The 230,686-nt window shown below is 68.9% G+C and carries 195 protein-coding genes, 9 pseudogenes and 1 riboswitch (2 of these 205 cut by a window edge); of the genes and pseudogenes, 130 read left to right on the top strand and 74 right to left on the bottom strand.

The genetic code is table 11. The annotated features are described in order from the left end of the window. Nucleotides 1-293, top strand: the 3' end of a protein-coding gene (locus OG905_RS11640) for a TIR domain-containing protein (protein WP_328667661.1). 1,633 nt of this gene lie to the left of the window's left edge; the window shows 293 of its 1,926 coding nt (coding positions 1,634-1,926); the start codon falls outside the window, past its left edge; its stop codon occupies nt 291-293. 4 nt (nt 294-297) lie between these two features. On the opposite strand, the gene OG905_RS11635 is transcribed toward OG905_RS11640, so the two are convergent. Next, nucleotides 298-1,233: a hypothetical protein gene (locus OG905_RS11635; protein WP_328667660.1), complete on the bottom strand. Its 936-nt coding sequence runs from the start codon at nt 1,231-1,233 to the stop codon at nt 298-300. A 78-nt stretch (nt 1,234-1,311) separates the two neighbouring features. On the opposite strand from OG905_RS11635, the gene OG905_RS11630 reads away from it, so the two are divergent. The 4 genes from OG905_RS11630 (at nt 1,312) to recX (ending at nt 4,951) form a co-directional block, all read left to right on the top strand. After that, on the top strand, nt 1,312-1,506 hold the full coding sequence (locus OG905_RS11630) for a DUF3046 domain-containing protein (protein ID WP_142213313.1): 195 nt from the start codon (nt 1,312-1,314) through the stop codon (nt 1,504-1,506). 359 nt (nt 1,507-1,865) lie between these two features. After that, a complete protein-coding gene (locus OG905_RS11625; RefSeq protein ID WP_328682177.1) occupies nt 1,866-3,050 on the top strand; it encodes an AI-2E family transporter in 1,185 nt (394 codons plus the stop codon). Between the two features lie 197 nt (nt 3,051-3,247). Next, nucleotides 3,248-4,375: a recombinase RecA gene (gene recA / locus OG905_RS11620; RefSeq protein ID WP_328667659.1), complete on the top strand. Its 1,128-nt coding sequence runs from the start codon at nt 3,248-3,250 to the stop codon at nt 4,373-4,375. A gap of 3 nt (nt 4,376-4,378) precedes the next feature. Further along, nucleotides 4,379-4,951, top strand: a complete 573-nt coding sequence (gene recX / locus OG905_RS11615; protein WP_328667658.1) for a recombination regulator RecX — start codon at nt 4,379-4,381, stop codon at nt 4,949-4,951. Nucleotides 4,952-5,062: 111 nt separating this feature from the next. On the opposite strand, the gene OG905_RS11610 is transcribed toward recX, so the two are convergent. The 8 genes from OG905_RS11610 to OG905_RS11575 form a co-directional block, all read right to left on the bottom strand. Next, nucleotides 5,063-5,449, bottom strand: coding sequence for a rhodanese-like domain-containing protein (locus OG905_RS11610; RefSeq protein WP_328667657.1), 387 nt, complete (start codon nt 5,447-5,449; stop codon nt 5,063-5,065). Then, on the bottom strand, nt 5,446-5,997 hold the full coding sequence (locus OG905_RS11605) for a cysteine dioxygenase (protein ID WP_328667656.1): 552 nt from the start codon (nt 5,995-5,997) through the stop codon (nt 5,446-5,448). Before OG905_RS11605 ends, OG905_RS11610 begins: the two co-directional genes overlap by 4 nt. A 70-nt stretch (nt 5,998-6,067) precedes the next feature. After that, on the bottom strand, nt 6,068-6,139 hold the full coding sequence (locus OG905_RS11600; RefSeq protein ID WP_317852217.1) for a putative leader peptide: 72 nt from the start codon (nt 6,137-6,139) through the stop codon (nt 6,068-6,070). Nucleotides 6,140-6,186: 47 nt separating this feature from the next. Beyond that, nucleotides 6,187-7,782 carry an FAD-dependent monooxygenase gene (locus tag OG905_RS11595; protein ID WP_328667655.1) on the bottom strand — a complete coding sequence of 532 codons (1,596 nt, stop codon included), beginning with the start codon at nt 7,780-7,782 and terminating at the stop codon, nt 6,187-6,189. 252 nt (nt 7,783-8,034) lie between these two features. Next, entirely contained in the window at nt 8,035-8,961 is a 927-nt protein-coding gene (locus tag OG905_RS11590; protein WP_328667654.1) for an amino acid ABC transporter permease, read from the bottom strand. After that, nucleotides 8,958-9,632: an amino acid ABC transporter permease gene (locus OG905_RS11585; RefSeq protein WP_328667653.1), complete on the bottom strand. Its 675-nt coding sequence runs from the start codon at nt 9,630-9,632 to the stop codon at nt 8,958-8,960. The genes OG905_RS11590 and OG905_RS11585 overlap by 4 nt, the downstream gene beginning before the upstream one ends. 74 nt (nt 9,633-9,706) lie before the next feature. Continuing rightward, complete coding sequence (locus OG905_RS11580; RefSeq protein ID WP_328667652.1) at nt 9,707-10,537, bottom strand: glutamate ABC transporter substrate-binding protein; 831 nt, start codon at nt 10,535-10,537, stop codon at nt 9,707-9,709. Nucleotides 10,538-10,595: 58 nt separating this feature from the next. Continuing rightward, complete coding sequence (locus OG905_RS11575) at nt 10,596-11,378, bottom strand: amino acid ABC transporter ATP-binding protein (RefSeq protein ID WP_324974895.1); 783 nt, start codon at nt 11,376-11,378, stop codon at nt 10,596-10,598. A 274-nt stretch (nt 11,379-11,652) separates the two neighbouring features. Between OG905_RS11575 and OG905_RS11570 the strand changes: the two genes are divergently transcribed. Next, nucleotides 11,653-12,360, top strand: a complete 708-nt coding sequence (locus OG905_RS11570) for a response regulator transcription factor (RefSeq protein WP_328667651.1) — start codon at nt 11,653-11,655, stop codon at nt 12,358-12,360. A gap of 15 nt (nt 12,361-12,375) precedes the next feature. Further along, nucleotides 12,376-13,767, top strand: a complete 1,392-nt coding sequence (locus OG905_RS11565) for a sensor histidine kinase (protein ID WP_328667650.1) — start codon at nt 12,376-12,378, stop codon at nt 13,765-13,767. On the opposite strand, the gene OG905_RS11560 is transcribed toward OG905_RS11565, so the two are convergent. Further along, nucleotides 13,757-14,752, bottom strand: a complete 996-nt coding sequence (locus OG905_RS11560) for a TAXI family TRAP transporter solute-binding subunit (protein WP_328667649.1) — start codon at nt 14,750-14,752, stop codon at nt 13,757-13,759. The two genes, OG905_RS11565 and OG905_RS11560, sit on opposite strands and share 11 nt — an antisense overlap. 99 nt (nt 14,753-14,851) lie before the next feature. On the opposite strand from OG905_RS11560, the gene miaB reads away from it, so the two are divergent. Continuing rightward, a complete protein-coding gene (miaB, locus tag OG905_RS11555; RefSeq protein WP_328667648.1) occupies nt 14,852-16,342 on the top strand; it encodes a tRNA (N6-isopentenyl adenosine(37)-C2)-methylthiotransferase MiaB in 1,491 nt (496 codons plus the stop codon). Nucleotides 16,343-16,387: 45 nt separating this feature from the next. Continuing rightward, complete coding sequence (locus tag OG905_RS11550) at nt 16,388-17,092, top strand: class III extradiol dioxygenase subunit B-like domain-containing protein (protein WP_328667647.1); 705 nt, start codon at nt 16,388-16,390, stop codon at nt 17,090-17,092. A 95-nt stretch (nt 17,093-17,187) separates the two neighbouring features. Here the strand turns inward: OG905_RS11550 and OG905_RS11545 are convergent, their stop codons facing one another. Continuing rightward, nucleotides 17,188-17,442 (bottom strand): antitoxin, encoded by a 255-nt coding sequence (locus OG905_RS11545; protein WP_328667646.1) that lies wholly within the window; start codon nt 17,440-17,442, stop codon nt 17,188-17,190. Nucleotides 17,443-17,472: 30 nt separating this feature from the next. Next, nucleotides 17,473-17,940: a hypothetical protein gene (locus OG905_RS11540; protein WP_328667645.1), complete on the bottom strand. Its 468-nt coding sequence runs from the start codon at nt 17,938-17,940 to the stop codon at nt 17,473-17,475. Between the two features lie 45 nt (nt 17,941-17,985). Between OG905_RS11540 and miaA the strand changes: the two genes are divergently transcribed. The 6 genes from miaA to hflX all read left to right on the top strand — a co-directional run bounded on the left by miaA (nt 17,986) and on the right by hflX (nt 25,861). Next, nucleotides 17,986-18,924, top strand: a complete 939-nt coding sequence (gene miaA / locus OG905_RS11535; RefSeq protein ID WP_328667644.1) for a tRNA (adenosine(37)-N6)-dimethylallyltransferase MiaA — start codon at nt 17,986-17,988, stop codon at nt 18,922-18,924. Between the two features lie 105 nt (nt 18,925-19,029). Further along, nucleotides 19,030-19,470, top strand: a complete 441-nt coding sequence (locus tag OG905_RS11530) for a hypothetical protein (RefSeq protein WP_328667643.1) — start codon at nt 19,030-19,032, stop codon at nt 19,468-19,470. Between the two features lie 34 nt (nt 19,471-19,504). Beyond that, nucleotides 19,505-20,392, top strand: a complete 888-nt coding sequence (gene dapF, locus OG905_RS11525; RefSeq protein WP_328667642.1) for a diaminopimelate epimerase — start codon at nt 19,505-19,507, stop codon at nt 20,390-20,392. Nucleotides 20,393-20,596: 204 nt separating this feature from the next. After that, nucleotides 20,597-22,675, top strand: a complete 2,079-nt coding sequence (locus tag OG905_RS11520; protein WP_328667641.1) for a RelA/SpoT family protein — start codon at nt 20,597-20,599, stop codon at nt 22,673-22,675. A 66-nt stretch (nt 22,676-22,741) separates the two neighbouring features. After that, on the top strand, nt 22,742-24,202 hold the full coding sequence (locus tag OG905_RS11515) for a M1 family metallopeptidase (RefSeq protein WP_328667640.1): 1,461 nt from the start codon (nt 22,742-22,744) through the stop codon (nt 24,200-24,202). 168 nt (nt 24,203-24,370) lie between these two features. Next, nucleotides 24,371-25,861: a GTPase HflX gene (hflX, locus tag OG905_RS11510; protein ID WP_328667639.1), complete on the top strand. Its 1,491-nt coding sequence runs from the start codon at nt 24,371-24,373 to the stop codon at nt 25,859-25,861. Between the two features lie 76 nt (nt 25,862-25,937). Here the strand turns inward: hflX and OG905_RS11505 are convergent, their stop codons facing one another. Beyond that, nucleotides 25,938-27,095 carry a trypsin-like serine peptidase gene (locus tag OG905_RS11505; protein WP_328667638.1) on the bottom strand — a complete coding sequence of 386 codons (1,158 nt, stop codon included), beginning with the start codon at nt 27,093-27,095 and terminating at the stop codon, nt 25,938-25,940. 277 nt (nt 27,096-27,372) lie between these two features. Continuing rightward, nucleotides 27,373-28,548 (bottom strand): trypsin-like serine peptidase, encoded by a 1,176-nt coding sequence (locus tag OG905_RS11500; protein ID WP_328667637.1) that lies wholly within the window; start codon nt 28,546-28,548, stop codon nt 27,373-27,375. 296 nt (nt 28,549-28,844) lie between these two features. Between OG905_RS11500 and OG905_RS11495 the strand changes: the two genes are divergently transcribed. From OG905_RS11495 to OG905_RS11475, 5 genes are all read left to right on the top strand, one after another. Next, the gene (locus OG905_RS11495; RefSeq protein WP_328667636.1) at nt 28,845-30,221 is read left to right on the top strand and encodes a diaminobutyrate--2-oxoglutarate transaminase family protein; all 1,377 of its coding nucleotides are present in this window, start codon (nt 28,845-28,847) and stop codon (nt 30,219-30,221) included. 27 nt (nt 30,222-30,248) lie between these two features. Beyond that, nucleotides 30,249-32,156: an IucA/IucC family protein gene (locus tag OG905_RS11490; protein ID WP_328667635.1), complete on the top strand. Its 1,908-nt coding sequence runs from the start codon at nt 30,249-30,251 to the stop codon at nt 32,154-32,156. Nucleotides 32,157-32,191: 35 nt separating this feature from the next. Then, complete coding sequence (locus tag OG905_RS11485; RefSeq protein ID WP_328667634.1) at nt 32,192-32,929, top strand: GNAT family N-acetyltransferase; 738 nt, start codon at nt 32,192-32,194, stop codon at nt 32,927-32,929. Between the two features lie 75 nt (nt 32,930-33,004). Continuing rightward, nucleotides 33,005-34,837: an IucA/IucC family protein gene (locus OG905_RS11480; RefSeq protein WP_328667633.1), complete on the top strand. Its 1,833-nt coding sequence runs from the start codon at nt 33,005-33,007 to the stop codon at nt 34,835-34,837. Between the two features lie 49 nt (nt 34,838-34,886). Next, entirely contained in the window at nt 34,887-36,881 is a 1,995-nt protein-coding gene (locus OG905_RS11475) for an ATP-dependent DNA helicase (protein WP_328667632.1), read from the top strand. Nucleotides 36,882-36,981: 100 nt separating this feature from the next. Here OG905_RS11475 and lexA read toward each other — a convergent pair whose 3' ends face one another. Continuing rightward, nucleotides 36,982-37,767: a transcriptional repressor LexA gene (lexA, locus tag OG905_RS11470; RefSeq protein ID WP_142213283.1), complete on the bottom strand. Its 786-nt coding sequence runs from the start codon at nt 37,765-37,767 to the stop codon at nt 36,982-36,984. A 600-nt stretch (nt 37,768-38,367) separates the two neighbouring features. On the opposite strand from lexA, the gene nrdR reads away from it, so the two are divergent. Together nrdR and OG905_RS11460 are read left to right on the top strand one after the other, a co-directional pair. After that, nucleotides 38,368-38,880 carry a transcriptional regulator NrdR gene (gene nrdR, locus OG905_RS11465; protein ID WP_266489153.1) on the top strand — a complete coding sequence of 171 codons (513 nt, stop codon included), beginning with the start codon at nt 38,368-38,370 and terminating at the stop codon, nt 38,878-38,880. Between the two features lie 173 nt (nt 38,881-39,053). Continuing rightward, nucleotides 39,054-41,951 carry a vitamin B12-dependent ribonucleotide reductase gene (locus OG905_RS11460; protein ID WP_328667631.1) on the top strand — a complete coding sequence of 966 codons (2,898 nt, stop codon included), beginning with the start codon at nt 39,054-39,056 and terminating at the stop codon, nt 41,949-41,951. A gap of 77 nt (nt 41,952-42,028) precedes the next feature. Here the strand turns inward: OG905_RS11460 and OG905_RS11455 are convergent, their stop codons facing one another. Beyond that, entirely contained in the window at nt 42,029-42,550 is a 522-nt protein-coding gene (locus OG905_RS11455) for a TerD family protein (RefSeq protein ID WP_328667630.1), read from the bottom strand. A gap of 166 nt (nt 42,551-42,716) precedes the next feature. On the opposite strand from OG905_RS11455, the gene OG905_RS11450 reads away from it, so the two are divergent. The 3 genes from OG905_RS11450 to OG905_RS11440 all read left to right on the top strand — a co-directional run bounded on the left by OG905_RS11450 (nt 42,717) and on the right by OG905_RS11440 (nt 44,995). Further along, nucleotides 42,717-43,322, top strand: coding sequence for a YdbC family protein (locus tag OG905_RS11450; protein WP_328667629.1), 606 nt, complete (start codon nt 42,717-42,719; stop codon nt 43,320-43,322). 92 nt (nt 43,323-43,414) lie between these two features. Next, nucleotides 43,415-44,074, top strand: coding sequence for a histidine phosphatase family protein (locus OG905_RS11445; RefSeq protein WP_328667628.1), 660 nt, complete (start codon nt 43,415-43,417; stop codon nt 44,072-44,074). A 12-nt stretch (nt 44,075-44,086) separates the two neighbouring features. Further along, on the top strand, nt 44,087-44,995 hold the full coding sequence (locus OG905_RS11440; RefSeq protein ID WP_328667627.1) for an ADP-ribosylglycohydrolase family protein: 909 nt from the start codon (nt 44,087-44,089) through the stop codon (nt 44,993-44,995). 102 nt (nt 44,996-45,097) lie between these two features. Here OG905_RS11440 and OG905_RS11435 read toward each other — a convergent pair whose 3' ends face one another. Continuing rightward, nucleotides 45,098-46,654, bottom strand: coding sequence for an MFS transporter (locus OG905_RS11435; RefSeq protein ID WP_328667626.1), 1,557 nt, complete (start codon nt 46,652-46,654; stop codon nt 45,098-45,100). A gap of 119 nt (nt 46,655-46,773) precedes the next feature. Here OG905_RS11435 and OG905_RS11430 point away from each other — a divergent pair, with 119 nt between their 5' ends. The 3 genes from OG905_RS11430 (at nt 46,774) to OG905_RS11420 (ending at nt 48,927) form a co-directional block, all read left to right on the top strand. Then, entirely contained in the window at nt 46,774-47,400 is a 627-nt protein-coding gene (locus tag OG905_RS11430) for a TetR/AcrR family transcriptional regulator (protein ID WP_443044067.1), read from the top strand. A gap of 119 nt (nt 47,401-47,519) precedes the next feature. Then, a complete protein-coding gene (locus tag OG905_RS11425) occupies nt 47,520-48,221 on the top strand; it encodes a ribonuclease HII (protein WP_266489170.1) in 702 nt (233 codons plus the stop codon). Nucleotides 48,222-48,303: 82 nt separating this feature from the next. Next, entirely contained in the window at nt 48,304-48,927 is a 624-nt protein-coding gene (locus tag OG905_RS11420) for a hypothetical protein (RefSeq protein ID WP_328667624.1), read from the top strand. Between the two features lie 193 nt (nt 48,928-49,120). On the opposite strand, the gene OG905_RS11415 is transcribed toward OG905_RS11420, so the two are convergent. Both OG905_RS11415 and OG905_RS11410 read right to left on the bottom strand, forming a co-directional pair. Next, the gene (locus tag OG905_RS11415; protein WP_328667623.1) at nt 49,121-49,750 is read right to left on the bottom strand and encodes a hypothetical protein; all 630 of its coding nucleotides are present in this window, start codon (nt 49,748-49,750) and stop codon (nt 49,121-49,123) included. Between the two features lie 227 nt (nt 49,751-49,977). Continuing rightward, on the bottom strand, nt 49,978-52,164 hold the full coding sequence (locus OG905_RS11410; RefSeq protein WP_328667622.1) for a RecQ family ATP-dependent DNA helicase: 2,187 nt from the start codon (nt 52,162-52,164) through the stop codon (nt 49,978-49,980). A gap of 111 nt (nt 52,165-52,275) precedes the next feature. Between OG905_RS11410 and OG905_RS11405 the strand changes: the two are divergent. After that, nucleotides 52,276-52,713: pseudogene (locus OG905_RS11405) on the top strand (DUF4192 domain-containing protein); the annotation flags it as partial. A gap of 67 nt (nt 52,714-52,780) precedes the next feature. Here the strand turns inward: OG905_RS11405 and OG905_RS11400 are convergent. After that, entirely contained in the window at nt 52,781-53,926 is a 1,146-nt protein-coding gene (locus OG905_RS11400) for a site-specific integrase (protein ID WP_328667621.1), read from the bottom strand. Nucleotides 53,927-54,029: 103 nt separating this feature from the next. Between OG905_RS11400 and OG905_RS11395 the strand changes: the two genes are divergently transcribed. The 4 genes from OG905_RS11395 (at nt 54,030) to OG905_RS11380 (ending at nt 58,087) form a co-directional block, all read left to right on the top strand. Further along, the gene (locus OG905_RS11395; protein ID WP_328682171.1) at nt 54,030-54,554 is read left to right on the top strand and encodes a helix-turn-helix transcriptional regulator; all 525 of its coding nucleotides are present in this window, start codon (nt 54,030-54,032) and stop codon (nt 54,552-54,554) included. Nucleotides 54,555-54,694: 140 nt separating this feature from the next. Then, nucleotides 54,695-55,282: a hypothetical protein gene (locus OG905_RS11390; protein WP_328667620.1), complete on the top strand. Its 588-nt coding sequence runs from the start codon at nt 54,695-54,697 to the stop codon at nt 55,280-55,282. Nucleotides 55,283-55,305: 23 nt separating this feature from the next. After that, entirely contained in the window at nt 55,306-57,021 is a 1,716-nt protein-coding gene (locus OG905_RS11385) for a DNA polymerase (RefSeq protein WP_328667619.1), read from the top strand. A gap of 577 nt (nt 57,022-57,598) precedes the next feature. Next, nucleotides 57,599-58,087 carry a hypothetical protein gene (locus OG905_RS11380; RefSeq protein ID WP_328667618.1) on the top strand — a complete coding sequence of 163 codons (489 nt, stop codon included), beginning with the start codon at nt 57,599-57,601 and terminating at the stop codon, nt 58,085-58,087. Here OG905_RS11380 and OG905_RS11375 read toward each other — a convergent pair. After that, nucleotides 58,080-59,280 (bottom strand): annotated as a pseudogene (locus OG905_RS11375) (IS110 family transposase). The gene OG905_RS11380 and the pseudogene OG905_RS11375 sit on opposite strands and share 8 nt — an antisense overlap. Nucleotides 59,281-60,192: 912 nt before the next feature. Here OG905_RS11375 and OG905_RS11370 point away from each other — a divergent pair. Together OG905_RS11370 and OG905_RS11365 are read left to right on the top strand one after the other, a co-directional pair. Further along, the gene (locus tag OG905_RS11370; protein WP_328667617.1) at nt 60,193-60,864 is read left to right on the top strand and encodes an HAD family hydrolase; all 672 of its coding nucleotides are present in this window, start codon (nt 60,193-60,195) and stop codon (nt 60,862-60,864) included. Beyond that, the gene (locus OG905_RS11365; RefSeq protein ID WP_328667616.1) at nt 60,861-61,736 is read left to right on the top strand and encodes an NAD(P)-dependent oxidoreductase; all 876 of its coding nucleotides are present in this window, start codon (nt 60,861-60,863) and stop codon (nt 61,734-61,736) included. Before OG905_RS11370 ends, OG905_RS11365 begins: the two co-directional genes overlap by 4 nt. A 27-nt stretch (nt 61,737-61,763) precedes the next feature. Here the strand turns inward: OG905_RS11365 and OG905_RS11360 are convergent, their stop codons facing one another. Further along, the gene (locus OG905_RS11360) at nt 61,764-62,312 is read right to left on the bottom strand and encodes a guanylate kinase (RefSeq protein WP_328667615.1); all 549 of its coding nucleotides are present in this window, start codon (nt 62,310-62,312) and stop codon (nt 61,764-61,766) included. Beyond that, nucleotides 62,312-63,349 carry an AAA family ATPase gene (locus OG905_RS11355; protein ID WP_328667614.1) on the bottom strand — a complete coding sequence of 346 codons (1,038 nt, stop codon included), beginning with the start codon at nt 63,347-63,349 and terminating at the stop codon, nt 62,312-62,314. Before OG905_RS11355 ends, OG905_RS11360 begins: the two co-directional genes overlap by 1 nt. A gap of 190 nt (nt 63,350-63,539) precedes the next feature. On the opposite strand from OG905_RS11355, the gene OG905_RS11350 reads away from it, so the two are divergent. Genes OG905_RS11350 through OG905_RS11325 form a run of 6 tightly spaced genes read left to right on the top strand, consistent with a single transcriptional unit; the run spans nt 63,540 to nt 69,459 of the window. Beyond that, nucleotides 63,540-64,217 carry a class I SAM-dependent methyltransferase gene (locus tag OG905_RS11350; RefSeq protein ID WP_328667613.1) on the top strand — a complete coding sequence of 226 codons (678 nt, stop codon included), beginning with the start codon at nt 63,540-63,542 and terminating at the stop codon, nt 64,215-64,217. Then, on the top strand, nt 64,214-65,530 hold the full coding sequence (locus OG905_RS11345) for a N,N-dimethylformamidase beta subunit family domain-containing protein (RefSeq protein WP_328667612.1): 1,317 nt from the start codon (nt 64,214-64,216) through the stop codon (nt 65,528-65,530). Before OG905_RS11350 ends, OG905_RS11345 begins: the two co-directional genes overlap by 4 nt. A 13-nt stretch (nt 65,531-65,543) precedes the next feature. After that, complete coding sequence (locus OG905_RS11340) at nt 65,544-66,686, top strand: glycosyltransferase family protein (RefSeq protein ID WP_328667611.1); 1,143 nt, start codon at nt 65,544-65,546, stop codon at nt 66,684-66,686. 6 nt (nt 66,687-66,692) lie between these two features. After that, complete coding sequence (locus OG905_RS11335; protein WP_328667610.1) at nt 66,693-68,288, top strand: hypothetical protein; 1,596 nt, start codon at nt 66,693-66,695, stop codon at nt 68,286-68,288. Next, nucleotides 68,240-68,794, top strand: a complete 555-nt coding sequence (locus OG905_RS11330) for an FkbM family methyltransferase (protein ID WP_328667609.1) — start codon at nt 68,240-68,242, stop codon at nt 68,792-68,794. The genes OG905_RS11335 and OG905_RS11330 overlap by 49 nt, the downstream gene beginning before the upstream one ends. 26 nt (nt 68,795-68,820) lie before the next feature. Then, nucleotides 68,821-69,459: a histidine phosphatase family protein gene (locus tag OG905_RS11325; RefSeq protein ID WP_328667608.1), complete on the top strand. Its 639-nt coding sequence runs from the start codon at nt 68,821-68,823 to the stop codon at nt 69,457-69,459. A gap of 32 nt (nt 69,460-69,491) precedes the next feature. Here the strand turns inward: OG905_RS11325 and metG are convergent, their stop codons facing one another. Further along, complete coding sequence (metG, locus tag OG905_RS11320) at nt 69,492-71,210, bottom strand: methionine--tRNA ligase (RefSeq protein WP_328667607.1); 1,719 nt, start codon at nt 71,208-71,210, stop codon at nt 69,492-69,494. Nucleotides 71,211-71,545: 335 nt separating this feature from the next. Between metG and OG905_RS11315 the strand changes: the two genes are divergently transcribed. From OG905_RS11315 to OG905_RS11300, 4 genes are all read left to right on the top strand, one after another. Further along, nucleotides 71,546-72,841: a nucleotide sugar dehydrogenase gene (locus OG905_RS11315; protein ID WP_443043924.1), complete on the top strand. Its 1,296-nt coding sequence runs from the start codon at nt 71,546-71,548 to the stop codon at nt 72,839-72,841. 11 nt (nt 72,842-72,852) lie between these two features. Beyond that, a complete protein-coding gene (locus OG905_RS11310; protein WP_328667605.1) occupies nt 72,853-73,812 on the top strand; it encodes an NAD-dependent epimerase/dehydratase family protein in 960 nt (319 codons plus the stop codon). A 345-nt stretch (nt 73,813-74,157) separates the two neighbouring features. Next, nucleotides 74,158-75,690 (top strand): PD-(D/E)XK nuclease family protein, encoded by a 1,533-nt coding sequence (locus tag OG905_RS11305; RefSeq protein ID WP_328667604.1) that lies wholly within the window; start codon nt 74,158-74,160, stop codon nt 75,688-75,690. Nucleotides 75,691-75,988: 298 nt separating this feature from the next. Next, nucleotides 75,989-76,597 carry a hypothetical protein gene (locus OG905_RS11300; protein ID WP_328667603.1) on the top strand — a complete coding sequence of 203 codons (609 nt, stop codon included), beginning with the start codon at nt 75,989-75,991 and terminating at the stop codon, nt 76,595-76,597. Here the strand turns inward: OG905_RS11300 and OG905_RS11295 are convergent, their stop codons facing one another. Continuing rightward, entirely contained in the window at nt 76,598-77,755 is a 1,158-nt protein-coding gene (locus OG905_RS11295) for an ImmA/IrrE family metallo-endopeptidase (protein WP_328667602.1), read from the bottom strand. 836 nt (nt 77,756-78,591) lie between these two features. Here OG905_RS11295 and OG905_RS11290 point away from each other — a divergent pair. After that, a complete protein-coding gene (locus tag OG905_RS11290) occupies nt 78,592-79,794 on the top strand; it encodes a pentapeptide repeat-containing protein (RefSeq protein WP_328667601.1) in 1,203 nt (400 codons plus the stop codon). 581 nt (nt 79,795-80,375) lie between these two features. Here OG905_RS11290 and OG905_RS11285 read toward each other — a convergent pair. The 5 genes and pseudogenes from OG905_RS11285 to OG905_RS11265 all read right to left on the bottom strand — a co-directional run. Continuing rightward, nucleotides 80,376-80,504 (bottom strand): annotated as a pseudogene (locus OG905_RS11285) (integrase core domain-containing protein); the annotation flags it as partial. Then, nucleotides 80,483-80,629 (bottom strand): annotated as a pseudogene (locus tag OG905_RS11280) (IS630 family transposase); the annotation flags it as partial. The pseudogenes OG905_RS11285 and OG905_RS11280, both read right to left, overlap by 22 nt. A gap of 586 nt (nt 80,630-81,215) precedes the next feature. Further along, nucleotides 81,216-82,490: an IS701 family transposase gene (locus tag OG905_RS11275; RefSeq protein WP_328665437.1), complete on the bottom strand. Its 1,275-nt coding sequence runs from the start codon at nt 82,488-82,490 to the stop codon at nt 81,216-81,218. A gap of 244 nt (nt 82,491-82,734) precedes the next feature. Beyond that, nucleotides 82,735-83,454 (bottom strand): hypothetical protein, encoded by a 720-nt coding sequence (locus OG905_RS11270; RefSeq protein WP_328667600.1) that lies wholly within the window; start codon nt 83,452-83,454, stop codon nt 82,735-82,737. A gap of 7 nt (nt 83,455-83,461) precedes the next feature. After that, nucleotides 83,462-84,403 (bottom strand): sigma factor-like helix-turn-helix DNA-binding protein, encoded by a 942-nt coding sequence (locus tag OG905_RS11265; RefSeq protein ID WP_328667599.1) that lies wholly within the window; start codon nt 84,401-84,403, stop codon nt 83,462-83,464. A 242-nt stretch (nt 84,404-84,645) separates the two neighbouring features. On the opposite strand from OG905_RS11265, the gene OG905_RS11260 reads away from it, so the two are divergent. Further along, the gene (locus tag OG905_RS11260) at nt 84,646-84,813 is read left to right on the top strand and encodes a hypothetical protein (protein WP_328667598.1); all 168 of its coding nucleotides are present in this window, start codon (nt 84,646-84,648) and stop codon (nt 84,811-84,813) included. Nucleotides 84,814-85,395: 582 nt separating this feature from the next. Here the strand turns inward: OG905_RS11260 and OG905_RS11255 are convergent. Continuing rightward, nucleotides 85,396-86,238, bottom strand: coding sequence for a phosphotransferase (locus tag OG905_RS11255; protein ID WP_328667597.1), 843 nt, complete (start codon nt 86,236-86,238; stop codon nt 85,396-85,398). Between the two features lie 192 nt (nt 86,239-86,430). Between OG905_RS11255 and OG905_RS11250 the strand changes: the two genes are divergently transcribed. The 6 genes from OG905_RS11250 to OG905_RS11230 all read left to right on the top strand — a co-directional run bounded on the left by OG905_RS11250 (nt 86,431) and on the right by OG905_RS11230 (nt 91,810). Beyond that, entirely contained in the window at nt 86,431-86,811 is a 381-nt protein-coding gene (locus OG905_RS11250) for an IS5 family transposase (protein ID WP_328682168.1), read from the top strand. Further along, nucleotides 86,696-87,322, top strand: coding sequence for a transposase (locus OG905_RS39140; RefSeq protein WP_443043923.1), 627 nt, complete (start codon nt 86,696-86,698; stop codon nt 87,320-87,322). Before OG905_RS11250 ends, OG905_RS39140 begins: the two co-directional genes overlap by 116 nt. 106 nt (nt 87,323-87,428) lie before the next feature. Continuing rightward, a complete protein-coding gene (locus OG905_RS11245) occupies nt 87,429-88,346 on the top strand; it encodes a hypothetical protein (RefSeq protein ID WP_328667596.1) in 918 nt (305 codons plus the stop codon). A 595-nt stretch (nt 88,347-88,941) separates the two neighbouring features. Next, nucleotides 88,942-90,960, top strand: a complete 2,019-nt coding sequence (locus OG905_RS11240) for a hypothetical protein (RefSeq protein ID WP_328667595.1) — start codon at nt 88,942-88,944, stop codon at nt 90,958-90,960. A 173-nt stretch (nt 90,961-91,133) separates the two neighbouring features. Then, nucleotides 91,134-91,577 (top strand): hypothetical protein, encoded by a 444-nt coding sequence (locus tag OG905_RS11235; RefSeq protein ID WP_328667594.1) that lies wholly within the window; start codon nt 91,134-91,136, stop codon nt 91,575-91,577. Then, nucleotides 91,577-91,810 carry a hypothetical protein gene (locus OG905_RS11230; protein WP_328667593.1) on the top strand — a complete coding sequence of 78 codons (234 nt, stop codon included), beginning with the start codon at nt 91,577-91,579 and terminating at the stop codon, nt 91,808-91,810. The genes OG905_RS11235 and OG905_RS11230 overlap by 1 nt, the downstream gene beginning before the upstream one ends. A gap of 133 nt (nt 91,811-91,943) precedes the next feature. On the opposite strand, the gene OG905_RS11225 is transcribed toward OG905_RS11230, so the two are convergent. Both OG905_RS11225 and OG905_RS11220 read right to left on the bottom strand, forming a co-directional pair. Continuing rightward, the gene (locus tag OG905_RS11225; RefSeq protein WP_328667592.1) at nt 91,944-92,789 is read right to left on the bottom strand and encodes a helix-turn-helix domain-containing protein; all 846 of its coding nucleotides are present in this window, start codon (nt 92,787-92,789) and stop codon (nt 91,944-91,946) included. Nucleotides 92,790-92,801: 12 nt separating this feature from the next. Further along, nucleotides 92,802-93,554, bottom strand: a complete 753-nt coding sequence (locus tag OG905_RS11220; protein WP_328667591.1) for a DUF6879 family protein — start codon at nt 93,552-93,554, stop codon at nt 92,802-92,804. A gap of 366 nt (nt 93,555-93,920) precedes the next feature. Between OG905_RS11220 and OG905_RS11215 the strand changes: the two genes are divergently transcribed. After that, complete coding sequence (locus tag OG905_RS11215) at nt 93,921-94,154, top strand: DUF7848 domain-containing protein (RefSeq protein WP_328667590.1); 234 nt, start codon at nt 93,921-93,923, stop codon at nt 94,152-94,154. Between the two features lie 52 nt (nt 94,155-94,206). Here OG905_RS11215 and OG905_RS11210 read toward each other — a convergent pair whose 3' ends face one another. From OG905_RS11210 to OG905_RS11200, 3 genes are all read right to left on the bottom strand, one after another. Next, a complete protein-coding gene (locus OG905_RS11210; RefSeq protein WP_328667589.1) occupies nt 94,207-94,629 on the bottom strand; it encodes a hypothetical protein in 423 nt (140 codons plus the stop codon). Further along, nucleotides 94,626-95,048 (bottom strand): hypothetical protein, encoded by a 423-nt coding sequence (locus OG905_RS11205; protein WP_328667588.1) that lies wholly within the window; start codon nt 95,046-95,048, stop codon nt 94,626-94,628. Before OG905_RS11205 ends, OG905_RS11210 begins: the two co-directional genes overlap by 4 nt. Before the next feature lie 104 nt (nt 95,049-95,152). Next, nucleotides 95,153-95,539, bottom strand: a complete 387-nt coding sequence (locus tag OG905_RS11200; RefSeq protein ID WP_328667587.1) for a hypothetical protein — start codon at nt 95,537-95,539, stop codon at nt 95,153-95,155. A 189-nt stretch (nt 95,540-95,728) separates the two neighbouring features. Here OG905_RS11200 and OG905_RS11195 point away from each other — a divergent pair. The 6 genes and pseudogenes from OG905_RS11195 to OG905_RS11170 form a co-directional block, all read left to right on the top strand. Then, a pseudogene (locus OG905_RS11195) lies at nt 95,729-96,664 on the top strand (DUF4192 domain-containing protein); the annotation flags it as partial. Between the two features lie 256 nt (nt 96,665-96,920). Further along, nucleotides 96,921-97,685: an NUDIX hydrolase gene (locus tag OG905_RS11190; RefSeq protein WP_328667586.1), complete on the top strand. Its 765-nt coding sequence runs from the start codon at nt 96,921-96,923 to the stop codon at nt 97,683-97,685. Nucleotides 97,686-97,786: 101 nt separating this feature from the next. After that, complete coding sequence (locus OG905_RS11185) at nt 97,787-99,628, top strand: ATP-binding cassette domain-containing protein (RefSeq protein WP_328667585.1); 1,842 nt, start codon at nt 97,787-97,789, stop codon at nt 99,626-99,628. Between the two features lie 159 nt (nt 99,629-99,787). Then, nucleotides 99,788-100,675, top strand: a complete 888-nt coding sequence (locus OG905_RS11180) for a FadR/GntR family transcriptional regulator (protein WP_328667584.1) — start codon at nt 99,788-99,790, stop codon at nt 100,673-100,675. Nucleotides 100,676-101,020: 345 nt separating this feature from the next. After that, nucleotides 101,021-102,580: an RNA polymerase sigma factor gene (locus OG905_RS11175; RefSeq protein WP_328667583.1), complete on the top strand. Its 1,560-nt coding sequence runs from the start codon at nt 101,021-101,023 to the stop codon at nt 102,578-102,580. A 149-nt stretch (nt 102,581-102,729) separates the two neighbouring features. Continuing rightward, nucleotides 102,730-103,551, top strand: a complete 822-nt coding sequence (locus OG905_RS11170) for a S1 family serine peptidase (protein WP_328667582.1) — start codon at nt 102,730-102,732, stop codon at nt 103,549-103,551. 128 nt (nt 103,552-103,679) lie between these two features. Here OG905_RS11170 and OG905_RS11165 read toward each other — a convergent pair whose 3' ends face one another. Further along, nucleotides 103,680-103,910: a DUF7455 domain-containing protein gene (locus OG905_RS11165; protein ID WP_142213264.1), complete on the bottom strand. Its 231-nt coding sequence runs from the start codon at nt 103,908-103,910 to the stop codon at nt 103,680-103,682. A gap of 433 nt (nt 103,911-104,343) precedes the next feature. Here OG905_RS11165 and OG905_RS11160 point away from each other — a divergent pair, with 433 nt between their 5' ends. From OG905_RS11160 to OG905_RS11140, 5 genes are all read left to right on the top strand, one after another. Next, nucleotides 104,344-106,461 (top strand): DNA gyrase/topoisomerase IV subunit B, encoded by a 2,118-nt coding sequence (locus tag OG905_RS11160; RefSeq protein WP_328667581.1) that lies wholly within the window; start codon nt 104,344-104,346, stop codon nt 106,459-106,461. A 105-nt stretch (nt 106,462-106,566) separates the two neighbouring features. Continuing rightward, entirely contained in the window at nt 106,567-107,727 is a 1,161-nt protein-coding gene (locus OG905_RS11155; protein WP_328667580.1) for a sensor histidine kinase, read from the top strand. Then, nucleotides 107,724-108,398: a response regulator transcription factor gene (locus OG905_RS11150; protein ID WP_328667579.1), complete on the top strand. Its 675-nt coding sequence runs from the start codon at nt 107,724-107,726 to the stop codon at nt 108,396-108,398. The genes OG905_RS11155 and OG905_RS11150 overlap by 4 nt, the downstream gene beginning before the upstream one ends. Before the next feature lie 98 nt (nt 108,399-108,496). Next, nucleotides 108,497-108,973 (top strand): DUF485 domain-containing protein, encoded by a 477-nt coding sequence (locus OG905_RS11145; protein WP_328667578.1) that lies wholly within the window; start codon nt 108,497-108,499, stop codon nt 108,971-108,973. Continuing rightward, entirely contained in the window at nt 108,970-110,562 is a 1,593-nt protein-coding gene (locus OG905_RS11140; protein WP_328667577.1) for a solute symporter family protein, read from the top strand. The genes OG905_RS11145 and OG905_RS11140 overlap by 4 nt, the downstream gene beginning before the upstream one ends. A gap of 30 nt (nt 110,563-110,592) precedes the next feature. Here OG905_RS11140 and OG905_RS11135 read toward each other — a convergent pair whose 3' ends face one another. Together OG905_RS11135 and OG905_RS11130 are read right to left on the bottom strand one after the other, a co-directional pair. Beyond that, entirely contained in the window at nt 110,593-111,318 is a 726-nt protein-coding gene (locus OG905_RS11135) for a DUF7342 family protein (RefSeq protein ID WP_328667576.1), read from the bottom strand. Further along, nucleotides 111,315-112,958, bottom strand: coding sequence for a sensor histidine kinase (locus tag OG905_RS11130; RefSeq protein WP_328667575.1), 1,644 nt, complete (start codon nt 112,956-112,958; stop codon nt 111,315-111,317). Before OG905_RS11130 ends, OG905_RS11135 begins: the two co-directional genes overlap by 4 nt. A gap of 253 nt (nt 112,959-113,211) precedes the next feature. Between OG905_RS11130 and OG905_RS11125 the strand changes: the two genes are divergently transcribed. From OG905_RS11125 to OG905_RS11100, 6 genes are all read left to right on the top strand, one after another. Further along, nucleotides 113,212-117,501, top strand: coding sequence for a discoidin domain-containing protein (locus OG905_RS11125; protein WP_328667574.1), 4,290 nt, complete (start codon nt 113,212-113,214; stop codon nt 117,499-117,501). A 58-nt stretch (nt 117,502-117,559) separates the two neighbouring features. After that, nucleotides 117,560-118,567, top strand: coding sequence for a LacI family DNA-binding transcriptional regulator (locus OG905_RS11120; protein ID WP_266489204.1), 1,008 nt, complete (start codon nt 117,560-117,562; stop codon nt 118,565-118,567). A 138-nt stretch (nt 118,568-118,705) separates the two neighbouring features. Further along, on the top strand, nt 118,706-120,091 hold the full coding sequence (locus OG905_RS11115; protein ID WP_328667573.1) for an ABC transporter substrate-binding protein: 1,386 nt from the start codon (nt 118,706-118,708) through the stop codon (nt 120,089-120,091). Between the two features lie 3 nt (nt 120,092-120,094). After that, on the top strand, nt 120,095-121,054 hold the full coding sequence (locus tag OG905_RS11110) for a carbohydrate ABC transporter permease (RefSeq protein WP_328667572.1): 960 nt from the start codon (nt 120,095-120,097) through the stop codon (nt 121,052-121,054). A gap of 16 nt (nt 121,055-121,070) precedes the next feature. Continuing rightward, nucleotides 121,071-121,946 carry a carbohydrate ABC transporter permease gene (locus tag OG905_RS11105; RefSeq protein WP_328667571.1) on the top strand — a complete coding sequence of 292 codons (876 nt, stop codon included), beginning with the start codon at nt 121,071-121,073 and terminating at the stop codon, nt 121,944-121,946. 124 nt (nt 121,947-122,070) lie between these two features. Then, nucleotides 122,071-123,687, top strand: coding sequence for a glycoside hydrolase family 13 protein (locus tag OG905_RS11100; protein WP_328667570.1), 1,617 nt, complete (start codon nt 122,071-122,073; stop codon nt 123,685-123,687). Nucleotides 123,688-123,708: 21 nt separating this feature from the next. Here OG905_RS11100 and OG905_RS11095 read toward each other — a convergent pair whose 3' ends face one another. Then, nucleotides 123,709-124,944: a citrate synthase gene (locus OG905_RS11095; protein ID WP_328667569.1), complete on the bottom strand. Its 1,236-nt coding sequence runs from the start codon at nt 124,942-124,944 to the stop codon at nt 123,709-123,711. 87 nt (nt 124,945-125,031) lie between these two features. Here OG905_RS11095 and OG905_RS11090 point away from each other — a divergent pair, with 87 nt between their 5' ends. Then, the gene (locus tag OG905_RS11090) at nt 125,032-126,195 is read left to right on the top strand and encodes a citrate synthase/methylcitrate synthase (RefSeq protein WP_328667568.1); all 1,164 of its coding nucleotides are present in this window, start codon (nt 125,032-125,034) and stop codon (nt 126,193-126,195) included. Between the two features lie 122 nt (nt 126,196-126,317). Next, nucleotides 126,318-127,364, top strand: coding sequence for a CobW family GTP-binding protein (locus OG905_RS11085; protein WP_328667567.1), 1,047 nt, complete (start codon nt 126,318-126,320; stop codon nt 127,362-127,364). On the opposite strand, the gene OG905_RS11080 is transcribed toward OG905_RS11085, so the two are convergent. After that, nucleotides 127,361-129,811, bottom strand: coding sequence for a DNA gyrase/topoisomerase IV subunit A (locus tag OG905_RS11080; protein ID WP_328667566.1), 2,451 nt, complete (start codon nt 129,809-129,811; stop codon nt 127,361-127,363). The genes OG905_RS11085 and OG905_RS11080 overlap by 4 nt on opposite strands. 351 nt (nt 129,812-130,162) lie before the next feature. Here OG905_RS11080 and OG905_RS11075 point away from each other — a divergent pair, with 351 nt between their 5' ends. From OG905_RS11075 to OG905_RS11060, 4 genes are all read left to right on the top strand, one after another. Next, nucleotides 130,163-131,506, top strand: coding sequence for a M16 family metallopeptidase (locus tag OG905_RS11075; protein WP_328667565.1), 1,344 nt, complete (start codon nt 130,163-130,165; stop codon nt 131,504-131,506). Then, nucleotides 131,503-132,891, top strand: a complete 1,389-nt coding sequence (locus OG905_RS11070) for a M16 family metallopeptidase (RefSeq protein ID WP_328667564.1) — start codon at nt 131,503-131,505, stop codon at nt 132,889-132,891. The genes OG905_RS11075 and OG905_RS11070 overlap by 4 nt, the downstream gene beginning before the upstream one ends. Before the next feature lie 230 nt (nt 132,892-133,121). Then, nucleotides 133,122-133,285, top strand: a riboswitch (cyclic di-AMP (ydaO/yuaA leader). 13 nt (nt 133,286-133,298) lie between these two features. Then, the gene (locus OG905_RS11065) at nt 133,299-134,069 is read left to right on the top strand and encodes a M23 family metallopeptidase (protein ID WP_328667563.1); all 771 of its coding nucleotides are present in this window, start codon (nt 133,299-133,301) and stop codon (nt 134,067-134,069) included. 189 nt (nt 134,070-134,258) lie between these two features. Continuing rightward, nucleotides 134,259-134,936 carry a GntR family transcriptional regulator gene (locus OG905_RS11060; protein WP_328667562.1) on the top strand — a complete coding sequence of 226 codons (678 nt, stop codon included), beginning with the start codon at nt 134,259-134,261 and terminating at the stop codon, nt 134,934-134,936. Nucleotides 134,937-135,145: 209 nt separating this feature from the next. On the opposite strand, the gene OG905_RS11055 is transcribed toward OG905_RS11060, so the two are convergent. Beyond that, nucleotides 135,146-135,427, bottom strand: coding sequence for an HPr family phosphocarrier protein (locus tag OG905_RS11055; protein WP_324988183.1), 282 nt, complete (start codon nt 135,425-135,427; stop codon nt 135,146-135,148). 106 nt (nt 135,428-135,533) lie between these two features. Here OG905_RS11055 and OG905_RS11050 point away from each other — a divergent pair, with 106 nt between their 5' ends. From OG905_RS11050 to OG905_RS11030, 5 genes and pseudogenes are all read left to right on the top strand, one after another. Beyond that, nucleotides 135,534-138,425: a bifunctional acetate--CoA ligase family protein/GNAT family N-acetyltransferase gene (locus OG905_RS11050; protein ID WP_328667561.1), complete on the top strand. Its 2,892-nt coding sequence runs from the start codon at nt 135,534-135,536 to the stop codon at nt 138,423-138,425. 37 nt (nt 138,426-138,462) lie between these two features. Next, complete coding sequence (locus OG905_RS11045) at nt 138,463-139,047, top strand: DUF5998 family protein (RefSeq protein ID WP_328667560.1); 585 nt, start codon at nt 138,463-138,465, stop codon at nt 139,045-139,047. Further along, nucleotides 139,047-140,252 carry an alkaline phosphatase family protein gene (locus tag OG905_RS11040; protein ID WP_328667559.1) on the top strand — a complete coding sequence of 402 codons (1,206 nt, stop codon included), beginning with the start codon at nt 139,047-139,049 and terminating at the stop codon, nt 140,250-140,252. The genes OG905_RS11045 and OG905_RS11040 overlap by 1 nt, the downstream gene beginning before the upstream one ends. Before the next feature lie 44 nt (nt 140,253-140,296). Continuing rightward, entirely contained in the window at nt 140,297-140,947 is a 651-nt protein-coding gene (locus OG905_RS11035; protein ID WP_328667558.1) for a thymidine kinase, read from the top strand. Between the two features lie 102 nt (nt 140,948-141,049). Then, nucleotides 141,050-141,192 (top strand): annotated as a pseudogene (locus OG905_RS11030) (IS5 family transposase); the annotation flags it as partial. Between the two features lie 28 nt (nt 141,193-141,220). Here OG905_RS11030 and OG905_RS11025 read toward each other — a convergent pair. The 17 genes from OG905_RS11025 to OG905_RS10945 all read right to left on the bottom strand — a co-directional run bounded on the left by OG905_RS11025 (nt 141,221) and on the right by OG905_RS10945 (nt 160,228). Beyond that, complete coding sequence (locus tag OG905_RS11025; protein ID WP_328667557.1) at nt 141,221-142,519, bottom strand: amidohydrolase; 1,299 nt, start codon at nt 142,517-142,519, stop codon at nt 141,221-141,223. Between the two features lie 20 nt (nt 142,520-142,539). Further along, nucleotides 142,540-143,148 (bottom strand): response regulator transcription factor, encoded by a 609-nt coding sequence (locus OG905_RS11020; RefSeq protein WP_328667556.1) that lies wholly within the window; start codon nt 143,146-143,148, stop codon nt 142,540-142,542. After that, nucleotides 143,145-144,299, bottom strand: a complete 1,155-nt coding sequence (locus OG905_RS11015; protein ID WP_328667555.1) for a sensor histidine kinase — start codon at nt 144,297-144,299, stop codon at nt 143,145-143,147. Before OG905_RS11015 ends, OG905_RS11020 begins: the two co-directional genes overlap by 4 nt. 104 nt (nt 144,300-144,403) lie before the next feature. Beyond that, nucleotides 144,404-145,219 (bottom strand): ABC transporter permease, encoded by an 816-nt coding sequence (locus OG905_RS11010; protein WP_328667554.1) that lies wholly within the window; start codon nt 145,217-145,219, stop codon nt 144,404-144,406. Beyond that, nucleotides 145,216-146,136, bottom strand: a complete 921-nt coding sequence (locus OG905_RS11005; RefSeq protein ID WP_328667553.1) for an ABC transporter ATP-binding protein — start codon at nt 146,134-146,136, stop codon at nt 145,216-145,218. Before OG905_RS11005 ends, OG905_RS11010 begins: the two co-directional genes overlap by 4 nt. Nucleotides 146,137-146,228: 92 nt before the next feature. Further along, nucleotides 146,229-147,095: a thiopeptide-type bacteriocin biosynthesis protein gene (locus OG905_RS11000; protein ID WP_328667552.1), complete on the bottom strand. Its 867-nt coding sequence runs from the start codon at nt 147,093-147,095 to the stop codon at nt 146,229-146,231. After that, entirely contained in the window at nt 147,092-149,536 is a 2,445-nt protein-coding gene (locus tag OG905_RS10995) for a lantibiotic dehydratase (protein WP_328667551.1), read from the bottom strand. Before OG905_RS10995 ends, OG905_RS11000 begins: the two co-directional genes overlap by 4 nt. A 35-nt stretch (nt 149,537-149,571) precedes the next feature. Then, nucleotides 149,572-151,104 (bottom strand): SagB/ThcOx family dehydrogenase, encoded by a 1,533-nt coding sequence (locus OG905_RS10990; protein WP_328667550.1) that lies wholly within the window; start codon nt 151,102-151,104, stop codon nt 149,572-149,574. Next, nucleotides 151,104-153,389, bottom strand: coding sequence for a TOMM precursor leader peptide-binding protein (locus OG905_RS10985; protein WP_328667549.1), 2,286 nt, complete (start codon nt 153,387-153,389; stop codon nt 151,104-151,106). The genes OG905_RS10990 and OG905_RS10985 overlap by 1 nt, the downstream gene beginning before the upstream one ends. 20 nt (nt 153,390-153,409) lie before the next feature. Continuing rightward, nucleotides 153,410-154,555 carry an ATP-binding cassette domain-containing protein gene (locus OG905_RS39135; RefSeq protein WP_443044066.1) on the bottom strand — a complete coding sequence of 382 codons (1,146 nt, stop codon included), beginning with the start codon at nt 154,553-154,555 and terminating at the stop codon, nt 153,410-153,412. Between the two features lie 908 nt (nt 154,556-155,463). Further along, on the bottom strand, nt 155,464-157,755 hold the full coding sequence (locus tag OG905_RS10975) for a peptidase domain-containing ABC transporter (RefSeq protein ID WP_328667547.1): 2,292 nt from the start codon (nt 157,753-157,755) through the stop codon (nt 155,464-155,466). 2 nt (nt 157,756-157,757) lie between these two features. Next, entirely contained in the window at nt 157,758-158,990 is a 1,233-nt protein-coding gene (locus OG905_RS10970) for a cytochrome P450 (RefSeq protein WP_328667546.1), read from the bottom strand. 139 nt (nt 158,991-159,129) lie between these two features. After that, nucleotides 159,130-159,297, bottom strand: a complete 168-nt coding sequence (locus tag OG905_RS10965) for a hypothetical protein (protein ID WP_328667545.1) — start codon at nt 159,295-159,297, stop codon at nt 159,130-159,132. Between the two features lie 172 nt (nt 159,298-159,469). Next, a complete protein-coding gene (locus tag OG905_RS10960) occupies nt 159,470-159,637 on the bottom strand; it encodes a thiocillin family RiPP (RefSeq protein WP_328667544.1) in 168 nt (55 codons plus the stop codon). 25 nt (nt 159,638-159,662) lie between these two features. Then, nucleotides 159,663-159,821 (bottom strand): thiocillin family RiPP, encoded by a 159-nt coding sequence (locus tag OG905_RS10955; protein WP_328667543.1) that lies wholly within the window; start codon nt 159,819-159,821, stop codon nt 159,663-159,665. A 53-nt stretch (nt 159,822-159,874) separates the two neighbouring features. Continuing rightward, complete coding sequence (locus tag OG905_RS10950) at nt 159,875-160,036, bottom strand: RiPP peptide (RefSeq protein ID WP_214931755.1); 162 nt, start codon at nt 160,034-160,036, stop codon at nt 159,875-159,877. 45 nt (nt 160,037-160,081) lie between these two features. Next, a complete protein-coding gene (locus OG905_RS10945; RefSeq protein ID WP_328667542.1) occupies nt 160,082-160,228 on the bottom strand; it encodes a thiocillin family RiPP in 147 nt (48 codons plus the stop codon). Nucleotides 160,229-161,403: 1,175 nt separating this feature from the next. Between OG905_RS10945 and OG905_RS10940 the strand changes: the two are divergent. Then, a pseudogene (locus tag OG905_RS10940) lies at nt 161,404-161,553 on the top strand (thymidine kinase); the annotation flags it as partial. Here OG905_RS10940 and OG905_RS10935 read toward each other — a convergent pair. After that, entirely contained in the window at nt 161,546-162,328 is a 783-nt protein-coding gene (locus OG905_RS10935) for a VOC family protein (protein WP_328667541.1), read from the bottom strand. The pseudogene OG905_RS10940 and the gene OG905_RS10935 overlap by 8 nt on opposite strands. 225 nt (nt 162,329-162,553) lie before the next feature. Between OG905_RS10935 and OG905_RS10930 the strand changes: the two genes are divergently transcribed. Beyond that, on the top strand, nt 162,554-163,384 hold the full coding sequence (locus tag OG905_RS10930; protein ID WP_328667540.1) for a sulfurtransferase: 831 nt from the start codon (nt 162,554-162,556) through the stop codon (nt 163,382-163,384). Between the two features lie 50 nt (nt 163,385-163,434). On the opposite strand, the gene sepH is transcribed toward OG905_RS10930, so the two are convergent. The 3 genes from sepH to OG905_RS10915 all read right to left on the bottom strand — a co-directional run bounded on the left by sepH (nt 163,435) and on the right by OG905_RS10915 (nt 167,470). Continuing rightward, entirely contained in the window at nt 163,435-164,490 is a 1,056-nt protein-coding gene (sepH, locus tag OG905_RS10925; protein ID WP_328667539.1) for a septation protein SepH, read from the bottom strand. A 465-nt stretch (nt 164,491-164,955) separates the two neighbouring features. Further along, on the bottom strand, nt 164,956-166,269 hold the full coding sequence (locus OG905_RS10920) for a D-arabinono-1,4-lactone oxidase (RefSeq protein ID WP_328667538.1): 1,314 nt from the start codon (nt 166,267-166,269) through the stop codon (nt 164,956-164,958). Then, entirely contained in the window at nt 166,235-167,470 is a 1,236-nt protein-coding gene (locus OG905_RS10915; RefSeq protein ID WP_328667537.1) for an MFS transporter, read from the bottom strand. Before OG905_RS10915 ends, OG905_RS10920 begins: the two co-directional genes overlap by 35 nt. A 151-nt stretch (nt 167,471-167,621) precedes the next feature. Here OG905_RS10915 and OG905_RS10910 point away from each other — a divergent pair, with 151 nt between their 5' ends. Together OG905_RS10910 and OG905_RS10905 are read left to right on the top strand one after the other, a co-directional pair. Further along, entirely contained in the window at nt 167,622-168,761 is a 1,140-nt protein-coding gene (locus tag OG905_RS10910) for a ferrochelatase (protein ID WP_328667536.1), read from the top strand. 9 nt (nt 168,762-168,770) lie between these two features. Then, on the top strand, nt 168,771-169,571 hold the full coding sequence (locus OG905_RS10905; protein ID WP_328667535.1) for an inositol monophosphatase family protein: 801 nt from the start codon (nt 168,771-168,773) through the stop codon (nt 169,569-169,571). Nucleotides 169,572-169,849: 278 nt separating this feature from the next. Here the strand turns inward: OG905_RS10905 and OG905_RS10900 are convergent, their stop codons facing one another. After that, nucleotides 169,850-170,017 (bottom strand): hypothetical protein, encoded by a 168-nt coding sequence (locus OG905_RS10900; RefSeq protein WP_328667534.1) that lies wholly within the window; start codon nt 170,015-170,017, stop codon nt 169,850-169,852. Nucleotides 170,018-170,352: 335 nt separating this feature from the next. Between OG905_RS10900 and OG905_RS10895 the strand changes: the two genes are divergently transcribed. The 4 genes from OG905_RS10895 to OG905_RS10880 all read left to right on the top strand — a co-directional run bounded on the left by OG905_RS10895 (nt 170,353) and on the right by OG905_RS10880 (nt 173,868). Further along, on the top strand, nt 170,353-171,006 hold the full coding sequence (locus tag OG905_RS10895; protein ID WP_142213241.1) for a response regulator transcription factor: 654 nt from the start codon (nt 170,353-170,355) through the stop codon (nt 171,004-171,006). A 4-nt stretch (nt 171,007-171,010) separates the two neighbouring features. Continuing rightward, complete coding sequence (locus OG905_RS10890; protein ID WP_328667533.1) at nt 171,011-172,246, top strand: sensor histidine kinase; 1,236 nt, start codon at nt 171,011-171,013, stop codon at nt 172,244-172,246. A 394-nt stretch (nt 172,247-172,640) separates the two neighbouring features. Next, complete coding sequence (locus tag OG905_RS10885) at nt 172,641-172,937, top strand: DUF4193 domain-containing protein (RefSeq protein ID WP_142213239.1); 297 nt, start codon at nt 172,641-172,643, stop codon at nt 172,935-172,937. 13 nt (nt 172,938-172,950) lie between these two features. Continuing rightward, nucleotides 172,951-173,868, top strand: a complete 918-nt coding sequence (locus OG905_RS10880) for a hypothetical protein (protein WP_328667532.1) — start codon at nt 172,951-172,953, stop codon at nt 173,866-173,868. 12 nt (nt 173,869-173,880) lie between these two features. On the opposite strand, the gene OG905_RS10875 is transcribed toward OG905_RS10880, so the two are convergent. Continuing rightward, on the bottom strand, nt 173,881-174,339 hold the full coding sequence (locus OG905_RS10875; protein ID WP_328667531.1) for a DUF3093 domain-containing protein: 459 nt from the start codon (nt 174,337-174,339) through the stop codon (nt 173,881-173,883). Between the two features lie 58 nt (nt 174,340-174,397). Here OG905_RS10875 and OG905_RS10870 point away from each other — a divergent pair, with 58 nt between their 5' ends. The 7 genes from OG905_RS10870 to OG905_RS10840 all read left to right on the top strand — a co-directional run bounded on the left by OG905_RS10870 (nt 174,398) and on the right by OG905_RS10840 (nt 180,959). Further along, complete coding sequence (locus OG905_RS10870) at nt 174,398-175,018, top strand: PaaI family thioesterase (protein ID WP_328667530.1); 621 nt, start codon at nt 174,398-174,400, stop codon at nt 175,016-175,018. Beyond that, the gene (gene dut / locus OG905_RS10865) at nt 175,018-175,530 is read left to right on the top strand and encodes a dUTP diphosphatase (protein WP_328667529.1); all 513 of its coding nucleotides are present in this window, start codon (nt 175,018-175,020) and stop codon (nt 175,528-175,530) included. The genes OG905_RS10870 and dut overlap by 1 nt, the downstream gene beginning before the upstream one ends. Nucleotide 175,531: 1 nt before the next feature. Next, complete coding sequence (locus tag OG905_RS10860; RefSeq protein ID WP_328667528.1) at nt 175,532-176,308, top strand: DUF3710 domain-containing protein; 777 nt, start codon at nt 175,532-175,534, stop codon at nt 176,306-176,308. Between the two features lie 201 nt (nt 176,309-176,509). After that, nucleotides 176,510-179,053, top strand: a complete 2,544-nt coding sequence (locus OG905_RS10855; RefSeq protein WP_328667527.1) for a sensor histidine kinase KdpD — start codon at nt 176,510-176,512, stop codon at nt 179,051-179,053. A 37-nt stretch (nt 179,054-179,090) separates the two neighbouring features. Further along, a complete protein-coding gene (locus OG905_RS10850; protein WP_328667526.1) occupies nt 179,091-179,777 on the top strand; it encodes a response regulator in 687 nt (228 codons plus the stop codon). 33 nt (nt 179,778-179,810) lie between these two features. Then, nucleotides 179,811-180,218 carry an OB-fold nucleic acid binding domain-containing protein gene (locus OG905_RS10845; protein ID WP_328667525.1) on the top strand — a complete coding sequence of 136 codons (408 nt, stop codon included), beginning with the start codon at nt 179,811-179,813 and terminating at the stop codon, nt 180,216-180,218. A 3-nt stretch (nt 180,219-180,221) separates the two neighbouring features. Continuing rightward, a complete protein-coding gene (locus tag OG905_RS10840; protein ID WP_328667524.1) occupies nt 180,222-180,959 on the top strand; it encodes a DUF3159 domain-containing protein in 738 nt (245 codons plus the stop codon). An 87-nt stretch (nt 180,960-181,046) separates the two neighbouring features. On the opposite strand, the gene OG905_RS10835 is transcribed toward OG905_RS10840, so the two are convergent. Both OG905_RS10835 and OG905_RS10830 read right to left on the bottom strand, forming a co-directional pair. Next, nucleotides 181,047-181,715: a potassium channel family protein gene (locus OG905_RS10835; protein WP_266481867.1), complete on the bottom strand. Its 669-nt coding sequence runs from the start codon at nt 181,713-181,715 to the stop codon at nt 181,047-181,049. Next, a complete protein-coding gene (locus OG905_RS10830) occupies nt 181,715-182,383 on the bottom strand; it encodes a potassium channel family protein (protein ID WP_328667523.1) in 669 nt (222 codons plus the stop codon). The genes OG905_RS10835 and OG905_RS10830 overlap by 1 nt, the downstream gene beginning before the upstream one ends. Nucleotides 182,384-182,564: 181 nt before the next feature. On the opposite strand from OG905_RS10830, the gene OG905_RS10825 reads away from it, so the two are divergent. Beyond that, nucleotides 182,565-184,613, top strand: a complete 2,049-nt coding sequence (locus tag OG905_RS10825; protein WP_328667522.1) for an APC family permease — start codon at nt 182,565-182,567, stop codon at nt 184,611-184,613. Nucleotides 184,614-184,696: 83 nt separating this feature from the next. Next, nucleotides 184,697-186,025, top strand: a complete 1,329-nt coding sequence (locus OG905_RS10820; protein ID WP_328667521.1) for a class I SAM-dependent RNA methyltransferase — start codon at nt 184,697-184,699, stop codon at nt 186,023-186,025. A gap of 117 nt (nt 186,026-186,142) precedes the next feature. On the opposite strand, the gene OG905_RS10815 is transcribed toward OG905_RS10820, so the two are convergent. Then, a complete protein-coding gene (locus OG905_RS10815) occupies nt 186,143-187,453 on the bottom strand; it encodes a COG1470 family protein (protein ID WP_328667520.1) in 1,311 nt (436 codons plus the stop codon). A gap of 204 nt (nt 187,454-187,657) precedes the next feature. Between OG905_RS10815 and OG905_RS10810 the strand changes: the two genes are divergently transcribed. The 19 genes from OG905_RS10810 (at nt 187,658) to OG905_RS10720 (ending at nt 213,446) form a co-directional block, all read left to right on the top strand. Further along, nucleotides 187,658-188,305, top strand: coding sequence for a response regulator transcription factor (locus OG905_RS10810; RefSeq protein WP_328667519.1), 648 nt, complete (start codon nt 187,658-187,660; stop codon nt 188,303-188,305). Between the two features lie 414 nt (nt 188,306-188,719). After that, nucleotides 188,720-192,742 (top strand): CARDB domain-containing protein, encoded by a 4,023-nt coding sequence (locus OG905_RS10805; RefSeq protein WP_328667518.1) that lies wholly within the window; start codon nt 188,720-188,722, stop codon nt 192,740-192,742. Between the two features lie 6 nt (nt 192,743-192,748). Beyond that, complete coding sequence (locus OG905_RS10800; RefSeq protein WP_328667517.1) at nt 192,749-193,414, top strand: DUF4255 domain-containing protein; 666 nt, start codon at nt 192,749-192,751, stop codon at nt 193,412-193,414. Next, complete coding sequence (locus OG905_RS10795) at nt 193,414-195,435, top strand: ATP-binding protein (protein ID WP_328667516.1); 2,022 nt, start codon at nt 193,414-193,416, stop codon at nt 195,433-195,435. The genes OG905_RS10800 and OG905_RS10795 overlap by 1 nt, the downstream gene beginning before the upstream one ends. Before the next feature lie 151 nt (nt 195,436-195,586). Further along, entirely contained in the window at nt 195,587-196,300 is a 714-nt protein-coding gene (locus tag OG905_RS10790) for an eCIS core domain-containing protein (RefSeq protein WP_328667515.1), read from the top strand. 164 nt (nt 196,301-196,464) lie between these two features. Continuing rightward, entirely contained in the window at nt 196,465-199,869 is a 3,405-nt protein-coding gene (locus OG905_RS10785; protein WP_328667514.1) for a phage tail protein, read from the top strand. Nucleotides 199,870-200,058: 189 nt separating this feature from the next. Beyond that, entirely contained in the window at nt 200,059-201,642 is a 1,584-nt protein-coding gene (locus tag OG905_RS10780) for a phage tail sheath family protein (protein WP_328667513.1), read from the top strand. Nucleotides 201,643-201,682: 40 nt separating this feature from the next. Next, nucleotides 201,683-202,126, top strand: coding sequence for a phage tail protein (locus tag OG905_RS10775; RefSeq protein ID WP_328667512.1), 444 nt, complete (start codon nt 201,683-201,685; stop codon nt 202,124-202,126). A 7-nt stretch (nt 202,127-202,133) separates the two neighbouring features. Then, a complete protein-coding gene (locus tag OG905_RS10770; RefSeq protein WP_328667511.1) occupies nt 202,134-202,610 on the top strand; it encodes a hypothetical protein in 477 nt (158 codons plus the stop codon). Next, nucleotides 202,607-202,762, top strand: a complete 156-nt coding sequence (locus OG905_RS10765) for a DUF6760 family protein (RefSeq protein ID WP_328667510.1) — start codon at nt 202,607-202,609, stop codon at nt 202,760-202,762. The genes OG905_RS10770 and OG905_RS10765 overlap by 4 nt, the downstream gene beginning before the upstream one ends. A gap of 165 nt (nt 202,763-202,927) precedes the next feature. Then, nucleotides 202,928-205,330, top strand: coding sequence for a hypothetical protein (locus OG905_RS10760; RefSeq protein ID WP_328667509.1), 2,403 nt, complete (start codon nt 202,928-202,930; stop codon nt 205,328-205,330). 46 nt (nt 205,331-205,376) lie between these two features. After that, nucleotides 205,377-205,817 (top strand): phage tail protein, encoded by a 441-nt coding sequence (locus OG905_RS10755; RefSeq protein WP_328667508.1) that lies wholly within the window; start codon nt 205,377-205,379, stop codon nt 205,815-205,817. 5 nt (nt 205,818-205,822) lie between these two features. Continuing rightward, nucleotides 205,823-206,605, top strand: coding sequence for a CIS tube protein (locus tag OG905_RS10750; protein WP_328667507.1), 783 nt, complete (start codon nt 205,823-205,825; stop codon nt 206,603-206,605). Further along, a complete protein-coding gene (locus OG905_RS10745) occupies nt 206,595-208,448 on the top strand; it encodes a VgrG-related protein (RefSeq protein ID WP_328667506.1) in 1,854 nt (617 codons plus the stop codon). The genes OG905_RS10750 and OG905_RS10745 overlap by 11 nt, the downstream gene beginning before the upstream one ends. A gap of 83 nt (nt 208,449-208,531) precedes the next feature. Further along, the gene (locus OG905_RS10740) at nt 208,532-208,813 is read left to right on the top strand and encodes a PAAR domain-containing protein (protein WP_328667505.1); all 282 of its coding nucleotides are present in this window, start codon (nt 208,532-208,534) and stop codon (nt 208,811-208,813) included. Nucleotides 208,814-208,818: 5 nt separating this feature from the next. Continuing rightward, complete coding sequence (locus OG905_RS10735) at nt 208,819-209,244, top strand: GPW/gp25 family protein (protein WP_328667504.1); 426 nt, start codon at nt 208,819-208,821, stop codon at nt 209,242-209,244. Then, nucleotides 209,241-211,181 (top strand): putative baseplate assembly protein, encoded by a 1,941-nt coding sequence (locus tag OG905_RS10730; protein WP_328667503.1) that lies wholly within the window; start codon nt 209,241-209,243, stop codon nt 211,179-211,181. The genes OG905_RS10735 and OG905_RS10730 overlap by 4 nt, the downstream gene beginning before the upstream one ends. A 21-nt stretch (nt 211,182-211,202) precedes the next feature. Continuing rightward, complete coding sequence (locus OG905_RS10725; RefSeq protein ID WP_328667502.1) at nt 211,203-211,718, top strand: phage tail protein; 516 nt, start codon at nt 211,203-211,205, stop codon at nt 211,716-211,718. Between the two features lie 177 nt (nt 211,719-211,895). After that, on the top strand, nt 211,896-213,446 hold the full coding sequence (locus tag OG905_RS10720) for a BTAD domain-containing putative transcriptional regulator (protein ID WP_328667501.1): 1,551 nt from the start codon (nt 211,896-211,898) through the stop codon (nt 213,444-213,446). Nucleotides 213,447-213,456: 10 nt separating this feature from the next. Here the strand turns inward: OG905_RS10720 and OG905_RS10715 are convergent, their stop codons facing one another. Continuing rightward, the gene (locus OG905_RS10715) at nt 213,457-214,353 is read right to left on the bottom strand and encodes a discoidin domain-containing protein (protein WP_328667500.1); all 897 of its coding nucleotides are present in this window, start codon (nt 214,351-214,353) and stop codon (nt 213,457-213,459) included. A gap of 509 nt (nt 214,354-214,862) precedes the next feature. Here OG905_RS10715 and OG905_RS10710 point away from each other — a divergent pair. After that, the gene (locus OG905_RS10710) at nt 214,863-215,603 is read left to right on the top strand and encodes a DJ-1/PfpI family protein (RefSeq protein WP_443043922.1); all 741 of its coding nucleotides are present in this window, start codon (nt 214,863-214,865) and stop codon (nt 215,601-215,603) included. A 360-nt stretch (nt 215,604-215,963) separates the two neighbouring features. Here the strand turns inward: OG905_RS10710 and OG905_RS10705 are convergent, their stop codons facing one another. Then, complete coding sequence (locus OG905_RS10705; RefSeq protein WP_328667499.1) at nt 215,964-216,512, bottom strand: TetR family transcriptional regulator; 549 nt, start codon at nt 216,510-216,512, stop codon at nt 215,964-215,966. Between OG905_RS10705 and OG905_RS10700 the strand changes: the two are divergent. Beyond that, a pseudogene (locus OG905_RS10700) lies at nt 216,512-216,835 on the top strand (SDR family NAD(P)-dependent oxidoreductase); the annotation flags it as partial. The gene OG905_RS10705 and the pseudogene OG905_RS10700 sit on opposite strands and share 1 nt — an antisense overlap. Before the next feature lie 297 nt (nt 216,836-217,132). Here OG905_RS10700 and OG905_RS10695 read toward each other — a convergent pair. Continuing rightward, nucleotides 217,133-217,498, bottom strand: a complete 366-nt coding sequence (locus OG905_RS10695) for a DoxX family protein (protein ID WP_328667498.1) — start codon at nt 217,496-217,498, stop codon at nt 217,133-217,135. 105 nt (nt 217,499-217,603) lie between these two features. Here OG905_RS10695 and OG905_RS10690 point away from each other — a divergent pair, with 105 nt between their 5' ends. Beyond that, the gene (locus OG905_RS10690; RefSeq protein WP_328667497.1) at nt 217,604-217,981 is read left to right on the top strand and encodes a winged helix-turn-helix transcriptional regulator; all 378 of its coding nucleotides are present in this window, start codon (nt 217,604-217,606) and stop codon (nt 217,979-217,981) included. 120 nt (nt 217,982-218,101) lie between these two features. Here OG905_RS10690 and OG905_RS10685 read toward each other — a convergent pair whose 3' ends face one another. Then, nucleotides 218,102-218,836: an alpha/beta hydrolase gene (locus OG905_RS10685; protein WP_328682163.1), complete on the bottom strand. Its 735-nt coding sequence runs from the start codon at nt 218,834-218,836 to the stop codon at nt 218,102-218,104. A gap of 481 nt (nt 218,837-219,317) precedes the next feature. On the opposite strand from OG905_RS10685, the gene OG905_RS10680 reads away from it, so the two are divergent. From OG905_RS10680 to OG905_RS10670, 3 genes are all read left to right on the top strand, one after another. Next, the gene (locus OG905_RS10680; RefSeq protein WP_328667496.1) at nt 219,318-220,754 is read left to right on the top strand and encodes a DUF4331 domain-containing protein; all 1,437 of its coding nucleotides are present in this window, start codon (nt 219,318-219,320) and stop codon (nt 220,752-220,754) included. A gap of 214 nt (nt 220,755-220,968) precedes the next feature. Beyond that, nucleotides 220,969-222,342 (top strand): tetratricopeptide repeat protein, encoded by a 1,374-nt coding sequence (locus OG905_RS10675; protein WP_328667495.1) that lies wholly within the window; start codon nt 220,969-220,971, stop codon nt 222,340-222,342. 5 nt (nt 222,343-222,347) lie between these two features. Next, complete coding sequence (locus OG905_RS10670) at nt 222,348-224,042, top strand: nickel/cobalt transporter (protein ID WP_328682161.1); 1,695 nt, start codon at nt 222,348-222,350, stop codon at nt 224,040-224,042. A 202-nt stretch (nt 224,043-224,244) separates the two neighbouring features. Here OG905_RS10670 and OG905_RS10665 read toward each other — a convergent pair whose 3' ends face one another. After that, the gene (locus OG905_RS10665) at nt 224,245-225,720 is read right to left on the bottom strand and encodes an APC family permease (RefSeq protein WP_328667494.1); all 1,476 of its coding nucleotides are present in this window, start codon (nt 225,718-225,720) and stop codon (nt 224,245-224,247) included. A 159-nt stretch (nt 225,721-225,879) separates the two neighbouring features. Here OG905_RS10665 and OG905_RS10660 point away from each other — a divergent pair, with 159 nt between their 5' ends. Then, nucleotides 225,880-227,058 carry an ROK family transcriptional regulator gene (locus OG905_RS10660; protein WP_328667493.1) on the top strand — a complete coding sequence of 393 codons (1,179 nt, stop codon included), beginning with the start codon at nt 225,880-225,882 and terminating at the stop codon, nt 227,056-227,058. Between the two features lie 15 nt (nt 227,059-227,073). On the opposite strand, the gene OG905_RS10655 is transcribed toward OG905_RS10660, so the two are convergent. Beyond that, nucleotides 227,074-227,643 carry a PadR family transcriptional regulator gene (locus tag OG905_RS10655; protein WP_328667492.1) on the bottom strand — a complete coding sequence of 190 codons (570 nt, stop codon included), beginning with the start codon at nt 227,641-227,643 and terminating at the stop codon, nt 227,074-227,076. A 107-nt stretch (nt 227,644-227,750) separates the two neighbouring features. Here OG905_RS10655 and OG905_RS10650 point away from each other — a divergent pair, with 107 nt between their 5' ends. The 5 genes and pseudogenes from OG905_RS10650 to OG905_RS10630 all read left to right on the top strand — a co-directional run. Continuing rightward, on the top strand, nt 227,751-228,182 hold the full coding sequence (locus tag OG905_RS10650; protein ID WP_328667491.1) for a nuclear transport factor 2 family protein: 432 nt from the start codon (nt 227,751-227,753) through the stop codon (nt 228,180-228,182). A 106-nt stretch (nt 228,183-228,288) separates the two neighbouring features. Beyond that, nucleotides 228,289-228,687, top strand: a complete 399-nt coding sequence (locus tag OG905_RS10645; protein WP_142213204.1) for a cell division protein SepF — start codon at nt 228,289-228,291, stop codon at nt 228,685-228,687. 56 nt (nt 228,688-228,743) lie between these two features. After that, entirely contained in the window at nt 228,744-229,940 is a 1,197-nt protein-coding gene (locus OG905_RS10640; RefSeq protein ID WP_328667490.1) for an AAA family ATPase, read from the top strand. Beyond that, the gene (locus OG905_RS10635) at nt 229,937-230,272 is read left to right on the top strand and encodes a nucleotide pyrophosphohydrolase (RefSeq protein ID WP_266481919.1); all 336 of its coding nucleotides are present in this window, start codon (nt 229,937-229,939) and stop codon (nt 230,270-230,272) included. The genes OG905_RS10640 and OG905_RS10635 overlap by 4 nt, the downstream gene beginning before the upstream one ends. Before the next feature lie 182 nt (nt 230,273-230,454). Beyond that, nucleotides 230,455-230,686, top strand: a pseudogene (locus OG905_RS10630) (DUF6099 family protein) (its annotated part continues 263 nt past the right edge of the window); the annotation flags it as partial.

Here is a 230,686-nt window from a genome sequence, read left to right as displayed (position 1 = left end):
AGGCCGCCCTGCGCGGATACCACGGGCACATCATCGAATTCGCCGCTGCCCGTGCTGCCGAGCATGAAAGCCGGGGCGAGGAGGAGCAGGGCCGCGCGCACCGGGAGCTGATCAAGCTGGAATCCGCCGCACTCGAATCCGGCCTGGCCAAGCAGGGTGACTTCAAGCTGTCACGTTCCCTGTACGAGCAGATCCTCAAAGAGCAGGGATTGAAGTTCCGGGCGAAGAAGATCGGCCCTCTGGACGACGACTCCGTGGGTGGTATCTACGTCTACGAGCTGTGGCTCGACTGAGACGTCAGTCAATGGCGTGGCCGTGTGCGCGAAGCGTCCGCAGCGCCTCGATCGTCACGATCGGCCGCGCCTCCAGAGCCGTGCCCGGCGCCCACTGGCGCCAGTTGAGCGGCCAGCCGCCGTCCTCGCGCTGCTCGCTCGCCAGATGCTCCAGCGAGCGCGTCATCTCCTCGTCCGTGAACCAGCGGCGGGCGAGCGATTGCGGCGTACGGGCGTAGTGGTACGGGAAGTGGTGCTCACCCGGCGCATAGCCGGGCGAGACCGGATAGTCCTCGAGCCGTCCCGGGTCGAGGACCGCTAGGTGCTGCTCGCGCACCAGTCGGCCCAACCGGTCCGCTGCGGCTTCGGCGCGTGAGCGGTCCGGGACCCCGTCGAGGAAGGCGACCGCGGCCTCGATCTCGTACGGATGCGACTTCTCGAGACCGTCGACCGCGGCCCAGCAGAAGTCCGTGGCCCGGAACAGCCATGCGTGCCACACCTGATTACGGTGCAGCAGCCCGACCACCGGACCCGTCGCGAGCAGTTCGCTCGGGGGATCGTCGACGATCGGGATGAAGGGCGCGGCCGGATATCCCCGCTGCGAGGGGTGGATCGCGGGCAGCGCACCGTCGGACGTCGACACCTCGGTGAGGTAGCGGCACATCCGCTCCACGCGCAGTCCGCTGCAGCGTCCGATGGAGTCGAGGATGCGCAGGGCATGCGCGGTGTGCAGCGGCTGGCTGACCGGGCCGCGCAGATCGGGTTCGAGGGCGTGGCCGTAGCCGCCGTCCTCGTTGAGATACGCGGCGAGGGCGGTTTCCACGGTGTCCGAGTCACCGCCCAGGAAATGGTAGGCGAACCTCCGCTGTTCCAGCACGCGGGCGGTCAGCCAGATGAAGTGCTCTGCACGGGCGAGCGGTGACGCGAGCGAGGGCGCGGGGGTTGCTCCGGTTCCAGCCATGTTCTGACCGTAGGGCGGAAAGGGCTTTCGGCACGCGGGACGGACAAAGCTGCACCCCAGGGGCGGGATACTGGCTTCATGCGGTTGACGATTTTCTGGGAGCGCATGGCGGATCACTTCGGTCAGGCCTACGCGGACTCCTTCGCGCGCGACCATGTGATGGCCGAACTCGGGGGTCGTACGGTGCACGAGGCCCTGGCCGCCGGCTGGGAGGCCAAGGACGTGTGGCGCGGGGTCTGCGCGGCGGTCGGGGTCCCGGCCGAGAAGCAGTGACACCGGCAGCGGGCTGAGGGTGGGACGGGCGTTCAGCTCCGGGGCCGGGGATCGGTCGGGGACCGGGGGGACCGGTAGCGGCACCCGTAGGCGACACTGGCCGGGTGGCCCAGACCGACAAGACCGAGCAGGACATGGCCGAGCCGGATGTGACCGCCGAGGACACCGCCGCTCAGGACACCAGCGCGCAGGACGCGAGCGCTACGGATGCGAGCGCTGGAGACGCGCGCGCTTCGGACCCGAGCGCCCAGGACAGGAGCGCTCAGGGTAGGAGCGCCTCGGACACCGGCGCTCACGACGCGCCCCCGCCGAACCCGCCGCCCCCCGCGCCCGGAGCCGGAGGTCTCGGGCCGGTCCGCATGCCCCGGTGGCTGCCGCGCGCCATGGTGCTCGGGCTGGCGCTCTACGCCTGCTTCCAGCTGGGCAGTTGGGCCTTCCACCAGCTCATCGGGCTGCTGATCAACATCCTGATCGCCTTCTTCCTGGCGCTCGCGATCGAGCCGGCGGTGGGCAGAATGTCGGCGCGCGGCATGCGCCGCGGCCTCGCCACCTTCATCGTCTTCTTCGCGGTCTTCATCGCGGTCGCAGGCTTCGTTTTCCTCCTCGGCTCGATGCTGGCCGGCCAGATCGTCGACATGGTCGAGGGCTTCCCCAAGTACCTCGACTCGGTGATCCGCTGGATCAACGACACCTTCCACACCGAGCTCTCGCGCGTCGAGATCCAGGAAAGCCTGCTGCGCTCGGACTGGCTGCGGAAGTACGTCCAGAACAGCGCGAGCGGTGTACTGGACATCTCCGCCACCGTCCTCGGCGGACTCTTCAAACTGCTGTCGATCTTCCTGTTTTCGTTCTACTTCGCGGCCGACGGGCCCCGGCTGCGTCGCACGCTGTGCTCTCTGCTGCCGCCCGCCAAGCAGACCGAGGTGCTGCGCGCCTGGGAGATCGCCGTCGACAAGACGGGTGGATACCTCTACTCGCGCGGCCTGATGGCGCTGATCTCGGGTGTCGCGCACTACATCCTGCTGGAGATCCTGGGCGTGCCGTACGCCCCGGCGCTCGCCGTCTGGGTCGGGCTGGTCTCCCAGTTCATTCCGACCATCGGCACGTATCTGGCGGGCGCGCTGCCCATGCTGATCGCGTTCACCATCAACCCCTGGTACGCGCTGTGGGTGCTCGGATTCGTCGTGATCTACCAGCAGTTCGAGAACTATGTGCTGCAGCCCAAGCTCACCTCCAAGACGGTCGACATCCATCCCGCGGTGGCCTTCGGCTCGGTCGTCGCGGGCACGGCGCTACTGGGCGCGGTCGGCGCGCTGGTCGCGATTCCGGCGGTCGCCACGCTTCAGGCGTTCCTGGGCGCCTATGTGAAGCGGTACGCCGTGACCGACGACCCGCGCGTCCACGGCCACCGGAGGCGTGGCGGGGGTCAGGCGCTCGCCCGGCTGCGCGGCCTCCTGCGTGGCAGGGACACCCAGGAGGCGGAGGATGAGGAGGACGCCGCGTCCGGGACCTCCAGGACCTCCGGGACCGACGACCGGCCCTGAGGCGCACCCGCGGTGCCTCGCGTGCTGCGCTTGACACCAAAATCGAACATCCATTCTCATGGGATTCCGGCCCCGGGTTTTCCCAGCGGTTTGCCGGAGTTATCCACAGGCTGGACGGACGTCGGGGCCCATTGTCAGTGGCAGGGGTTAGCGTCTTTGACGTGAAGCGATCGACTCAAGCAAATCGGGTGGAACCCATGGCAGGAACCGACCGCGAGAAGGCGCTCGACGCCGCGCTCGCACAGATTGAACGGCAATTCGGCAAGGGCGCGGTGATGCGCCTCGGCGAGCGGCCGAACGAGCCCATCGAGGTCATCCCCACCGGGTCGACCGCGCTCGACGTCGCGCTCGGCGTCGGCGGCCTTCCGCGCGGCCGTGTGGTGGAGGTGTACGGCCCGGAGTCCTCCGGTAAGACGACCCTCACGCTGCACGCCGTGGCCAACGCCCAGAAGCTCGGTGGCTCGGTGGCCTTCATCGACGCCGAGCACGCACTTGACCCCGAGTACGCGAAGAAGCTCGGCGTCGACATCGACAACCTGATCCTGTCCCAGCCGGACAACGGCGAGCAGGCACTTGAGATCGTCGACATGCTCGTCCGCTCCGGTGCGCTCGATCTGATCGTCATCGACTCCGTCGCGGCCCTCGTGCCGCGCGCGGAGATCGAGGGCGAGATGGGCGACTCGCACGTGGGCCTGCAGGCGCGGCTGATGAGCCAGGCGCTCCGGAAGATCACGAGCGCGCTGAACCAGTCGAAGACCACCGCGATCTTCATCAACCAGCTCCGGGAGAAGATCGGCGTGATGTTCGGCTCGCCGGAGACCACGACCGGTGGCCGCGCGCTGAAGTTCTACGCCTCGGTGCGGCTCGACATCCGCCGCATCGAGACCCTCAAGGACGGCACCGACGCGGTCGGCAACCGCACCCGCGTCAAGGTCGTGAAGAACAAGGTCGCGCCGCCCTTCAAGCAGGCCGAGTTCGACATCCTCTACGGCCAGGGCATCAGCCGCGAGGGCGGCCTGATCGACATGGGCGTGGAGCACGGCTTCGTCCGCAAGGCGGGCGCCTGGTACACCTACGAGGGCGACCAGCTGGGCCAGGGCAAGGAGAACGCCCGCAACTTCCTGAAGGACAACCCCGATCTCGCCAATGAGATCGAGAAGAAGATCCTGGAGAAGCTGGGCGTCGGCGTGCGGCCGGAGGCCCTGGCGGCCGAGCCGGGCGCGGATGCCGCCGGTGCGGCGGCTCCGGCCGAGGACCCGGCGAAGTCGGTGCCCGCGCCCGCCTCCAAGGCCAAGTCGGCCAAGTCGGCGGCGGCCAAGGGCTAGACCATGGCCCGGCGAACCGAATGGCCGGGCGACAGCACCTCCTCGTCGAGGGCCGAGAAGGAGCTGTCGCCCCAGGACCCCGCCGAGCGGGCGCGGGCGATCTGCCTGCGCCTGCTCACCGGAACCCCGCGCACTCGTAAGCAGCTCGCGGATGCGCTGCACAAACGTGAGATCCCCTCGGAGGTGGCCGAGGAGGTCCTCTCGCGCTTCGAGGACGTGGGACTGATCAATGACGCGGCCTTCGCGGACGCGTGGGTGGAGTCCCGGCACCACGGCAGGGGCCTGGCCAGGCGCGCGCTTGCGCGGGAGCTGCGCACCAAGGGTGTGGACTCCGCCGTGATCGACGAGGCGGTCGGGCAGCTCGACTCCGATCAGGAGGAGGAGACGGCACGCGAGCTGGTCGCCCGCAGACTCGCCTCGACGCGGGGCCTGGACCGCGACCGGCGACTGCGCCGCCTGGCGGGCATGCTGGCCCGCAAGGGCTACCCGGAGGGCTTGGCCCTCAGGGTCGTCAAGCGCGCGCTGGAGGAAGAGGGCGAGGACGTGGGGGACTTGCCGGAGGAGGGCGGGATCTAGCGTCGCGGGAGCGCAGTACGGGGGCGGGGTAACCGCTTCCCACGGCCCGCCCACTTCGCCGTTGCCGCCCCCGCCCGGCTTCCGTCGGGCGAAACCGTCAGGCCGGGACCGTCATCGCTGCACCGGGAGGCCCGCCGACCTCCATGCCTGGAAGCCGCCGACCAGGTCCGTCGCGCGGTGCAGGCCCAACTGGCGCAGGGACGCTGCCGCGAGGCTCGACGCGTAGCCCTCGTTGCAGATCACGACGACCCGCAGATCGTGGCTCACCGCCTCCGGTGCGCGGTGGCTGCCCCGGGGGTCCAGACGCCACTCCAGCTCATTGCGCTCGACGACCAGCGCGCCCGGGATCAGGCCGTCCCGCTCGCGCAGTGCCGCGTACCGGATGTCCACGAGGAGCGCGCCGTCCGCGGCCGCCGCGAAGGCATCCTTCGGCTCGACGCGGTCGAGGTCCTCGCGGACCCGTTCCAGAAGTTCGTCGATTCCCACCTGCTCGCTCACTGCCAGTCCTCCGGACGCTCGACCTGCTCAAGACGGAGCATCGAACCGGACCGGCTGAAGCGGCGGATCAGCGGCAGCGGCGGGTAGTACGCATGCACCGAGACGGCGTGCTCGCTGACCGACTCGTTCAGCACCTCGTGCACATGATGCTTCCCGAAGGCCCGGCCCCTGCCCGGCCCCAACTGCCGTTCGCGGTCGACCCCTTCGTTCAGCTCCAGGGTCCTCCAGCCGCTCGCGGGCAGGCGTACGGCGAGGGAGTTCTCCTTCAGTTCGCCCGTGGCTGTGGCGAACGCGCCGTGCGACTCGGCGTGGTCGTGCCAGCCGGTACCCGTGCCCGGGGGCCAGCCGATCAGCCAGGCCTCGCTGCCGCCGGGGCCCTTGAGCCGTACCCAGGTACGCCCTTCGGGGTCGAGGGGGAGCGAGGCGATGAGGTCTTGGTCGGCGGCGGAGCGCCGTACGAAGTCGAGAAGCTCGGCGGCCGTGGGCGCGCTCGAGTCATGGGTGGCGACAGATGGGGAGTCAGGCTGCGCGGAGACAGGCTGGGACACGGAAACCGTCCTGGAAGTTCGCGGGAAGGCGCGCCGGCTCAGCGGGTCACAGCGCGCGGGGAAGGCGAATTCAGCAGGACGGACGACACATGCAGCCCGCGTAGCGGACGAGGTCCATATGGACCCTCCGCCACAGGCGCACATCGGTGTCAGTCACGCTCCGGAGTACACCATGTGCGCCTTCGAGGGTCAATTGATGTCCGCAGTACGGTCACTGCGCACCGCTGAAGGGGCGCCTCCGCGCGCCGCGTCCGCCGCCGAATACAGCTCAGCGGGCCGTACCCCCGCGAACGACGCGACCAGGTGCCCGTCGGGCCGCACCAGCAGCACTGTGTGTGCCGAAGCCCCTGGGTAGCCCTCCGTGACCAGCAGCTCCGCCCGCACCGGCAGTGCGCTGACCGCCGCCGCCAGTCGAGGCATCACGCCCGCACTCACCCAGTGCCGCCGGTCCCACACCCCCGTTCCGGGTGCGACGAGAATCACCAGCAGCTGCCCCTGCCCCAGCCGGTCCCGCAGCCGCGCGCTCGTCCCGTCCGGGGCGGTCACCCGCACATCCGCGACGGGCGCGCCCGCCTCCGTACCGACGAGGGTCTGCGAAGGGGCGTGTTCGGGCGCGAGGGGGGAGTGCGTGTAGACGGGGGGCGCGCCCAGCGGGCCGTACCCCAGATGGCCGTCAGCGAGCAGGATGTCGTGCCCCCGCGCGGCACCCGGGAGGTACGTACGCAGTGCGCTGCCGCCGCGCAGTATCGGCAGCGACTGGTCGGCGGCGCGCAGCCGCGAGGCCACGGCCGCCCTCCGCTCCGCCTGATAACTGTCGAGCAGCGGCTCGGACGGGCCGTGGTGCCAGCTGTGCGCCAGCTTCCAGGCCAGGTTGTCCGCGTCCCGCAGCCCTTCGTCGAGCCCCTGCGTGCCGAGCGCCCCCAGCAGATGCGCCGCGTCGCCCGCGAGGAAGGCCCGGTCGACCCGCCAGCGCCGCGCGAGCCGGTGGTGGAGGGTGTAGACGCCGGTGTCGAGGAGCTCGTACGCAGGTGTCTCGCCGCACCAGCCCGCCAGGGTGTCGCGCAGGCGGGCCACCAGGGAGTCGGGGGTGACCAGTTCACCGCGGGGCGCCAGCAGCCAGTCAAGCCGCCATACGCCGTCCGGCAGCGGCCGGGCGGTGACCTCCTCACCACCCGTGCGCCACGGCGGCTGACGGTGCAGCAACGCCTCGTCGGGCCAGGGAAGTTCAGTGCGCAGGGCGGCGACCGCGTGCCGTTCCACCGCCGTACGCCCCGGAAAGCGGATGCCGAGCAGCTTGCGGACCGTCGACCTCGCGCCGTCGCACCCGACCACATGGCTGCCGCGCCACCATGTCGCCGAGGGCCCACGTGTGTGCACGCTGATACCGCTCGCGTCCTGCTCCAGCGAGTCGACGCGGCTGTCGGTGGCGAGCTGGATCTGCCCTTGTCCGGCGACGGCGTCCCGCAGGCCGCGGGTGAGGGCGTGCTGGGGGATGTGCAGCGGCACGGGGGCGGCTTCGTCGCCGAGCGGGAGCTGCCGTACGTCCTGGCGCCTGCGCATCGAGCGCCAGCCGGTCCAGCGGGCGCCTTCGTCACGGACAGTGCTGCAGCCGAGTCGTTCCACCATGGCCGCCGTGTCGGACCGCAGCACGACGGTGCGAGCGGGCCGCGGCTGGTCCTTGCCGGCGCCTTCGTCGAGTACGACGGAGGGCACGTCCTGCTGTGCCAGGGCCAGCGCGAGCGCGAGCCCGACGGGCCCGGCGCCGACGATGATCACCGGGTCCACGGCGTGACTCCTGGGGCCCGAAGGGTCATGCGGAAAGGTGAGGTGGGAGCCCGGTGCGCGATCACAGAACGTATGCAACCTATTGCGGGTGCCCTCGTCAAGTGACGGGGGCGGCGCCGTGCTCTGTCCGCACGCTTCCCCCGCTCAGTGCCGCGTCGGCCCGCCGACGTGCCCCTCGATATGCGGCCATACGGTGAGGGGGCAGCGGCCAAGGCCGCTGCCCCCTCGTGTCTGCTGCCGGGCCCGATGCCGTCAGCTCGAGTCGCCGCCAGCGATGCCGCCTCCGGTCTGGCCGCCCGCCGCGTGGCCGGGCGCGTTGAGCTCCTGGACCTCCTCGGCGCCGAGGACCGCGCCGGTGCCCTTCTTGGTGCGGCGTGCCCTGCCCTCCAGCCAGCTCGCAACACTGGTGAGCAGGAAGTTGAGCGCGATGAAGATCAGTGCGATCACGGTGAGCGTGGCGATGGTGTTCGCGCCGTAGTTCGCAGGGATCGTGCGGGACTGCGACAGCAGCTCATTGAGACCGAGCAGCGCGCCGCCCAGCGCGGTGTCCTTGACGATGACGACGAGCTGGCTGACGAGGGCCGGCAGCATCGCCGTGACGGCCTGCGGCAGCAGAACGTACGACAGGATCTGGCCCTTGCGCATGCCGATCGCCTTCGCGGCGTCGGTCTGGCCCTGGGGCAGCGAGAGGACGCCCGCCCGGACGATCTCGGCGATGACCGAGGCGTTGTAGAGCACGAGGCCCGTTACCACCGCGTACATCGGCCGGACTTCCGACTCGATGTCCGCGAACTGCACGAACAGCTGGTTGGCGAAAAACATCAGGATGAGCACCGGGATGGCGCGGAAGAACTCGACCACCGCACCCACCGGAACGCGGACCCACCTGTGGTCGGAGAGCCGGCCGATACCGAGCAGCGCGCCGAGTGGCAGAGCGATCACGATGGCGAATGCCGCTGCCTTGACGGTCAGCCAGAGACCGGGCAGCAGATAGGTCGTCCAGACCTGGGAGTCCGTGACGAACGGATCCCACTTCGCCGCGGTCAGCTGGTTCTTGTCGGCCATGACCGACAGCGCCCACCAGATGGCAAGACCGAGCGCGACGAGGAACACGATCGTGTAGATGATGTTCCGCCGCTTGGCGCGGGGGCCGGGGGTGTCGTAGAGAACGGAGGTCATCGCTTCACCGCCACGCGCTTGGCCACCCAGCCGAGCAGCAGACCGGTCGGGAGGGTGAGAACGATGAACCCCAGGGCGAAGAGGGCAAAGACGGCGAAGAGCGCGTCGGTCTCGTTCTCGAGCATTGTCTTCATCAGAGCCGCAGCTTCCGCCACACCGATCGCCGCGGCCACTGTGGTGTTCTTCGTCAGCGCGATCAGCACATTGGCGAGCGGCGCGACGACCGCGCGGAACGCCTGGGGGAGCACGATCAGCGTCAGTACCTGGAAGAAGCTCAGCCCCATCGCACGGGCGGCCTCAGCCTGGCCGACGGGCACGGTGTTGATACCGGACCGGATGGCCTCACAGACGAAGCAGCCGGTGTAGGCGATGAACCCGAGGACGGCCAGCCGGAAGCCGATGTCCTTGAAGTTGTCGCCGCCCAGTGCGAAGCCCAGCGTCTGGTTCAGGACCAGTGAACAGGAGACGATGATCACCGTCAGCGGGGTGTTGCGGACGAGATTGATGTAGAGGGTGCCGAAGCCCCGCATCAGCGGAACCGGGCTGACCCGCATGCCCGCCAGGATCGTGCCCCAGATCAGGGACCCGGCGGCGGAGTAGAGGGTGAGCTGAACCGTCACCCAGAACGCCCCGAGCACGTCGTACTGCCCGGAATCAAGAAAATCGAACACGTTGCCCCGCGCTCTCCCAGGTTGGCTGGTGGGGACGCGCCGCCGGCGTGGGCCGACGGCGCGTCACTGCTGACTCAGCTGCCTTCAGTGACCTGCGGGGCAGGCTCATTCTTGTAGTTGGCCGGGCCGAAGTTCGCCTTCACGAATTTGTCCCAGGAACCGTCGGAAACCATCTTCTTGAGAGCGGCGTTGATCTTCGTCTGAAGGTCCTTGTCGCCCTTCTTCAGGCCGATGCCGTAGTGCTCGTCGCTCAGGCTGAGGCCCACCAGCTTGAACTTGCCCTGGTTCTCCTTCTGTGCGGCGTAACCCGCCAGGATGGAGTTGTCGGTGGTGAGCGCGTCGACGGACTTGTTCTCGAGGCCGGTGATGCACTCCGAGTACCCGCCGACCTGCAGCAGGTCGGCCTTGGGCGCGAGCTTGTCGTGAACGTTCTGCGCCGAGGTCGAGCCGGTCACCGAGCACAGCTTCTTGGAGTTGAGGTCGGCGGCCTTGGTGATGGAATTGTCGTCCGCGCGCACCAGCAGGTCCTGGTGGGCGAGGAAGTACGGACCGGCGAAGTCGACTTCCGCCTTGCGCTTGTCGTTGATCGAGTAGCTGGCGACGACGAACTTGACGTCACCGTTCTTGATCAGGTTCTCGCGCTCGGCGCTGGGGGCCTGCTTGAAGGTGATGTCCTTGGCGTCGTAGCCGAGCTCCTTCGCGACGTACGTGGCGACGTCGACGTCGAAACCGGTGTACTTGCCGTCCGGGGTCTTCAGGCCGAGGCCCGGCTGGTCGTACTTGATGCCGACGGTGATCTTCTTGCCGCCACCGTCCCCCGAGTCGCTGTCACCACCACAGGCGGTCGCGGTCAGGGCGAGGACGAGGACCGCGGCGGCCGCGGCGCTTGCCTTGTGCAGCTTCATGATGAACATCCCTTGTGTCGTAACTCGCCGGTCGTCGGTTGTGCGGGGGCGCCGGTCGTCAGTGGTGCAGGATCTTCGACAGGAAGTCCTTAGCACGGTCGCTGCGCGGATTGCTGAAGAACTCGTCCGGAGTGGCCTCTTCGACGATCCGACCGTCCGCCATGAAGACGACACGGTTGGCGGCCGAGCGGGCAAAGCCCATCTCGTGGGTGACGACGACCATCGTCATGCCGTCACGGGCGAGCTGCTGCATGACCTCCAGCACCTCGTTGATCATCTCCGGGTCGAGGGCCGACGTCGGCTCGTCGAAGAGCATGACCTTCGGCCCCATCGCCAGTGCACGCGCGATTGCAACTCGCTGCTGCTGGCCGCCGGAGAGCTGCGCCGGGTACTTGTCGGCCTGCGAGCCGACGCCCACCCGGTCGAGCAGCGAGCGCGCCTTGTCCTCGGCGGCCTTCCTGTCGGCCTTGCGGACCTTGAGCTGGCCCAGCATCACGTTCTCCAGCACCGTCTTGTGTGCGAAGAGATTGAACGACTGGAAGACCATGCCGACATCGGCGCGCAGCCGGGCGAGCTGCTTGCCCTCGGCGGGCAGCGGCTTGCCGTCGATCGAGATCGCGCCCGAGTCGATCGTCTCCAGGCGGTTGATGGTGCGGCACAACGTGGACTTCCCGGACCCGGAGGGTCCGATGACGACCACGACCTCGCCACGGGCGATCGTCAGGTCGATGTCCTGGAGCACATGCAGCGCGCCGAAGTGCTTGTTGACGTTGCTCAGCACGACCAGGTCGCCCGCGGGTACAGCGTCCTCGACGCCCTTGGTCACTGAAACTCCGCTCATCGGCTTCTTGCTCCGTCCTCCTCGGTTGGGAGGACGTTATTCATGCACTGCGACCAGTGTCATTACATCTGAGCGGAAATTGAGCATAACGATCCGGCTTCAACCGGACACTATGCGTGAACAGGGTGGTGGGCGGCGTACCGGGTGGGTAACGGAAACGGGCATGTATCGGGTACCCCCTTGACTGGCCGGGTGGGCATCGGCCTTGATTCCCTGGTACATCCATGACTGCATCCATGACCGCGATGCTCGACCGTGCGACCGTAGGGGGGCCATGAGGCTGCTGCTCGTCGAGGACGACGACCATGTCGCCGCCGCGTTGTCCGCGGTGCTCGCCAGGCACGGTTTTCAGGTCGTCCACGCCCGCAACGGCGAGGAGGCGCTGCAGGCCGTGCTGCCCGCCACGCATCCCGAAAAACCGCCGTTCGGAGTCGTGCTCCTCGATCTGGGGCTGCCTGACCAGGACGGCTATCAGGTGTGTGGCAAGATCCGGAAGCTCACCTCCACGCCCGTGATCATGGTGACCGCGCGGGCCGACGTCCGCTCCCGGATCCATGGGCTCAATCTCGGGGCCGACGACTATGTCACCAAGCCGTACGACACCGGGGAGCTGCTGGCTCGCATCCACGCCGTCAGCCGCCGCACCGCGAGCGGTGACGACGCCGCCGCGGCCGGGTCCGAGGATGCGTTGCGCCTGGGGCAGGTCACCATCGAGCTGCCCACGCGGCGCGTCAGCGTCGACGGTGAGACGGTTCAGCTGACCCGTAAGGAGTTCGACCTGCTGGCGCTGCTCGCGCAGCGGCCGGGCGTCGTCTTCCGCCGGGAGCAGATCATCAGCGAGGTGTGGCGCACCAGTTGGGAAGGGACCGGCCGCACCCTCGAGGTGCATGTGGCGTCCCTGCGCTCCAAGCTGCGGATGCCCGCCCTGATCGAGACCGTGCGCGGAGTCGGCTACCGGCTCGTCGCGCCCGCGTCCACGTAAGGCCCGTACACCCCGGTGCGTACCCGACTTCTCCCGCTGCTCATCGTCCTCATGGCGGGCGTGCTGCTCGCGCTCGGCTTCCCGCTCGCCGTGAGCGTGGCGGCCGCGCAGCAGCAGCGGGTCGTCGTGGACCGGATCGACGACACGGTGCGCTTCGCGGCGCTCGCGCAGTTCGTCACCGAAGGCCCGGGAATGGACGAGCGGCGCTCCATGCTCCAGGAGCAGCTCGACCGCTACCACGACACGTACGGCATCAAGGCGGGCGTCTTCTACCGCGACGGCGACGACATCGCGCGTGCCCCCGAGGGCTGGTCCGTGCCGCGCAGCGGCGAGGGCCGCGAGGCATTCCAGGAAGCGCTCACGGGCCGGCGCAGCGAGGACCCGGGTCAGGTCTGGCCGTGGCAGCAGGGCGCCCGGCTCGTCGTCGCCTCACCCGTCGTACGGGACGGCGACGTCGTCGCCGTCGTGTTCACCGACTCGCCCACCGCCCAGCTGCGTTCACGCGTCCTGAAGGGCTGGCTGCTGATCGCGGCGGGCGAGTGCGCGGCGATGCTGGTCGCCGTCGGCGCCGCGTTCCGCCTCACCGGCTGGGTACTACGGCCCGTACGCATCCTGGACGCGGTCACCCACGACATCGCGACCGGGCAGATGAATTCGCGCGTCGCGGCGGCGGGTGGACCCCCGGAACTCAGACGCCTGGCCCGCTCGTTCAACGAGATGGCCGACAACGTAGAAGAAGTACTGGAACAGCAGCGGGCGTTCGTAGCCGACGCCTCCCACCAGCTGCGCAATCCCCTCGCCGCCCTGCTGCTGCGCATCGAGCTCCTCGCGCTGGAACTCCCCAAGGGCAACGAGGAGATCGCCTCGGTCCGCACCGAGGGCAGGCGCCTGGCCCAGGTCCTCGACGACCTGCTGGACCTGGCGCTGGCCGAGCACGCCTGCGCCGACCTCCGGCTCACGGACATCGGTGAACTGGCTGCGGAACGGATTGCCGCCTGGCGTCCGCTCGCCGAGGAGAAGGGCGTCCGTCTGACCGAACACCGCGCAGCGGTCACGGCCTGGGCCGACCCGGTCGCGCTCTCCAGCGCCCTGGACGCGGTGATCGACAACGCCCTGAAGTTCACCCCGAGTGGCGAGGAGGTCACCGTCTCGGTCGCCTCCAACGGGGCCACCTCGACGGTCGTGATCACCGACGGCGGTCCCGGCCTGACCGACGAGGAGCTCGCCCGTATCGGCGACCGCTTCTGGCGCAGCGGCCGCCATCAGAACATCAAGGGCTCGGGTCTGGGCCTGTCGATCTCGCGCGCACTGTTGACCGCCGGCGGCGGCTCGATCGCGTACGAGCACCACGAGCCGTGCGGTCTGCGGGTGACCGTGACCGTCCCGCGTACGTCTCCTACGGCTTGACCGAGCGGTAGTAGCGCCGGGCTCCTTCGTGCAGTGGCAGCGGATCCGTGTAGACGGCGGTCCTCAGATCCACCAGCTGCGCGGGGTGCACGGTGTTGCCGATCCGGTCCCGGCTCTTGATCACCGTACGGGTGAAGCCCTCGGTCATCTCCGGATCCATCCGGTCGGTGGTGACCAGCAGATTCGCCACCGCCACCGTCGGCACGGGCACCCCGCTCTGCGCCTGGAGATAGGCGTCGGCGGGCATCACGGCGGCGCGGTAGTAGCTGGTGTCGCCCGTGGTGTGCAGCTTGTCGACGAGATCGGCCTCCAGGGGGATGAGCTTGATCTCGAAGCGCTCGGACAACTCCTGAATGGTGCTGGTGGGCAGTCCGCCCGACCAGAAGAAGGCATCGAGCTCGCCGGCCTCCAGCCGTGCGGGCACGGTGTCGATCCCGGCCGCGACCGGAGTGATGTCTCGCGCCGGATCGATCCCCGAGGCCGTGAGCAGCCGCTCGGCGATCAGCCGTACACCCGACCTCGCGGGCCCGATACCCACCCGCTTGCCGCGCAGATCGCGGGCGGACTTCACCTTTGAGAAGCGGGGTACGACGAGCTGCACATAGTCGTCGTACAGCCGGGCGCAGCCGCGCAGCCGGTCGGCGCCCGGCTTGCTGTCCCGCTTGTACTTGGCGACCGCGTCGGCCGTGGCGATGGTGAAGTCGGCCTCGCCGGTGGCCACGCGCGCGAGATTCTGTTGCGAGCCCTCGCTGGTGCGCAGATCTATCTGCACATCCGGCATGTCCTGGGCGAGAGCCTCCTTGAGCAGCGCGCCGTACCGCTGGTAGACCCCGCTCTGCACGCCCGTGCTGAAAGTCAGCTTCCCCTTCGGGGACGACTCTCCGATGGGCAGCAGCCACCACGCCAGCAGCCCGAACACCACGAGGGCGGCCGCGGACGCCTGCAGGGCGCGGCTTCGGCTGAGGCGGGACGGGGCGGGGAACATGGCCGCGATCCTGCCAGCTCACTCCCTGTGATGGCCAGGCCCCGGCTCGCGGACGGGCGAGGCGGAGCGTCAGTGCGACCCCGTACCCTGGTTGGCGCGATGAGTGCGAAAACTTACGAGGTGCGCACCTACGGGTGCCAGATGAACGTCCACGACTCCGAGCGCCTGTCGGGCCTCCTGGAGGACGCGGGCTATGTCCGCGCGCCCGAGGGTGCCGACGGTGACGCCGACGTCGTCGTCTTCAACACCTGCGCGGTGCGGGAGAACGCCGACAACAAGCTGTACGGCAATCTCGGCAGGCTCGCGCCGATGAAGACCAAGCGGCCCGGGATGCAGATCGCCGTCGGCGGCTGCCTGGCCCAGAAGGACCGCGACACCATCGTCACGAAGGCGCCGTGGGTCGACGTCGTCTTCGGCACGCACAACATCGGCAAGCTGCCCGTCCTGCTGGAGCGCGCCCGCATCCAGGAAGAGGCGCAGGTCGAGATCGCGGAGTCGCTCGAGGCCTTCCCCTCGACGCTCCCGACCCGCCGTGAGTCGGCGTATGCCGCGTGGGTGTCCATCTCGGTCGGCTGCAACAACACCTGCACCTTCTGCATCGTGCCCGCGCTGCGCGGCAAGGAGAAGGACCGCAGGCCCGGCGACATCCTGGCCGAGGTCGAGGCGCTCGTCGCCGAGGGCGTCTGTGAGATCACCCTGCTCGGACAGAACGTCAATGCGTACGGCTCCGACATCGGTGACCGCGAGGCCTTCAGCAAGCTGCTGCGCGCCTGCGGAAAGATCGAGGGCCTGGAGCGGGTCCGCTTCACCTCGCCGCACCCCCGCGACTTCACGGACGATGTGATCGCGGCGATGGCCGAGACGCCGAACGTCATGCCGCAGCTCCATATGCCGCTGCAGTCCGGCTCGGACACCGTGCTCAAGGCGATGCGCCGCTCGTACCGGCAGGAGCGATTCCTCGGGATCATCGAGAAGGTGCGCGCCGCGATTCCGCACGCCGCCATCTCCACGGACATCATCGTGGGCTTCCCGGGCGAGACCGAGGAGGACTTCGAGCAGACCATGCACACCGTGCGGCAGGCGCGCTTCGCGAACGCCTTCACCTTCCAGTACTCCAAGCGCCCCGGCACCCCCGCGGCGACCATGGAGGGGCAGATCCCGAAGGAGGTCGTCCAGGACCGGTACATGCGTCTGGTCGCCCTCCAGGAGGAGATCTCCTGGGAGGAGAACAAGAAGCAGGTCGGCCGGACGCTGGAGGTCATGGTCGCGGAGGGCGAGGGCCGCAAGGACGGGGCCACGCACCGGCTTTCGGGCCGTGCGCCCGACAACCGTCTCGTCCACTTCGCGAAGCCGGACGAGGACGTGCGCCCCGGCGATGTGGTGACGGTCGAGATCACTTACGCCGCACCGCACCACCTGCTCGCGGAGGGCGCTGCGACATCCGTGCGGCGCACCCGCGCGGGCGACGCCTGGGAGAAGCGCAACGCCGAGGCGGCCGCGAAGCCTGCCGGAGTGATGCTGGGGCTGCCGAGGATCGGCGTTCCTGAGCCGCTGCCGGCCGCCGCGGCGCCCGGGTGCGGCTGCGACTGACCGGCGTCGGTGAGGCGCCCATGACCACGCATTAGGCTGCCGATCATGCTTGTCGCCGCCGCCGTGTGCCCCTGCCCTCCGCTGCTCGTGCCCGACGTCGCCGCCGGCGCCGCGCCGGAACTCGACGCGGCGCGTACCGCGTGCTCCGACGCCCTCGGAGTGCTCGCCGCCGCCCGTCCCGATCTGCTGGTCGTGATCGGGCCCGCTGGACAGCACAGCCGCGGCCCGTATTCGGCGGGCGCGACCGGTTCCTTCCACGGCTTCGGTGTCGACATCGACGTGACGCTGGGGACGGGCGAGGGCCAGGAGCGGCCACTGCCGCCGTCCCTGGCCGTCGGAGCCTGGCTGCTGACCCGCGCCCAGTGGGATTTGCCGGTGGAGGGCCTCGGCGTCGGCGAGCCACTCGCCCCGGAACGCTGCCTTGCCGTCGGCCGGGAGCTCGCCGCCCGGGCGGAGCGCGTCGCGCTGCTGGTGATGGGCGACGGAAGCGCCTCCCGCACGCTGAAGGCGCCCGGTTATCTGGACGAGCGGGCGGCCGACTTCGACGCGCAGGCCGCTCGCGCGCTGGGAGCGGCCGACGTGGAGGCGCTCAAGGCGCTGGACGAGTCACTGGCGTACGAACTCAAGGCGGCGGGCCGCGCGCCCTGGCAGGTTCTTGCGGGGGCGGCCGAGGGGGCGGGCCTGGCAGGGCAGTTGCTCTACGAGGACGCTCCCTACGGCGTCGGCTACTTCGTGGCCGCCTGGTCGTAGCGGAGGGGCAACGGCCGGACGGCAACAGCCGGATGGCAACGGCGGACGGCCGCGGAACACGCGTTCCGCGGCCGTCCGTCGATGTGCCGAATGTGTCAGGCGGGCGGCGGTGTGGTGCCGTCGTCCTTGTGTGCGGTTTCGGCCTTGTGAGCAATGCGGTCCAGGGCGTCCTTGGCCTTGCCGGTGCCAGACTCGATCTTGCTGCTGTACCGGCCCTTGGTCTTGGCGTCGACCGCCCTGGCGGCCTTGTCCAACCGGTGCTCGATCTTGTCCCCGTGCTGCTGCGCGAGGCCGGAGACCTTGTTCCTGGCCGGGGCGAGCTTGACCTTCAACGAGTCCATGAAGCCCATGGGTCACCTTCCCTTGCGGGGACTGCGGGACTATTTGCGGGCGCCCTCGTCGGCTTCGTTGTCCGCCGCCTCATCCGCCGACTGCTGCTTGGGGATCTCCACGCTCTCGGCGACGGCGGTCTCGGCAACCGCCGCCTCCTCGGCTTCGGTGACCTTCGCCGCCGCGTCCTTCGGCGCTTCCGTTTCCGGACCCGCATCGGACCCGGACACGGAACCGCTGTCGGTACCCGCCTTCTCGGTACCGGCGTCGGAACCGCAATCGACCGAGGATTCGGCCGTCAGTGTCCCGGCGGTCGCTTCCTCGGTTGACGCCTCGACAGTCGTGCTCGACTTACGACGAAAACGTGAAAAAACACCCATATCTGCTCCATAGGCTACTCGTGTGGGCGAAGTTCCGCGTCGCCCGGAGCGTTCCATTGCGCCGCCCGCGGGCACCCGGTCGAGAAACCGGCGTTCGGAACCTCGCAACAGGCAACGAACCTTGTCCCGTGCCGTCACCTCGCTCGTTCGGGGACATGCCCGCGGGTTTGCGAGACTGGGGCAGTGAGAAGTGCAGCTCCCGCAGCGCGGGTCATCGCCGTCGTCGGTCCCACCGCGGCCGGAAAGTCCGATCTGGGCGTCTTCCTCGCCCAGCGACTGGGTGGCGAAGTCGTCAACGCCGACTCCATGCAGCTCTACCGGGGGATGGACATCGGCACCGCCAAACTGACGACCCAGGAGCGCGGCGGTGTCCCGCACCGACTGCTGGACATCTGGGACGTCACCGAGACCGCGAGCGTCGCCGAGTACCAGCGGCTGGCCAGGGCGGAGATCGACCGGCTGCTCGCCGAAGGCCGTACGCCCGTCCTCGTAGGCGGCTCCGGGCTGTACGTACGCGGCGCCATCGACGCCCTCGAATTCCCCGGCACCGACCCGGTGATCCGCGCCCGGCTCGAGGAGGAGCTGACGGTGCGCGGCTCGGGCGCCCTGCACGCCCGGCTGTCCGCCGCCGACCCGGAGGCCGGAAAGGCGATCCTGCCCAGCAACGGCCGCCGCATCGTGCGGGCACTCGAAGTCATCGAGATCACCGGCAAGCCCTTCACGGCCAACCTCCCCGGACATGACGCCGTCTACGACACCGTTCAGATCGGCGTCGATGTGGCCCGCCCCGAGCTCGACGAGCGCATCGCGCTTCGCGTCGACCGGATGTGGGAGGCGGGCCTCGTCGACGAGGTGCGCGCGCTGGAGGCGCAGGGTCTGCGGGAGGGGCGCACGGCATCGCGCGCGCTCGGCTACCAACAGGTGCTCACGGCGCTCGCGGGGGAGTGCACCGAACTTCAGGCGCGCGAGGAGACCGTGCGCGCCACGAAGCGCTTCGCGCGCCGCCAGGATTCATGGTTCCGCCGGGACCCGCGTGTGCACTGGCTGAGCGGCGCCGCCGAGGACCGGGCGGAACTTCCGCACCTGGCGCTGACGTTGGTCGAACGAGCGGTCACAGCCTGATCACGTGATTGCATCGGGACGCTCTGCCCGTCATTTCGGCGCCCTGGAGCGTGCCATCATCGCAGCATCGATCGACGTGGAGTCCGAGTTGGGAGGCGCGTGGCGATGGAGGCCGGCCCTCGCGACAGAGAACGGGAAGCACGGGACGCAGTGCAGAGCGCGTCCCGTCTCAGTCCCGACGGTCCTGATGAGCAGGACCTGATTCCGGACGAGGTCGAGGTCGAGCTGCGGCCGCAGCGAAGGCTGCGGATCTGGCAGCTCGCTCCCATCGTGGGGCTCGCTGCTGTCGGCTCGCTGATGTTCGCGTTCCCCCTCGCCTTCGGCACCGGCGACGGCGGCGCCGTGGTCGCCATGCTGGGCCTGCTCATCAGCTGCTGCGCCGCGGGCTGGGGTCTGATGGCCGCCCGCCGGGTGGGTCACACCTGGCCCGGTCTGCCGCCCCTCGGCTCCGGCGAACGCCCCGACTGGCGAGTGATCGCCCTGTACGTCGGGGTGGGCGCCGCGCTCGTCGCGCTCGCCGTCTGGCGTGTGGCCCGCCTCCGCTGACCGCGTTGTCGGCGGGCTCTCGTACAGTTGATCCGTGAGCAACTCGCGGATCGCCTTCCTCAAGGGCCACGGGACCGAGAACGACTTTGTGATCGTCCCCGACCCGGACAACGCCATCGACCTGCCTGCCTCCGCCGTCGCCAGGCTCTGCGACCGCCGAGCCGGCATCGGCGGCGACGGCCTGCTACATGTCGTTCGGTCCGCGGCTCACCCCGAGGCACGCGCCATGGCCGGCGAGGCCGAGTGGTTCATGGACTACCGCAATGCGGACGGATCGATCGCCGAGATGTGCGGCAATGGCGTACGCGTCTTCGCGAGGTATCTCGAACGCGCGGGCCTCGTCGGGGCGGGCGACCTGGCGGTGGCGACCCGCGGCGGCGTCAAGAAGGTGCACCTCGCCAAGGCCGAGTCCGTCAGTGGCTCCGCCGCGGGTGACATCACGGTCTCCATGGGCCGCGCGCGATTCTCGCAGGAGGGCGTCACGGTCACTGTCGACGGCCGCAGCTGGCCCGCCCGCAATGTGAACATGGGCAATCCCCATGCGGTCGCCTTCGTCGAGGACCTGGACCACGCGGGCGACCTGTTCCGCGAACCGCCGTACAGCCCGGCGTCGGTCTATCCGGACGGCGTGAACGTCGAGTTCGTGGTCGACCGCGGCGAGCGCCATGTCGCCATGCGTGTGCACGAGCGAGGCTCCGGCGAGACCCGCTCGTGCGGCACGGGCGCGTGCGCCGTCGCCGTCGCGGCGGCCCGCAGGGACGGCGTGGACCCCTCGGTCACCGGTGCCCCCGTCGCGTACATCGTGGATCTGCCCGGCGGGCGGCTCGTGATCACGGAGCATCCGGACGGCGAGATCGAGATGACCGGCCCCGCGGTGATCGTCGCCGAGGGCCACATCGAACCGGCGCTCCTCGCTCAGTGACCCGCTGTCGGGTAGCCCTTCGGGCGTAGCTTCTCCTCGATCGGACCGAAACCGTGATCGCATAGAGCTTCGCTCGAATGGGTGATCCGTTTCACGCTGAGCGAGAGCCGGACTGCGCCACGTGGTGGGCTCGGTAGCATCAAGCACCGGCCCGGAGGGCACGCCTGCTCCTCCACCGCCGGTCGAAGCTGCCGGAGGTGCCCCATGAGTGCAGAGGCCACGAACCCTGGTGCCCACAGCCGCAGGCGCGGCCGTCCCAGGATCGACCTCCGCCGGCTGGGTCGCGCCGCGCTCCTCGGGCCCGCCGGCCGCGACCGGCTGCCCGACGCGATCGGCCATGTCGCCGATGCGCACCGCGCGCACCACCCGGAGGCGGACCTCGCCATCCTGCACAAGGCGTATGTCCTGGCTGAGTCTTCCCACCGCGGGCAGTTCCGCAAGAGCGGCGAGCCGTACATCACGCATCCCCTCGCCGTTACTCTGATCCTCGCCGAACTGGGCGCGGAGACAACGACCTTGACGGCCTCTCTCCTCCACGACACCGTCGAGGACACCGAGGTGACGCTCGATCAGGTACGGGCGGAGTTCGGCGCCGAGGTCTGCTATCTCGTCGACGGCGTGACCAAGCTGGAGAAGGTCGACTACGGCGCGGCGGCCGAGCCCGAGACATTCCGCAAGATGCTCGTCGCCACAGGCAACGACGTCCGCGTGATGTCGATCAAACTCGCCGACCGGCTGCACAACATGCGCACGCTCGGCGTCATGCGGCCCGAGAAGCAGGCACGCATCGCCAAGGTCACCCGCGACGTTCTCATCCCACTCGCCGAACGCCTCGGCGTCCAGGCACTCAAGACCGAGCTGGAAGACCTGGTCTTCGCGATCCTCCACCCGGAGGAGTACGAACGCACCCGCGCCCTCATCGCGGAGAACGCGACCGCCTGGGACGCGCTCGACGCCATCGCGGAGAACTTCCGGACAGTGCTCCGGGAAGCCGGCATCGCGGCCGAAGTGCTGATCAGGCCACGGCACTTCGTCTCCGTGCACCGCATCCGCATCAAGCGCGGCGAGCTGCGCGGCACCGACTTCGGGCGGCTCCTCGTGCTGGTCGGCGAGGACGCCGACTGCTACGGCGTCCTGGGCGAGCTGCACACCTGCTTCACCCCGGTGATCTCCGAGTTCAAGGACTTCATCGCCGCGCCCAAGTTCAACCTGTACCAGTCGCTGCACACGGCCGTCGCGGGCCCGGACGGCGCGGTCGCCGAAGTCCTCATCCGTACGCACCAGATGCACAAGGTCGCCGAGGCGGGAGTGATCGCCCTCGGCAATCCCTACGTGCCCGTCGAGGGCGCAGAGCCGGCCGACGGCGAGCGCGCCGACCCGACCCGGCCCGGCTGGCTCTCCCGCCTGCTGGACTGGCAGGAGTCCACCCCGGACCCCGACACCTTCTGGACCTCACTGCGCGCCGAACTGGCGCAGGACCGCGAGATCACGGTCTTCCGCGCCGACGGCGGCACGCTCGGACTTCCGGCCGGCGCGAGCTGTGTGGACGCCGCTTACGCCCAGTACGGCGAGGAGGCGCACGCCTGTATTGGCGCACGCGTCAACGGCCGCCTGGCGACGCTGAGTACGGTGCTGAGCGACGGCGACACCGTGCATCTGCTGGTGGCCCAGGACGCCGCGTCCGGCCCCTCGCCCGACTGGCTCGACCACGCCCGCACACCCGCCGCACGCATCGCCATCACCTCCTGGCTCGCGGCCCATCCGGAGGGCACGAAGATTCCGGCCGCCGCCCCTCGCAGAGCGGCCCCCGTCACCGCCGACCGGCCCACCGCAGCAAACGCCGTCGTCGACCTCCCGGACGCCACCGTCCGGCTCGCCGGCTGCTGTACACCCGTGCCGCCGGACGCCGTCACCGGCTTCGCGGTCCGCGGCGGCACGGTGACGGTCCACCGCGAGGAATGCCCCGCCGTGGCCCGTATGAAGTCACTCGACCGTGAGCCCATCCCGGTGACCTGGGGCGACTCGGCCGAGTGCAGAGTCACGCTGATCGCCGAATCCTTCGGCCGCCCCCGGCTGCTCGCCGACCTCACCGAAGCCATCGCCGCCCAGGGCGCAGCCATCGTCTCGGCGACCGTCGAACCGCCGACCCAGCAGCGCGTGCGGCACACGTACACCCTTCAACTCCCTGACTCCGCAGGACTTCCCGCCCTGATGCGGGCCATGCGCGATGTGCCGGGGGTGTACGACGTGAGCCGTGCCCAGCATCCGGCTGCCACCTCCTGACCTCGTTCGGGTGGGCGCGACGCGCGCCGTCACGGTCCTCGCCGGGAGCGCTGATAGCCGTAGGGCATGCTGCTCACTTATCGGCGCCTGCGTGCCGCCCTGCTGGCCACCGCCTCGGCCACCCTCGTCGCCGCGGCTCTGCCTCCGCCCGCACCGCTCGGCATTGGTGATGCGCTGTTCCCGCAGCTGGGCAATCCCGGTTACGACGTCCTCACGTACGACATCGCCCTCACCTACGGCGGCAGCAACACCAAGCCGCTGGACGCCGTCACCAGGATCGGCGCCCGGGCGACGGAGCGACTGGACCGGATCAACCTCGACTTCGCGCACGGCACGGTCCGTGCGGTCGAGGTGAACGGCCACCCGGCCACGTTCACGACCGCCGGAGAGGACCTGGTGGTCGAGCCGGACGCGGCCGTCGCATCGGGCTCCAGGATGAACATCACGGTCACCCACACCAGCGACCCGAGCGGCCCGCCCACCGCCGGGGGCTGGGTACGCACCGGCGACGGGCTTGCGATGGCGAACCAGGCCGACGCCGCCCACCGGGTCTTCCCCTCCAACGACCACCCCGCCGACAAGGCGTACTTCACCTTCCGTGTCACCGCGCCGAACGAGTACACGGTGGTCGCCAACGGTGTACGGACGACGAGGGCGCGGACGCGCTCCACCACCACGTGGGCGTACCGGACCCGGCATCCCATGGCCACCGAGCTGGCCCAGGTCTCGATCGGCCGCTCGGCCGTCGTGAAGCGCCTGGGGCCGGGCGGGCTGCCCGTACGCGATGTGGTTCCCGCCGGGGACCGGGAGAAGCTGGAGCCCTGGCTGAAGAAGACACCGGCGCATCTGGAGTGGATGGAGCAGAAGGTCGGCCGCTACCCCTTCGAGACGTACGGAGTCCTGATCGCCGACGCCGCCACCGGGTTCGAGCTGGAGACGCAGACCCTCTCGCTCTTCGAGCGCTCGCTCTTCACCACCGCAGCCTTCCCCGAGTGGTACGTCGACTCGGTCATGGTGCACGAGCTGGCACACCAGTGGTTCGGCAACAGTGTCTCGCCCCGCAGCTGGTCCGATCTGTGGCTCAACGAAGGGCATGCCAGCTGGTACGAGGCCCTGTACGCCGAGGAGAAGGCGCAGCGGCCGATCGAGACGCGGATGAGAGCGGCCTACGAGCGGTCCGACCAGTGGCGGACGGACGGCGGCCCGCCCGCGGCACCGAAGCTTCCGGTGCCGGGACAGAAGATCAGCCTCTTCCGGCCGGTGGTGTACGACGGCAGCGCACTGGTCCTCTACGCGCTGCGGCAGACGATCGGGACGGACGCCTTCAGGCAGCTGGAGCGGGACTGGGTGCGGGAGTACCGGGACAGTACGGCCACGACCGCGGACTTCGCGGCCCTCGCCTCGCGGATCGCGGGGCGTGATCTGTCGGCGTTCTTCGACGCGTGGCTGTACGCGAAGCGGACGCCGCCGATGCCCGGGCACCCGGACTGGCGCAGCACGGCTCCCACGCCCCCCGTGGCAGGCTGAAACCCGGGTGACGGCCCGGGCGGGGGCGTGCGACCATCAACAGGTCGGCGACGCCGCCGGGGCCGGAGCCCCCTCGGGAATCATCCGGATCCGTTACGCGTTGTGACTGGTGTACCGGACTTTCCTCCGGCACTGATCTTCGTTTTCCCCATCGACGTAAAGGATCCAATGACCTCCTCTTCATCCCCTTCCCAGGACGAGCAGAGCTTCGCGGAGACGCGCACCGAGAGCCTTCGGGCCGATGCCCTGATGGAAGAGGACGTCGCCTGGAGCCACGAGATCGACGGAGATCGGGACGGCGATCAGTTCGACCGCACCGAGCGCGCCGCGCTGCGGCGTGTGGCGGGCCTCTCCACCGAGCTCGAGGACGTCACCGAGGTCGAGTACCGGCAGCTGCGCCTTGAGCGTGTGGTGCTGGTCGGCGTATGGACCTCGGGGACGGTGCAGGACTCGGAGAATTCCCTCGCGGAGCTGGCAGCCCTCGCCGAGACGGCGGGCGCGCTGGTGCTCGACGGCGTCGTCCAGCGCCGTGACAAGCCGGACCCGGCCACCTTCATCGGCTCGGGCAAGGCGCGGGAACTGCGCGACATCGTGCTCGAAACCGGCGCCGACACCGTCGTCTGTGACGGTGAGCTCAGCCCCGGTCAGCTCATCGCACTCGAAGACGTCGTCAAGGTGAAGGTCGTCGACCGGACCGCCCTGATCCTGGACATCTTCGCCCAGCACGCCAAGTCCCGAGAGGGCAAGGCGCAGGTCGCGCTCGCGCAGATGCAGTACATGCTGCCGAGGCTGCGCGGCTGGGGTCAGTCGCTGTCCCGGCAGATGGGTGGCGGCGGCGGTGGCGGCATGGCCACCCGTGGCCCCGGTGAGACCAAGATCGAGACGGACCGGCGCCGGATCCGCGAGAAGATGGCGAAGATGCGCCGGGAGATCGCGGAAATGAAGACGGGCCGCGAGATCAAGCGCCAGGAGCGCCGGCGCAACAAGGTGCCTTCGGTCGCGATCGCCGGTTACACCAACGCAGGAAAGTCCTCACTGCTCAACCGCCTCACGGGCGCCGGCGTCCTGGTGGAGAACGCATTGTTCGCCACCCTGGATCCGACCGTCCGCCGGGCCGAGACGCCGAGCGGCCGGATCTACACCCTGGCCGACACCGTCGGGTTCGTACGGCATCTGCCGCACCACCTCGTCGAGGCGTTCCGCTCCACCATGGAGGAGGTCGGCGAATCCGATCTGATCCTGCATGTGGTCGACGGATCGCACCCCGCACCGGAGGAGCAGCTGGCCGCCGTGCGTGAGGTGATCCGCGATGTGGGCGCTCTGGACGTGCCCGAGATCGTGGTGATCAACAAGGCGGACGCGGCCGATCCGCTCGTCCTCCAGCGGCTGATGCGCATCGAGCGGCACGCGATCGCGGTGTCGGCGCGTACCGGCAAGGGCATCGACGAGCTGCTCGCACTCATCGATGTCGAACTGCCGCGGCCCGAGGTCGAGATCGAGGTTCTCGTGCCGTACACCCAGGGCGGGCTGGTCTCGCGGGTGCATGCCGAGGGCGAGGTTCTCTCCGAGGAGCACACCACGGAGGGCACGCTGCTCAAGGCTCAGGTGCATGAGGAGCTGGCCGCCGCGCTGGCACCGTATGTACCGGTGATTCGCTGACCTCGTCCTGTCGCAACGCTTGAGGCCCGCACCCCACTCGGGGTGCGGGCCTCAAGCGTTCACGCCATCAGGCCGGCTACTTGTCGCCGTACTTCTCGCTCATCACGGTGAAGAGCTGCTCGGCGCCCTTGCCCAGCTGGGGGCCGGCCAGCCAGCCGCTGGTGACCGGGCCGATCGAGGTGTTGGAGACCAGGACGGTGTTCTTGCCCTGGACCCGGAACCAGCCGCCGCCGGACGAACCCCCGGTCATGGTGCAGCCGATGCGGTACATCGCGGGCGTTCCCGGGACCACCGTCAGGCGGCCGGGACGGTCGATGCACTTGTGCATGATCAGGCCGTTGTAGGGCGGAGCGGCCGGGTAGCCCCAGGCGCCCATCGCGCTGACGGTCGAGGCCGCCGGAGCGGAGAAGTCGACCGTCAGGGCGTTGCCGACCGTCTCCTCCAGGGACTTGGTGCCGTTCTCGGGCTTCACGTGCAGAACGGCGTAGTCGTACGGGGCACCGCCGGCGCCCGTCGGGCCGCCCGCGCTGATCCACTCGTTGGACGTCGAGGCCCAGTCCGCCCAGTAGGAACCGTACGGGGCGATCTCCTGCGGCTGGGCGTTCGCCAGCTGGGCTGCCGACTTGCCCTTGTCGTTGTACGCGGGCACGAAGACGATGTTGCGGTACCAGCCGCCCGCCTGACCGGCGTGCACGCAGTGGCCCGCGGTCCACACGAGGTTGGACTTGCCGGGGTTGCGCGGGTCCTTCACGACGGTGCCGGAGCAGACCATCGAACCCTCGGGGGAGTCGAAGAAGACCTTGCCGACCGGAGCCGCGTAATCGTGGTACGGGAGCTTCTCCGGCTCCGCCTTGACCGGCGCGGGCTCCGGGTCGGTGCCGGAGTCGGCCGGGGCGTCCTTCGTGGCGAGCGTCTTCGAGGGATCCTTGGCCTCCTGCATCCGCTCGGTCTTCCACAGGCCGTCGATCACCGGGTTGGCGAAGTCCTGCGCCTCACGCAGCCACTTGTCCTTGTCCCAGTTCTTCCACTCGCCGTTCTTCCACTTGTCCAGGTCGATGCCGTGCTCTTTGAGCTTGTCGGCCAGGCCGGGAAGGTCGGCGCCCTTGTCGGCGGCGGTGCTGGAAGCGGCGGGCTTGCCGGCGCCCTGGTCCTCGCCCGGGCCGCAGGCGGTGGCCGTCAGCGCGAGCGCTGCGGCAATCCCGGTGGCAGCCAGCAATGGACGTATGGATCGCATGGAAACGATTCCCCCTGATGCGCAATGCCTGATGCGCAATGCCTGATGTGCAATGCCTGATGTGCAATGGATTTATGCCATGAACGTGTCACGCGAAAGGGCGGCCTTCCGGGACCGCCCCTTGCTGCGGCACCACTCTAAGCGGGTGCCTCGCCGCGCAGTTGAGACGGGGTCCCACCTGCACGGAGTCTCCACGAGGAACAGAATGGGGCCCGCGGCCACCCGGCCGCGGGCCCCTGTCCTTCCGTCAGCGCGTATGCCCTGTGGGGCAAGTCGCCTACCGGCTCGCGTACTTCTTGCTGACCGAGTCGTAGACGCCCTTGGCCTCTTCGCCCAGGCGCGGACCCGCCAGCCAGCCGGCCGTGACCGGGCCGATCGAGGTGTTGGAGACCAGGGCAGGCTTGCCGTCCGAACCCTTGGCCACCCAGCCGCCACCGGACGAACCGCCGGTCATGGTGCAGCCGATGCGGTACATCGTCGGGTCATTGGCCGTGATGGAGAGCCGGCCCGGCTTGTCGGCGCACTGGAACAGCTTCTGGCCGTCGAACGGCGGCGCCGCCGGGTAACCCTCGGCGGTCATGTTGGCGATCTTCGGCACGGCCGGTGCGTTGAAGTCCACCGGAAGCGCCGAACCGACCGTCTCCTCAAGGGACTTGCCGGTGCTGCCCTTCTCCGGGACGACATGGATCACGGCGAAGTCGAACGGAGCGCCCTGGCCGCCGGTCGCCGCGCCCTGGGAGATCCACTGCTCGGAGGTCTGCGCCCAGTCGCCCCACCACGTGCCGTACGGGGCGACCTCCTCCTTGGGCGCCTTCCTCAGCTCGGAGATGGGCTTGGCGCTGTCGTTGTACGAGGGCACGAACATGATGTTGCGGTACCAGCCGCCCTTCTTGCCCGCGTGCACACAGTGGCCCGCCGTCCAGACCATGTTGGACTTGCCGGGGTGGGCGGGGTCCTTCACCACGGTCGCCGAGCAGACCATCGAACCCTCGGGCCCGTCGAAGAAGACCTTCCCGGCCTCCCCGGCATTGGAGTGGTACGGCGCCTTCACAGCCTGCGCGTTGACCGGCGCGGGCGTCGGGTCGGTGACACCCTTGTCGCCTGAGATGTCGTTGTCGACGGGCTTCTCCGGCGGCTTCTCGGCGTCACGCATCCGGTCCGTGTCCCACAGATCCTCGATGATCGGGTTGACGAAGTCCTTGGCCTCACGCAGCCACTTGTCCTTGTCCCAGTTCTTCCACTCGCCGTTCTTCCACTGGTCCAGGTCGATCCCGTGCTCCTTGAGCCGGTCCTTGAGATCGTCCGGGATAGTGATCTTGCCGTCGGCGGACTGGCTGGCGGGTGCGCTCGGCTTGTCGCCCGCGTTGTCCTCGCTCGGACCGCAGGCGGTGGCAGCCAGCGCGAGCACGGCGGCGATGGAAGCCGCTGCCAGCGTCGGGCGAATGGGTCGCATGTCGTGATCCCCCTGGGACTTCAGTACTGCTGAGCTGAGTTGACCAACTGACGTGCCTCCGGCGTCGGGTGCCCGAGCCGGAGCGCGGCTCCCACTATGCCGGTGCCGATGGGGACGGCGCGCACCAGGTCCCCGGTTCCCTCCCCGCAAGGATCTTCCGATTGGCCCGTGATCCCCGGCTTCCGGCGTCGTTGGTACGTACGGGGTACGCAAGGTCAGCGTTCAGCCCGGCCGGGCGGCGTGCGAGCGCTGTACCGATGTGGAACGCAACTGTTACAGCGGGAGGACCAACAGCCGTGGCCGTGACCGAACCTGCTCCGGTGGCACCACCCGCCGCACACGAGGGGATCCTGCGACGGCAGTCGCTGCGCGAGTCCGCGGCACGTACGTACGCGCGCTCGCTGCCCATCGTTCCCGTACGGGCGCGCGGGCTGACGATCGAGGGAGCGGACGGGCGGCGCTATCTCGACTGCCTGTCGGGTGCGGGGACCCTGGCACTCGGCCACAACCATCCCGTGGTCCTCGAAGCGATCAGGAAGGTCATCGACTCCGGGGCGCCGCTGCATGTCCTGGACCTCGCCACACCGGTCAAGGACACCTTCACCACCGAGCTGTTTGCCACGCTGCCACCGCAGTTGGCCGACGACGCCCGCATCCAGTTCTGTGGGCCCGCCGGCACGGACGCGGTCGAGGCGGCTCTCAAACTCGTCCGCACCGCGACCGGCCGCAACGGCCTACTCTCCTTCACCGGCGCCTACCACGGCATGACGGCCGGAGCGCTCGACGCCTCGGGCGGCGCCACCGACGTACGGGTGACCCGGCTGCCGTTCCCGCACAACTACCGCTGCCCCTTCGGGATCGGCGGCGAGCGCGGCGCCGAACTCGGCGCCCGCTGGACCGAGAGCCTCCTCGACGACGCCAAGGGCGGGGTGCCCCGGCCTGCGGGCATGATCCTGGAACCGGTGCAGGGGGAGGGCGGAGTCATCCCCGCCCCCGACATCTGGATGCGCAGGATGCGGCAGATCACCGCCGCCCGGTCCATCCCCCTGATCGCCGACGAGGTGCAGACAGGGGTGGGTCGAACCGGCACCTTCTGGGCGGTCGAGCACAGCGGTGTCGTGCCCGATGTCATGGTCCTCTCCAAGGCGATCGGCGGCTCCCTTCCGCTTGCCGTGATCGTCTACCGCTCCGAACTCGACACCTGGCAGCCCGGCGCCCACGCGGGCACCTTCCGCGGCAACCAACTCGCGATGGCGGCGGGCGCGGCCACTCTCGCCTTCGTGCGCGAGAACCGGCTCGCCGACCGCGCAGCGACCCTTGGCGCGCGCATGCTGGGCCGCCTGCAGGGTCTGGCCGCCGCCCACTCGTGCATCGGAGACGTACGCGGCCGGGGCCTCATGATCGGCGTCGAACTCGTCGACCCCGATGCGGCTGCCCCGGACGCCCTGGTCCCGCCGCCCGCGCCCGCCCTTGCGGCCGCCGTCCAGCAGGAGTGCCTCAGCCGCGGACTCATCGTCGAACTCGGCGGACGCCACTGCGGCGTCGTACGACTGCTGCCTCCTCTCATCCTCACCGACGAACAGGCCGTGGCCGTCCTCGACCGTTTCGCCGACGCCCTGGCTGCCGCCGAGCGCTCGATGCACCGCCGCACCGACAGCGGGCAGTCCCGCTGACCCGGACACATCACAAGGAAGACCCCCGTGAACATCACTCCCGCACCCGAAGTGCCCGAGGCCGACGGCCGCCCCACCGGTGACGACCGTGGGCAGAGCGGATGCCGCCGCGCCGTCACGGCCGAGCCGACGACGGTGCCGCGCCAGCAGAGCGGGGGTCACGCCGATCAGCACACCACCGCCCCCACGCTCGGCCCGCCCGCGACAGCGAGAGCCGTCGAGTACCTCGACCACCCGGATCCGTACCGCGCCGCCGACGCGGCGGGCGTCGAGAATCTGCTCCGCTGCTGGGTGCGGGAAAACAACCTCGACAAGCCCGACGGACACACCCTGCGCATCCCGCTGCATGCCAGCGGAACCGCACTGCTCGTCCCCGTCCAGTACTGGTCGGCCGGCGGCTGGCATCGCTTTGGTCCGCCCGCTCTGGAGGGAGCCCTGCGCGACGCACCCGCCGCCGACGCCGTCACCGTGGCGGCCCTCCTCGGCAGGGAGGCGGGCCAGAGCGAAGGAGCCGACCTGGTCGGCCGGGTCGCCGACTCCGTACGACGCACCACCGACTTCATCACCGACCGCCGTGCCCACCCCGAACCCGACTCCGGGGCCGACCTCTTCCTCACCGCCGAGCAGTCGCTCCTGCTCGGCCACCCCCTCCACCCCGCACCCAAGAGCCGCGAAGGCCTCTCCGACGCCGAAGTCGAGCTCTACTCACCGGAGCTGCGCGGCTCGTTCCCCCTGCACTGGATGGCCGTCGACCGGTCGGTCCTGGCCACCGAATCGGCCTGGACCGAACAGGGCCGCACCCTGTCGGCCGAGCAGCTCACCGCCCGCCTCTGCGGGGACCTCCAACTCCCCGACCACACCGCTGCCTTGCCGCTCCACCCCTGGCAGGCACACGAACTCAAGCACCGCCCCGCCGTCACCGCCCTCCTCGACGCCGGTCTTCTTCACGACCTCGGGCCCTGCGGAGACCCCTGGCACCCCACCTCCTCGGTCCGCACCGTGCACCGTCCCGGCGCCCCCGCCATGCTCAAGCTCTCCCTCGGCGTACGCATCACCAACTCCCGCCGTGAGAACCTCCGCAAGGAACTCCACCGCGGCGTGGAAGTCCACCGGCTCCTGCGCACCGGACTCGCCGAGCAGTGGCAGTCCGCACACCCCGGCTTCGACATCGTGCGAGACCCCGCCTGGCTCGCCGTCGACAACGCCGACGGCGAACCGCTGCCCGGACTCGATGTCATGCTGCGCCACAATCCCTTCGGCCCGGACGACGACGCCGTCTGCATCGCGGGACTGACAGCGCCCCGCCCCTGGCCGGGCCGCCCCGGCATGCACTCACGCCTCGCCGATATCGTGGCCCGGCTCTCCGCGCGCACCGGCCGGCCCGCCGGAGCGGTCGCGGCCGAGTGGTTCCTGCGCTACCTCGACCGCGTCGTACGCCCGGTGCTCTGGCTGGACGCCACGGCGGGCATCGCCCTCGAAGCCCACCAGCAGAACACCCTGGTGATCCTCGACCCCGACGGTTGGCCCGTCGGCGGGCGCTACCGCGACAACCAGGGCTACTACTTCCGCGAGTCCCACCGCGTCGAACTGGAACGTCGCCTCCCCGGCATCGGCTCGGCCAGCGACACCTTCGTCTCCGACGAAGTCACCGACGAGCGGTTCGCCTACTACCTCGGCATCAACAACGTCTTCGGCCTGATCGGAGCCTTCGGCGCGCAGCGTCTCGCGGACGAGCGCGTACTCATCGCCGCCTTCCGGCAGTTCCTCGCGGCGACCGCGGGCCTCGGCTCACCCCTGCCCGCGCAGCTCCTCGAAGCCCCCACGCTCCGCTCCAAGGCCAATCTGCTCACCCGGCTGCGCGGCCTCGACGAGCTCGTCGGCCCCGTCGACACCCAGTCCGTCTACGTCACGATCACCAACCCGCTTCGTCCTTGATTAACCCGACCGACCTGCGAGAGGAGAGCGCCGCTGTGCCCCCCACCGATGCGAGCACCGACACCGGAGCCGGTCCGACACCTCAGCTCGGCACGGGCGCCGAGGACACCTTGGAACTGCGCCTCCCCGAGGAACTCCTCGCGCTCTTCCGGGAGAACGAGCCTTCGGCCGACTCCGGCGAGGCGGAGGCCACGGCAAGCGGTGATCTGCTCGGCACCCCCGCGGACTGGGGCCCCGCCGCCACCTCCGCCGGTTCCCTGCAGCTCGTCCCCGTACGCATCGAACGCGACGCGGTGCTCATCAGCCGCTGGATGAACGACCCCGCCGTGGCCGCCTTCTGGGAACTGGCGGGACCCGACTCCGTCACCGCCGCCCACCTGCGCACCCAACTCGACGGCGACGGCCGCAGCGTCCCCTGCCTCGGCGTCCTCGACGGCATCCCCATGAGCTACTTCGAGATCTACCGCGCCGACCTCGACCCTCTCGCGCGGCACTATCCCGCCCGGCCCCATGACACCGGCATCCACATCCTCATCGGCGGCGTCGCCGACCGCGGCCGCGGTGTCGGCTCGACCCTCCTCAGAGCGGTGGCCGACCTTGTCCTCGACCATCGCCCCCGCTGCGCACGCGTCATCGCGGAACCCGATCTGCGCAACACCCCCTCCGTGTCCGCCTTTTTGAGTGCCGGCTTCCGCTTCTCCGCCGAAGTCGACCTCCCCGACAAGCGTGCTGCCCTCATGGTCCGCGATCGCGCGCTTCGCAACCTGCTGTGAACGACCCGCTGCCCAATCTGGACCGCTCGACATTCACACCGCTCGACCCGCATCGGTTCCACTCGAGGAGTCCTCGTGCCGAAGTCCCCTGCCACCCACGACTCCGAACAGCCGCCCGCCGTCCCGTTCACCCCTCCCGGTCTGACCTCGGGGACCTGGAGCCGGGCGGCGGGGCGCCTCCTCGCCAAAATGCTCGGGGAGTTCGCCTACGAAGAGATCATCGAGCCGGTCCCGGACCGCGGGGCCCCTGCCTCCGCGTCCCCCGCCCGCTACACACTCGCGCTGGACGACGGTGGCAGCCTGTCCTTCCGAGCCGGGCGCGGAGCGTACGGAAGCTGGAGAGTCGACCCGGACTCCATCGAGCACGAGGGCCGGCCCTTCACCGACCCGCTCGCGTTCCTCGTCCGGGCCCGCGACCGGCTCGCCGTCGACGGCGCCACGCTCGGCCATCTCCTGCGCGAGCTGACCACCACCCTCGTCTCGGACACCGGACTCGACCACGACGCACTCACCGCGGCGGAGCTCGCCGACCTCGGCTACGCCGAACTCGAAGGCCACCAGACCGGTCACCCCTTGATCGTCCTCAACAAGGGCCGCATCGGGTTCTCCGCCACGGACACCGCCCGCTGGTCGCCCGAGTCCCGCCGACCCGCCCAGCTCCCCTGGATCGCGGTCAGCTCCGCTCTCGCCGCCTACCGGGGCGTCTCCCGGCTGTCCCACCCCGAGGACCTGTACGCCCGTGAGCTGGACGCGTCCGTCCGTACGTCCTTCGCCGCCGTGCTGCGTGCCAGGGGCCTCGACCCGGACGCGTATCTCTATCTGCCCGTACATCCCTGGCAGTGGGACGAGGTACTCGTGCCTCTCTTCGCCCCCGCGATCGCACAAGGAGCCATCGTTCCGCTCCCCACGGACGGTGATCTGCGGCTGCCGCAGCAGTCCATCCGCACCTTCGTGAACCTGGACCGCACCGACCGGCACACCGTGAAGCTGCCGCTGTCCATCCTGAACACCCTGGTCTGGCGGGGCCTGCCCACCGAGCGGACCCTTGCCGCTCCCGCCGTGACCTCCTGGGTGTGCGGACTGTGCGACGCCGACCCGTTCCTGCGTGACGAGTGCGGCGTGATCCTGCTCGGCGAAGTCGCATCGGTCACCGTCGAGCACCCCTTCTACGATCACCTGCCCGAGGTGCCGTACCAGTACAAGGAACTCCTCGGCGCGATCTGGCGCGAGCCCCTGCAGCCCCGTCTCGCTCCTGGCGAGCGGGCACGCACTCTCGCCTCGCTGCTGCACGTCGACCGTGAGGGCAGGTCCTTCACAGCGGAGCTCGTCTCCCGTTCCGGACTCGCTCCCGCGGTCTGGCTCCAGCGGCTCTTCTCCGCGCTGCTCCCGCCCCTGCTGCACTTCCTCTACCGCTACGGCACCGTCTTCTCCCCGCACGGCGAGAACGCCATCGTCGTCCACGACGACCACGACGTACCCGTCCGTCTGGCGATCAAGGACTTCGTCGACGACGTCAACATCAGCGCCCAGCCGCTCCCCGAGCACGACTCCATGCCCGACGACGTACGCAAGACGCTTCTCACCGAGGAGCCCGCCTTCCTGACGCAGTTCATCCACTCAGGGCTCTTCGTCGGCGTCTTCCGCTTTCTCGCACCCCTATGTGAGGAGCAACTGGGTGTGCCGGAGGCTCAGTTCTTCTCGCTCGTACGGGCGGAGATCCTGCGCCATCAGGCCCGCTTCCCGCAGCTCAAGGAACGATTCGAGACGTTCGACCTGCTCACGCCGGACATCGAGCGCCTCTGTCTCAACCGCAACCGACTGCATCTGGACGGCTACCGTGACCGCCCCGACCGTCCCCATGCCGCAGTCCACGGCACCGTCCCCAATCCGCTGAGCCCGGCACGATGACCCGATCCGGGATCGGGCTGTCAGTGGCGCCCCGTAGGGTGGACTGGCTATGACGAAGCCATCCCTCCCCGAGCTCCTCCATGCCGCCGTCACCGCCGTCGGCGGCGTGGAACGGCCAGGCCAGGTCACCATGGCCGAGGCCGTCGCAGAAGCGGTCGACAACAATTCCCATCTGCTTGCCCAGGCCGGCACCGGTACCGGAAAGTCGCTCGGCTATCTGGTGCCCGCCCTGGCGCACGGGGAGAGGGTCGTGGTGGCCACAGCCACCCTCGCCCTGCAGCGGCAGCTCGTGGAGCGTGATCTTCCGCGGACGGTCGAGGCGCTGCACCCGCTGCTGCGCCGGCGGCCGGAGTTCGCCATGCTCAAGGGGCGTTCCAACTATCTGTGTCTGCACCGCCTCCACGAGGGAGTGCCGCAGGATGAGGAAGACGGCCTCTTCGATCAGTTCGAGGCCGCCGCACCCACCAGCAAGCTCGGGCAGGATCTGCTCCGGATGCGCGACTGGGCCGACGAGACCGAGACCGGGGACCGCGACGATCTCACGCCTGGCGTCTCCGACCGGGCCTGGTCGCAGGTCTCCGTCTCGTCCCGGGAGTGCCTGGGGGCGTCGAAGTGCGCATACGGCGCGGAGTGCTTCGCCGAGGCGGCCCGCGAGCGCGCGAAGCTGGCCGATGTCGTGGTCACGAACCACGCGCTTCTCGCGATCGACGCGATCGAGGGCGCCCCGGTGCTCCCGCAGCACGAGGTGCTGATCGTCGACGAGGCCCATGAGCTGGTCTCCCGGGTGACAGGCGTCGCGACCGGCGAGCTCACACCAGGCCAGGTCAACCGTGCCGTGCGCCGCGCCGCCAAGCTGGTCAACGAGAAGGCAGCGGATGCTCTGCAGACGGCGTCCGAGACCTTCGAGCGGGTGATGGAGCTCGCGCTCCCCGGCCGGCTCGAAGAGATCCCCGAGGACCTCGGATACGCCCTGATGGCACTGCGCGACGCCGCGCGCACGGTCATCTCGGCCCTCGGCAGCACCCGCGACAAGTCCGTCCAGGACGAGGACGCCGTACGCAAGCAAGCGCTCGCCTCCGTCGAGAACATCCATGACGTTGCCGAGCGCATCACGCAGGGTTCCGAGTACGACGTCGTCTGGTTCGAGCGACACGATCGTTTCGGCGCGTCCCTGCGGGTGGCACCGCTCTCCGTCGCCGGTCTGCTGCGCGAGAAGCTCTTCGCGGAGCGCTCGGTGGTGCTGACCTCGGCCACGCTCAAGCTCGGCGGCGATTTCAACGGCGTCGGGGCCTCCCTCGGTCTGGCTCCCGAGGGCACCGCGGAAGCGGCCACGGGCGAAGGTGACGAGGTCACCAGCCCGCAGTGGAAGGGGCTCGACGTCGGTTCGCCCTTCGACTATCCGAAGCAGGGCATCCTCTACGTCGCGCGCCATCTGGCGACGCCCGGCCGGGAAGGCTCCCGCGGGGACATGATGGACGAGCTCGCCGAGCTGGTGGAGGCGGCCGGCGGTCGTACGCTCGGTCTCTTCTCCTCGATGCGGGCCGCCCAGGCGGCCGCCGAGGAGCTGCGCGGCAGGCTCGAGAAGCCGATCCTGCTCCAGGGCGAGGAAACGCTGGGCGAGCTGATCAAGGCCTTCGCCGCCGACCCGGAGACCTGTCTGTTCGGCACCCTCTCCCTGTGGCAGGGCGTGGATGTGCCGGGAGCCAGCTGCCAGCTGGTCGTGATGGACCGGATCCCGTTCCCACGCCCCGACGACCCGCTGATGAGTGCCCGGCAGAAGGCCGTGGAGGAGGCGGGCGGCAATGGCTTCATGGCTGTCGCCGCCACGCACGCCGCCCTGTTGATGGCCCAGGGCGCCGGCCGTCTCGTACGCGCGACGGGCGACCGGGGCGTCGTCGCCGTACTCGACCCGCGGCTGGCCAATGCCCGGTACGGCAGCTATCTGCGCGCCTCGCTGCCCGACTTCTGGTACACGACGGACCGTAACCAGGTGCGCCGATCGCTGGCCGCGATCGACGCCTCGGCCAAGGCGGACGGCAGGTAGGGCCAGCGACGGCAGGTTGGAACCATGACGGCGGGCAGGAACAACTGGGCCCCGGGACCGGCGCAGTGGGTCCCGGGGCCGGTCAGAGCCGACGGGCCTGTCACACCCGCCGCAGCACCGCCACCACCTTGCCGAGGATGGTCGCCTCATCACCCGGAATCGGCTGGTACGCCGCGTTGTGCGGGAGGAGCCACACATGGCCGTTCTCCCGCTTGAAGCGCTTGACCGTGGCCTCGCCGTCCAGCATCGCGGCCACGATGTCGCCGTTCTCCGCGACGGGCTGGCGGCGCACGGTCACCCAGTCGCCGTCGCAGATCGCGGCCTCGATCATCGAGTCGCCGACGACCTTCAGCACGAACAACTCGCCGTCACCCACAAGCTGGCGGGGCAGCGGGAAGACGTCCTCGACGGACTCTTCGGCGAGGATCGGGCCACCGGCCGCGATCCGGCCGACGAGCGGCACATACGAGGCGGCGGGCTTGCCGGTCGTGTCGGTCGGCTGCGTGCTGGGCTGGTCGGAGCCGCGCACCTCGTACGCCCTGGGGCGGTGCGGGTCCCGGCGCAGGAAGCCCTTGCGCTCCAGAGCCATGAGCTGGTGTGCCACGGAAGAAGTGCTGGACAGCCCGACCGCCTGGCCGATCTCACGCATCGACGGCGGGTATCCCCGACGCTGTACGGAGTCACGGATCACCTCGATGACGCGCCGCTGCCGATCCGTGAGACCGGAGCTGTCGGCTCGGATCCCTGGAGGTCGGCCGGGCAGCGAACGCGTGGGCTTGGGCCCCTCGGGTGTCGTGGCTGCGTCATTCATGGCATGCACCGGCTCGAATCGGTTCTGGGAGCGGTCCTGGGCAGTGATGGTGGCACTGTCTGCGGTGGTGGTCACGTCGGCCCCTCTCGAATGGTCTCCCTAGCTGGACAACGGTAGTGGGTTTCGAAAGGTTGCGCCAAACACACGTTCGAGTGAAAAATCGCAGATTGCCTGACGCGAGCGCCTGGCTGGGTGTATGTGCGAACGATCGGGCCGTAAAGCGAATCGGGCCACGACGGTAACCCTCACCGCCGGCATGCGGTGGAGCGGGGTGTTACCGGGTGATTCCCAGTCTTGCACTCGGGGGCCCGGAATCCACGGAGCCGCGCGATTCCCGTAACCTCGTAGCCGGTCCCGTCCGGCGTGCGCGCGACGTTTCCGCGCCCGTCCTGCGTCGCTCCCGTGCCGGTTCCGCGTCGGCCCTCGCGGCTTCGATGGCGCGGTGTCACCACCCGTACGCCTGCTGTGTGCAGGCGTGGCCGCGCGACACGCGCTGAGGCTCGAAAATGCGACCAAACCCCAGATCTAGTGGTTGGATTGTGTCCGTAGCCCAGAAGTTGTGGTCCCCGGTCCTTCAAGACCGCGGCCATCGCCTATGCTTGGGGCTGCTTCGAAGGGCTTCGACCGCCCTGTCGAGGCTATTCAGTCGTGCAGTGAAGGAGGGGGTTGGGAGCCATGCACTGCCCCTTCTGCAGGCACCCCGACAGCCGTGTCGTCGACAGTCGCACCACCGACGACGGAACGTCGATCCGGCGTCGCCGGCAGTGTCCTGACTGCTCCCGCCGCTTCACGACGGTGGAAACCGCCTCGCTGATGGTGATCAAGCGCAGCGGCGTGACCGAGCCCTTCAGCCGTACGAAGGTCATCTCCGGCGTCCGCAAGGCATGCCAGGGGCGGCCGGTCACCGAGGACGCCCTCGCCAAGCTCGGCCAGCGGGTCGAGGAAGCGGTGCGCGCCACCGGCAGTGCCGAGCTGACCACCCACGACGTGGGCCTGGCCATACTCGGCCCCCTGCAGGAACTCGACCTCGTCGCGTACCTGCGCTTCGCGTCCGTGTACCGGGCTTTCGACTCACTCGAAGACTTCGAGGCCGCCATCGCGGAACTCCGCGAACAACGGCCTCCCGCAGAGAAATGCGGGAGCGGCGAGACCCTTGAGGTCCCCGTGCCCGCCACCGCCGCGGACTGAGCAACACCTGGCTGAGCGGTTCGGCCCGCCCCAGCGGCCCGCCGATCGCCGGTAGAGCGGCAAAAGACCTGTCACGGGCGCTGTGCGCTGGCGCCCGAGGCATCAGACACAGAACTGTGCCACGGGAAGAAGTGGGCACTTCAGGGCGTTTTTGCCCATGTATGGGAGGCGGCATGACAGAGACGACGAGCGGCCCGGCACGAGGGTCCCGCCCCAAGGGATCCAAGGCGAGCAAGGGCCTGCGTATCGAGCGAATCCACACCACCCCCGGCGTGCATCCGTACGACGAGGTGGTCTGGGAGCGCCGTGACGTCGTCATGACCAACTGGCGCGACGGCTCGGTCAATTTCGAGCAGCGTGGCGTCGAGTTCCCCGACTTCTGGTCGGTGAACGCGGTCAACATCGTCACCAGCAAGTACTTCCGCGGGGCCGTCGGCACCCCGCAGCGCGAGACCGGTCTCAAGCAGCTGATCGACCGGATCGTGAAGACGTACCGGAAGGCCGGCGAGGACTACAACTACTTCGCCTCGCCCGCCGACGCCGAGATCTTCGAGCACGAGCTGGCGTACGCCCTCCTGCACCAGATCTTCAGCTTCAACTCGCCGGTGTGGTTCAACGTCGGCACGCCCCAGCCGCAGCAGGTCTCCGCCTGCTTCATCCTGGCCGTCGACGACTCCATGGAGTCGATCCTCGACTGGTACAAGGAAGAGGGCATGATCTTCAAGGGCGGCTCCGGCGCCGGCCTGAACCTCTCCCGGATCCGTTCCTCCAAGGAACTGCTCTCCTCCGGCGGCAACGCCTCGGGTCCCGTCTCCTTCATGCGTGGCGCCGACGCGTCCGCAGGAACGATCAAGTCCGGCGGCGCCACACGCCGCGCGGCCAAGATGGTCATCCTCGACGTCGACCACCCCGACATCGAGAACTTCATCGAGACCAAGGTCAAGGAAGAGGAGAAGATCCGCGCGCTGCGTGACGCGGGCTTCGACATGGACCTGGGCGGCGACGACATCACGTCCGTCCAGTACCAGAACGCCAACAACTCGGTCCGTGTGAACAATGAGTTCATGAAGGCCGTCGAGTCCGGCGGCAAGTTCGGGCTGCGTGCCCGGATGACCGGCGACGTCATCGAGGAGGTCGACGCCAAGTCGCTCTTCCGCAAGATGGCCGAGGCCGCCTGGGCCTGCGCCGACCCCGGCATCCAGTACGACGACACCATCAACCACTGGCACACCTGCCCCGAGTCCGGCCGGATCAACGGCTCGAACCCGTGCAGCGAGTACATGCACCTGGACAACACCTCGTGCAACCTTGCCTCGCTGAACCTCATGAAGTTCCTGAAGGACGACGGCGAGGGCCACCAGTCCTTCGACATCGAGCGCTTCGCCAAGGTCGTCGAGCTGGTCATCACCGCGATGGACATCTCCATCTGCTTCGCGGACTTCCCCACGCAGAAGATCGGCGAGAACACCCGCGCCTTCCGTCAGCTGGGCATCGGCTACGCCAACCTCGGCGCCCTGCTGATGGCTACGGGCCACGCGTACGACTCGGACGGCGGGCGGGCGCTCGCCGGCGCCATCACCTCGCTGATGACGAGTACCTCGTACAAGCGCTCCGCCGAGCTCGCCGCGGTCGTCGGTCCGTACGACGGCTACGCCCGCAACGCCGCTCCGCACAAGCGCGTCATGAAGCAGCACGCCGACGCCAACGCCGTGGCCGTCCGCATGGACGACCTGGACACGCCGATCTGGGCCGCCGCCACGGAGGCCTGGCAGGACGTGATCCGTCTCGGCGAGAAGAACGGTTTCCGTAACTCCCAGGCGTCCGTCATCGCCCCGACCGGCACCATCGGCCTCGCGATGTCCTGCGACACCACCGGCCTGGAGCCCGACCTCGCGCTGGTCAAGTTCAAGAAGCTGGTCGGCGGCGGCTCGATGCAGATCGTCAACGGCACGGTGCCGCAGGCGCTGCGCCGTCTCGGCTACCAGCCGGAGCAGATCGAGGCGATCGTCGCCCACATCGCCGAGCACGGCAATGTCGTCGACGCCCCCGGTCTGAAGACCGCGCACTACGAGGTCTTCGACTGCGCCATGGGTGAGCGCTCCATCTCCGCGATGGGTCACGTCCGCATGATGGCCGCCATCCAGCCGTGGATCTCGGGCGCGCTCTCCAAGACGGTCAACCTCCCGGAGACCGCCACGGTCGAGGATGTCGAAGAGGTCTACTTCGAGGCGTGGAAGATGGGCGTCAAGGCGCTCGCGATCTACCGCGACAACTGCAAGGTCGGCCAGCCTCTCTCCGCCAAGACCAAGGGCAACCAGAGCCCCGAAGCCACCGCAGCGGCCGAGAAGGCCGAGGGGACGATCCGGGCCGCGGTCGAGAAGGTCGTCGAGTACCGCCCCGTCCGCAAGCGCCTTCCCAAGGGCCGTCCCGGCATCACCACCTCCTTCACGGTGGGCGGCGCCGAGGGCTACATGACCGCCAACTCCTACCCGGACGACGGTCTCGGCGAGGTCTTCCTGAAGATGTCGAAGCAGGGCTCGACCCTCGCGGGCATGATGGACGCCTTCTCGATCGCCGTGTCGGTGGGTCTGCAGTACGGCGTGCCGCTGGAGACCTACGTCTCGAAGTTCACCAACATGCGCTTCGAGCCGGCCGGTATGACGGACGACCCGGACGTGCGGATGGCGCAGTCGATCGTCGACTACATCTTCCGCCGCCTGGCGCTGGACTTCCTGCCCTTCGAGACGCGCTCCGCGCTCGGCATCCACTCGGCCGAGGAGCGTCAGCGTCACCTGGAGACCGGTTCGTACGAGCCGTCCGACGAGGAGATGGACGTCGAGGGTCTGGCCCAGTCCGCCCCGCGCCAGCAGCAGGAGACGCTGAAGCCGGTCGCCGCCCCCAAGCTGGATATCCCGGCTCCGAAGGAGGCGCACACCTCGGCGGAGCTCGTCGAGATGCAGCTGGGCATCAGCGCGGACGCACCGCTGTGCTTCTCCTGCGGGACGAAGATGCAGCGGGCCGGCTCCTGCTACATCTGCGAGGGCTGCGGCTCGACCAGCGGTTGCAGCTGACGGCACCCATTGAATGAGAGGGAGGGGCGCCCGGCCACCGTGCCGGGCGCCCCTCCCTTCCTCTTCCCAGCCGCTGATCAGCTGCCCATCAGCTCGACGAAGGACTGAGGGTCGGCGTCGTACCCGCGGACGGTTTCGTGGAATTGCCACTCGCCCGCATCGCTGCGGACGAACTCGCCCACCACGGCCGCGGTGGATTCCTGGACGGCGGCGAAGTCGTTCTGCGTCAGCTCGGTGTGTCCTTCGAGGATGCGGACGAGGGTGTTCGCAATGTCGGAGAACACCCGGCGTCCGTCCCGCTGCTGGATGACCACACCCACGACGACGCGGCCGTACGTGGCCGCCAGCCGGTCGAACTCCAGCGTCATGACCTCGTCGGAGCCGAAGCCCTGACCGGTCTTGCTGTCCCTGATCAGGATGATCGTGCCATCCGGTGACCGGCTGTCGAAGTGGACGACGTACGCCGGTTCACCGTGTGGGGCCTCCGCCCGGTACGTCGCGGCGACGATGTCGAGATCATGCGCCGGCTCACCCAGGGGACTCGGATCCCACCGCAGGGTCACCTCAGCCTTCCGGACCCCCTTGTTGAGACTGCTCACCAGATTCCCCTTCCCCGTAACTGCCGGGAGTGTCACGTCGGTTGACCATGCTGTCACGGCTCGCTGCCCTAGAAGGCGTGGGTGCGCAGGGAGGCTGGGAGAGCTGCTGATGGCGGACTCCGCCGGAGAGTGACCGGGGCCACGTTCCGCGCCGTACGATGGCGCGGTGCTGGTCAAGTGGATTCGCTGCACCGTCGTGGACCGTCGTGGGTTCGAGCGGGGGCAGCGGAAGTGGGCGGGGCTGCTGGGTGAGCCGGGATTCCGGGGACAGGGTGGCGGGTGGAGCAAGGGGCGGCCGCATGTCGCGCATGTTTTTACCTTTTGGGAGAGCCGGGCGTTCTACGACTCGTTCATGGCGCGCTCCCATGACCGGCTGGCGTCCGGGCAGACAGGCACGTACAAGGACATACAGGTCAAGCTCTTCGACTATCGCTTCGATGTGAAGACCGGGTTCGAGCCGCGGTTCACGGACGCCGATGTCGTACGGGTCGCGCACTGCCGGGTGCGCGAGGACCGGGTCGAGCACTACGCGCTGATGCAGGAGAAGGTGTGGAACCCGGCGATGGCCGGGTCGCCGGGAATGGTGCGCGGCTTGTTCGGGGAGGCGCCGGGGAGCGAGTTCCTGGTGATGTCGATGTGGCAGTCGGCGGCGGAGCACGGGAAGTACCGCCGAGAGCGGGTCGAGCGGCTCCTGCTGCGTGCGCAGACCGAGGCGGATGTCTCGGCGCTCGCCGGTGATGTGGTGCAGCTCGAACCGTCCTGGACGGTATGAGGCCGACCGCCCCGCCCTCTTCGCCAGCCCGATACGCCGGTCGGACCCCTCCCGGCTGCTCGGCCGAGTCCGGACCGATCTACTGTCGTGACATGGCACGACCGCAACGCATCGTTCTCGTCCGGCACGGTGAGTCGGAGGGGAACGCCGATGACACTGTGTACGAGCGCGAGCCCGACCATGCGCTGCGGCTGACCCCGACCGGCTGGACGCAGGCCGAGGAGACGGGCGCACGGCTTCGTGAGCTGTTCGGGCGCGAGCGCGTCAGCGTCTACGTCTCGCCCTACCGCCGTACCCATGAGACTTTCCGCGCCTTCGCCCTCGACCCGGAGCTGGTACGGGTCAGGGAGGAGCCGCGGCTGCGCGAGCAGGACTGGGGGAACTGGCAGGACCGGGAGGACGTCCGGCTGCAGAAGGCCTACCGCGACGCCTATGGCCACTTCTTCTACCGCTTCGCCCAGGGGGAGTCGGGAGCGGATGTGTACGACCGGGTCGGGGCGTTCCTGGAGAGTCTGTACCGGAGTTTCGAGTCGCCGGATCATCCGCCGAACGTGCTCCTGGTGACGCACGGACTGACCATGCGGCTGTTCTGCATGCGCTGGTTCCACTGGTCGGTCGCGGAATTCGAATCGCTTTCCAATCCGGACAACGCCGAGACCCGGATTCTGCAGCTCGGCAAGGACGGCCGCTACACCCTTGACCGGCCGTTCGAACGGTGGCGCACACCTGAGCCTTATGGCGTCACCGGATAGAGTGGCAGGAAGATGACCGCTGAATCCTCTCGCGACCGGCGCTTCGAACGCGCCCTGGACAGCCTGCGCGGACTGTCCGTGGGAGACGCCCTGGGCTCCCAGTTCTTCGTTCCTTCGAACTATCCATTGCTGAAACGGCGTGCCCTGCCGCCGGGCCCCTGGCAGTGGACCGACGACACCGAGATGGCCTGCTCCGTGCTGTCCGTGCTCGCGGCCCATGACCGGGTGGACCAGGACGCACTCGCTCAGTCCTTCGCCGAGCACCACGACTTCGACCGAGGCTATGGTCCTGCCGTCAACCGTATGCTCCGGCTGATCAGGGAGGGCGGCGACTGGCGTGAACTCGCCGCCGCGCTCTTCAAGGGCCAGGGCTCGTGGGGCAACGGTTCCGCGATGCGCATCGCGCCCCTCGGTGCCTGGTACGCCGCCGATCCCGAGCAGGCCACCCACCAGGCCGAGATCTCCTCGTACACCACGCACCAGCACCGGGAGGCCGTGGTCGGGGCGATGGCCGTGGCGGCCGCCGCCGCGCTGGCCGCGGATCCGGCCGGGCCGCCGGGGGCCGAGGACCTGCTCGACGGCGTAATCGCGCTCGTACCGCGCAGCGCTGTGGGAGCCGGACTCCGCCGGGCGCGGGACATGCTCGACTACAACGATGCGGGGACGGTCGCGGCGGTCCTCGGCAGCGGTCGGCGCACCAGTGCGCATGACACCGTTCCGTTCGCGCTGTGGTCCGCGGCCCGCTCGCTCGGCGACTTCGAGCGGGCTTTCTGGACGACCGCCCAAGTGGGCGGAGATGTCGACACGACCTGTGCCATCGCCTGCGGTGTGGTCGCCGCGGGCAAGTCGGGACAGCCGCCGGCTGCCTGGCTGGAGCAGACCGAGCGGCTTCCGGAGTGGGTACCACAGCAGACGCCATGAGTGGCTGCCGCCTCTGCCGCCAGGCTGTCGACTGACCCGGCTCAGGTGAGGTACGGGCCATACCCCCATGTACGGCCCGTACCCCGGCTCCGCGCGGCGGCACTATGCCGCGTGGCCGCCGCCCGCGCCCGCCGCCCCGCTGAGCGCTTCCAGGTCGCTCTTGCGCACCCGGACGACGAACACCGCGGTCAGCACCGCGAGTCCGACCAGTCCGACTCCTGCCCAGAACGCCGTCGCGATGCCTTCCGCGAGCACCTCGTGTCCCCACGGCGGCGGCAACTCGTGCGTCTTGGCGAAGGCTTCCTTCTGGGCCGCTGTCCCATCCGCGAAGAAGAGCGGGATCTGACGTTCCGCCTCCTCGCGGCTGGCGGTGCTGAAGACGGTCATGAGAATCGACAGTCCCAGGGAACCACCCACCATCTGCGTGGCGTTGAGCAGACTGGAAGCCGCACCCGACTCGTGCTGAGCGACGCCGGAGACCGCCGTGAGCGTCGCCGTCACGAAGACCAGACCCATGCCGAATCCGAAGAGCAGCATCGGCCCCAGTACCCCGCCCAGATATGAGCTGCCCGGGTCGAGCACTGTCAGCCACGCCATGCCGCTCCCGGTGAGCACCGCGCCCGCGGCCAGGAAGGGCTTGGGCCCCAGCACCGGCAGGAGCTTGGACGAGATACCGGCGGCGGTCACGATCATCACCGTGACCGGCAGGAACGCCAGACCGGAGGTGATCGGGCTGTAGTCCAGCACGTTCTGCACGAACAGGACGATGAAGAAGAACATGCCGAACATCGCCGCGGCGAGGCTCATCATGATCAGATACGTACCTGAACGGTTGCGGTCGGCGAACATCCGCAGCGGAGTGATCGGCTCCTTCGCCCGCCGCTCGATCAGTACGAACGCCGTGAGCAGCACGACCGCCGCCCCGAAGGCGCCGAGGGTGAGCCGATCGCTCCAGCCGTCATCGGCGGCCCGGATGAAGCCGTAGACCAGGGATGCCATTCCCGCGGTCGAGGTGAGCGCGCCCGCGATGTCGAACCGGCCGGAGTGCCGTTCGGACTCATTGATGAACATCGGTGCGAGCACGGCTATCAGGATGCCGATCGGCAGGTTGACATAGAACACCCAGCGCCAGTTCAGCCACTCGGTGAGCATGCCGCCGGCGAGCAGGCCGATGGCCGCGCCACTGGCCGAGACCGCCGCGAAGATGCCGAACGCGCGGTTGCGCTCGGGGCCTTCGCGGAATGTCGTGGTGATGAGCGCGAGCGCCGTGGGTGAGGCGATGGCGCCGCCGACACCCTGGAGCGCGCGGGCGGCGAGCATCTGCCAGGGCTCCTGCGCCACGCCGCACAGCAGCGAGGCGAAGGTGAAGAGCAGCACGCCGAAGACGAACACCCGCCGCCGGCCGAGAATGTCGCCCGCCCGGCCCCCGAGGAGCAGCAGTCCGCCGAAGGTGAGGGTGTAGGCATTGACCACCCAGGAGAGCTGGGTCGTGGTGAACTCGAGCGCCCCTTGGATGTGCGGGAGAGCGATATTCACAATCGTCGTGTCGAGGACCACCATGAGCTGCAGGGCGGCGATAACGGCGAGGGCGATCCCGGGGCGTCCCTGTCTGCGGGCAGCTCCCGGCTTGGCTGGAGCAGTTAACTGAGAGGTTGTCACTATGGTCCCCCACACGTGAGTTAGTGAACGTATCCGTTCACTGTCGCGTCAACCGTAGAGAATCCCCTTCAGTGAACGCAAGCGTTCACTGAACTCCTGTCCCCAACGGAGAGATGAAGATGGGCAATTCGCGCTGCACCGGCGCCACCGAGACATCCCCGGTCTCGCTGCGCCGCCGAGGACCCGTGCTGGAACGCGCGATCCTCGAGGCCGCTCTGGAACAGCTGAGTACCGTCGGCTGGAGCGGGCTCACGATGGAAGGCGTCGCCGCAGGCGCCCAGACGGGCAAGGCGGCCGTCTACCGGCGCTGGCCGTCGAAGGAGGACCTTGTCGCGGACGCCCTGCAAGCAGGGCTGCCGACTCTGGACGAGGCCGCCGATCACGGCAGCATTCGCGAGGACCTCTTCCAGCTCTGCCGACGCGTGCGCGACGCGATGTACTCCAGGTCGGGCTTCGCCCTGCGTTCGGTGCTTCACGAGTGCGACAGCTCCACAGCCGAGCGCTTCCATGGAGTGATCGTGCGCCAGCTCGTCGAGCCGTCCAATCAGCTGTTCCGCAAGGTGGTGCACCGCGGGGTCGCGCGGGGCGACGTACGGCCCGATGCCACCGGCGATCTGGTCTTCGACGTGATTCCGGGCCTGATGATGTACCGCTCGAAGGTGTGCGGCAGCGAATGGCCCGACGAAGACATCTCCAAGATGATCGATCAGGTGATGGTGCCGCTGCTGCGTCCTCGCAACGGCTGATCGCCGACGCGGAACCGGTGAGCGCGCTGACGCGGATCGGGTGACTGCAGTGACGCGGATGCGGCAAGTGCAATCCGGTTGTCGTGGGTGGGGTGCGGCGGCGTAACCTTGCTGGCGCCATGCCGTACGAACCACCCACCCACACAGTCGAGCGCTCGATCAGAGCCACCACCGGCGCCAAGATCGTCGCTGGTGTCGACGAGGTCGGACGCGGGGCGTGGGCCGGTCCCGTCACGGTGTGCGCGGCGATCACCGGACTGCGCCGACCACCCGCCGGTCTCACCGATTCCAAATTGATCAGCCCGAAGCGTCGTACGGAGCTGGCTGGGCTGCTGGAGCAGTGGGTCACGGCACACGCCCTGGGACACGCCTCGCCGGAGGAGATCGACGAACTGGGGATGACCGCCGCGCTGCGGCTGGCCGCCGTCCGTGCGCTGGACGCGCTCCCGGTCCGGCCGGACGCCGTCATCCTCGACGGCAAGCACGACTACCTCGGCTCCCCCTGGAAGGTCCGTACGGTCATCAAGGGGGACCAGTCCTGCGTCGCGGTGGCCGCTGCCTCCGTGATCGCCAAGGTGCACAGGGACGCGATGATGGCCGAACTGCGCAGCGAATTCGCCGATTTCGGCTTCGACGCCAACGCCGGCTACCCCTCGCCCGTGCACAAGGCTGCCCTCGCGGTGCTGGGGCCCACGCCCTACCACCGGCTTTCCTGGGCCTATCTCGACGCGCTGCCCCAGTGGCGGCACCTCAAGAAGGTGCGCCTGTCCGCCGAGGCGGCCGAACTGGAAAGCGGGGGCCAGCTCGGCTTCGAATTCTGAACCGGCCCTGCCGTCAGGGCAGTCGCACCCATGTGCCCACCCGCCGATGCCTTCCGCGTCGGCATTTGATAGACATCCACTCATGCCTCTCATCCCCGAGGAGCCTCAGATTCACGAGAGTGCCCAGGGTCCCCGCGCTACTCCGGCCGCAGGCCGCACCGCGCCGACCCCCCGTCCCGTACCCGGTCCGCGTTCCGCGGCCTCGCCGCGTCCCGGACACCCGGGCCCCGGTCCGGCCAGGCCCGTTCCGCCGCGTACGCATACCTCTGCCACCTCCGCCGGGCAGCCCCAGGCTCCCCGGCCGGCCAAGCCCTCAGTTCCTCAGATCCAGCTGATCCCCGCTCCGGCCGACGGCGCGCTCGACGCCGCCGACGAGGCTGTCGACCTGCTGCTCGACTCCGGTCGCGCCCCGGCCGACGTCCTGGTGCTCACCACCGGTGAACAACACCCGTGGGCGGCGCACGAACTGTCCTTCGGTGAGGCCGCCTACTGGGCCCAGCATGATGCCCGTGACGACGTCTTCTACGCGGACGCCGCTGCGGTGGGCCGGGCCTCGGCCCGTCCCGTGGTGGTCGTCGCGATCAACGGAGGCGCCGACGACGATGCCGCCCGCGCACTGCCCGCGGCCCTGGCGAAGGCGACCGCTCTGCTGATCGTGTGCGGCGACCCCAAGCGCATCAACACCGCGCTGGGGACGGGCGTCTGAGCCGTAGGTCTCCATGGACCGCGGGGTGTTCACGGACCGCAAGGCCCGCTGAGACCGCGCGGTCTTCGGCGATCGCACGGTCCTGGCGGATCACTCGGCCTGTGCCGAGCAGCCGGTCGGTCGTCCGGCTGCCCACCGGCCGGGCAGCCGGAAAGTTGCCCCTACCGGCCTCCGTCGCCGGCCCCGTGGTCCTTCAGCGGGCGGCGATGCGTCGCAGGGTTTCGGCGGCGCCGCTCGCGGTACGCAGCGGCAGCAGTTCGGCGTCGGTCCCGGCTTCGGAGAGATCGCCCGGCGACGACAGGGAGCTGGGCCGCCGGCCGCCCCGGCCCTCACCGAGCACCTGCCAGCCGCCGCGCGTCAGCGTGATGTACGCCCCGCAGCGCAGCCCATGCAGCGTGCACGCGTCCCGCAGCCCCCACATCCACGCCCCGTCCTCCTCCGTCCAGCGCTCGTCGCCCTCGCGGCAGTAGAGCAGTACGGCGGTGCGTACGGGCGTGCGCCGGCGCAGATCGTGCGGGATGACCCGGCGCAGATGGGCCAGCAGTACGTTGCGAAACTCCCAGCCGTCCACGGGGGCGGAGCGCCGGGCGAACGACGCGCTGGCGGCGAGCCGTTCCTCGTGGTCGAGCACGGCGACAACCGCGATCGCCGGTCTCGGCCGGTGCCGGGTGTGCAGCCCGCTGACCACCTCGCGGGGGTTGCGCAGCAGGGGTATCCCCGCTGCCGCCCACTCGGCCGGTTCGAGCATCCTGGCGAGGCGGCTGGCGGAATTCGCCGACGTGCTGATCGAAGTGGCTGCGGACGGAGCGAATCCGAAGGTCACGTTCCTCCCTTCGCATACGCGCCCACAGTGCGGGCGGGGACGGGTGCGGGCGCACCGCGGCACAGCCCTTCAGGGCCGCGAACGGGCCCGCGGGGAGCGCTCCAATTCTTGCTGGCGCGTGGTCATGCGGCAACGAGCAATTTGGCGTCACCGACGGGAATCGGCGGGTATGAGGCTCATATTCCTCCACTGATCCTGCCCATCCGGAGCTCCTCTGACCCCACTTGTCACCCCTGAACGGCAAGGACCAGCGGAAACACCCCCTTCGCACCGGACCGGCGCAGCAACCGCGCCGTCACGGCGAGGGTCCAGCCGCTGTCCGAAAGATCGTCGATCAGGAGGACAGGTCCGTCGGCCTCGGCCAGCGCCTCTGCCAACCGGGGCGGTACGGCGAACGCCTCGTGCAGGCCGCGCACTCGCTGGGCGCTGTTGGTGCGTGAGATCCGTGCGTCCGCTGCTTCCGGCGCGTACTCGACCGTCCCCAGCAGCGGCATCCGGCCCACTTCGGCGATCCGGGCGCCGAGGGTGCCGACCAGCTGGGGCCTGCTGTGCGAGGCGACAGTGACGACGCCCACCGGCCGCGGAGGGCCGTCCGGAGTGCCGGATGCCCATCCGCCGGGGCCCTTGGCCCAGTCGGCGAGCACGGTCACCACGGCCGTGGCGACATCGTCCGGAACCGGTCCGTCCGGCGCCTGTGGCGCAAGCATCGGCCGGAGCCGGTTGCCCCAGCCGATGTCGGAGAGCCGCCCCAGCGCCCGGCCCGTGAAGCACTGCTCCGTTTCCGGGATACGGCCCTTCAGGTTGATGCCCACCGCCGCAAGCCCGGTCGGCCACATCTTGCGGGGCTCCACGTCCACGCCCGGCCTGCCCAGCTCCCCGCGGGCGGTGTCCAGGGCCGCATCGGAGACCTTGTCGCTGAAGCGGGCACCCGAGCAGTTGTCGCAGCGTCCGCACGGGGCCGCTTCCTCGTCGTCCAACTGCCGCCGCAAGAACTCCATACGGCAGCCAGTCGACCGTGCGTAGTCGCGCATCGCCTGCTGCTCGGACTCGCGCTGCCGGGCGACCCACGCATAGCGCTCGGCGTCGTACGACCAAGGCCGGCCGGTGGTGGTCCAGCCGCCCTTCACCCGGCGCACGGCGCCGTCCACGTCGAGGACCTTGAGCATGGTCTCAAGTCGCGTACGCCGCAGCTCGACCATCGGCTCCAGTGCGGGCAGGGACAGCGGCCTGCCCGCCTCGGCAAGCACGCCGAGGGTACGTCGCACCAACTCCTCGGGCGGAAAGGCCACCGAGGCGAAGTACTGCCAGATCGCCTCGTCCTCCCGGCCCGGCAGCAGCAGCACCTCCGCGTGCTTGACGCCGCGGCCCGCGCGGCCCACCTGCTGGTAGTACGCGATGGGCGAGGAGGGCGAGCCCAGGTGCACGACGAATCCGAGATCGGGCTTGTCGAAGCCCATACCCAGGGCGGACGTGGCGACCAGGGCCTTGACGCGGTTGGCCAGCAAATCCTCCTCGGCCTGCTGCCGGTCTGCGTTCTCCGTGCGGCCGGTGTACGAGGCCACGGTGTGACCGCATTGCCGCAGATACGCCGTGACCTCCTCGGCCGCCGCGACCGTGAGCGTGTAGATGATTCCCGAACCCGGCAGCTCACCGAGGTGATCGGCCAGCCAGGCCAGCCGGGTCGCGGCATCGGGGAGCTGGAGCACACTCAGGCTGAGACTCACCCGGTCCAGCGCGCCGCGCAGCACGAGGGCGTCGGTGCCCGCCCCGGTGCCCAATTGCTCCGCGACGTCCGCGGTCACGCGCGCATTGGCGGTGGCGGTGGTGGCGAGCACCGGGACCCCGGCCGGCAGATCCGCGAGCATGGTGCGCAGCCGCCGGTAGTCGGGCCGGAAGTCATGGCCCCAGTCGGAGATGCAGTGCGCCTCGTCCACGACCAGGAGCCCGGTCGCGGCTGCGAGCTTGGGAAGCACCTGATCCCGGAAATCCGGGTTGTTGAGCCGCTCGGGACTGACCAGCAGCACATCCACCTCTCCGGCGGCCACCTCGTCCTGGACCGTGTCCCACTCCTCGGTATTGGAGGAGTTGATGGTCCGGGCTCGGATACCGGCTCGCGCCGCCGCCTCGACCTGGTTGCGCATGAGCGCGAGCAGGGGGGAGACGATCACGGTCGGGCCGCTGCCGCGCTCGCGCAGCAGCGAGGTCGCGACGAAATACACCGCGGACTTGCCCCAGCCCGTCCGCTGCACGACCAGAGCCCGCCGCTTGTCGGCGACGAGCGCCTCGATCGCCCGCCACTGGTCCTCGCGCAGCCGGGCGGTGCCCGTGGTGTCCGAGACGAGGCGGGCGAGTACTGAATCGGCTGAGGCGCGGAGGTCCGCGGGGTCGGCGAGGTCGAGGTCTGCGTTGGTCATGCCCCCATGCAACCTGATGGCACCGACAAAGCGCGAACGAGGCCGTCGGCCTGTGGATAACGTTATCCACAGGGGTCGCGGGGGTCGGGGCCGCCGCGGGACCGTCGTGCCATGAACAAGCACCACGAAACGACCGGTCCCGCCGACGAGCAGCAGATCACCCTGCGCGGCCCCTCCGAACTGGCCGACGCTCTGCCGTACATGATGGGGTTCCATCCGAACGATTCGATCGTGCTGGTCGCCCTGCACGGCAACCGCGGCCGCTTCGGCGGTCGGCTGAGGCTCGGCATTCCGAGCTCGCCTCGCGAGTGGTCGCCCGTGGCGGAGCAGCTCGCGGAGTGTCTGATCGAGGGCAGTGAGCGCCGTGGCTCCCGGCCCGACGGCATTGTCGTCTTCCTCTGCCAGGACCCGGCCGAGGGCGAGACGAGCCGCCGGGTGATGGAGCGGCTGCGCCCGCTCGCACAAAGACTGAGGACCGCCTGCGGCACCCTCGAGGTGCCGGTCTACGAGGCTCTCTGTATCTCCGACGGCCGTTTCTGGTCCTACTGCACGAGCCATGCCCTCTGACCAGGCATTTCGCGTTCGGTAGAGGGGGCTGGGACACGTCCAGGACACGCTAGATGCTGATGTCCTTGAGGGCGTCCTGCACCGCGTCACGCGTGGTGTCCTCGACCTCCTCGAACAGGTGAGTGTAGACGTCCAGGGTCACCGAAGGCTTGGCGTGGCCCAATCGCCGCTGCACCGTCTTGACCGACTCCCTGTGGAGGATCAGCAGCGAGGCGTAGTAGTGCCGCAAGTCGTGGGCGGATGTGCCGGGCGGCACCCGCAGCTTCGAGCCGTCCTTCTCTAGCTTGGCGTCGGCCCGCTTGACCGTGTTGGACCACACCCGCGACCAGCCGCCCCCGTTGATGGCACGGCCGTTGGCGTTGGCGAAGACCAGAAGCGCCGTACGCCTGTGAGGCTTCCTGGGATCGGTCCGGTCGTCCAGGACCACCGCAGTGGGTGGGAAACGCCGCAGATGCTCGCTCAGGGCCTCTACGACCGTCTTAGCGAGCGGTACCACCCGGTACGACTGGTCGGTCTTGGGCTGCCCTATGTACGGGTCTCCCTTGTCGAGTCGTACCGCCTGCTGCCTCACGTGGACTTCACCGACATCGAGATCCAGGTGCTGCCTCTCCAGGCCGACCAGCTCACCGTGACGCAGACCTGAACCGGCAGCGAGTAGCACCATCGCCCGGTAGCGGGAAGGTGCCGAGGCGATCAGGGCGGCCACCACTTCGGTCGGCGGCGGGGTGGGCTCCTTGCGCTTCACGCTGGGCGCGGGGATGCCGTCACACGGGTTCTTGGTGATCAGGTCGTTGTGTACGGCGTAGGTCAGTACCGCCTTCAACCGGCCGTACACGATGGCGACCGTCGAATCGGCCAGCACCTTCCGCCGGTCCTTGATCCACAGTTGGAGGTCGCCGCGCTTGAGACCGCCCACCGCACGGTCGCCCAGGTACGGCAGCACATGCAGTTCGAGCTGACGCCTGGCCCCCTCGGCGGTGCTCGGGCGGTGCTCGGCACTTTGCAGCCAGTCCTCGGCCACGGCGCGGAGGAGTGTCTTACGGGCGTCGGGGTCTATGTACTGGCCGCGCTCCAGCTCGTGGGTCGTCTTCGCCGCGAACTTGTCCGCATCTCCCTTGAGAGTGAAGGACTTACGGCGTTCCCTACGGCTCTCGTCACGCCAGCGCACGGCGTAGCGCTTACCGGTGCCGTGCACTGCCGATTTATACAACTCACCATTTTTGACTGGGTGTTCGGTGCAGGGTTCCGCGTTTTCCCTCTGGGGACTCCGAGAATGCCAGCGGTCCTCGGTGGTGGCCATGATCTTTCCTACTTGCAGGCCCCCCAGGATTTGTGTGTCCAGCGTACTGCTGACCGGGCTGGATGGGCTTCAACCCCCTCGCGAACGACGGCGAGAATCTTCTCGGATATCCCCTGTAGTGCATTGCACACCACTGAATCCGAAGGAAAATGGCGATGCGGCAACGGAATCCGAAGGAAGTCGCTTCGCATTGATGTACCAGGGGTTACCAGCAGCTCACGAACAGCGATTTCAGGGCCCCTTCTTTTCTCGCAGCTCTTTGCGATCCGGCGAACATCGGCGGTGTCCGGAGCGAGTCCGGCCAATCGGGACCCCAAAAGGAGTGGAGCAAGCAATGGACCGATACCTGACCCCCGGCGACTTGGCGAAGCGCTATGGCGTGCCTGTCGGCACCGTCTATGACTGGAATTCCCAGCGAACTGGCCCCCGTTACATCCGCGTTGGGCGCCACGTCCGCTACGTGCCCGCCGATGTAGCGAGTTGGGAAGAGTCGCGGTACGCCGACCACCGAGACGCTGCCTGACATCAAGTGCGCGCCAGCTCGCAGTTTGACCTTGAGACGCAACACAAACCGCAAGCGAAAGCCCACGAAACGCAACGAGGGCGCTGCCCTGGCAAGCAACGCCCTCGTATCTAACCTTTTCCGACCCTAAGGAGAGTCTAATGCCTGATGCCACCGACGGCGTTCCCGTCGATCCGTTTGATCTTGACGCACTGAGGTCGGAATCGCTCCAGCATCTCGATGTGGAGAAGACCCTCACAACAGTGCCGGTCCGCCGACCGAAGCGCGGCGAATTCTTCCGCGTGCACCCCAGTGACGACTATGTCATCGACTCGTACATCATCGAGCGGGAAGACGGCATGGACCGCGTCGTCTACTGGGTGGCGCCCAGTATGCGGGACGAGCTATTCGGCGACATGCGCAAGGTCCGCCTGTACACCTGCATCACGAAGCGCGGCACGGTGTTCCTCTGGCCAGTCAAACTTCCGTTGTCCGACAGCCCCAACTCAGGCCGGGCGTGGCAACAGTCAGCCCTGGAAGCGGCTGAAGCGGCCAAAACGCTATGGGTAAAGATGACCGGTAACCGGGAACTGGGAGCCTACGAAATCTTCATGGCCAGGGGCGACCTTGGCGAGCCCCAGTGGCCCGACAAGACCTTCCGGGAGCTTATCGGGATCGCGTTCAAGGGCGACCGGATCATCGACTCGCTCGACCACCCGGTGATCCGTGAGCTGAACGGCGAACTCTGATGTACGGCCTCCCCTTCAAGGAGGTGTGGCTGCTCGACTTCGAGTTCATCTCGGAGCCGGGCAGTCGCCCCGTGCCCGTATGCATGGTGGCGAAGGAACTGATTTCGGGGAGGCTGCTACGACTGTGGCGGGACGATCTACCCACCACTCCGCCCTTCGACACGGGCCCGAATTCGCTGTTCGTCGCCTACATGGCGGCAGCCGAAATCAGCTGCTTCCTCGAACTGGGCTGGCCCGTGCCGGAGCGCGTTCTCGACCTGTACGTGGAGTTCCGCGCCAAGACCAATGGCCAGACTCTGTCTGAGGGAAGGGGCCTCCTGGGCGCGCTCAGTTACCACGGGATCACTGGCATAACGTCGGACGAGAAGCACGACGGCCGCGCCCTGGTTATGCGCGGCGGGCCGTGGACGGACCCTGAACGTCGTCAGATTCTCGACTACTGCCAGACCGACGTGGACGCGCTCGCCCCCCTGCTGGAGCGCATGCTCCCCAACATCATGGCCTCCCCGGCGGGATTGGGACAGGCGCTGCTGCGGGGCCGCTACATGGCCGCTGTGGCCCGGATGGAACGCACCGGTGTCCCGATCGACGTTCCCGCACTCAGTGGGATCCGGGCCGGCTGGCAGGACATCAAACTCGACCTGATTAAGGACATCGACAGGGACTTCGGGATTTACGAGGGGACGACCTTCAAGGCGGGCCTGTTCGCTGACTGGTTGCACGAGCAGGGCATCGACTGGCCCCGTACACCTACGGGGCGGCTCAAGCTGGACCAGGACACGTTCCGCGACATGGCCAAAACTTACCCGGAGCTGGGGCCCATTAAGGAACTTCGCCACGCCCTGGGCGAGATGCGGCTCGAAAAACTGGCGGTCGGCCCGGATGGCAGGAACCGGGCATCACTGTTCCCGTTCGGGGCCAAGACAGGGAGAAACACCCCCAGCAACAACGGGTTCATCTTCGGGCCGAGCGTTTGGCTACGGGGTCTGATCCGGCCTGTGCAGGGGCAGGCGATCGCCTACGTGGACTGGTCGTCCCAAGAAGTTGCTATCGCTGCGGCCTTGTCGGGAGATGCCGCGCTTCTCGACGCTATCGCCACAGGGGACCCTTACCTGGCGTTCGCCAAGCGGGCAGGGCTGGCACCGCCGGAGGCTACTAAGGAGACCCACGGCCGAATCAGGGACGTATGTAAAACCTGTGTGCTGGGGATCAACTACGGGATGGGAGCAAAGAGCCTCGCCTACCGGACCGGCATCAGCGTGATCGAGGCCGAACGGATTCTGCGGGCCCTCGCAACCACGTTCCCGGTGTTCTGGGAGTGGTCCGACCATGTCGTCGACATCGGAATACTGACGGGGCACCTTGCCACCGTCTACGGGTGGCCGCTCCTGGTTGCCGAGTCGGCGAGGAGCACGTCCCTCCGCAACTACCCGATGCAGGGGAACGGCGCGGAGATGCTGCGGATCGCCTGCTGCCTGGCGACCGAGCGAGGAATCAATGTGTGTGCGCCCGTACATGACGCCCTGCTTATCGAGTCGTCGGAATGTGACATAGAGGAGGCCGTCGCAAACACTCGCGCGGCCATGGCCGAGGCATCGCGGGCTGTTCTGTCCGGCCTTGAGGTCGGGACGGATGTGGAGTCAATCGTCCGATGGCCGGGGCGCTATTCGGATCCTCGCGGAAAACCGATGTGGGACCGCGTCAGCAGATTGCTGGAGCACCGGGGGTGCAAGGGGTAGCAGAGGTGCGGCTGCTGACGGGGTGCAAGGGGTGGAGATGGGGTGTGAGGGGGCCGAGGCGTTGAAGGGGTGAGAGGGATATCGGGGGTACTAAAAGAAACAAGCACGCCTCCCGGCGCGACAGAATAAAGAAAAGCACAAACAGGACTGTCAACGCAAGACCTGTTGGAAACTGCTGCTGGAACGAGGACGGATGACGAACACCCCACGATGGCTCAGCCAGTTCGTCGCCGAGGACTGGACGGAGAACGACACCATCGACTCTGCCGAGGAAATCTCCAAAGCACACGGCCGCACTGGGAAAGAATCGCTGTGCGTCCGGAGGCCGCCCGGTCGTCGTCCTGTGGTGCCCTTACCGAGGTCACGTATGGCATTGGACGACGATGGCGCCAAGCCGTTGTCCTGCCTTGCCGTCGAACGCACAAAAATCCCCAGTCAAAAAGTCGGAGGGGGCACCCGGGGGGACCCCAATTTTGATGTGCGACCCCCCCTCCCGTGCCTGCCGGGGGGGTGCCCCTATGGGTTTGGTCAAGGAAATCGGTCTGCGTCGTGAGGGTGTGGCGGGCAGGATGGCGGGGTGGCTGATCTGCTGTGGGATGACGTCAAGAGTTTCTTCGACCCTGATCTGATGGGGTCGTTGCCGGACGTGCTTGTTCCCGAGACCTCGATGGAGGATTGGCAGGCGGCCCTCGATCTCGTCGGCGCGAGCGGCTGGATGTGCCAGTACTCCGAAGGCGAGACGGTGCTCCCGGTGCCTCGGGCGGGGGCAGTGCTGTCTCGCCCGGCTGACGCCGAGTGCCCGGAGCTGCGGGTCTGGCCGACTGCCGATGTGTTGGCGATCTTCCGTTTCTATTCGGTGGAGGAGATCGACTTCGATGTTGATCTGCGGGAACTCCAGGGCCAGGAGCGACTCGACATGTTCTGCGGCTTCCTCACCGCGATCGGGCGGCGGTTGGGCAAGCCGGTGGTGATGTATTCCGAGGGCGGCGCTCACAGTCATCCGGTTATCGGGTTCGATGTTGAGAGCGATCAGGTGGTTCTGTTGGCGGAACCGCTGGTCAGATGACCGCTGTTGGCCGCGGTTCGTAGAAGGTGCCGTCACGGAGCATCGCGAAGAGCACGTCGGCCCGGCGTCTTGCGAGGCAGAGCAGGGCCTGGGTGTAGTGCTTACCCTGGGCGATTTTCTTGTCGTAGTAGGTCCGGGATGCGGGGTCAGCGAGGGCGGCGAACGTGGCGAGGAAGAATGCCCGTTTGAGCTGCTTGTTTCCTCGCCGGGAGGGCTGTTCGCCGCGGATCGACGAGCCTGAGTTCCTGGTTGCCGGGGCGAGTCCGGCGTAGGCGGCGAGGTGGCCTGCGGTGGGGAAGGTGCTGCCGTCGCCGACCTCGATGAGGATCCTGGCTCCTGTCCTGACGCCGATTCCCGGCATGGACGTCAGGACTTTGGAAAGAGGGTGTGCCTCCAGCAGCTCCTCGATCCGTCGGGCCAGCAGCTTGCGCTGGTCAAGGACTGCGGTCAGCGAAGCGGCCAGGCTCGGGACGATCAGCGCGGCCGCCTCGGTCCCCGGAACGGTGACGGTCTGCTCGTCCAGGGCGGTGAAGATGTCCTCGACCAAACGCTCGGCCATCCTCGGAGCCTTCGGCCGCAGCAGGGTGACCAGCCGTCGGCGGCCGGCCTTGCGGAATCTGGGCCGGTGACCCGAACCGTTCCAGCAGGGCCAGGACGGCAGGGTGCTGCAACCGCGGCCCCAGCACCCGCTCTAACGAGGGATGGATCTGGGTCAGCAGGCCGTGAAGCCGGTCGGCGATTCGGGTGGCCTCGCCGGCCAGGTCGTCTTCGAAGCCTACGATCATCTCGAGTTCGGCGATCGTCTCGTCCTCGCCGTCGATGGCTCGCAAGGTGTGGGGCATCGCGCGGGCGGCGTCGGCAATGATGAAGGCGTCCTTCGCGTCGGTCTTGGCCTCGCCCGGGTAGAGGTCGGCGATCCGTCGCATCGTCAGACCTGGCAGATAGGCGACCGGGCAGCCCATGTCCCGGGCCACTGCCAGCGGCAGAGCACCGATCGAGGCCGGCTGGTCGACGACGACCAGCACCGTTCCGTGCTTGGCCTTCAGCTTGGCGAACAGCTCGCGGAGCTTGGGCTCGGTGTTGGGCAGCCGTTTGTCGAAGGCCTTCTTCCCGGCCGGTGTGACGGCGGTGGCGTGGTGTTCGCCCTTGCCGACGTCCAGGCCGAGGAAGACGTCGATGTCGCCGGTGTCGATCACGTGCAGGCCCCTCCGGTCACGCTTTCGTCCGGCCTGCCACGGCACCGAGCTGCCACACCGCCTACGTCTATACGCGTGTTGCCCAAGGCAACGGAGCCTATGACTTGCAGCGCAAACGACGACGAGACGCATCCCTGCCAAAACAGTGGACGTGGCAAAAGGAATCCCTTGACGCTGCACATGGTGTAATAGCTATACACACATTGGGGTGGGCAGGGTGGGTGGCGTAGGACATGGTGTACTGAGGTAATCCCAGCACCCGCCTGCATGGTGGCCGACGGTATGCACGGTTGATGGACCTAGTGCGCAGTGAAGGTTCGCATGTGTGTTGGCTTTGTAGTGCTAGCATTGACATGACGTTGCATTACAATGATCGTTGGTCTTGGACAATTGATCATTTGTTTCCTGTCAGTCAGTATCCTGAGCACCGCCTAGAGCTGTGGAACGCACGTGAAGCACACCGTGCATGCAACAGCAGTCGTGGCAATGGCACTAAGGAATCCGTTATTAACCCTGGTGCCCTGGGAGTCACACGCTCGTTTTGGTCCCATACCGGGGCAAGTAGGGTCCCACATATAGGGGCTAGTAGGGTCCCGTATTGGGGATGGAATAACTATGAAGGGCGGGCCCCCCGGGGGGTGGGGGTCGGCACAAAACAATTTCGGCCGGATGACCCCGCACTCCATTCCGCTTCTCTCCCTATGCAAAATTCCGCATACGTATGCACAGACTTCGCCGCATTGCATCTCCAACGCCCAGTCAGGACAGAATCGCTGTCCGCCCCGACCGGTGGCGTGCGCGGATCGATGCTGCCACCCCGCAGGGCCTGACCAGGACCTGGACTGTTACTGGTTCTGCCCTCACCATCCCGCCCCCCTCCTTGCTCCGTGGTATCGGTAATCTCGCTCCGTGAACCCGTTGGTGCTCTTCGATCTCGACAACACGCTGGTGGACCGGAAGCTCACGCTCGTCGAGTGGGCAGCCTCGTTTCGCGAGCGCCATGGCCTCGACGCCGCAGCCGAGTCCTGGCTGTTCGCGCTGCTCGCGGACCGTGCTACCCCAGCTCACTTCGCAGAAGTTCGCGACCGATTCGGCCTCCCCGAATCCACCGACGCCCTGTGGAACAGGTACTGCGCGGACATCGCAGCTGCCGTCACCTGCCCACCCGATGTCCTGGCCGGGCTCGAGGAACTGCGCGCGGCCGGATGGCGAATCGGAGTCGCCACGAACGGTGCCACAGACATCCAACGGGCCAAGCTGCGTACCACAGGGATCGCGGACCGCGTGGACGCCGTGTGCATCTCCGAAGAAGCCGGGGCACGCAAACCCGAACCGGTCATGTTCCATGAGGCGATCCGACGCTGCACCAACAAGCACGATCACCACGGCATCGACGGCTGGATGGTGGGCGACAATCCCGTCAACGACATCGGCGGAGGCCGGGCCTCGGGTCTTTGTACGGTGTGGGTCAGCCGCGGTCTCGCCTGGCCGGACAATCTGCCTGGGCCCGACCATCACGTCCCGGACGCCCGTTCCGCGATTGATCTACTGGCCGCCCTCGGCCGGGCGAGCGTTGTATGACCAGGGCCAGCACGACAGTGGGCATCGTGCACCCTGGCAGCATGGGCGCTGCCGTCGCCGGGCAACTCCGCCGACACGGGGTGAACGTGCTCTGGAACCCCGTCGGCCGTAGCCGCGCCACTGTCGAGCGCGCAAAGGCGCATGGGCTGGAGGCCGTCGATGGTCTCTCCACCCTGTTGGCGCGCGTCGACCTCGTGATCGCCCTGTGTCCTCCGGCCGCGGCCGAGGACATTGCACGCCAGGTCGCAGCACATGGTTTCGCAGAGAAGATCTACGTCGACGCGAATGCCATTGCCCCGCAGCGTGTCCGGCGCATAGCCCAGCTTCTGCCGGATTCGATCGTGGTCGACGCCGCTGTCGTGGGCTCACCGCCGGTCGGCGGAAAGCATCCGAAGCTCTATGTCTCCGGCTCGTCCCATGGCCTTGCCTCCATCGAGGATCTCTTTGCCACAACTGACGTACGTGTCTTGTCCCTCGGCAAGGAGATCGGCAGGGCCTCGGCGCTCAAGCTCGCCTATACCAGCTATCAGAAGGCCTCCCGCGTCCTGGCCGCCGTCGCCTACGGCTTGGCCGACGCCAACGGGGTCGCCGACGAACTCCTCGACCTCGCCGGCCAGCGCACCAGGAGCTACCTGACGGAGCCGGACTACATCCCCAAGACTGCCGCCCGAGCCTGGCGGTGGGCTCCTGAACTGGAGGATGCCGCCGACCTGCTCGCCGAATCGGGTCTGCCGGATCGCTTCATGCGGGAGACGGCCGCGGTCCTCCGCCGCTGGGATGACGTTCGTGACCGGCCCCTTTCTGTCACGCAGGCTCTGGAGCTGTTGAGCGCCGCAGAAACTGACGGTCCCGAAGGCACGGTGGAGGAGTAGCTGCGTCTTTGCGACGAATGCTGTCTGTCACGCTGACGCGAGCACGAGGCGATTAATTTCCGCTGCTGCGTCCGTCGGCGAGGTGACTTCGGTATCCACACGCAGGTGCCACGATTGACGGTAGGCGGCGAGATCCTGCTCCGTCGCATCCCAGGCGTCGAGCCGGGCTTCCGTATCGCGATCGCCTCGGCCTTGGGAGCGCACAGCTGTGGCGTCCCGGGAGCACCACAAGAGCACTGTCGCCCAGGATGCGGGGTGTTGGGTGGCGACGGCCTCGATACCTGCTACCTGGCCGAGGTGCAGGATTGGGATCCGCCCGCCCTTCATCGCCTGCCCGAGGCCTGGCCGGTCGACGACGTATGTGTTGCCGTACCGGTCGTTGCGGTAGATGACGTCTCCGCGTGCCTCCAACTCTGCCAGCTGATCGCGCGTACTCATCCGGTAGCCCGCTGACTTCCCGCTGCCGACCTTGAGCCGACTGAAGGGGACGTAGCGCGCGTTGAGTCGGGTGAGGGCAACAGTGACAGTGTCTTTGCCGGCAGCCGGCGGTCCGTAAAGCAGAATTCCGTGGCTCATCAGAACACCGCTCCAAACACCTGACGTACCTGATCGGTGAGCGAGATGGCCGCGCCCAACCGGTTGTCCACCACCATGTGGGGCATGGCGGGCCGCAGCTCAGGGTCAATGGTCGTCGCGTACTCATCCCAGTGCTGAAGTTTCCAGCTGTCGCGGGCCGCGGACCGGAAGCTGATGTACTCGTGCATGGTCTCCAGATCGCATCTGATCCAGACGATGGCGACGCTGACGCCTCGTGCCTCGCACCGGTTAGTCAACCGTTGCATCCAGCGGACGTCCTGTACCTCTGAGACGAACGGTGCAGTCAGCACTGTGCTGATGGAGCAGTCAACGTTCGCGTAGGCAGTCTCGAGCAGGCACTGATATTCCAGGGGCCGCACCTGATCACGGTAGAGCTCGGACTGCCGGTCATTCGGCTCACTGCCCATCTCGACCAAGAGCCGCTCGACCAGTGGACGGGTAATGGGGTCCTTGTCGAGGACAGGCCACCCTGTGAGCTGGGAGATGAATCGCGAGAACTCCGACTTCCCGCTTCCTGCGAAACCGCCAACGATGAGCAGCGTGGGCCGATTCGGATCCCCGCCTGTGTGCCGCCGCTTCCATGCATCGATGATCCGCTGATGCACTCCGTGGTCGTCAGAGGAGTCAGTCCCGGGCGTGATCTGTGAGAGAGCGCGCTCGACAGCAAGTACGTGGGCCCCGTTGCGCGACTCGCTGGATGGCGTGAGGTTCAGGTGTGTGGCCTCGTCGGGCAAGGGGTGGCGGAATCCGAGCTCGGGTTCCGTCCCGCGATACATGAGGCAGTACGCGCGCCGATAGTGGGGCCCGGGGTACACCTCGCCCTGCTCGTGCTGCCACAGCGTCTGGAAGTTCGCAGCAGGCGCGGTGATGCCCGCCCTTTCTGCCACTTCCCGCAACCGCTCGCCGGCACGCTCGAGTGTCAGCCCGTGTGCCTCGCGCACCTCACGGAGCTTGTCTGGGCGCCATCCCGCACGGCTCCTGCCCACGTCTCCTACCGCCTGCCCATCCCTCAACATGATCGGGACCCTAAGTCTGCCCCGTGCGAGGTCGTGTGTAAGCGGATGTTGAAAAGTGGGGTCGCCCGGCGATGAACAGCATCGCTAGCTCGCAGTGATACCCGGATGACTTGTGTCCGGATGTCATGGACCCAATCCCGATGGACACCAACTGGCGTTCCAGGGCTACCGGTTCACGAAGGGGTTCTGCATGCACGGCACCAGAGAGTCGCACGGCGAGGCAGCTGATTGGTCAGAGCGTCAGATCGCGTACTACCGGGCACGGGCCACCGAATACGACACCACGTATGCCGACCGGATGCACATGCCCCTGCTCACGAAGATCCTCGACGAGCTGCCGATCAGCGGCGACGTCCTGGAGTTGGCGTGCGGTACGGGCCAGTGGACCCAGCTGCTTTCCAACCGCGCGAGCACCTTGACGGCGCTGGATGCCGCGCCGGAGATGCTGGATGTCGCCCGCGGCCGAATGAGGGGCACGGCGACTCGCTTCATCGAGTCGGACATCTTCAGCTGGGAGCCGGACCGCCAGTACGACACGGTCTTCTTCGCCTTCTGGCTCAGCCATGTGCCGCCGGCGGAGTTGGCAGCCTTCTGGGACTTGCTGAGGCGGGCACTGGCCCCTGGTGGTTGCGCGGTGTTCCTCGACGACTCCCATGCGAAGGCGGAGATCGAAGAGCTGGTCGTCCAGGCGCAGGTGCCAACTGTGCGCCGCAGACTCTCCGACGGATCTCAGCACCTCGCCGTCAAGGTCCTTCACGACGCTGCCGGTCTCACCAGGCGGTTGTACGACCTGGGATGGGAATCCCACATCGAGCAGGTCGATCCGTACCACTTCGGCGGCATCGCGCGACCCAGGGAGCGCGCGTGACCAGCATCAACGGCTATCCCGCCCGACCGAGCGTCCGCGCCGGCGAAGTAATCCGACTACATGTCGCCACATCGGCCCCTCGGTTCTACGTCGACTTCTACCGCTGGGGGGCATCTCCCCAGCACGCAGGGCACGTCGAATGGCCCGGACGTGCCGCTGATCCCGGAGAGTTCGACAGGGACTGGCAGTGGCCCGCCTACGAGTTCCCCGTCCCACGTGACTGGACGTCGGGGGTCTACGTCGCGGTCCTGAGCACGGAGCCCACGTCCGGCACCCCACCGATGGATTCTCGCGAGGCCCGAATGCTGCTGGTCGTCACACCGGCCGCGCCCTCGGGCCGCAAGGTCCTCTATAAGATCCCGACCTTCACCTACCACGCCTACAACACGGCGGGTGGAGGCTGCCTCTACAGCGCCTCCCGCGTGACATTCCGCCGCCCCGGAGGCGGTGTCGGAGGCCCGGTCAAGGGGCTGCCAGACTCGTACGACCCGACGTCTCCGCGGCAGACGTTCGCGCACTGGGACGCCCCCTTCATCTCATGGATGGAGGAGAACGGGTTGGAGGGCGACTACTGCACCGACCTGGATCTCCACGAAGGCCGCCTCCTGGGCGACGGGTATCGGCTTCTCGTGTCCGCCGCGCACGACGAGTACTGGAGCGCCCAGACCCGTCGGAACATCACCACCTTCCGCGACGCTGGCGGCAACCTGGCCAACTTCGGTGCCAACACCTGCTGGTGGCGCGTGAAAGTCGACCTGGACAACGCCGCGCTCGACTGCGCAAAGTTCCCCCCCGGAGCCTCCGCCGGAACCGATCCGGACAGCTCGTACGGCTGCCCGGACCACTGGTGGGAGTCGGAGCCCGAGAACGCCCTGCTCGGCGTGAGCTACCGAAGCGGCGGTGGTCACTGGGACGGCCCGCGCGCACCTCTCGGGTTCACCGTCACGAACTCGGACCACTGGGTGTTCTCCGGCACTGGGTTGAAGACCGGCGACATCTTCGGGCGCGATGGTGCACTGATCGGCTACGAATGCGACGGGGCAGCGTACGAGACGGACGAGCAGGGACGTCCGCGCCCGACGGGCCAGGACGGTACGCCGAAGGACTTCGAGATCCTCGGCGTCGCCCAGCTGCCCACCGACTGGAATTTCGCGGCCCGGGAGCCGATGGCCGGCCCTCGCGCGGCCACCCTCGGCCTGTACACCGCGGCCGGCACAGTCTTCACCGCCGCCACCACTGACTGGGCTCGCCTGCTCGCCACCGATCCCCAGGTCGCGGCCATCACCCGCAACGTCTTCACCCATCTCACCTGACGAAGGGATCGTCGTGTCTGGACTCGCACAGCCGCTCAGCGTGATCATCGGCGTCAACGGCATCGGCATGGGGCACTCCGTCAGACAGAGCGTGATTGCCCAGTACCTCCGCGACCGGGGGCACCAGGTGCGGATCGTCACCAACGGCTCTGCCCGGGTCGAGTACTTCCAGGACCTCGGCTTTCCCGCGTGGGACGGGTGGATGCCGACGCTCCTCGCCCGCGGTGACCGCATACACGCCACCGACGCGGTGCGCGCCAACATCCGGCAGGCGCCCGCGGGTATCGCCCAACACCTGCGCCTGCGCCGGATCATCCGGGATACCGGCGTCCCAGACGTGTTCATCACCGACTACGAGCCCAACACCCCACGCCTCGCCTATCACTTCGGCAAGCCACTGATCTCCGTAGACCAGCAGAGCAAGTACCGGCACCTCAACCTGCCGAGCGTCGGCCGATACGCCCGTACCGCCGACGAGCAGCGGCTGCGCTACTTCGCACCCCACGCCGACCGGTCATTTATCTGCTCCTACGTTCCGCTGGAGGCCGACGACCGGAAGCTGGAGTTCATTGCTCCGGTCGTCCCCGACCTGGTCCGCTCCGCGCTGGTCACTACCGAGCCTGTCGCCACGGCCTACTTCTCGCGCTACTTCGACCACGGTCCGGAGGAGTCCGTCCGCACCCTCGCTGAGGTCTTCCGCCAGTATGTCCCGGACCGCGCCCTGCGTATCTACGCGCAGGCGGCAGAGATCGGCAATCTGCGCCAGTACGCCGATGGCAAGATCGAGATCCGCACCTTCGACCGTGTGGCGTTCATCGCCGACATGGCGCGATCCGAGGCAGTGTTCTCCAACGCCGGCTTCAACCTCATAAGCGAAGCTTTCGTCCTCGGCAAGCCGGTCCACCTCGTGCCGCTGCCCACCTACGACCAGCACTGGTGCGCCAAGGTCGTCCATGAGGCGGAACTCGGCAGCGCGGCGCCACGCATCGACCGCGGAGCGATACTCGACTTCCTCAACCGCAACTGGGAGCTTCGCAACAACGTCGAACGCCACCGCGACCAGCACCTCGTGGCCGACCCTCGGGAGCGCATCGCCTCCCATTTGGAGAGCCTGCCCGCGGCTCGCGGGCGGTCCCTAGTCTCGTCCGCCCGGTAGACGGGCATGGAGATACGTCCGCTGCCTACGTATGCGGACACTGCGGCAACCGCGGTTGCCGTCGTGGTCTGCTACCGCTTCGTCGTCTCTCCGGCGGTACGGGCCCTTGCGCTCCGTCCCTCGGCCCTGCTGGCAACGATCGCGGGTATCGCGCCCACGGTCTTGCTCACCATCCAGCGACCGCCGGGACCAGGTCCGTTCCGCTGGTTCGCGGTCTTCGTGATCGCGCTACTCACTTGGCAGGGCACCACCAGCGACTACGACGTGACACAACCCATTGGACCGCAGCGCCGCGACAAAGGGCTGTTACTGCTCCTCGCGGCCGCCGCGTGTTTCTGGCCTCCGGCCCTGCTGCCGTGGCTAGCCGTGTACTGCGGCAGGCTGCGAGGTTGGAAGCACCACGCGATGATGCCCCTTCGCTTGCTCAAGGCGTATCTCGCCTGGTTCCTCGTAGCGATGCTCTTTGGCGCCTCAGGATCCGCGAGTGGATTGCTGCTGGTGCTCGGCTGCGTCTCACTCTCCCATTACGTCAAGCCGGCCTGGAGCAAGGCCCGCCTGGGGCCACGCCCTTGGTCGTGGGCTTGGCACAACCGCACCCACTACCTCATGGCCTCCGCCTATTCCTGGGGCTGGGCACGCTTCCTGCACGCCGAGACCGTGTCCCGCGTACTGCGCCAGGCGCGCGTCCTCGATCGTCCGGTCAACTTCATCACGATGGCCATCGAGGCTGCCGGACTCCTCGCGTTCCTCGACCGCCGGCTTCTGATCGCAGTGCTGGTGATCACCGCCCTCTTCAACCTCGCCGTAGCAGGCGCTTCCGGCATCCTCTTCTGGGAGAACACCAGCGCCAACGTCGCCCTCGCGATCGCTATCACGCTGCTTCCCAGTGCGGACTACGGCGCGGCGTTCGGCTGGCCCGCCGCGCTGATCGCGCTCGCGGTGCTCCTGCTAAGCGCCACTGATCTGCTGTGGCAGCCCTGGCACCTGGGCTGGTGGGACTCACCCTTCACGGCCCGTATCCACTGGCAGGTGGAGACCGTCTCCGGCGCGAAGCTGGGTCTCTACAACGACTTCATGTGCCCGTACGAGCGCGAGTTCGGCCGCGTCCAGGGCTACTTCCTCACCGACGAACCCGTCCTCCACGGACACCTCGGCATCGTCTGGGACCTGGAGCTACGCGATCGACTCGTCCAGGCAAACGCCGACGGCGACCAGCTGCGCAATCTCAAGGTGACCTACGGCCAAGTGCAGGTCGACGAGGAGCAGGCGCGCGAGCACGTCGGATTCCTGACCACGATGTTCACCCGCCTCAACGCTGGCGCCCCGAAGGGTCCCTTGCCTCGATCGCTGCGCCGCCTCAAAGCCCCAGGCGGCCAGCTCTACCAATGGGGCGATCTTCCTCCCTACCGCGGTGAGGAACCGGTCCGCCGCATCACCATCCGGTACCAGGAGCGCTGCTACCGCCCAGACACCTGCGAGTTCGTCCTGCTCGTCGACCACGCCGTGCAGGAGATCGACCTCCTCGCAGCCACCACTGACCACGGGAGTACCCCATGCGCAAGGTTTTCATCGACTGCGGCACCAACCTCGGAATCGTGCTGAACCGCTTCATCCGCGAGCTGCCGGACCACGACTTCTACGCCTTCGAACCCAACGAGGAGCTGCTCCCCTCCATCCGCCAGGAAGTCGAACGGGCCGCTCACTCTCCCCGCGTCGAGATCTCCAACAGCGCGGTTTGGACCCACGACGGCACTATCGACCTCTTCCTTGGCCACCACGAGAGCTCCACTGTGATGCCCGGCAAGCGAGTGCCGCCGATGTACGACCAACAGATCGACTACGACTCACCCGTCCCCGTACCCGCCACTGACTTCAGTGCCTGGCTACGCCGGACCGTCACCGCGGATGATCACGTCGTTGTGAAGATGGACATCGAGGGCGCCGAGTACCCCGTACTCAGCAAGCTGCTCGCGGACGGGACGATCCGCCTCATTTCCGTCCTCTACATCGAGTGGCACTACGACCGGTTCCCCGCGATGAGCCGAGCGGACCACGAACAGCTCGTCCGTGGAGTATCCGCCCACGTCGACGTCCGCGAGTGGGACTGACCCGAATGGAAGGCGGACGCGAGCTCATGCACTCGAAGCACATCTTCTTGATCAAGCACGGAGAGACAGAAGAAAACCTACGCGGCATCCACCAGGGCCAGGCCGTCGGCGGCACGCTCAGCAACCGTGGGGGGGACGACATCCGCAAGGTCGGCGACAGCCTCGCCGCGGCCGGGATCGTCGTGGACCGGGCGCTTGTCAGTCCCATGTCCCGCTGCCGTGAGTCTGCCGCACTGCTGACAGCCGCGCTCGCTCCTGCCGACGTACGAGTCGACGAGCGCCTGGCGGCAAAGGACAGCGGCCACCTTGGGGGCCGGCCCAGGTCCTTCGCGTCTGCCGAGGCCACCCGTCAAGGTGTGCCGATCCACCAACTCCGCACGCCAGGGGGCGAGTCATCCGAGGATGTCCAGGTCCGCTACATGCGCTTGTGGGACGAAGTTTGCGCCGGGCCGCACCGCACGACCGTCCTCGTCGGGCACGGTGGTGGAATCGCCTGCCTGCTGCTGTGGCTCACGGGCTCAGGCTTCGATTGTTATCTCGAGCACGTGCCTGGATCCGCGTGTGTGACCTGGATCGAGCTCGACGAGGGCGCGCCTCGGATCCGACTGATGAATGTGCCGCCGGCCGATCTACCCGGGCGCCTCGCAGCCCGTACCGCCCGATGAAGGCGAAGGCGGTACGGACGCGAGGGGGGCGGTCAGGCTGCGTCGGCGCCGCCGAAGCGCGCGCGGTAGGACTCGAGGTCCTCCTCCGTGATCTTCGCGAACAGGACCGGCGGGACCGTGAAGGCGGTGCCAGCTGGTACGGCGTCCAGCACCTTCGCCTGCTGAGGCGTGACCCACACCGCGGTGTCATCGGCCAGGGCGAACGCTTCCCGCATGGCCTTCGAGGAGGACGGGATGAAGGGCTCCGAGACGACCGCGTACAGGTGGATGAGGTTCATGGCCGTGCGAAGGGTAAGCGCGGCGGCCTCCGGGTCGGTCTTGATCTCCAGCCAGGGGGCCTTCTCCTCGAGGTAGGAGTTGCCCGCGCTCCACAGCGAGCGCAGCGCGTGCGCGGCCTTGCGGAACTGCAGGGCCTCCATGTGGTCCTCGTACTCGGCCAGCAGACGGGCGATCTCCTCGCCCAGCTTCTGCTCGGCTTCGCCGGCCTCATTACCGGCCGGGACCTCGTCGCCGAACCGCTTGCGGGAGAAGGACAGCACTCGGTTGACGAAGTTGCCGAGGGTGTCGGCCAGGTCCTTGTTCACGGAGGAGGAGAACAGCTCCCAGGTGAACGAGGTGTCGTCGGACTCCGGGGCGTGAGCGATGAGGAAGTAGCGCCAGTAGTCGGCGGGCAGCAGTTCCAGAGCCGCGTCCGTGAAGATGCCGCGCTGCTGGGAGGTAGAGAACTTACCGCCGTAGTAGTTCAGCCAGTTGAAGGCCTTGACGTAGTCGACCTTCTTCCACGGCTCGCGGGTGCCCAGTTCGGTGGCCGGGAACATCACGGTGTGGAAGGGGACGTTGTCTTTGGCCATGAATTCGGTGTACCGGACGTCGTCGGTCTCGTACCACCAGGACTTCCAGTCCCGTGCCGCCGGGTCGAGGTCGGCCCACTCCTTGGTCGCGCCGATGTACTCGATGGGTGCGTCGAACCAGACATAGAAGACCTTGCCCTCGGCTGCCAGCTCGGGCCAGGTATCGGCCGGGACCGGCACGCCCCAATCCAAGTCGCGGGTGATGGCCCGGTCGTTGAGGCCCTCTGTCAGCCACTTGTGCGCGATCGAGGAGGCCAGCGTCGGCCACTCCTTGCTGCCGTTGCCGTCCAGCCATTCCTGGACCTCGTGCTGCAGCTTGGACTGCAGAAGGAAGAGGTGCTTCGTCTCGCGGACCTCCAGCTCACGGCTGCCGCTGATCGCGGACCGCGCGTCGATCAGATCCGTCGGGTCCAGAACACGGGTGCAGTTCTCACACTGGTCGCCGCGGGCCTTGTCGTAGCCACAGTGCGGACATGTACCGACGATGTAGCGGTCCGGGAGGAAGCGTCCGTCTGTCACCGAGTAGACCTGGCGGATCGCCCGCTCCTCGATGAAGCCGTTCTCCTTCAGCTTCCGCGCGAAGTGCTGCGTGATCTCGACGTTCTGCTGGGACGAGCTTCGCCCGAAGTAATCAAAGGACAGACCGAAGCCGTCGTAGATCGCCTTCTGGATATCGTGCTGCTGCGCGCAGAAGTCCGCGACAGGCAGTCCGGCGTCCTTGGCCGCAAGCTCAGCCGGTGTGCCGTGCTCGTCGGTCGCACAGATGTAGAGGACGTCCTGACCGCGCTGGCGGAGGTACCGGGAGTACACATCCGCCGGGAGCATCGACCCGACCATGTTGCCCAGGTGCTTGATCCCGTTGATGTAGGGAAGCGCGCTGGTGATCAGGTGTCGAGCCATCCTCGGATGCTCCATTTCGTACGTTCGGCGCCGATGATCGTGCCTCGGCGGGCCCAAGTCGGGAGGCTGCAGCCGACGCGACCACTCAGGTCGCTCAGTGGCGTCACGCACGGTGACGGATCGGGTTTGCAGGCCGTGGTCATCGTATCGAACCCGGGGAACGCCCCTGCCAGCCGTTTATTGCTTGCCCATGCGCGGGCTGAAATGGCGCTCGGCCGTCCGAGACAGGCGGCCAAGCGAGTCTCGTACGGCCGAGGCAGTCCCCATCTTAGAGCCCCTCTGCGCTGGCAGATCCCCATACATTGCCCCAACCCCACTCCAAAGAGGTGGTCAGCTTGATCAAGAATCCACGGATCCAGCAGCGTCGGGTCGTCGTGGTGGGCCAGGGGTACGTCGGCCTTCCACTCGCGGTCAGGGCCGCCGAAGTCGGACACCGCGTCGTCGGACTCGATGTTGACGCGGAGCGCGTGAAGCGACTCATGCTCGGCGAGTCCTACGTCGAAGACATCCCGGATACACGGCTGGCGCCACTCCTAGCCTCCGGCGCCTACCGCCCGAGCATCGACGTCTCCGACTGCGCGGAATTCGAGATAGGGATTGTCACCGTCCCCACACCACTCCGCGACGGCGTCCCGGACCTGTCTCACGTCGAGGACGCAGCTCGGATGCTCGGCCGCCACCTCCGACCCGGGGCGACCGTCGTCCTGGAATCCACCACGTATCCCGGCACCACAGAGGAACTCTTCGGCCCGCTCCTCGAACGCGCCTCAAGCCTGACCGCCGGCCCCGACTTTCACCTCGGCTACAGCCCCGAACGCATCGACCCCGGCAATGCCGACTGGAAGCTCGAGAACACCCCCAAGGTCATCTCCGGCATCGACACCGCATCCACGGAAGCCGTCCGCCGCTTCTATTCGTCCCTCGTCGACACGACCGTCCCCGTCACCAGTTGCAAGGAAGCCGAACTGACCAAGCTGTTGGAGAACACCTTCCGGCACGTGAACATCGCGCTCGCCAACGAGCTGGCGATCTTCGCCCACGAACTGGACATCGACGTCTGGGCGGCCATCGACGCTGCCTCCACCAAGCCGTTCGGGTTCATGCGCTTCACTCCGGGGCCGGGCGTCGGAGGACACTGCCTGCCCATCGATCCGTCGTACCTGTCTTGGCGCGTCCAACGCACTCTGGGACGCAACTTCCGCTTCGTCGAGCTGGCGAACGACGTCAACAACCACATGCCCGACTATGTGGTCCGCCGCCTCGTCGACGGCCTCAACGAGCGCAAGAAGTCCCTCAACGGATCCCGAATTCTGCTGCTCGGTCTCGCCTACAAAGCCAACACCGGGGACGCCCGCGAGACTCCGGCTGCGCGGATCGCAGAGCTGCTCACAGGCATGGGTGCCGAGGTCCAGGCGGCCGACCCTCACGTCGTTGACGACGCGCACCCCCGTGCCGCGGATCTCGAAACGGTCGAGCGAGTCGAAGTGACCCCCGGGCGCCTCGCGGCCGCTGACGCTGTCGTACTACTCGCCGATCACGACGCCTTCGACTACCCCGCGATCACCGCACACGCTCCGTACATCCTCGACTGCCGCCGCCGACTTGTCGGCGCACACGTCGACTCCCTCTGAAGGGAAGGCCCATGAGAATCGTGATCACCGGTGGCGCCGGATTCATCGGCAGCAACCTCGCTCGAACCCTGTCCGAGCACCCCGAGATCACCCAGATCCGAGTGATCGACAACCTCTCCACCGGTTCCAAGGAGAACCTCTTGGGTCTCGACGTCCACTTCATCGAAGGCGACATCCAGGACGCTGCTCTCCTGGACCAGGCCTTTCACGGAGCGGACGCGATCGTTCACTTGGCTGCCCTGCCATCCGTACCGCGTTCCGTGAAGGATCCCCTGGCTAGCCACCACGCCAACGCGACCGGCACCCTCCAGGTGCTCGAAGCCGCCCGCCGTGCAGGCAACCTGCACGTGATCGCCGCTTCCTCATCTTCGGTCTACGGCGCGAACCCGCGCCTACTGAAACATGAGGACCTCACCACCGCCCCGATGAGCCCGTACGCGGTCACCAAACTCGCCACCGAGGCGTACCTGGGCGCGTACCACCACAGCTACGGTCTGCCGGTTCTGCCCTTCCGCTTCTTCAACGTCTACGGGCCAGGCCAGCGTGCCGACCATCCCTACGCCGCCGTCATCCCGAAGTGGATCAGCGCCACCCTCACTGGCCAGCCCGTCACTGTGCACGGAGACGGCACTCAGGCGAGGGACTTTACGTACGTGGGCACCGCGTGCCGTGTTCTCAAGGATGCCCTTTTGCGTCGCGTTGTCGAACCCCGTCCGGTGAACCTGGCCTTCGGAACCCGCCTGGCCCTCCTGGACCTAATACCTGCGATCGAGGCTGCAACTGGATTCCGCGCTCGCAGGGAGCACATAGCCACGCGTGTCGGCGATGTCCTTCACTCTCAGGCCGACGGTACGCGCCTGCGAGCCCTCTTCCCGACGGCGGAGCCCGTACCGATACGGGAAGGCTTGATGGCAACAGTCGACTGGCTCGGGACCTCGATCGCGGGCGCCCATCGCCAGCGTGTCCACTGAGGTGTCCGGCCGATCATGAGCGGAGCCGCAACGCGAACCTCGACGAGGACTGCGGCGACGCGAACGCCGTACCCGCCGAGCTCCTCAACGCCCGCGCCGCGTAGGGGTAGAGGGGGAGGGCACTACAACCCCCACTACGCCGCACCGATCAGGGAACCCCTGGCAGTGAATCTGCCTGTGGCCACCATGACTTGACCTTTAGACTGGTGAACTCGGTACATCCCACCAAGGGCGATGGGAGCTCAGCGAGTGGCGGCATGGCACCCCACGGCGCGGCTAAGCGGATCTAGGGACGTCTTGAAGGTCAGTGCTACTGACGTCCAAGATCTCCCTAATGGCTGTGGCATGCACGGCGCGATCAAGGTGCGTCCCGACATCAAAGCTGTCGATTGGCGGCGACGTTTTGATAACAGCTACGATTTTACGCTGCGGGTAATCCGTGAGGTCGCGTGCAGGATTCACAACGACCCTCGTATCGACACTTGGGAGGGCCTCTCAGCAGTAGTCCAAGAGAGATGCTCTTACTACTCAATGCACCCTGGGGTGCGTTCCTTTGTTATCCAAGCCGTTGAGAACTACATCGAGGCGCATGAAATCATCGCGGGAGAAGTCGGTGAACTGCGGTTCCTCCTGTTTGATCCGCAAATATCCAAAGGCGACCGAACTCTCACCGCTTGGGCTCCGCTGTACGAAAGCCAAGACGGGATCCGTGAAGTACGTCGTTTTCGATTCGGGAGCGCACTGGATCTCGGCAGCAAGAATGAGCGATGGACCTACACGGCCGCCCACATCGCTGGCGCAATGCGCCCGGGCCACCAAATCACTCGAGTCCGCGTCGTAGAGATTGGGCTCGCCGACGCCTCCATTTCTACCGTCTTCGACGGAAGCCCTGAAGAGGCGCGCCAAGAATACAACGCGATAGCGCTGCCGGAACTAAGAAACGTAGTCGACGCTACGTCGCTGATCCCGGGTCACGCATGCGGAAAATGCAAGATTGCTGGCTCGTGCAGCGGGCTGGAGCGGCTTGATGGTTTCCTGGGGCAGTCGCATTCTGGAATCGCCACTAGATCGGTGAGCGCCAGAGATATCGAAGCGTACGAAAAGTGTCCCGCTCAGTGGTATCTGGCACTGGAATCGAATATCCCCAAGGCTGATGCGTGGGGGCGGGCATCGGAACGCGGTCGATTGGTGCACTGGTGGCTAGCGACTGCACATTCGCGCTCCCAACCATGCGCAATATCCGATCTAGGGGAATACGACGACCCGAACTCCTTCACGTCAACATTGTCGGAGGATGAATACGCGACCATCCGCGACTATTTGGTATCCCACATTACTACTTGCCCTCTCAAAGAGGGTACGCAAGTGATATCAATCGAATCACCAGTCTATGGATACGACGCCACCGCTGACGTTGTCATCGCGAGTAAACCCGACATGATCTTCCTCGACATTGATGGAACGCTGGTCATTCGCGAAATGAAGACGACGCAGGAACTGCCGCAAGACAATGGAGAAGCCTTCGATAGATTTTTCGCAGCCGCTTGGCTCTTAAACCTTTTCAGTAGCGGTTACAGAGGCCCGTACGAGAGTGACACTACTCGACTGGAACTTGAGGTCATTGGCCCTGACAGCAGTCGCGTGTTCACCTGGGGAGTGGCTGACAAGGGCGCGGCCAGAATGGCGCGGGGAGAGGTTCGCCGCCGAGCGGCGGGTTGGCATGGAGATAACACCTGGACAGCTAGACCGGGTAAGCACTGCGACTGGTGCCCGGTGAGGAAGTGGTGTCCCGACCGCCACTCTGGCGAGCAGAGCGATGCAAGCCAGGCTGACTTCGATGAACCGAGCTCTGGATTCACCCCCCAATCGTCTGACTAGCACAACTCCGGAGACGTGTGCACCCGTCGCCCATCACGGCTACGCTTAGCAGGCGTGCCCGCGCATGCGACGACGCGAACAGGACGGCATGGAGGGGGAGTTGGACCGACAACAGCCTCCCTCACCTAAGGGGATGCTCCCGCGGCCTCCGAGCCTCCGGCCAAGGGCGAGCGCACCGAGGGTTCGTTACGCGGTCGCGTCGCAACTGCCCAAGAGGCAAACCCCAGTTGACATGGCCTGGGGGGACACAGGGACCTTGTGCTCACTAGGGCAGCGACCGTGGATCCTTGAAAGGATCATGGATCTCTACGGTTCCTCGCTAGTCGTCGCCGAGGCGGTCAGTAGGGAGATCAGGTTCAAGGCCAACATCCCCGACGCAAGGCGAAAGCCCGAAAACCGCGTGATGTGCGTGAGCGCCGAGCAAGTGGTAGCACTGCTTGATTCCGGAGCAATCCGAGTCTGCGAACTCCCCCCGGCGCCTGGCACGATGGACAAACTGGACCGAGTCCTGCGTCAGCTGCGCGAAGTGGATGCCGATCAGGCGAAGGGTGTCGCCACTAGCCAAGTGGACTCAGCGTGGAAGCACGCCGGCGAGGCGGAGAGCATCGTCAGCGCTGCCCGCACCATTGAGCACGGTAGAACTGCAATCCTGCTGACGAATGATGGAGGGGCGAGCCGCGTAGCACAGCGCCACGGCGTTCCTTCAAGGCATGTGGGCAATCTCCTCGCGGAACTTGGTTGCGCAGACCGGACCCTGGGGGCGACCAAGCTGTACGATCAGTTCACCCAGGTAACTGCAAAGTTCGCCAGTGTCCCGATAGACGCGCGCCCCGCTGATTCTGCGTTCTTTGAATGCGAGATGACAGACGCCACTTGCTGTCGATGCGACAGCGCCAATCCGGGGTAATCAAACCCCCGCAAAGTCCTCCCAGCCTGCTTCACGCAACTGATTTGCCGCGTGAAGGGTGTCACCGTTGGAGATAACGTCGGCAACTGATTGCAGACTGATAAGGCCCTTGCTATACGCGTCTAGCGCCTGTGTGGTGAGACGCGCGGAAGGAAATGAGACCCCTCGGGTCTGGTTCATTTCCATCCAGTCATGGATTCTGCCGGATTCTCGCATGATGGTCGACACCGGGACCTGAGAGCAAGAGTCTAGGGCTGATTCAGTGACTCGTTGATCCTGGCTTTCGCGTAGCGCGATAAGCGTCGCGTCTCGACTAATTCCGTAGTTGAGCATCAGTGACGAAATCAACTCTGCCGCTTGCTTCCAGCTATCGACATGCCCATAACTCTTGAGGGCATTATCCACGGATTCGTTCGTGAGCAGGAAATGACGGGCGAAAGAGTCGGCAATTCGCTCGGCGCGCCTATCGTCCACTGTGGCGCGATCAACGATTACGTGCCCTGCATCTCGTTGCAAGACATGACACAGCTCATGGGCAAGCGTAAACCGCTGCCGACCCCATCCGTCTTCACTGTTAATCAAGATTATCCATGCTGTGAAGCCATCCCATTCCTCAGGGACTGAGATGCCGTGCACATCGCTTGGCAGGGGCCGGTATTCGACTGCATATCCTAGACTTTCGACGAACTCTGTCAGATCGACAACAGGTTCGATCGGATCCATATCCAAGAAGTTGCGCAGCCGATTCGCTGTAATCTCTCCAGCTTGACGATCATGCCATGTCTTCGATGGTGAGAAACTTGAAAGGTTTTCTGTGGCTTCTTTGAAACCCCACTCGCGGGTCAAACGGTCAACCGAGAGGAGTCGCGTGGCATGCTCCACAGCTGTGGTTACATCGTGGAGACCGTCGACCCTGCCGAGCCTCAAACTGACACCCAAGGAAGGCTGTTTCTCCAGTCGAAGAATCCTTGGGTCCACGTTGAAGTAGGCCCCCAGCAACGTTGCTTCAGAAAGAGTGGGCAGTCTCGCGCCAGTTAGAAGTTCGTGGCAGGCTTGATTCTCTCCGAGTAGCTGGCTGAGCACGTCGCTACTTGAACCACTTTCGACAATAAGGGTTTGGAGCGTCTCACGGAATGATCGCAAATCGGAGTTATCCACTTTGCTTCACCACCCTTCAGAGCACCCCAAACCTCGTTACCAGCCGACGTGCGTCACAAGCCCATGCGTTGCGCGCGCATCCTCCAGTGTGTCAGACAACGTCCGATCACACAGGGAGTGCGGATGGCTAGCCCTCATAAGCGCTGAAGACAAGACTAGTAGCCAGCACTGACAGTCACTCATGGTCATGAAGCCGTGTGTCCGCTCACTATCGGTGGCGCGTTGCGTGCTACCGCTCAGCAAGGGATTCGTCGGATCGCCACAGCTCTCATCTGCCACCGCCGGATGATCAACTGAGACGACTCCTCAGTCGGTGGCTGGTTGTGGGGGTGCCACTGAGGACAGGGCTGCTGGCGGGGTGTGACGGGTGCGACCTCGTCCACCCGCGAACGCGGCTGACCATTCGGAGCCCTCTACGGCGGTTCGACGGGAACCTGGCCCGACAGGTACTTGGTAACTGTGCGCCGGCGCGTTCACTTGTACGCCGACACGCGGTCGCGAAGCGCGCGGGCCTGCCCTGAAGAAGGCCGGTCCGCACTCGGTGAAGCGAGCCGCCATCACCCTACGACGCCCCGCAGGCCTCGCTGAAGGCCTCACGCCACTCCCGAGTAAGCGAAGGTCGGCGGCCACATAGGGATTGGGTAGCCAGGTCGTGGCGGGATCCGATCAACGAAATCCGTGCGGCTGAACGTGTACGGCATGGCCGACCGCTGGAGGCGGGGGACTGAGCCGGTCGGTGAAGACGAGATGACGGCTCAGGCGGCCATACCCGGTGACGGCACTCATCCGGGTGTCGCAAGCATGCGACGCCAGCATCGTTGGAGTCTCCTGGAGCAGTGAACGGCAACCTTGGCCATGGGCGACTGCGCCGCTCAGGCCAGCGGCGTGTCGCCACGCGCAGCCGTCGCAGCCGAGGGCCCCGCTTTGGCGACGATCGCGTGAATGCCGCCCGATTCCCGTGGCTGGGAGTGGCTATTTCAACCCTCCCTGGGCTGGCAGCCATAGCGGCGGTGCTGTTCACCTGGGTGGCGGTGGGGCAGACGAAGGAAGAGCTGCGGATCGCCGAGCAGGGTCAGATCACCAATCGCTTCAACGCCGCGATCACAAATCTGGGATCCAAATCCATGGATGTCCGCCTGGGCGGCATCTACGCACTCCAGCGCATCATGCAGGACTCAAGCCGCGACCACCTCACCGTGGTGTCGGTGCTCGCCACATTCGTTCGTGATCACGCCGCGATTCCCGGCGACGGGCAGGGCCTGGATGTGACAAGCAAGGCGCCGGCCGACATTCAAGCGGCCATGGGAGTGCTGGGCACGCGACCACCTGGGCGTTACGAGCCTGTCGCCCTGGACCTGCCGAACACACACCTCACGGGCGTGACGATTGTCCGCCCGCTGCTCAGGGGCGCCCAGCTGCCGGAAGCTGTTCTGACCGAGGCAAAGCTCAGTGGCGGGAACTTCGTCCATGCCAACTTGAACAGAACGACTCTGATCTACGCGACACTCTCCGGCGCCGATCTGACCAGGGCCGACCTTGGCTATGCGTTCCTGACAGGTGCATTCATGGGCGGATCGAGGCTGGCGAACGCGGACCTAGAATGGGCGGACATCGCTGGGGCAGACCTGTCTCATGCAGACCTGACGTCAGCAGACCTCACTTCCGTGGCCCTTCTAGGCACGAAATTCACCGGCGCCAATCTCAAAGGCGTCAAGCTGAGCGATGCCACCCGTGACTTTCGGGCCCCGAGCAGGACATGGGGCTTGAGCTACCTCTCCCATCTCCGCACATACACCGACTTCACTAACGCAACCCTTGAGGGGTCGGATCTCCGCCGCTCCGATTTCAAGGGAGCGAGGTTCACGGGCGCACGCCTCGCGGGCGCTGATCTCCGCCAGGCGGACCTTACCGATGCGGACCTGACGAACGCGGACTTGACGAACGCGGACCTCACCGGGGCGGACCTTCGCGGCGCACGGCTCGACGGGGCCAAGCGCCGGGGAGCCCGCGGGCTGCCCACTGCGACGCCTTCGGCATAGCGTGGGGCCGCGGGAGAATGGCACCGAGCCACCAGGCAGGGCCATAGGGCCGGATTGCAGACGGAATGTCAGTGGCAACCACCGCTACTCCACCACCCAGGTCACCTGCAGCAGCTGGCCCTGATGTTGGCCGACCGCGCTGGTTCCCCGCTTGCGAACACCCTTGAAGTCAGAGCAAGCCGATCGAAGTTGCGGCGGCTGATACGCCAGTTGGCCGAGCCAACGACACCTACACCGCGGGTACTGGGCGTGGACGAGTTCGCGCTGCGCCAGGGGCACGTCTACGGAAAGCGCCGCCCGGTGGATCTGCTGCCCGGCAGGTCTGTGAAGACGGTCGCACGGTGGCTGGCAGACCATCCCGGAGTCGACGTGATCTACGCCAACGACCTGGGCGCCGACACGTTCTCTCGTTGCCGTGTCGGTGGGCTCGAACCGCGCCAAGGCCGACAAGGGCTGAGTGGCTGCCGAACTCCGAGGTGACGTGCCGGTACCTATCGAAGTGGACCGGGACGAAGAAGCGGTGGGGCTTGACCGTTGACGCGGACGAGCTGGCCGCTCTGGTTCAGATGCGGAGGCGTGCCCTAGTTGTACTGCCCAGGGACGTTGGCCAACCTGGTGATGGGTGGTTTGCCGCTGGTTGCGGTGTGGGGGCGGTGGTGATTGTAGTGATGGAGCCAGGCCGGCAGGGCTTCGCCGCGGTCATCCTCTGAGCGGACAGCAGCACCATCTGCGCGCGCCGCCAAGTCACCACGGAGCCCGTGCCTCTGCGGATCATCCGCAGTATCCGCCAGCCCTCGTCGTCATCGATCTCGCGAACGCGCACTCGTTCTGCCAGCCGCATAGCTTGACGGCCCGATGCCCCTGGAGCGTCAGGTTCAGGAGGAGTCGTTGGGGTCGGCCGCGACAGTCTTGCCTGCGACTCCTGACCGGGTGACGCCGTCGACTGCCACACAGAATACCGAAGACACGATCGTGGCTGGTCCAGCCGTTGACGCGGCCACGGTTGTTGCTGATCTGCACTCGCTTCCTGGCAGGGTCCACGGATGGCACCAAGTGCAAGTAGACCGTCCCGGCGACTCGGGCGAGGACGATGTCCCCGACCACCAACTTCGACGGGTCGACCGGAGCAACGACCACCTGCTGCCGACTGCGTATCAGCGGGACCATCGAGGAGCCGCTGGGCCGGAACGTCACGATGGCCCCGCCAGCAACCCTGCCTGCCACTGCATCCAATGCGCCCATGCGGTGATCGTGGCAGATTCCCCTGCATCACCCCACCGATTTACTTCTCCGCGCTCCACCCGCGAGGCGAACGTTGCCTGATACGGCACTAGTAGGACTCCGTTAGGTCTGTCTTGATCTTGGTGGCCTCTTGTTGGGCAGGGGGCGGTGACAGGTGGTGCAGGTGCCGGTCCAGCAGTTCAGCAGGTCCTGGATGGTGTCGAGGATCTGGTAGAGGGTGAGTCCGCTGTATCGGCTTTTGGGGCCAGGCGCTGTTCGGTGAGGAACGCGTGGGCGGCGGTGACCAGGGTGACGTGGTGGTGCCAGCCGTTCCAGGAACGGCCCTCGAAGTGGTCCAGGCCGAGGCCGTGCTTGAGTTCCCGGTAGTCGTGCTCGATGCGCCAGCGGATCTTTGCGAGGCGGACCAGCTCGGCGAGGGAGTGTGTGTCGGGCAGATTGGACAGCCAGTAATCGGTGGGTGCCTCGGCGCCCGCGGGCCATTCGACCAGCAGCGTCACCTCGGGCAGGACGCCGTCCCAGCTGCCTGGGTCTGCGGCGGCGGCCCGGGCGAGGCGGCGGGATTTGATGCCGGCCGGCCGTACCTGCAGGGCCAGGAAATGCGAGCGCATCCGGCCTCGAGAGCCCTCCCGCCAGGTCACCTCGGTGAAAGCCTGTCGCCCGTGGCCGGCCGCGAGCGAGGCGACCGGGGACGGCTTGTCGCGGTAACGGGGCTGCGGCTTGCGTCCGTTGCCGGACCAGGGCGGGACCGCAGGCACCGCATCGTGCGGGTGAGCGGTCACATCTGAGCGGACCGCCACCACGTAGCCGATGCCCCGACGCTCCAGCCCGTCACGGAAGTCGGCGTTCTGCCCGTAGCCGGCGTCGGCCACCAGCACCGGCGGGACGAGGCCCCATTCGGCCAGCTCGTCGATGCTGTCCAGGGCCAGGCGCCACTTCTCCCGGTGCCCGATCTCCTCCGGGATCCCCGTCTTGCGCCGACGGACGGAATCCGCCGCCCATTCCTCAGGCACGAACAGACGCCACTGCAGCGGACACGACGCCGTGTCGGAGACCGCGTGCACGCTCACCGCGACCTGGCAGTTCGCCTGCTTGCCGAGCGCTCCGCAGTACTGGGGCGCGACCGCCACCGACATCCGGCCGTCCTTGGGGAACGACACGTCATCGATCGCCCAGGCGTCCGGGCCGACCTGCGTCACCATCCGCTGCGCGATCCGCCGACGCACCGGCACCGGATCCCACGTCGACTGGTTCACGAACTGCTGCAGGTTCTGCTCATTGCCGTCCGGCAGCCGCTCCGCCATCGGCTGGATCGACTTACGCCGCCCGTCCAGCATCAGACCCCGCAGATAGCAGTCACTCTTGGCCCGCTGGTCCTTCCGCGGTACCGAGGCGAACACATCAGCCACGAATAACGCCAACTTCGCCCGAGCACGGTTCACTTCATGTGCATCCACACCCCTACACATGCCCCCGACTAGGACCGACAGACGGACGTAACGGAGTCCTACTAGACAGCTCCACTCCACAACCGGAGGCCTTCGCCATCTCACAGATTCAGACCGTGTCGTCGCACAAACTCAACCAACCTGCCTGGGCAGTACACCTAGTACGACGGTCGTCTACGAGCCCGCCCCGTAGTGCGCCGAGGTCGATGACACGCTGCCCGCCCCAGCGGGCGGGCAGCGTCCTTAGCTGTGCTCAGCGGGTGGTTGCGACGAGGCCTTTGAGCTGGCGGGCAAGGTCGGGGCTCGGTTGTGGGATGGGACCGAAGCCGTCGACCTGGCCAACATCCAGGTCCTGCAAGGCGTCCCTGACCGCATCCTCGGATACGACGGCGCCGTCTTCGGGAAAGGCGATATGCACCGTGACACCGATGACCGGGGGGGCGGGTTCGAAGACTTCGTGTGCCACTGGGGTGTACTGGCAGGGCTCATCTTCGAGGGCGGCGGTCTGCTGAGCCCAGTGCTGGGCGTCGCGCAGTTCGCCGCGGCGCAGGTGCAGCAGGTAGAGGCACACGGCGGAGGTGGCGTTGCCTGCTCCGGCGGCGAACTGCCACCAGAACTGGGCGCCTTCCTCTTTGTCGGCCAAGACGAGCAGGCAGGCGAAGGCCAGGGCACCGCCCGGGTCGCGGGCGGTGTCGAAGCGGGCGATTCGGCGTGCGGCATCGGCGTCGTGGATGACGCCTTGGCACAGGGCGCGCAGGTCGTGAGCGGCCCTTTCGTGCAGTGCCGCGGGTGGTCCTCCGGCCGGGCGGCCGGCGGGTGAGCCGGGTCCGGCGAACAGCTGCATCCAGCGCAGCTCGGTGAGCTTCTCGGTGATGCGGCGCCGGGAGTTTTCCATGTGCGCCGCGGTGTAGCGGCCGTCGAAGACCCTCGCGCGTTCCAGGGCCTCTTCGATGGTGCGCGGTGCGCGGCGCATGGGTCTGTCACTCCTCATCGTCGGCGTCTTCGTCGCGGGCCAGCCCCATGTCGATGGCCATTCGGCGCTTGGCCGTCCGGTGGGTGGAGCGGACCGTCGTCTCTTTGATCCCCATGACCAGGGCTGTGGTCTTGGTGTCGAAGTCCAGGGCGTGCCTGAGGACCATGACATCAAACTGACGCTCCGGCAGGCGGGCCATTGCGGCATACAGCCCCAGGCCGTTTTCGAGTTCCGTAACCTGGTCGTCGAGTGCGTACTCTTCGCGGAACTGGGCGCGAAATGCGTCGAGTATCGGGTTGGTCGCCGCCTGTACGGCGCGTTCGAAGGCCAGGGTTTCGGCCGCTGCGGGCTCGCGGCCTTGCAACACCAGCTCGGCAGCGACGCGTTCCTTGAGCAGCGCCCAGGCGTAGGCGCCGAGGTTCTCTTTCTTGGTGAGGGTGGTCCAGATGACGGCGATGAAGACGAACGTTCCGTCGACCAGTTCGTTGGCCTCGTCCTCGTTGCCGAGCTGCACGTGGGCGTACTCGAAGTAGGGCTGGTGGTACAGGGCGTGGAACGCCCAGTAGGCGGGCGGCATGGCGTCGCCGGCGTCGCGGGTGGCGTGCCCGGCGGGTTCTGGGGCGACCCGGTCGGCGATCACGGGAATCCCCAGTCGCCGCACCTTTCCCGACCCACCCGGTTTGGGGATGGTGCGCTCCCGCACCGGCAGGGGCCGGAACGTACCTTGTTTGAGTTGGGCACGAAGGTCATCCAGGAATCCGGCGATGCCAATCCTTTCCTCGACGTCGGCGGCCGTCAGGCCGTCGATGCCGGGCGTGTTGGCTCCCCGGTTGCCAGCGACCCGGTCGAACGCCACGAGCAGCGTTGCCGGGTCGTGCACGAAGTTGAACAGATCGTCGAACCGGCGGCCAGCATCGGCCGCCGCCCAACGGTGAAGCTTGGCCTGCATCTCCGATACCCGCTGACGCGGACCCAGTCGGGCCGCTTCCAGCAGAGCGCCGCTATTCAGCGGTGCGTTTTCGGCATTGCAGCATCCTTCCCCTCTCGATCCCGCTGCCGCCCTTCCCCATGCTCCGGGCTTTCCCCGGCTCGGAGTACTACGGCGGCTCCGCCCCACCCGGTCCGTTCGGCGGTCGATGCACCTATCCCCGCCGACGCACTGGCAGTCCACTGCCGGGGAGTTGAGACCGGATGGTTCCCGTGTTCATCGTGCGGAAGATCCCCGCCGTCTGCAAGGAGGCCGAGAAGGCCGTGCGCGCTATCCATTCGTTGCGCGACGTCATCCGCAGGCAGGAGCCTCCGCAGATCTCCCGCCCGCAGCGGGCCCGCGAACGGGACAAGCCGCGCCGACGGGCTTGACGGCTACTTCAGTTGGGCCGAGCAGGCGAAGCAAGGCGCGAGACAAGTCCGGGACATCGCTGGGGTGATGGGGCGTTGCCATGTCGGCGCCCCATTGGTTTCGCTCGGGCGGGTCGGCCATGCGAATAAACCGTTCTAGCTGCTGATTTGACGATATGTCACACGGGCCAAGTGTGCGCCTAACTCACCAGCGCCCTGGCTCGTTCCGGGGCCGCTTCGGAACATCAGCGGCAGGCAGTCTCCGATGGGCTGCGTGATCCTTCTGAGTTCGGGCAGTGAGGACTTCAACAGAAACGGATGGTGCTATGAGGGCTCTGGGCGGCGCGTAAGCGCTGCATCCACGATGCTCTGAACGTCGGCAGGGACTCGGTATCGACACAGTATGGCGGTCGGGCCGAGCCTTGCTGTGCCTAGGACTTGTCCGGCCGATCATGTGACTAGTCCGTCTCCGGGTTGTTACTGTGGGTACGGGGCCAGGGGATGAGATGTCCTCTCAAGCTGGCCGAGTTCGACCGCTGCACCGTGCCGAGATACCTCAAACGGCGCAGCGGATCGGAACCCAGCAGCCCCTCTGTCTCGAGTTCAGCCCAGTCCGCAGCGATCGAGTGCAACACGAACCTGGTTGAGCCCCTCCACCCTCCAGTGGTCCCGGTCGGGCATTTGGTCGTCTCGGCGCCAGCGCCAGGCCGAAAACATCGCCCAGTTCAGGGCGCGGCACCGGTGAATCAGGCCGTGGTCAGCCCCCGCATAGTGCTTTCCCACTTCTTCGGGCGCATGGGCGAGGTCGAACTCGATCGGCCCACGGCAGCACGTGGCGAGGTCTACGAAAAGCGGCCCTCTCCTCGTGTTCAGGAGGTTGCCCGGATGCGGCTCGCCGTGCAACAGCTGGTAGTCGGCTTTGTCGATGCTGATCGCGGCGCTCAGTTCACTGAGTGTGTTGCTGAGGAGTTCCCGGTCAGGATCGGGTAGCTCGGGTGACTGCTCCCGGTCGTTCACCTCTCTCAGTGCCACGGCGACTCGATCGGTGAAATGCGGTGCGTCCAGATCGATCTGGCGCAGGGCCGCATGGTGCCGTAGGAGCACGTCTGCGTAGTCCGCCGACGCGATCTCTGATCCCACAGGTTCGTAGTAGGTCCAGAGCGAGATGGCGAAGGCATCACGCACATAGACTCGGGACCCGACCCGAGGGTCGAGCTCAGCCACCGGAGCGTCGACGTCGGCGAGATGGTGAGCAACCTCTACTTCGAACTCGGAATCAGCCAGATGCCCCGAAGGTGCGACGCGAGCCAGAACACCGCAAGGGACCAGGCGCAGCGCGACGCGGTCCGAGTTGTGGATAACGACCACATCGTCGACCTGAAGCCCCAGCTCCGAAGCGGTCGCCCGTCCTGCCTCAACTGCGCGGTGGAGTTCTAATGGCTCCATACCGTTCTCCCTCATTGTTGCGTACACATATACGTCTGGGGACAACAGCGACGCCCCCGATATCTTCGCGAACATCATTCGGCGCCCAAACCCCGAACGGGCGATAAGCATCGCAAAGCAGAACCTGCACAGGCCCTATGATTCATTCGGCCCATCATGTGACTACTCTGTGTCCGGGTCGTTGACGTGAACATGGGGCGAGGGGATCTGACGGATGCCGAGTGGGAGCGGCTGCGGCCGTTTCTGCCGGTCAGCAACGGTCGTTGTGGCCGGTGGCGGGATCATCGGCGGGTGATCGACGGGATCCTGCACCGGGTGCGGACCGGCGTGCAGTGGCGTGACCTGCCCGAACGGTTCGGCCCGTGGAAGACCGTCTATGAACGCCACCGGCTGTGGTCCGCGGATGGAACGTGGGAGCTTCTGCTCCACCAGGCCCAGGCTGCCGCCGACGCGGCAGATGAGATCGACTGGGACATCTCAGTCGACTCCACCATCGCCCGCGCTCACCAGCATGCGGCCGGCGCCCGCACCGACCCACCTCCGGCGCCCGCTCAAAGGGGGCCGAGGTGGTAGAACACCAGGACGAGACGCCGTGGCAGAGTCTCGTCAGCCGCCTGGTGGAGGGGTGCTGGAGGTGGGGACCTGGGCCTCGCGGGGCGGGTTCACCTGCAAGATCCACCTGAGCGCGGACGGCCGCTGCCGCCCGTCGTCCCTGGTCGTCACGCCGGGCCAGCGGGCGGACTGCACCCAGTTCAAGCCCGTGCTTGAGAAGATCCGCGTCCCGCGGGTTGGGCCGGGGAGGCCCCGCAAGAAGCCGGACAGCCTGGCAGCGGACAAGGCATACAGCGACGGGCCCTGCCGCGAGTACCTACGCCGACGGGCATCCGGCACACCATCCCGGAGAAGACCGAAAGCCACGCCGCCCGCCTACGCAAAGGCTCACACGGCGGACGGCCACCCGGCTTCGACGAAGAGGCGGCGTAGGGGCGGTGACCAGCAGTCAACCGTACCGGACATGTCCGCGACGTTGAGGCATGCAACGGGTGGATCACCCGCACGGAGTGGGGCCAGCAGCACTTTGTAAGAGCTGGTTCAGGCGTTCGATTTTTGACCTACTCAAAGTTCATGAGCTGGCACTCACTGTGGCCAACCCATGGATGTGGCGAGCGTTGCACCGTTAGAGTGCCCAAGTGATCAGAGAGCAGTGGAGCGGGGGCGAATGGGAGGTTTACTGCCGACGCCTCCTGTCGATGCGCTACGACTCGAACATTCAGTTCATTCCCGCTCGTGATGGCGGCGACGGTGGCTTGGAGGCCTTCCGCTTCGACGGGGTCGGCTATCAGTGTTACGTCCCGGAAGAGGCTTACAGTCTGGAATCACAGACAACTTCCCAGAAGCGCAAGATCACGAAAGACATCAAGCGTCTTTGCGATGACGTTGAGGGTACCTGTCGCCTCCTTGGTGACGTGCGCTTGCATACTTGGGTCCTAATGACTCCTGAGTTTGACAGTCGCTCGCTGGTTGAGCATGCGCAGAAAAAGAAGAAAGACGTGTCAGCCATCCTGCCGCGCCCGACGTGGCTGGCTGACGATTTCAAGGTGCTGGTTATCACTGATGAGGAGTTCGCTCCCGAGCGTGCTCGGCTCGTCGGGCAGGTAGAGACGGAACTCCATCTTGATGTCCCGGATCCGGATGAAACGCTATGGAGCGTGGGCGAGGGTAACGAGATAGCTGACCGAGTCACCACCAAGCTCTCTGTGGTGCCTTCCCTCGCATCTGATCCAGAGTGGCTTACCGACTACCGTGACGGGATGCTTAGAGTTTATTTTCGAGGCCAAGCTCAGATGGAGCGTCTCAAGGTGGAGTATCCACCGCTTTATGCGGCGGTAGAGCGGAGGCTCAAGTCTGTCCTTAACGCCTTGACGATGACTGTTTCCGCAATGGAAAAGCCCGGAACGGAAGTGATCGAGACTCTGGTGCGCAGATTGGCGGAGGGTCTCAAGAGCGACGCGCCAGGTCTGTCCAATGTACTTTGTGAGGAGATTGCTTGGCATGCGGTCTCCAGTTGGCTCATCCGCTGCCCGCTGCGTTTTAGGAGGGCGGCCTGATGTGGTCGACTCTTCCCGATAGCATCCCTCTCGAGTCGATTAATCAGGAAAAGCAGCCGGCGGATCTAGTCGCGCTCAAAGAATTCCCACATCGCAATCCCCTCACGCCCGTTGAGTTGCATCGTGTCCCCTTGCCTGTTCCCACGACGAGCAGGGCAGGGTGGCGGGTAACCGCTCTGGTGCTGATTCTCGGCAGTTGCAGGGGAAGTTCAGCCACCATAGAACAGCTGAACTGTCTTCTGTGGGCCATAAGCGATCGCGCGAGCGCTGAGCTATTCCTTTCAACGTGGCAGAGTAGTGACCCGCAGAAGACTCCGCTCCGAAAGTTCTTCCCGCCACTTGATGACGCCCTCAAGATTGCACACTCGGATGGGCTCGTCGAGCAAAAAGGGAAAGTGCGATGTGGGCTTACTTCGCTCGGGCAGAGATATCTGTTCCTGCTCAACGCAGATATTGAACTCTTAGAGGAAGAGAAGCGCTTCCTTGCTCCTCTAAGGCCAATCTCCACCTCGGGTATGTGGGATAGGCTGGGAGTTATTAAGGCAGCTAGTCGTGGGGAAGCGGGGGCTTGAGCGTGCGTATTCGACTTGTAAATGTGGAGATTTCATCCAGGACCGACCGAGGTCTACTGCGCTATGAGACGGACCTCTCTCCTGGCCTGAATGTGATTGCTGCCCCGAACAGTTTCGGTAAGTCCACCCTGTTGCAGGGAGTTATTTATGCCCTGGGGCTTGAAGGAATGTTTTCCTCCAGCAGGAAGCCTCCGTTTGGCCCAGCGCTCCTCACGGTCGCAGATTTTCCGGACGGAAGGCGTTCGCCGGTACGTGAATCCTGGGTGTCACTGACCATCGCAAATGAGCAGGGCACTCATATGCGATGCAAGCGGTTCGTGCGTGGCGACGGCGTCGATGCATCGCTCATCATGACGTGGAAAGCTGGAAGCCGAGCCGAACTCGATCGAGCAAGCCGCGTCGATATGTTCGTTCGGCAGCCTGGTGCTGCCTTCCGAGAGCTTGGCTTTCATAGAGGGCTGGCCGAGTTTTTGGGCTGGGATCTCCCGACCGTCCCGGGGTTTAATGCAGCCGAAGTTTCACTATATCTCGAAGCCCTATTTCCGCTCTTCTATGTCGAGCAGAAGTCGGGGTGGTCGGGAGTTGCTCCTCGGATGCCTACGTACCTGGGCATTCGTGATGTCCTAAGGCGCTCTGTTGAGTACGTCCTTGGGTTGTCGGCCCTGGAGCGACTTACCGTTTTGGCTGCGGTGAAGAGCGAGGAAGATGACGTCAAGAAGCGGTGGCAATCAGCCAGCGATCGCCTCGGTGAAGCGGCAAAGAGTTTGAACTGTCGCGTCTTTCTGCAACAAGAGTCACCAGTCACGCCTGCTCGTCGGCAACACTGCGTGATCGAGGTGATGGAGGAAGAATCGTGGGTTCCGCTCGAGCGTCAGATCGGTGTTTGGCGCCAGCGCTTAAGCGTGCTGGAACAGGATGGCGTCGAGCCGGCGGGTGAACACACACACCAGGCTCGTGAAGAGTTGTCCGCAGCGGAGACTTCAGTGCGCGAAGTTGGTGGGCGTATCCGACTTATCGATGAACAGCTGAATCTCTCGCGCACGGACTCCGATGCACTTGCCACCCGCTCTGCCAGTCTCGATATTGAACGGAATCGCCTCGCAGACCTCCGGAAGCTCCGCAGTCTCGGCAGCACACTGGGGATCACGTCGGTGTCGAATGATGTTTGCCCCACTTGTGGACAACTGCTTGACGGGCGAGAAACGGCAACGGGAATCGCAGCCGATCTTGATCAAACCATCGCGGAGATCGAGGCGGAAAGGGATACGGTTCGTGCGGCGACTCAAAGCGCTGAACGACGCAGAGCAGGCCTCGAACGAAACCGCAGCTCTCTCCAGGCCGCATTGCACGGGGCCATGCGACAAGCTAGAGCGCTTCGAGATGAGCTTGCTGGTCCTTCCGCAGTTCCGAGTCGCGCACAAGTCCAGCAGCAAATTCTTCTCGCGTCCTCTATCGAAAGAGCGCAACGCTTGCTCGACCTGGCCGACGAGGCTGATGAGTACTTCGATGAACTGTCGCTTCGTTGGCAAGAAGTCCGTGACAGGCTAGCTGATCTGCGCGATGGAACACTTAGTCGCACGGATCAGCAGATCGTTTCTAGGATGAATTCAAGCTTCCAAGCGCAGGTTCGGGACTATGGGCTGCGCAGTGTTCCGCCTTCCGACCTGTCGATTGACGAATCAGCCCTAATTCCAGTGAATGACGGGGTGGAGCTCACGTTCGATCTGTCGATGGGAATCAGTGCCTCGGACATGATCCGGACGAAGTGGGCGTATTATCTGTCCCTTTTCGAGGCGGCTATCTCCTCACCCCGAAATCGGCACGCCAGGCTGCTGATGCTCGACGAACCTCGCCAGCAAGAGACCGACCGTGGAAGCCTCGCTACCTTCGTTAAGCGGCTGGAGAGGGCGGCGGCCGGCGGATGTCAGGTGATCTACGCTACTAGCGAGGATCGACGAGATCTGGAAGAAGTCCTCCACAACGTCCAGGTCGCGATGCTACCCGCCATTGGCTCTCACTTGCTTGCCCCGGCGACGGGCTGAGGTTGCTGCCGCAAAGTCCATGCCTATCCTTTAATCCCGCCGAGCAGCCGTTAAAAGATAGGCTCAAAGCTTCGCGCAGGGGCAGGAATTGAAGAGGCGGCGATGGGTGCCCCAAATGTGGTCGGCCGCGTACAACGTTCGGCTGCCGTGTCGTGGAGATCGGCAACTACTGTATGACGTACGGCTTGTACGAGTACCACACCGGATACCTTCAGCCCCCGACTCCCAACCCGCCCGGCCTCATCGAGCAAGCCGCCCAGGCCGAATGGCAACCCCAGATCGCCGAAGCGACGAAGACCGTCGAGCGGGCCCTCGACACATACGACATGGCGCAGCAGACCTACCTCGCCGCGATGGTCGATGCCGCGCAGGCCGGGGCGAGTGAGCCGCTGTTCTTCCCCGTCAACGGCGACTGGAGTCAGCACCTCACCCAGCAGCGCCGCGTGTCGGCCCGTCAGCAGGCAAAGCTCCGCCAGGCCGAAGGAACTGCCCGGCAGGAGCTGGACGACGCTGAGTCAAAGTTGTCGCGTGCCCGGTCAGTTCTGGGTGCACTGGAGCGCGAGTACGAGCAGCGCATGCGTGAAGCACGGGCCGAACAGGCGGAGTTGGAGTCGTGATGAACACCGACGTAGAAGCCATCGCGGCTGAAATACGGCTCCACGCCCAATTGGGCGCCGCCATCGCAGTCATCACGGGTCTGATCGCCCGGCTCGACGCTGGGGAGGGAGTCAAGGTCACCCGCGCTGAGCGGTTCGTACTCTGCTGCCGCCTCACCGCAACACACGACCAACTCGGCGCGTTGATACGGGATCTGGACAGCGGCGACCCTGCCAACCTCGGGGGGCCGTAAGCAAGGGGCAGGGCGGGCCGACTCACCGGCGGGGCCTCCCACTTCCTCGCGGGTGTGTGCAGACAGGACCCCCGTAGGCGACGGCGGCTGGCGCTGGTGCTGGCGGAGCTGGTGATGCGGCCGTCAGGAGATGTCAGGGGATGCAGTGACGTGCCTGGCTGATCACGCGCTGGGCGTCTGCCCCGTATACCGCGGACTCGCGGAGCGTCCTCCAGACCTTCATGTAGAGGGCGACGTTGTCCGCGTCGTCCAGCCACAGCTCCGCGTGCCAGTCTTCCGCGACAACGAGGCGGTCATCGAGGATCCAGAAGCCGTTGGCGGGCACGATCTTCACTGTCGCGGCGAATGGCACGATCCCCAGCTCAACTGTGTCCATCCCGACCAGGCCGCTGAGTCGGTCGAGCTGCGCGGTGAGCACAGAAGGAGGGCAGATCAGTGAGCGCAGCGTGGCCTCCCACATCAGGACGTGCAGCCTACGGCCGGGTTGGTACAGCCACTCCTGGCGCTTCATCCTGGCCCGTACGGCGTCTTCGATGTCGCTGGCCGGAGCCAGCAGCTCCGAGTACCGCGTGATGACGTGGCGCGCGTACTCGGGCGTCTGCACCATTCCGGCGATCACCGACTCTTCCCACATCCACAGTTCTGTGGTGCGTTCGATCTCCCTGCTCAGGCTTTCGTGTACGGGCTTGAATCCGTTCGCCAGGGCTCGCCGCCATGACCTGATGTGGGACTCGAATCCTCTGAGGCGGGAGGCGAGTTCGGGATACACCTCGGGCTGGCCGGCCGCCTCGGCCCAAGCGCGCAGGTCCTCAGGAGTGGCCGTCTGCCTGCCGTTCTCCAGCTTGCTGACCTTGGAGCCTGGCCAGTCGAGCCGCTGTGCGAACTGCTGACCGGTGAGCCGACCATCAGGGCACGAGAAGCGCAGTTCGCGAAGGCGCGCCCCGAGGGCTTCCCGCGCTTGCTGATAGTCAGTGCTCACCGGTCTCGCACGCTACTCGGCCGTCGCCACCCGCGCGGCGAACTGCTGGTACGGGACTGCGTGATGCATGGCTGCGTCGCGCGCAGTGCAGTACCGCACGACCTGGGCGGGCTCCGTGATCAGTTCGATGCTGAGCAGGTTGTCGTCCTCGTCGAAGTGCAGCAGGGCGACGATCCGCGAGTCGAAGATCCAGAAGTCCTCTGCGGGCAGGCCGATCCGATCAGCATCCTCCCGCCAGAGGTAGCACACGTCCTCCCCGACGGACGCGTTGTGCCTGGCGTAGTCGAGCAGGAACAACTGCTCCTGCGTGGGCGGGTTGTCGGCAACACGGACACGGCCCACCCTCTTGCCAGCATCCGTCTGGCGTCGGATGTTCAAGAACCACGGCTCACTGAAGTCGCACGGAGCGGTGCCCGTCTCCAGGAAGGCCCGGTAATCGGGGTCCTCCCGGTCAGACGCGTATCCGCGCCGTGTCTCCAGACGCCAGGCGGTGTGCTCGAAGCTCTCGAAGAGGCGTCGGAAGGCATCCCGGTCGACCAGGTCCGGCACCCGTTCCATCTCCTTCGGCCCCCAGTTCACGAGCAGTTCGCGCGGCACGACGACAGCGGCTTCCCCTGCACCGAAGTGCCGCAACTGGGCAATGTCGTGGGGGTCGGTGAGCGGCGCGCCCTGCACGACCACTTCGCCGGTGTCGGTGTCGGTGTGCAGAGCGGGGCAGCCGTCGACCTTGCTGTCTGTGCCGGTGAAGCGTAGCTGACGAGCCATGGCTGGTCGGTCTCCTCTTCCGGGGCAGTTGATCTGATCAGCATGGTCGGTTCCCTCGGCTCCGTACTACGGAACGAGGCACGGTATGGGAGAAAACAGCAGCAACTCAAGCCTGCTCGCGAGAAAACTCGGGAAAGAGGCATGGTGCTCGCCAACTCCCCTGCCTACGGTCTTGTTCATGCAGCAGACGACCGAGACACCGCCCGTGCATCTCCCGCTGCCGACCCCCGAACCGTCACCGAGGCCAGGCTGTGCAGCCTGCCTGTCCATCACCGTGCGCAGGCAGAACGCCCGGAGCGCCGGGAACTACAGCGAGGCGTCGGACGCGAATGTCGTGTTGCGGACTCACTTGTCGGAAGACCACCAGTGACGCGTTCGATCATCAGGTCGGCGGACTGGCACCTCGGGCCGGAGACGGCACCGGAAGCCCCGGGCATCATCTTCGAGGCCACCTGTACGACGTGCGGCGAGGCGTCCGGGGCCACGAACGACGACCGGCTGCCTGCCGAGATCTGGGCGCTGAAGCACGCCGGACGGACCGGGCACACCGGCTTCGCCGAGGACGTGCGCAGGTTCTGGCGGGCGACACTCATCGGGTAGTCACAGCGTCTACCTTCGGCGCTGTGGGGCCGTGGGCCTGGGCACCGGTCGGTTACCAGAGGGACCTCTCGGGAATCTTTGTGATGAGGTCTTGTTCCGTCATGGAGTTGGCCTGGAGCGCTGCGTCTCTGAGTGCGTCGGTGATGACGCCCCAGTTCATGTTCTGGTGCTCGATGGAGAGACAGGACGACAGCCTTCGAACGTAGAGATCGCCCAACCGTCCTCCGAACCAAAACTCAAAGTCGGCTGAACCGGCCTGAGGGTGCGGAATCACGGCGATGGCTGCTAGGCGGTCCATCGGGTCGTCAGCGGTCGTTTGGGAGTAGAACACCCACTCAAGGGCTCCGTGGCGATCTCCGCCGTTGGTGATCAGTTCGTATCTGCTGAGCGCGTCGCCTGCCAACTTCTGAAACGCGTTCTTTGCCACCGGGCGAACGATCTCCACCCACAGGCTGTAAGCCCCTTCGACGCTCACCACAGCTCCACCTCCCACTTCGATGCTATGGCAGCCGCCGTGAAGCCTCCCGGCAAAATGTACTCAAAGCCGTTACCCCAGGCCACGTGTCTTGGCCCTGCAATGTCATCCAGCATCAGCGGATCAAGGACGAGCACGTGCTTGCGGGCGTAGGCCACCCCGGGCAACTCCAACGATCGGATTACCTCCTCTTCGGGGTACGGCGTGGGGGTCGTGAAGATCTCCCGCTGTGTGCCTTCCCGAAAGGCGCCCAGGTTTTGCAGGGTGAGGAAGTGGAGCAGCATTCGTCCGCCCAGTTCCTCCGATACCGCCACGCCCTTTCTGACGCGCAGCTCCCAGGTGGGCGTGTTGCACGGGGCGACGTTTTCCGGACCGACCATGTGGAGGTCAAGGTGCGTCGCAAGATGGCTCACGGACATGGGAAACACCTCCCATGCCAGCTTGGCAGCCGAGTGTCAGTGCCGCCTGTCGACCCGGCGGCACCCCCCATCAGAGGGCTCGCCGCCGCCTGGCCCCATGGGCGTTACCGCAAGCGGCCGTGCGTGGCCAACAGCAAGGCCACCGCCCCGTTGACCTCTTCCCGCACGCGTTCCCGAACCCAGGTACCCCAGTCCTCGCCCGCCGCACGCTCCGCTTCGTACCTCGCGAAGAGGCGCGACGGGGCCCTGTCGCCTTCAGTGACCCAGGCCCGCGCCACAGGCACCATGTCCGGCGGAAGGACGCGTACTCGTACGTCCACCCGGTGCGGGGCTACTCCTCCGAATTCGGCGAGCGCGTCCGCGAGGTCCACCAGCTGTGTCAAGTAGAAGTTCCTTTGACGCTCGGCTCGCAGTCGGCGGAGCTGCACCCAGGCGACGACGACGGCGACCGTAGCAATGACAATGCCCGCTATGGGCACGATGACGTCCATGGGGGGAACGTAGTCGGCGGCTCCAGCCTGGTGCCAATGGGATCCGATGCTGTGGGCGTGCCCACAGGACACACACGGGACACCTGACACCGAGAACTGTCCGGAAACGACCGGAGTCACCGAGTGGCAATCGGTGCAGGTCAGAGAACGTTTACGACAGTCATCACAGGTGAGCGGCCACCCCCCGATCAGTACTGGTCCTACTGCTGCCCCGACGCCCGTTGCTGTCCACCCGAAGGCAGCGCCCTTGCGCTGCCCGGCACTTCGGTAATGGCGGCGGCGGCCGCCTATGCGGGGATCCAAGTGCGCGGATCCCTGCGGGAGATGGAGGGACGGCTCGCGCCCCTGAACAATCCACCCGCTGCCGACCAGGAGAAGGCACTGGACACCGCGGGCGCCACGCTGGTGCCGAGGATCCTTGACGAACACGGGCGTGAGCAGGTCGCCGCGGAGACCCTCGCGCTGGCCCGGCGGCTGATGAAGCGCATCGCGGAATCACCGCGATCCGGTGGCTGGGCCGAGACGGACGTCGCGGACGACCGGCTCATCGCTCACGACGAAGCCGCTGCCGTGATCCTCGGCATCCAGGACCGGGACACCCGGGACCGGGCCGCGGAATGGATGGAGGGGCCCGACGCGGGTCCGGCGCTGCGACTCTGGCGGGCGCTCGCCCGCCGTTGTGTCGGGCCCTACTGCGAGCATGCCGCCGCACCGCTCACCCTGGCCGGATGGGTCGCCTGGTCCACCGGCGACGAACCCGCAGCGAGGGTCGCCCTCGGACGGGCGCTGCGGGTCGACCCGGACTATGTCTTCGCCCGCCTGCTGCATGAGGCCTGCAACCAGGGCCTGGATCCTGAGACGGTGCGCAGCTGTCTGCGTGCGGCCGGCAGTTCCCGGGCGTCCTCCGGCAGTGGCGGGCCGGACGAGGGAGCGGGAGTGGAAGGCGGGCGAGGTGACGACGGGCAACGGAAGGCCCGGTCCCGGCCGCGGCCACGGAGGCTTCGGCCACCCATGCGTAAGAAGGCTCTTCCGCCTGCGGGAACACGCCCCGCGAAGTCGGCGCCGGCCGACGGGGCCCGGGGGAGCAGGCGCAGCGGGGAGCGCGGCACGAGGAGCGGGAGATGACGGCCGTGACCTGGTCTCCTGTTCCGCTCTTCACCGACGTGGCGAAGTCGTGCGACCCCGTGCCGCCGCAATCCCGGGAGCCCTTCGCCGTACGGATCAACAGGCTCGGCCCCGGGGTGGTGGAGGGGGCCGCCGACGGCCTCCAGTTGGGGGTGTCAGGCAGGCGGGCGGCAGGGGCGGGGGAGTGGATGAAGAAACAGTCGCCGCACGTGGCGAAGGGAGTGTTTATCGTCAGGCAGACGACTATGATCACGGCATGTCTCCCTACGACCCGTCGGCCTTTCCACCCTTTGCTGTCACCGTCGACCTGGTCGTGCTCACCGTGCGTCGTCATGCGCTCTGCGCGCTGGTGGTACGCCGCGGAGAGCCGCCGTTCCAGGGCCGGTGGGCGCTGCCCGGCGGATTCGTCAGGGGCGACGAGGATCTGGCGGCGGCCGCGGCGCGCGAGCTCGCCGAGGAGACCGGACTGTGCGCGCACGACCCCGCATCCCCGGCGTCCGGGAACGGCGCACATCTCGAGCAGCTGGCCACATACGGAGACCCCAAGCGTGACCCCCGCATGCGCGTGGTCAGCGTGGCCCATTTGGTGCTCGCGCCCGACCTTCCCGCGCCCCGCGCGGGAGGCGACGCCAACAGCGCGCGCTGGGCTCCGGTCGAGGATCTCCTGGGCCAGGAGAACGGATTCGGACGCGAGGACGATCCAGCCGCCTCGCTCGCCTTCGACCATGCGCGGATTCTGGCCGACGGGGTGGAGCGGGCCCGTTCCAAGATCGAGTACTCCTCGCTGGCCACCGCGTTCTGCCCGCCGGAGTTCACGGTCGGCGAGCTGCGGCGGGTGTACGAGGCGGTGTGGGGCGTCGCGCTCGACCCCCGGAACTTCCACCGCAAGGTGACCGGCACTCCGGGCTTCCTGGTGCCCGCGGGTGGGACCACCACCCGTCAGGGCGGCCGTCCGGCGCAGCTGTTCCGGGCGGGCGGCGCCACCGTGCTCAACCCCCCGATGCTGCGTCCGGAAGTCTGACACCCGGGCCTGGGCGGTGCGCTAAAAGTCCTAAATGTCGCGTTATCTTGCTGCGGTACCCGACCTGCCGCCGAGCGGTCTCAACTTCCGCGAGAGAAGCGATGCTCCAGGCCATCGGACTGACCAGCGCCCACCGCCGAGACCAGCCGCCCGCCGTCGACGATGTCACGTTCGAGGCCCGGCAGGGCCTCATTACTGCCCTCCTCGGCGCGGCCGGTTCCGGCAAGACGACGGCACTGCGTCTGATGCTCCAACTCGAGGCCGGCCGGGGCGTCACGTACTTCCGGGGGAACCCTCTTCACCGCGTCGCCCACCCGGCCCGTGAGGTCGGAGTGCTTCTCGGCGACGTGCCCGGTCATCCGGCGCGGACGGCTCGGGGGCAGCTCCGTATGCTCTGTGCCGCCGCCGGAATGCCCGCTTCCCGAGCCGACGAGATGCTGGAGGTCGTCGGTCTGGCGAGCCTCGGCGGTGAGCGCCTCGGCACGCTCTCGCTCGGCATGGACCGCCGGCTCGGGCTCGCCTCCGCCCTGCTCGGGGATCCGCAGACGCTCATCCTCGACGAGCCCGCGAAGGGGCTCTCGCCCCGGGAGAACAGCTGGCTGTACGGACTGCTGCGCGCTCACGCCGCCCATGGCGGCACCGTCCTGTACACCACGAGTGACCCCAAGGAAGCCGCCCGCCTCGCCGACCGGGTCGTCACCCTCGACGCGGGCCGCCTCGTCGCCGACCAGGACGCGGCCGCCTTCTCCCGCACCAGACTCCGCCCCCGCGTCGCCGTCCGTACCCCACAAGCCGCCCGCCTGGCCGCCGTCGTCGCCCGCGAGGCGCGCGCCGCCCAGCGCTCCGTCGAGGTCGTCGCCGAGAGCGGCAGCCTGCTGTCCGTCTACGGCAGCAACTGCGCCGAGATCGGCGAAACGGCCTTCCGGCACGGCGTACTCGTCCACCGGCTGTCCGACGAGGTGGGAGACGCAGGCCCCGAACCTGACCCTGCGCCGGGCTCCGAGCCGCCCCCCGCGCCCGAGCGCGCCGCTGCGGTGGCCCTCCAGTCGCCACCCGCACCCGCCACCCAAGAGCAGCCCCCGCCCGCCGAGCAGGCTCCGCACCCGCCGAATCCCCCGCGAGCCCCCAGTCCCCCCGTTCCCCCTCAGTCCTCCCCCCTGCCGCGCCCCGTCCGCAGCCCCCTGAGGCCCCTGCGCTACGAACTCCGCCGCCTCCTCGGTGTCCGTACGGCCCTGTTCGTTCTGGCCGCCGTCCTCGTCTCCTCAGCCGCGCTGTGCGTCCTGCTCGGCCGTACCGGCGGAACTCCGCTCCCGGCCGTGCTCACCGCCTGGCCCGAGTTCCTTCCGCTGCCGCCCGCCGCCTTCGGTGCCGGACTGCTCGGGGCGCTCTCGTTCGGCGAGGAGTTCCGCTACCCCGCCCTCGCCGCCGCCCGCGGCACGGTGCCCCGCCGCCTCGGCCTCCTCCTTGCCAAGCTCGCGGTGACCGGGGCGGCCGCCCTGCTGATCGCGCTCCTCGTAGCAGTGGCCGACTTCCAGACGCTCCGCCTCGCGTACGGAGGCGATGCGGTCCCCGTACCGCAGAACTGGCCCGCCCTGATGGCCAGTTGGAGTGGTCTCGCGATCGGATGTGCCTGGGCCGGGCTGCTGGGAGCAGGAGTGTTCAGGGTCACCGCCGCCGGAGTGGCCGCCGTGCTCGCCGTACCGGTCCTCATCGCCCCACTCGTGCAAAAGGCGCTGATCGCTCCGTCCGTCCGTTCGATCGCCGGGCTTCCCGGCAGGCTGCGCGAACTGACCTGGGTGTGGCTGCCGCAGCAGGCCGACGAATGGCTGATGGCGGGGGTGCATCTGCTGGCCCAACCCGTCGGCGCGGCACTGATGTTGTCGTTGTCGGCCCTGATCTGTGCATATCTGTTCACGGGCCTTCGTCGCAGCGCCCGTTGGTGATCATGATCGACCGGGACTCGGCGATCTGTTCACAACTCCCTTGAGAGCGCCCGTTTCCTTCCGATAAGGCGTCAATTGCGAGGCCAGCGCCGATCACCCTTTCGTGTGCTTTTCACCAAAGACCTCAAGGGCCGCCGGAGCCACGCCGACAAAGGATGCGTGAGTACCCTTGCGCACACCATGATGACCGCCGCCCGCCCCGCCGAGTCCGGCCTCGCCGGCCCGGGCGAACTCGACCGATACCCCTACGCGGAGGCGCACGGCGCCGACCGCGTCGGCCCACCCTCCTGGGAAGGCGCCGACGCCGAGTTGGGCCGGGTCGGCCGCCGCGCGGCAGGCAGCCGGGGCCGCGGACTGCACGGCCAACTCGTCCAGCAGCTCGGCCAGATGATCGTCTCGGGAGACCTGGGCGCCGATCGCCCGCTCGTCCCGGAGGAGATCGGCCAGCGCTTCGAGGTCTCCCGCACCGTCGTGCGGGAGTCGCTGCGCGTCCTCGAGGCCAAGGGGCTGGTCAGCGCCCGCCCCAATGTCGGCACCCGGGTCCGTCCGGTCAGCGACTGGAACCTGCTGGACCCCGACATCATCGAGTGGCGCGCGTTCGGCCCGCAGCGTGACGACCAGCGCCGGGAGCTGAGCGAGCTGCGCTGGACCATCGAACCGCTCGCCGCCCGCCTCGCCGCGGGGCACGGCCGTGAGGACATCCAGCAGCGGCTCGCAGACATGGTCGAGATCATGAACCACGCCCTCACTCAGGGTGACGGAATCACCTTCTCCCGTGCGGACGCGGAGTTCCACTCCCTCCTCATCCAGCTCGCGGGCAACCGCATGCTGGAGCACCTCTCCGGGATCGTGTCCGCGGCCCTCCAGGTCTCCGGCGGCCCGGTCACCGGCTGTGACCGCGCTACCGAGGCCTCTCTCACCCATCACGCGCGGATCGCCGACGCACTCGCGACCGGCGACGCGCACGCCGCGGAATCGGCCATGCGTCAACTGCTCACCGTTCACCCGGAAGTGGAGCGAGTCGTCCCTGCGCCGCGCGAGCACTGAGCGCGGGAGCGGGACGCGGTCAGGAAGTACGGAGGCGTACGCATCGTGTGTCGCCGGATTCCACGGGATCCGGCGGCACGATTGCGTCGTGAACGTCCCCATTTGGCCGCTTCGTCGTAAATGAGGTGTGACTCGGGCCACGTGGATTGGGCGTAACACTCCTCGAAACAGTGCGATGACCTAAGAGGTGACAGCCGAAGAGGGAATACAGCCGCCATTCAGGGCGCTGTGCAATTCCGAGGCTCAGCCCCGCGCCACCGGCACATCCGCAGCCTGGTGGTCGTCGGCTCCGGCCCGATCATGGGCGGGGCCGGAAGCCGTTTCCATCGTTCCGAGAGGTTGTTCGTGTCGGCCAGCACATCCCGTACGCTCCCGCCGGAGATCGCCGAGTCCGAGTCTGTGATGGCGCTCATCGAGCGGGGAAAGGCTGATGGGCAGATCGCCGGCGATGACGTGCGTCGGGCCTTCGAGGCTGACCAGATTCCGCCAACCCAGTGGAAGAATGTTCTGCGCAGCCTCAACCAGATCCTCGAGGAAGAGGGTGTGACGCTGATGGTCAGTGCCGCGGAGTCGCCGAAGCGCGCCCGCAAGAGCGTCGCAGCGAAGAGCCCGGCAAAGCGCACCGCCACCAAGACCGTCGCGGCCAAGACCGCCACGGCCAAGACCGTCGCGGCCACCGCGGCGCCGACGGCCGAGACCGTCGACGTCCAGGCCGACGAAGAGGTCACGGCAACCGCGCCTGCCAAGAAGGCGGCCGCCAAGAAGACAGCGGCCAAGAAGACGGCGGCCAAGAAGACCGCCGCCAAGAAGACCGTGGCCAAGAAGACCACGGGCAAGAAGGACACCGACGAGGCCACCGAGGGCGAAGAGCCGCTCGATGAGGTCCAGCCCGGTGGCAAGGGCGAAGAGGAAGAGGCCGAGGGCGAGAGCAAGGGCTTCGTCCTCTCCGACGACGACGAGGACGACGCGCCCGCCCAGCAGGTCGCCGTCGCCGGTGCCACCGCCGACCCGGTCAAGGACTACCTCAAGCAGATCGGCAAGGTTCCCCTCCTCAACGCCGAGCAGGAGGTCGAGCTCGCCAAGCGCATCGAGGCCGGTCTGTTCGCCGAGGACAAGCTGGCGAACTCCGACAAGCTCGCGCCGAAGCTGAAGCGCGAGCTGGAGATCATCGCCGAGGACGGCCGCCGCGCCAAGAACCACCTGCTGGAGGCCAACCTCCGCCTGGTCGTCTCGCTGGCCAAGCGCTACACCGGCCGCGGCATGCTCTTCCTGGACCTGATCCAGGAGGGCAACCTCGGTCTGATCCGCGCGGTCGAGAAGTTCGACTACACCAAGGGCTACAAGTTCTCCACGTATGCCACCTGGTGGATCCGTCAGGCGATCACCCGCGCCATGGCCGACCAGGCCCGCACCATCCGTATCCCGGTGCACATGGTCGAGGTCATCAACAAGCTCGCGCGCGTGCAGCGCCAGATGCTCCAGGACCTGGGCCGCGAGCCCACCCCGGAGGAGCTGGCCAAGGAGCTCGACATGACCCCCGAGAAGGTCATCGAGGTCCAGAAGTACGGCCGCGAGCCGATTTCGCTGCACACCCCCCTCGGCGAGGACGGCGACAGCGAGTTCGGTGACCTGATCGAGGACTCCGAGGCGGTCGTGCCGGCCGACGCGGTCAGCTTCACGCTTCTGCAGGAGCAGCTGCACTCGGTGCTCGACACCCTGTCCGAGCGTGAGGCGGGCGTGGTTTCCATGCGCTTCGGTCTCACCGACGGCCAGCCGAAGACCCTGGACGAGATCGGCAAGGTCTATGGCGTGACGCGTGAGCGCATCCGTCAGATCGAGTCCAAGACCATGTCGAAGCTGCGCCACCCGTCGCGTTCGCAGGTGCTGCGCGACTACCTCGACTAGGTCGCAGTGGTACGCGACCGGTCGTAGAAGTACGCCGAAGGGCCCGGATCCCGTCAGGGGACCGGGCCCTTCGCCATGTCGCGGGTGCGGGCGGGTGTGAGGTGACTGACTCTGGGTGGAATTACTTCAACGCAGAGTCAGGAGGCCGTATGCGTCGTTCCCTCGCTCGAGCCCTGACCGGGGCACTGTCGCTTGTCGCCGCGGCGGCTGTGGCGCCCTTGGTATCGCCCGTCCCCGCCGGCGCCGACAGCGTGGTCGTCGGCGGCGATCCGGTCACCACCATCGAGGCCCCCTGGGTCGTCGCACTCGCCAGCCGTGACCGGTTCGGGGGAACACGCGCGGGTCAATTCTGCGGCGGCGTGGTGGTGGCGCCGACGAAGGTGATGACCGCCGCCCACTGTCTGAGCCGCACCGTGCTCGGCCAGGACGTGAGAGAGGTCCGGGATCTGCGGGTCATCTCCGGGCGCTCCGAGCTGACGGGCGTCGAAGGCCGGGAGATCGCGGTGAGCGACAGCTGGGTCTCGCCGCAGTACAGCCCGCTGACCAACAGTTCGGACATGGCAGTGCTGACGCTGGCCGAGGCGCTGCCCGCCTCGTACGTGATCCGCCTGGCGGGCGCCGGTGATCCGGCGTACGAGCCGGGCACGAGCGCCACGGTCTACGGCTGGGGCGATACGAAAGGCGACGGCAGCTACTCCTCCTCGCTCCGGGCCGCGCAGGTGAGCGTGCTCTCGGACCAGGCGTGTGGACAGGCCTATCCGGGCGGACTGGGCGGGCGCTACGTGGCCGCCACGATGCTGTGTGCAGGAGACACCGGCGGCGGCCGGGACGCCTGTCAGGGGGACAGTGGAGGGCCGCTGGTGGCCCGCGGGATGCTCATCGGCCTGGTCTCCTGGGGGAGCGGCTGCGGGCTGGCGGGCAGCCCCGGGGTGTACACGCGGATCTCGGCGGTGGCCGTGCCGTCGGACTGAGGAAGGCACAGCATCGGACCGCTGTCGCGGTCACGGTATGAGAGCGGGCGGCCGCCCCTGGTATTCAGGGGCGGCCGCCCGTTAGCCGGTCCGGGACCGGCTCTTGGCTCGTCGTGGGATGCGAGGTGTCAGTGTTCCTCTTCACCGGCGGCGGCCGGGACGGCCGTGAGTCGGTCGGTCTCATCCTGTATTTCCGCGGCGATCTTCTTGAGTTCCGGCTCGAACTTGCGCCCGTGGTGGGCACAGAAGAGCAGCTCACCGCCGCTGGTCAGGACGACGCGCAGGTACGCCTGGGCGCCGCAGCGGTCGCAGCGGTCTGCGGCCGTCAGGGGGCTCGCGGGGGTCAGAACAGTAGTCACGTCGCCTCTTCTCTAGCTCGACGAGCTGTCGTACCAGGGTCAACATCCAACCAGGCCGAAAACGTTCCCGCTCGTGGCTTTTCCTCGAAACTTCTGGTCAAGGTGGCTGTCTGCTGCCGGTTGGCGGCGAATGAGCCGTATTGCTTCGCTCTACGGATTTCGCGTTGCTTGTCTCGTTTGGCCCTCCCGGCTGGGTTGCCGGTTGTTCATGAGGACGTGCCCGGAGCCTAAATGGTTCATGCCTGGAAGGGAACGTGATGTGCACGTCACTCCATCGAGGGATCGAACACCTATACGAGACTGGACTAGCATGAGAAATCACGAGGGTGGCGTTACATCGGCTCTACCAGGCCTCGGTACGCTCTGACCGGCGACCGACGCCGGGCCTTTACCCCACCGGGCCACATCTCAAATTCAGCGAGGAGCGAACCGCGTGACCGCCGAAACGTCCGTGCCGTCCAGTGCGGTACTGACCGCAGACCGTGACGGGTCCAATTACACCGCGCGGCACCTGCTCGTACTCGAGGGGCTCGAGGCGGTCCGCAAGCGCCCCGGAATGTACATCGGGTCCACCGACAGCCGCGGCCTGATGCACTGCCTCTGGGAAATCATCGACAATTCCGTCGACGAGGCTCTGGGCGGCCACTGCGACCACATCGACGTGATCCTCCACGAGGACGGATCCGTCGAGGTCAAGGACAACGGCCGGGGCATCCCCATCGACAAGGAGCCCAAGACCGGCCTCTCCGGCGTCGAGGTCGTGATGACCAAGCTGCACGCCGGCGGCAAGTTCGGCGGTGGTTCGTATGCGGCGTCCGGCGGTCTGCACGGCGTGGGCGCGTCCGTTGTCAACGCCCTCTCGGCCCGCCTTGACGTCGAGGTCGACCGCAACAGCGCGACGCACATGATCAGCTTCCGCCGCGGCGTCCCCGGCATCTTCACCGAGTCGGGCCCGGACGCTCCCTTCGACCCGGCGAACGGCCTGCTCAAGGGCAAGCGAGTCCCCAAGACCCGTACCGGCACGCGCGTGCGGTACTGGGCGGACCGGCAGATCTTCCTCAAGGACGCCAAGCTCTCCCTGGAGCACCTCCACCAGCGCGCCCGCCAGACCGCCTTCCTGGTCCCCGGCCTGACCATCGTCGTCCGCGATGAGCGGGACCTGGAAGGAGAGGGCAAGAGTGAGGAGACCTTCCGCTTCGACGGCGGCATCAGCGAGTTCTGCGAGTACCTCGCCCAGGACAAGGCCGTCTGCGACGTGCTGCGGCTGACCGGACAGGGCACCTTCAAGGAGACCGTCCCGGTCCTCGACGACCGCGGCCATATGACCCCCACCGAGGTCACCCGGGAGCTCGGCGTCGACATCGCCCTGCGCTGGGGCACGGGCTACGACACCGCCGTGAAGTCGTTCGTCAACATCATCGCCACCCCCAAGGGCGGCACCCATGTGAGCGGCTTCGAGCGCTCCATCACCAAGACGATGAACGAGGTACTGCGCTCCGCCAAGCTGCTGCGCGTCGCCGAGGACGACATCGTCAAGGACGACGCCCTGGAGGGCCTCACCGCCGTGGTCACGGTCCGGCTGGCCGAGCCGCAGTTCGAGGGCCAGACCAAGGAAGTCCTCGGCACCTCGGCGGCCAACAGGATCGTGGCCAATGTCGTCGCCAAGGAACTCAAGGCCTTTCTGACCTCCACCAAGCGGGACGCCAAGGCGCAGGCCCGGGCGGTGCTGGAGAAGGCCGTCGCCGCAGCCCGCACCCGCATCGCCGCCCGCCAGCACAAGGACGCGCAGCGCCGGAAGACGGCGCTGGAGACCTCCTCGCTGCCCGCCAAGCTCGCCGACTGCCGCAGCGACGACGTGGAGCGCAGTGAGCTCTTCATCGTCGAGGGAGACTCCGCGCTCGGCACCGCCAAGCTCGCCCGGAACAGCGAGTTCCAGGCGCTGCTGCCGATCCGCGGCAAGATCCTCAACGTACAGAAGTCGTCCGTCTCGGACATGCTCAAGAACGCCGAGTGCGGCGCGATCATCCAGGTCATAGGAGCGGGATCGGGCCGGACCTTCGACATCGACGCCGCGCGCTACGGCAAGATCGTCCTGCTTGTCGACGCCGATGTCGACGGCGCCCATATCCGCTGTCTGCTGCTCACGCTCTTCCAGCGCTATATGCGGCCGATGGTGGAGGCGGGCCGGGTCTTCGCCGCGGTGCCGCCGCTGCACCGTATCGAGCTGGTCCAGCCCAAGAAGGGCCAGGACAAGTACGTGTACACGTACTCCGACAGCGAACTGCGCCAGACCCTGCTGGAGTTCCAGCGCAAGGGGGTCCGCTTCAAGGACTCCATCCAGCGCTACAAGGGCCTCGGCGAGATGGATGCCGACCAACTCGCGGAGACCACCATGGATCCGCGTCACCGCACCCTGCGCCGGATCAACATCGGCGACCTGGAGTCCTCCGAGCAGATCTTCGACCTGCTCATGGGCAATGAGGTCGCGCCCCGCAAGGAGTTCATCACCAGCTCCGCGGCGACGCTGGACCGCTCGCGGATCGACGCCTGACGACGGCCCGCCCACCCAGGGGTGGAGCCGGTGGCTCCACCCCTGAGCCGATCCCGGGTCCGGCTCCTCCTCCGTAGCATCGGGGGCGACGGAGGAGGATCTGACGTGCGCAGCAGCGAGTTGACCGCGTGGCCAACGCGGGAAGCACTGTCCCGTCTCGGCGTACCGCGCGTCCGTATCGCCCTCGACATCGCGGTACTCGCCGGTCTTGCGGCCTGGGTCGTGTACAGCGCGTACGACTCGGAGGTCTTCCACGGCCGGGGCGCGGTGCTCCCGCCGCTGGGTCTGCTCTGCTGCGCAGCCGCAGTCTTCGGCTTTCACCAGACGACCCTCGCCAACCGGCTGGGACCCTCGCTCGGACTGGTCGCCGCCCTCGCGGCCGTCGGAGCGGCGGCGTATATCGCCGGGGCCGCCGTTCCCGCGATGGTGCTGTGGATCTCGGCCTCCGTCATGGCGATGGAGCGCCTCCCGCTCTTCGCCGGCCTGGGCACCGCAGCGGTGATGTCCATCGGCTTCGCGCTGGCCGACGACAGCGAGCTAGGGCCCTACTTCACGATCGCCGCGGTGCTGCTCGGCGGATACTCACTGCGGCTCGATGCCCAGGCGCGGGGTGCCGGATTCCGGCTGCTCGCCCAGGAACGGGCCGCTCGCGAAGCCGAGGCCACGTCGGTCGCCCTCGCCGAACGGGCCCGTATCGCACGGGAGATCCACGATGTCCTCGCGCACAGTCTGTCCGCGCAGCTCGTTCATCTGGAAGCGGCCCGGATCCAGATCGAGCGCGGACCGGAGGGGCCGCTGCGGGAACAGATCCTGGAACGGGTGGTGGCGGCCCGGGTGATGGCCCGCGAGGGTCTCGCCGAGACCCGGCAGGCGCTTTCGGCGCTGCGCGGCGAGATGGCTCCCGTAGAGGACTATCTGCGCGAGCTCGCTGTCGCGGACGGAGCGGAGACCGAGGTGACAGGGGAGCGGCGGCAGCTGACAGCCGAGGCCTCGCAGGCGGTACGGCGCGTGGCCCAGGAGGCCCTGACGAACGCGCGCAAGCACGCGCCCGGCGCCAAGGTGAGCATGCTGCTCGCCTACGAGAAGGTTGAAGTGGCCCTGGAAGTACGGGACTCGGGCGGCGGTGCGCACGGCGGTGAGCTCGGGGCGTCCGGCTCCGGATACGGTCTGCTGGGGATGCGCGAACGGGCCGAACTGCTCGGCGGCACCCTGGAAGCAGGACCCGAGGGAGAGGGCTTCGTGGTGCGGCTGCGGGTGCCGGCATGACAACGCAGGACGCCAGAGTGATCGTCGTCGACGACCAGGCCGTGGTGCGCGAGGGCATTGTGATGCTCCTGGGGCTGCTGCCCGGCATAGAGGTCGTCGGCTCGGCCAAGGACGGCGAGGAGGCGGTCGCTCTCGTCGCCGAACTCGCCCCCGATGTCGCCCTGATGGATCTGCGGATGCCCCGCTGCGACGGCGTGGAGGCGACCCGCCGCATCCGCAGCGAACATCCGGGCACCCAGATCGTCGTGCTCACCACCTATGCCGACGACGACTCGCTGTTCCCCGCGCTGCGGGCGGGAGCGCGTGGATATCTCACCAAGGACGCCGGCGGCGACGAGATCGTACGGGCCATTCAGGACGTCATGGCAGGTCGCGCCGGGCTCTCGGCGGTCGTCCAGCAGCGGCTGCTCGAGCAGGTCGCGTCCGCGCCCGAACCACCGGGGCCGAGGCTGCCCGACGGGCTGACCGCGCGCGAGGGCGAGGTGCTGACCCTGATCGCGGAGGGCCTCACCAACGTCGACATCGCGCGCAGGCTGCACATTTCCACGGCCACGGTGAAGACGCACATCAACAATCTCTTCTCGAAGACCGGTATCCACGACCGCGCTCAGGCGGTGCGGTACGCCTATCGGGAAGGTCTTGCGCGGCCACCTGGGTCGAGCATCACCTGATGGGGTGAAGACCGGCGGGAGAAGAGTCCGGGATCTTCCCGCTCTGTCCATCCTTGTGCATGCGGCCGAAACGGTTCGCTGACAAGGGGAGCTGATCGGTGGAGAAGCCTGAAGGGCGGGACGCCGCGGCGGTACGGCTCGACGACCCGTGGTACGACGCCCTGGCCTCCGGCTGGGGGGAGTTGGACGGCACGGGCGCCCCCGCGCCCGTCGCGGCGCCCGGACCAGCAGTCCCGGAGCGTGGATCGAGCGCCGCCGACATCTATCTGGAAGTGCAGCGGAGCGCCGCCTTCCAGGAGGTGCGCAGCCGCTACCGCAGGTTCGCCGTCCCCGCCGTCCTCGCCTTTCTCACCTGGTACTTGGCGTACGTCGTCGCAGCGACCACCGCACCCGAGCTGATGGCCAGGCCGGTGGCGGGTGCGGTGAATGTGGCGATGGTCGCCGGGCTCGGGCAGTTCCTCACCACCTTCCTGCTGACATGGGCGTACGCACGGCATGCGCGCCTGCACCGGGATCGGGCGGCGCTCGATCTGCGCTGGGACACACAGGAGTTGACACGGGGAGCCGGGCGTTGAGCGGCCACCACCAGACCCTGGCGTTGCTGCTGTTCAGCGCCTTCATCGCGGTCACACTCGGCATCACCACCTGGGTGAGCCGCAACAGGCGTGGTTCGGCGGAGGAGTTCTACGCGGGCGGGCGGCTGTTCTCGCCCCTGGAGAACGGCTTCGCCATTGCGGGCGACTACATGTCCGCCGCCTCCTTCCTGGGTATCTCCGGGCTCATCGCGCTCTACGGCTACGACGGAATGCTCTACTCCGTCGGCTTCCTGGTCGCCTGGCTGGTCGTCCTTCTGCTGGTGGCCGAACTCGTCCGCAACTGCGGCCGGTTCACGCTCGCAGACGTCGTCGCGTCCAGGATGAGCGAGCGCCCCGTGCGCATCGCGGCGGGAACTTCTTCGGTCACCGTGTCCGTTCTCTATCTGGTGGCGCAGATGGTGGGGGCCGGCAGCCTCGTCGCGCTGCTGCTTGGCGGTACGAGCGAAGCCGCGCGCTCGTGGACCGTCATCGGCGTGGGTGCACTGATGGTCATCTATGTGTCGTTGGGAGGGATGCGAGCCACCACCTGGATCCAGATCGTGAAGGCCGTGCTGTTGATGGCTGGCGCGATCGCGATGACCGTCCTCGTCCTCGCGCGCTTCCACGGCGACTTCAACCAGCTGCTCAACTCCGCAGCCGAACGAAGCGGCCACGGCAGGGACTTCCTCGCACCCGGCCTCAAGTACGGCGGGGGCTGGACCGCACGCTTCGACTTCGTCAGCCTCGGCCTGGCGCTCGTCCTGGGCACGGCGGGTCTGCCGCACATCCTGTCGCGCTTCTACACCGTGCCGACCGCGCGGGCCGCCCGCCGCTCGGTCGTCTGGTCGATCGGTCTCATCGGCAGCTTCTATCTGATGACGATCGTGCTCGGCTTCGGTGCGGCCGCCGTGCTCGGCTCCGACGAGGTACGCAAGTCGAACGCGGCCGGGAACACCGCGGTCCCGCTGCTGGCGCTCGACCTCGGCGGAGGCGCGGGGTCCACGGGGGGAACGGTTCTCTTCGCGGTGGTCGCGGCCGTGGCCTTCGCGACCATCCTCGCCGTCGTCGCCGGGATCACGCTCGCCTCATCGGCCTCCGTCGCGCACGATCTGTACGCCTCGCTCAAGCGCCGCCATGCCAGACAGCACAGCGAGGTTGCCGTCGCGCGGGTCGCGGCCGCGGGGATCGGAGTGGCCGCGATCGCGCTCGGCCTGCTCGCCCGCGACCTGAATGTCGCGTTCCTGGTGGGCCTGGCCTTCGCGGTCGCCGCCTCGGCCAATCTGCCCGTACTGCTCTACTCGCTTTTCTGGCGGAACTTCACCACGCGCGGGGCGGTCTGGGCGGTGTACGGAGGGCTGGTTCCTGCGGTGCTGCTCGTGGTGCTCTCGCCGGTCGTCTCGGGCAGCCCGGAAGCGCTGTTCCCGGGAGTGGACTTCCATGTCTTCCCGCTGCAGAACCCGGGCCTGGTCTCCATTCCGCTCGGCTTCCTGGCGGGCTGGATCGGTACGGTCACGTCGAAGGAGCCGCCGGATGAGGCGAAGCACGCGGAGACGGAGGTACGGGCGCTCACGGGCGCGGGAGCGGTGTGAGTCTCGGGCCGTCCCCGGGCTGTCCTGTCCTCAGTCGCCGGACGGGCTCGCCGCAGGCCCGGACGGAGCCGAGGATCCCCATACGTAGCGGTGCTCCGGCCGTCCCGTTTCGCCGTACTTCAGGCTCAGGCGAACCCGGCCCGTTCGCTCCAGCAGTTTCAGATAGCGCTGGGCCGTCTGTCTGCTCACCCCCGCGCGCTCCGCGATTTCCTGGGCGGAGAGCGGTCCTTCGGCGGCCAGCAGCACCTGGCGGACCACCTCGGCGGTGGTCGGGGAGTGGCCTTTGGGCAGGTCCGGGGCGACGGAGCCGACCGACAGTGCCCCGAAGATGCGGTCCACCTCCGCCTGCTCCGCCTCGCCGCCGCCCTCCAGGGTGCGACGCAGCGTGGCGTAGGCCTCCAGCTTGGCGCGAAGGCCGGCGAAGTTGAACGGCTTCACCAGGTACTGGAGCGCGCCGTGACGCATCGCCGCCTGGACGGTGGCCACGTCCCGCGCGGCCGTCACCATGATCACGTCGGTCTGGTGGCCGAGTCTGCGCAGCTCCCGTACGACCGCGAGGCCGTTCCCGTCCGGCAGATAGTGGTCCATGAGGATCAGATCCACCGGGCAGTCGGCGATCCGCGCGAGCGCCTCGGCGGCCGAGTGCGCTGTCGCGGAGACCCGGAAGCCGGGCACTTTGGAGACGTAGGCCGCATTGATCTGTGCGACCCGTTTGTCGTCGTCCACCACCAGTACGTCGATCGGTGCGTCGGTCATCGCGCCTCCACGGCCGTGGCCAGGCCCGGCTCCGTCAGCGCCTCGGGGAGTACGACGGTGAACTCCGCGCCGCCGCCCTGCGCCTCCCGCACCCGCGCGCTGCCGCCGTGCCTTTCGGCGAGCCTGCGCACCAGCGCCAGACCGAGGCCGCGCTTGCCGTGTACGGGGAGTTCCTTGGTGGACCAGCCCTCGGTGAAGATCAACTCCTGCTGGTCCGGAGGGACTCCCATACCGCTGTCCGCGATTCGCAGGACCGCCGTACGCCCCTCCGCGCGCAGCTCGACCTCGATCAGGGGGTCCGGCGAGCCGGTCGCCGCGTCCAGCGCGTTGTCGACGAGATTGCCGACGACCGTGACCAGGCCGCGCGGGTCCACCAGCCGGTCGGGCAGCAGTGTCCCGGACGCGATGCGCAGCGATACGCCGCGTTCCGCCGCCACCGTCGCCTTGCCCACCAGCAGCGCGGCCAGCAGAGGATCGTGGATCTTCTCGGTGACCTGCTCGGCGGTGGCCCGGTGGACGCCGACCACCTCGGTGACGTACTCGACCGCCTCCTCGTGCATCTCCAGCTCGAGGAGACCGAGCAGGGTGTGCATACGGTTGGCGTGCTCATGGTCCTGTGCACGCAGGGCGTCGATCAGCCCTCGGGTGGAGTCGAGCTCGCGGCCCAGCTGCTCCAGCTCGGTACGGTCGCGCAGGGTGGCGACGGCCCCGCCGTCGTCGGTCGGCATCCGGTTGGTGATCAGCACCCGGCTGCCGCGTACGGTCAGCAGATCCTCGCCGGTGACCCGCCCGGCAAGCACGTCGGTGGTGCGACCTTCGCCGAGCACCTCGTCGAGGGGACGCCCTTCGGCCTCGGGGCCGAGGCCGAGCAGCCGCTGGGCCTCGTCGTTCATCAGCCGGATCCGGCCCGAGGCGTCGAGGGCGACAACCCCTTCCCGGATGCCGTGCAGCATCGCCTCGCGTTCCGCCAGCAGCGCGGAGATGTCCGAGAAAGCCAGGTCGTGCGTCTGCCGCTGGAGCCTTCGGGAGATCAGATACGCGGCCAGGGCTCCCACAGCAAGCGCCCCGCCCGCATACGCGAGCAGTCCGGGGATCGCCGCGAGGAGCCGGGCGCGCACGCTGTCGTACTCGATGCCGACCGACACCGCGCCGACGATCGTGCCGCTGTCGTCGCGCAGCGGCACCTTTCCGCGGGCGGAGCGGCCGAGCGTCCCGCTGTCGATCTCCATGACCTCATGGCCCGCGAGCGCGTCGCTGGGGTCGGTGGAGACGACCCTGCCGATCTGCTCGGGGGCGGTGTGGGACCAGCGCACCCCGCGCATGTCCATGATCACCACGTACTCGGCGCCGGTGGCCTTCCGGATCCGCTCGGCCTTGGCCTGTACCGGACCGCCTGCCGTCGGCTGCGAGCCGAGCAGCTCGTCGGCGACCTCTGGGGACGCGGTCGTCTCGGCGATGGCAAGCGCCCGGCGCATCGCCTGATCGTCGAGCTGGGCGCTGAGCGGGGCGAGGAAGAGGCCGGTGGCCAGCACGGTGACACCGGTGGCGATGGCCAGCTGCATCAGCAGGACCTGGGAGAAGACCCGCTGCGGCCAGCCGAACCGCCGGCGCCGGGCGGGAGCGGTCGGTACGGGGCTCATGCCTAGGAACGGTAAGGGGCGTGCGGCCCTTTCCGAAATCCCCTCTTCACGCAAATCGCTTGCGCGTTTTGCAGCCGACTTACGTTTTCGTGGAAGCGGGCGGCAAAGGTGCTGGTGCGGCCGGATCTCGCGGTTCCGGCCGATCGTGCCGATCAATTTGACGCGGTCATGGCGGTGGACGATGTGGCAGATCTCTGCAATTCTCTGACCGCCATACGCAAAAGACTCAATCTGACGTGCAGATCGGGGACATATGAGACCGCAACGCTGGGGTTGGCGGGTTCTCTCCGCCGTCATCACCACCAGTCTTCTGATGATCGCCTGGCCGTCGCTCACCGCCTCGGCGGCCGTCGGCCCCAATATCGCCGCGGGCCGCCCCGCGGCGGCGAGCAGCGCCCACAGCGAATACGCCGCTCGGAACATCACCGACGGAAACCGGGCCACCTACTGGCAGAGCGCAGGCAGCGGCTTCCCCCAGTGGGTACAGACCGACCTCGGTTCCGCCCACCGGATCGACGAGGTCGTGCTCAAGCTGCCCGCCGGATGGGAGAGCCGCGAGCAGACCCTCTCCGTTCAGGGCAGCGCCGACGGCGTCGGCTTCACGACCCTGAAGACCTCGGCCACATACACCTTCGGTCCAGGTCAGGCCAATACCGTGGCCATCGCCTTAGCGGAGGCCCAGACCCGTTTCGTCCGTATCCACATCACGGCCAACACGGGCTGGCAGGCCGCCCAGCTCTCCGAGCTCGAAGTCCACGCGGCCGGTGAGTCCTCGGTCGACCTCGCCCGCGGCAAGACCCTGACGGCCGGCAGCCACACCGAGGTCTACACGGCCGCCAACGCCAATGACGGCAACCGATCCAGCTACTGGGAGAGCCGCAACGGCGATCTCCCGCAGTGGATCCAGGCGGACCTCGGAGCGTCCGTCCGTATCGACCGGGTCGTGCTGCGGCTGCCCGACGGCTGGGCGGCCCGGACGCAGACACTGAAGATCCAGGGCAGCAACAACGGCACGGACTTCACCGATCTGACCGCGTCGAAGGCGTACGAGTTCAACGCGGCGGGCGGCCAGTCGGTGACGATCGCCTTCGACGCCGCCACCACGCGGTATGTCCGCGTCCACGTCACCGCCAACACCGGCCGGGCGGCCGCCCAGGTCGCCGAGTTCGAGATCTACGGCCCGGCGACCGGCGACACCCAGGCGCCCACCGCCCCCACCGCGCTCGCCTACACCGAGCCGGCCACCGGGCAGATCAAGCTCACGTGGGAGGCTTCCACCGACAACACCGGCGTCACGGGCTACGACATCTACGCCAACAACGAACTGCGCACCACCGTCGCCGGCAACATCACGACGTACACGGACACGCAGCCCGCGAGCGCCACGGTTTCGTACTTCGTCCGCGCGAAGGACGCCGCCGGTAACCAGTCGGGCAACAGCAACACGGTCACCCGCACGTCAGACACCGGCGACACACAGGCGCCGACCGCACCAGCCGGTCTCTCCTTCACCGAGCCCGCAGCCGGGCAGGTCAAGCTCAGCTGGGGCGCGTCCTCGGACAACACCGGCGTCACCGCTTACGACATCTACGCCAACAACTCGCTGCGCAAGAGCGTGGCGGGCGATGTCACGACGTACACGGACACCCAGCCCGCGAGTGCGACGGTGTCCTACTTCGTACGCGCCAAGGACGCGGCCGGGAACCAGTCCGGCAACAGCAACACCGTGACACGCAACGGCTCGGCGGGCTCTGCCTCGAACCTCGCCGTCGGCAAGCCCATCACCGCCTCCTCCGTGATCCACACCTTCGTCGCGGAGAACGCCAACGACAACAGCCTCACGACCTACTGGGAGGGCGCCGCGGGCAGTTACCCGAACACCCTCACCGTGAAACTGGGCGCCAACGCCGATATCGGCAGTGTGGTGCTCAAGCTCAATCCGGACAGCAGTTGGGGCACCCGGACCCAGAACATCCAGGTCCTGGGCCGTGAGCAGAGCGCGACCGGCTTCACGAGTCTGGTCGCGGCGAAGGACTACACCTTCGATCCCGCGAGCGCGAACGCGGTCACCGTCCCGGTGGACGCGCGAGTCGCCGACGTCCAGCTGAAGTTCACGTCCAACACCGGTGCCACCGCGGGCCAGGTCGCGGAGTTCCAGGTCCTGGGCGTCCCGGCGCCCAACCCCGATCTGGAGGTCACCGGTCTGACGGCCTCGCCCGCCGCGCCCGTCGAGTCCGACCCGATCACCCTGTCGGCCACCGTGCGCAACAGCGGACCCGTCGCCTCCGCGGCCAGTGCCGTGGCGTTCCGGCTGGGCGGCACCAAGGTCGCCACGGCGCAGGCCGGGGCACTGGCCGCCGGGGCGACATCGACCGTCAGCGCCTCGATCGGGGCGCGTGACGCCGGTACCTACCAGCTCAGCGCCGTCGCCGACGAGGCGAACGCGGTCATCGAGCAGAACGAGACCAACAACACCTACACCAGCCCGACATCACTGGTGGTGAAGCCGGTCGACAGCTCCGATCTGATCGCGTCCGCGGTGAGCTGGACCCCGAGCAGCCCCTCCGCGGGTGACACCGCCGCTTTCTCCGTGACTCTCAAGAACCAGGGAACGGTGGCCTCCGCCGGCGGCAGCCACGGCATCACGCTCACGGTGACCGACTCGAAGGGCGCGACGGTCAAGACCCTCACGGGCGAGCACGGCGGAGTCATCGCCGCCGGCGCGAGCACCTCACCCGTGAACCTCGGCACCTGGGCCGTCGCCAACGGCTCGTACAGCGTCAAGGTGGTCGTCGCGGACGACGCCAACGAGCTGCCGGTCAAGCGCGCCAACAACACGAGCACCCGGCCGCTGTTCGTCGGGCGCGGCGCCCATATGCCGTACGACATGTACGAGGCGGAGGACGGCACGCTCGGCGGCGGGGCTCAGAAGGTCGGCCCCAACCGGACCATCGGCGACCTCGGCGGTGAGGCGTCCGGACGCCAGGCCGTCACCCTCAACAGCACCGGCAACTATGTCGAGTTCACGACCAGGGCGAGCACCAACACGCTGGTGGCGCGGTTCTCGATACCGGACGCCCCGGGCGGCGGAGGCATCAACTCCACGCTCGACGTCTACATCGACGGCACTTTCCGAAAAGCGATCGACCTGACGTCCAGGTACATGTGGCAGTACGGAGCCGAGGCGAGCCCCGGCAACTCCCCGGGAGCGGGTGCGCCGCGTCACATCTACGACGAGGCGAACGTGCTGCTCGGCGAGACCGTCCGGGCGGGCTCGAAGATCCGGCTGCAGAAGGACGCCGCCAACAAGGACACGTACGCGATCGACTTCATCAACCTGGAGCAGGTCGTGGCGGCGGGGAACCCGGACCCGGAGGCGTACACCGTCCCGGCCGGAACCACCCACCAGGATGTCCAGAACGCCCTGGACAAGGTGCGGATGGACACCACGGGCAAGCTCGTCGGCGTCTATCTGCCGCCAGGCGACTACCGGACCTCGAACAAGTTCCAGGTGTACGGAAAGGCGGTCAAGGTCCTCGGCGCGGGCCCCTGGTTCAGCCGCTTCACCACCCCGACCGACCAGGAGAACACCGACGCCGGCTTCGATGTCCAGGCGACCGCCAACGGCTCGTCCTTCTCCGGCTTCGGGTTCTTCGGCAACTACACCGCGCGCAACGACGGTCCGGGCAAGGTGTTCAACTGGTCCAAGGTCTCGGACATGACCGTCGACAACATCTGGACCGAGCACATGATGTGCCTCTACTGGGGCACGGACACGGACCGGATCACCATCAAGAACTCCCGTATCCGGGACATGTACGCAGACGGGATCAACGTCACCAACGGCAGCAGCGACAACCGTGTCAGCAATGTGGAGGCGCGCACGACCGGAGACGACGCCTTCGCGCTGTTCCCCGCCGTGGACATCGTCAACGCCGACCAGACCGGCAATGTCTACGAGAACATCACATCGCTGCTGACCTGGCGGGCTGCCGGTATCGCGGTCTACGGCGGCAGCGGGAACGCCGTACGCAACGCCTATGTCGCGGACACGCTCACCTACTCCGGACTCACCATCGCCACACTGAAGTTCGGATCGATCCCGGCTCTGGGGTTCGGCGCCACTCCATCCACGTTCGAGAACATCTCGCTGGAGCGGGCCGGTGGGCACTTCTGGGGCAACCAGACCTTCCCGGCGCTGTGGATGTACTCGGCGGAGTACGAGTACCGGGGCATCCGGATCAGTGGACTCGACATCACCGATCCGACCTACTCGGGGATCATGTTCCAGACGAAGTACGACGGAAGCCGGCCGATGTACCCGGTCCGGGACAGCGTGCTGACCGATGTCACCGTCAGCGGCGCGAAGAAGAGCGGTGACGCCTTCGATGCCAAGTCAGGCTTCGGGCTCTGGGTGAACGAGATGCCGGAGTCGGGGCAGGGGCCCGCGGTCGGGGAGGTCACTTTCAACGGTCTGAAGCTCAGCGGCAACGCGCAGGACGTGAAGAACACCACCTCCACATTCAAGATCAACATCAACTAGCAGAACAGGGCAAGCGCTGGCGCAAGCCGCTTGCATGGCTTGCGCTAGTCTTGCGCGCATGACGCGACGACTTGCTCAGGTGGCGAAGAAGGTTGGGGTCAGCGAGGCCACGGTCAGCCGGGTGCTCAACGGCAAGCCGGGAGTCTCCGAGTCCACCCGGCAGTCGGTGCTGAGCGCGCTCGACGTCCTCGGCTACGAGCGGCCGACCCAGCTGCGCGGCGAGCGGGCGCGGCTGGTCGGTCTCGTCCTTCCGGAGCTGCAGAACCCGATCTTCCCGGCATTCGCCGAGGTCATCGGCGGGGCCCTCGCGCAGCAGGGGCTCACGCCCGTGCTCTGCACCCAGACCAAGGGCGGCGTCTCCGAGGCGGACTATGTGGAGCTGCTGCTCCAGCAGCAGGTGTCCGGAGTCGTCTTCGCGGGCGGACTCTTCGCGCAGGCGGACGCCCCGCACGCCCACTACAGGCTGCTGGCCGAACGCAAGATTCCGGTGGTGCTGATCAACGCCTCCATCGAGAATCTCGACTTCCCCTGTATCGCCTGTGACGACGCGGTGGCGGTGGAGCAGGCCTGGCGCCATCTGGCCTCTCTCGGCCACGGGCGCATCGGCCTCGTCCTCGGGCCGAACGACCATGTGCCCTCGCGGCGCAAGCTCGCCGCCGCGCACGCGGCCGCGAAGGCCGCCGGCCGCGAGCTGCCGGACGACTGCGTCGAGCGTTCCATGTTCTCCCTGGAGGGCGGGCAGGCGGCGGCCTCGCGGCTGCTCGACCGCGGGATCACCGGGATCATCTGCGCCAGCGATCCGCTCGCGCTCGGAGCCGTACGGGCCGCCCGCCGGCGCGGTCTTGCCGTCCCCGGGGATGTCTCGGTCGTCGGCTATGACGACTCCGCCTTCATGAACTGCACCGAGCCGCCGCTGACCACCGTCCGCCAGCCGATCGAGGCGATGGGGCGGGCCGCGGTCGAGTTGCTGTGCGCGCAGATCCAGGGCGGCGATGTCCCGCCCGGTGAGCTGCTGTTCGAGCCGGAACTGGTGGTGCGCGGCTCCACGGCGCAGGCCCCGCGCTAGCTCCACAAAGGGCTGTCAAAGTTTTACGAAATCAGCGCGAGATATTGCGGTCTTCTGTCGCCGGTGGTTGAGTGTGCCGCGCTCCCGCAGCGTGTCTGCCGCGGGGTCATCCACGCTCATGCCCGAAGGGGACCACCCATGAGAAGTGCTACGACCGTCCTCGTCACCGCGCTCGCCCTCACCGTCCTGGCCGCCTGTGGCACGAGCAGCAGCGGCGACAACGACGAGGGCTCCGGCGGGGGTTCGTCCGACCCGTCGGCGCCGCTGGACCCGAAGACCAAGCTGACGCTCACGATCGACTGCATGCCCTCGCCCGCCAAGGCCGCGGAGCTCAAGGAGTGGAACGAGGACGTCAAGGCCTTCAACAAGACGTACCCGAACATCAAGATCCAGGGACGCTCGACGCCCGGCCAGTGCCTTGAGCCGCCGCGCTTCACCGCGATGCTGAAGGCCAAGTCTCAACCGGACGTGTTCTACACGTACTTCACCGATCTCCAGCAGGTCCTCGACAACGCCGGAGCCGCGGACATCTCGGCGTACGTCACCCCCAAAACGGTCCCCGCGCTCGCCGACGTCGACGCCGACGTCATGAACTCCCTCAAGCACGACGGCAAGCTCTACGGACTGCCCACCAGCAACTACAGCATGGGTCTGCTCGTCAACCGCAAGCTCTTCCAGCAGGCCGGGCTCAACCCCGACAACCCGCCGAAGACCTGGGCCGAAGTCCGTACCGCGGCCAAGGCGATCGCCGGACTCGGCAAGGGAGTCGCGGGATACGGCGAGTACAGCGCGGGCAACACCGGCGGCTGGCACTTCACCGCCACGATGTACGGCCTCGGCGGCGAGGTCGTCGACGCGAGCGGCAAGAAGGCCGCCTTTAACAACGACCTGGGCAGGCAGATCGTCCAGAATCTGCACGCCATGCGCTGGGACGACGACAGTATGGGCAAGACCCAGCTGCTCAAGTGGGGCGACCTGCAGAAGCAGATAGCGAGCGACAAGCTCGGGATGTTCCTCGCCGCGCCCGACGACATCGCGTACATGGTGCAGCAACTGGGCGCCACGTACGAGAACTTCGGCATGGGACCGATCCCCGGCCAGAAGAGCACCCTCTTCGGCGGCAACAACTACATGATCAAGAAGGGGATCTCCCCGGACAAGATCAAGGCCGCGGTCGCCTGGCTGAACTTCAAGAACCTCACCCTCGGCAAGGGCCAGTTCGACTGGGCACGCACCAAGGCCGACGGTCTGCCCGTCGGTGTCCCGCAGCCCAACTTCTGGCTGGGCGCGAGCAAGACCAGGGACGACGCGGCACGCGCGGCCAGTGCCACCATGCCGGTCCAGAACTTCAAGGCCTTCATGGACAACCCGGTCAAGGGCAAGGCCGAACCGCCCAAGGCCCAGGAGATCTACAAGGTCCTGGACAACGTGATGTCGGCAGTGCTCACCAACGAGAAGGCCGACGCGGTCAAGCTGCTGGCGACCGCCGTATCGCAGGTCGACCAGATCCTGGCGAACCAGTAGCCGATGCCGGCCCCCACCCTCACCCCGCGCAAGGCCCCACCGCGCCCCGGGCGCGCCACCGGGCTCCGTACGAACGCATCGAGGGAGGCGTTCGTACGGGCTCTGCGCCGCAATCTGTCCGCACACGGCTTTTTGATCGGCGCCGTGCTCTGCTTCTCGTTCTTCTCCTGGTATCCGATGGTCAGGGAATTCGTCCTGGCCTTCCAGAAGACCGAGGACGGACGCACCACCTGGGCCGGCTGGTCCAACCTCAGCACCGTGTTCAACGACCCGGCCTTCTGGCAGGCCTGGCGCAACACCCTGCTGTTCACCGGCCTCGCGCTGCTGCTCGGCTTCGCCGTCCCGTTCGTCGTCGCCCTGGTCCTCAATGAATTCCGGCACGCGCAGGGCTACTTGCGGCTGCTGGTCTATCTGCCCGTCATGCTGCCGCCGGTCGCGTCCGTCCTGCTCTTCAAGTATCTGTACGACCCCGGATACGGACTCCTCAACCGGATCCTGGAACTTCTGCACCTCCCGCAGCAGCAGTGGCTTCAGGACCCCGACACCGCGATGCTCTCGGTCGTCATCGCCGCCACCTGGATGAACATGGGCGGCGCGACCCTGATCTATCTCGCCGCACTGCAGGGCATACCGGGGGAGCTCTACGACGCGGCGGAGCTCGACGGGGCGGGGCTGCTGCGCAAGATCTGGTACGTCACCATCCCGCAGACCCGGCTGATCCTCTCGCTGATGCTGCTCATGCAGATCATCGCGACGATGCAGGTCTTCACCGAGCCGTTCCTGCTCACCAACGGCGCAGGTCCCGAAGGGTCCACGACGACCGTCGTCTATCTCATCTACCAGTACGCCTTCAACTTCAACAACTACGGCAGCGCGGCCGCGCTCGGCCTGGTCCTGCTCGTACTGCTCGCGGGGTTCTCCGGGGCGTACGTACGGCTCAGCCGCACCGGCGACGACGAGTAGGACGGGGGAGACGGACATGAGCACACGCACACTCATCTCACCGGCCCAACTCGCGAGGCCCCGCGCGAGGTTCCTCTACTGGACGGTCTTCGTCCTCGTCGTCGGCCTCTTCACCCTGGTGTTCCTCGGCCCGCTCTACTGGATGGTCTCCGGTGGGCTCAAGACAACCCAGGAGGTCGTCCAGTCACCGCCGACCTTCCTGCCCCAGGCGGTGCACCCCGAGAACTACTCGCGGGCCTGGGACGTGATGGACCTGGCCCGGCTGCTGTTCAACACCCTCTACTACGCCGTCGGCGCGCTCGCCTTCCAGCTGGTCCTCGATGTCGCAGCGGCCTACTCGCTCTCCAGGCTCCGGCCCGTGTTCGGCAAGGTCATCCTCGCGATGATGCTGGCCACGCTGATGATCCCGGCCACCGTCCTGGTCGTACCGCAGTATCTGACGGTGCTCGACGTGCCGGTCGTGGAACGCAATCTGCTCAACTCGCCCTGGGCGATCTGGCTTCCGTCCGTCACGAACGCCTTCAACATCTTCCTTCTGAAGCGGTTCTTCGACTCGATCCCGGGCGAGCTCCTGGACGCGGCAGCCATCGACGGAGCGTCCCGGATGCGGACCCTGTGGTCGGTCGTGCTGCCGATCTCCCGGCCGATCCTCGGCGTCGTCTCCATCTTCGCGGTCGTCGGAGTCTGGAAGGACTTCCTCTGGCCGATGCTCACCCTGCCCGATCCGAGCAAGCAGACCCTCAATGTCGGGATCTACTCCCTGGCGAACGGCGTGCCCGAGAACGTGCTGATCGCGGCGCTGACCATCGCGTCCGTGCCGACGCTGCTGATCTTCCTGATCTTCCAGCACAACATCATGAGCGGTCTCACCGCGGGCGGGCTCAAGGGTTGAACCCGGCTTTGCCTCAAGGGCTGCCCGTCGCACCGCTCTTCGCCAAGCCTCCGCCGCCGGTCTCACTCCGGCGCCCCGCTGTGGGGCCGGCGGCGGAGTCCCACCTGCCCGAAAGGACCGTCACGTGGCAGCCCCTCATCCGGTTCACGCGGACGTGGATCGTACGGACGACTGGTGGCGTTCGGCCGCCATCTACCAGGTGTACGTGCGCAGCTTCGCCGACGGCGACGGGGACGGCGCGGGCGATCTCGCGGGCGTCCGGGCGAGACTGCCCTACCTCGCCGAACTCGGCATCGACGCGGTCTGGTTCAACCCCTGGTACCTCTCGCCGATGGCCGACGGCGGCTACGACGTGGCCGACTACCGTGCCGTCGACCCGGCCTTCGGAACCCTCGCCGAGGCCGAGAAGCTCATCAGCGAGGCCCGCGAGCTGGGGATCAGGACCATCGTCGACATCGTGCCCAACCATGTCTCCGACCAGCACACCTGGTTCCGCTCGGCCCTCGCCGCCGGACCGGGCAGCCCCGAGCGCGAGCTCTTCCACTTCCGTCCCGGCCGCGGCGAGAGGGGCGAACTGCCGCCCAACAACTGGCCGTCGCAGTTCGCCGGGGAGACCTGGACCCGCGTGCCGGACGGCGAGTGGTATCTGCACCTGTTCACCCCGGAGCAGCCCGATCTCAACTGGGACCACCCCGTGGTGCGCCAGGAGCACGAGGACGTCCTGCGCTTCTGGTTCGAGCGCGGCGCCGCGGGTGTACGGATCGACTCGGCGGCCCTGTGCGCCAAGGCCCCCGGTCTGCCGGACGCCGACGAGGACGACACGACGCTCTACGTCGACCGCGACGAGCTGCACGACATCTACCGCGCCTGGCGGGCTGTCGCCGACGAGTACGGCGGGGTCCTCATCGGCGAGCTGTGGGTGCCCGACCCGGACCGCTTCTCCCGCTATCTGCGATCCGACGAGCTGCACACCGCGTTCAACTTCGACTTCCTGGCCCGCCCCTGGGAGGCGGCCGAACTGCGTGCCTCCATCGACACCACGCTCGCCTTCCACGCCCCGGTCGGCGCTCCGGCGACCTGGGTGCTGTGCAATCACGACGTGACCCGCACGGTCAGCCGCTACGGGAGGGACGACACCGGCTTCGACTTCGCGAAGAAGCGCTTCGCAACCCCCACCGACCTGTCGACCGGCACCCGGCGGGCCCGGGCCGCGGCCCTGCTCTCGCTCGCCCTGCCCGGTTCCGTCTATCTGTTCCAGGGGGAGGAACTGGGGCTTCCCGAGGCGGACATACCGCTCGACCGCATCCACGATCCGATGCACTTCCGCTCCGGGGGAGTGGACCCGGGACGCGACGGCTGCCGGGTGCCGCTGCCCTGGGCCGCGGACGCGCCGTACTACGGATTCGGCTCGGCGGTGGATCCCTGGCTTCCGCAGCCCGAGGGCTGGGCCCCGTACGCCGCCGACCAGCAGGCGGCCGATCACGGCTCGATGCTGAACCTCTACCGGCGGGCCCTGCGGCTGCGCCGGGCCGGGCCCGGGTTCGGGGACGGACCGCTTCGCTGGCTGCCGGCCGCGCCCGGAGTCCTCGCCTTCAGCCGTGGCGGCGGACTGATCTGCGTCGTCAATCTCGCCGAAGATCCCGCCGAACTGCCCGGCCACACAAGCGTCCTGCTGACGAGCGGCGCCCTGGACGACGAGGGCCGGCTGCAGCCGGACACGGCCGCCTGGCTGCGAGCCTGACGCCGGGAGTCCGCCGCGCGCTCACGGCAGTGGCCTGGGCGGGCGGGGGCCGTCGTACTGCCCGCTCGGACGCATCCGCAGCGGGCGCTCCTCGTACTCTTCCAGCGCGTGCGCGATCCAGCCCGCCGTGCGCGCCACGGCGAACACCGTCTCGCCCGCCTCGGCCGGCATCCCGGACGCCACCGAAAGGACCGCCAGCGCCAGGTCGACATTGGCGTGCAGCTCCACATGGCGGGCCGTCGTCACCTCCACCTCGCGCGCCGCCTCCAGCGCGGGACGGGCCGCGGGCAGCTCTGCCAGTACGCCGAACAGCGCCTCGGCGCGAGGGTCCTTGCCCGGGTAGAGCCGGTGGCCGAGACCGGGGACACGACGGCCCGCCCGCAGATGGTCCGCCACCACGGGCGCGGCGCTTCCCCGCTCCAGGACCTCGGCCAGCATCCGGTGCGCGAGACCGCTGGCGGCTCCGTGCAGCGGACCTTCCAGCGCGCCGAGACCCGCGGAGACAGCGGCGTACGGGTGGGCACGTGCCGAGGCCGCAACGCGTACGGCGAGCGTCGATGCGGCCAGATCGTGGTCGATCAGCAGCGAGAGCGCCATGTCCAGCGTTCGTACGGACCTCTCGTCCGGACGCTCGGCGGTGAGCCGTGACCAGAGCCGCCAGGCGATCCTGCCCTCGCCACGATGCCGTTGCCCGACCGTGGGGAGCGCGTCGACCAGGGTGGGGATCAGCATGCGCGCGCTGCCGAGCACGGCGTCCCGGTCGAGGTCGAAGCGCAGCGGATCCGCGACCGCGGCCGCGATGGCGGCGACCCGCAGGCGGTCCGTCGATCCGCTGTGCGCGGGCAGCGCATCGACCGCGCGACGGGCCGCGGCGAGCGTCTCGGGCGGAGAGGTGAACCGTACGCCGGGTCGCAGAGTGCCGGTCCAGAGCCAGTCGGCGATCTCCTCGTAGCCGTAGCGGCGGGCGAGTTCGGTCGCGTCGACGCCCCGGAAGTAGTAGCGGTCCTTGTCGATCAGGGTGATGCGGGTGCGGATCCGCTGGGTGATGTCGCCGCCGGACGAGGGCTCGCGGCGGCCCCTGCGGACGAGCGCGTCGACCTCTTTGGCGTCGAAGGTGCTGCCGCGGCCGGTGGGGTCGCGCCTGCTGGAGAGCTGGCCGCGGCTGACATACGCGTACACGGTCTCGGGTTTCACACCGAGCCGGGCGGCCGCCTCCTTGGTGGTCAGCCGCTCGCCGTCCGCTGCGTGGTCCGTCATGCCGTCACCGTACACATATTGATTCAATCAATATTGACAGTGATCCCATCAAGCATGGACAGTCAAATCAAGTTCAGGGAGGACACCATGCAGAGCACCGGGACCAACGCACCCGTCGACGTACCGCGCGGACTCGCGGGCGTCGTCGTCACCGACACCGCGCTGGGCGACGTCAGAGGGCGCGAGGGCTTCTACCACTACCGCCAGTACTCGGCCGTCGAACTCGCCGAGCGGCGCGGCTTCGAGGACGTCTGGCATCTGATGTTCCACGGCGAACTGCCGGACGCCGCGCAGCGTGCGGCCTTCGTGGAGCACACCGCGTCTCTGCGCCGTCTGCCCGACGACGTCCGCGCCGCGCTGCCCGCGATAGCCCGCTCGTGCGCGCTGTCCGGGCCGCTCGCCGGACTGCGCACCGCGCTCTCCCTGCTGGGAGCCTCCGCGGGGCTGCGCCCGGTGTACGACCTCGGCACCGACCGCCGCCGCACGGACGCACTCGCCGCGTGCGCGGCCGTGCCGACGCTGCTCACCGCGCTGCACCGGCTGGGCCAGGGGCTGGAGCCCGTCGAACCGCGTGACGACCTGCCGTACGCCGCCAACTACCTCTACATGCTGACCGGTTCCGAGCCGGAGCCGGCGCGGGCCCGGGCGATCGAGCAGTACCTCGTCTCCACGGTCGACCACGGCTTCAACGCCTCGACCTTCACCGCCCGCGTGATCACCTCCACCGGAGCCGATGTGGCCGCCTGCCTGGTCGGGGCGATCGGGGCGCTCTCGGGTCCGCTGCACGGCGGCGCCCCGAGCCGGGCTCTGGACACCCTCGACGCGATCGGCACTCGGGAGCGGATCGACCCCTGGATCAGGGAACGGGTCCTGGCGGGCGAGCGGATCATGGGCTTCGGCCATCCCGTCTACCGGACCGAGGACCCGCGCTCGCGGATGCTGCGGGGCATCGCCGAGAGCTTCGGCGGACCGCTCGTGGAGTTCGCGGTCGAGGTGGAGGCGCGCGTCGAGGCGATCCTCGCCGAACTCAAGCCGGGCCGTGAGCTGCACACCAATGTGGAGTTCTACGCCGGGGTGGTCATGGAACTGTGCGGGCTGCCGCGCGAGATGTTCACGCCCACGTTCTGCGCGGCGAGGGTCGTCGGCTGGAGCGCCAACATCCTTGAGCAGGCGGAAGACTCCAAGATCATCCGCCCGTCGGCCCGCTATGTGGGACCGCCGCCGCCCCAGCCCGTTCCGGTGGTGTCCTGACACACGTGTGGCCCGGTACCGATGGCGGTGCCGGGCCGGGACTTACCCCCGCGCCACCACCATGACGCCGCGGGGATGCCCGCTCCGGACGCGGTGCGCCACCGGAGCTACTATCGGCGGTCATGGTCAGCAAACCCGTACCCGTCCTCGTTCTCGCGGGCTTTCTGGGATCCGGCAAGACCACCCTGCTCAACCATCTGCTGCGCCACAACGGCGGCAACCGCATCGGCGTGATCGTCAATGACTTCGGTTCCATCGAGATCGACGCCATGACAGTCGCCGGCCAGGTCGGCTCCACCGTCTCGCTCGGCAACGGCTGTCTGTGCTGCGCCGTCGACGCGAGCGAGCTGGACGACTATCTGGAGCTGCTCACCCGGCCCGCCGCCCGTATCGACATCATCGTCATCGAGGCGAGCGGGCTCGCCGAGCCGCAGGAACTCGTCCGGATGCTGCTGGCCAGCGACAATCCGCGGATTGTGTACGGGGGACTGGTCGAGGTCGTCGACGCAGCCGAGTTCGACGCGACGCGCTCGCGGCACCCGGAGATCGACCGGCATCTCGCGATCGCCGATCTGGTCGTGCTGAACAAGACGGACGGGGTCGGGGAGACGAGTCTCGACCGGGTACTCGGGACGCTTGGTGAGCTCAGTGGTGCTGCGCCTGTCATCCCCGCGGTGTTCGGCCGGGTCGACCACGAGGTGCTCTTCGACCCGGCTGCCAGGCCCGAGCGCGAGAAGGTACGCCAGCTCTCCTTCGAGGACCTCTACGACCACGAGGACGATCATGATCACGCGGGGCATCTGCACGCCGCGTACGACAGCGTGGGCTTCACCGCGCAGGAACCCATGAACCCGCGCCGGCTGATGGACTTCCTCGACTCCCGGCCCGAAGGGCTGTACAGGATCAAGGGCTTCGTCGACTTCGGTACGGCCGACCCGCGTAATCGGTATGCCGTCCACGCGGTCGGCCGGTTTCTGCGCTTCTACCCCGAGCCCTGGCCACGCGGGGCGGAACGTCTCACCCAGTTGGTGCTCATCGGCTCCGGCGTCGACGCGGACAAGCTGCGCGAAGGGCTGGACGAGTGCCGGACGGCAGGACCGCAGGACGCCCCCGATGAGCACAGCATGTGGGGCGTCCTGCGGTTCGTCCAGGCAGACGACGGGCGCTAGCTCGCCGGGCCCGCCAGCACCGCCACCGCCGAGGTCAGCGGAGTGCCCGAGCCGTCACGGCGCGGATCCGGCTCCGGGAGCTCGGCCGGTGAGCCGTTCTTCTGCGCTGCCCGGGCCGGGGTCGCGCCCGCCCACGCCAGTACGAGCACGTCCTCGCCCTTGAGGAAGCGCTGGCAGCGCACCCCGCCCGTGGCCCGCCCCTTGCGGGGGTACTGGTCGAACGGCGTGAGCTTCGACGTCAGCACCGAGTCGTCCAGCGTGCCGTGCGAGCCCGCGACCGTGAACACCACCGCGTCCCCGGCCGGGTCCACCGCCGTGAACGAGATCACCTCGGCGCCCTCCGCCAGTTTGATTCCGGCCATGCCGCCCGCTGCCCGGCCCTGCGGCCGGACCTGCCCCGCCTGATAGCGCAACAGCTGCGCGTCTGACGTGATGAAGACCAGGTCCTCCTCGCCCGTACGCAGCTCGGCGCCGCCGACGATCCGGTCACCGTCCTTGAGGGTGATGACCTCCAACTCGTCCTTGTTGGCCGGGTAGTCGGGCACGACGCGCTTGACGACGCCCTGCAGGGTGCCCAGCGCCAGGCCCGGCGAGGACTCGTCGAGTGTGGTGAGGCAGACGATCTGCTCGTCCGCTTCCAGTGACAGGAACTCCGCGACCGGCGCGCCGCCCGAGAGATTGGGCGCGGACGCCGTGTCCGGCAGCTGTGGCAGATCGATCACCGCAAGCCGCAGCAGACGCCCGGTCGAGGTCACCGCCCCCACATCGCCGCGCGCGGTCGCCGGGACGGCCGAGACGATCACGTCGTGCTTGGTGCGCTTGCCGCCGTCGTCGGCAAGCGGCTCGCCGGTGGCCGTACGCGCCAGCAGTCCCGTCGAGGACAGCAGCACCCGGCACGGGTCGTCCGCGACCTCCAGTGCCACCGCGGCGACGGGGGTGCCCGCCGACTCCAGCAGCACGGTCCGCCGCTCGGTGCCGAACTTCTTGGCCACCGCGGCCAGTTCGGACGAGACCAGCTTGCGCAGCTCGTTGTCCGACTCCAGGATGCCGGTCAGCTCGTCGATCTCGCCGTTCAGCCGGTCGCGCTCGCTCTCCAGCTCGATCTTGTCGAACTTGGTCAGCCGGCGCAGCGGGGTGTCCAGGATGTACTGCGTCTGGATCTCGCTGAGCGAGAAGTGCTCGATCAGCCGCTGCTTCGCCTGCGCGGAGTTGTCGCTGGAGCGGATGAGGCGGATGACCTCGTCGATGTCGAGCAGGGCGACCAGCAGGCCCTCGACCAGATGCAGCCGGTCGCGCCGCTTGGTCCGCCGGAACTCGCTGCGGCGGCGTACGACATCGAAGCGGTGGTCGAGATAGACCTCGAGCAGCTCCTTGAGCCCCAGAGTGAGCGGCTGGCCGTCCACCAGCGCCACATTGTTGATGCCGAACGACTCCTCCATCGGCGTCAGCTTGTAGAGCTGCTCGAGGACGGCCTCGGGCACGAAGCCGTTCTTGACCTCGATGACCAGGCGCAGTCCGTGCGAGCGGTCGGTGAGGTCCTTGACGTCCGCGATGCCCTGGAGCTTCTTCGACGAGACCAGGTCCTTGATCTTCGCGATGACCTTCTCGGGGCCGACCGTGAAGGGCAATTCGGTGACGACCAGGCCCTTGCGGCGGGCAGTGACGTCCTCCACGGAGGCCGTCGCGCGGATCTTGAAAGTGCCGCGGCCCGACTCGTACGCGTCCTTGATGCCGCTCAGGCCCACGATCCGGCCACCGGTCGGCAGGTCGGGGCCGGGGACGAAACGCATCAGGGTCTCGAGGTCGGCGCCGGGGTGCCTGATCAGGTGGCGGGCGGCGGCGATGACCTCGCCCAGATTGTGCGGCGGCATGTTCGTCGCCATGCCGACCGCGATCCCGGACGCGCCGTTGACCAGCAGATTCGGGTAGGCGGCGGGGAGCACGACGGGCTCGCGCTCCTGGCCGTCGTAGTTCGACTCGAAGGCGACGGTGTCCTCGTCGATCGACTCGGTCATGAGGCTGGTGGCGTCGGCCATCCGGCACTCGGTGTACCGCATGGCGGCGGGCGGGTCGTCATTGCCGAGCGAGCCGAAGTTGCCGTGCCCGTCGACGAGCGGCAGGCGCATGGAGAACGGCTGCGCCATCCGCACGAGGGCGTCGTAGATCGACGCGTCGCCGTGCGGATGGAGCTTGCCCATGACCTCGCCCACGACGCGGGCGCACTTCACATAGCCACGGTCGGGGCGCAGGCCCATTTCGTTCATCTGGTACACGATCCGGCGGTGCACCGGCTTCATACCGTCACGTGCGTCCGGCAGGGCACGGGAGTAGATCACCGAGTAGGCGTACTCGAGGAAGGAGCCCTGCATTTCGTCCACGACGTCGATGTCGAGGATCTTCTCCTCGAAATCGTCCGGAGGCGGGGTCTTCGTGCTGCGGCGGGCCATCGCGGCTGCTGCTCCTTCACGTACCAGGTCTGGAACTGACGCCGACCATTGTGGACCGTCCCACTGACAACGCCGACCGCGACCCGGGAACTTCGCCAGGTGTGAGTGCGCTTGCATAGAGGGGGAGGTCTGGGATCGGGTGGGAAAAGGTGGGGGTACCTCCCGTGCCCGGAGGGCTACGGGGGAGGGCCGAGGCCCGAGTCTGGCAAGGCGGAGGAGTGAGACATGGCGATCGACGACAACGCGGCCAGGCGATAGGCATCGGCCCGCGACGCCGCCCGGGCCCAGACCTCCCCCTCTAAAGTGGCAGGGCTGACAAAGACAAGCAGTATCGCGATCGAAGGGACGTACATGCCCATGGGTCACACGGCCACAGCGCAGGCCGGTTCCGGCGGCCTGACAGCGACAGAGCACCGGCTGGCCAACGGCCTGCGCGTGGTGCTCTCCGAGGACCATCTGACCCCGGTCGCCGCGGTCTGCCTCTGGTACGACGTCGGCTCGCGCCACGAGGTCAAGGGCCGTACCGGCCTGGCTCACCTCTTCGAGCACCTGATGTTCCAGGGGTCGGGGCAGGTCAAGGGCAATGGTCACTTCGAGCTGGTGCAGGGGGCCGGCGGCTCGCTGAACGGCACGACGAGTTTCGAGCGCACCAACTACTTCGAGACCATGCCCACCCACCAGCTGGAGCTGGCGCTCTGGCTGGAGGCGGACCGGATGGGCTCGCTGCTCGTCGCGCTCGACGACGAGTCGATGGAGAACCAGCGCGACGTCGTCAAGAACGAGCGCCGCCAGCGCTACGACAACGTCCCGTACGGCACGGCGTTCGAGCGGCTGACTGCTCTCGCCTACCCCGAGGGCCACCCGTACCACCACACGCCGATCGGCTCGATGGCCGACCTGGACGCGGCGACCCTCGAGGACGCCCGCGCCTTCTTCCGTACGTACTACGCGCCGAACAACGCCGTGCTGTCGGTCGTCGGCGACATCGACCCGGTGGAAACGCTCGCCTGGATCGAGAAGTACTTCGGCTCCATCCCCTCCCACGACGGCAAGCAGCCGCCGCGCGACGGCTCGCTGCCCGAGGTCATCGGCGAGCAGCTGCGCGAGGAGATCCGTGAGGAGGTCCCGGCGCGGGCGCTGATGGCCGCGTACCGGCTGCCGCACGACGGCACGCGCGAGTCCGACGCCGCCGATCTCGCGCTCACCGTTCTCGGCGGCGGCGAGTCCTCCCGGCTGCACAACCGTCTGGTGCGACGCGACCAGACGGCTGTCGCCGCCGGGTTCGGTCTGCTGCGCCTCGCCGGCGCTCCCTCGCTCGGCTGGCTGGACGTCAAGACGTCCGGCGGCGTCGAGGTCCCGGAGATCGAGTCCGCGGTCGACGAGGAGCTGGCGCGGTTCGCCGCCGACGGCCCCACGCCCGAGGAAATGGAGCGCGCGCAGGCCCAGTTGGAGCGCGAGTGGCTGGACCGGCTCGGCACGGTCGCGGGCCGCGCCGACGAACTGTGCCGGTACGCCGTGCTGTTCGGCGACCCGCAGCTGGCGCTGACCGCCGTGCAGCGGGTGCTCGACGTCACCGCCGAGGAGGTGCAGGCGGTCGCCAAGGCGCGGCTGCGCCCCGACAACAGGGCGGTGCTGGTGTACGAACCCGTCTCGGCGCCCGAGGGAAGCAACGACGAGGAAGAGGCGGACCAGTGAGCGACGCTGCCGTGACGATGACGTACCACCAGCAGCCCACGGCGGGCGTCGCCCGGCCCTGGGCGTTTCCCGCCCCCGAGCGCGGCACGCTGGACAACGGCCTGACCGTGCTGCGCTGCCACCGCCCCGGCCAGCAGGTGGTGGCCGTCGAGCTCTCCCTCGACGCCCCGCTGGACGCCGAGCCCGAGGGCATCGACGGCGTCGCCACGATCATGGCGCGCGCCCTGTCGGAGGGCACCGACAAGCACTCCGCCGAGGAGTTCGCCGCCGAGCTGGAGCGCTGCGGCGCCACCCTTGACGCGCATGCCGACCACCCCGGCGTCCGGGTCTCCCTGGAAGTCCCGGTCTCCCGGCTGCCCAAGGCGCTCGGCCTGCTCGCCGAGGCGCTGCGCGCGCCCGCCTTCGCCGACAGCGAGGTGGAGCGGCTGGTACGCAACCGCCTCGACGAGATCCCGCACGAGACGGCCAACCCGGCCCGCCGCGCGGCCAAGGAGCTCTCCAAGGAGCTCTTCCCGGCCGCCACCCGTATGTCGCGCCCCCGCCAGGGCACCGAGGAGACGGTGGCCCGGATTGACTCCGCGGCCGTGCGTGCCTTCTACGAGGCGCATGTCCGGCCCGCCACAGCCACCGCGGTGATCGTCGGCGACCTCACCGGGGTCGACCTGGACGCCGTGCTCGCCGAGACCTTGGGCACCTGGACGGGCGACAGCGCCAAGCCCCGTTCCGTACCGCCGATCACCGCGGACGACACCGGCCGCGTGGTCATCGTGGACCGCCCGGGCGCCGTGCAGACCCAGCTGCTGATCGGCCGGATCGGCGCGGACCGGCACGACCGCGTCTGGCCCGCGCAGGTGCTCGGCACGTACTGCCTCGGCGGCACCCTCACCTCGCGTCTGGACCGCGTGCTGCGCGAGGAGAAGGGCTACACCTACGGCGTACGGGCCTTCGGCCAGGTGCTGCGGTCCGCCCCGGACGGCTCGGGCGCCGCGATGCTGGCGATCAGCGGCTCGGTGGACACCCCCAACACCGGACCGGCGCTGGACGACCTGTGGAAGGTGCTGCGGACGCTCGCCGCCGAGGGGCTCACCGACGCGGAGCGTGACGTCGCGGTGCAGAACCTGGTGGGTGTCGCGCCGCTGAAGTTCGAGACGGCCGCGTCCGTGGCGGGCACGCTCGCCGACCAGGTCGAGCAGTTCCTCCCGGACGACTACCAGGCGCAGTTGTACGTGCGGCTGGCCGAGACCGGCACCGTGGAGGCGACGGCGGCGGCCGTCAGCGCCTTCCCGGTGGACCGTCTGGTCACGGTGCTCGTCGGCGACGCCTCGCAGATCGAGGAGCCGGTCAGGGCGCTGGGCATCGGCGAAGTGACCGTGGTCACCGGCTGATCGCCTCTCGCACCCTCTGGACAACTCCGGCTGAACCCGGCACAACAGGCAAGCGGAACCCCGGCATCCAAGCGGTGCCGGGGTTCCGTGCTATGCCCGGTTTATTGCGGAGACTGCCTGTCTGCCCTGTGGCATGCACTACAAAAGGGCCTGTCTGTTTGGTGATTGAAAGTCGGCCCGCCTAGCGTCGGTCCGGCTGTTCGCCAGTAGCCCGCCGCATCCGCGGCATCGGACAGCCATCGCCGAGTCCCCGTCGGGCGCGAGCCTGGGGAGCCGGGGACCCACTCAGTCCCTGGGGTGAATCGGACGCCTTCGTATCCGTACGGAGGGGCCCGTAGGAGACCTTCCTGCTCCGAACCCGTCAGCTAACCCGGTAGGCGAGAAGGAAGGAAAGGACCAGCCACTTCATGGCGTTCACCCGTGCCACCGGGAAGCACCGTGCCCCGAGCCGCCTGACGCGCAGGAGCGCGAGCATGGCGGGCGCAGCGGCCCTTGCCACCACCGGCGTCATCGGAACCCTCGCTTCCCCGGCGCTCGCCGCCACCCCGGGCATGACCCCCGTCGAGGACACCGGCCTGACCCCGGTCGTCACCGCCGACATCCTCGCGGATCAGATCGCCGACCAGGCCGCCGCCCAGAAGCAGGAGGCCGCCGAGGCCATCGCCAAGGCGAAGGCGGCGGAGGAGGCCAAGCGCAAGGCCGAGGCACGCGTCAAGGCCGCCCGCGAGGCCAAGGAGCGCGCCGCCCGCGAGGCCGAGCGCAAGCGACTCAACGCCTTCGTCGCGCCGATCAGCGGCTCGTACGTCTCCACGGGCTACAAGACCGGCGGCGCCGTCTGGTCCTCCGGCAGCCACACCGGCATCGACTTCCACGCCGCCTCCGGCACCACCGTGCACGCGGTCGGTTCCGGCACCGTCGTCGAGGCCGGCTGGGGCGGCGCGTACGGCAACAACGTTGTGATCAAGATGAAGGACGGCTCGTACACGCAGTACGGCCACCTCTCCTCGATCACGGTCTCGGTGGGCCAGAGCGTCACCCCGGGCCGGCAGATAGGCCTCTCCGGCGCGACCGGCAACACCACCGGGCCGCACCTGCACTTCGAGGCGCGGACCAGCCCTGAGTACGGCTCCGACATCGACCCGGTCGCGTACCTGCGCGCGCACGGCGTCACCGTCTGAGAACAGCGCCCGAGCGCCTGCGCGCGAGAAGGCCCCGGCTTCCTGCCGGGGCCTTCGGCGTTCGGAGCCCTGGCCAAAAGATATCCATGGATTCCCGAGTGCCATCGGAAAATCCGGCCCACTGCAATAGAGTCACCGAACAGACGTCAATCGGCTGCGTTTCGCGCGGATTAAAGCGGAGGTTCGGTCATGCGCATTCCCGCGCACTCGGTATGCACGGCGATCCGCGACGACATCGTCTCCGGTGTATTCGAGCGCGGCAGCCGGCTCACCGAGGAGCAGCTGGCGCGCCGCTACGGCGTCTCCCGGGTCCCGGTGCGCGAGGCCCTGCGCACCCTGGAGTCCGAGGGCTTCGTCACCACCCGCCGGCACGCGGGTGCCTGTGTCGCCGAGCCCACCGAGCAGGAGGCGGCCGACCTGCTGGAGGTCCGGATGCTGCTGGAGCCCCTCGGCGCGGCCCGCGCGGCGCAGCGGCGTACGGAAGCGCACCTCAAGGTCCTGCGCGGCCTGGTCAGGCTGGGGCAGGAGCGCGCACGCCGTGGCCAGGGCGAGGACCTGCGCTCGCTGGGCGGCTGGTTCCACGAGACCCTCGCCCAGGCCTCCGGCAGCCCGGGACTGATCGCCCTGCTCACCCAGCTGCGGCACAAGATCGCCTGGATGTACGCCGTCGAACAGCCGGCCAAGCCCGTGGACTCCTGGGCGGAGCACGGCGCGATCGTTGACGCGGTGGCGCGCGGCGATGTGGACAGGGCCCGCACGCTGACGGCCGTGCATGCGGAGCGGGCCGCATCGGCGCACCGGCTGCGCCGTCCCGAGCGGGTGAGGACTTCGCAACATGCCGTAAACACCACGAGCGTCCGCCATTAACAGGCGCGCCGTATACAAAGGGAAGGATATTTGCGGGGCTTCTTTTCTGCTGCCCGAATTCATGAAGCCGGGCGCGGAAATGAACGTCGGGCCGGAATGCAAACAGCCGCGGTCTCCTCAATTCGGGAGACCGCGGCTGTGTGTCGCCGGGCGTATTCTGCTCAGCCGCTCAGCCGCTCAGCCGCTCAGCCGCTCAGCCGCTCAGCCGCTCAGACCGTCTCGGGAAGCTCCTCGAGCCCCTCGGCGACCAGCTTGGCCAGCCGGTCCAGGGCCGCCTCGGCACCGTCCGCCTCGGAAGCGAGCACGATCTCCTCGCCGCCCTGCGCGCCCAGGCCGAGCACAGCGAGCATGGAGGCGGCGTTGACCGGGTTGCCGTCGGCTTTGGCGATCGTCACGGGGACGCCGGCAGCCGTGGCGGCACGGACGAAGATGGAAGCGGGGCGGGCGTGAAGGCCCTCGGCCCAGCCGACATTGACGCGGCGCTCAGCCATGGTGTTGCCCTTCAAGTCTCAACGGTTGTCTAGACCAGTCTCTCATGTGTCGCGGCGTGCTCTCGTACCGACCCGCGACCGGTGGGTGAGCCGTACGCTTTCACACATGCAGACCCAGCCGGATCACGCCTACCCCGATCACTGGGAGGCGGACGTGGTGCTGCGTGACGGCGGTACCGCGCGCATCAGGCCCATCACCACCGAGGACGCCGGGCGTCTGGTCAGCTTCTACGAACAGGTCTCCGACGAGTCGAAGTACTACCGGTTCTTCGCGCCGTACCCGCGGCTCTCCGCCAAGGACGTCCATCGCTTCACCCATCACGACTATGTGGACCGGGTGGGTCTGGCGGTCACGGTCGGCGGCGAGTTCATCGCCACCGTCCGCTACGACCGCATCAACGCGGAGGGCCGCCCCGCGCGTGCCCCCGCCGACGAGGCGGAGGTCGCCTTCCTCGTACAGGACGCGCACCAGGGGCGCGGTGTCGCCTCCACCCTCCTGGAGCACATCGCGGCGGTCGCCCGTGAGCGGGGCATCCGGCGCTTCGCCGCCGAGGTGCTGCCCGCCAACAACAAGATGATCAAGGTGTTCCGGGACGCCGGGTACACACAGAAGCGCAGCTTCGAGGACGGCTCCGTCCATCTGACCCTCGACCTCGAACCGACCGCCGAGTCCCTCGCCGTCCAGCGCGGCCGCGAGCAGCGGGCCGAGGCGCGCTCCGTGCAGCGCCTGCTCGCGCCCGGGTCGGTCGCCGTCGTCGGTGCCGGCCGCGCGCCGGGCGGCGTGGGGCGCACCGTGCTGCGCAACCTCCTGGAGGCCGGGTACACAGGCCGTACGTACGCCGTGAACCGCGCCCTGTCCGAGGATCAGCGGGAGATCGACGGCGTTCCGGCCTTCCGGTCCGTGGGCGAGATCGGCGAGCCGGTCGACCTGGCGGTCGTCGCGGTCCCCGCCGAGCGGGTGCCGGAAGCGGTCGCCGACTGCGGCGAGCACGGCGTCCAGGGTCTTGTCGTCCTCACCGCCGGATACGCCGAGAGCGGCGCGGAGGGACGTGAGCGGCAATTCGAACTGGTGCGGCAGGCCCGCTCGTACGGCATGCGCATCATCGGCCCGAACTCCTTCGGCATCATCAGCACCGCGGAAGCCGTCCGGCTCAACGCCTCGCTCGCGCCGGAGTCCCCGGCCCCCGGGCGCATCGGCCTGTTCACCCAGTCGGGCGCGATCGGTATCGCCCTGCTGGCGGGCCTCCACCGGCGCGGCGCGGGGCTCTCCTCCTTCATCTCGTCGGGCAACCGCGCGGATGTGTCGGGCAACGACTTTCTGCAGTACTGGTACGAGGACCCGGACACCGATGTCGTCCTGCTGTACCTCGAATCGATCGGCAACCCCCGCAAGTTCACCCGGCTCGCACGGCGTACGGCGGCGGTGAAACCGGTGGTCGTGGTCAAGGGCGCCCGCCACAGCGGCAGCGAGCCGCCGGGGCACGCGGTGCCGGTGACCCGGATCCCGGACGCCACGGTCGGCGCGCTGCTGCGCCAGGCGGGCGTGATCCGCGTCGACACCGTCACCGAACTCGTCGACGTGGGCCTGCTGCTGGCCGGCCAGCCGTTGCCCGCAGGGCCGCGCGTGGCGATCCTCGGCAATTCCGAGTCCCTCGGGCTCCTCACGTACGACGCCTGCCTGACCGAGGGGCTGCGCCCGCAGCCACCGCTCGACCTGACGACGGCGGCGACGCCCGCGGATTTCCGCGCGGCTCTGGCCGACGCGCTGAAGGACGACGCGTGCGACGCGGTGGTGGTGACGGCGATCCCGTGGGTCGGCGAGAACGGCGTCACCGAGTCGGGTGACGGCGAGGTCCTGGCCGCGGCCCTGCGCGAGGCCTCGGACGCGTCCCCGGCGAAGCCGGTGGCGGTGGTCCATGTGGAGATCGGCGGCCTGGCGGAGGCCCTGGCGGCGGCGTCGAGCACGCGTACGACGGAAGCGCCCGCCACCACGACCGCTTCCGCCTCGCCCGCCACCACTCCCGCCCGTTCCGCCACCGCAAGCCCGCGACCCCCGGCGCCGACCGCGCCACCCGTATCCGCGGCCGACCGCTATGGGGCCCCCGCCCCCGCGGCCGCCCCGCACGACTACCGCATCCCCGCCTACCCCGCCGCCGAGCGTGCCGTCCGTGCCCTCTCCGAGGCCGTGAAATACGCCCAGTGGCGCCGCAACGCCGCCGACCCCGGCAAGGTCCCCGAATACGAGGACATCGACGAGCCCGGTGCCGCCCGCCGGATCGAGGCGCTCCTCGGCGGGCACGAACACCCTCGCGCTCTCACGCTCGCCCCGGACGACGCCCGCGCGCTGCTGGGCCGCTACGGCATCGACGTCCGGCCCACCCTCCCGGCGCCGGGACCGGATGCCGCGGTTCACGCCGCCGGGCAGCTCGGCTATCCGGTGGCCCTCAAGACCACCGCCCCGCACCTGCGCCACCGCGCCGACCTCGGCGGCGTACGGCTCGATCTGGCCACTGAGGACCAACTGCGCCAGGCGTACCGGGAGTTGACCGAGACTTTCGGCAAGCCGGAAGAGCTGCAGCCCGTCGTCCAGGCGATGGCACCCCGTGGGGTGGACACCGTCGTCCGTGCCGCCATCGACCCCGCCGTCGGCGCCGTCCTCTCCTTCGGGCTGGCCGGTGCGGCCTCCGAGCTGCTCGGCGACACCGCGCACCGGCTCGTTCCCGCCACCGACCGTGACGCGGCCGAGTTGATCAGGGCCATCCGGACCGCGCCCCTCCTCTTCGGCTGGCGCGGCTCCGCGCCCGTTGACACCCCCGCTCTGGAAGAGCTGCTGCTCCGGGTGTCACGACTGGTCGACGACCATCCGGAAGTGGTCGGTATCAGCCTCGAACCGGTCGTTGTCGCTCAGCGAGGCCTCTCCGTGCTCGACGCCTCCGTACGCCTCGCGCCACCCCCCGCCCGCACTGACCTGGGCCCCCGCCGACTCCCCAGCTACTGAGCGCTCACCGGCCCAGCGGGCCCGTAGGATGGAGCGCATGGCGAAGACCGGTACGACGACCCAGGGGCTGCGCGCGGCGATCGAGCGCAGCGGCTATTACCCGGCCCTCGTGGCCGAGGCGGTGGAGGCCGCTGTCGGTGGCGAGCAGATCGCGTCGTACCTGGTGCACCAGGAGACGACGTTCGACGCCAATGAGGTGCGTCGCCATGTCACCGTCCTCGTCCTGACGGCCAACCGCTTCATCGTCAGCCACACCGACGAGCAGGCCGCCGACTCCAGCTCCCCGACGCCGTACGCCACGACCTCGACCGAATCGGTCAAGCTCGGCCGGATCTCGTCGGTCGTCGTCAGCCGTGTCGTCGCCAACCCGGAGTCGTACACCCCCGGCACTCTGCCCCGCGAGGTCGTCCTCACCATCGGCTGGGGCGCCGTCTCCCGGATCGATCTGGAGCCCGCCGCCTGCGGCGATCCCAACTGCGACGCCGATCACGGCTACACCGGCAACTCCACCGCCGACGACCTGAGCCTGCGCGTCAGCGAGGCCGGCGACGGCCCGGACGCGGTCCGCCAGACGCTGGCCTTCGCCCAGGCGCTCTCCGAAGCCACGGCAGCCACGCGCTGATGCCCCACTCCACGGCCCAGTCCGCGATCTGGCCCGACGACCCGGTGCGGCTGGCCGTCGACACCGCACCCGTCCCCGAGTACGGCACCGGCTCGCTCGCCGATCTGCTGCCGACGCTCGCGGCGGGCCAGGGCGTACCGGGACTCGTCCACAGCATTCCCGAGCTCACCCCCGCCGACCGGAACTGCGTCTTCCTGATCGACGGACTCGGCTGGGAGCAGATCAAGAACCATCCCGACGAGGCCCCCTACCTCACCTCGCTGCTCGGCACCTCGCGCGGTGGCACGGGACGGCCCATCACCGTCGGCTTCCCCGCCACCACCGCCACCTCGCTGGCCTCCATCGGCACGGGTCTGCCGCCCGGAGCCCACGGCCTGCCCGGCTACACCGCGCGCAATCCGGACACCGGCGAGCTGATGAACCAGCTGCGCTGGAAGCCATGGACACAGCCGCGCGTGTGGCAGCCGTACCCCACCGTCTTCCAGCTCGCCGACGAGGCGGGGGTCCACACCGCACAGGTGTCCTCGCCGACCTTCGAGCACACCCCGCTGACCAAGATCGCACTCAGCGGCGGCAGTTTCCTCGGCCGGCTCACCGGCGAGGAGCGCATGGACCTCGCGGCCGAGCAACTGGCCATGGGGGACCGCTCGTTGGTCTACACGTACTACAGCGAAGTCGACGGCAAGGGCCATCGCTTCGGTGTCGACTCCGACGCCTGGCGCGGCCAGCTGATGTACGTCGACCGCCTGGTGCAGCGCCTCGCCGAGCAACTGCCGCCCCGCACGGCGCTGTATGTCACCGCCGACCACGGCATGATCGACATCCCCTTCGACGAGCAGTCGCGCATCGACTTCGACGAGGACTGGGAGCTGCGCGCCGGGGTCGCCCTGCTGGGCGGCGAGGGCCGGGCCCGCCATGTCTACGCAGTCCCCGGCGCCGAGTCCGATGTGCTCGCCGTCTGGCGCGAGGTGCTCGGCGAGCAGTTCTGGGTGGCGAGCCGGGACGAGGCGATCGCGGCCGGCTGGTTCGGCGCCAAGGTCGACGAGCGGGTGTACGGGCGGATCGGCGACGTCGTCGCGGCGGCCCACGACGATGTGGTGATCACCGCATCCGTCAACGAGCCGCACGAGTCGGCGATGGTCGGGATGCACGGCTCCATGACCCCCGTCGAGCAGCTCGTACCGCTCTTCGAAGTACGCTCCTGACCGTCTCTCTCCCCCGCACAGACCCGAAAGGTCCTCAACTCCCCATGCCCGAGCTGGTGTTCTTCTCCGGAACGATGGACTGCGGAAAGAGCACTTTGGCGCTCCAGATCGGACACAATCGTTCGGCTCGCGGGCTCCAGGGTGTGATCTTCACCCGGGATGACCGGGCGGGGGAGGGGAAGCTGTCCTCCCGGCTGGGCCTGGTCACGGAGGCGGTCGAGGCCACCGAGGGCATGGACCTGTACGCGTACCTCGTGGACCAGTTGTCCAAGGGCGGCAAGGCGGACTATGTGATCGTCGACGAGGCGCAGTTCCTCGCGCCGGTCCAGATCGACCAGCTGGCGCGGGTCGTCGACGACCTCGGGCTCGATGTCTTCGCCTTCGGTATCACCACCGACTTCCGCACCAAACTCTTCCCTGGCTCGAGGCGGCTGATCGAGCTGGCCGACCGGATCGAGGCCCTCCAGGTGGAAGCCCTCTGCTGGTGCGGCGCCCGCGCCACCCACAACGCCCGTACGGTGGGCGGGGAGATGGTGGTGGAAGGCGCCCAGGTCGTGGTCGGGGACGTGAACCGCCCGGCCGAGGAGATCGGCTACGAGGTCCTCTGCCGCCGCCACCACCGCAAGCGGATGACCAGTGCTTCGGCCCACGCCGGCGCGCTGTCCCCCGACGTCCTCCCGGTCAACCACGCCTGACCGTCCGCCTCTGGGCCGTGCCCGTCCCGAGGTCGTTGCTGAGAAGGTACAGCTCTCTGGCGTGATCCGAACCGGCGGGAACGGCGCCGCTGTCAAAGCGACTTGTCTGATGCCTGGTGGGGTCGAAACCGGTCCTTGGTGCCTGGCGGTCCGAGCGCTGCGGCCGCGGGCTGGACATCGGCCGGCCGCCTGACCACGACCTGCGCAGCCTGCTGGACGCGACCCTCTACGTGAACCGCACCGGTAGGTGCGCGCCGCCACCGCCGGGGACGGCTATTCCACCCGCGCGTGCGCCAGTACCGCGGCGACCGCTGCGCTGATGCCGTGGCGCAATGTGGTCTCGGCGGCCGGAGCGAAGTCCGCGGCGTGGTTGGCCGGCAAGGACTGCATCTTCTCCTTCGGTGTACCGCCGGGAGCTGCGCGCCAGTCGGCGGCGCTCACGCAGCCGAGGAACCAGTACACGGTCGGAACGGCAGCGGTGGATCCGTGCGCGAAGAACGGAAAGTCCTCCCCGGCCAGCATCGGCGGCGTGGACAGTACACGCCGCGGGCCCAGCAGTGCGGTGTGGGCGGCGTGTACCCGGGCAGCTGCGGCCGGTTCGTTGATGTTGACGGGCGACTTGGGGCCGACCGTGATGTCCGGGTCGCGGGGACAGTCCGCTGCCGCGCATTCGGCCCGTACGATCCGCTCGACCGCAGCGACCGCCCGCTCCAGCCGGCCGTCGGAGTAGCAGCGGATGCTGATGCCCAGTTCGGCGTGGTCGGGTATGACATTGGGCACGGTCCCGGCGCGCAGGGTGCCCACGGTGACGACCAGGGGTTCGAAGGGGTTGTTCTCCCTGGAGACCACCGACTGCAGGCGCTGCACGGTCGCCGCTGCGGTCAGCACCGGATCGACGGTCAGGTGGGGCGCGGCACCATGGCCGCCCCGGCCGTGGATGACCACATCCACCACAGTGGTCGCCGCAGTCAGCGCACCGGGTCCATGGGCAACGACTCCGCAGGGCAGGGGCGCGACGTGCTGTGCCAGCATCACGTCCGGGACGCCGAACCGTTCGAACAGCCCGTCGTCGAGCATCGCGCGGGCACCCGTCAGTGTCTCCTCGGCGGGCTGCCCGATCAACAGGAGCGTCCCGGACCAGGTGTCGCGCGCACGGGCCAGCAGGGATGCCGCGCCGGCCGCGCTCGCGAGGTGGGCATCGTGACCGCACGCGTGCGCCACGGGTACGGACCGCCCGTCGGCCGTCGTCGCGGTCCGGGTGCTCGCGTACGGAAGTCCGGTGGACTCGGCGATCGGTAGGGCGTCCATATCCGCGCGCAGCGCCACCAGCGGGCCTTCGCCGTTGCGCAGGACCCCCACCACGCCGTGGCCGCCGACGCCTTCCGTCACCTCGCATCCGGCTTCCTTCAGCCATGCGGCGAAGCGCGCGGCGGTCTGCTCCTCCTGCCCCGACAGTTCGGGAGCGGCGTGCAGCTCCCGGTAGAGCTCAAGTACCTGCGGCAGTACGCCGTCGAGACCTGCCACCGCTGACCGGATCGCCTCCCGGAGCGGGGCCGTGATGGTGCTGTTCATGTGTTCCCCCGTCGCGGCTGTCACAGCCAGCCGGCTTCCCTGGCCGCCCGGTGGGCGGCAACCCGGTTGTCCACGTCGAGTTTGTTCATGATCGAGGACATGTAGTTCCGCACGGTGCCCTCGGCCAGGCACAGCCGTCCCGCGATCTCGCTGAGCCTGAGCCCTTCGCCGGAGAGAGCGAGCACCTCGCGCTCACGCGCGCTGAGCGGACTGCCGCCGAGGGCCAGGGCGTCCGTGGCGATCTCCGGGTCGATGAACCGGCCGCCTGCGTGGACCTGGCGTACGACGTCGGCCAGCTTCGCGGCCGGGGTGTCCTTGGTGATGAAGCCGCGTACTCCCAGGCGCATGCTGCGTTGCAGGTACCCGGGGCGGCCGTGACTGGTGAGGATGACGATTCCGCAGTCGGGGGCTTCGGCCCGGACGGCCTCGGCCGCCTCCAGTCCGTTCATCACCGGCATGTCGAGGTCGAGGATCACCACGTCGGCCCCGGCCTCGCGGACTGCAGCGACGGCTTGGGCGCCGTCGGCCGCGACCGCGACCACGTTCATGTCCTCGGGCGCGGAGAGGATGATGGACAGCGAGTCGCGGATCAGCTGCTCGTTGTCCGCCACGACGATGCGGATCGTCACCTGCGGGTCACCTCGGCTCCAGGATCGTGTCGCAGGCTCTCGCCCAGCGGTGCGTGCGCGAGCAGCGTGAACGTACCGTTGTGGACACCCGCGGTCAGCTCGCCGCTGATGTTGGCGAGACGTTCCCGCAGACCGTGCAGTCCGCTGCCGCCCGTGCGACCGTCAGGTCCGGGGGCGATGGGGTTGTCGTTCGAGATCTCGATCATGAGTCGTCCATCGTTCACCCTCAACTTGATCCGGCACTCCGTGGCCCTGCTGTGCCGCAGGATGTTCGTGACGCCTTCGCGGACGATCCAGCCCGCCACGTCCTGCACATGCTGCGGGATGTCCAGGGGCACTTCGTCCGTGCGGCAGCCGATGCCCGCCGAGGAGAGGACGGAGCGCACACCGTCGAGTTCCGCCGCGATGGACTGCTGGCGGTACCCGCGGACCAGGGTGCGCAGATCGGACGCCGACTCGCGTGAGATGCCGAGCGCGTCCCGGATCTCCCCCGCCGCCTTGTCCGGGTCGTTCCCGATGAGCAGGAGGGCCACCTCCATCTTCATGCCGATCACGGACAGGCCGTGCCCCAGCACATCGTGCAGGTCGCGTGAGAAGCGCAGCCGCTCTTCCACGACCGCCAGCCGGGCAAGCTCGGCCCGGTTGTCGTGCATTTCCCGGGCGAACGGCGGCAGCACCCCCAGCGTGCCGAGTACCACGACGGTGACGGCGCTCTTGACCAGCATGTCCACCAGTACGTCGGCGGGCACGGCGAGCATGAACCCCGCCCCCGCGGTGCCGGCGAGGATCAGCGGCACGACCCAGCCCCATCGCCGGGGGGTGAGGCTGACCACAGCCGCTCCGGCGGCCAGACAGGGCAGCGCTCCCCAGGCCGGGCCGAGGGCCAGCAGCATGGCGAACGAGACACTGGCACACACCGCGAGGTCCGCCTGGTGCCGGTTGCGCCCCCTGCCGCGGGCCACGGCGTCCCACACCGCACGGGCGTAGCCGAACCCGAAAACCAGTGAGCCCAGTACGGCGGCGACGACCTGGCCGGGGGGCGGCCGGTAACTCAGCCACAGGACCATTGCCTCAAGGAGGAAGACCGTCGCCGTCAAGAGGATCAGCCAGGCGACGGCGCGGGCGACCGTGGCGGGCGTACGCCCGTGCATCTGCCACCACCTCATCGTTCTCCATGTGCTGCCGGGCGACTTTATCCGAGCGCGATCAACCGCAGGCCACCCGGCCGGCCTTACCCGGGCCGGCCGGACGGGGCTCAGGCGGACCGGCGGGGATCCCACCGGAAGAACCTCTTGCCCATCGAGAACGACAGGCCCATCCACGCGCAGAGCAGGCCGATGGGAGCGGCGCAGGCCTGGAACGACGCGACGAAGCCAACGGTGGCCAGGTGGTCCGATGCCGCCGGATCGCCGGCGAAGTCCCGGCCCAGATATGCGGTCCTGACGATCTCCACGACCGGGCTGGAGGGCAGGTACGGTGCGATGTGCTGCGCCCAGCCGGGAAGGCTCGAAATCGGCATGGCGATGCCGGAGGTCATCATCATGAGCAGGATGACCGGGGTGACGATCCAAGTGGACACTTCCCCGCTGGGCAACAGCCCCGAGAGACCGATGGCCAGCAAGGAGAAGGCCAGCGCGCCGAGCACGATGCCGACGAGCAGCAGCAGGGGATTGCGGGGCATGGGTGCGTCGATCGCGACCGCCCCGGCCACGATCAGGATGGCGACCTGGATCATGCTGGTGACACTGCCGCTGGCCGCTTCGCCGGCCAGGATGGCCGTGTCCGGCAGCGGGGTGCCGCGCAGCCGCTTGTAGACCAGGCGGTCGCGGCGGGACGCGGCCGAGTTGATGACGTTGTAGACGATCCACAGCAGGACGAAGCCGATGAAGCCGGGAAGCAGGTACACCCCCGAGTCGAAGCCCGCGATCTCTCCCTCGCCGTGCCGGCTGACGGTGTACGCCAGGCTCAGGCCGAGCGGGAGCAGGGCGCCGGTGAGGGCGAAGCCCAGGTCGCGCCAGTAGACGCGCTGGGAGAGGAGGAACTGCGAGTAGGTGAAGCGGAACCAGCTCATGCCTGGACCTTTCCGGAAGCAGCGACATCGAGAAATACGTCTTCCAAGGAGGCCGTGCGCACCTCGATGCCTTGCAGCGCTGCGCCGTTGTCCTCGGCCCAGCGCAACAAGTGCAGCAGGACGGGCTGTGGATCGGCGGTGACAAGACTGATCCGGCCGTCGGCCTCCCGGATCTCGGCGCCCGGAATGGGCGGCAGGGTCTGTGCGCTGACGCCTTGAGAGGCGGACAGCGAGATCCGGGCGCTGGACTCCTGGGCCACGATGTCCGAGACCGGGCCGTGCCGGACGATGCGGCCGTGGTCCATGATGGCGACGCGGTCGGCCAGGAACTCGGCTTCCTCCATGTAGTGCGTCGTCAGCAGCATCGTCATGCCGTGGTCGACCATGTCCTTGAGGAAGTGCCAGGTCTGTCGCCGGGATTCGGGGTCGAGCCCTGTGGTGGGTTCGTCGAGGAAGAGGAGCTTGGGCCGTCCCAGCACGGCGAGCGTGAGGTCGAGCCTGCGCTTCTCGCCGCCGGAGAGCCGCCCGACGCGGGTCTTCGCCTTGGGCTCCAGGCCCACGATGCTCAGCGCTTCGTCGGTGCCGACGGCGTTCGGGGTGAAGCGGCGCCAGGCGCGGATGGTCTCCAGGACGGTGAGGTCGCCGAAGAAGCCCGCCTCTTGGAGCATGATGCCGATGTCGGACGCTATCCGGGCCCGCTCGGTCCGGGGGTTCACTCCGAACACCGACACCGATCCGCCGGTGGGCTTGAGATAGCCCTCCAGCACGTCGAGCGTGGTCGTCTTGCCGGCGCCGTTGGTTCCGAGCAGGGCCACTACCTCACCGGGGAACACCTGGAACGAGATGCCGTCGACGGCAGTCGTCCCGCCGTAGTCGAGCCGCAGGTCACTGACATCGATGATGGGGTGTGCGCTCATGGGAAGACCTTAGGAATCACGCCGTGCGGCCTGCCAGGGCGCAGCCGCACGGGTTGGGGATGGGGTTCGCGTGGGCCCGGACATGACGTTTGTCATGCGGCGGCAACGGCGCGCGGGTTCCGCAGGCTCTCCAGCCACAGCAGCCGCGCGATCTGCATCTCCTCGCCGGGCACGACCCCCAGGCGGTTGTTCATCAGGTGGATGTGGTGGAACGCGGTCAGGTAGTCCGGGCGCGGGAGCCCTGCCCGTCGCACCCGGAACCAGAACTCGTCCGCGTAGCCGGTCAACGCTTCCCGCAACGGGGGAACTTGGAGCACGCGGTCGATCTGGGTGCGCAGCACTGCGGTCCGCCGGGCCGCCACCGGGTCGCCCGGCGAGAGTCCGGGGAGCGCGCGGCCGAACGGTGCGTCGCGCAGGCCGCGCCCTGACCAGTACCACGCGTACTGGTGGAGGAAGGAGGTGCGTACCGCGGCGGGAAGCCGGGCGATCATCAACTCGGTGTGGGCCGCCGCGAGCGGAAGGCGCAGGGGGCGCAGCTGCGGGCCGGAACAGACCAGTGCCGCCTCGCTGCCGCACTGCATCAAGCGCTCGGCCAGTTCCACCCCGGCGGGGCCGCCGAACTTGTCGTGCTCCGGCTGGTAAAGGCGTTTGGTCACCATACGGTGGGCGGCCAGCGGCCCGCGCGGGCCCTCAGCCTCCGCGAGGAGGTCCAGTGCCTGGCGGAAGCCGTCGTCCAGATCCTCCTCGTAGCGGGCGAGTTGGCTCGGCGTACCCCGCAGCCGAAACCGCAGCTGGAGACCGACCAGGTCGACGTACTGGAGGAAGAACCAGCGCAGTGCGGGGTCCTCGGTGGTGAAGCGGCGCACGGCCGGGCCGACCACTTGTTCCACCAGGTCGCGTATCTCGGCGATGTTCGCCATGTACACCCGGTAGTAGAGCCATTCCTGCTGATCACTCACTGGCCGTCCTGCCTCAGCATCGCAATGAATTCGGTGGCGGCCGCAGGCTGGTGCGGGTCGGCCGCCCAGTGCCGGTCGCGGCCGGGCAGCGCCTCGGTGATCTCCACCCGGGTGGTGGCCTCGTCGATCTGGCGGAAGGCCGCCCACACAGCGTGGGGGTGGTCGAAGCCGACCCACTGGGGCTTGTGGTGCGTGCCCGGCCGGTCGGTACTGCGGGAGAGGAACACCTCGTCCGGCACGCCCAGTCGGGCGCGCCAGCGCTCCACTTCCAGCAGGAAGTCCACGGGTGACTGGCGCCGGGTCGGACGGGGCAGTTCGCCGGGGGCCGCCAGCCACGACGCCCGGCGCATGACGATCCGGCCCTGCTGGACGCGCGGACGGTACGACGAGGGAGCTCCGGCACCACCGGTCGCGCCGGTGCCACCCGCTGCGTCGACGCCGCCGAGGTCGAGGACCCATGGGTCGCTCAGCGTCGCCAGCAGACGATCCACCCCGTGGAGCGAGGCCACCGGAACGGCCCCCAGGTAGGCGAACGCCGCCGGATCCCCAGCGGCGTCCCGAACCTGGAGGGTGTGCGTGACGGGATCGTGGGTCAGGGTGAAGCCCCGCAGATCGTGAGTCCCGCCCTCGGCCTCGGCCAGTTCGGGGCCCCACCCGGCCCGCGGCAGTCCGCGCAGAGCGGGACGCTGGAACTCGATCCAGTCGGCGTGCGCGGACGTCTGGTACACCCGGCAGCCGGGGTTGAGATCGCTCAGCCACCGCGTCAGTGCCCCGTCGATCCCGTGGCGCAGAGCGGGAATGGCCGCCCACCGGCCGACCATGCCGGGGAGGCCGCTGTGGATCCGGTTCACCACCAGAAGGTGATCACCCCGGGCCACCTCCTCAGCCGATCCCGCGGCCACCTGGAAGAAGACGACGTGGCTCGGCCGGCTCAGCGTCCGGTCACCGCCCAATTGCCCCTGCGCCGGCACGGCGCCGGCCGACTGGCCGGGCGCCGGCTGCCACGTCGCAGGCGGATCGGCCGCCAGGAACCGGTAGCAGAAGGAGAGCAAGTCGCCCGCTCCGCCTGAGCCGTACCACCGTACGAAGTGGCCGAGCATCCTGTCGTACAGCGGCGCGCGCCGGATGTGCGGCGTGAGAGCCGAGGCGACGGTATGCAGATCGGCCCTCACGACGTCACCCAGCCGGGGGCTCGCTCCGGGGCCATGGGCGACGGCCTCGTGCAGAAGCCCCGCACCGGCCAGCCAGTCGGGCGGCCGACGGTTCTGAGCGCGGACGGCCTCGACCAGGGTGGTGCGGGACCGTGTGACCGCACGGGCCCGCTTCTCCGCGTCGGCGTCGCCCGCCATCAACTCCTCCGCCCGGGCCAGGGCCCGGACCGCTTCGGCGACCGGTCCGGGCGCCTGTCCGGTGATGCGGCCCAGCGCGGTGAAGTGGCCGCCGTCGGCGGCGCTCCAGGGGGTGACCGGGAGGAGCACGCCCATGGCCACCAGCCGCCGCACGGAGGCGGAGTCCGCATCGAGGGCCTCGACGGCCTCCGGGAGGGACACCGGCTGCGCGGGCAGGGCGTCCAGCCGTCCCCGCACCGCAACCACATCGGTAATCTCGTCCGCACGCAGGAAGACCCCGCCCGCATGGCAGTACAGCGGGAGGGCGGCGAGTCCTCGTCCGCCGACGGTCCGCACACTCGGGTTGGCGAGCAGCCGCAGATCCGCGGGCGCGTCCGGGTGGCCGGCCCAGAAGCGCAGCAGATCCAGTGCCGCCGCTCGGGAGGAGGAGACCACCCGGTCGGGGAGCGGTGTGTCCGGCGCCGCCGCCGGCCCGTCCCACCCGGCTACCCCGACGGTGGTCAAGGTGCCGAACGGGCTGGGCTTGACGGCGGTGCGCGACAGATACGCCGCGGCGCTGCGGGCCAGCCGTGAATCCCACGCGGGAGCCCTGCCGGCACGGAGGCCCAGGAGCTCAAGGGTGAAAGAGGGGCTGGCCAGCGAGAGGCCGCGCGCGATCCGCTCCTCCCGAAGCAGCTCCGTCATGGCGACTGCGGCGTCCGTGATCTCCTTGTCCGCCGCCCGTTCGGCCCGTGTCACCAGCGTGGCCCGCTCCCGGACCGCGGCGCACCAGAGCTCCAACCGGTCCCGGGCCTCGCCGTCGAGCCAAGGTGAGACCAGTACGGCCGTCTCCTGCGTCGCCGCGGTCAGTCTCCGGTTGTGCACGGCTCTGCGCAGGAACAGAGCCCCCCTGCGCACCGACCGGTCGAGACCATCGGTGGGCACCAGCCGGTGCAGATCGTCGGCCAGGGCCTCGGCGATCCGTTCGGCGCGGTCTTCGTGTTCCAACGCCCTGCGCACCAGGGAGAGGGTCTCCTCGGCCCGAAGCACCTCCAACGCCCTCACCGGCAGTCCGCAGACGCGGGACACCACGATCGGCGCACTGTCCACCATGACGAAGCTCCCTCGCTCTCGATTCCGTGCCCTGCTCAAGGGAGGAGGTGCCGGACTTCCTGCTGCCACTGCGGGTCGTTGCCCGGACGCCAGTCGGTGGCGTGGCGGGCGCTCTCCTCGAGCGGCCGGGTCTGCGGCGCGCTGCCCAGCAGGAACTCGCCGATCGCCGATTCCTTGAGGGGATCGAGTCCGAAGGCGCGCTCGGCCAGTTCGGAGTTCCCGCTGCCGAGTCCGCAGGCTGCGAGCCCCATGGCGGTGGCCACCAGATACAGCGTCTGGTACAGGACACCGACGTGCTTGAGCGTCACGGCGTAGGCGATGGACTGGTACTTCCACGAGAGCCGCTGGAACCTCGACGTCATCGTGATCAGCACATCCGGGACCGCCTCGCCGCCGGTGGACAGCGATCCGAGGTCCAGCAGGTTCTGCCGCAGCCCCGGGTCGGCGTTCACCAGCCGCAGGCAGTGGTCCTGCGCGTCGTAGTGGTAGATGCCCGGCTCGATGCCGTCGCAGCGCCTGATGGTCAGGTACAGCTCCAGCTCGTAGGCCGCACCGCCGCACGGATACGGCCTGGTCGAGCCGGCGTACGGCATCTTCTGGTCCGGACGCGGCCCGTAGGTGCCGCGGACGCGTGCCGCCCGGTAGAGGAATTCGCCGAGCTGCTCGGCGTCGATCGGGCGCTCACCGTAACTGCGGATCGACTGCCGCCCCTCCATGACGGCCAGCAGGCTCGGGTCCTTGGCGAGGACGTCCGTGAGCTGCGGACGGAACAGCGGGATCGGCTCACCCGGCGGCGCCGGCTTGACCGGCGGCAGCGGTTCGATCGAACCGATGTACGGGAAGCGGCCGCCGTACGGTTCGTCGGTGCGGCCGAGACGGCTGCGCGAGTGGAAGTACAGGTCGTGGAAGTCCCACTGGCGCAAGACCTCGTCGTCGTCCGCGGCGAAGACCGCCGGGCCGTCCCCGCGTGTTCCCAGGTCGGCGAAGCCCGCTCCGACCAGATGCCCGAGCACGGCGGCGACGGCCTCGGCCGGCAGCTCCGCGGAGGCCAGCTCCAGGGCGGTCGCCGTCTCGCCCAGGGCCGACGCGACCGAAGCCGCCTCGGCGGACCGCAGCACGCAGCGGTAGGCGGTCAGTGGTGTCTCCACCACCAAGGCGCCCTCGCGTCGGCGCAGCAGGGCGAACTTCGACAGCCGGACCGGGGTGTCCGTGGGGACGTCGACGACGTCGTACGGTTCGGCGGGGGCGGTGGCCTCCACCGCCATCAGCTCCGCACCCCGGTACATCAGGGAGCGGGCCAGGAACGGCGAGATCCGCTCCAGCACCCGGGTGAGCTGGCGCTCCTGGTATGCGTCGAGACCGGCGGCCAGCTCGTCGGTCGGCACGGCGTGGCGGGAGAGCCGCTCGAGCACTCCCAGGATCCCGGGGGTCACCCCGCGCAGCCGGTACCCGGTCTGGTTGCGCAGCGACAGCAGCACCGTGGAGTCGCGGTGCTCGCAGAGGACGCCCTGGCGCAGGGCCGTCGCCTCGGTGAGCGAGCCGCGCGGGGTCACGTTGACGGTGGTCATCACAGGAACATCGCAATCGGGTTGAGGTCGTCTTCGGTGGGCTTGCGGTCGAGCCAGCCCAGCTCGACCGGTACGTCGTAGAGGCGGCCGGGGGCGTAGCGGGGCCAGAAGTGACGCATCCCCGGCACGATGACCCGGGCCACCGGCAGGCCGATGTCCACCCGCGTCTGGTCCAGGACGAGCATTTCCATGCCCTTGTCCTCGACGGCGCGCTGTGCGCGCAGCACGTCCTCGCGCAGGTCCGCCGAGTGGTGCTCGGCGTAGTCGGCGGCGGTCCGCACGAGCCCGTCGGCCGGCCGCATGTACGGCTGGTTCTGCATGGTCGCGGTCTGCCACCACTTCAGCTGGTCGGGGTCGTTGTAGGCGTAGCTGCCGGAGCCGTCCGCACCCATGCCGATCACGGCAGGCAGGAACTGGTTCATCTCGGACAGCGCCCGTCCGATGGCGATCTTGATGTCGAAGTGCGAGCCGAGCGCGAAGAGGATGTCCTGCACCGGCTTGTCCGTGCGATAGGAGACGGCTACGACCGACGGGATCCCCAGGTCGTTGGTGACGTCCAGCACCCATGTCTCGCGGCCGAGTGAGCGGTAGCGGTCCTGCCACTTGCGGAAGTACGGGTCGTCGAAGCTGTCCAGGTCGATCCGCGGCATGCGCAGCCGGTGGTACCACCACATGGCGACGCTGTCCCGCTCGACGAGTTCGAAGAAGCCCTGCAGGATCGCGTCCTCCAAGGTCGTGCCGGCCGCGCACCCGTTGGAGTTGGCGCCGGCGTTGAAGCGCACCGCCTCGCTGGAGCTGGAGTACGAGAAGTACAGCGAGGAGGTCGGCAGGTACTTGTGCCGCTGTTCGGTCAGCGACCAGACCGGTGACCAGTCCACCGGCTCGGCCGGGTTCATCCTCGGCGACACCCAGTGGAAGTGCGAGGGCCGCGCGTTCCACTCGAGCCGGTCCGCGAACTGCCGGTCGCTGTACTGGTGGAGCGCGTTGGGCTCCACGGCCCGGTCGGCGCCGAGTTCCTCGTACGAGCTGGTGATGCGCGCCTCGTCGCCGTGGAACACCCCGGAGTACCGCTCGATCGCCTCGCCGAGGGCACTCGCCCTGGCCTGTACGTCGCTGATGCCCTTGCCGGAGCTGGCGCTGCGCAGCCCGGCGCGCAGGTCGGCCGCGTTGGCCATCGGCACGGCGAAGTTCTGTCCCGCCGTGTACGTGTGGAGCCCTTCGACGTCCAGCGGGACCTTCACCAGGCTGCTGACCGGGCCGCTGATCGGGCTGACCAGGTGCTGGAAGGTGTCGAGGAACTCCTGCGGGTCCTTGGCCCGGTGGCCGCCGTCCGATGCCACGGCCTTGATCTGGCTGGAGAGTTCCACCGGGCCCCGTTGCCGCTTCGCCTGGAGGTCCGGGTCGCCGCAGGCCCGGCACTGCGGGCGCCGGGTGACCGGGTGCTGCTCGGTACGCAGGGTCAGCGTGTCGAGGGACGTCACCTGGTCACGGGGGACGTTCGTGCCGGGCACGGCACCGCCGACAGCCCCGGCGAGCCACTTCGCGGCCTCCAACGCAGCCAGTTGGGTGGCGACCCGGACGGTGGCGGGCACGTCGGTCACCGAGTTCACGAGGACGTCGGTGAGGACGCCGCGCTGACGGAGGTACGAGGTCAGCATGTGCTTGTTGGCCAGCCGTATGCGAAGGCACTCGTAACACGCGCTGACGCCGGGCTGGAAGACCGGCCCCAGCCACACCGTCGCCCCGACCGGCTTCACCAGAAGCCACGGCTTGCCACCGGCCAGCGCTTGCCGGTTGACGCCATCCAGTTCGGGCCGCAGGTAGTCATCGGTCAGGACGACCGTCAGCGCGCTGTCCGGTGCGTCGGTGACACGGATGCCGAAGGCCTCGGCAGCGTCCGTGAACCACTGTGCGCTCACGTCGCCGAGGGCCACCACGTCCACGCCGGCGGCCTGCACGGTGCGTACGGCCTCGTCGCCGTCCACGCCGAGCAGCTCCCAGTAGCCCCCTGCACGTGGGTCGACGGAGGCGTCGGCCTCCACGACGTGTCCGGCGGCGATGAGCTTGTCCAGTGCGCGCCCGACCCGCTCGGGCGAGAACTCGCCCGAGAGCCGGTCCGCGATCTCCTCGCGTGTGTGGCCGCCCTGCAGCAGCGGGGCCATGAGCTCGATCATCCGGCCTTCCAGCCGGAGCTGGCCGGACCGCTCGGTGGTGAGGTAGACGCCGTCCCCGGCGACGGTCGTGCTGCGCACATACCTCGTGAACCGGGTTGTGGTGCTGGTCATGGTTCGGTTGCCTTTCCTTCTCACGTCAAAGTCGTTGCGTCGGGGTCCGGGAAAGGACCACCGGATGCGGACGGCAGGTCGGCACTGCCGGATTCGGTGATCCGTCCGTCGGAGACGACCACGATGCGGTCGGCCCGGCGGATCGTGCTGAGGCGGTGGGCGACGACGATCCTGGTGATCCCCAGCGCCCCGATCGCTGTGCTGATCTCGTCCTGTGTGGCGTTGTCGAGCGCGCTGGTGGCCTCGTCGAGAAGCAGGATGCGGGGCCGGCCGACCAGCGCTCTGGCGATCAGCAGACGCTGCAGTTGCCCGCCCGAGAAGCCTGACTCGCCATCCGTCAGCCGGGTGTCCATACCCATGGGCAGGGCCCGGATCTCGTCGGCTATCCCGGCCAGCCCGGCGGCGTACCAGGCGGCTTCCTCGTCGTGCTCCGGGGCACTGCCGAGGATGACCGACCGGATGGTGCCGCGCAGCACCTTGCTGTCCTGCGGGACGTATCCCATCTGCCCGCGGACCGCGCCGAGATCCAGCCCGGCGAGGTCGTGGCCGTCCAGCAGCACGGCGCCCGCGTCAGGCCGGTCCAGACCCAGCAGCAGCCGCAGCAGGGTGGACTTTCCGGCACCCGATTCGCCGACGACCGCCAGGAACTCGCCCGGCTCCACCGTGAGGTCAACCCCCTTCAGCACCGGCTCCGCAGAGCCCGGGTAGCCGAAGGTGACGCCACGCAGCTCTGCCCGTCCGGTGAGACGGCCGGGCAGGACGCCGGCGGGTGGCGTCTCCGGCGCGGTGGCCAGAATGGGTTCCAGCCGTGCGTACGTGGTACGCAGTGTGAAGACTGCCTGGAGCACTCCGGGCAGCCGGCTCAGCGCCAGGTTCAGCTGGACCCCGGCGAAGGACACCGCCCAGATGCCGGTCAACCCGATGCCTCGCAGCTGGACCACCGGCAGGAGGACGCACAGCAGCAGGGGCAGGGTGGCGGCGATCAGCGCAGCCGACACCTCGGCATGGCGCAGTCCCGCGTCATCGGCACACTTCTGCGCGTCGAACCCCTGCCACCACTTGCGGAAGACCAGCTGCTGGGCTCCGTACGCGCGGACCTCGTCGATGCCGAGCAGCGCCGGGTAGACGGTGGACTGCACGCTCTCCACGGCGTCGTACACGCGCATGTCGTGCTTCTGCTGCGCCCACGAGAGCCATCCCAGCAGCGTCAGCAGGCATGCGGTGACGGCCGCGGCGACGAGGCCGAGTATCCCGTCGACCAGCATGAGCAAAATGATCGCCACGGCGGAGAAGAGCGCGTTCAGCAGTGCGTCGAGACCGGATGGTCCGAGCAGGGACCGCAGCCGGCCGATACCCCCGGCGTGATTGAGTAGCCGCACGCTCGAATAGCGGCGCAGGAACGGCAGCGGGAGGCTGAGTACCCGCTCCCACACCGCCGGTTCCACGGTGGCCTCGATGCGCGTCTGGAGTGCGCTGGTCGAGTGATCACGCATCTCCGCGAGCAGCCGGCCCAGCGGGACGGCGCCGAGCACCGCGGCGCACGTCCAGCCGAAGAGGGCGTCGTCGTCGGTGAGGACCGCCGTGATGAGCAGCAGCGAGCCGATGGGAGCGGCGAAGGCCAGCACTGCGGCCAGCAGGCCGCCCGCCAACGTACCGGTCAACGGCATCGCCGCGCCGCGCAGGGAGAACCGCAGCAGACGGCGGCCCGTGATCCCGGTGTGCGGCAGCCGGGCCCGCATGACCCAGCAGTTCTCGTCGAATCCTCCGGCGTCGGCGGGTGACACCGGACGTCCGTGACGGCCCGTCGCCTCGACGGCGGTCCAGCCCCGCCTGCTGGGCAGCAACGCCACCGGCTCGCCGTCGCGGGACGCGAGCACAGGCGCCTTCGGAAGCCAGGTGAGGGCCTGGGTGACCGGCGCGCGGTGGGCCCGGACGCCGCACCGTTCGGCGGCCGCGGCCACCGGATCCGAGGCTGTCGGCCGCAGCTCCGGCAGTGCCTCCCCGGATACGCCGAGGGCGGCGAGCAGCGGCTTCAGGGCGTCACGGTGGGCGGCCCACGCCTCTCCTGCCGGGGTCACCGGCTCGCTCCGAGCAGTTCGCGGTACTGGCCCTGCCGGGCGGACAGGTCGCGGTGCGTACCGAGCTGGGCCGGTGTGCCGCGGTGCAGTACGAGGACCAGGTCGTCCGGGCCTACGGTGCCGAGACGGTGGGTGACCACGACGGTCGTGGTTCCCAAGCGGCGCAGGTTGGCGTCGATCCTGGCTTCCAGGGGGCCTTCGAGCGCGCTCGTCGCCTCGTCCAGTACGAGGAGTGCGGGTTGGCGGCACAGGGCGCGGGCGAGTGCGAGGCGCTGCCGCTCGCCGCCGGAGAAGTTCTGTCCGTTCGGCTCGACGCGGGCGTCACGGGGACCACCGCGGCGAGCGACGACCCTGTCGAGGCAGGCGGTGGCCAGTGCCTGGTCGATCAGGTCGGGAGCGAACTCGTCGTCGCCGAAGGCGACGTTCTCGGCGACGCTGCCCTCGAAGAGCACGGGATGCTGGCTGACGTAGCCGACGGACCCGGGCGGCAGGTCGGTGACCGGGATGCCGTCGAGTGTGACCGAGCCTGCCCACGGGGCGGTGCTTCCCACGACGAGACGGGCCAGGGTTGACTTGCCGCTGCCGGTGGTTCCGACGACCACGAGGCGGCTGCCGGGCGGCACCCGGACATCGACGCCGCGGACCAGGGGCGGACGGTTGATGTCGTATCCGAATTCCAGGGTGCGAAGTTGAAGCCGGCCGGCGGAACCGGGGGTGGCTCCGACGCCGGAAGGTGTGGGGGTGGTAGCGGTGGTCGCGGGGGGAACGAGGGGCGCGCCTGCCTTTACCGCTTCGGCGCTCTCGGCACTCCGGAGCGCTTGCACGGACCCGGCCGTCTCGGGGGACGAACCGGCGACGTCCGCGAAGGCCGCGAAGGCCGCGCGCAACTGCCCGAACGACAGGCCGCCGCGCGTCACCGCACCCGCCGAGGCTTGGAAGACGCCGACCAGGGTGATGACGGACATCAGATCGGGCAGCGCCATGGCACCACGCCTGACGTCGGCCGCTGCCCAGAGCACCGCGGCGACGGAGACGAGGGAGTCGACGACACCGGCGGTACCCAGCGTCCGCTGGGCCGACCTCATGGATCGGTGCGCCACGGCCAGACTCCGGGCGTGGGACTGCTCCCAGCGATCGAGCAGCACGGTGGTGGCGGCTTCCGCCTTCAACGTCTCGAGCATGTTCAGCCCGCTGATCATCTCGCCGTCGCGGGAGGCCTGTTCGGCCAGCAGCCGGCCCTGCCGGGAGGCCTCACCGGTGGAGGCCCTGCGCAGGATCGCCGTCGAGCAACCGACACCGCAGAGCACGAGCACAGCGATACCCGGAGCGAACCAGGCCAGCACCCCCAGCACGACAGTCATGCTCACGCCGCCGACGAAGACCGGTACGACGGTGCCGGCGAGCTGGTTGGCGATGGTGTCGGCGATCTGGACCCGGGCTGCGACACCGCCCGTGAACCGGCGCTGGAAGAAGGATGCGGGCAGATCCAGCAATGTCCGTACGAAGAAGCGGGAGTTGTCCACGGAGAGGCCGCGCAGCAGCGCCGACTGCAGTCGGGTCTGTATCCACGTCGCGGTCAACGCGGCGACCGCAGCACTGCCGAGGGCCCACAGCAAGACGCCGCCTCCTGCCGTTCCGGCGGCTCCGGCCGAGTCGGGCCGGGCCGTCGCGGTGACGACGGCTCGCATGAGCAGTGCGGTGGCCACGGCCACCAAGGCGGCCGACGTGCCGGCCAGCACCGACCCGGCCAGCAGACCCAGGCGGGGCCGCGCCCAGGACAGCAGGTCGCCGCGCAACCGGTGCGGTACCCCGGCCGGGTGGAAATCCTCCGTGGGTGTGAAGACGAGGGCGATGCCGCTGAAGAAAGCACGGAACTCCGCCATCGGCATGAGGCGGTGGCCGATCGCCGGATCGTTGAGGCTGACGGTGCCCCGCTCGGAGACATGGTCCAGGACCACGAAATGGTTGCCGCCGACGAAGAGGATGGCGGGGGCCGCCAGGGAACGCATGGACCTCGTGTCGGCCTGGTCGTCACCGGACAGCCGGATCCGCTTGCCACTTCCCGCCAGTCCGTAGTGGGAGGCGGCGCGGATGAGCGTCGCGGCCGTCACGCCGTCGCGTCCGCCCCCGCACACCTGCTGCAACTCGCGCCACGACGCATGCCGTCCGAACCAGGCCAGGACGACCGACAGACAGGAGGCTCCACAGTCGGCCTCCTCGACCTGGCGCACATGCCGGGTCCTGACCGGCCGGGCGACCGCCCGCCGCAGGAAAGGCGCCTCGGGCATTCTCATACCTCCAGCCCCGTTCCCAGCCGCACGGGGAGGACGGCGGGGCTGTTGAAGGTCAGCTCACTGCGCCAGGGGAGAGAGTCCGCGGGTTGCGCGAGCGCGATGCCGTCCTGGGCCAGTCGGGCGAGCAGCAACTCGGACTGGAGAGACCCCAGCCCGGCGCCGAGACAGAAATAGGCGCCGTGGCCGAATGACATGCTGGCATTCTGGGTGCGGTCCCAGCGGAACTCCAGCGGTGCCTCGAAACGGCGGGGGTCGAGATTGGCGGCGGCGAAAGCAAGCAGCACGATCTCCCCCTTGCGTATGACGATATTTCCGATCGAGAGGTCCTCGGCGGCAACGCGTGCCCCAAAAGTGACCGGCGCGAGCAGGCGGATCGATTCTGCAAAGGCTGGGGCAGCCCACTTTTCAGGGTCCTCGGCGACCCGCTGCCATTCCGCCGGCCGGGTGAGCAGACAGAGAAGGGCGTTGGTCAGGCCGCTGGTTACCGTATCGACCCCAGTCATGAAGAGCAGCAGAACCATATTGACGACCTCGTCATGGCTCAGGTGCCCGCTGCGACGTGACGCGTTGAGGCGGGATATGACGTCGGTGCCATTCCGTGTGTCCCGCTCTCGGACCACCGATTCGACGTAGGACCGCAACTTCTGAAATCCTTCGACGGAAATGGGTTCTGTCGTCGGCTTGGCACCGGGGAAACTCTTTCCCAACTGGGCCAGCATGCCCCGCGACCACGTCGTCACCTGACCCCAATCCTCCTCCGGCAGGTCAAGCAGCGCCGCCGTGACCAGAGAGGGAAGGGGGACCGCTATGCGGGACACGAACTCGAATCCACTGTCGACCGCGGGGTCGGCCAGGAGGGTGTCGATGATGCGCGAAATCCTCTCCCGCAGACGCTCGACTGACCGTCCTGTGAACTCCCGGGCGAGTACGCCGCGAAGCCTGCGGTGATCCTCCGGAGCCCGCACGGACATCGAATTTGAGAAGAATTCCGTGAAGTCCGGATTCTCTTCCCGCATGTCCGCCGGGAATTCTGGGCTGACCATGGTGAGCCCGGGATGATTGCTGAACTTCGCCACCAGGTCGTGACGCGAGATGACCCACAGCCCGGGAAAGTGAACAACGGGCGACTCTGCGACCAGCTGCGCGAAGAGATCGGTGTTGTCGGCGGCGGAGTCCTCCTGCATGGCGAACCAGCGCCACACTCGCCGCGCGCTCTCAGTCGTTGACACTCCCACATTCCTTAACGGCCTGGCACTTTCATGCCGTAATAAAAGCGAAAGGGTGCTGCGCCCCGTCACCCGTTGGAAGGTGATCCAGCGGCAGGGCGCAGCACCCGAGGCGTTACTCAGCCACCCTGATGACGGTGCATCAGGTGGCGCAGCCGTACGTGCCGAAGCAGGTCGGGCAGCCCATGGATCCGAGGGTGCCGAAGCAGTTGGTGCCACCCGCCTCGGTCAGCTCCTCGATCGCGATGTCCTCCGCCAGGGCGATGCCGGTGGCGTCGATCTCGGTGTGCATGGTGTCGAGAGAGTTCATGTCGTTTCACCTCCTTCCTGACATTCGGTCCGGCCGCGAAAGCCGGATTCCGTCATACTGAGAAGTGCCGGAAACGGCACCCGGTGTCGCCGTCGACCCGCCGGACGAGGTTCTCTGCATGAACCTCGTCCGACGTCCGTCTCCGGCGATGCCGGGCCCGCGGCCTCGCAGCTCAGTGAGAGCTGGCGGTACCGACAGATCCGGCCGAGGAGGGGCAGCCCGCGCATCCGACCGTGCCGAGGCAGAAGCTGCCGCCCGTGGCGTCGGTCAGGTCCTCGATGCTGATGTCCTCGGTGTGGCCGACCGACAGCTCGGCTGCGAGGATTCCATCGTTGTTCATGTGTTCTCCTGCGCGAGTCGAAACGTCAGTGCGATGTCGTGGTGCCGTACGAACCGGCCGAGCTCGGGCAACCGAAGGTGCCGGCCGAGCCGAGGCACCAGCCCGCGCCGCTGGCGTCGGACAGCTCCTCGATGGCCACGTCCTCGAAGAGGTCGAGGTCCGTTTCCGCGATGGTGTCGTTCACTGTTCACCTCCTTTCTTCAACAGGGGTGCACACAGGGCTCCTGCAGGTCTGCGTCAGCTCCAGCTGAACGCGGTACCGATGCAGGCGGGGCAGGTGGTCGAACCGAAGGTGCCACCGGTGTTGGTCGTGCCACCGGCACCGGCCATGTCACCGAGCTCCTCGATGGCGATGTCGTCGAACTCCTCGACGATCTCCATGTTCTGCATGTTCTCCATGTTTTTCACCTACTCTCGAAATGAGTGGGAAGCGGGAAATAGCCTCTAGCCGAAGCTGGACGCAGTCCCGGCCGAGCTGGGGCAACCAGCTGACCCGACACAGAACGCGGTGCCCGCACCGGCCGTGTCCGCGAGTTCCTCGATGGCAATGTCCTCGAGCTGAACCGGGACGTCCATGTTGCTGTTCTCCATGACTTTCTCACCTCCTTTCCATCACGGCGCATTAAGCGCCGTAATTTACCCATGCCGAGGAGAGGTCGCACGGAAGTGCGCCACAGAACCGGGCATGGAGAAATGAATCCGCACCACTGAGACAGGGTGGGAAAGACTGAAAGAGGCGCCATCGGACAGGCGAAGACATGTCTCGCCCGAACTCGCGATAAATGCCGGCACGCACGAGGGAGACTCAGAGTTCGGTGCCGGGACTTTACGGCTGTGCGGCGCGACGACATACCGTCGAGAGCCGGAAACGAGCCGAACGAGCAGGCGCAGAACGGAGTGCCGCCGTTGCGTAGAGCCGCAGATGTGGCGGAAGCTAGGAAAGTCCGTCAGAAAAGGGCAACGACAAGCAGGCCGATCACAATGACCGCCGCAGTGATGCCGAAAATAGGAGCCCACTCCCGCAGGTCGTCCTTGTAAGTCTTGCGGCCGTCGCCCTGGGACCCACCGCTGGCTGCAGCGCCCGCAGATCCACTGTCCCCGCCGTAACCGCCCGAGTCCCCGCCGTGCACAGACTACCCCCGTAGTTATTTCGAACCATGCAGCGCTTGTTATGCCGCAGTTAATCCGCCTGAGCGTTGGTCACCGCCTGGCGTGATCCCAACGTTACGAACACCCGTCCGGCATGTCAATTGAGGTCTGATGGCCTCGAGACACCTCCTCAAAAGCCGAGAAATCTGGCACAGATCGGACATATCTCACCGGTCGTTAGGTCCGAAGGGCTTCGTTAAATGCGATAATTTGGACATAAGTGACAGGTAGTTGCGTATTCAATTCTCCAAACCTCGCTTCCGCCCACCCCTCCTTTGCTTCTTCTTTGTGATTTCGGGGGTCGGTGTAGAGAATTCTGTGCGCCCGAATTTCGGCACAGGGCCAAGGGGGCGACGACTCGGCGAGAAACCTCAACAGAGACTCAATTCTGTGGAGATTCGGTGTTTCTGGCCTGAGGCGATTCAACGGAAGCGGCGCCCGGCCGTAGGCCAGTTGAGACGTGTGTGCGGCATACGCCGAGCCCGTACCGGCAAAGGGCCGAGTTGCGGGCCCTCCTGACCGACGCGGAGGGGATGCGCGGAGACCGCCCGCGGAACCGAAGGACATGCCCCCACCCGCACGAGCTATTGCTGTTCCGTGAGTTCGCGGTGCTCTTCGCCCAGGTCGTCGTCGGGGACGTCAACCAGTCGCCGGACGAGATCGGTTACGAGGTGCTGTGCCGGCGCCACCACCGGCGGCGGATGACGGCGGCCACCGCTCGTGCCGCCGCCCTCTCGCCGGACGTCCTGCCGGTGGAGGTCACCTAGGGCCGCGGGCGGCCGACCGTACGATCGTGAACACCGCGCCCTCCGGGTCCGCGACAATCGCGAGCCGGCCGCTGGAGGCCTCGCGTGGCGGCTGCACCACATGCCCGCCGAGCCCCACGACCCGTTCCGCGGCCTCGTCGGGGTCCTCCACTTCGAAGTACGTCATCCAGTGCGTGCCCCGGTTGCGCGGCAGGGCGTGGCCCACGCCGTGCAGCGAAGCCACCGGGCGCCCTTTCAGGAGCAGCGTCACATAGTCCAGGTCCGCCGAGACGACCGCCTCCACCTCGTAGCCGAACACCGCTTGATAGAACTTGCCGACCGACGAGGTCTCCACGGTCAGCAGTTCGTTCCAGACAGGTGTGCCATGTGTGCCGTACACCGCGGTGCCGCCGTGGGCGCTCGCCTGCCAGATACCGAAGACCGCGCCCGCCGGGTCGGTCACCACGGCCATCCGGCCTGCGTCCTCGGCGTCCAGCGGGCCGACTCCGACGGTGCCTCCACAACTCCTGATCGTCTCCGCGGTGGTGTCCGCGTCGTCGGTCGCCAGATAGGGCGTCCAGGCGATCGGCAGTTGCCGGTCGGCCGACAGGCTGCCGATACCGGCCACCTCCTTGCCGTCGATCAGTGCCCGGACATACGGGCCGAGCTGTTGTGGGCCGGGGGAGAACTCCCAGCCGAACAACTCGCCGTAAAAGCTCTGGGTCCTGTCAAGGCCATGCACCATCAAGCTCACCCAGCAGGGTGTGCCGGGCGTGTGCCGAGTCGCCTCGGTCATCGTCACTCTCTCCTCGGACCATCGTGGTGGCCGTGCGGGGGGACCGGGTACGCGCCGTTGTGCGGAACGGCCGCGCCCCGTGCAGATGGTTCCACCACCCGGCGTCCGGCGCGCCCCGGCCGCGCCGGATTTGGCGGGTTCCCGATGGAGGATGCCCGCTTTGGCATTTCCCATCCGTTTCCACGGCGTTATCGTGCGGCCGGGCACTGCGCAAGGATGGCCCTTATGAACCCCATCATCTCCGCCACCGAACTCGCGAGCGAGCTGTCCTCGACCCGGCCTCCAGTGCTTCTGGACATCCGCTATCAGCTGGGCGGGCCGCACGGGCGGCCGGACTACGAGGCCGGACACATCCCCGGAGCGGTCTTCGTCGACCTTGATGCGGAACTGGCCGGCCCGCCCGGCGCGGGGGGCCGTCACCCGCTGCCGGACCCGGAGGCCTTCGGCGCGGAGATGCGCCGGGCGGGCGTCTCGCCGGACACTCCGGTGGTCGCCTACGACGCCGACAAGGGCTGGGGGGCGGCACGCGCGTGGTGGCTGCTGCGCTGGACAGGGCACACGGACGTACGGGTCCTGGACGGCGGCCTCGCCGCGTGGACGGGCCCGCTGGAGACCAAGGTCCCCGCGCCCGCCGAGGGCACCTTCAGGCCCGCACCGGGCGGGCTCGCGCTCCTGGACGCCGACGGTGCGGCTGCTCTGGCCCGCTCCGGCCTGCTGCTGGACGCCCGCGCTGCGGAGCGCTATCGCGGCGAGGTGGAGCCCATCGACCCGGTGGCGGGCCATATCCCCGGCGCGGTCTCGGCCCCGACATCGGAGAACGTCGGCAAGGACGGCCGCTTCCTCCCGGCCGAGCAACTCGCGTCGCGTTTCGCTGCCTTCGGCGCGACGGCCAACTCCGGGGCTGTCGGCGTCTACTGCGGCTCTGGCGTCTCCGCCGCGCAAGAGGTCATCGCCCTGGAGATCGCGGGCTTCGAGCCCGCGCTGTACGCGGGCTCCTGGTCGGAATGGTGCAGTGACCCGAACCGCCCGGTGGCAACGGGCCCTCAGCCGGGCTGACGCGCAAGGGGCCCGGCGCCAACCGCTCGCGCCGGGCCCCTTGCGTACCGCTACTCCTGCTTCTTGCGGCGCGTGCCGAAAACGATCTCGTCCCAGCTCGGCACCGCAGCCCTGCGGCCGGGGCGCACCCCGTCCGCCTCCGCCTGGCGGTCGGTCGTCCCCGTCAGGCGGTCGCGGTGACCCGCCACCGAGCGGGGCATCAGCACATCGGCGTACGCCGAGCCCGCGCCCGCCGACGCGGCCGGTGCCACCGGTTCCTCGGCCTCCGGCTCCTGCGCGGGCTCCGTCGGCGCCGGCTCCGGTGGTGCGGGCCGCTCCGGCACGACCATGTCGCCACGGAAGCTCGGTACCGCCTCCAGCAGGCTCGTCAGGGAGTCCCTCTCCCCGCCGTTCTCCTCCGGCTCGGCCGACGGAGAGGGTGCGGCCGGCCGGTCCATCTGGCGGTCGAGCGCCCGGTCCAGCGGCCGGTCCCGCGGCAGCCGCGCGATGCGCGGTACGAACGGAAAGCTGGGCTCCTGCGAGGAGGCGATCGTGTCGTCGGTCTCGCCGATCAGCGCGCGCGCCTCGTCGTCGACGGCCTGGACGAGCCGCCGCGGCGGGTCGTACGTCCAGCTCGCCGAGTGCGGCTCACCCGCGACCCGGTAGACCAGCAGGACCTCCCAGGTGCCGTCGTCGCGGCGCCAGGAGTCCCACAGCACGGTGTCCTTCTCGGCGCCGCGGAGCGTGAGGCGCTCCTGCACTGCCTCGCCGAGCTGCGGTCCGGTGTTCTCCCCGGGACGGCGTACGGGAGTCTTGCGGGCCCGCTCCGCCATGAACGCGCGCTCGGCGAGCACGGGTCCCTCGAAGCGCCGCACGCGGTCGACCGGAATTCCGGCGAGCTGTGCGACCTCCTCCGCGGAGGCTCCGGCGCGTATACGTGCCTGGATGTCGCGGGGACGGAGGTGGCTCTCCACCTCGATCTCGATCTGGCCGAGCCGGGCGCGGTCATTGCGCACGGCGGCGCGCAGCCGCTCATCAATCGGAAGCGTGTATTCCGTGCTGTCCGCAGCTTTGAGCACCAGTCGTGTGCCGTCGTTGGAGACGGCCACGACACGCAGTTCGGGCATGGGGACCTCCCGGGTGGTGCCTGCCGACGTCACGTGCGTCGCTGCTTCCGCTAGTCGAGTGTGGCCTGCCCGGGTGCAGCCTGCCACAACCTTGCCGAGTTGCCCGGCGTGTCGGGCACAGGCCCTGGATCGCCGTTATGGCACGGTTACCTGTTTGCGACTCTGAGTGACTGGCCGGTCACTCTCCGCATCGGGTACCCGTGCGGTGCCGCGGCGCCGCCGGATCGAGCGCCGCTTTCGGCCCCCTACCTGGGGTCCGAACGCCCGTGAGGGAGGCCGGGCCCAGGGCTCGCCACAGTACTCCATTCGGGCCACGGGGGTGGACCGCCGCGCCGCCGAACTTCTCGCAGGGTAGGGGAGTTGGGCGTCTGCGACATGGGTGACCAGGTGTCCTGATTCACAGAATCTTCTCAAAGGGAACTATTCGCTTCGCTCGCATGTCCCCACCTGATGGGCAGTTGGCCCTCAGTCGCCCAGGACCCGCCGCAGATAGTCGTTGCCGAACAGCCGCTGCGGGTCCAGCCGGTCGCGCAGCGCGGTGAATTCACCGAATCGGGGATACACCTCGGCGAAGTACTCCGCGTCCCGCGTGTGGACCTTGCCCCAGTGCGGCCGCCCGCCGTGCGCGGTCATGATCCGCTCCACCGCGGTGAAGTACGCCTGGTACGGCGTGCCCCGGTAGAGATGCACGGCGATGTACGCGCTCTCCCGGCCCGATGCCGTGGAGAGGGTGATGTCGTCCGCCGGGGCGGTACGCACCTCCACCGGGAAGCTGACCCGCAGCGGCGAGCGGTCGATCATCGTCTTCACCTCGCCCAGCGCGCCGATGACCGCCTCCCGCGGCAGCGCGTACTCCATCTCCACGAACCGCACCCGGCGCGGAGATGTGAAGACCTTGTAGGGGATGTCGGAGTAGGTGCGGGCCGAGAGGGCACGGCTGGAGAGCTTGGCGATCGTCGGGATGGTCGCGGGGACTGCCCGGCCGAGCGAAACGACCAGCTGGAAAACGCCGTTGGACAGCAGCTCGTCCTCGATCCAGCCGCTGATCCGCCCGGGAGGGGCGGCAGGGCCCGCGCTGCGGTTGTTGCGCTTGGTGTTGCAGTTGCCCGTGTGCGGGAACCAGTAGAACTCGAAGTGCTCGTTCTCGGCGAAGAGCTGGTCGAACTCGGCCGTGACCTTGTCGAAGGCCATCGGCTCCTCACGGGCCGTCAGCAGGAAGACCGGCTCAACGGCGAAGGTGATCGCGGTGACGACGCCGAGCGCGCCGAGCCCGATCCGGGCCGCAGCGAAGACGTCCGGATTCTCCTTCTCGGAGCAGGTCAGCAGCGAGCCGTCCGCGGTGACCAGCTCAAGTGCCTTGATCTGCGCCGAGATCGACGCCGAGTCGCGGCCGGTGCCGTGGGTGCCGGTGGAGGTCGCGCCCGCGACGGTCTGATCCATGATGTCGCCCATGTTCGTGAGCGAAAGGCCCTCACGGGCGAGGGCCGCGTTCAGCCGCTTGAGCGGGGTGCCCGCCTCGACGGTCACGGTCATGGCCGTACGGTCGATCTCCCGGATCCCGGTCAGCAGTTCCGGCCGGATCAGCACTCCGTCGGTGGCTGCGGCGGCCGTGAACGAGTGGCCCGTGCCGACGGCCTTCACCTTCAGCCCGTCCTCGGCCGCCTTGCGTACGGCTTCGGCGAGTTCCTCGGTGGAGGCGGGCGATATCTCCCGTACGGGACGGGAGGTGACATTCCCCGCCCAGTTACGCCACGTGGTGCTGCCGGTCGTGCTGCTCACGCTGCCCCTCCCGCGTCGGCACCGGCATCCGCAGCCGGCGGTACCCCAGGAACGCCACCGCGGCCGCGATCGCTCCCGCCGCGTTCGAGACCAGGTACCCGGCATCCGCCCCGGCGGCGTCGATCACCCAGCCGGCGACCGACGAGCCGAGCGCGATCCCGACCGCGAGCCCGGTGCCCACCCAGGTCATGCCCTCGGTCAGATTCGCGCGTGGTACGTGCTGCTCGATCAGGGCCATGGTGGTCACCATCGTCGGTGCGATGGCAAGGCCCGCGACAAAGAGCGCCACGGCCAGGAACGGCAGGTTCCCGGCCAGTTGGAGGGGGATCATACTCACGGCCATCGCACAGATGCCCAGCAGCCACGTGCGCTCGCCCGGGCCCTTGAGATGCAGCAGGCCGAAGACCACCCCGGCGAGGCACGAGCCGAGCGCGTACACGGCCAGCACCACGCTTGCCGCCGCCTTGTGGCCCTGCTCCTCCGCGAAGGCCACCGTCACCACGTCGACGGAGCCGAAGATCGCGCCCGTCGCGACGAATGTGCCCACGAGGACCTGAAGACCGGGGGAGCGCAGGGCCGAGCCCTTGGTGTGGTGTCCCTTCGGCTGCGGCACCGGCTCGGTGGACCGCTGCGCGGTCAGCAGGAAGACGCCCGCCAGCAGACAGAGGCCGGCGACCAGCGGGCCCGCCTCGGGGAACCAGACCGTGGACAGACCGATCGCGGCGATCGGCCCGAAGATGAAGCAGGCCTCGTCGACGACGGACTCGAAGGCGTACGCGGTGTGCAGTTCGCGGGCCGAGCCCCGGTAGATCTCCGCCCAGCGGGCCCGCACCATCGAGCCGACGCTCGGCACGCTGCCGATTCCGGCCGAGAAGACGAACAGGGTCCAGTCCGGCCAGTCTTGATGCGCGGAGAGCAGCAGTCCGGATGCCGCAGCGGCGGAGACGATGGTCGCGGGACGCAGGACCCGGCGCTGGCCGTGCCGGTCCACCAGCCGGGATATCTGCGGGCCGAGCGCGGCGGCGGACAGTGCCACGGTGGCCGACAGTGCGCCGGCGAGGCCGTAGCGCCCGGTGAGCTGCGAGATCATCGTGACGATGCCGATGCCCATCATCGACAAAGGCAGCCGTCCGACGAAGCCGGCGGCGGAGAACGCCTTGGCGCCGGGGGCAGCGAACAGGGCGCGGTACGGACTGGGCAAGGAGAGCTCCGTAAGGCGGCCTCACCGGGGCCGTCGTGGACGTGGGTTGCGCCGACGTAAGGCACGTGAAGGCGTTGGCAGCTTACGCGCTGCGGCTGTACGGCGCACCGCGGTTTTCCCGCCGTCCAAGGCTGGTGGCAGGATCGTTGCCATGTCGGATCAGCGTGACCCAGCTCCCTACGACGCCCTGCTGCTGCTCTCCTTCGGCGGCCCGGAAGGCCCGGACGACGTGGTCCCGTTCCTGGAGAACGTGACGCGCGGCCGTGGTATCCCCAAGGAACGGCTCAAGGAGGTGGGTCAGCACTATTTCCTGTTCGGCGGGGTCAGCCCGATCAACGACCAGAACCGGGCCCTGCTGGACGCCCTGCGCAAGGACTTCGCCGAGCACGGCCTGGACCTGCCCGTCCACTGGGGCAACCGCAACTGGGCGCCGTATCTGACCGACACCCTGCGCGAGATGGTCGGCGCCGGCCACCGCCGGATCGCCGTCCTCGCCACCAGCGCGTACGCCTCGTACTCCGGCTGCCGCCAGTACCGCGAGAACCTCGCGGACGCGCTGGCCACCCTTGAGGCGGAGGGACTTGAGCTGCCGCACGTGGACAAACTGCGGCACTACTTCAACCACCCCGGTTTCGTACGCCCCATGATCGACGGCGTCCTGCAGTCCCTGGCGGACCTCCCCGAGGACGTACGCGCGGGGGCGCACCTCGCCTTCACCACCCACTCGATCCCGACCTCCTCGGCCGACACATCGGGCCCGGGCGACGAGCACGGCGAGGGCGGCGCCTATGTGCGCCAGCACCTGGACGTGGCCCGGCTGATCGCCGATGCCGTGCGCGACGAGACGGGCGTGGAGCACCCCTGGCAGCTCGTCTACCAGTCACGCAGCGGAGCCCCGCACATCCCGTGGCTGGAGCCGGACATCTGCGACCACCTGGAGGAGCTGCACGCCTCCGGGGCGCCCGCGGCCGTGATGGTCCCCATCGGCTTCGTCTCCGACCACATGGAAGTGCTCTACGACCTCGACACCGAGGCCACCGCGAAGGCCGCCGAGCTCGGACTGCCGGTGCGGCGCTCGGCGACCGTGGGCGCCGATCCGCGATTCGCCGCGGCCGTACGGGACCTTGTCCTGGAGCGCGCCGCGAGCGAGCGGGGCGTGAACGCCGAGCGGTGCGCGCTCGGCTCGCTCGGCGCCTCCCACGACCTCTGCCCGGTCGGCTGCTGTCCGGCCCGGGCGCCCAAGCCCGCGGCCGCCGGTGCCGACAGCCCGTACGCCTCCCGTACGCCCTAAGGAAGCCCTGTGAGCGACCCTCTCCTGTCCGAACTGCTCGAGCTCGCCCTGGAGGCCGCCCGCCGGGCGGGGGAGCTGCTGCGCGACGGCCGTCCCGCCGACCTCGGCGTCGCCGCGACCAAGTCCAGCCCCATCGACGTCGTCACCGAGATGGACATCGCGGCGGAGAAGCTGATCACCGGCTTCCTGGCCGAGCGCCGCCCCGACGACGGCTTCCTCGGCGAGGAGGGCGCCTCCACGACCGGCACCAGCGGTGTGCGCTGGGTCATCGACCCGCTCGACGGCACCGTGAACTACCTCTACGGCCTGCCGACCTGGGCGGTCTCCATCGCCGCTGAGCGGGACGGAGAGAGGGTCGTGGGGGTCGTGGAGGCCCCGATGCGCCGCGAGACGTACCGGGCGGTGCTGGGCGGCGGCGCGTACGCCGGTGACAAGCCCCTGCGCTGCCGCCCTGCGCCGCCACTGGACCAGGCCCTGGTCTCCACCGGCTTCAACTACGTCGCGGCCGTACGCAGCCACCAGGCGGACGTGGCCCAGCGGCTGATCCCGCTGCTGCGCGACATCCGCCGCAGCGGCTCCGCGGCGGTGGACCTCTGCGACGTCGCCGCGGGCCGCCTGGACGGCTACTACGAGCGCGGGCTCAACCCGTGGGACCTCGCGGCGGGGGACCTGATCGCCCGCGAGGCAGGAGCCCTGACGGGCGGCCGCCCCGGTGTGCCCCCGGACGGCGACCTGGCGGTGGCGGCGAGCCCGGGCGTATTCGGACCGCTGCAGTCGCTGCTGGAGGATTTCGGCGCCTGGCACGACTAGTCCGCGTCCGCCCGCGCTTGCGACGGGCTTCGCGCGTGTCCTCAAACGCCGGACGGGCTGAAATGTGCGGCTCTGCCGCACGATCCAGCCTCGCCGGCGTTTGAGGCGCGGGGTCTGGGGCGGAGCCCCAGTTCGGGAAGGGGCGGGGTGGGGGAACAGCCCCGCAGGGGACCGCCCAAACAGCGCACGCCCGTCCGGCGATGAGGACACACAGAAGGGCCCGGCGCCGTCCCGCGGCGTCGGGCCCTTCTCATATCCGGTACCTGTACGGCCCGGCGCTACGCGGCGCTGACTTCCACGCCGTGCTCCGCGGCCAGCCGGTGCAGGTCGTCAAGCTCTGCCTGCTCGACATCCGCAAGGAAGTCGTCGCCCGTCTCGCGGGCCAGGGTGAGGTCGGTCTCGGCGGCCTTTATGCGCTGCAACAGTCCTGCGGTGAATGCGTCCATGTGCGCCCCCTCGTCGTGGGTCGGTGGCACGGGGGTGTGCCTGGGGTTTCCCCTGCCGCAGGCAGGGGACGGGGTGATCAACCCTGGAACAGGTCGTGGTGTGCCACATACAGGGCGTGATCGCGGGTGTTTAGTCGTCCTCCCCCGGCCCTCCCTCAAGGAAACCTCAACTGGCCCGGGAATCCGGTGAATTCCTTTCCGCCCAGGTCGGCCCCGGGTGACCTGGGCCGCCTTACAGCCGGTTTACGCGCGTAACGGGCAGGATGGATGCGCACAGCCAGTGCTCACACACCTGCCCCGATCATGGGTGACGGGTCCAGAGGAAGGATCACGACGTGCGCGTACTCGTCGTCGAGGACGAGCAGCTGCTCGCCGATGCGGTGGCCACCGGACTGCGCCGGGAGGCCATGGCAGTCGACGTCGTGTACGACGGCGCCGCGGCGCTGGAGCGCATCGGGGTCAACGACTACGACGTGGTCGTCCTGGACCGGGACCTCCCGCTGGTCCACGGCGACGACGTATGCCGCAAGATCGTCGAGCTGGGTATGCCGACCCGCGTGCTGATGCTGACCGCGTCCGGCGACGTCAGCGACCGCGTCGAAGGCCTCGAACTGGGGGCGGACGACTATCTCCCCAAGCCCTTCGCCTTCAGCGAGCTCACCGCGCGCGTGCGGGCCCTCGGCCGGCGTACGACGGTGCCGCTGCCGCCGGTCCTGGAGCGCGCCGGGATCAAGCTCGACCCGAACCGCCGCGAGGTCTTCCGCGACGGCAAGGAGATCCAGCTCGCGCCCAAGGAGTTCGCGGTCCTGGAGGTCCTGATGCGCAGCGAGGGCGCGGTCGTCTCGGCCGAGCAGCTGCTGGAGAAGGCCTGGGACGAGAACACCGACCCCTTCACCAATGTCGTGCGGGTGACCGTGATGACCCTGCGCCGCAAGCTCGGCGAGCCCCCCGTGATCGTCACTGTGCCCGGTTCCGGCTACCGGATCTGATCCCGTGACCGCGACTCCCGCGCCTCCTGAGGCGCCTCCGAAACCGACCTGGGACCCGCGCGACCCGGTCCGTCCGCTGCTGCGCCCCACGATCCGGATACGCCTCACGCTCCTGTACGGCGGGATGTTCCTGATCGCGGGCATCCTGCTGCTCTCGATCATCTATCTGCTCACCGCTCAGGCGCTGCACGTCAGCGTCGGCGACCTGCCGTTCAAGATCGAGACGGGCCGGGTGCAGCCCACCACCTCCTGGTGCCAGCTGCCCGAGACGGGGACCGGCGAGCAGTTCAACCAGGCCGTCGCCAGCTGCCTCCAGCACCAGCGCGAGATGGCCCTGGACGACCTGCTGCGCCGCTCGCTGTTCGCGCTGCTCGGCCTGAGTGTCATCGCCTTCGCCTTCGGTTACGCGATGGCGGGCAGGGTCCTCTCGCCGCTCGGCAAGATCACCCGCACCGCCCGTCAGGTGGCCGGCTCCGACCTCTCGCGGCGGATCGAGCTGGACGGCCCGGACGACGAGCTCAAGGAGCTCGCGGACACCTTCGACGAGATGCTGGACCGCTTGGAGCGCGCCTTCAGTGCTCAGCAGCGGTTCGTCGCGAACGCCTCGCACGAGCTGCGTACACCTCTCGCGATCAACCGCACGCTGCTGGAGGTCCACCTCTCCGACCCGGGGGTGCCCGCGGAGCTCCAGCAGCTCGGCAAGACGCTGCTGGCCACCAACGAGCGCAGCGAGCAGCTCGTGGAGGGTCTGCTGCTGCTCGCCCGCAGCGAAAACCAGATCGTCGAGCGCAAGCCGGTGGACCTGGCCGAGGTCGCCACGCGCGCGGTGGACCAGGTCCGCGCCGAGGCAGACGCCAAGGGCATCGAGATCCGCGGGGAGCACGCGCCCGCCGTCGTCCAGGGCAATGGCGTCCTGCTGGAGCGGATCGCCCTGAACCTCGTACAGAACGGCGTGCGCTACAACGTCCAGGAAGGGGGCTGGGTGGAGGTCACGACCGAGATCCAGCACGGCCAGGCGGTCATGGTGGTCTCGAACACGGGGCCGGTGGTTCCCGCGTACGAGATCGACAACCTCTTCGAGCCCTTCAGACGGCTGCGTCAGGAGCGCACGGGCAGCGACAAGGGCGTCGGCCTGGGGCTTTCGATCGCCCGGTCGGTCGCCCGGGCCCACGGAGGCCGTATCATCGCGGAGCCTCGTGACGGCGGTGGCCTCGTGATGCGAGTCACCTTCCCGGTCTGAGATGCTGACCGACGCGAATCGCTTCGTTCGCTTTACGCGGAATTTTCGGGACCCGTACCCGAGAGGGCCGTGTGGGATCGATCACAAAGGCGAATTTCAGGCCATCTACTCTCAGTGATCAAGACTCTTGCCGGAAAGCCGGGAAAAGTCCGGGTTTCCGGGGGTCGAGATCACGGGAAGTACACGGGGTGGCGCCCGTGAAGTGCGACATTCGGACCGTGTACGGTCCCGATCGCCATCCAGTCCGATCACTCTCGGGGGATCCGGTTGGGTGTCGATTGAGTAACAGACCTTGATGTGAGGCAAAATCTCCGCCTCGGGTCGGGCACAAGTCCGGCCTCTCACGCGTTACGTGCGCTGGAGACACCGCAGACACCCAGAGGGGGAGAGCGACATGGCAACGGACTACGACACCCCACGCAAGACCGACGACGACGTCGATTCGGACAGCCTTGAGGAACTGAAGGCTCGTCGGAACGACAAGACGACGTCGTCCGTCGACGTCGACGAATTCGAGCAGGCCGAGGGCTTGGAGCTGCCCGGAGCGGACCTTTCCAACGAGGAACTGTCCGTTCGCGTGCTGCCCCGGCAGGCGGACGAGTTCACCTGCATGAGCTGCTTCCTGGTGCACCACAGGAGCCAGCTCGCCCGCGAGAAGAACGGCCAGCCGATCTGCCGCGACTGCGACTGAGGTCCGGTCGGCCGTGGCAGGCGAGACACCGTCCGGGAAGCGGCGTTTCCGGCGTCAGAAACCGCCGGAGGCGCACCGGGGCGGTACGGGCCCGGCGCAGGACGCAAAGGCGTCTGCCGAGCACTCGGCCGCCCTGCTGCCCCATGGCGCAGCAGACGACGACGGGCGGGGCCGTGGGGCCTCGCTCGAAGCAGCCGGTCAGGCGGGGCCCATGACAAGGGCACCACGCCTGACCGCCGTGCGGCAGGGGGTCCACAAGGGCCGCGTGGGCGCCAGAGCGGCGCTCGCGTTCATGGCCGACCGGATCATCGAGAACGCACCACGCGTGCCGGTGCGTGATCTGGCGACCCTGCGCAAACAGTTCCCCGGACTCGGTCCGGAACAGCTCGCGGACAAGCTGGTCGCGGGCGCGGCGAACGGCACCTCAACCGTGGGTGCGGGTATCGGCGCGGCCGCGATGCTGCCCGTCCCACCGGCGATGCCGGCCGAACTGGCCACGGAGATCATCGGCGTCGCCGCGATCGAGCTGAAGCTCATCGCCGAGCTCCACGAGGTCTACGGCATGCGGCCGCAGGGCACCCTCAGGGAGCGCAGCATCGCGTATCTGGCCTCCTGGTCGCAGGAGCGTGGGATCGACGTCAAGAAACCGGCGACGATCGACCTCGCGCTGGGCGGCCGGTTCAAGCGCGAGCTGCGGCAGCAGATCATGAAGCGCACGGTCCGCAATCTGCCGAACCTGATTCCGTTCATGGTCGGCGCGGCCGTCGGCGCGGTGATGAACCGTCGCGACACCAAGAAGGTCGCGGACCGCATCCGCAAGGACCTGCGCAGCAGACAGATCCCCTGGGACGCGCTGCCCACGCTCCCGCCGCTGGAACAGCCCGAGGACCCGCTGGAGGCGCTGCGGGCCCCGCGCGAACTGGGCCACTGACCCGGGTGCCTCTCAGGCCGCGCGCACAGCCGTCAGCGCGGCAGCCAGCGCCTTCGGATTCCGGGTCGACAGATAGACGTACGGCGTCGGGTCGGCCGGGTCCGTGACCTCGATCCGCAGTGCCGTCGGCACATAGCTGCGCAGCAGCATGAAGGCCCGCGGGTCGGCCTTGTACGAGCGCCAGGCGCGCGCCTCCTCCGCATCCAGCACCTCGGCCTCACCGAGCGCCGTGAGCGGGATCCGGGCCTCGCCCGCGACCAGCGAGCCGGCCACCACCCGGATTCGGACCGAGCCGTACGAACTCACCACGACGGCGGCCACCGCGGCGGCGCCGATCAGCCCGCCGAGCATCGGCAGCGGACCGAGCGGCAGCACGACGAGGCCGCCCGCGACGCCCATCAGGGCGGTGATGACCCACCACGAAGGGGGCGCGGTCAGACGTTCTTCGTAGTGCGGGGCGGAAGGCTGCATGAAACCAAGCTTGGCACGGTGCGACCGGCGGGTAGCCGCGCGGGTAAGGTCTGGGCCTGTGAGTACAGCGAAATCCCGGGGGGCGGCCCCCGGTCCCTCGGCCCGGGCATCGGCTCTGACCCCTCCGGCCGATGCCGTACCGCCGGTACGGCATCCCGACGCCCCGGCCCCCGGTGAGCTCCTCGGCGCGCACTACGAATACTGCTTCGGCTGCGGCGAGGGACAGCCCCACGGACTGCACCTCCAGGCGCGGGCCGGTGAAGGCGTGAGCATCACGGCCGAGTTCACCGTCAAGCCCGCCCACCAGGGCGCACCCGGCCTCGCGCACGGCGGCGTGCTGGCCACGGCGCTGGACGAGACGCTCGGCTCGCTCAACTGGCTGCTGCGGACGATCGCGGTCACCGGCCGGCTCGAGACCGACTTCGTACGCCCCGTGCCCGTGGACACCGTGCTGCATCTGCAGGCCGAGGTCACCGCCGTCGCCAGGCGCAAGATCTACTCCAGTGCCGTGGGCCGGATCGGCGGCCCCGAAGGGCCCGTCGCCGTGCGCGCCAACGCCCTCTTCATCGAGGTCAAGGTCGACCACTTCATCGACAACGGCCGCCCGGAGGAGATCCAGGCAGCCATGTCCGACCCCGACCAGATCAGGCGCGCCCGCGCCTTCGAGGTGAACCCCTGATGCGCAACCCCGTCGATGTGCTGATCCGCCGGGTGGATCCCGAGGTGCCGCTCCCGTCCTACGCGCACCCGGGCGACGCCGGCGCCGATCTGGTGACCTGTGAGGCCGTCGAGATCGCCCCCGGCGAGCGGGTCGTTCTGTCCACCGGAGTGTCCATCGCGCTGCCCGACGGATACGCCGCCTTCGTGCACCCTCGCTCCGGTCTCGCCGCCCGTTGCGGAGTGGCCCTCGTGAATGCCCCGGGGACGGTGGATGCCGGGTACCGTGGGGAGATCAAGGTGATCGTGGTCAATCTCGACCCGCGCGAGAGTGTGCGGTTCGATCGGTTCGACCGGATTGCCCAATTGGTTGTCCAGCAGGTCGAGAAGGTGCGCTTCCACGAGGTGGCGGAGCTTCCCGGCTCGGCGCGGGCCGAGGGGGGCTTCGGGTCCACCGGCGGTCACGCCGTCGTGGACGGCTCAACGGGTGGGAATCGATACGCTTCGGTCGTATCCGACCGGGAAGGACAGTGACGTGTTCGGACGTCGCAAGAAGAGTGGTTCCGCCGGGGACGCGGCGGACGCAGCGGGCGAGGCCGAGCAGGTCGTCGACGAGCGCGACACGGAGTACTCCGACGAGGAAGGGGCGCCCCGCCGGGTGAACCTTCCGCCGGCGCCCCGGCCCGACGGCCCCTGGGACGTGTCCGAGGTATCCAAGCCCGGCGAGGGCCGGGTCGATCTGGGCGGTCTTTTCGTGCCCGGAGTCGAGGGAATGGAGCTGCGCGTCGAGGTCGCGGGTGACGCGATCGTCGCCGCCACCGTCGTACTGCGCGACAGCGCCGTACAGCTGCAGGCCTTCGCGGCACCCAAGAAGGAAGGCATCTGGGGCGAGGTCCGCGAGGAGATCGCCTCCGGCATCACGCAGCAGGGCGGCATCATCGACGAGGTCGAGGGCCCCCTCGGCTGGGAGCTGCGGGCGCAGGTGCCCGTACAGCTGCCGGACGGCACCGGCGGTGTGCAGCTGGTGCGCTTCGTCGGCGTCGACGGGCCGCGCTGGTTCCTGCGCGGAGTGATCTCCGGGCAGGGCGCGGTGCAGCCACAGGCCGCCGGTCTGCTGGAGCAGATCTTCCGGGACACCGTGGTCGTGCGGGGCGACGGCCCGATGGCGCCGCGCGACCCGATCGTCCTCAAGCTGCCGGACGATGCCCAGATGGTGCCCGAGGGCGTCCAGCAGGAGGACCAGGAGAGCTCCCGCTTCTCCGGTGGCATGGGGCAGCTGCAGCGCGGCCCCGAGATCACCGAGGTGCGCTGACCCCTTACCGGGGACGCGCCGGCATTCAGCCTGCGGCCCGCGGTGGTTCCGGCCTTCCGGACCGCCGCGGGCCGTTGTGCTGCCCGGGCGTCAGAATCGCGTCAATACGCACCCGAGGGACGCCCCATGCCCCGAATGTCCGCATCTCTGGCCTTAGGGTCGACGCAGCGTACACAGCTGAAACTGAAAGACAATGGGGCCATGGGACGCGGCAAGCTACGGATCTACCTCGGCGCGGCGCCGGGCGTCGGCAAGACGTACGCGATGCTGTCCGAGGCGCACCGGCGCGTGGAGCGTGGCACCGACTGCGTCGTGGGCTTCGTCGAGCACCACGGACGCGCCCGCACCGAAGTGATGCTGCACGGCCTCGAGCAGATTCAGCGCCGGGAGATCGAGTACCGCGGCACGGTCTTCACCGAGATGGACGTCGACGCGGTCCTGGAGCGCCGTCCGGCCGTGGCCCTGGTGGACGAACTGGCGCACACCAATGTGCCGGGCTCGCGCAACGCCAAGCGCTGGCAGGACGTCGAAGAACTGCTCTCGGCCGGTATCGACGTCATATCGACCGTCAACATCCAGCACTTCGAGTCGCTGGGCGACGTCGTCGAGTCGATAACCGGCGTACGGCAGCGGGAGACCGTCCCCGACGAGGTCGTCCGCCGTGCCGACCAGCTCGAACTCGTCGACATGTCGCCCCAGGCCCTGCGCCGTCGCATGGCCCACGGCAACATCTACACGTCGGACAAGGTCGATGCGGCCCTGTCGAACTACTTCCGCCCCGGAAATCTGACCGCGCTGCGCGAGCTGGCCCTGCTCTGGGTCGCCGACCGCGTCGACGAATACCTCCAGCAGTACCGCGGCGAGCACAACATCCGTACGACATGGCAGGCCCGCGAGCGCATCGTCGTCGGCCTCACCGGCGGACCCGAGGGCCGCACGCTGATCCGCCGCGCCGCCCGCCTCGCCGAGAAGGGCGCAGGAGGCGAGGTGCTGGCGGTCTACATCGCCCGCAGCGACGGACTGACCTCCGCATCACCCAAGGAACTCGCCGTCCAGCGCACCCTCGTCGAAGATCTCGGCGGCACCTTCCACCATGTCATCGGCGACGATGTCCCCTCCGCCCTGCTGGAGTTCGCGCGCGGAGTGAACGCCACCCAGATCGTGCTCGGCGCCAGCCGCCGCCCGGTGTGGCAGTACGCCTTCGGCCCCGGCGTCAGCGCCACCGTCGCCCGCGAATCGGGACCCGACCTCGACATACACATCGTCACGCACGACGAGGCGGGCAAGGGCCGCGGACTGCCGGTGGCCCGCGGCGCCCGCCTCGGCCGCTCCCGGATCATCGCCGGCTGGCTCACCGGCGTCGCCGGTCCCGTACTGCTGTCACTACTGCTCACCAGCCTCGACGACAACGTCGGGCTCGCCAACGACGTCCTGCTCTTCCTCTTCCTGACCGTCGTGTCCGCACTGCTCGGCGGACTGCTCCCGGCCCTCGCCTCGGCCGCCGTGGGCTCGCTGCTGCTGAACTACTACTTCACGCCGCCCACCCACACCCTGACGATCAGCGATCCGAAGAACATCGTCGCCATCGCGATCTTCTTCGCGGTGGCCGTCGCGGTGGCCTCCGTGGTGGATCTGGCCGCCCGTCGCACCCATCAGGCCGCCCGGCTGCGCGCCGAGTCCGAGATCCTCTCCTTCCTCGCCGGGAGTGTGCTGCGGGGCGAGACCACGCTCGACGCCCTGCTCGAACGAGTCCGTGAGACCTTCTCCATGGAGTCCGTGGCGCTGCTGGAGCGGCAGAGCGACGTCGACCCCTGGACCTGCGCGGGCAGCGCCGGCAAAAGCTCCGTCGCACGCCCGGAGGACGCGGACGTGGACATGCCGGTCGGCGACCATATGGCGCTCGCGCTCTCCGGACGGGTGCTGCCCGCCGAGGACCGCAGGGTGCTTGCCGCGTTCGCCGCCCAGGCCGCCGTCGTACTGGAGCGCCAGCGCCTGGTCGGACAGGCGGAGGAGGCCCGCAGGCTGGCCGAGGGCAACCGCATCCGCACCGCCCTGCTCGCCGCCGTCAGCCACGATCTGCGCACACCCCTGGCCGCGATCAAGGCCGCCGTCTCCTCGCTCAGGTCCGACGACGTCGCCTGGTCCGAGGAGGACGAGGCGGCACTGCTCGAAGGCATCGAGGACGGCGCCGACCGGCTCGACCATCTCGTCGGCAATCTCCTCGACATGTCCCGCCTCCGGACCGGCACCGTCACCCCGCTGATCCGGGTGTCCGATCTCGACGAGGTCGTCCCGATGGCGCTCGTCGGGGTGCCCGTTCAGAGCGTGGAGCTGGACATACCCGAGACGCTGCCGATGGTGGCCGTCGACCGCGGACTGCTGGAGCGCGCCGTCGCCAACATCGTCGAGAACGCCGTCAAGTACAGCCCCGACGCCACGCCCGTCACAGTGGCGGCGAGCGCACTCGGCGACCGGGTCGAGGTGCGCGTCGCCGACCGCGGCCCCGGCGTCCCCGATGACGCGAAGGAGCGGATTTTCGAGCCGTTCCAGCGTTACGGTGACGCGCCGCGCGGAGCCGGAGTGGGCCTCGGTCTCGCGGTCGCCCGGGGCTTCGTCGAATCCATGGGCGGCACCCTCACCGCCGAGGACACACCCGGCGGCGGCATGACGATGGTCATCACCCTCCGGGCGGCCCCGGGATTCGCCCCGGTCGGCCTCGATCTTCCCGCCCGGGTCACCTCATGACCGGGACGGCAGTGACAGTGTGGAAAGGCAGGCCCGAATGACCCGGGTGCTCGTGGTCGACGACGAGCCGCAGATCGTACGCGCCCTCGTGATCAACCTGAAGGCGCGCGAGTACGAGGTGGACGCGGCTCCCGACGGTGCGACGGCCCTTGAGCTGGCCGCGGCGCGCCATCCCGATGTCGTCGTACTCGACCTCGGGCTGCCCGACATGGACGGCGTCGAGGTGATCAAGGGCCTGCGCGGCTGGACCCGCGTCCCGATCCTGGTTCTCTCGGCCCGTCACACCTCCGACGAGAAGGTCGAGGCGCTGGACGCCGGGGCCGACGACTACGTCACCAAGCCGTTCGGCATGGACGAGCTGCTGGCCCGGATGCGGGCCGCGGTCCGCAGGGCCGAGCCGGTCGGCGGCGGGGACGAGGACCTGGTGATCGTCGAGACGGACGGCTTCACCGTCGATCTCGCGGCGAAGAAGGTCCACCGGGACGGGCGCGATGTGCGGCTCACCCCGACCGAGTGGCATCTGCTGGAGGTGCTCGTACGCAACACCGGCCGGCTGGTCAGCCAGAAGCAGCTGCTCCAGGAGGTCTGGGGCCCCTCCTACGGCACTGAGACGAACTATCTCCGGGTCTATATGGCACAGCTGCGGCGCAAGCTGGAGAGGGACCCCTCGCATCCCGAACACTTCGTCACCGAGCCGGGCATGGGATACCGCTTCGAGCGCTGATTCGGTGTCGGTGATGGCCGGTAGGCTTGATGCATGAGTGCCGTACCCCGTTCCGACAAGGCCGAGAAGCCGGCCGGCCGCTTCCGTCGCATGCTCGACCGACTCTCCAGCTCCCAGGAGGACCTCGAGTCCGAGGAGCTTCAGGAGGATGCGCAGGCATCGGGGTGTACCCGCATCGCGGAGTGCCACGACCGCCAGATAGTCCGGGTGACTGGTACCTTGCGCACCGTCACCCTGCGTCCGCGGGCCGGCGTGCCCGCGCTGGAGGCGGAGCTCTTCGACGGTACGGCCCCGCTGGACGTCGTCTGGCTCGGCCGCAGGTCCATCGTGGGCATCGAACCGGGCCGCAGGCTCATCGCCTCGGGCCGGATCTCCATGAGCCACGGCCGCCGGGTGCTGTTCAACCCCAAATATGAACTCCGACCACTCGGACAGGAGTAGCCGGTGACGTCTCTCGACAAGCCGACCACCAAGACGAACGACCAGCAGCAGGACAGCGACGCCAAAGCAGTCACGGAGGCGGCGCTGTTCGAGGCCTTCGGCGGCGTGCGCGGCATGGTGGAGACGGTCCTGCCCGGACTGCTGTTCGTCACGATCTTCACGGTCAACAAGAACCTGCACATCTCGGCGATCGCGGCACTCGCCCTCTCGCTGCTGCTCGTCGCAGTGCGGCTGATCCGCAGGGACACCGTCAAGCACGCCTTCAGCGGCGTCTTCGGGGTGGCCTTCGGTGTCGTCTTCGCGATGATGACCGGCAATGCCAAGGACTTCTATCTGCCGGGCATGATCTACACCCTCGGCCTGGCCGTGGCGTACATCGTCACGACCATCGCGGGCGTCCCGCTGATCGGTCTGATCCTGGGCCCGGTCTTCAAGGAGAACCTCTCCTGGCGGACGCGGAACCCGGGCCGCAAGACTGCGTACGCCAAGGCGAGCTGGGCGTGGGGCCTGATCTTGCTGGCCAAGTGCGCGATCCTCTTCCCGCTCTACTGGTGGGCCGACACCGCCCAGCTCGGCTGGGTCCTGGTCGCCCTGAAGATCCCGCCGTTCCTGCTGGCCGTGTATCTGACCTGGGTCTTCCTGGCGAAGGCACCGCCGCCCATCGACGTCTTCGCGGAGATGGAGGCGGAGGAGCAGGCCGAGAAGGAGCGCCGGCGCGCCGCGGCCGCGCCCGAGGTGTAGTCCGCGGGCCTCGAACGCGATCGCCGGGCGGGCTCGGAATTCCGAGCCCGCCCGGCGATCGAGGACCGGGGCGGCGCCCCGGAGGGGTCACGAGGCGCGTCGTACCGACAGCAGGTCTTCCAGCTGTTCCTCGCGTGCCTGCGCGGCCACGAACAGCAGCTCGTCGCCCGCCTCCAGCGTCTCCTCGGCACCCGGTGTGAGCACCCGCGAGCCGCGGATGATCGTGACCAGCGAGGTGTCCTCGGGCCAGGCCACATCGCTGACCTGCGTACCGGCCAGCGCCGACTCCGGCGGCAGGGTCAGCTCGACCAGGTTCGCGTCGCCGTGGCTGAAGCGCAGCAGCCGTACGAGATCGCCGACGCTCACCGCCTCCTCCACCAGTGCCGACATCAGACGCGGCGTGGAGACCGCGACATCGACGCCCCAGGACTCGTTGAAGAGCCACTCGTTCTTGGGGTTGTTGACGCGGGCGACCACCCTCGGCACCCCGTACTCCGTCTTCGCGAGCAGCGAGACGACCAGATTCACCTTGTCGTCGCCGGTCGCCGCGATCACGACGTTGCACCGCTGCAGCGCCGCCTCGTCCAGCGATGTGATCTCGCAGGCGTCGGCCAGTAGCCACTCCGCCTGCGGCACCCGCTCCACCGAGATGGCGGTCGGCGCCTTGTCGATCAGGAGCACTTCGTGCCCGTTCTCCAGCAGCTCACCCGCGATGGAACGGCCCACCGCACCGGCGCCCGCAATAGCGACCCGCATCAGTGACCGCCCTCCTCAGGGCCCTCGGCGAACGCTGCCTCGACCTTCTCGGTCTCGTCCGTACGCATCATCACGTGGACCAGATCGCCCTCCTGCAGAACCGTCTGCGAGGTCGGCAGGACCGCCTCGCCCAGCCGGGTGAGGAAGGCGACCCGTACGCCCGTCTCCTCCTGCAGCTTGCTGACCTTGTGGCCGACCCAGGCGGCCGACGTGTGCACCTCGGCGAGCTGCACACCGCCGCTCGGGTCGCGCCACAGCGGCTCCGCGCCGGACGGCAGCAGCCGCCGCAGCATCTGGTCGGCCGTCCAGCGGACCGTGGCGACCGTCGGGATGCCGAGCCGCTGGTAGACCTCGGCGCGCCGGGGGTCGTAGATACGGGCCGCGACGTTCTCGATGCCGAACATCTCGCGGGCGACCCGCGCGGCGATGATGTTCGAGTTGTCGCCGCTGCTGACGGCTGCGAAGGCGCCGGCTTCCTCGATACCCGCTTCACGCAGGGTGTCCTGGTCGAAACCGACTCCGGTGACGCGGCGGCCGCCGAACCCGGAGCCCAAGCGGCGGAAGGCCGTGGGGTCCTGGTCGACGACGGCGACCGTGTGCCCCTGCTGCTCCAGGGTCTGCGCGAGAGCGGATCCCACTCGCCCGCATCCCATGATGACGATGTGCACGACCGTCCTTCCGGCTGTCCATGGTCTTGCTGAGACCTACAGGGTCAGGGTCTCAGACCGCGGCCCAAGCTACACACGCGCGGTCCGCCCAGGGACCCCTTGTGCGGTGGAGCGCGAGATTCCGCGGCGGAGAGGGGTGGTGGGTGTGCCTGGCGCATATCGAACGCTTACGATCCTCTGCGTGTCCAAACTGACCGACCTCCCCAAACGGATCCTGATCGGAAGGGCGCTGCGCAGCGACAGGCTGGGAGAAACGCTCCTCCCCAAGCGCATCGCACTTCCCGTCTTCGCCTCCGACCCGCTGTCCTCGGTGGCGTACGCACCGGGCGAAGTCCTTCTGGTGCTCTCCATCGCGGGTGTGTCGGCGTACCACTTCAGCCCGTGGATCGCCGCGGCCGTCGTGGTGCTGATGTTCACGGTGGTGGCCTCCTACCGCCAGAACGTCCACGCCTACCCGAGCGGTGGCGGTGACTACGAGGTCGCCAACACCAACCTCGGCCCGAGGGCAGGCCTCACCGTCGCCAGCGCCCTGCTCGTCGACTACGTCCTCACCGTGGCCGTGTCGATCGCCTCCGGCGTGGAGAACCTCGGCTCCGCGATCCCCTTCGTGGTCGAGAACAAGGTCCTCTGCGCCGTCGCGACAATCATCCTCCTCACACTGATGAATCTGCGGGGCGTGAAGGAGTCGGGCAAGCTCTTCGCCATCCCGACGTATGTCTTCGTCGCAGGCGTCTTCATCATGATCGCGTGGGGTGCCTTCAGGGGCTTCGTCCTCGACGACACCATGAAAGCCCCGACCGCCGACTTCACGATCAAGCCCGAGGAGCAGGGACTCGCCGGCTTCGCGCTGGTCTTCCTGCTGCTGCGGGCCTTCTCCTCCGGCTGTGCCGCGCTCACCGGCGTCGAGGCGATCAGCAACGGCGTCCCCGCCTTCCGCAAGCCCAAGAGCAAGAACGCCGCGACCACCCTGGCCCTCATGGGCGGCCTGGCCGTCACCATGTTCTGCGGCATCATCGGCCTGGCCATGGCCACCGACGTGAAGATGGCCGAGACGCCCGCCGACGACCTTTTGCACAACGGCACACCGGTCGGCGCCGACTACGTCCAGAACCCGGTGATCTCCCAGGTCGCTGCCGCCGTCTTCGGTGACGGCACCTTCTTCTTCGTACTGCTCGCCGCGGCCACCGCCCTGGTTCTCTTCCTGGCCGCCAACACCGCGTACAACGGCTTCCCGCTGCTCGGCTCGATCCTCGCGCAGGACCGCTATCTGCCCCGCCAATTGCACACGCGAGGCGACCGGCTCGCCTTCTCCAACGGAATCGTGCTGCTGGCAGGTGCGGCCATCCTGCTGGTCTGGATCTACGGGGCGGACTCGACGAAGCTGATCCAGCTCTACATCGTCGGCGTCTTCGTCTCCTTCACGCTCAGCCAGACCGGCATGGTGCGGCACTGGAACCGCCATCTGAGGACCGAGAAGGACCCCGCCAAGCGCCGGCACATGATCCGCTCCAGGGCGATCAACACCTTCGGTGCCTTCTTCACGGGCCTGGTGCTGGTCGTCGTCCTCGCCACCAAGTTCACCCACGGCGCGTGGGTGGCGCTGCTCGGCATGGTGATCTTCTACGGGACGATGTCCGCGATCCGTAAGCACTACGACCGGGTCGCCGAGGAGATCGCCGCCGAGGAGGAGCGTCCCGACGACTATGTGCGCCCCTCGCGCGTGCACTCCATCGTGCTGGTCTCCAAGATCCACAAGCCGACGCTGCGCGCCCTCGCGTACGCCAAGCTGATGCGTTCCGACCGGCTCGAGGCGCTCAGCATCAGCGTCGACGCGGCCGAGACCAAGGCGCTCAGGGACGAGTGGGAGCGGCGTGGCATCAATGTGCCGCTGAAGATCCTCGACTCCCCGTACCGCGAGATCACCCGGCCGGTCATCGAGTACGTCAAGGGGCTGCGGCGCGAAAGCCCTCGGGACGTGGTCAGCGTCATCATCCCCGAGTACGTGGTGGGGCACTGGTACGAGCATCTGCTGCACAACCAGAGCGCACTGCGGCTCAAGGGGCGGCTGCTGTTCACGCCCGGCGTGATGGTGACCTCGGTGCCGTACCAGCTGGTGTCCTCCGAGGCCGCGAAGCTGCGGGCGAGGAAGCGCCAGGAATGGAACGCGCCCGGCTCGGTGCGGCGCGGGCCCGTGGACCAGCGTCCCAAGGAGCCCAGCGGCAAGGGCTGAGGGGTCCGCGCACCCACGTAGACTGGGGGGCTGCCGTCCGCACACGGACGGCGGCCCCCTCTCATCCCTGGAGTCACCCCGTCATGCAGAACGCATCCGAGTCGTCGCTTGTCGGGGAGGAGTACGAGGTCGAGGTGGGCCCCGTCGCGCACGGCGGCCACTGCATCGCCCGCACCGAGGAGGGGCGGGTGCTGTTCGTACGGCACACGCTGCCCGGTGAGAAGGTCGTCGCCCGCATCACCGAGGGCGAGGAGGACTCCCGCTTCCTGCGGGCCGACGCCGTACGGATCATCGAGGCGTCCAAGGACCGCGTCGAGGCACCCTGTCCCTACTCGGGTCCGGGCAACTGCGGTGGCTGCGACTGGCAGCACGCCAAGCCGGGCGCACAGCGGCGGTTCAAGGGCGAGGTGATCGCCGAGCAGCTGCAGCGGCTCGCGGGCCTCACGCCCGAGGAGGCCGGCTGGGACGGCACGGTCATGCCGGCGCCGGGGGACAAGCTCCCCGCGGGCGAGGTGCCCGCGTGGCGTACCCGCGTGCAGTACGCGATCGACACGGAGGGCCGGGCGGGCCTGCGCAAGCACCGCTCGCACGACGTTCAGCCGATCGACCAGTGCATGATCGCCGCGCCCGGCGTCACCGAACTCGGCATCGAGAAGCAGGACTGGCCACAGATGGCCACGGTCGAGGCGATCGCGGCGACGGGTTCGAACGACCGCCAGGTCATCCTCACCCCGCGCCCGGGCGGCCGGCTGCCGCTGGTCGAACTGGACAAGCCGGTCTCGGTGTTGCGGGTCGACGAGAACGACGGCGGAGTGCACCGGGTGCACGGCCGCGCCTTCGTGAGGGAGCGGGCCGACGACCGGACGTACCGCGTCGGCATGGGCGGCTTCTGGCAGGTCCACCCGCAGGCCGCTGACATCCTGGTCAAGGCCGTGATGCAGGGGCTGCTGCCGCGCAAGGGCGACATGGCGCTCGATCTGTACTGCGGCGTGGGCCTGTTCGCGGGCGCGATCGCCGACCGGGTGGGCGAGAAGGGCGCGGTACTCGGCATCGAATCGACCAAGCGCGCCGTCGAGGACGCCCGCCACAACCTCCAGGACTTCGAGCGCGTACGCATCGAACACGGCAAGGTCGAGCAGGTCCTGCCGCGCACCAAGATCGCCGAGGTGGACCTGATCGTCCTCGACCCGCCGCGCGCGGGGGCGGGCAAGCGGACGGTGAACCACCTGGCGGGCCTGGGCGCCCGGCGCATCGCGTACGTGGCCTGCGACCCGGCGGCACTGGCGCGGGACCTGGCGTACTTCGGGGACGCGGGCTACAAGCCGCGGACGCTGCGGGCGTTCGACCTGTTTCCGATGACGCATCACGTGGAGTGCGTGGCGATCCTTGAACCGGTGGCAAAGGGCGCCTGACCTGTACTTTCTCGGGTGTGGCGGGCTGCTCTGACCTGCGGAGAGACGCCACCTGGCGTCGCGAACCATGGTTTGGCGGTGGCGCGTTGGGTCCGTCGCGCAGCGATTCCGGCCGTATTACTCCAGCGTGCCGCTGAAGAGGACCGCCGCGTTGCAGCGGTCGGGGGCCGGGCCGGAGGGCGGGCGGCCCACTGTGCGGCAGGCGAGGGTCACCGTGATCTTCTGCTTCGGGCCCGCCAGGATCGCCGATGCCCAGTGGAAGTCCTGCTCGCGGAAGTTCTCCAGCGCGGGGGCGAGGAGGGTCTTGTCGCCCACCGACAGCGTGATGGTGCCCGCGTCGCCCTGAGGGTTCTCCAGGACCAGATCCGTCAGGCGCAGCACTTTTCCGTCCGGGACCGTGTACGTCGCCGCGGCTGTGCCGCGGGCCGGGGCTGAGGGAGTCAGGCGGTACGAGAACAGGGCGGCCTGCGGGAGCGGGGCCGGGCCTGTGCCCGGAGTCGCCGAGGCCGACGGGGACGGCGCCGCGCTGCCGCCCGGGCCCGGCTTGCCGCCGCCGACACCCGCCGACGCGGCCTCCTTGGCCTCGTCCGCCGCCTCCTTCGCCTCGGCCGCCTTGGACTCCGCCGCTTCGACCGGGGCCTTCACCGCCTCCTTGGCGGCGCTGCGGACGACCGGCCTCAGCAACCCGAACCACAGACCCGCCAGCACGCCGAGGAGCACCAGCAGCGCGATCAGCAGCTTCAGCAGGCCCGCCGAGACGATCGGACGCTGTAGCAGACTGCCGTCGAGCGGCTCCGGGGCCACCTCCGGCGCCCCCTCCGGGCCGGGGGACGGGGCCGCGATCACCTGGAAGACGTGTGGCACGGCCACCCCGCGCCACATCCACCTCTTCGGCTTGACGGACAGCTTCACGAACGCCGCCCGCCCCGGCTCCACCACTGTGGGCCCGGAAAGCAGCCCGAACCTCAGCAGATCACCCTGATCCTTGCCCGAAAGGGCAACGGACAGGGGATAGTTGCCGCGGTTGTCCAACGCCACCTGGAATCGGGCACCGGTGCGGCCCTGGCCCATTCGCGGGCTCAGTTCCGCGGTGAAGTCGGCGTACGGCCGGATGTGCAGGACGCCCTCGGGCACCGTGGCGTACTGCGGTTGCTCCTGTGGCAGCACCCGTACGCCATAGGTGAGTTCACCCGGCGGGGCAGTGGTGTCCCGGGGCGGTCGGACCACCAGCTCCACCTGCCCGCCCGTGCCGGGGTTCAGGGACAGCGTCGCCGGCTCGACCACACTCCAGCCGGCGGCCGGACCCAGGACCTCGAAACTGTAGGCCTCGACGACCTTTCCGCCATTGCGGATTTCGAGCGGGATCCGGGCCTCCTCGCCGGGCAACACCGAGGCGGGGGAGGCATCCAGAAGAGCGGAAGTGGTCATGAGGGGACCGTAGGGACCCGGGCCGGAGGGCTCCGCTCCCCTACGGACACACCCGGGGGCACGTTGCGTTGCCCGTTGAGCCGGCGTGGAGCGGCTGCTGACTGCCCGGGTGTTCACTGAACGACCGGTGAGGAAACGCCTGGCACAACAGGCGCCGCTCTCGCATGGCGTGGGGGCGCCGCGCCGAACAGGGGGATGCTGAATATGCGATACCAAGGAGAGAGCGGCGCGGAGCGTATCCGGGTGCGGCTGATGGCCCAGGACCCGATTTCACGCGCCGGGCTGGCGGGACAGTTGAGGAACTGCCCCCAACTCGAGCTGCTGGGTGAGGAGGAGTACGACGGGCCGGCCGTGGCCGTGGTGTCCGTGGACCGGATCGGGGAATCGGAGATGCAGACGTTGCGCCGTTTCCAGCGAGGCGTTGGATGCGGCACCGTGCTCGTGGCCACCGAGATCGACGATGCGGGGCTGGTTGCCGCCGCCGAATGCGGAGTGCTGGGTGTCGTCCGGCGCGCCGAGGCGTCCACGGACCGGCTGGTGCAGGTCATCACGGCCGCGGCGAGCGGCGAGGGCAGCGTGCCTGCGGACCTGCTGGGGCGCCTGCTGGACCAGGTGGGGCGGCTGCAGCGGCAGGTGCTGGATCCGCGCGGCCTCGCGTTCACCGGGCTGGCACCTCGGGAGGTCGACGTGCTGCGGCTGATCGCGGAGGGCAGCGACACCGCGGAGATCGCGCGGACACTGGCCTTCTCGGAGCGTACGGTCAAGAACATCCTCCATGACGTGACGACGCGGCTTCAGCTGCGCAACCGTTCGCACGCCGTGGCGTACGCGGTGCGACAGGGCTTCATCTGATCCGGCCCGAACCGGGCCCGCACGAAGGTGAGTTCGGGTCTCCGGGACCGGACCGGCGCGGACGGACCCGGGGCCACCGCGGCCAGGCGCAGCCGGGCCTGCGCGGGACGGTGAGCCCCGGTGCTTCCTCGCGACGGGGTCCGGTGGTCCGTGCGTGGTGAGCCCGGCGGAGCCTCGGAACGGGTCCGGGGCGCAGTCCCCGCCGCAGTCGCCCCGAGCCGCCGGACACGGGCTCTTTCGCGCTGAGCCCAGACGTGCTGCCTCTTAGGGCAGTCAGGGCTACCCCGACCGGTGCCCCTTCTCGGGGTGCCTGCGGGGTGCGCTTCGGGACAGGGTTGTTCTGAGGAGGGCTGTCCGGATGCTGTCGGCACCGTCCCGGGGCGCCCCGGGAGGCGCGGGGGAAACGTCCGGCGGATGCGTGTGCTTGAAGGTGTTTCCCGCTTCGTCCGGGGGCGGCGAGAGCTGGGTCTGCTGCTCGCCATGGTGCTCGTGAGTGCGACACCTGCCGCGGGCCCCGCCGTCACGGCTGCCGAACCCCCGCCCACGCGGGCCGTCGACGAACTCCCGCCCGACCCGGGCCGGATCGCCTACATCGGCGACGGCCCCCATCGCAGCGTGGCCACGATCGGCCCGCGCGGCGCCCTGACGTCACTGCTGCCGCCCGGCGCGGCGGGCAACGACTGCCAGGCATCGGCACGCGGCGACGACATGGTCTGGGTCAGCGACCGCAGCGGCACGGGGGAGGGGCTGTTCCGGCGCACCGGCGACGGGCCGGTGACCCCGGTCGTGCAACTGGACGGCGGGCGGCTGGCCGATCCCGTGCTGTCCCCGGACCGGCGTTGGATCGCCTTCGTGTCGTGGGAGAACGACGACGGCGAGGGCAGCCGCACGTCGGCCGACCGCTGCGACGACTCCCGCGGCCGCTCCGGCGGCGCGCAGCCCTCCGTATGGGTCGTACGTACGGACGGCACCGGGCTGCGCGAGGCCGTCAGGAACGCGGACTGGGCCGACTGGTCCCCGGACGGCACGGAGTTCGTCTTCACACGGGACGAGCGGGCCTATCGTGCGACCGTGGCCGCGGGCGGTGCGGAGGTCCCGGTCTCGTACGGGGAGACTCCGGCTGCCAAGCCGGTCTGGGAGCCCGCGGTCCCGGGCGGAAGGGACCGGATCGCGTACGTCACCCGCACCGGCCAGGGTGAGCAGGCGCTCGCCACGGTCCCCGCGGCCGGGCGCGGCGAGACACCGGCCGACGTCCTGGCGGTGGGGGAGCGCTACCAGTACGCACGGCACGGCGCCGCATGGAAGCCCGACGGCAAGCAGTTGGTGTTCCTGTCCGGTGAGCCGTACCTCGTCGACGCCAGGGCCGAGGCCTGCGGCACCTGCCGGGGCACGCCGCTGTTCGACCCCGACGACGTGGTGCTGTACGAGACCGAGAACGTCGGCTGGTACAGCCCGGCCGGGGGCCCGCCCGTCGTCCTGGTGTCCGGGAAGGATCCCGAGGACTTCGACATCGAGAGCCAACGGGCCGCCGTGCCGCTGGACCGGCTCGAACTGCGGGCCGCACAGGGCGAGGAGAGCGCCCTGACCGACCCCGCGTACGCGCCGGACGGGCGCAGGATGGCCTTCGTACGGACCACTGGGCGGCCGGAAGCACCGGACACCGAGCGGATCCTCGTGGGGGACGAGCTCGGGCTGGCCCGGGCGGTGCCGCTCCGGTACGAGGGGATGGGCGAGGGGGAACACCAGTCGCGTCCGGCCTGGTCCCCCGACGGCACCAAGCTGGCCTTCGCCCGGTCGGCGCCTCCCGACCCCGACGTCCCGGATCCGGCTGCGGAGATCGTGGTGGTGGACATCTCCCGGGGACCGCAGGACGGACGGCTGGTCCACGTGGTGCCGGAGCGGACAAGGCCCGGCTACGGGTGCTACTCGGACGACCGCGACCCGACCTGGTCACCGGACGGCGGCAAGCTCGCCTTCTCGCGGTGGAGTTACTGCTCGAGGATCAACGCCGCTCCGGGGGAACCGCTGAAGGGGCCGGCCTCGGGTGGCGCCAGGATCGCCATCGACGACAGCAGCGGCGGTACGTCGGACGGCGGCGGGCCACCTGCCGACGACAGCGGGCCGCCCTCGGACGACGGCGCCGGAACCTCCGACGGTCCCGTCCGCCCCCAGGGTGACACCCGCGACCGCCACATCTGGACCGCCGAGGCGAAGCCGGGCGGCGGCGTGCAGTTCGACGTGTCCGCCGCGCAGTGCGGCAGTCCCGACTGCCGCGTGGTCGACGTACGTCCCGCCTACCGGCCCGGCACCGGCAGCATCGCCTTCGTCCGCCAGACCGGCGTGCCCAGCGAGCCAGTCCTGCGTGCGGCACCCGTCTCGGGCTACGAAGGGCCGCGGATGGTGCTGGAGGTGGGCGACGACGGCACCCGCTGCCGGGGGCTCGTGCCCTTCGGCGACGCATGCCCTCTCGCCGTGCCCGCGCCCGACGGCGACGGGCCGGGCTACGACATGCCCGACAACCCCGCCTGGTCGCCGGACGGCCAACGGCTGGCCGTCGATGTGCTCGTGTCCGGCTGGGACTCGGTGACCGACCGCCGGATCCGCGTGGTCAACCCGGCCAACGGCCAGGGAGAGACGCTGCCTGGCAAGCTCTACAACGGGCAGCAGCAGCCCACCTGGAAGCCGAGCTCCGACCTGCGGGTCCACCTCACCACACACGACTCGCCGCTGATGCTGGGCGACACCGGCACGGTCGTCCTCGTCGTGTGGAACTACGGCGTCGCCGACTCGCCCCGAACCAGGGTCCGCGTCAAGCTGCCGACCGGACTGGACTTCGTCGCGCCGTCCGACCCGGAGGGGGCCTGCGTGGCAGATCCGGCCGACGCCCGGCAACTGGTGTGCGACGCGGGCGTGCTGAAGTCCGGCACCAAGGTGCGGATCGAGCTGCACGTGAAGGGCATGGCGCCGGGTGCACAGACGATCGCGGCGACCGCGGATGGCGGGCTGACCGACCATCAGCCGCAGGACAACACCGACGAGCTGGCGGTCCAGGTCGTGGTCCCGGACCTGGCGGTCACCGCCACGGCCACCCCGCCGGTCATCAAGATCCGCGAGCGGTCGACCGTCGAGTTCACGGTCCGCAACACCGGCACCGCTACTGCCGTGAACGTCCGGCTCACGCTGACCGTTCCGCCCGGTCTCACGCTCGTGTCCGGCACGGAATGCCCGGCCACGGGCTGCGACCTGGGCAGTATCGCTCCCGGCGCGGAGAAGAAGGTCACCCTCGTCTACACGGCCAAGAACGCCTTCTCCGGGACGATCGAGGGCAGGGCGACCGCGACCACGCGGGACATCAACCCCGACAACGACCGCGCGTCGGTGGACCTGACCGTCGTCGACCCCCGGATGCCCGACCCGGCGGTCACCGTGACCGCGACGCCCTCCCGGGTACCGACCGGTGACCGGTCGACCGTCGTCTACACCGTACGGAACCTCGGCGACGCCCCCGCGAAGTCGGTGCTGCTGACGCCCGTACTGCCGAGCGGGCTCACCGTCCTCACCGCCACACCCGCCTGCCCGACCACCGGCTGCGCCCTCGGAGACCTGGCGCCAGGAGCCACGGTGACCGTGACCCGTGTGGTGACCGCGAGCCACGCCCTGCGCGGGTCCGCCGCCGGTACGGTCACGACTCCGGGCCCCGACACCAACCCGGGGAACAACTCCGCCTCGGCGCCGCTGACCGTGGACGAGCGGCCGCCGCCCCCGCGCCGCTCCGCGGATCCGTCCGTGTCGCTGACCGCCGGGCCGCGCACCGCGTACTCGGGCGGCCGGATCACCGCCGAGGTGACCGTCCGCAACGGCGGGCCGGTCACCGCGACCGGGCTGACGCTGAAGGTCGTCGTGCCGCCCGGGCTCCGGGTCGTGTCGGTGTCCCGGCCGCCGTGCCTGACCGCCGACGGCTGCGGGCTCGGGAACCTGGCGCCCGCGGCCCGCATCACCGTACGGCTGCAGCTGGCGGCGGACCGGGCGCTGACCGGGGCGATCATGACGACGGTCACGACAACGGGCTCGGACAGCAACCCCGCCAACAACACGGCGAGCGCACCGCTGACCGTCCGCCAACCCGTGCTCCAGCTCAACCCCGAGCTGGGACCGCCCGGGGCGGTCACCCAGGCCCGCGGCAGTTCCTTCCCGCCCGGGGCCAGGCTCCTGCTGCGCTGGAGCGAGGGCGTGACGGTGTCGTCCGCGCCGGTGGTGGTCGGGGCGGACGGGACCTTCTCGGCCCCGGTGCTCGTACTCGTACAGGACGCGCTGGGGCCGCGGGACCTGAAGGCGACGCACGACGCGGTGCCCGTGCCGCTGTTCCGCGAAGTTGAGGCCGAGTACCTGGTGGTGCCCGGTGTGCTGCAGCCGTCCGACTTCCAGTGGCGCAGGTGACCGGACATGATCCATGAAGTGGACGAGGCCCTGCGCGACCTGGTGCGAGGGGAGGCGCTGGGGGAGGGCGCGGACGTCGAGGTCGTCTTCGACGCGCCGACCCGGGAGTGGGCTGCCCGGCGCAACACCCCTACCGTGAACCTGTACCTGTACGACATCCGCGAGGACCTGCGGCGACGCTCGCGCGGACGGCAGAACATCTACGACGAGCAGGGCCGGGTCACGGCCCGGACCCTGCCGCCGCGCTACTTCAAACTTTCGTACCTGATCAGCGCATGGACACAGCGGCCGGAGGACGAACACCGGCTCTTGTCCGCCCTGTTGGCGTGCTTTCTGCGGCACGACGCACTGCCGGGCGGGCGGCTGGGGCCGGAGTTGACGGCGACAGGGCTGCCGGTGCCGGTGTCGATCGCGCTGCCACCCCCGGAGGACCGGGCCTTCGCAGACGTGTGGTCGGCGCTGGGAGGGGAGCTGAAGCCTTCACTCGACGTGGTGGTGAGCACGCCGGTCACCACGGCACCGGTCTACCCGGCAGGGCCACCGGTGGAGGAGGGGCTGGCGGTCGACCTGTCGGACGTCCATGCGCCGGCCACGCCCCAGGCATCCGTACCGGTCCCGGCGCCGCGTGGCCCGCGACGCACCCGTCGCCCCGGCGACCGGACGGGAGCCTGATGGACCATCTGCTGGGGCGGCTCGGGATCGTCGAGGCGCGGGTACGCCGGGCCGTGCATGCACGGCGGGTCGTGGACCCGGAGGCGGACGACCCCTTCCGGGGCCTGTACCTGTCGGAGGACGCGGTCCTGCGGATCCTGGACGAACCGGAGACCGTGCCATGGCCGGACGACCCGGTGGATGTGCCCGACCGGGAGGCCCTGGAGCGGGCTGCCGAGTCCTCCAGGCTGACCTCGCTCCAACGGAACTTCAGCCTGACGCCGCTGGATGTGGAGCTGCTGCTGATCGCGCTGGCACCGGACCTCGACCGCCGCTTCGAGCAGCTCTACGGATACCTCAACGACGACGTGACGCGCCGGCGCCCGACGATCGGGCTGGCCCTGGGCCTGTGCGGGGTGGCCGCGGTCTCGGCCGGGGCGCGGGCCCGGCTGGCGGCCGACGCACCGCTGGTGGAGCGGGGCCTGTTGCTCGTGGAGGAGCTGGAACGCCCCTTCCTGGGCCGGTCGTTGCGGGTCCCGGACCGGGTCGCCGGCCATCTGCTGGGCGATGACGCGATGGACCCGGTGCTGGTGGACGTGATGCGCCCGGTGCGGGCCGGGACCCTGCCCGAGGGGGTCCTGGGCGATCTGCCGGGGCGGCTTGCCGAGGCCGTACGGGACGCGGTGTCTCCGGTGTATCTACGGGAGCCCGCGGGCGGCACCGCGCAGGAGCTGGCCGCCGAGGCCCTGGCCGGGGCGGGGCGTACGGCGTTCTCCCTCGACCTGGCGCGGCTGGCCCGGCAGGCCGGCCCGGAGGCGCTGGTCAGGGCGGCCGGCCGGGAGGCGGCACTGGCAGGGGCAGGCCTGATCGCCGCCCCGGTGGAGGCGTTGGCGGAGCGGCTGGAGCTGCTGCGGGGTCTGGCCGCGCTGCCCGTGCCGGTGGTGCTGGCAGGCCAGGCGGGCTGGGACCCGCAGTGGTCGGACCGTACGCCCCTGCTGGTGGAGATCGAGCGGCTGGGGGCCGCGGCGCGGGCGGCTCTCTGGCGGAAGGTGCTGGGGGAGGGCAGCACGGGTGATGCCGTGGCGGCCTTCGTCCTCACCCCCGAGCAGATGCGGCGCGCGGCGTCGACGGCACGGCAACAGGCGGTCCTGGCGGGCGGCCCGGTGGGCGAGGCGGAACTGCTCCACGGGGCGCGGGCGCAGAACACCTCCGGCCTGGAGCGGCTGGCGCGCCGGATCCAGCCGGCGGTGGGCTGGGACGACCTCGTACTCCCGCCGGCCGTACTGGGCCAGCTGCGGGAGTTGGCAGCGCGTGCCACGCACCGGGACCGTGTGCTGGGGGACTGGGCAATGAGGCCCGGCGGCGGGCGCGGACGCGGAGTGATGGCGCTCTTCGCCGGGGACTCGGGCACCGGCAAGACGATGTCGGCCGAGGTCATCGCCGGGGCGCTGGGGCTGGACCTGTACACGGTCGATCTGGCGACGGTCGTGGACAAGTACGTGGGGGAGACGGAGAAGAACCTGGAACGGATCTTCACGGAGGCGGCGGGCGTCAACGGGGTGCTCCTTTTCGACGAGGCGGACGCGGTCTTCGGCAAGCGCTCCGAGGTGAAGGACGCGCACGACCGCTACGCCAACGTGGAGAGCGCGTATCTGCTGCAGCGGATGGAGACCTTCGACGGTCTTGCGGTGCTGGCGACGAACCTGCGGGCGAACCTGGACGAGGCGTTCACGCGCCGCCTGGACCTGGTGGTGGACTTCCCGCTGCCGGGCGCGGAGCAGCGAGAGGCGCTGTGGGACCGCTGCCTGGGCACGGCGCTCCCACGAGCGGGCGACATGGACCTGGCCTTCTGCGCAAGGGCGTTCGAGCTGGCGGGTGGCGACATCCGCTCGGCCGCGGTCACGGCCGCCTACCTGGCGGCAGAGGCGGAGCGTCCGGTCTCGATGGCGGATCTGGTGGCGGCGGTGGCGAGGGAGTACAGGAAGCTGGGCCGGCTGTGCCTGGAGAGCGAGTTCGGGCCGTATGTGGGCCTTGTGCGGTAGCCGTCGGCCGGTGCCGTCTGCCCGAAGGGGCAGTCGGCCCTGCCCCCAGGGGGCACCGGGGGCCTCTACCCGAGGGGCGCCCCACAGCGGATGGTGACAGGTGAACCAGGCGAACCGAGCCCTCACAGCGGCACCCGGGTCAGGGGGAGAGATGCACGGACACGAACACGGCCACGAGCACGACGCGGAGTGCGTGGCCGGTCCGCGGCCCAAGGCCGAGCAGGACAACTCGGGCGCTCCCGACGCGTTGCTGTTCAAGGCGGCGGCCGGCGGGCGGGCCGATGTGCTCGGCCCCGGCGGGATGCTGCGGCTGCAACGGGCCCTCGGAAACGGCGGTGTCGGGGCGGCGGTGCAGCGCTCCTCCGTGCACGACGTGGTGAACTCGGGTGGCGGCCGGCCGCTCGACGCCGAGGTCCGCGCCGACATGGAGGCCCGGCTCGGGCACAACTTCGGCGACGTACGGCTGCACACGGACTCCGCCGCCCATGAATCGGCGAAGTCCGTCAACGCCCATGCCTATACGGTCGGTTCCCATGTCGTGTTCCAGCGGGACGCCTATGATCCCGGCTCCCACCAGGGCCGTACCACCCTGGCGCACGAGCTGACGCATGTCGTACAGCAGCGGTCGGGTCCGGTGGACGGCACCGAGACCGCCGGCGGCATCAAGGTCAGCGATCCGTCCGACCGGTTCGAGCGGGAAGCCATGGCCAACGCCGAACGGGTGATGGCCGCCCCGGCTCCTGTGGCCCCCGCAGCCCCCGTGCAGCGGGAGGCCGAAGAGGGCCAGGAGGCTTCCGTGCAGGGCATGTTCGTGCAGCGCGCGGCGGCCGAGGAGGCCGAAGAGGACGAGGCCCCGGCGGAGTAGGGGTGAAGGCCACAGCGGACCGGGCTGCCGGGGATGAGCCCGCACGGGAGGCAAAGGCGCCGCTGCGCCGGGCTCCGGACGGCGGCCCGGGCGCGGCCACCCGGCCTCGGCCACTGGACCCACGAGCCGTCCAACGGCTGCAGGCCCGTGCGGGAAACGCTGCCGTGGCCCGCCTCGTGGCGAAGCCGAAGCCCGCACCCGTACAGCGGCTGGACTCCGGCTCCGCGCTGCCTGTGGCCCCCACGGGCCTGACACCGGAGACGGACCCGCGCTTCCAGAAGGTCGCCGGCGACATCCGGGTCAAGAAGAACGCCCTGGCGGCCCATCCGAGTACCTCTTCCCAGGTGAAGGCCGCGAAGGACGCGGCGAAGCCGCCCGGGGACGACAAGGAGGCGCAGGCCAAGGCAGCGCAGGCCGGGGATATGGGCGCGGCGAAGCCCGGCACGTTCGACAAGGAGGCCTTCATCGCGGCCGTGTCCGCCGCGATCGCGGCGAAGGCGCCCAAGACCCTGGACGAGGCCGACAAGTTCACCCGGTCGGGCAAGACGGACGAGATCAAGTCCCAGGTCTCCGGCCAGGTGAAGGCGGGCAAGGAGGGCTCGGCCAAGGACATCACCGAGAAGACCGCCAAGGCCCCCGACGAGTCGAAGGCCGTCGAGAAGCCGGTCACCCCGCTGCCGGGACAGCCCGCCCCGCCCACGCTCGCGCCCCCGGACCCCAAGGCGGCCGCGGTGGCGAAGGCCCCGCCCGAGCAGACCGACCTGGGTACGGGGCCCACGGAGACCGACGCCATGATGGCGGAGGCCAAGGTCACCCCGGAGCAACTGGCGCACTCCAACGAGCCGCAGTTCAAGGAGGCGCTGGACACGAAGAAGGCGTCCGACGAGCACGCGGCTACGGCACCCGATCAGTTCCGGGCGAACGAGGCCGCCCGTATCGCTGCGGAACAGGGCGGCGCGGCCGCAGCGGGCCCGGTCGGCATCCAGGCCATGACGACGGCGAAGGCGGGTGCCGCGCGGCAGGTCGCGGCGGGCCAGGGCGCCGCGCAGTCCAAGGAGGAGCAGGAACGGGCGCGCGTCGCGGTGGAGATCAGGGGGATCTTCGACACGACGAAGAAGGAGGTCGAGGGCATCCTCGGCGCCCTCGACACCGAGGTCGAGACGGCGTTCGACAACGGGCAGAAGGCGGCGAAGGCCGCCTTCGACGCCGACCACCAGACCAAGATGAAGGCCTGGAAGGACGAGCGCTACTCGGGCATCACGGGGGCGGCCCGCTGGCTCGCCGACGCGGTGCTGGACCCGCCGCCGCGCGCCAACCAGATCTTCGCCGAGGCGCGACTGGTCTACGAGCTCCAGATGCGGGCGGTCATCTCGAACATCGCGGACCTGATCGGCAAGCGGCTGGCCGACGCGTCGAACGCGATCGCGCGAGGTAAGCAGAAGATTGCCGACAAGGTCGCCGAACAGCCCAAGAATCTGCAGCAGTTCGCGCAGAAGGCGGCGAACGACATCGGCGGGGAGTTCGAGCAGCTCGAGTCCTCGGTCTCGGAGAAGTCCCAGAGCCTGGTGCAGGACCTGGCGGACAAGTACGTCGCGGCGCGGGGCGACCTCGACGAGGAGATCAAGAAGCTTCAGGAGGAGAACAAGGGCCTGCTGAGCAAGGCGAAGGACGCGATCGCGGAGACCGCCGCGACCGTCCTGAAGCTCAAGGACATGCTCCTCGGCGTCCTGGCCCGGGCCGCCGGCGCGATCGACAAGATCATCTCCAACCCGATCGGCTTCCTCGGCAACCTCGTCAACGCGGTCAAGGCGGGCGTGACGGGCTTCGCCGCACGGATCGGTGAACACCTCAAGAGCGGCCTCAAGCAGTGGCTGTTCGGCCAGCTCTCGGCAGGCGGCATCGAGATCCCGGAAACCTTCGACGCCAAGGGCATCATCAAGCTGATCCTCTCCATTCTGGGCCTGACCTGGGCCAACATCCGCGCCCGCATCGCGGCCCGGATCGGCGAGCGTGCGATGGGGGCCCTGGAGAGCGGCTTCGAGATGGTCAAGGTCCTGGTGACGGAGGGCGTCGGCGGCCTCTGGAAGTGGATCGTCGAGAAGCTGTCCGACCTCAAGGACACGGTTGTCGGCGCGATCAAGGACTTCGTGACCGAGAAGATCGTCACGGCGGGCATCACCTGGATCGTCTCCATGCTGAACCCGGCGTCGGCGTTCGTGCGGGCCTGCAAGGCGATCTACGACGTGGTGATGTTCTTCGTGAACCGCGCGGCGCAGATCAAGAGCTTCGTCGACTCCGTCCTCGACTCCGTCGAAGGCATCGCCCGGGGCGGTGGCGGAGGCGTCCCTGCCCTGATCGAGCAGAGCCTGGCGAAGGCGGTCCCGGTGGTCCTGGACTTCCTGGCCAGCCTGCTGGGCCTGGGCGGTATCTCGGCGAAGATCAAGGAGATCCTGCAGAAGGTCCAGGCGCCGGTGATGAAGGCGGTGGACTGGGTTGTCGGCAAGATCGTCAACGCGGGCAAGAAGGTCCTGAGCAAGCTCAAGTCGAAGGTCCAGGGCGGCGACGACAGCCCGGAGGGCAAGCAGGCGCGCCTGGACAAGGGCGTTGCCGCAGCGGTCGCGGCCGCCAACCGGCTGGCGGGGCGACCGGTCACCAAGGCGATGCTCACGCCTGTCCTGGCCGCCATCAAGGCCAGGTACGGCTTGGTCCGGCTGGACTTGGTGGAGGCGGGCCCCAAGTGGGCGGTCGCGGGTGAGGTCAACCCGAGGAAGCAGGCGGACACCGAGGCTGACCGGATCGCGGCGGCGAAGGACAAGGCACTGGCGGACGAGGTGGCGCGGCTCAAGGCGGAGGTCGACGCCGCCGTAACGGAGAAGAACGCCGCCATGCCGCAGATCCAATCGATCAACCAGCGATTGCAGGAGCTCGGGCCGCGCATGCGGAGCCTGCCGGACGGACCTGAGCGGGGTGAGCTCAAGCGGCAGTACGACGTGCTGGTGGCCGAACGGGCCGAGGTCATCGACGAGTTGGCCGGCCATGTTCGCAATGTCGAAGGGAAGAGCACGCGCTACGGCAACGCCGTCGAGCGGCAGGAGAAGGAGCGGATCGAGACCCTCGGCAAGCTGGTGAAGAAGTTGCGCAGCGACAAGACGTTCAAGGCGGCGAACGCGGCGGCTGCCAAGAGCGGGCCCAAGGGGCAGGACGTGCTGGGCGTGATCGAACCAAGCCCGAGCACCGGCAAGCCCGAGGGCGTCTCCGCCGACCATGTGTTTCCGATGAGCAAGATCGCCCGCCTGCCCGGGTTCCTGTCACTGGAGCGCAACGACAAGGTCGCGGTGTCCTCGTGGTCAGAGAATCTCAAGCCGCTACGACGCAGCGTCAACAGCCAGCGTCAGGACCGTCCGTGGAGTTCGATGGGTTCGGTGCTCCAAAACCACCCCCAGGTGAAGTCCCTCCCCGGCCTGAGCGGAAAGATCAACGAACTGTCGGCCCTGGAAGACCGCATGGAGAAGACGCTGGCGGAGGAGATCGTCGACCGCCTGCCCTCCCCTCGGACTCCTGCCCGCTGACCATTCACCATGGCCGCGGTGTTTCTGCTGCGCGCCGGGGTCCAGACCTTCGACCTCGGCGGGCTCAGCACCAGACGATGCCCGAAGGGGCACCCCTCGGTTCCCCCAGGGCCGTACGACAGGTCATGACCTTGAAAGGCCACGCGGCGCACGCTTGGGGCGACCGTTACGTTCCAGGGGAGGGCCAGGATGCCGTCGTACCTGTCACCAGGCGTCTACGTCGAAGAGGTCGAGGCCGGCTCGCGCCCGATCGAAGGCGTCGGGACCGCCGTGGCCGCCTTCGTCGGCCTGGCGGCCGAGGGGCCGTACAACACGTCGACCCTGGTGACGAACTGGAGCCAGTTCACCTCCACCTTCGGGGACTTTATGGAGGGGTCGTACCTGGCTCATGCCGTCTACGCCTACTTCCTCAACGGGGGCGGGACCTGTTACGTCGTACGGATCGGCGGGGACGGCGGGCCTCCCGCCCAGGAGTCGCGGCCCGCGGCCGCTGCCGGGAAGCGGGGGAAGGCCGGGGCGCTGCCCGCGGGGCCGCGCAGTGGGCTCGGCGGGTTTCAGGTCGCCGCCCTGGAGGGGACGGGCGAGGGGATCGCTGTCGAGGTGGCGGACGCCAAGGGGGAGTCGCCGGGCGAGGACGCCTTCACGCTGAACGTGAAGCGCGGGGACCGGGTCGAGGAGACCTGGGAGGTCTCCGCCAAGCGGAGCCAGCGCACCTACGTGGTGACGGTGGTACGGGACAAGTCGCGGCTGATCACCGTGGAGGACGCCGGTCCCGCGCAGGCGCTGGGCCGGCCCGAGAACCAGACGGTGGGTCTCGCCCCGGCGCCCGCGCCCGCCGCTCCGGCCGCCGTTCCAGCGGTCCTCAGCCCGTCCGACTACGTCGGCAGCGCCGACGAACGCAGTGGGTTCGGCGGGCTGGAGACCATCGACGAGATCACGATGCTGGCCGTGCCCGACCTGATGAGCGCCTACCAGCAGGGCGCGCTGGACGCCGAGGGGGTCAAGGCCGTCCAGCTGGCGATGATCGCCCACTGTGAGCTGATGGGCAACCGCGTCGCGATCGTCGACCCGCTGCCTGACCTCTCGCCGCAGCGGGTCAAGGACTGGCGGATGACGGGCGCCGGATACGACTCCAAGTACGCCGCCCTGTACTACCCCTGGGTCAAGGTGGCCGACCCCACGGCCCCGAACCAGACGAAGTTCGTCCCGCCGAGCGGGGCCATGGCGGGCGTATGGGCCAGGAACGACGAGAGCCGCGGCGTGCACAAGGCGCCCGCGAACGAGGTCGTGCGGGGAGCCGTGGACCTGGCGGTCCATCTGACCAAGGCCGAGCAGGATCTGCTCAATCCGATCGGCGTGAACTGTATCCGCAGCTTCCCGGGACGCGGAGTCCGGGTGTGGGGCGCACGGACCCTGTCGTCCGACCCGGCCTGGCGCTACCTCAACGTCCGGCGGCTGTTCAACTACATCGAGGAGTCGATCCTCATCGGCACACAGTGGGTGGTCTTCGAACCGAACGACGACGCCCTGTGGGCCCGTATCCGGCGGACCATCTCGGCCTTCCTGGTCAACGAGTGGCGCAGGGGCGCCCTGTTCGGGCTGACGCCCGACGAGGCCTTCTACGTGAAGTGCGACCGCGAGACGAACCCGGCCGAGGGGATCGACGCCGGTCAGGTGGTCTGCGAGATCGGGATCGCGCCCGTGAAGCCGGCCGAGTTCGTGATCTTCCGGCTGGCCCAGGTCTCGGGCGGCACCAGCCTCGTCAACGAGTAGAGCAGCCAAGCAGAGCATGAGCAGGTAAGGGGCGGATGGCATGGCACTGCCGGACATGGACACCTCGGTCGGTCACTCCTTCGGGCTGGAGATCGACGGGGTCGTCATCAAGCAGATCAACGAGGTGACGGGCCTGAAGATGGAGCAGGACGTCATCGAGCTGAAGCAGAACACGGCTGACGGCAAGTACGTCATCAAGAAACTGCCGGGCCGGCCGAAGGCGGGCGAGGTCACGCTGACGCGGGGCCTGACCGCGGACAACAACTTCGAGAAATGGATCAAGGACGCCCGGTTCGGGAAGATGGGCGCGGCCCGCAAGGGCGGCGCGATCATCGTCTTCGATTACGAAGGCCAGGCGATCAAGCGCTACACCCTGGTGAACGCCTGGCCCAAGAGCCTGGAGATCAGCTCGCTGAAGGCGGGCGACACCAGTGTCCTGACCGAGAAGCTCGTCATCACGTACGAGCAGATGGACGTGGCGTGATCTCCTGATGCGACGGAAGATTGCGCCGACGGCCGCCGCCGGGGAGAAGGCCGAGGCGGGGGCCGAAACGGTCGAGGCGGTCCAGGTCCCGGCCGGGGGCGGAGCCGACTCGATGCGGACCGAGTTCAGCTTCGAACTGCCCCGCGGATACGTCGACGAGGCAGGGCGGGTGCACCGCAGCGGGGTGATGCGGCTCGCCACCGCGCGCGACGAACTCCTACCGCTTCGGGACGACAGGGTGCGCGAGAACCCCGCGTATCTGTCGGTGGTGCTGCTGGGGCGGGTGGTGGAGCGGATCGGCTCGGTGACGGATATCCACGCGGGTGTCATTGAGGACCTGTTCGCCTCGGACCTGGCGTTCCTGCAGGACTTCTATCGGCGGATCAACGCCGAGGGGCACACCCGGGCGCAGGTGGCGTGCCCGTCGTGTGACACGGCCTTCGCGGTCGACCTTGCGGGTGGTGGACGCCTGGGGGAATCGTGATGTACGCGACGGAGCAGCTGTACGACGAAGTCGCGTACATCGCCTACCACTTCCACTGGCCGATGGATGTGATCCTCGACCTGGAACACCTTGAGCGGCGCCGGTACGTCGACCAGATCGCCCGGCTGAACCGGCTGGCCGGGGGGCGGTGAGCGGTGGTGTTCGACGCGCTGCGGAGCTGGTTCCGAGGAAGCGCTCCTGCGCCTTGGGCCGGCCCGGGGCCGGCCACGGCGCCGGCCGCCGTGCCGCCTCGCGAGGCCGATGGCGGCTGGCGTGAACTACCGGTGCAGCGGCTGACGTTCGGGGCGCCAGAGCTGGTGAGCGCCCCGAAGGGATTCGGCGACTCGCTGGCCTCCTGGCGCAATCCGTCGCTGCAGCGCCGACTGGGGCATGCGGTGAGCGCGGATGCGCCGGCGGGGGTCGTCGGTGGAGTGCTGGAGCCGCGTCCACGCCCTGCGTCCGTGCAGAGATGGGAGTCGTCGGGGGCGGGAGTGGTGCCGCCGCACGGCCGGCCGGTGGGGCAGGCGGCCGGCGACGAGGTGTTTGCGGCCACCCGGCCGGTCGAGTCGGACCGGCCGGTTCCGTCGGTCGACGAGGCCCTTCTTGGGACCGTCACGGAGGCGGTCGCCCCCGTAACACCGGTGGCTCCTGTGGTGGTTCCGCTCGCGCCGCAGCAGTCGCTGACTGTCGCCCGGGCGGTGGAGCTGCCGCTGCGGACGCTTCCGGTCAGGTCATTGCCGGCGGTTCCCACCCTGACGGCGCCGAGCGAGGCGGTACCGGTACAGCGGTTGGAAGGGGAACCGCAGCCCGACCCGGAACCCGAGGCGGTGGCGGCTTCCGCGGGCCCCGAGCAACCCCTGGTGGGGGAACGGCCCATCTTCGCGGCCGGGCCCGCAGACGCTCTCGCTCCGGTCGCGCCCGCTGCGGTGCAGCGGGCGCAGGACGTGAACTCTTCCGGGGGAGAGGTGCGGCCGTTGCCGGCGGAGCATCCCGTCCTGCCGGTCATCGCCCCAGCTCTCCCGAGCCCCCCGCGGAGCGGGCAGCCCCGTCACGTCCCGCACGTCCCGCACGTCCCGCACGTCCCGGAAGGACCGTCGGTCGAGCGGGAACGGGCTCCGGCTCCTGTGCAGCATGTGCAGAGGGCGGCTGACGACCTACTGGGTTACCCCCGGCCCGAGGAGCGGCCGAACATGCCCTCGCCTCCCATGGATCCGCTGGATCCGCCGGATGCGAGGCCTGATCCTCACCCGGAGCTCCAGACGGTCGAGGAGGCCGCTACCGACCCGGTGGCGGAGACGGAGACGGAGGAGCGTCCCCTGATCGGGGAGCAGCCGTTGACCTCCGTGGACGCACGGCCCCCGGCGGCCCCCGAAGCCTCGGAGCCGTCGGTACCTCCGGCGCCCGCGCCGCTGTCCCCGCACCTGCCGATGGAGCGGCACGTCCGCCACGAGGGGCTCGCGGTGCAGCGCTTGAGGAAGGAGATCCCGGCCACGGTTGCCGAACCGCCGCCGGAGCGCCCGCTGGTGGGGGAGCAGCCGCTCAGCGCTGCGGGCGCTCCATCACCGGGGATGCCGGAGCACGCTCCGGCCCCGCGGGTCGGACTGGGGGGCCCGCTGCCGTCCGTGCCGCGAACCGCGCCCGTACAGCGACAGGAACTGCAGCCTCCTGTCCCACCGGGCGCCGCCCCCGCGGCCCGGCGGCCGGGCCTCGGGGCTCCGCTGCCCGCCGTACCCGCACCGGTACCCGCGCCCGCATCCGCACACGCATCGCCTCCGCCTCCGGCCGTCGAGTCGGCGGTGTCCGGGTCTGCCCCACCGGAGGCCCTGCCCGCGGCCGCGCAGGAACCGACCGCGGTACCCGTTCCCGTTCAGCGCCAAGAGGAGCCGCTGACCGTCGTACGGGCCACCCCGCTTCAGCGGGCCGTGGAGGAGCCACCCCTGGCACCGGAGCCGGGTCCGGAGACCGTGGCCGGGCTCGTGGGGGAGCGCGGACTTGAGCTGCATTCCGCACCCGGGCCCGAGCCTGACGCCGAGGTCCCGAGCCCGGAACCACCGCCCGCGCCGCCTGCGGCCGTGCCGGTGAGCTGGGTACCTTCGCCCGCCTCTCCCGCACCCCTGCAGCGATCCGCGCGGGCGAAGCGGGTAGTGCCGAGCCGCGTCGGGACGGCGGCCGCACCGCCTGTGGGCGTACCCCCCACTGCCGCGCCGCTGTCCTGGGCACCGCCGCCCCTGGCAGCGCCTCTGCCCGCTCAGCGATCCGCGGCGCCTGATTCGCCCGCGTCCGTGCCCCGGGAGCTCGGGCCCGTAACCGCGTCCGTGCCTCTGCAGCGCGTCCCGCTGCCCGAACCACCGCCCGCGTCGCCCGCGGCCGTGCCGGTGTCATGGACGCGCGCGCCCGCTCCCGTACAGCGAGCACCCGAACCCGAACCGGCACCCGAACCGGCACCGGCACCGCCGCCGGAACCGGCACCGGCACCGCCGCCGGAACCGGCACCGGCACCGCCGCCGGAACCGGCGTCGGCACCTGAGCCGCTCCCACCGCCACCCCCTGCCCAGGCAGGGCAACAGGCCGCCGCCCCGGCCGCCCCCGCCGCCCCCGGCGGCGGTGAGTCCACCGACGAGCTCGTCCGGCGGCTCGTCGGGCCCCTCAGCCGACTGCTCCGCGCCGAGCTGCGGCTCGACCGGGAGCGGGCCGGCGTACGACTCGACCCCCGTCACTGATTCCACCCCCGCCACTGAACGTCACCGAAAGTCCTGAAGGGAAGACATGGCTCAGAACCAGCAGCCGGACCCGGCCGTGAGCGTGTGCTTCACGGTCGAGATCGACAACATCAACCTTGGGGCCTTCAACAGCTGTGACGGCCTCGGCTGCGAAGTGGTCATGGAGCAACGCGAGGAAGGCGGCAACAACGGATACGTCTGGCAGCTGCCGTCCCGGATCAAGTACTCCAACATCAAGCTGAGCCGGCCCGTCACCAAGGACACCGAAAAGGTCACCGCCTGGCTGTCCGGCATGATCAACGGCGCTGCCCGGAAGACCGCGCACATCAGCGCGATGACCGTCGAGGGCACGGTCGTGGCGCGCTGGAGCCTGATGGACGTGGTCCCGGTGCGCTGGACCGGGCCGTCCCTCAGCCCGGAGAACGTCAAGGTGGCCACCGAGACCCTGGAGATCGCCCACCACGGCTTTCTCCACGCGGGGAGTTGAGGCACATGGCCGGCCAACCTGTCGCTTTCATCGCCTCCGCGGCCCCGCCCGGCCCCGCCGATCCGAAGGGGAGCAGTGGCTCCCGTCCCAAGCTCGAACGGGCCTATCTGGAGTTGCGCCAGCCCCCGGCCGACGGCGGTACGACGACCCCCGGCCCGCGCATGGGACAGATCAACTTCCAGTTCAACCCGAAGGAACTCACCCTCGCCAAGACTGCCAAGTGGGAGCGGAAGACCGCCAAGGGCGCCAAGAAGGCCGGGCCCGCGGAGTTCAAGGGCGCGGGGCCGTCCAAGCTCACCCTGGAGATGTTCTTCGACGCCACCGGCAAGCAGGACGACAGCGTGGTGTCGGCCGTCGAGTCGCTGCTGTCCTGCTGTGTGCCCACCGACCAGACCCACCAGAAGCAGCAGGGCGTGCCGCCGTGGGTGATCTTCCACTGGGGCGGGCTCACCGGTTTCGTCGGGTACGTCAGCCAAGTGCAGGCCAAGTACACCCTGTTCACGCCCGGCGGCCTGCCCATCCGGGCCACCTGCCAGGTGACCCTGGAGGAGATCAGCGGGCCCGTGCCGGGCCAGAACCCCACCTCGGGCGCGCTCGCCGCCCGCCGGGTGCACCGGGTGGTCTCCGGGGACACGCTCGCGCTGCTGGCCTGGCGGGAGTACGGGGATGCGGCCGCCTGGCGCGACATCGCCGAGGCCAACGGCATCGACGACCCGATGCGCCTGGCGCCCGGGACGGAGCTGCTGCTGCCCGCCGCCGAGGAGATCGGGGCCCCGCATGGCCGGTGAGAGCTTCGCCAACACCCTCGCCGTCGAGGTGAACGGACAGCCGCTGCCCCCGCCCGTCGCCGAACTGATCGTCTCCGCCTACGTCGACGACTCCACCCAGCTGCCCGATCTGTTCGTCATGCGTTTCCGCGACCCCCACCACCTGGTGCTGCCCAAGACGGGCATCACCATCGGCACGCCGATGAAGCTGTACGCGCGCGCCGGGGACGATCCGCAGCGCCAGCTCCTGGTGTCCGGCGAGGTCACGGCCGTCGAGATCGACCTCGACGCCACCGGCACCTTCACCGTGGTCCGCGGGCTCGACCACGCGCACCGGTTCTTCCGGGGCCGCCGCGTCGCCGGGTATCGGCAGATGACCGCCTCCGACATCGCCGTGCAGGTGGCCAAGCGGGCCGGGCTGCCCGTCGGAAGGGTCGACTCCACGACCACGGTGTACGAGCACCTGGCCCAGCCGGGCATCACCGACTGGGAGTTCCTGCACCGGCTGGCGGATCTCGCCGGTGCCGAAGTCGCCGTCGTCGACGGGAAGTTCACCTTCCGGGATCCGGCGAGGGCCGAGACGGCGCCCGCCACCTCCACCCGGCCGCAGGCCAGCCCCCACGTGCTCGAGTTCGGGCGGAACCTGCTGCGCTGCCATGCCGCGGTCACCGCCAGCGACCAGGTCCAGCAGGTCGAGGTGCGCGGCTGGGACGTGCAGGCCAAGGCCGCCGTCGTCGGCCGGGCTCCCGCCGACCGCAGCGAACGGCTCCAACTCGGGCTTACCCCGGGCCAGGCCGCCGGTCCCTTCGGCAAGGCCGTCTTCCTGGCCACGGATACCCCGTACGGCACGCAGGCCGAGGCCGACCAGGCCGCGAAGGCGCTCGCCGCCGACCTCGCCGCCTCGTTCGCGGAGCTCGACGCGGTCGCCATGGGCATTCCGCAGCTGCGCGCCGGGACGGCGGTCACCCTCGCCAACGTCGGGGCCCCCTTCGAAGGGAAGTACACGATCTCCGGCAGCCGGCACGTCTTCGATCCGGACATCGGCTACCAGACATGGATCACGGTAGGCGGCCGCTCCAACCGCTCGCTGTACGGGCTGGCCTCGGGCGGGAGCGGCGGACTCCCCCAGGACCGCATCGGGGGGCTCGTCAACGCGACGGTGACCGACACCCGGGACCCCGAGGGCCGGGGCCGGGTGAAGCTGGCCTTCCCCTGGCTTGACGGGGAGTACGTCAGCGACTGGGCCAGGACCGCGGACCTCGGCGGCAAGGGAGGTGGAGGCATCTTCGGTCCGGAGGTCGGCGACGAAGTACTGGTCGGCTTCGAACAGGGCCGGGTGGACCATCCCTATGTCCTCGGCGGGCTCTACAACGGCCAGGACAAGCCGTCCGAGCACGACTGCGCGCTCGTCGACTCCACGAGCGGGGCCACCAACCGCCGTTCCCTGGTGACCCGTTCCGGCAACCGGCTGGAGCTGCTGGACGCCGCGAACGGGCCCAAGGGCGTACGCCTGGCAACCGGCGACGGCGAACTCACCCTGCACCTCGACCAGAAGGCCACCTCCGTCACCGTGCACAGCGACGGCAAGGTCGAGATCACCGCCAAGGAGAAGGTCACCGTCAAGGCCGAGCAGGGCATCAGCATGGACGCCGGCACCGGAAAGCTCGAACTGTCCGGTCAGTCCGTCCGGGTCAAGGCCCAGACCGGGGTCGACGTCGACGGCGGTGCGGGCGCGGTGAAGCTGCAGACCAACGGCCAGATCGAGGTCAAGGGTACGACCGTCGGGGTCGACGGGAAGGCGAGTACCGAGATCAAGGGCGGTGCCAGCTGCTCGATCAGCGCCACCCTCGTCCGCATCAACTAGCCCTGTCGACCAGCCGTAGCAACCAACCGCAGCAGCCAACCGCATAAACCCAACGAATCAACCAGCCTGAGGAGTCATACGAGATGCCGCCTGCCGCACGCGTCGGTGACCCCACCGGGCACCCGGGGGTGATCGGGCCGCCCGGGGTGCCCACCGTGCTCATCGCGGGGATGCCCGCGGCCGTCGTCTCGACCCCCCACATCTGCTCGTTCCCGCCCCCGGCCGTGCACCCTCCGTCCGCGATCGCCCCGCCCGGCTGTCCCACCGTTCTCATCGGCGGCATGCCGGCCGCGCGCATGGGCGACCTGGCCGCGTGCGGGGCGCCGATCGTCATGGGTGCGGTCACCGTGCTGATCGGGGGCTGAGGGCGGTGGGAGAGCAGTTCATCGGCTCCGGCTGGGCCTTTCCGGTACGGACCGACGCGACCGGGGCCGTGGCCCTGGTCGGCGGGGGCCGGGAGATCGAGGAGAGCATGCGACTGATCCTCGGCACCGCGCCCGGTGAGCGGCCCATGCGCCCGGAGTTCGGGTGCGCGATCCACGACCACGTCTTCGCTCCCGCCGACGCGGCCACCGCCGCCCACCTCGCTTACGAGGTGCGGCTGTCGCTGGAGCGCTGGGAGCCGCGGATCGATCTGGTCGACGTCAACGTCACCTTCGACGCGCAGGACGAGGGCACCCTCTACATCGATATCCGGTACGCGCCCCGGGGCACGAACGACCCCCGGAACCTGGTGTTTCCGTTCTATGTGATCCCCGCGCACGGGAACGGCTCAGCGGAGGCAGGTGACCGGTGAGCCTGCCCGAACCCAATCTCGACGACCGGCGCTTCCAGGACCTCGTCGACGAGGCCAAGCGGATGGTGCAGCAGCGCTGCCCCGAGTGGAGCGACCACAACGTCTCCGACCCGGGCGTCACGCTGATCGAGGCCTTCGCACACATGACCGATCAGCTGATCTATCGGCTGAACCGGGTCCCGGACAAGAACCACCTGGCGTTCCTCGACCTGATCGGGCTCTCCCTGCACCCGCCCACGGCGGCCCGCACCGACGTCACCTTCTGGCTCTCGGCGCCGCAGGACCAGACCGTGCAGGTGCGGGAGGGGACCGAAGTCGCCACGCACCGCACCGAGACCGAGGAGGCGGTGGTCTTCTCGACGGTCCGGGAACTGGTCGTCGTCCCGGTGGAGTTGACCGCCCTCGCCGTCGTCACCGGAGAACCGGGCTCCGTGGCCGCCGACCAAGGGACCGAGCTGGCCGGAGGCCACGGAGTGCCCTGCTTCTCCGCCGTGCCGCGCCCCGGCGACGCCGTGCTCTTCGGCCTCTCTCGGGCCGCGCCCTCCTGCGTGGTGGCGCTGCGGCTGGACTTCCCGGTGGCCGGCCACGGCATCGACCCCGAACACCCGCCGCTGGCCTGGGAGGCATGGACGGCCGAGGGCTGGACCCCCTGCGAGGTCGACCGCGACGGCACGGGCGGCTTCAACCGGCCGGGCGACGTACTGGTCCAGCTGCCCGCCGGGCACCTGGCCTCCGTGGAGGCCCGGCAGCGAGCAGGCTGGCTGCGGTGCGTGGTGCAGGCCCCCGTCGAGGGGCAGCGTACGTACTCGGCGACCCCGGAGCTGCTGTCCGCCGAGGCGTTCACCATCGGCGGGACCGCCCCGGCCGTGCACGCCGAGCGGACCGGCGAGGAAATCCTCGGGGTTTCCGAAGGCGTGCCCGCCCAGACGTTCACGTTGGACCGGGCTCCCGTGGTGGCGAGCGGCCCGCCGTTCGTCGTGGAGACCGCGGCCCCCGGAGCTGAGTGGACGGAGTGGACCGAGGTCGCGCACTTCGGCGAATCCGGCCCCCTGGCCCGGCACATACGACTGGACCGAAGCACCGGTGAGGTGAGCTTCGGCCCGGCGGTACGGCAGGCCGACGGCACCCTCCGCCATTACGGGGCCGTTCCCGCCAAGGGCGTCCCGGTGCGGGTCCGTTCGTATCTCGCGGGCGGCGGTCGGCGCGGCAACGTGGCACGCCGTGCCCTCGCCGTGCTGCGCAGCTCGATCCCGTACATCGCACGGGTGGAGAACCGGCGGGCGGCGAGCGGCGGGGTCGACGGCGAGGACGTGGCGAACGCCCGGTTGCGCGGTGCATCGGCGCTGCGCACCCGGGAGCGGGCCGTGACGGCCGACGACTACGAGTACCTCACCAGGCAGATGGCACCCGAGATTGCCCGGGTACGGTGCGTGGACGCGGGCGCGGGCGGGGTACGGGTGCTGCTGGTCCCGGCCGCCGAGGACGACGGCGAAGGACGCCTGGAGTTCGGGCAGATGGCCTGCCCGGAGCAGCTCCTGGCCCGGGTCGCGGCTCATCTGGACGCGCGGCGCATGCTGGGCGCACGGCTGGTCGTCGAGCCGCCGTACTACCAGGGCGTGACGGTGGTCGCGGTGCTCCAGGCGGCCGCCGGCGTCCCGCCCGCCAGGGTGCAGCGGGCCGCGCTCGCCGCCCTGTACAGCCGTCTGAACCCACTCACCGGCGGGCCGGACGGGAACGGCTGGCCGTTCGGGCGGGCCGTGCACAGCGGGGAGGTCTACGCGGTGCTCCAGCAGGTCGCCGGGGTGGAGGCGGTGGAGAGCGTACGGCTGTTCCCCGCGGACCTTCAGACCCGCCGACGCGGCGAACCGGCGGAGCGGATCACGCTGGACGCGGGCTCGCTGGTCTTCAGCTACGACCACCAGGTGCGGGTGGTGTGACACGAGTGGAGGTGACCGGTGATGACTGAGCGCCGGATCGTGCCGGGGCTGGGGACCAGGCATCCGCTGGGAGCCCAGTTGCCGGGCGTGTACGCGGACGACGACCTTGTCCAACGGCTCACGGATGCCCTCGACGAGGTCCTGGCGCCCGTGCTGGGCGTGCTCGACAGCCTTCCCGCGTACTTCGACCCGCGCCTGGCCCCCGACGACTTCCTGGCGCTGCTCGCGGCCTGGGTGGGCGCGGAGGGCGAGGTGCGCGGAGCGGTGCCCGGGCATGCCACCCGGGGCACCGCGAAGGGACTCGCGGAGCAGATCCGCCAGGTGTTCGGGGTCACCGCGGAGATCGAGGAAAGTGGCGGCACGGTGTGGTCGGCCACCGCGCTGACCGCGCTCCCGGGTGCGCCGCAGCCGCACCTGACCGTGCGGCTGCGGGTCCCCGACGCGGAGTCGGTGGACGAGGCGGCCGTGTCGGCACTCGTGGCCCGCAACCGGCCGGTGCATCTGCCGTTCACCCTCGAGGTGGTCGCGGAGACGTAGCGGGGCGTACGCCCTGCGCGCCGTCGCCCGGCCCCCGGCCCCGAATGACCAGGGGCGCACGGAACGCCCAGGGAAGCACGCATGTTGCACGCCCAAGCCCCTATGGGGTAATCAGTTACTCCGCCGGTGCGGAGAGTGAGCACCATCCTTGACCTCCTGTCGGGGGAGGAGGCCCTTATGCACGGAACGGTGTGCGAGCGTCTGGTGCCGGGGCTCGCTCGGGGGACAGCGCCGCTGACGCTGCTCGTCGCTCCAGCCGGGTACGGCAAGACCACCCTGCTCACGCGGACCGCGGACTCCTTCCCCGGGAAGGTGCTGCACTGGCGGCCGTGCCGTGACACTCTCGGGGTGCCTTCGCTGCTCGCCAGTCTGGGAAGGCAGTTGGAGCTTCCCGACCCGGTGTCCGTGGAGTTCGTCCTGCTGGCGGTCGAGCACCGCGCGGATCCGGTCCTGCTGCTCGTCGACGGGGTCCACCACGTGCACGGCAGCCCTGCCGAGGCATTACTGGAGGAACTGGCCGTGCTGGCGCCGCGGAACCTGCGGCTGATCCTGGCCGGCCGTCGGATGCCCGCGGTAAACCTCACCCGGCTGGAACTGGCCGACACCGCCGTGCTGCGCGCCCGTGAACTGCGGCTGGGCGAAAGCGAGATCGCCTCCGTCTTCCCGGACGCCCCGGAGGTCACGCGGGAGCTCGCCGAACTCACCCAGGGCTGGCCCGGTGTCCTCAGCCTCAGCAGGCCGGCGGTGCTCGCGGGCCGCGACCCGCTGGAGTCCGCCGCTCTGCGCACCTATCTGGACCGGGAAGTGCTGGAGGCGTTACCGCCCCGGCTCGTGCGTGCGATGGAACGGGGACCCGATGACCCCGGCGGCCACGACGGGGCCGACGCGCCGGAACTCGCCGAGGAGTACGGCCTGGAAACCGAAGTGCCGCTGCTGCGGGCGCACCTGGCCCGGCGCTGCGCACGGCCGGACCGGCACACGGGCACCCTGCACCGCACCGACGGGGCCCCCTCCGTGTCGCTGTCTCTGCGCTGCTTCCAACGGTACGAGGCCACACTGGCAGGGCGTCCACTGGACTGGAGCCGCACCCGGCCGCGAGTACGGGCGCTGGCCCGGCTGCTGTCCGTCCACGCGGGGCGGCCCGTCCACCGGGAGGAGCTGATGGCCGCCTTGTGGCCGGAGAGCCCGGCCCATACGGCCGGACGCGGACTGCAGGTCGCGGTCTCGGCCCTGCGGACCGTCCTGGAACCGGGCACCGGACGAGGGAGGGCCCAGGTGCTGGTGCGGTCGGGCGAGGCGTACATGCTGGTGCTGGACCCCGGGGCCAGCTGCGACGTACAGGCCTTCGAGGCCGCGGCGGGGGAGGGCCTGCGGGCGGCAGCGCGCGGGGAGGCGGACCGGGCGGCGGGGGCGCTGGGGCGGGCCCTGCGGCTCTACACCGGGGAGTTGCTGCCGGAGGACGGCCCGGCGGAGTGGGTGGTGCCGATCCGTGAGCAGTATCGCAACCAGGCGGTGCGGGTGGCACACGCGCTGGCCGAGGTGGAACTCGGCCGGAACCGCGCGGCGGCTGCGGTGGCGGCCGCCGCGCACGCGCTGTCCCTGGACCCGTTCCAGGACGCGGTGTGGCGGTTACTGATCGCGGCCCACCGGCAGGCCGGTGACCCGGTGGCGGCCCGGCACGCGGAGCGCCGGCACGCGCAGATGCTGGATACCCTGGGTGTCGTTTGAGACACCCGGCTCAGCGCCGTCTGAAGAACTCGACCTCGGCGAAGGCGAGATACCGGCCGGCCCCGCCCCCGTACACGCCCTGGACCGTGAGCCGGACCCGGACGGCATGGCTGACGGCGAGGTGGAAGCGCTGTCCTCCCGGCACGTCGGCCAGTTGGACGGTCTTGACGGTCGTCCGGCCGTCCTTCGAGGTGACGGTTATCAGCAGACTGCTGGGCCGCGCCTGGGTGAGGAACGTCTCGGCGGCAGGAGAGCTGCCGGGATGGACGACGAGATCGAGCAGACGAACGGGTTCGGCGAACGCGGCCTCCAGATACTCCCCTTTGAAGGCTCCGGGCAGTGCGGGCGTCCAATACCTGTCCGTGGTCCCGTCCACGGCAAGGGTGGCCGGGTGCTGTTTTCCCGCACTCGACGCCGTCACCTTCACGGCATGCATCTGCTCGGTCTTGGACGTCCGGTCCCTTACGGCCTCCAGCACTCGGTCGGCCTCGCCGCGGAAGGCGTACCCGACCGCCACGAGGATGCAAAGCACCAGCAGCGGCAGGACGAATCGCGGCCGCTGCCACTGCCTGCGCGGTGGCCGCTCCCCGGCGACGGGCTTCGGCCTGGGCCGGCGTGTGAACAGCCGCCGCCACCAGGGCGGCCGGGGTACGACAGGGGCGTCCGCGAGGGAGGCACCGCAACGTCGGCAGTAACGCCTCGTCGGCAGGTTTCCGCTGCCGCACTGGCCGCAGATGAGGTCCCCGGCCTGGGGCGGCGGTTCGGCGGCATCCCCGTGCCGCGACGGCGGCGGCACCGGACGGCCGGGCTCCTCGACATGAGGCTGAACGGCGCGCAGGGGCGGGGCGGTGGGCTTCGGCGGGATGGTCGGCCCGCTCGCCTGCGCTGCGGGTTCCTCCCGAGGCACGGCGACGTCCGGCCCTGTCGGGGTCGGGACTGTGGCATCCGGCTGAGCCGCGGCTGCCGGGGTGTTCGGCCGCGACCACTCGAGGAAGGCACCGCAGGCGCCGCAGAACTGCTCCCCGGGATCACACCGATTCCCGCACTCTGCGCAGTTGACCACGGACCCCTCACCCCTTCCGCAACCCATGCTGCGCCAGGCAGTGCCTCCCGCACACGCCTGCAAGGGCAACCACCGAAGCGCCCGCCGCTGCCCTTTCGGGCGCCGTACTGCGACCTGCGCCTGGCCGGCTGTGGCGCATGCCACAAGATCGATGAGGAACTCGTGCGTTGGCGCCGTCGACTTCTGCGAAGAGGCTGCGGCTCGCTGGAACGGTGAAGGACGAGACAGGTGTGGTCGAGGGGGACCCCGTCTGCATGGATCCCGACGGGCAGGCCCGGCCGTCCCGCCCCGAGTGACCATCCAAGGCGGGCCCGGATCCATACCGTCCGAACCACACCGATGAGGAGAACTGAATGAGCCTGAACCGAAGGGACTTGCTCCGGGCCTCGACCGCCCTCGGCGTCACCGGCGCGGTCGCGGGAGTCGCCGGAGTCGGAGCCGGCCCGGCCGCCTCCGCGGCCGAGAGCAGCACCGCTGGGGGCCGGAAACCACTCAAGGTGCACATCGTCATGTTCGACGGGGTGGAGGAACTCGACTTCGCAGCACCGTACGAGGTCTTCTCAGCCTCCCGTTTCTTTACGGACCGGGCGGTCGAGGTCCGCTATGTCACTGCCGCCCACCCCGGTTTCGTCCGCGCTTCGTACGGAACGCGAGTCCGCGTCGAGCACGGCTGGGCCCCGGACGAGGCCGACATCATCGTGGTGCCGGGCGGCGGCTACGCCCGCCGCGAGGATCCCGGGGTGTGGGCCGAGATCCGGCGGGGCACCCTTCCCCGCGCACTGGAAGCGGCGACCCGCCCAGGGCTCACCATCAGCGCACTGTGCACGGGCGTCATGCTGCTGTCCGCCGCCGGACTGACCCGAGGCCGGCCCTGTACCACCCACCACAAGGCACGCCCGGACCTGGAGCGGCAGGGCGGCGTGCTGAAGATGGCGCGTGTCGTGGACGACGGCGATCTGGTGACGGCCGGGGGCATCACCTCGGGCCTGGAGCTCGCCCTGTGGCTGGTCCGCCGCGAACTGGGCCCCGACGCGGCGACGAGCGTCGAGGCCATGCTGGAGTACGAGGCCCGCGGCACGGTGTGGTCCCGGTAGGCGCGACCGCAGGGCGAGCTCGGCGCATGGCTCGGCGGTCTCGCCAGGTCAGCGGCAGAAGGCACGTGCTGACGCATATTCGACGCATGTGACGCAAGTTTGATGCATCTCCTGATGAGGCGTCAGCATGCTTGGTGTGCAGGCCAGATGGGCTGTCTGGAGGCGGATCCCCGCTTCGGTCCGGGCCATGAACGCGAGGTGGTCGTAACGCAGGCGTTCGTCGGCGAACGCCTGCGGCTGCTCGTGTGCGCTGGGCGGCCATGCGGGCGACGCGGGTCCCGACCACGGAGCGGGCTCTGCCCCGCGCGCGGCCGTTCGTCCGCTCCCCGCTGGGCTGGAGCCTGACGGGCATCGTCGGCATTATCCGCGGACTGCGGCGACCGCCTCATCGAAGGCCCGTTCCATGTCGACCGTGCGGTTGCTTCGGACCCAGGCGTCCGTTGCTGCTTCGGAGCAGGCCAGGGCGCAGGCGACCAGCGCGCCGGCGCGCAGCCGGGTCATCGGGTCCGCGTCGGCGCCCAGTCGTCGAGCGATGTCCGGCACGAGCAGTTCTGCCCACTGCTGACGTTTCTCCAGCTGACGTGCTCGGAGAGAGGGTGACGCGTGGAGCATGCTGGTGATCTTGAGGAAGTCCTCCGGCGAGTACGGGAGCGACTCGAAGAGCGTCTTGAGGGCCGCCCGCAGTGCGTCCCATGGGGACTCGCCCGCCGGACGGGCTTCCAATGCGGCCTGCAGGACCCTGCCGCTTTCGGCGTGGTCGCCCAGCACGATGTCTTCCTTCGTGCCGAAGTAGCGGAACAGCGAGCGCCGCGAAATGCCGATCTCGCCCGCGATCTGCTCCATGGTCGTGGCCTCGAAACCGCGCTCGAGGAAAAGCCTCATCGCGGTGGCGACGATCTCGACCCGCACTGCTCGCCGGGTGCGCTCTCGCAGTCCGGCCGGGCGGCCCGTTCCATCGAGAGGACCCGCAGCGCCTGCGGGAGGAGATCAGCGTCGACGTCGCGCGCGTCATCGACATCAGCCGGGCGTTCATCGAGCCGCTGCGGACCGCCGGCACCGGAGTACTGATCAACGTCGCGAGCATGGCCGCGTACTTGCCCGTCCCGAACATGGCCGTCTATGCGGTGGCCAAGGCATTCGTGCTGAGCTTCACCGAAGCCCTGTGGCACGAATCCCGCGGCACCGGGCTGCGCGTACTCGCACTGTCTCCCGGTGCGACCAGCACCGAGTTCTTCGACGTCATCGGTTCGGATGCCGCGGACGGCGGCTCCAAACGCCAGTCCCCTGGGGAGGTCGTGGCGACGGCGCTGCGGGCCCTTGACCGCCGCACACCACCGCCGAGCGTCGTCTCCGGCCGGCTCAACCGCGTGATGGCGAGCCTGGGCCGGGGGTTGAGCAGGCGTGGTGCGGTCCTGCTCATGGGATCCATGACCACTGCCCACCAGGTGAGGCGCCAGCTGGGCACGGAACGCCACGGCACCCCGGTCGAGATCACGGACTTGACCGGCACAGCCAGGCCGGGCGCACGGTCAGAGCCAGACGGTTCCCAGCCATACGGAGACCGCGGCGAGCACCAGAAGAACTATGTTGAGCCCCGTCTCCCGGACTTCACCCCGGGACAAGTGCAGCGTCATACCGCCGATCTGCACAAGGACCAGGCCGACCGCGGCCGCGACGGCGAGCCAGGCCGTAATCCCCGTCAGAGGCGGCAGGAGCAGACCGAGCGCGCCGAGGACCTCCAGGGCCCCGATGAGCTTGACGAGCGGCATGGGCACGCTGTCGACCCAGCCCATCATGGGACGCAACTGCTCCTGATCCTGGAGGAGTTTCTTGCCTCCCGCATAGATATAGAACAGTGCGAGGGGCGCGGCGACGATCCAGTACGCGACATGCATGGAGATCCCTCGCGTTAGTTACCAACCGTAAGTTGCTCCATCATGAGTCACTATCGGGAGGCCTACAAAAGGCACACTGATGTGAGCAAGGCACAGGGAGCTGTCATGTCGCAGTACGAACACACCTGCATGATCCGAGGAGACGGCGGTCGGGCGATCCGTGCCGTACTGGACCGGATCTGCGACAAGTGGACGTTGCTCATCGTGGCCACGCTCGACGACGGGCGTCTGCGCTTCACCGAACTGCACAAGCAGATCCCCGGCATCTCGCAGCGGATGCTCACACTGACCCTGCGCAACCTTGAGCGTGACGGACTGGTCTCCCGCACCGTCTACGCGGAGGTTCCGCCACGTGTCGAGTACACGCTCACGGCCATGGGGAAGAGCCTCATCCCGCCCGCCCTGGCGCTCGCGGGCTGGGCCATCGCGCACAACGCACGGATCCAGGCCAGCAGAGCCGCGTACGACACCCCGCCCGCGTGACCGGCTCCCGCTGAGGGGTGGGAGCCGGTCCGTCCTGCACCGCCTGCGGAAGCTGATCTTTGTCCAACTCACCTGCTACGAGGCCACGCTGACCCCCGCCCGCCCTGCGGGCGGACGGCGCTATTTCCCCGACGCGACCTGAGCGGCGGTGGCCTGACTGATCATGTCGACGACCACGGCGGGTTGCGACACGTAGATGGAGTGGCTGCCCGGAGCCTCGGCGACGGTGGCACCCGCACGCTCGGCCATCGCCCGCTGAGCCGGGGGAGGGATCATGCGGTCGTCGGCAGCGACCAGGTACCAACTGGACTTGGTTCGCCACGCGGGTACGCCGACGGCGCCGTTCAGGGCCTCGACTCCCCACGGCACCTGGGAGTCGGCCATGAATCGTGCCTGTGCCTGGGGCAGGTCACCGGCGAAGGAGGCGTGGAACCGCTCGCGGTCGAGGAGGAGTTGCCCGTCCTTCGGAGGGAGGATCGGTGGAACGGGCGCACCTGGCGGCGGGTCCGCGATCAAGGTGTTGACGGATTCGCCCTCGTCCGGTGCGAATGCCGCGACGTAGACGAGTGCGGATACCTTGGGGTCCCGTCCGGCTTCGGTGATCACGACACCTCCGTAGGAGTGACCCACCAGCACGGTGGGGCCGTCCTGCTCCGCAACGACCTGCAGAGTCGCCGCGACGTCGCCGGGCAGGGACTGGGTCGGGTTCTGCACGATGCTTACCTTGTAGCCCGCTTCCACGAGGCGCTCGTGGACACCCTGCCAGCCAGATCCGTCCACGAATCCACCGTGGACCAGGACCACGTCGTCGACGTCGGGACCCGGTCCCAGAATGCTCAGCGCCACGGCGCGCATACCCGCCCGGTGTCGCTCCAGCAGCAGACCCAGGGCAGCGACGTCACCCGCCTGCGCGGCACGCGTGAGCACCGCGTCCTCGAGGCGTACGGTTTCGCCTGCGTTCGGGCTCATGGGGTTCCTCTTCCCGTCTCCCGTCGTGCGCGTGACCGTACTGCGCGCGGCCCAGTGGCGTCACGGCCTACCTGGGTGCGCCGCGTCGCCGAACCTGCCCGCGCGCATCGCCCACCCACCCGGCCCAGTCCCGGCGCGACCGTGTCGGGTGAATCAATGGCTCCTCGAACAGCAGGTACCTCCTCGCTGTGATCTGCGAAGTCATCGCGGACCGGCCCCCATCGGGTGAGCCACACGGCTCAAACACCCTCCAGCACTTCGCACGCCGCCAGTGCTTTTCTGCACGCAAACCCGGACAGCCAGGGTGCAGCACACGGAGGTTGTCCGGCTGCTGTGCCGACCGCGGCTGCTGAGCAGAGGAAACCCGATGACCCTTCTTTCGACCGGCCGCAACCGGTCGCGCTTCAGATTCCGCCGCACGGTGGCGGGGCTGGGAGCCGGCGCGCTGGCAGCGTCCCTCGCCGCGCTGACCCTTGCACCCGGCGTCAGCACCGCCTCCAGTCACCGCGAGGCCCCGCTCATCGCAGGCGATCCTCGGGCGGACAACACCGACGTCTACGCCTTCACCAGTCCCGACAACCCGGACACCGTCACTCTTGTCGCGAGCTGGATTCCGTTCGAAGAGCCCAACGGCGGCCCGAACTTCTACGCGTTCGCCGACGACGCCCGCTACAACATCAAGATCGACAATGACGGAGACGGCCGTCCGGACGTCACGTACACCTGGAAGTTCACCAACCACGTCCGCGACGCCGCGAACCAGTTCCTGTACAACACCGGCGTCGTGACCACGCTGACCGACCCGGACCTGAACTTCAGCCAGACGTACGACCTGACGGTCACCGACTCCCACAAGAACGTCCAAACCCTGCTCCACAACGCTCCGGCCGCGCCTTCCCGGGTCGGTCCGGCGTCCATGCCCAACTACGCCTCTCTGTTCAGCCAGGCCATCCGGCCGCTTCCCGGCGGCGGCCAGACGTTCGCGGGCCAGTCCGACGACCCGTTCTTCGCCGACCTGCGCGTCTTCGACCTGCTGTACGGCGGCGACCTCTCGGAGCGGGGACTGGACACCCTGGGCGGGTACAACGTCAACACCCTCGCCATCCAGGTCCCGAAGCAGGTCCTGGCCCTGAAGGGCAACGCCAGCCGCAACCCCGTGGTCGGCATCTGGTCCACCACCGACCGCCGCGGTGCGGACGTCACGCGCGACGGACGCCCTGGGAAGGACAGCTGGCGCCAGGTCTCCCGGCTCGGCAACCCTCTGGTCAACGAGGTCGTCGTACCGCTGAGGTACAAGGACGCCTTCAACACGCTCTCGCCCGACCAGGACCGTACGGTGCAGCCGGTGGTGGACAAGGTCCTTGACCCGATCCTGCCGAAGCTGATCCAGCAGATCTACGGGATCCCCGCGCCGGCGACTCCGCGCAACGATCTCTTCGAGATCTACCTCACCGGCATCTGCGCGGCGTGCGGCCCCATCGTGGCGGACCTCAACGCACAGCGGCTCAATGCCGACGCCCCGGTCAACCGGATTGTGCCGGCCGAGGAACTCCGGCTGAACATGTCCATCCCGCCCACCGCCGTGCCGAACCGCCTCGGCGTTCTCGCGGGAGATCTGGCCGGCTTCCCCAACGGACGCAGGCTCGCCGACGACGTCATCGACATCTCCCTCCAGGCCATGGAAGGCGCGGCCCAGACGGGGGTACTCGTGCCTGAACTGGCCGACGGAGACAAGGTCGACACCAACGATCACGGCTTCGGTGCCTCGTTCCCCTACGTGCCGCTGCCCAACACCAACCCGTGAACCACGTTGGTGACACACGGCGTGCGGGTGCTGGGCCGACGTAGGCACTGACACCCGTACTCCGCACCGGCCGCCTGTCGTAGCCCGTTCGCCGTGCCTGCGACACACCGTGGTCGGCGGTCTCCCGGAGGGGCGAGGACCACCCGTGCCTCGCCCCTCCCGCTCACTCCCATCCCTCTCCGTCCACCCACGTCCTGCCCACTGGGGGGCTCTTGTGTTCTCTCCCTCGCCGCCCGCCGCCGGCGTGCCCGCGAAGCCGTCCAGGCGCCGCCGTCGACTGGCCAGAGCGGCCTGCGTCCTGGCCCTCGGCGCGGGCCTGTTCGCCGTCGGGGCCGTCGTCCTGAACCCCGCCGGATCAGCGAGTCCCGGCGACGTCGGTCCGGTGTCCGCCGCGGGCGGCGCCCGCCCTCACGACAGCCTCGCCCGGCGGGTGAGCGCCCTCCAGGAACGGCTGCGCCGCCTCCCGAAGGATGCCGGCGGCTGGGCGGAGCTGGGAGTGGACTACGTCCAGCAGGCCAAGAACACCGCGGACCCGTCGTACTACCCCAAGGCCCAGCGCGCACTGGACCGTTCAATGGCGCTGGAACGCCAGGACAACTACGCTGCGCAGACCGGCATGGCCGCGCTGTCCGCCGCCCGGCACGACTTCACCGCCGCGCTGGCCTGGTCCCGGAAAGCCGTCGCCACCAACCCGTACAGCGCGGCCGCGCATGGAGTGCTGGGGGACGCGCTGACCCAGCTCGGCCGCTACAACGAGTCCTTCCAGGCCGTCCAGGACATGGTGGATCTCCAGCCGTCCGCCGCTTCCCTCGCCCGCGCCTCCTATTCCTGGGAACTGCGCGGCGACACCGCCGAGGCCGAAGCGCTCATGCGGCGCGCACTCAACGACTCAGGCAGCACCGCGGACGCCGCGTTCGCCCGCTACCACCTGGCGGAACTCGCCTTCAACGAAGGCCATCCCGCCACAGCCCTGCGCGAAGCCGAAGCCGGGCTGCGCGATGATCCGGGAAATCCATCACTCCTGGAAATCCGTGCCAGAGCCGCTGCCGCCATGGGCAACACCGCGCAAGCGGTGCGCGATTACACCGACGCCATCGCGAGGGTCCCGCAACCCGAGTACGTCATCGCCCTCGGGGAGCTGCAGGAATCCCTCGGCAGGACAAAAGAGGCCCGGCAGCAGTACGAGTTGTACCGGGCACAGCAGCGCCTCTTCCGGACGGCCGGAGTATCGCTCGACTCCGACGGCACCCTGTTCGAAGCCGATCACGGAGCCCCCGCCGAGGCCGTCGAGCTCGGGCTGAGCGGCCTGCGCTCACGCCCGTTCATGGCCATGCAGGACGCCTACGCGTGGGCGCTGCACCGCGCGGGACGCGACCGCGAGGCGCTGACCTGGGCCGACAAGGCGCTTGCCCTGGGCACTCGCAACGCGCTCTTCCTCTACCACCGCGGAGTGATCCACCAGGCACTGGGCAACCTGGACGCGGCCCGCGCCGATCTGCACCGCGCACTGCGGATCAATCCGCACTTCGACATCCTCCACCCCACCGCGGCACGCTCCGCTCTCGCCCGGATCGGCCAGGAATCGTGATCGTTATGTACCCGCGTGCCGCCGCCCTGGCAGCCGCCGCGCTCACCGGCGTCATGGTCGCCGGCGCGCCCGCCGCCGAAGCCCACCCCCTGGGCAACTTCACCGTCAATCACTACAACGGGCTGCGTCTGTACCCCGATCACGTGGAGAACTCCGCCGTCATCGACCGCGCCGAGATCGCCGCCCTCCAGGAACGCGCACGCGTGGACGCGAACCACGACGGTCGCGCCGACGCTGCCGAATCCGCTGCCTATGCCGCGTCGTCCTGCGCGGAACTGGCCCGCTCGCTGTACGCCACCGCCGGGAACGGCCCCCTGCGCTGGCGCGTCACGGCTCAGGACTTCCGCTACCGGCCCGGCGCCGCAGGGCTCTCCACAAGCCGGTTGAGTTGCGAACTCACCGCGGCCGCCCGGTTGGACACCGCAGCCCGGGTGCGGTTCGACGACCGATTCGACGCGACACGCATCGGATGGCACGAGATCACCGCTACCGGCTACGGGGTCCGGCTGATCCGGTCGCCCGTGTCCCAGCGCTCGGTGAGCGACGAACTGCGGTCCTACCCCAATGATCTGCTCGCGGCTCCCCTGGACCAGCGGACCGTAGTACTGCAGACCGTGCCGGGCGCGGCCGCCGCGTCCGGCACGGCCCCCGCCGTACCCGCGGCCGGCTTTCTCACCGCGGGTCTGGAGCGCCTCACCGGCGTGTTCAACAGCCTGGTCGGCGCCCGGCATCTGTCGGCCGGCGTCGGCCTGCTCGCCCTGCTGCTCTCCCTCGTTCTGGGCGTCTCCCATGCGGCCATGCCGGGCCATGGCAAGACCATCATGGCCGCGTACCTCGCGGGACGGCGCGGCAGCGTACGCGATGCCGTCACCGTCGGCGCCACGGTCACCTTCACCCACAGCGCCGGTGTCCTGGGGCTCGGCCTGCTGCTCTCGGTGAGCACCGGCCTGGCGGGAGAAACCCTCCTCGCATGGCTGGGACTGGCCAGCGGGCTCCTGGTGACCGTGCTGGGCGTCGCCCTGCTCCGCAGTTCTTGGCGCAACCGGCACGGGACGCCGCATACACACAGCCATCACGTACCTAAGGTGGGCACGCAGGCGCGATCGGACGGCGACCCGGACCCGGACCCGGACCCGGCCGGGGGACAGCCCCACAGCCCCCACAGCGGTGATCACAACCCGTCTCCGTCGCCGTCGACTCCCACGACGGCGACGGCGGCGCTCCACCGCGACACGGTCACGCTGGTTGCCCCGCCCGAACCCGTCGGCCCCACGATCCCCACCCCCCACCGGCACGGGCATCACGGACACAGGCACAGTCATGGAGCCGCCCCGCACGCGCACGGCCACACGCACACCTGGGGGGAGGGCATCACACGGCGAGGGCTTGTCGGCATGGGCATCGCCGGGGGGCTTGTCCCGAGCCCTTCCGCCCTCGTTGTCCTGCTGGGCGCCATCGCCCTCGGCCGTACCACCTTCGGGATCCTGCTCGTGCTCGGCTACGGCCTTGGCATGGCCGCCACCCTCACCGCTGCCGGAATCCTGCTCGTCCGGCTCCGCGACCGGCTGGACTCCGCCTTGGCCGCCGGCCGCCTGACCCGTATCACCTGGGCCGCCCGGCATTCCCCGGTCCTGACCGCGGTGCTCGTGGTCATCGTCGGAACGGGCCTCACTCTGCGAGCCCTCAGCGGGGCGCTCTAGCTGTATTGATCACGAGCGTTGTGACACCCGCGGGTCTTCGGTCGTCCTCGTGAACTCTTAGCGATGGCGCATCACGTGGAGTGCGTGGCGATCCTTGAGCCTGCGGACAAGGGCACTGACGCGCGGCTTCGCCGGCGCCCGATCAGACGGCACCGCGGGTCGAGGCTTCGTCCCGCGGTGCCGAAAGCCCTTGCCCCGGCAGTCAGGCCGTGACCGTTTCCGTGCCGCTGTCCTGCGGATCGGCCCCGCTGTCCTGCCGGGCGAGGTAGTCCTCGGAGATCTCCTTGGGCCCGAAGGGCCACACCTTTTCGTACCGCGCCCACGCCACGAACGCCACGCAGCCGAGCGCCAGCCACGCCAGTGACCATTCGATGGGGTGGCGGCCCGGGGAGTTCTTGTCGGCGTATCCGTAGATGACCAGCCAGCCCACCAGGGCGATGATGCTCGGCAGCGGGTAGAGCCACATCCGGTACGGGCGGCGCAGTCCTGGCTGTCGTTTGCGCAGGGCGGTGAGGGCGACCACCTGGGCCAGGGCCTGGACGATCACCATCACCGTGGTCAGCAGCTGGATGAGGGTGGCCAGATCGGTGTGGCGGCCGATGAGGAAGCCGATGGCCGTCACGACGCCCATCGTGGCCAGGCCCAGCATCGGGAAGCGGTGTTTGGGGTGGAGCTTGGCGTACGGGCGGAAGAAGACCCGTTCGCGTGCCGCGTCGTAGGGCACCCGCGATCCGCCGAGGAGTCCGGCGAAGACGGAGGCGAAGGCCGTGATGAGGATGAGGACGGTGACGATGTCGGCGGCTGCTTTGCCCCAGGTCTCCTCCAGGACGGCGGAGGCCACGGAGGTCGAGGCGATGTCCGAGGGGTCGGTCATCCGGTGCCAGTCGATGACGCCGAGGGTGCCGATCTGCAGCAGCAGATAGATGGCCATGATGCCGAGGATCGAGAAGATGATCGAGCGCGGCAGTGTACGGCCGGGATCCTTGACTTCAGCGCCCATGTACGCGGTCGTGTTGTAGCCGAGGTAGTCGTAGATGCCGATCGTCAGGCCCGCGGCGAAGCCGATCCAGAAGGTGTTGCTGGTGAACTCGAAGGCGTGCGCGGGGTAGGTGAAGGCCAGATCGGCGCTGAAGTCGGAGGCCGCCGCCGCGATCACCAGCGTGACCGAGGCGATCATGACGGTCCACATGACGGCGCTGATCCTGGCGATGTGCTCGATGCCGCGCCACAGCAGCACGATCACCAGGGCGATGACGCCGAGGCCTGTCAGGTCGCCGGTCGTCCTGCCCATGCCGGGCGCGAGGTAGCCGAGGTACTGGACGAAGCCCACCACGCCCGTCGACATGATCAGCGGGATGAAGAGCATGGCCGTCCATACGAACAGGAACGGCATGAGCTTGCCGGTCCGGTACTGGAAGGCCTGGCGCAGATACACGTAACTGCCGCCGGATCCGGGCATGGACGCGCCCAGTTCGGCCCAGATGAGGCCGTCGGCGAGAGCCAGCACCGCGCCGGCGACGAAGCCGATGACGGCCTGCGGCCCGCCGAAGGCGGCGACCATCAGGGGGATGGTGACGAACGGCCCGATGCCGCACATCTGGCTCATGTTGATGGCGGTCGCCTGGAAGGGGCCGATGCGGCGCACGAAGCCGTCGGCGGGCGGCGGGGTTTTGGACAAGGGAGGCCTCCCTGATCTCAGGTGGCGGGGCGGGGAGTTGTGGCCGATTCGCCAGTACTTCACCGAAGCAGGGATGCACGGCGGCGCCGGGTGTGATTAAGTTAAGGAGCTTTACTTTGCTCGTCAAGAGGTCGTCAGGGGATGCGTGAGAATGACGGCATGACCACCAGCAGCGAGGAGAGCGCCGAGCAGCGCTGGAACCGGCAGCGACTGCGCAGCACCAACGAACGACTGCTGCTCGACCGGCTGCGAACTGGCGGAGCCGCCTCGCGGGCTCAGCTCGCTCGCGAGACCGGCCTGTCGAAACCCACCGTCTCCAGCGCCCTCGCCGCGCTGGAACAGGCAGGCCTGGTACGGCAAGCGGGCACCCACGCCCCCGAACGCGGCCGCGTCGCCGTCCTCTACGCCCCCGACCCGGCCGCCGGATACGCGCTGGGCATCGACATCGGCCGCGACTGGCTGCGGGTCGCGCTCGCCGATCTGGACGGCTCGGTCGTCACCCGTACCGACGTACGCAACCGCGCCCGCACCTCGGCCACCATGGCCGACCTGGTCGTCGCCACCGCCCACCGGGTCGTCGCCGAGAGCGGAGTCGATACGGACAAGGTCGCCCAGGCCGTGGTCGGCACGCCGGGCGTGTACGACGAGGAACAGCACCGCGTGCGCTATGCCCTGCATCTGCCGGGCTGGGGCCGCGCCGGGCTCTTCGACCGGATGCGCGAGCAGCTGGGCGTACCGCTCGCCGTCCACAACGACGCCAACCTCGCGGCACTGGGCGAGTACACCTTCGGTGTCGGCTCCGGAAGCAGGCTCTTCGTCTACGTGATGATCGGCACCGGACTCGGCATGGGCATCGTCAGCGAGGGGCGCCTGTTCACCGGCGCGCACGGAGGCGCCGGCGAGATCGGTTTCCTGCCGTGGCCCGGCCGGCACAAGCCCGACACCCTGGAGGACGCGGTCTCGGGCGAGGCCGTCGTCGAGGCCGCCCGCGCGCTCGGCATGACGGGACCGCTGACCGCGAAGGACGTCTTCGACGCGGCGCGCCGCGACAACCCCGCTGCGGTCAAGGCGGTCCGTCAGGAGGGCGAACGGCTCGCCCACACCGTCGCCGCGGTGGCCGCGGTCCTCGACCCCGATCTCGTCGTACTCGGCGGAGGCGTCGGTCACAGCGCGGACCTGCTGCTGCGCACCGTGCAGGACACGCTCAAGTCCCTTACGCCACTGCGTCCGAAGGTCGCGCCGAGCGTACTGGGCGAGGACGCGGTGCTGCTGGGGGCCGTGGCCACGGCCCTGGGCACGGCGCGGGACCTGGTCTTCGAACGGCGCGGGCCGGCCTGAGCAGTCTCGTACGACTCACAACTGTGCGCGGTCCGGCTGCCGTTCGCGCAGAACGGCCGCGATCCGCAGGCACCAGGCGCGGTTGTCCTCCTCGAAGGCCAGACCGCGCAGACAGGTCAGATACGGCCCGATCCGCTCGCCCCGGCGCAGGAACTCCTCCTCGTCCATCTCGCCGCGCATCTTGCGCAGAAGCTTGCCGAAGAGCTCGATCTTGGCGGCTGCGACGGACGCGCGCTCTTCGAGCTGTTCGATCACCGGCCCGGTGCCGATGCGGTCGGCGGCCTGGACCTTGACGAGCAGGTCGTCGCGGATGAAGGAGGGCTTGGACGCGGTCGCGGCGAACTGTTCCAGCTCGGCGAGACCTGCGTCGGTGACGGTGAACAGGCGCTTGTTGGGCCGGGTTTCCTGCACCACCTGGCGACCTGCGACCAGCCCGTCCTTCTCCAGCCGGGCCAGCTCGGCGTAGAGCTGCTGAGGCAGGGCATGCCAGAAGTTCGCGACGCCGACGTCGAACGCCTTGGCCAGTTGGTAGCCGCTGTGTTCGCCGTCCAGCAGCGCCGCCAGCACGGCATGTCGCAAAGCCATCGCGGCAGCCCCTTCCCTCGGTCTCTGTCCGCATGATACTCAAGAAAGTGACTAATCAGATTCTTGAGTAATCGGTCCCAGTAAGAATCTGGGCATCAGGAGGAATCATGGAGACTGCCGAACGCTTCCGCGCCGCCGTGGAGAAGCGGGATCTCAGTGCACTGGAAGACCTGTTCACCGAGGACATCCGCTTCTACAGCCCGGTGAAATTCACCCCCTTCGAAGGGCGGCCGATGGTGCTCGGTCTCCTCGGCGTCCTACTGCGCACCTTCGAGGACTTCCGCTACGTCGGACAGCTCGCCGGCACGGCGCAGACCAGCACGGACGGCGACGAGACCCCCTCGGAGATCCTGATCTTCCGGGCCGTCGTGAACGGCAAGGAGATCCACGGCCTCGATCTCCTGCAGTTCGACGAGGCAGGCCTGATCAAGGAGTTCACCGTGATGGTCCGTCCGCTGTCCGCTGTCGAGGTCATGAGGGACGCGGTCTTCGCGGGCCTGGTCGCCGCCGGCCTCGTCCCCGACCCTGCCGCGGGCTGACCCGGCGCCCGCATCGGTCCGATGCCGATTCGCGCGCATCGATCCATGCCCGACTCGCCCGTGTCGCTGTTGAGCCGAACGGGTGAGGGGCGCGAGGATGGTGCGCATGAGTAGGTACGAGAGGTACGACGTCACCGACGAGCAGTGGGAGGGGCTGGCCCAGGTCGTCCCGCTGCGCAGCCGTAACGAGTGGCCCTCGCGAGTCGACCACCGCACGGTTCCGCAGGACTACGCGGCGGCCGAGCAGCGTCGTTTCGTCGTCCTGCGGGTCCAGGTCTTCGCCGACGCGCGCGAGGTCGCCGAATACCTCGTCGCGCAGATCCCGGTGCTGCTCGATCTCACCGGCGCCGACACCGAAGTCGCCAAGCGCATCCTGGACTTCAGCAGCGGAGTCGTCTTCGGACTGGGCAGCGGGATGCACCGGGTCGACCGTAACGTCTTCCTCCTTGCGCCGATCGGCACGGAGGTCGAAGGGATCGCGGCCGCCGCAGTCCCCCGTTCGTAGGAAGGTCGTGCAGAGGGAACGGTTCCGCGCGCTGCACGCTGCGTACCGTCCCGATCATGAACGCGACCTCCCCCGCAGGGCCCCCGCTCACGCCGGTACGCACCCGACCCGCACACACGCCGCCCACCGGCGCGAACAGCGCCCGCCCCACCGTCATCGAACTGCGGCTCTCCGCCTTCAGGGCCCACCGGGGCGCGACCCTCCCCCTCGGTCCGCTGACGCTCTTCGCGGGCGCCAGCGGCAGCGGCAAATCGAGTGCCCTGCAGGCGTTCGAGGCACTGGCACGCCTGGGCGCGGGCGAGGAACTCGAAAGCGTCTTCCCCGAACCCTCGGCATGTGTGCCGGAGTCGGCCGGGGCCGACGGGCAGGGGCGGCGGGGATTCAGGATCGGCTGCACGGTCGACGGCCCGGCCGGTCCGGTACAGCTCGACCTCGCCGTGCAGGCCGAGCCCGAACTGCGGGTCGTCGGCGAACGGTTGACCAGCTGCGGACGGATCCTGCTGGCCACCGCGCTGCGCGATCCCGGACGGTCCACGGTGCAGGCGGCATGGCACACGGCCGGCGCGGTCGCGGTCACGCGCGCACCGCTCCCGGACGACCGGCTCGGCACGGCGCTGCTGCCGCTGCGCGTGGCCGGTAAGACCCAGGGCCAGTTACAGGTGCTTGCCGCCGCCGAACAGGTCGTCGTCGCGCTGAGGTCGGTCTTCGCCTGCGATCCGCAGCCGCACCGGATGCGCGAGCCGGTCGCGGCGGGCGAGGGACGGCTGCGGCGCGGCTGCGACAACCTCGCCGAGGTGCTGCACCGGACGCGGAGCGAGTGCGCCATCCGGCACGCGCGGCTGGCCGCGGCGGCACGGGTGGGGTGCGCGGGCGCCGTGGAGGAGCTGGCCGTCGAGGACTTGGGCGACGGGACGGTACGGGCGCTGCTGGGCCGGGGCGGAGCGCGCGTCGCGACCCCCGTGGGGCGGCTCGGGGAAGGCGAGTTGAGATATCTGGCCCTGGCCCTGGTGCTGCTCACCGGGCCGGGGGTGCTGGCCATGGACCAGGCTGCCGAGGTCCCGGCCGCGTACCAGGCGCTCACGGTGCTCGCGGACGGATTCGACCGCTGCATGGATCCCCGGCAGACGCGCCAACTGGTGGCACTGGGCGTGGAGATGGCGGCGAGGGGGCATGTCCGGCTGGTGGGGGCCGTCGCCGACGCGTCGTATGCGCGCGGAGTGGACGGTGTGACGGTGGTAGACCTGGTTACGTGACGAGAGAAGACGACGGACTGGATGTGGCGGGGTTGCAGCGCCGGCTCGCGGAGTTCGCGGCGGCGCGGGGCTGGGAGCCGTACCACACCCCGAAGAATCTGGCGGTGGCGCTGAGCGTCGAGGCCTCCGAACTGGTCGAGATCTTCCAGTGGCTCACCCCCGAGCAGTCGGCCCGGGTGATGGACAAGGAGGACTCGGCGCACCGGGTGCGGGACGAGGTCGCCGATGTGCTCGCGTATCTGTTGCAGTTCTGCGAGGTGCTCGGCATCGACGTGCTGGCGGCGCTCTCCGAAAAGATCGACCGGAACGAGATTCGCTTCCCGGCGAAGTGATTCCGGGCGGGTCTCATACCCCGGCAATCAGGGCGCCGTCACTCTATGGAGTTGTCGAGTTATCCACAACGGCCTTGGTGTCCACAGATTTCCGAATTCCCCTGGCTTTCAGGCTCAACCGCCTTCACTCTGGGTAATGAACTGAGTGGGCAGTAAGTCGTACGAACGGGGGCGGCGTACACATGGACGCGGAGCGGCTCATCGGGCTCAGTCGGCACGCCTTGGCGCAGAGCCGTGAAGTGCCCGACATCGTGGCGGAGGCGTGGCAGGCACAGGCCCTCGCCCAGGCGATCGGAAGCAGGCTGGCGGCGTACGGACCGCCGGAGTTGAGAGGTGAGGCAAGAGGGCTCTGTGAGATCGGTGGACGCGGGTGCGGAGTGCTCGACCATCCGATGGTGCGCAGCGGCGGGGTCA

The sequence above is a fragment of the Streptomyces sp. NBC_00322 genome, from assembly GCF_036147535.1.
In the GTDB taxonomy this organism is placed as follows: Bacteria; Actinomycetota; Actinomycetes; order Streptomycetales; family Streptomycetaceae; genus Streptomyces.
This window is presented reverse-complemented; position numbering and strand designations above follow the sequence as displayed.

Excerpts from the sequence above, each read along its gene's own strand:
- OG905_RS11635 (WP_328667660.1), bottom strand. The coding sequence starts at position 1,233 with ATGGCTGGAACCGGAGCAACCCCCGCGCCCTCGCTCGCGTCACCGCTC.
- OG905_RS11630 (WP_142213313.1), top strand. The coding sequence starts at position 1,312 with ATGCGGTTGACGATTTTCTGGGAGCGCATGGCGGATCACTTCGGTCAG.
- OG905_RS11625 (WP_328682177.1), top strand. The coding sequence starts at position 1,866 with ATGCCCCGGTGGCTGCCGCGCGCCATGGTGCTCGGGCTGGCGCTCTAC.
- recA (WP_328667659.1), top strand. The coding sequence starts at position 3,248 with ATGGCAGGAACCGACCGCGAGAAGGCGCTCGACGCCGCGCTCGCACAG.
- recX (WP_328667658.1), top strand. The coding sequence starts at position 4,379 with ATGGCCCGGCGAACCGAATGGCCGGGCGACAGCACCTCCTCGTCGAGG.
- OG905_RS11590 (WP_328667654.1), bottom strand. The coding sequence starts at position 8,961 with ATGACCTCCGTTCTCTACGACACCCCCGGCCCCCGCGCCAAGCGGCGG.
- OG905_RS11580 (WP_328667652.1), bottom strand. The coding sequence starts at position 10,537 with ATGAAGCTGCACAAGGCAAGCGCCGCGGCCGCCGCGGTCCTCGTCCTC.
- OG905_RS11575 (WP_324974895.1), bottom strand. The coding sequence starts at position 11,378 with ATGAGCGGAGTTTCAGTGACCAAGGGCGTCGAGGACGCTGTACCCGCG.
- OG905_RS11570 (WP_328667651.1), top strand. The coding sequence starts at position 11,653 with ATGAGGCTGCTGCTCGTCGAGGACGACGACCATGTCGCCGCCGCGTTG.
- OG905_RS11560 (WP_328667649.1), bottom strand. The coding sequence starts at position 14,752 with ATGTTCCCCGCCCCGTCCCGCCTCAGCCGAAGCCGCGCCCTGCAGGCG.
- miaB (WP_328667648.1), top strand. The coding sequence starts at position 14,852 with ATGAGTGCGAAAACTTACGAGGTGCGCACCTACGGGTGCCAGATGAAC.
- OG905_RS11550 (WP_328667647.1), top strand. The coding sequence starts at position 16,388 with ATGCTTGTCGCCGCCGCCGTGTGCCCCTGCCCTCCGCTGCTCGTGCCC.
- OG905_RS11545 (WP_328667646.1), bottom strand. The coding sequence starts at position 17,442 with ATGGGCTTCATGGACTCGTTGAAGGTCAAGCTCGCCCCGGCCAGGAAC.
- OG905_RS11530 (WP_328667643.1), top strand. The coding sequence starts at position 19,030 with ATGGAGGCCGGCCCTCGCGACAGAGAACGGGAAGCACGGGACGCAGTG.
- OG905_RS11520 (WP_328667641.1), top strand. The coding sequence starts at position 20,597 with ATGAGTGCAGAGGCCACGAACCCTGGTGCCCACAGCCGCAGGCGCGGC.
- OG905_RS11515 (WP_328667640.1), top strand. The coding sequence starts at position 22,742 with ATGCTGCTCACTTATCGGCGCCTGCGTGCCGCCCTGCTGGCCACCGCC.
- hflX (WP_328667639.1), top strand. The coding sequence starts at position 24,371 with ATGACCTCCTCTTCATCCCCTTCCCAGGACGAGCAGAGCTTCGCGGAG.
- OG905_RS11505 (WP_328667638.1), bottom strand. The coding sequence starts at position 27,095 with ATGCGATCCATACGTCCATTGCTGGCTGCCACCGGGATTGCCGCAGCG.
- OG905_RS11500 (WP_328667637.1), bottom strand. The coding sequence starts at position 28,548 with ATGCGACCCATTCGCCCGACGCTGGCAGCGGCTTCCATCGCCGCCGTG.
- OG905_RS11475 (WP_328667632.1), top strand. The coding sequence starts at position 34,887 with ATGACGAAGCCATCCCTCCCCGAGCTCCTCCATGCCGCCGTCACCGCC.
- nrdR (WP_266489153.1), top strand. The coding sequence starts at position 38,368 with ATGCACTGCCCCTTCTGCAGGCACCCCGACAGCCGTGTCGTCGACAGT.
- OG905_RS11460 (WP_328667631.1), top strand. The coding sequence starts at position 39,054 with ATGACAGAGACGACGAGCGGCCCGGCACGAGGGTCCCGCCCCAAGGGA.
- OG905_RS11445 (WP_328667628.1), top strand. The coding sequence starts at position 43,415 with ATGGCACGACCGCAACGCATCGTTCTCGTCCGGCACGGTGAGTCGGAG.
- OG905_RS11440 (WP_328667627.1), top strand. The coding sequence starts at position 44,087 with ATGACCGCTGAATCCTCTCGCGACCGGCGCTTCGAACGCGCCCTGGAC.
- OG905_RS11430 (WP_443044067.1), top strand. The coding sequence starts at position 46,774 with ATGGGCAATTCGCGCTGCACCGGCGCCACCGAGACATCCCCGGTCTCG.
- OG905_RS11425 (WP_266489170.1), top strand. The coding sequence starts at position 47,520 with ATGCCGTACGAACCACCCACCCACACAGTCGAGCGCTCGATCAGAGCC.
- OG905_RS11420 (WP_328667624.1), top strand. The coding sequence starts at position 48,304 with ATGCCTCTCATCCCCGAGGAGCCTCAGATTCACGAGAGTGCCCAGGGT.
- OG905_RS11410 (WP_328667622.1), bottom strand. The coding sequence starts at position 52,164 with ATGACCAACGCAGACCTCGACCTCGCCGACCCCGCGGACCTCCGCGCC.
- OG905_RS11395 (WP_328682171.1), top strand. The coding sequence starts at position 54,030 with ATGATCTTTCCTACTTGCAGGCCCCCCAGGATTTGTGTGTCCAGCGTA.
- OG905_RS11390 (WP_328667620.1), top strand. The coding sequence starts at position 54,695 with ATGCCTGATGCCACCGACGGCGTTCCCGTCGATCCGTTTGATCTTGAC.
- OG905_RS11365 (WP_328667616.1), top strand. The coding sequence starts at position 60,861 with ATGACCAGGGCCAGCACGACAGTGGGCATCGTGCACCCTGGCAGCATG.
- OG905_RS11360 (WP_328667615.1), bottom strand. The coding sequence starts at position 62,312 with ATGAGCCACGGAATTCTGCTTTACGGACCGCCGGCTGCCGGCAAAGAC.
- OG905_RS11355 (WP_328667614.1), bottom strand. The coding sequence starts at position 63,349 with ATGTTGAGGGATGGGCAGGCGGTAGGAGACGTGGGCAGGAGCCGTGCG.
- OG905_RS11350 (WP_328667613.1), top strand. The coding sequence starts at position 63,540 with ATGCACGGCACCAGAGAGTCGCACGGCGAGGCAGCTGATTGGTCAGAG.
- OG905_RS11335 (WP_328667610.1), top strand. The coding sequence starts at position 66,693 with ATGGAGATACGTCCGCTGCCTACGTATGCGGACACTGCGGCAACCGCG.
- OG905_RS11330 (WP_328667609.1), top strand. The coding sequence starts at position 68,240 with ATGCGCAAGGTTTTCATCGACTGCGGCACCAACCTCGGAATCGTGCTG.
- OG905_RS11325 (WP_328667608.1), top strand. The coding sequence starts at position 68,821 with ATGCACTCGAAGCACATCTTCTTGATCAAGCACGGAGAGACAGAAGAA.
- metG (WP_328667607.1), bottom strand. The coding sequence starts at position 71,210 with ATGGCTCGACACCTGATCACCAGCGCGCTTCCCTACATCAACGGGATC.
- OG905_RS11310 (WP_328667605.1), top strand. The coding sequence starts at position 72,853 with ATGAGAATCGTGATCACCGGTGGCGCCGGATTCATCGGCAGCAACCTC.
- OG905_RS11305 (WP_328667604.1), top strand. The coding sequence starts at position 74,158 with ATGCACGGCGCGATCAAGGTGCGTCCCGACATCAAAGCTGTCGATTGG.
- OG905_RS11300 (WP_328667603.1), top strand. The coding sequence starts at position 75,989 with ATGGATCTCTACGGTTCCTCGCTAGTCGTCGCCGAGGCGGTCAGTAGG.
- OG905_RS11270 (WP_328667600.1), bottom strand. The coding sequence starts at position 83,454 with ATGCGCCGCGCACCGCGCACCATCGAAGAGGCCCTGGAACGCGCGAGG.
- OG905_RS11265 (WP_328667599.1), bottom strand. The coding sequence starts at position 84,403 with ATGCAGGCCAAGCTTCACCGTTGGGCGGCGGCCGATGCTGGCCGCCGG.
- OG905_RS11260 (WP_328667598.1), top strand. The coding sequence starts at position 84,646 with ATGGTTCCCGTGTTCATCGTGCGGAAGATCCCCGCCGTCTGCAAGGAG.
- OG905_RS11255 (WP_328667597.1), bottom strand. The coding sequence starts at position 86,238 with ATGGAGCCATTAGAACTCCACCGCGCAGTTGAGGCAGGACGGGCGACC.
- OG905_RS11250 (WP_328682168.1), top strand. The coding sequence starts at position 86,431 with ATGGGGCGAGGGGATCTGACGGATGCCGAGTGGGAGCGGCTGCGGCCG.
- OG905_RS39140 (WP_443043923.1), top strand. The coding sequence starts at position 86,696 with ATGAGATCGACTGGGACATCTCAGTCGACTCCACCATCGCCCGCGCTC.
- OG905_RS11235 (WP_328667594.1), top strand. The coding sequence starts at position 91,134 with ATGACGTACGGCTTGTACGAGTACCACACCGGATACCTTCAGCCCCCG.
- OG905_RS11230 (WP_328667593.1), top strand. The coding sequence starts at position 91,577 with ATGAACACCGACGTAGAAGCCATCGCGGCTGAAATACGGCTCCACGCC.
- OG905_RS11220 (WP_328667591.1), bottom strand. The coding sequence starts at position 93,554 with ATGGCTCGTCAGCTACGCTTCACCGGCACAGACAGCAAGGTCGACGGC.
- OG905_RS11205 (WP_328667588.1), bottom strand. The coding sequence starts at position 95,048 with ATGTCCGTGAGCCATCTTGCGACGCACCTTGACCTCCACATGGTCGGT.
- OG905_RS11200 (WP_328667587.1), bottom strand. The coding sequence starts at position 95,539 with ATGGACGTCATCGTGCCCATAGCGGGCATTGTCATTGCTACGGTCGCC.
- OG905_RS11190 (WP_328667586.1), top strand. The coding sequence starts at position 96,921 with ATGTCTCCCTACGACCCGTCGGCCTTTCCACCCTTTGCTGTCACCGTC.
- OG905_RS11185 (WP_328667585.1), top strand. The coding sequence starts at position 97,787 with ATGCTCCAGGCCATCGGACTGACCAGCGCCCACCGCCGAGACCAGCCG.
- OG905_RS11170 (WP_328667582.1), top strand. The coding sequence starts at position 102,730 with ATGCGTCGTTCCCTCGCTCGAGCCCTGACCGGGGCACTGTCGCTTGTC.
- OG905_RS11150 (WP_328667579.1), top strand. The coding sequence starts at position 107,724 with ATGACAACGCAGGACGCCAGAGTGATCGTCGTCGACGACCAGGCCGTG.
- OG905_RS11135 (WP_328667576.1), bottom strand. The coding sequence starts at position 111,318 with ATGACCGACGCACCGATCGACGTACTGGTGGTGGACGACGACAAACGG.
- OG905_RS11130 (WP_328667575.1), bottom strand. The coding sequence starts at position 112,958 with ATGAGCCCCGTACCGACCGCTCCCGCCCGGCGCCGGCGGTTCGGCTGG.
- OG905_RS11125 (WP_328667574.1), top strand. The coding sequence starts at position 113,212 with ATGAGACCGCAACGCTGGGGTTGGCGGGTTCTCTCCGCCGTCATCACC.
- OG905_RS11120 (WP_266489204.1), top strand. The coding sequence starts at position 117,560 with ATGACGCGACGACTTGCTCAGGTGGCGAAGAAGGTTGGGGTCAGCGAG.
- OG905_RS11115 (WP_328667573.1), top strand. The coding sequence starts at position 118,706 with ATGAGAAGTGCTACGACCGTCCTCGTCACCGCGCTCGCCCTCACCGTC.
- OG905_RS11110 (WP_328667572.1), top strand. The coding sequence starts at position 120,095 with ATGCCGGCCCCCACCCTCACCCCGCGCAAGGCCCCACCGCGCCCCGGG.
- OG905_RS11105 (WP_328667571.1), top strand. The coding sequence starts at position 121,071 with ATGAGCACACGCACACTCATCTCACCGGCCCAACTCGCGAGGCCCCGC.
- OG905_RS11095 (WP_328667569.1), bottom strand. The coding sequence starts at position 124,944 with ATGACGGACCACGCAGCGGACGGCGAGCGGCTGACCACCAAGGAGGCG.
- OG905_RS11090 (WP_328667568.1), top strand. The coding sequence starts at position 125,032 with ATGCAGAGCACCGGGACCAACGCACCCGTCGACGTACCGCGCGGACTC.
- OG905_RS11085 (WP_328667567.1), top strand. The coding sequence starts at position 126,318 with ATGGTCAGCAAACCCGTACCCGTCCTCGTTCTCGCGGGCTTTCTGGGA.
- OG905_RS11080 (WP_328667566.1), bottom strand. The coding sequence starts at position 129,811 with ATGGCCCGCCGCAGCACGAAGACCCCGCCTCCGGACGATTTCGAGGAG.
- OG905_RS11075 (WP_328667565.1), top strand. The coding sequence starts at position 130,163 with ATGCCCATGGGTCACACGGCCACAGCGCAGGCCGGTTCCGGCGGCCTG.
- OG905_RS11065 (WP_328667563.1), top strand. The coding sequence starts at position 133,299 with ATGGCGTTCACCCGTGCCACCGGGAAGCACCGTGCCCCGAGCCGCCTG.
- OG905_RS11060 (WP_328667562.1), top strand. The coding sequence starts at position 134,259 with ATGCGCATTCCCGCGCACTCGGTATGCACGGCGATCCGCGACGACATC.
- OG905_RS11055 (WP_324988183.1), bottom strand. The coding sequence starts at position 135,427 with ATGGCTGAGCGCCGCGTCAATGTCGGCTGGGCCGAGGGCCTTCACGCC.
- OG905_RS11050 (WP_328667561.1), top strand. The coding sequence starts at position 135,534 with ATGCAGACCCAGCCGGATCACGCCTACCCCGATCACTGGGAGGCGGAC.
- OG905_RS11045 (WP_328667560.1), top strand. The coding sequence starts at position 138,463 with ATGGCGAAGACCGGTACGACGACCCAGGGGCTGCGCGCGGCGATCGAG.
- OG905_RS11040 (WP_328667559.1), top strand. The coding sequence starts at position 139,047 with ATGCCCCACTCCACGGCCCAGTCCGCGATCTGGCCCGACGACCCGGTG.
- OG905_RS11035 (WP_328667558.1), top strand. The coding sequence starts at position 140,297 with ATGCCCGAGCTGGTGTTCTTCTCCGGAACGATGGACTGCGGAAAGAGC.
- OG905_RS11025 (WP_328667557.1), bottom strand. The coding sequence starts at position 142,519 with ATGAACAGCACCATCACGGCCCCGCTCCGGGAGGCGATCCGGTCAGCG.
- OG905_RS11015 (WP_328667555.1), bottom strand. The coding sequence starts at position 144,299 with ATGCACGGGCGTACGCCCGCCACGGTCGCCCGCGCCGTCGCCTGGCTG.
- OG905_RS11010 (WP_328667554.1), bottom strand. The coding sequence starts at position 145,219 with ATGAGCTGGTTCCGCTTCACCTACTCGCAGTTCCTCCTCTCCCAGCGC.
- OG905_RS11005 (WP_328667553.1), bottom strand. The coding sequence starts at position 146,136 with ATGAGCGCACACCCCATCATCGATGTCAGTGACCTGCGGCTCGACTAC.
- OG905_RS10995 (WP_328667551.1), bottom strand. The coding sequence starts at position 149,536 with ATGGTGGACAGTGCGCCGATCGTGGTGTCCCGCGTCTGCGGACTGCCG.
- OG905_RS10990 (WP_328667550.1), bottom strand. The coding sequence starts at position 151,104 with ATGACCACCGTCAACGTGACCCCGCGCGGCTCGCTCACCGAGGCGACG.
- OG905_RS10985 (WP_328667549.1), bottom strand. The coding sequence starts at position 153,389 with ATGACCAGCACCACAACCCGGTTCACGAGGTATGTGCGCAGCACGACC.
- OG905_RS39135 (WP_443044066.1), bottom strand. The coding sequence starts at position 154,555 with ATGCGCGTGTACGACGCCGTGGAGAGCGTGCAGTCCACCGTCTACCCG.
- OG905_RS10975 (WP_328667547.1), bottom strand. The coding sequence starts at position 157,755 with ATGCCCGAGGCGCCTTTCCTGCGGCGGGCGGTCGCCCGGCCGGTCAGG.
- OG905_RS10965 (WP_328667545.1), bottom strand. The coding sequence starts at position 159,297 with ATGAACTCTCTCGACACCATGCACACCGAGATCGACGCCACCGGCATC.
- OG905_RS10960 (WP_328667544.1), bottom strand. The coding sequence starts at position 159,637 with ATGAACAACGATGGAATCCTCGCAGCCGAGCTGTCGGTCGGCCACACC.
- OG905_RS10950 (WP_214931755.1), bottom strand. The coding sequence starts at position 160,036 with ATGGAGAACATGCAGAACATGGAGATCGTCGAGGAGTTCGACGACATC.
- OG905_RS10945 (WP_328667542.1), bottom strand. The coding sequence starts at position 160,228 with ATGGAGAACAGCAACATGGACGTCCCGGTTCAGCTCGAGGACATTGCC.
- OG905_RS10935 (WP_328667541.1), bottom strand. The coding sequence starts at position 162,328 with ATGACCGAGGCGACTCGGCACACGCCCGGCACACCCTGCTGGGTGAGC.
- OG905_RS10930 (WP_328667540.1), top strand. The coding sequence starts at position 162,554 with ATGAACCCCATCATCTCCGCCACCGAACTCGCGAGCGAGCTGTCCTCG.
- sepH (WP_328667539.1), bottom strand. The coding sequence starts at position 164,490 with ATGCCCGAACTGCGTGTCGTGGCCGTCTCCAACGACGGCACACGACTG.
- OG905_RS10910 (WP_328667536.1), top strand. The coding sequence starts at position 167,622 with ATGTCGGATCAGCGTGACCCAGCTCCCTACGACGCCCTGCTGCTGCTC.
- OG905_RS10900 (WP_328667534.1), bottom strand. The coding sequence starts at position 170,017 with ATGGACGCATTCACCGCAGGACTGTTGCAGCGCATAAAGGCCGCCGAG.
- OG905_RS10885 (WP_142213239.1), top strand. The coding sequence starts at position 172,641 with ATGGCAACGGACTACGACACCCCACGCAAGACCGACGACGACGTCGAT.
- OG905_RS10875 (WP_328667531.1), bottom strand. The coding sequence starts at position 174,339 with ATGCAGCCTTCCGCCCCGCACTACGAAGAACGTCTGACCGCGCCCCCT.
- dut (WP_328667529.1), top strand. The coding sequence starts at position 175,018 with ATGCGCAACCCCGTCGATGTGCTGATCCGCCGGGTGGATCCCGAGGTG.
- OG905_RS10855 (WP_328667527.1), top strand. The coding sequence starts at position 176,510 with ATGGGACGCGGCAAGCTACGGATCTACCTCGGCGCGGCGCCGGGCGTC.
- OG905_RS10850 (WP_328667526.1), top strand. The coding sequence starts at position 179,091 with ATGACCCGGGTGCTCGTGGTCGACGACGAGCCGCAGATCGTACGCGCC.
- OG905_RS10845 (WP_328667525.1), top strand. The coding sequence starts at position 179,811 with ATGAGTGCCGTACCCCGTTCCGACAAGGCCGAGAAGCCGGCCGGCCGC.
- OG905_RS10835 (WP_266481867.1), bottom strand. The coding sequence starts at position 181,715 with ATGCGGGTCGCTATTGCGGGCGCCGGTGCGGTGGGCCGTTCCATCGCG.
- OG905_RS10820 (WP_328667521.1), top strand. The coding sequence starts at position 184,697 with ATGCAGAACGCATCCGAGTCGTCGCTTGTCGGGGAGGAGTACGAGGTC.
- OG905_RS10815 (WP_328667520.1), bottom strand. The coding sequence starts at position 187,453 with ATGACCACTTCCGCTCTTCTGGATGCCTCCCCCGCCTCGGTGTTGCCC.
- OG905_RS10810 (WP_328667519.1), top strand. The coding sequence starts at position 187,658 with ATGCGATACCAAGGAGAGAGCGGCGCGGAGCGTATCCGGGTGCGGCTG.
- OG905_RS10805 (WP_328667518.1), top strand. The coding sequence starts at position 188,720 with ATGCGTGTGCTTGAAGGTGTTTCCCGCTTCGTCCGGGGGCGGCGAGAG.
- OG905_RS10800 (WP_328667517.1), top strand. The coding sequence starts at position 192,749 with ATGATCCATGAAGTGGACGAGGCCCTGCGCGACCTGGTGCGAGGGGAG.
- OG905_RS10795 (WP_328667516.1), top strand. The coding sequence starts at position 193,414 with ATGGACCATCTGCTGGGGCGGCTCGGGATCGTCGAGGCGCGGGTACGC.
- OG905_RS10790 (WP_328667515.1), top strand. The coding sequence starts at position 195,587 with ATGCACGGACACGAACACGGCCACGAGCACGACGCGGAGTGCGTGGCC.
- OG905_RS10780 (WP_328667513.1), top strand. The coding sequence starts at position 200,059 with ATGCCGTCGTACCTGTCACCAGGCGTCTACGTCGAAGAGGTCGAGGCC.
- OG905_RS10775 (WP_328667512.1), top strand. The coding sequence starts at position 201,683 with ATGGCACTGCCGGACATGGACACCTCGGTCGGTCACTCCTTCGGGCTG.
- OG905_RS10770 (WP_328667511.1), top strand. The coding sequence starts at position 202,134 with ATGCGACGGAAGATTGCGCCGACGGCCGCCGCCGGGGAGAAGGCCGAG.
- OG905_RS10755 (WP_328667508.1), top strand. The coding sequence starts at position 205,377 with ATGGCTCAGAACCAGCAGCCGGACCCGGCCGTGAGCGTGTGCTTCACG.
- OG905_RS10750 (WP_328667507.1), top strand. The coding sequence starts at position 205,823 with ATGGCCGGCCAACCTGTCGCTTTCATCGCCTCCGCGGCCCCGCCCGGC.
- OG905_RS10745 (WP_328667506.1), top strand. The coding sequence starts at position 206,595 with ATGGCCGGTGAGAGCTTCGCCAACACCCTCGCCGTCGAGGTGAACGGA.
- OG905_RS10740 (WP_328667505.1), top strand. The coding sequence starts at position 208,532 with ATGCCGCCTGCCGCACGCGTCGGTGACCCCACCGGGCACCCGGGGGTG.
- OG905_RS10725 (WP_328667502.1), top strand. The coding sequence starts at position 211,203 with ATGACTGAGCGCCGGATCGTGCCGGGGCTGGGGACCAGGCATCCGCTG.
- OG905_RS10720 (WP_328667501.1), top strand. The coding sequence starts at position 211,896 with ATGCACGGAACGGTGTGCGAGCGTCTGGTGCCGGGGCTCGCTCGGGGG.
- OG905_RS10710 (WP_443043922.1), top strand. The coding sequence starts at position 214,863 with ATGAGCCTGAACCGAAGGGACTTGCTCCGGGCCTCGACCGCCCTCGGC.
- OG905_RS10695 (WP_328667498.1), bottom strand. The coding sequence starts at position 217,498 with ATGCATGTCGCGTACTGGATCGTCGCCGCGCCCCTCGCACTGTTCTAT.
- OG905_RS10690 (WP_328667497.1), top strand. The coding sequence starts at position 217,604 with ATGTCGCAGTACGAACACACCTGCATGATCCGAGGAGACGGCGGTCGG.
- OG905_RS10685 (WP_328682163.1), bottom strand. The coding sequence starts at position 218,836 with ATGCGCGCCGTGGCGCTGAGCATTCTGGGACCGGGTCCCGACGTCGAC.
- OG905_RS10680 (WP_328667496.1), top strand. The coding sequence starts at position 219,318 with ATGACCCTTCTTTCGACCGGCCGCAACCGGTCGCGCTTCAGATTCCGC.
- OG905_RS10670 (WP_328682161.1), top strand. The coding sequence starts at position 222,348 with ATGTACCCGCGTGCCGCCGCCCTGGCAGCCGCCGCGCTCACCGGCGTC.
- OG905_RS10660 (WP_328667493.1), top strand. The coding sequence starts at position 225,880 with ATGACCACCAGCAGCGAGGAGAGCGCCGAGCAGCGCTGGAACCGGCAG.
- OG905_RS10655 (WP_328667492.1), bottom strand. The coding sequence starts at position 227,643 with ATGGCTTTGCGACATGCCGTGCTGGCGGCGCTGCTGGACGGCGAACAC.
- OG905_RS10650 (WP_328667491.1), top strand. The coding sequence starts at position 227,751 with ATGGAGACTGCCGAACGCTTCCGCGCCGCCGTGGAGAAGCGGGATCTC.
- OG905_RS10645 (WP_142213204.1), top strand. The coding sequence starts at position 228,289 with ATGAGTAGGTACGAGAGGTACGACGTCACCGACGAGCAGTGGGAGGGG.
- OG905_RS10640 (WP_328667490.1), top strand. The coding sequence starts at position 228,744 with ATGAACGCGACCTCCCCCGCAGGGCCCCCGCTCACGCCGGTACGCACC.